Below are 226141 nucleotides of genomic sequence, written 5' to 3'. Positions count from 1 at the left end.
TGGTACTGGATGAAGCAGATGAAATGCTGCGTATGGGCTTCATCGAAGACGTTGAAACCATCATGGCGCAGATCCCGGAGGGTCATCAGACCGCTCTGTTCTCTGCAACCATGCCAGAAGCGATCCGTCGCATTACCCGCCGCTTCATGAAAGAGCCGCAGGAAGTGCGTATTCAGTCCAGCGTGACCACTCGCCCGGACATCAGCCAGAGCTACTGGTCTGTATACGGCATGCGTAAAAACGAAGCGCTGGTGCGTTTCCTGGAAGCGGAAGATTTTGATGCGGCGATTATCTTCGTACGTACCAAAAACGCGACCCTGGAAGTGGCTGAAGCGCTGGAGCGTAGCGGCTACAACAGCGCAGCGCTGAACGGCGACATGAACCAGGCGCTGCGCGAGCAGACTCTGGAGCGTCTGAAAGACGGTCGTCTGGATATCCTGATTGCAACCGACGTGGCAGCACGTGGTCTGGACGTTGAGCGTATCAGCCTGGTGGTAAACTACGACATCCCGATGGACTCCGAGTCTTACGTTCACCGTATCGGCCGTACCGGTCGTGCAGGTCGTGCGGGCCGCGCGCTGCTGTTCGTTGAGAACCGCGAGCGTCGTCTGCTGCGTAACATCGAACGCACCATGAAGCTGACTATTCCAGAAGCTGAGCTGCCAAATGCAGAACTGCTGGGCAAACGCCGTCTGGAAAAATTCGCCGCGAAAGTACAGCAGCAGCTGGAAAGCAGCGATCTGGATCAGTACCGTGCGCTGCTGTCGCAAATTCAGCCAACCGCTGAAGGCGAAGAGCTGGATATGGAAACCCTGGCCGCAGCACTGCTGAAAATGGCGCAGGGCGAACGTAGCCTGATCGTGCCACCAGATGCACCGATGCGTCCTAAGCGTGAGTTCCGTGACCGTGACGATCGTTTCGAACGTCGTGGCGACCGTAACGATCGTGGTCCACGCGGTGACCGTCCAGAGCGTGGTGGTGAAGACCGTCCACGTCGCGAGCGTCGTGACGCTGGCGAAATGGAGCTGTATCGCATTGAAGTGGGCCGTGATGATGGTGTTGAAGTTCGTCACATCGTTGGCGCGATCGCTAACGAAGGCGACATCAGCAGCCGTTACATCGGTAACATCAAGCTGTTTGGCTCACACTCTACCATCGAGCTGCCGAAAGGTATGCCGGGCGAAGTACTGCAACACTTTACCCGCACCCGCATCCTGAACAAGCCGATGAACATGCAGCTGCTGGGCGATGCACAGCCACGTCCTGACCGCGGCGGCGAACGTCGTGGCGGCGGTCGCGGTTTCGGTGGCGAACGTCGTGAAGGCGGTCGCAGCGAAGGTCGCACTGGCGAACCTCGTCGTTTCTCCGGCGAGCGTCGTGAAAACCGCGGCCCACGCCGTGAAGAAGGCACCAGCCGTCGTCGTTTCGGTGACGCATAAGCCTTTCGCTTCTGACGTAAAGTAAAATATACAGCCCCGATAGTCGCTATCGGGGCTTTTTTTATTCCTTTTGTACTCTTGTACTGGTACAGTGCATCGCATTAAAATGCAAACCACATTTTTGACTGGAGATAAGGCTGTATGGCGACACTAACCACCACCCAAACGTCACCTTCGCTGCTTGGCGGCGTGGTGATCATCGGCGGAACCATTATTGGTGCCGGGATGTTCTCCCTGCCAGTGGTTATGTCCGGTGCGTGGTTCTTCTGGTCGCTGGCGGCGCTGGTCTTCACCTGGTTCTGTATGCTGCATTCCGGGCTGATGATCCTTGAAGCCAACCTCAACTACCGCATTGGCTCCAGCTTCGACACCATCACCAGGGATCTGCTGGGCAAAGGCTGGAACCTGGTCAACGGTCTCTCCATTGCGTTTGTGCTGTACATCCTGACCTACGCGTACATTTCGGCGAGCGGCTCGATTCTGCATCATACCTTCGCGGAGATGTCGCTGAACGTGCCCGCGCGTCTGGCTGGATTGTGCTTTGCGCTGGGCGTGGCGTTTATCGTCTGGATGAGTACCAAAGCGGTGAGCCGCATGACGGCAATCGTGCTGGGCGCAAAGGTCATTACCTTCTTCCTGACCTTCGGCAGCCTGCTCGGGCACGTCACGCCCGCCACCCTGTTTAACGTCGCGGAAGTGAACACCTCCTACACGCCGTACCTGCTGATGACCCTGCCGTTCTGCCTGGCGTCGTTCGGCTACCACGGTAACGTGCCGAGCCTGATGAAGTACTACGGCAAAGATCCGCGCACCATTGTGAAATGCCTGGTTTACGGCACGCTGCTGGCGCTGGGGCTGTACGTGATTTGGCTGCTCGGGACGATGGGCAATATCCCGCGTCCGGAATTTATCGGCATTGCGCAGAAGGGTGGTAATATCGACGTGCTGGTTCAGGCGCTGAGCGGCGTGCTGAACAGCCGCAGCCTGGATCTGCTGCTGGTCATCTTCTCCAACTTTGCCGTGGCGAGCTCTTTCCTCGGCGTGACGCTGGGCCTGTTTGACTATCTGGCGGACCTGTTTGGCTTCGATGACTCGGCGGCGGGCCGCTTCAAAACCGCGCTACTGACCTTCCTGCCGCCGGTTGTGGGCGGCCTGCTGTGGCCGAACGGCTTCCTGTATGCCATCGGTTATGCGGGACTGGCGGCAACCATCTGGGCGGCGATTGTGCCGGCGCTGCTGGCACGTAAATCACGTAAACGCTTCGGCAGCCCGACGTTCCGCGTCTGGGGCGGCAAGCCGATGATTGCGCTGATCCTGGTGTTTGGTGTGGGAAACGCGCTGGTCCACGTGCTGTCGAGCTTTAATCTACTGCCGGTGTATCAGTAACCGCCTCTTTTCGCCCTCTCCCGGTGGGCTGAGGGTTCCCCACAAAACAATGCCTGCACGGAGGACCCCCTCTCCCTTGAGGGAGAGGGCTGGGGTGAGGGGGAACATATGGTTGTAGAGGTAATTCCGTTCACTTTAAATTCCTTGCTACTCTGTAACGGCATGACTTGTGAACGTGCCATGGCGGCTCAGTCGCCGCCGCCCTGGCAACCCGGGCTCCCGGCGGTAAATCGCCGCTTCGCGGTGCCTTCGGCTTATTCCTTCCGGCTTATCGGGGACGGGCGGATGTAACGTCCCTGTAAAGCCGCCCTCTCGGCGCATCCCTGCGCCTCGCCCCGGCCTGCAGGAAACGCCTCAGCGATTTACAGCCGGACCAGGGCGTCGCTGTAATTCATTTATTTTCCTGAAACAACATTCGTCGCTTTCGGTAAAAAAATTACTGGGGATCCCTCAGCCCGAAGGGAGAGGGAGAAAACCGTAGGCCGGATAAGGTGAAGCCGCCATCCGGCAAAAAAACTATCCCACCAACTCTTCTTTCACCTGCATCGCCAGATCAAAGGAATGCAAACGCGCCTGGTGATCGAAAATCTGGCCGTTAACCATAATCTCATCCGCCTGCGTTTCGCGCAGTACCGCTTCCAGCCCGTGACGAATTTTCGTCTTATCGCCTACCAGCGACATGCTCAGCGCCTGCTGCACGCCATACTGCTCGGAGGCGGACCACAGCTGATGCATATTCTCCACCGGTGGCGGCAGCTGGCCCGTCTCGCCACGACGCAGCTTCACGAACGCCTGCTGCATGGAGGTAAACAGGAATTCCGCATCGCGATTGCTGTCGGCTGCAATGATGTTGATGCACACCATCGCATACGGTTTCTCCAGACGTGCAGACGGTTTAAAGTTCGTGCGGTAGAGATGCAGCGCCTGGTGCAGCATATCCGGTGCGAAGTGGGAGGCAAACGCAAACGGCAGGCCCAGCTGAGCGGCGAGCTGCGCGCTGTAGAGGCTTGAGCCTAACAGCCACACGGGGATTTGCTCGCCGTAACCCGGAACCGGGCGCACGTGCGGGTTTGGATCCCGCGCGTCGAACCAGTCCACTAGCTCCGCCACGTCGCGCGGGAAGTTATCGATATCGCCGTTCATATGGCGGCGCAGGGCGCGCATGGTCGGCTGGTCGCTGCCCGGCGCACGGCCAAGCCCCAGATCGATTCGGCCTGGATAAAGGGTATTCAGGGTCCCAAACTGCTCGGCAATCACCAGCGGGGCGTGGTTCGGCAGCATGACGCCGCCAGAGCCGAGGTGCAGGGTGGTGGTATTCGCCGCCAGATAGCCAATCAGCACCGAGGTGGCGGCGCTGGCGATGCCGACCATGTTGTGGTGCTCCGCCAGCCAGTAGCGGTGATAGCCACGCTTTTCGGCAAGCTGAGCGAGGTCGAGAGAGTGCGTGAAGGCTTCTCTTGCCGAGGAGCCTTGTGGGATCGGCGCCAGATCCAGCACCGAAAACGGAATGGTTTTATCAGTCATAACAGCTCACTTTGTCGACGGTGAATCTTTAATACTGCATTAAAGTTTACTAACCGTTGTTAACAAAGTGAGCCTTTTTTAGGCCTGAAGTTCTAGCCCGGCCAGACGTTTCCAGTAACCGTTACAGTCGCTGTTTGCCGTCAGCGGCAGCGGCGACGCGCCGTTTTCATTGGCGCGGAAGGCGTCCAGCATCGCGAACACGCTGGTATCCAGCGGCGAAAGACGCACTATATCCACCAGCCCGTCCATCGACGCCAGCTCGTTACCGAGGTTGTAGACGTAGCCGCTCATGGTCTGAATGCCGTTGAGGACAAACACCTGCTGGTTCTCCTGCGACAGCATGCTGCGCCCGTTAGGGTACTTAATGCAGCAGGTTTCACACTCGTCTTTCGGGCGGTCTTCGGAGCGCGCGGTGAAGCAGCGGGCAGAATAGGCCAGCGGGAGATGGCCATAGCTCAGCACTTCCACTTCAAACTGATTGCGAATGCCAAGCTCTTCACACTGAGCGAGCAGGTTTGCCAGCCAGTCGCGGGAGAGTTCCACCGGCATGCACCAGCGCGTCATCCCCTGTTTGAGCAGCAGGCGCAGGGTCACCGCGTTATAGCAGTTCAGCGCATGTCCGGCGACAAACGGTAGCTTACGCTCGGCACACATGTTCACCACGCCGAGATCGCTCGCCTCCAGCAGAAACTCGCCGTTTTCCACGTAGCGCTTCAGCTCGCCCAGTTCCGATGACGCCTGCACCAGCGCCAGCGTGGAGAGCACCACCTGCTTGCCGCTGCCTGCCAGGCTTTTTGCCATCTCCAGCCAGTCGCCTACTTTGGTGGCGCGGCGCTTGCTGCACACCGCTTCGCCGAGGTAAATCACGTCGGCGCTGCTGGTCGCCGCCTGTTGATAAAAATCTTCCAGCGTCTCTTTTGGCCAGTAGTAGAGCACCGGCCCTAATGAATATTTCATGGTTATCTCACTGCCATTTACGGTGATACGCGCCGAGCGTGGTTTGCGTGCCTTCGGACATTGCGCCGAGGGTTTCCATCCACGCCGGCTGCGCGGCGTAATTCTGCGGGTCCGCCATGCAGCGGTCGATGGCCTGACGCCACACCTTCGCGACCTGGCTCACGTAGGCCGGGCTGCGCTGGCGGCCTTCGATTTTCACCGAGGCAATATTGGCGGCCAGCAGTTCCGGCAGCAGCTCCAGCGTGTTGAGGCTGGTGGGCTCCTCCAGCGCGTGATAGCGCTCGCCGTCCACCAGATAGCGGCCTTTGCACAGCGTCGGGTAGCCCGCATTTTCCCCGTCCTGATAGCGGTCAATTAACACTTCGTTCAGGCGCGACTCCAGCCCCTGCGGCGTTTGCTGCCAGCGAACGAAGCGGGCAGGCGAGCAGGCGCCCACGGTATTTGGCGATTCCCCGGTTAAATAGGAGGAGAGATAGCACCGGCCTTCGGCCATGATGCACAGGCTACCGAAGGCAAAAACTTCCAGCGGTACTGGCGTGACGCGCGCCAGTTGCTTAACCTGATGAATAGAGAGCACGCGCGGCAGCACCACGCGAGCCACGTCAAAATGTCGATGGTAAAAACGCACCGCCTCTTCGTTCGTCGCGGATGCCTGAACCGAGACGTGGCGCTCAATGTGCGGGTAGCGTTCTGCCGCATACTCAAGCATGGCAAGGTCGGCCAGGATCAGCGCATCGGCACCCAGCTGGGCGGCCATATCCACGGCGCGCTGCCAGCGGGCATAGCCATCAGGATGGGCGAAGGTGTTGATGGCGATATGCAGCTTGCGGCGGTGCTGGTGAACGAAGTTAACGGCCTCCTGGAGCTTCTTCTCCGTAAAGTTAAGGCCAGCAAAATGGCGGGCGTTGGTATCATCTTTCAGCCCGATATAGACCGCGTCGGCCCCATTTTCGATGGCCGCCTTAAGCGCCGGAAGGTTTCCGGCAGGGCAGAGCAGCTCCATAATTTATCCCGATGTTGTCGATCGCAGGGATCGTAAAAAATGTTAACGAGCTGGGATTTTAATTAACCCATACGCGACAATTTTTGATTTAAGGCAGCTAATGGCGTATTGATGGCACCAATAATGAGGAGCACCGGACTACGGTTTGTTGATTTACGCCGCTATCTTCTTGTCGGGATATGGCAAAATAGCAGGATTATAGCTATCAGGGAGTAAAGCTCGTGCTGGATAAACTGCGTTCACGTCTCGTACAATTTGGTCCATCAATGCTGAGCGTGCCGGTAAAGCTGGCGCCGTTCGCGCTTAAGCGCCAGGTGCTGGAACAGGTATTGACCTGGCAGTTCCGTCAGGCGCTGCAGGACGGTGATCTGGAGTTTCTGGAAGGCCGCTGGTTAAGCATCGAAGTGCGCGATATCGGGCTGCGCTGGTTTACTTCCGTTGAGAACGATCGGCTGATCGTTCGTGAGTCCGCCGAGGCGGATGTAAGCTTTAGCGCCGACGCCAGCGATCTGCTGATGATTGCCGCGCGCAAGCAGGATCCCGATACGCTGTTCTTCCAGCGTCGTCTGGTGATTGAGGGCGATACGGAGCTTGGCCTGTACGTCAAAAATTTAATGGATGCCATTGAGCTTGAGCAGATGCCGAAGGCGCTGCGCGTGATGCTAATGCAAATGGCAGATTTCGTTGAGGCCGGGCTGAAAACCCCGCCGGACAGTAAACACACTTCAGTAGGTGAGCCATGCTGATTCGAGTCGAAATTGGGATTGATGCGCCGGGCATCGACGCGTTGTTACGCCGCTCTTTTGCGGGGGACGGCGAAGCGCAGCTGGTTCACGATCTTCGCGAAGATGGCCTGATTACCCTGGGCCTGGTTGCCACCGATGATGAAGGGCAGGTGGTCGGCTACGTGGCGTTCAGTCCGGTAATTGTTCAGGGCGAAGAGTTACAGTGGGTTGGCATGGCGCCGCTGGCGGTGGATGAAAACTACCGCGGCCAGGGCCTGGCACGTCAGCTGGTTTATGAAGGGCTGGATTCACTGAATGAATTTGGCTATGCCGCCGTCGTGGTGCTGGGCGAACCGGCATTCTACGAACGTCTGGGGTTTGAGCCGGCAGCCAAACACGATCTGCACTGCCGCTGGCCGGATACGGAAGCGTCCTTCCTGGTCCATCCTCTGGCGGACGACGCGCTCGATGGCGTTAACGGCCTGGTTGAGTATCACGATCGTTTCAATCGCTTTTAAGCAGGCTGTCGCGTAGCGCCTCAAAAGAGCCATCCCCGTTGACGAGACGCTCTTTCTGGCGCTTCGTCAGCTGTTTGATGCGGTACTCCAGCCTGAGCGCCAGCGATCTGTCGCCCACGGCGGCTGAAAAAGCCAGCTTAAGCTCACCTTTCCCCCGCAGCGCTTTTGCCCCTTTTCCCGTTTGATGTTGTAAAAAACGCCGTTCCACATCGGTGGTGATCCCGGTGTAGAGCGCGTTATCGGCGGTTCGGACAAGATAGAGAAACCAGCACACGGTAAGCAGATTCAGTATGTTAAGGTGAACGCACCATAGCATGAGAGAGAGCGAAAATGGAAACACTGGCCGCCATTAGCCGCTGGCTGGCAAAGCAGCACGTCGTCACCTGGTGCGTCTGTAAAGACGGGGAGATGTGGTGCGCGAACGCGTTTTATTACTACGACCCCGAGCGCGTCGCCTTTTACGTGATGAGTGAAGATAAAACGCGGCATGCGCAGATGTCGGGCCCGCAGGCAAGCGTGGCGGGCACGGTAAACGGTCAGCCTAAAACCGTTGCGCTGATCCGCGGGGTTCAGTTCACGGGCGAAATCCGTCGTCTGGAAGGGGAGGAGAGCGACGCGCAGCGTAAACGCTACACGCGCCGCTTCCCGGTTGCCGCTGCGCTAAAAGCCCCGGTGTGGGAAATCCGCCTCGATGAGCTGAAATTTACCGACAACACGCTGGGCTTTGGCAAGAAGCTGCACTGGTTACGCGCCGAGCAGGCGTAACGCTTCGCGGTTAAACGCCGGGAGATCGTCCGGCGTACGGCTGGTGATCAGCTGGTCGTTGTCGTTAACCACTTCCTGGTCGTAAAACTCGGCGCCGGCGTTTTTCAGGTCAATGACGATCGGTTTCACCGCGGTCAGCTTGCGCCCGCGCACCACCTCCGCGCTGATCAGCAGCTGCGGGCCGTGACAGATGGCAAAGACCGGCTTACCGGTGCCGACGAAGTCGCGGGTGAAGGTGACGAAACGCTCGTCTCCGCGCAGGGAATCCGGTGAATGGCCGCCCGGTAGCAGCAGGGCGTCGAAATCAGACGGGCTGACGTTATCAATGGATTCGTCAATGGTCACGCTGGCTTCGCCCTTGTGGCCCTTCACGGTTTTACCCGCTTCTTTCTCGATGGTGACCACCTCGTGGCCCGCCTTGCGGAATGCCTCTGCTGGCGACGTAAACTCTGAATCTTCAAACTCGTCGGTAATCAAGACTGCGATTTTTTTACCCATGCTTCCTCCGTTGTTTTCGCTTCAGACTGTTTTTTTCCCGTTTGTGGTAAATACTTACCGGTAACAGACTTTTAAGTGTGGTAGAGCAGGCCCAGATCGCAAACGGACAATTCTGTAAAGGGGAAAAGATGAGTCAGGTACTGATTACCGGTGCTACCGGGCTGGTGGGTGGACACCTGCTGCGGCTGCTGATCCAGGATCGTCATATCAACTACATCGCCGCGCCGACGCGTCGGCCGCTGCTGGACGTCACCGGCGTCTTTAACCCGCACGATCCACAGCTCACCGACGCGCTGGCGCAGGTGCAGGATCCTGTCGATATCGCCTTTTGCTGCCTGGGCACCACCCGACGGGAAGCGGGCAGTAAAGAGGCGTTTATCCATGCGGATTACACGCTGGTGGTGGATACCGCCCTGACGGCGAAAAAGCTGGGGGCAAAGCATTTTCTGGTGGTCAGTTCCCACGGCGCCAGCGCCGGCTCGCCGTTTTTTTACAACAAGGTGAAGGGCAAAATGGAAGAGGCGCTGATTGCGCAGAAGTGGGAGCGCCTGACCATCGTTCGGCCTTCCATGCTGATGGGCTACCGTGACGAGCGGCGTTTTAACGAGTCATTTTTCGCTCCGCTGTTCCGCATCCTGCCGGGTAACTGGAAGTCCATCGAGGCGCGGGACGTCGCGCAGGCCATGCTGAAAGAGGCGCTGGCTCCGTCGCAGGAGGGCGTAAATATTATCCCGTCGGCAAAACTGCGTGAAATCGCGCAGGGCGAGGCGTAAACTTCCCCGGCTTATTAAATAACACCTTCCGGGGAATGGTATGACTGGTCAGTCTTCATCTCAGGCGGCAACACCCGTTCAGTGGTGGAAGCCCGCACTTTTCTTTCTCGTGGTCATCATTGGCCTCTGGTATGTGAAATGGCAGCCGTACTACGGTAAAGCCTTCACCGCCGCCGACACCCACAGCATTGGCAACTCTATTCTCGCTCAGCCAGATTCCAGCCCGCTAAAGGCGGCATGGGATTACGCTATGGTCTATTTTCTCGCGGTGTGGAAAGCCGCGGTGTTGGGCGTGCTGCTGGGGTCGTTGATTCAGGTACTTATCCCGCGTAACTGGCTGGTGAAAACCTTAGGACAGCCGCGCTTGCAGGGGACGCTGCTGGGGACGATTTTCTCCCTGCCGGGCATGATGTGCTCCTGCTGCGCCGCACCGGTGGCGGCGGGCATGCGCCGTCAGCGCGTGTCGATGGGCGGCGCGCTCGCCTTCTGGATGGGTAACCCCCTGCTGAACCCGGCGACGCTGGTATTTATGGGCTTCGTGCTCGGCTGGCACTTCGCGTTTATCCGGCTGGCGGCTGGCCTGCTGACGGTGGTGCTTGTCGCTACGCTGGTACAGCACCTGGTGAAAGACAACGAGGCCGGGCCTGCCTCCGTTGAGCTGGACGTCAGCGAGCCGCAGGGCAGTTTCTTTGCTCGCTGGGGCAAAGCGCTGTGGCAGCTGTTCTGGAGCACCATTCCGGTTTATATCCTGGCCGTACTGGTGTTAGGGGCAGCGCGCGTCTGGCTGTTCCCGCATGCGGATGGCGCTATCGACAACACGCTGATGTGGGTGATTGCGATGGCGGTGGCCGGGTGCCTGTTCGTGATCCCAACGGCGGCGGAAATCCCGATTATTCAGACCATGATGATGGCCGGGATGGGTACCGCACCGGCGCTGGCATTGCTCATCACGCTGCCGGCGGTGAGCCTGCCGTCGCTTATCATGCTGCGTAAGTCATTCCCGGCGAAAGCGCTGTGGCTGACGGCGGGGCTGGTGGCGTTGAGCGGGGGAATTGTGGGGAGCATGGCGCTGGTATAAAAAAAGCCCGGTGGCGCTACGCTACCGGGCTTACCGTCAGGTTCAGCTTACTTGATGTAGGTAAAGGCGGTGGTGACGTGCTTCACGCCGCTCACCCGGCTGGCGATATCCGCTGCCGCTTTCCCTTCACGCTCGGTCACCAGGCCCAGCAGGAACACTTCGCCGTTCTCCGTGGTCACCTTCACGTTTGAGGATTTCACCTGGTCAGTACCCAGCAGCTGGGAACGCACCTTGGTGGTTATCCAGGTATCAGATGACGCGGTGCCGAGGCCAATCGGCTTGCCCTGGCGGATCTCGTTAAACACTTCCGCCGTGCCTTCTACGCCCATCGCGATCTGCTTGGCGCGTGACGCCAGTTCAGGATTTGGCGCCTGGCCTGCCAGCAGCACTTTGCCCTGATAGGCCGTCACGTTGATGCGTGCTTCCTTCTTGATCTGTTCGTCTTTCGACAGCGCACTGTTCACGCGCAGCTCAAGCGTACCGTCATCCACCTGCGTCCCAACGGTACGCGGATCGGTCGCTGCTTTGGTGCCGACCGCTGCGGTACCGACTACAGCGGCGGCGATGCATCCCTGAAGCAGTAATGCAGACATCACGACTGCAAGGGCCGATAAAACCTTCATGAGAACTCCTTAGTCATCCTGGTGAGGGAAAAGCGTGTTATCGATCAGATCGCATAAGCAGTTCACCGTGAGCATATGCATCTCCTGGATGCGGGCGCTACGGTGCGAAGGAATGCGGATCTCCACATCCTGCGGCCCCAGCAGGCCAGCCAGCTCACCGCCGTCGTAACCGGTCAGGGCGACAATCGTCATGTCCCGGGTCACTGCCGCTTCAACCGCCTTAACGATATCCCGGCTGTTGCCGCGCGTGGAGATCGCCAGCAGCACGTCTCCGGCATGGCCTAAGGCGCGCACCTGCTTGGCGTAAATTTCGTCATGCAGACGATCGTTGGCAATCGCAGTTAAGACCACGTTATCGGTGTTAAGTGCGATGGCCGGTAAACTCGGGCGCTCGGTTTCGAAGCGGTTGATCATGCTGGCAGCAAAATGCTGTGCGTTGGCGGCGGACGTGCCGTTGCCACAACAGAGGATTTTGTTGCCGTTGAGCAGCGACTGAACCAGCGTCATCGCCGCGCGGGAGATCGCGTCCGGAAGGGCTTCCGCCGCGGCGATCTGCGTTTGAATGCTTTCTGTGAAGCACACTTTAATTCTTTCGAGCACGGTATCCCTTTAAAATCTTATTTAAGCGTCTTCGCCAAACGCGTTTTTAAGCCATTCGATCGCATTTCCGGTGAAGGCTACCACATCGAAACGGCAATCCACAGTATCAAAACTCCCATTATGGCGAGCAAGCCACAAGTGGGCAGTCTGTAATAATTTATGTTGTTTGGCGAGCGTCACGCTGGCGGCAGCACCGCCAAAACGGGACGACTGTCGGTAGCGTACTTCAACAAACACGGTGGTCTGACCGTCTTTCATGATCAGATCAATCTCGCCGCCGCGCCCGCGAACGTTGGCGGCGACAAAGCGCAGTCCTTTGCCTTCAAGCCAGCGGCGCGCCTTTAACTCCCACGCGTCGCCGGTCTGTTTGCGGCTTAACTGGCCGGGACAATCTGCCCCTGCTGGTATTTGAGCCATGATAACTTCCTGTTAATCACACAATCCTGGTTGGCGGTCAGATCGCCGGTATTACCGTTAAGCTCAAAGCCCGGTACCTGACGCATCTGGGTGAAGTGGTTCGCCAGCGCCCAGGCATCGACGCCCATCGCGTACAGGCGCGCCAGGGAGTAATCATTGCGCACCGCGCCCAGCGCCTGCTGCATCAACTGCGGGTTGCTGCCTGCCAGCATGGGGATCTCGCTGTATTGCAGTCCTTCCATCTCCAGACGGAAGTCCGGGCCAGCGGTGCCCTGCGCGCTGCGCGAGCTGGCGTAAAGGGTTGCGCCGCTCTGGCTACCGTTACGCATGGCGATCATGGGTTTGATAAAGGCGATCTCTTCAGGCGTGGCCACGATGTAGGCCGAATCCACTTTACCGACGCCGCTGATTTGCGCGTCGGTTGGCGGTGCCGGGATCGTCAGGCCGCCGATGGTAACGCTCTGCTGCTGCGGCAGGCTGGCGGACACCGGGCTACCGTTGAGGGCAATACCGGCACCGCCGTTTACGCCCGCTCTCAGTTCGGAAGCGGATCCAAATTTTTGCTGCAATACCACGCCGCCGCCGAGGGACTGCCACTCTTCAGCAAACGCGTTGGCTACGCGGTCTCCCAGCGTGCTGCGCGGGATCAGCAGCAGCGGCGCCTGCTTGCCCTGCTCGTGAATATGACGCGCCGCATCGCGGGCTTCATCCTCCGGTGAAAGGGCGAAGTAACAGATATTGGCGCGGTTCTGAACCTGCTCAGGCTGGTTAAGCGCCAGCACGTTCAGCGTGGTATTGCTCTTCATCAGCGTTTCCACGTTGTTTTTCAACAGCGGGCCGACAACGATGCTGGCGCCGTCCTGCTGAACCTGCGCCAGCACCTGGTCGAGCGGCTGAGCGCTGGTGTCGTAGATTTTCAGCTCTGCGCCCGGGTTGGCGCTGGTGGTTGCCACCGCCTGCTGCTGCGCTGCGGGCTGCTGTTCCGGCTGCACTGTTTGCGGCTGAGGCTGTTCGGCCGTGACGGGGGCCGGGGTTTCAGCCGGTGCCTGCGTCGCTACGGGCGCTGGCGTGGCGGCTGGCTGCGTGGTTGGCGCAGTGACCGGATTCTGCATCGTACCCTGCGCAGGGGTTTGCGCGGTGGTCAGGTCGTCGGTTTCAGCAGCCGACGGGCTGACGACGTCGTTCACGTTTGCCGCCTGCGCCGCTTGCGCAGGCACCGCGCTGCCGGTAACGGCGGTGGTGCCGTTTTTCGCCGCTTCAAAACCCTGCTGAATGGCGCGGCCAAATACCGCCGCCTGGCCGTTTAACGGCAGCAGCAGGGCGATTTTGCTGGTGGAGGCGGGCTTAAAGTTTTGCACGTTCACCAGCTGCGTTGGCAGCATTTTTGCTCCCGGGTTTTGCGGGTAGCGCTTTTGCCAGTCGGTAATGCCGGCTTTCAGCATGTTTGGATCGCTGCGGTTGTTGAACCACATCTGCTGAAGATCAAGCCAGCCCTGCAGGACGTTTTCATCGGCGTTAATGACCAGCGCCCGTGCCTGCTCCTGGCTCATGGAGGCGAGCGCCTGCCAGGTCGCATCAATATTTTTCTGCTTGTCCGCACCCGCGAGCAGAGGCTCCTGAGCAATGAGCGCCCGGAGCAGCGTCAGGGAAGGGCGGCCCTGTTCAGCGGTGATGCCGGCCTGCCAGAAACGGGCCTGCTGGTTTTTATCCAGCGCGCTCAGATCGATATTGCCGAGGATCTTCTTCGCCCCGTCGTAATCTTTCTGCGCCACTTTCAGCTCTGCCGACAGCAGCGTCTGCTCACGACGCTGCTCGTCGTTGAGCGACTGCGGCAGCTGGCTGAACAGTTCGGCGGCCTGCTGGGTTTTCCCTTCTTTCAGCAGTGCACGAATGGCGAGTAATTGCCAGTTGGTCTTGGTATCATTTGAGCTCTGCGACATTTGTTGCAGATAAAAGCCAGAATCAGCCTGAGCGGATCCCTGCATATGAGCAGTGCTCTGGTCGGGTGCCTGGGTGCCACAGCCTGAGAAGATCAGGGCTGCGAGCAGAAGCGGCACGCCGCGCGTGGCTTTTTTTCGAAGAAACGTTAACGGTACCATACTGTATCCAGTGATTTTTTTTACGCAATGCTCAATATTAAATCGGCAATACGGACGAAACAATGAAACAACACGAAACGGCAGATAATTCTCAAGGCCAGCTTTATATTGTACCTACTCCTATCGGGAATTTGTCTGATATTACCCAACGTGCACTCACTGTATTGCAAGCTGTTGATTTAATTGCTGCTGAAGACACGCGCCATACCGGTTTACTGCTGCAACATTTCGCGATTAACGCCCGTTTGTTTGCCCTGCACGATCACAATGAGCAACAAAAGGCCGAAACGCTGGTGGCGAAGCTTAAAGAGGGGCAGAACATCGCGCTGGTCTCCGATGCGGGCACGCCGCTGATTAACGACCCCGGCTACCATCTGGTGCGCACCTGCCGTGAAGCCGGGATCCGCGTTGTGCCGCTGCCGGGGCCGTGCGCCGCGATTGCTGCGCTGAGCGCAGCGGGCCTGCCGTCCGACCGTTTCTGCTATGAAGGTTTCCTGCCCGCCAAATCCAAAGGCCGCCGTGACGTGTTAAAGGATCTTGAAGCTGAGCCGCGTACCCTGATTTTCTACGAATCCACTCACCGCCTGCTGGAAAGCCTGGAAGATATGGTCACCGTCTGGGGCGAAGGCCGCTACGTGGTGCTGGCGCGTGAACTGACCAAAACCTGGGAAACCATCCACGGCGCGCCTGTCGGCGAACTGCTGGCGTGGGTGAAGGAAGATGAAAACCGCCGCAAGGGTGAAATGGTGCTGATTGTCGAAGGCCATAAGGCACAGGAAGACGCGCTCCCTGCCGACGCGCTGCGCACCCTGGCCCTGCTACAGGCCGAACTGCCGCTTAAGAAAGCGGCGGCACTGGCGGCGGAAATCCACGGCGTGAAGAAAAATGCGCTGTATAAGTATGCGCTGGAGCAGCAGGGGGAGTAAGCCATACTCCGCCTGTTCTTGCCGGGCGGCGCTGCGCTTGCCCGGCCTACAAAATTTAGAGTGTCGGAATAAATGTCGTAATAAATGTCGGAAAAGAAAATTGCGCAGGTTATCCGCCGCTCTGCGTCTTTCGCTAAACCGTAATGATCTCGGTACCTGTTTTAACCAACAGTTCTTTTTCGTGCTTTCCGATCCCATCATCCGTAATAACACAGTCTATTTTTTCCATCGGCAGCACCTGGTTGAATCCGCGGCGATTGAATTTGCTGGCGTCCAGAACGGCAATCACCTTATGTGCGGCTGCCGCCATCACGCTGCTAATCGAGTACCCTTCATTGAAGGTGGTGATGCCATTCGTCGCATCAATGCCGTCAGCCCCGACAAACATCAAATCAGCGCTAATGCCCGTTAGCGAACGCTCGGCGATGGTGCCGTGCATAGAGTGCGTTTTATGGCGCACGGTACCGCCGCAGACCACGAGCGTTATATCTTTGTTTTCCGAGAGGGCAAACGCGGCCGGCAGGCTATTGGTGATCACGGTGATATTGGCGCGTTTGGTCAGCGCTTCGGCAATGAGCATAGTGGTGCTTCCGCTGTCCAGAATGATGGTCATTCCCTCTTCAATCATGGCCGCGGCAGCCTGTGCGATGCGCTTTTTCGGATCGCTTGCCAGTTGATAACGATCTTCCAGCACCACTTCCTGATTTTCGCTTTCTGCCAGGTTGCTGCCGGGTCTTGCTGCTCCACCGTGAAAGCGGGTGACCAGTCCCCTTTCTTCCAGCAGGCGCAGATCCGTTCGGATGGTGACTTCCGAAATGCCAAACCTGTTTGAAAGATCCAGCACCATGACGCTGCCCTGAGCGTTGACGAGGTCAACGATTTTGTTGCGACGCTCAAATGAGTTCATATTGAATTGCCTGATAATTAACTGCCTCTATTCTAATCGAAGGTATGCGAAAGGTGTACGGTAATATTCGAAAGTAAATGTGAGCCAGCTCAGGTTGCTGGCTCCCGGGGTCAGTCGACGTGAAGCATAATTTTGCCTTGCATAGGCGAACCGTTTAGCTCCTGCACGGCCTGAGCAAAGCTCTCGTAGTCACCGATATGCGCAATTAACGGGGCCAGCTGCAGCTTTTTTTCCGTGAGCAGGCGGGTTGCCGTTTCCCACTCTTCACCCGGCCACGGGGCCGAATAGTTCATCCAGCTTCCCAGAAGCGTCAGCTCCTTGCGCAGGATTTTGCCAAAGGTCGTAGCGGATAAATGGAGGTCGTGATGCAAGGTGCCGACCAGGGCAACCTGAGCACGTGGCCCGGCAATATCGATGGCGAGCGAGACGGTTTGCGGCGTACCGGCTGTCTCCAGTACAAACTGATCGAACCGATGGTCGCTCAAGGCATTGAGGATATCGTCCGCGCTATGTGAGCGGCTATTGAACACCTGCGTTGCCCCCAGCGCTGCAGCCAGAGCGAGCTTATCTTCATTAATGTCAATCGCGGTCACGCTGCGGGCACCTAACGCCAGCGCACACTGCATCGCGAGCAGGCCGATCGTTCCTGCGCCGATAATGGTGACATTTTTACCCTCGCAGCCAGCGGCGAGATGAAACGCGTGTAGCCCCACGGTTATTGGCTCAATAAATGCGCCGTCTTCAATTGTCATGTCTGCAGGGAGGCGGAATAAATTTGCTCGCTTAACCACGATATATTCCGCGTTGCCGCCTTCACTACGAGATCCGACAAACTGATACTGCTTACAGAGCGAGAAGAAGCCTTTTTCACACTCCGGGCAGGCGAAACAGGGCTGGAGCGGGACGCAGGCAACCGCATCGCCAGCCTTAAGATCGTGCACGTCGGCACCACAGGCGTCGACGCGACCGCTAAACTCGTGGCCCAACGTTATAGGATAGTAATGTGCGCCTTGGTCAAAAATTCGCGGGATATCGGAGCCACATAGTCCTGAGCAGGCAATGCGCACCCGAACATCATCTGCCGCCTGAATGTGAGGGATTGGACGTTCTTCAACGCGCACGTTGCCCTCAGCGTGAATTACCACTGATTTCATATTCACTCCAGAAAAAAGAAGGGGAGCAGGGCTCCCCGGATATCACGAAACGGTCTGACGTTGCGGATTAGCAGCGTGCTTCTCCGCTTCTGTAAACACGCGGGCACGTCGCCAGGTGAGCAGGATGCCGGTGACGTAAATCGCGCCAATCACGATGAACCCTACTACGTTTTGCCACGTAAAGAGTTGGATGAGCAGCCAGGTCACGGGTGAGCCGCCCTGGTCCATAGAGGCCACCAGCCCACCTGCTTTCAGGGTGCCAGCGTTCTGCGCGAGCTGGGCGTGAAGGCCAATGGTCTGGGTCGCAATCCACAGCGTGATGCCCATGATGATGACGCCAGAGATAAGCGTGCGGAACAGGTTACCCTGGTGCACCGCGACCGCCATCGCCACAAAGAAGCCGATGGTGGCAAGGTCACCGAACGGCAGCACCTGATTTCCCGGCACCACAACAGCAATCAGAATGGTCAGCGGGATGAAAATCAGGCTGGCGGAGACGACGGACGTATGGCCCAGCAGCAGGGCCGGATCGAGACCGATTAAGAACTCCTGTCCACCAAACTTCGCCTGCAGACGTTTACGGGCATGTTTAGCAATCGGCGTAAGACCGTCCATGATCGGTTTGATGACGCGCGGCATCAGCAGCATCACGGCTGCGGTTTTCACGGCCAGCTGCAGAACAGATTTGGCGTCGTATCCTGCCAGCATGCCAATGGCCAGCCCCATAACAAACCCAACCGTAACCGGTTCGCCAAACGGACCGAAACGTTTTTGCACATCGTCAGCACTAAAATGAATACGCTTCAGGCCTGGGATTTTGTCGATAATGGCATCGACCAGCACGGCAATCGGACCAAGGTAAGCTGACGAGCCGTGAGGGATGGCGATCCCTTCCAGACCGAAAAAGTCCCGCGTATCTTTGGCAAACCAGTCTCCCAGCTTGTAAACAAACGCGGCGTGCGCCACAACGCCCAGGATCCCCAGCCAGTAAGAGCCGGTTGCCAGGTGCAGCATCGCACCGGTAAAGGTCATGTGCCAGATGTTCCAGATATCAACGTTAACTACGCGGGTCATGCGCGTCACCAGCATGACAACGTTGACCCCAATGGCAACAGGGATAGCGATAAGTGCTATTTGCGACGCCCAGGTCATCGGAGATGAACCCGGCCAGCCGATGTCTACCACGTGCAGGTTAATCTGGAACTGCTCAGCCATCGCTTTGGCCGCCGGACCGATGGAGTCAAGCATCAGGCCAATAACCAGCCCAATCCCGACGAAGCCGATGCCGATATGCAGGCCGGATTTAAAGCAATCGCCAGGCTTCATCCCCAGGAGTTTTGAAAAAATGATGATGACGATGGGCAGCATGACGGTTGGCCCCAGATCGAGGATGTACCGCATAATTTCGGTAAACATGATCTTACCTCTCGAGGATGGTCAGGATTTTTTGCTGCAGGGCTTCGATGCCGACACCCGAGACAAAAGGCATGCCGTGCACCACCGGAATGTCACCAAAAGATCTGTCGACTTTTGCCGTGGTGCAGATCAGGTCCGCGCCGTCCATATAGGTTTCAATTTCGGTCACCCGACACTGAACCAGATCCAGTTCAATGTGGTGTGCGTCGCACAGCTCTTTAATCTCTTCTGCTGCCATCGTTGAGGTTGCCACGGCACCGCCGCAGGCAACGATAACTTTACGTTTCATAGGGCACTCCTTTTTTATTATCAGACTGTTATGAAGCCTGGGCACAGGCGACAGGCTCCAGGATCGTCTTTTGGAAACGGTCGGCCAGATGTTCTGCAGGCGTCGCCAGCAGCATGTCCAGCACGTCCGGGTTTTGCAGCTCACTAAAAAGTCGGCGCAGCAACGTCATCTGCGCCGCAGGGTTTTCAACGATCAACGCGATGATGAGTGAAACCGCGACCTCGCCATCGCCGTCAGCCTGAAGAAAGCTCACCGGCTTATCCGGGCGAATCAGGTAAATCGCGGGGCGTTTAGCATGTACGGCTTCACAGTGCGGAATAGCAACGGCATGCCGTTCAAGGGCGATGCCGGTGGGATAATTTCTCTCTCTTTCCACAAGTGCGGCAGGGTAGGTGGCATGCACGACACCCTCTGCCAGCATCTCCTCGCCAATATGCGCCAGCGCCTGCTGGCAGTTTTCAAACTCAATTCCTGTACGGACAAAAACGTGACTCATACACTCTCCGGCGTCAGACGTGTTCAGGGGTACAGCCAAACTGATAGGCGCGTAATACATCCTGTATTTTGTCGATGATGAGATTTTGCGGCGTTGCCGCGATCGCATTCATCGACACTCTTTCGAACTGGACCGGCATAAATTGACTAATCAGGCCCAGAGGCAGAGAGATGGCGCTCAGGTTTGCGATTAACTTCTCTACGCTCTGGCGAATACGAGGGTGTGGCCAGTAGTAGCGAATGCGATCGGACAGGCTGAAATGAATATCAACCATTGCCTGGCTCCAGGTCGGGCGATAGTACTTCTTCCAGTAATCCGGCTCGTTCAGCATCACTTCGTCGATCACGTCCACAACATGGCTGCGTTGTTCCGGGGCGATGAGGGCGGTCTCCATTTGAGCGAGAGCAAAAAGGGCTTCGCGCAGAGCAAAGGTGAGCGCCGGGCCGACTTTCAGAATCGCAAAATGATCGCGAACCAGGGCGCGATAGGCCTGACGGGTCTGGTAGTCCGTTGAGTGTGCCTCATAGACCATCGGGGTCTTACGGATCCAGCCTGAAAGCGCCTCTGCTGCGTGCGGCTGGTAGTGAATAATTTGCGTATGGTCGAATTCCACCCCAGGCTGCACCACCATCGCAATGACGCGTGACAGGGCGTCGTCCAGACCGAGCGCGGCAAAGGCCACGCGGTGTGTTTCCAGGGTTTTTGCGGCATCTTCCACGCGGGTGACGTGAACGCTGTTGATGCTGCTGGCTTCGCCTCCCGGTACGGGGACTTCAGTACCAATGACGTAGGTCAATACGGCTTTTTGCGCGTCGCTTGCCGTCTCTTCTGCCGCCTGGCACAGACGCGCCGCGCGCTGTGCAACCACGTCAGGCGAGAGCGGGACAGGGTCGTCGGCACAGGACATTGAGGCATCCAGGTGGATCTTGCTGAATCCCGCCGCGACATAGGCTTTAATCAGTTCAACGGATTTCTCCATCGCCGCCTCTGCAGGTTCATTCTGCCAACAGTTTGGCCCCAGATGATCGCCGCCCAGAATCAGGCGCGCTTCAGGAAAACCGACTTCATTTGCAATATTTAAAACAAAATCTCGAAAGTCAGCCGGCTTCATGCCGGTGTAACCCCCAAACTGGTTAACCTGATTCGAGGTGGCCTCAATCAGCACCTTGTTGTTTGTCTGCAAATCAAAGCGCAGAGCTGCCTCGATCACCAGCGGATGGGCTGAGCAAACCGAGCAAATGCCGAGGTGTTCTCCCGCCTTGTGGCGAGCAATAATATCTTTCACGTTTCCTCCGGTGTGGGACGACAGGCTTTCGTATTTAGAGTTTTCCTTCACAGCCACAATCAGCAATGACCTTGCGCACCACCTCTTTCATGGCGAGCTTGGCGGGCACCATGTAGTGACGCGGGTCGCTGGCATCCGGATGTGAAGCGAGATAGGTTTTCAGTGCGTTTGAGAAGGCTATTTTGAGCTCTGTGGCGACGTTCACCTTGCAAATGCCCAGGCGAATCGCGGTACGGATATCGGCTGTTGATAAGCCGGAGGCGCCGTGCAGCACCAGCGGGATATCGACCTGATTGCGGATCGCCGCCAGACGTTCAAAGTCGAGTTTGGGTTCGGCAGCGTAGAGGCCGTGAGCAGTACCGATCGCGACGGCGAGAGAGTCGACGCCCGTTAATGTCACAAACTCGTATGCCTGTTGCGGATTGGTGTAGAGCGCATCTTTACTGTCGACGACCAGGTCATCCTCCTGACCGCCCAGGCGTCCAAGTTCGGCCTCGACGCTCACATCATAGCGGTGGCAGTAGTCCGTCACGCTTTTTACCAGCGCGACGTTTTCAGTGAACGGATGATGAGATCCGTCGATCATCGCTGAGCGGATCCCGCTCCGTACCTTCTGCGCGATATCGTCGATATCTTCATGATGATCGAGGTGGATCGCCAGCGGCTGGTTGTACGTTTTGGCCAGATCGCTGGCGATGGCGACCACGTTCCCGGTTCCGGCATAGCTAAACGTACCGGGCGTACCCGCGACGATCAGGGGCGATCGCATCTCAGAAGCCGTTTCGACGACCACCTGCAGCGTTTCAAGATTATGAATGTTGAATGCCGGAACCGCGTAACCTTCACGCTGGGCCTTTATCAGCATCGCTTTCGACGAGATGATATACATCTTTCCTCCGAAACCTTTCGTTTTGTTTATGCGAAAGACAATATAGGGTTTCGGAACGTTTTTTTGTGATTGATCTCTTAAAATGAAAGAATCGAAATAAAAGATAAGCATTCGAAAGTGCGGGGCAAAAAAAAGCATGGCCGAAGCCATGCTAAGGGAGGTTTACGGTAAACTCACGTCACCGGCGCCGGGTTAAACACCGCCAGCTGATTATGCAGCCCCCACTGGTCCGAGAAGGTTTTCTTCCGGCCACTGGCCACATCCAGAATGAAGTGGAACAGCTTCCAGCCCACGTCCTCAATGCTCTCTTCCCCGGTGGCGATAGTGCCCGCGTTGATATCCATTAAGTCATACCAGCGGTTTGCCAGCTCGGTGCGGGTTGCCATTTTGATCACCGGTATCGCCATCAGGCCGTACGGCGTGCCGCGCCCGGTGGTAAAGACCTGTACCGTAATGCCGGATGCCACCTGCTGGGTGCCGCAAACGAAATCGCTGGCGGGCGTTGCCGCGTAGATCAGGCCGCGCCTGGTTGGCCGCTGGCCCGGAGAGAGCACTTCTACAATCGCGCTCTGGCCGGATTTGGCGATTGAACCGAGGGCTTTTTCCACCACGTTGGCCAGGCCGCCCTTCTTGTTGCCCGGTGACGGGTTGGCGCTGCGGTCGGTTTTGCCCATATCGAGATAGTTATCGTACCAGGCCATCTCCTCCAGCAGGCGTTTGCCCACCTCCTCGTTGACCGCGCGCGGCGTGAGCAGGTGGATAGCATCGCGCACTTCGGTCACCTCGGAGAACATCACCGTGGCGCCGCAGCGCACGAACAAATCCGACGCGTAACCTACCGCCGGGTTGGCGGTGACCCCGGAAAACGCATCGCTGCCGCCGCACTGTGTTCCCACTACCAGCTCAGAGGCCGGGCAGGTTTCACGCTGGCGTCTGTTCAGCTTGTCGAGATGGCGCTCTGCCACCTGAAGAATATCGTCGACCATTGAACGAAAACCAACGTGATGCTCGTCCTGCAGACGAACGATGCTGGCATCGTCAACCGGAATGGCTTTCACATCCTCAGTACCCTGCAGCAGGCGTTCTGGCTGTAATTTTTCACAACCGAGGCCAATCACCATTACCTCGCCGCCAAAGTTCGGGTTGAGGGCGATATTGTGGATGGTTCTGATCGGTACGACCGCCGCCGGCGCGTTGATCGCCACGCCGCAGCCGTACAGGTGGTTCAGGCCCACCACGCCGTCCACGTTGGGGTATTTCGGCAGCAGATCGCGCTCGATGATTTTCACCACGTAGTCCACTACGCCCGCCACGCAGTGCACGCTGGTGGTGATGCCGAGCAGGTTTTTGGTCCCCACGCTCCCGTCCGCGTTGCGGTAGCCTTCGAAGGTATATCCCTCCAGCGGAGGCAGCGGCTCGGGCACCCGGGTCGCCAGCGGCAGCGTCTCCAGCGGCGGGGCCGTGGGCAGCTCAACCAGCGACTCATCAATCCAGCTGCCCTGCGGGATAGGGCGCACCGCATAGCCGATGACTTCGCCGTAACGCACGATTTCGCCGTGCGCCGGGATATCGACCAGTGCCACCTTATGCCCTTGCGGAATGTGCTCAATCAGCTCCAGCCCGTCCGGGAACCGGGTTCCTGCTGTTAAGCCATTGTCGTTGACGATAATCGCCACGTTATCGGTGTCGTGCACTTTAATATAGAACGCCGTCGGCGATGCCTGTCGAATTTCAATATCGGCCATTGTTCACGGTTCTCCAGCAAAATATCTGATTCTAAATATAGCCAGATGGTTAATAGTTTCTTATCTGAGAAATAAAGCATGTCAGGAGAGGAAAAGTGAGAATGTGATCGCGATCGCTCCCGAATCACTAATCCTTGATTCTGTGCATCAGCGCGCACTGCATTGTGCAAATGCTCAAAATAGTGTTCATGCAATGCCTGATAATTGAGCAATAAAACAATGTGCTGGCGTGAGGTGACGATTATACTGAATGACGATTTTATAACGCCGGAATTCAGTCAGAAAAATAAATATAACGCTGACGCTGCGTCGGAATAAATAAAAAGATACTGGCTAAAGCTGCGGAATTAAAAAGGTATAAGAAATGAATAACGATATCTTCCCGAATAAGTTTAAAGCGGCCCTCGCGGCGCACCAGATTCAGATTGGCTGCTGGTCCGCGCTGGCAAACCCCATCAGCACCGAAGTGCTGGGCCTGGCCGGGTTCGACTGGCTGGTGCTGGACGGCGAACATGCGCCTAACGATATCAGCACGTTTATTCCACAGCTGATGGCGCTGAAAGGCAGCCACAGCGCGCCGGTAGTGCGCGTGCCGACTAACGATCCGGTGATCCTCAAGCGTCTGCTGGATATCGGTTTCTACAACTTCCTGATCCCGTTTGTTGAAACGCAAGAAGAAGCGGCGCTGGCCGTGGCTGCTACCCGCTATCCGCCGGAAGGGATCCGCGGCGTCTCCGTCTCGCACCGCGCCAACATGTTTGGCACCGTGCCGGACTATTTCGCCCGGTCCAACAAGAACATCACCATTCTGGTTCAGATTGAGAGCCAGCAGGGAGTCGATAACGTCGACGCCATTGCCGCAACCGAAGGCGTGGACGGTATTTTCGTCGGCCCGAGCGATCTGGCTGCCGCCTTTGGCCACCTGGGCAATGCCGGCCACCCGGACGTGCAGCGCGCAATCCAGCATATCTTTGCCCGCGCGAAAGCGCACGGTAAACCGTGCGGCATTCTGGCGCCGGTCGAAGCCGATGCCCGCCGCTACCTGGAGTGGGGCGCAACGTTCGTTGCCGTGGGCAGTGACCTTGGCGTATTCCGCGCGGCGACGCAGAGATTAGCGGACGCTTTTAAAAAATAACCATCATTGAGGAAACAGATTATGACGCTGAAAGTAGGTTTTATTGGCCTGGGTATCATGGGCAAACCAATGAGCAAAAACCTTATTAAAGCAGGTTACTCGCTGGTGGTTTTAGATCGTAATTCAGACGCGGTGGCAGAGGTAATTGCGGCTGGCGCGGAAGCGGCGTCAACGGCAAAAGCGATTGCCGAACAGTGTGATGTCATCATCACCATGCTGCCTAACTCCCCGCACGTAAAAGAGGTCGCGCTGGGCGAGAACGGCATCATCGACGGCGCGAAGCCGGGCCTGGTGGTGATCGACATGAGCTCTATTGCACCGCTGGCGAGCCGTGAAATCAGCGAGGCGCTGAAGGCGAAGGGCGTGGACATGCTGGATGCGCCGGTCAGCGGCGGCGAGCCAAAAGCCATCGACGGCACGCTGTCGGTGATGGTGGGCGGCGATAAGGCCGTGTTCGACAAATACTACGACCTGATGAAGGCGATGGCCGGCTCCGTGGTGCATACCGGCGAAATTGGCGCGGGTAACGTCACCAAGCTGGCAAACCAGGTGATTGTGGCGCTGAACATTGCGGCCATGTCGGAGGCGCTGACGCTGGCCACCAAAGCGGGCGTTAACCCGGACCTGGTCTATCAGGCTATTCGCGGCGGTCTGGCGGGCAGCACCGTGCTGGATGCCAAGGCACCGATGGTGATGGATCGTAACTTTAAGCCAGGTTTTCGTATCGACCTCCACATTAAAGATCTGGCGAATGCGCTGGATACGTCACACGGCGTGGGGGCGCAGCTGCCGCTGACTGCCGCCGTCATGGAGATGATGCAGGCGCTGCGTACGGACGGTCTTGGTACCGCCGATCACAGCGCGTTAGCGTGCTATTACGAAAAACTGGCGAAGGTTGAAATTGCTCGCTAATGACGTCCTGCCCGGTGGCGCTGCGCTTACCGGGCCTACGGTCCAGGCATACCACTATGAAAATCGTAATCGCGCCAGACTCATATAAAGAAAGCCTGTCTGCTACCGAGGTTGCGCAGGCGATAGAAAAAGGATTTCGGGAAATCTTCCCCGATGCCCACTACGTTTCTGTCCCTGTTGCCGATGGCGGGGAGGGGACGGTTGAAGCGATGATCGCCGCCACGCAGGGTACCCGGCAGCAGGCAGTCGTCACCGGCCCGTTGGGTGAAAAGGTTAACGCCTGCTGGGGGATCTCCGGGGATGGCACAACCGCCTTTATCGAGATGGCCGCCGCCAGCGGTCTGGTGCTCGTTCCTCCCGCGCAGCGTAATCCCCTTGTTACCACAACGCGGGGCACGGGGGAGCTGATCCTCCGTGCGCTGGATAAAGGCGCGCGCAATATCATTATCGGTATCGGCGGGAGCGCAACCAACGACGGGGGCGCTGGCATGATGCAGGCGCTGGGCGCGCGGTTTTCGGATGCCAATGGAACGGAGATCGGCTACGGCGGCGGTAGCCTGATGGCGCTTAATAGCATTGATATTTCGGGGCTCGATCCGCGGCTACAGGGATGCGCGATCCGCGTTGCCTGTGACGTGACAAACCCGCTGGTGGGCGAAAGCGGCGCGTCGCGTATCTTTGGCCCGCAAAAAGGGGCCACGGAGGCGATGATCCTCGAACTCGACGCCAGCCTTAGCCACTATGCCGACGTTATCGGGAAATCGCTGCGCATCGACGTCAACCAGGTGCCGGGCGCGGGGGCGGCAGGCGGGATGGGCGCGGCGCTGATGGCCTTTCTGGGGGCCGAACTGAAAAGCGGCATTGAGATCGTCACCCAGGCGCTCAACCTCGAGGAACATATTCACGACTGCACCTGGGTGTTGACGGGCGAAGGGCGTATCGACAGCCAGAGCGTTAACGGCAAAGTGCCCGTTGGCGTGGCGAGCGTTGCCAAAAAATACCACAAGCCGGTGATTGGCATCGCCGGAAGCCTGACGCAGGACGTGGGCGTGGTACACCAGCACGGCATTGACGCAGTGTTCAGCGTGCTGACCAGCATCGGCTCACTGGATGAGGCGTTTCGCGGTGCGTATGACAATATTTATCGCGCCTCGCGCAATATCGCCGCGACATTGCAGGTGGGCATGCGCAGCCAGGGGTGACAGCGGGGCGCAAACCCTCTATACTGCGCGCCGAAGCTGACCAGACAGTCGCCGCTTCGTCGTCGTCCCTTTCGGGGGAGACGGGCGGAGGGGAGGAAAGTCCGGGCTCCACAGGGCAGGGTGCCAGGTAACGCCTGGGGGGGAAACCCACGACCAGTGCAACAGAGAGCAAACCGCCGATGGCCCGCGCAAGCGGGATCAGGTAAGGGTGAAAGGGTGCGGTAAGAGCGCACCGCGCGGCTGGTAACAGTCCGTGGCACGGTAAACTCCACCCGGAGCAAGGCCAAATAGGGGTTCACATGGTACGGCCCGTACTGAACCCGGGTAGGCTGCTTGAGCCAGTGAGCGATTGCTGGCCTAGATGAATGACTGTCCACGACAGAACCCGGCTTATCGGTCAGCTTCAACTTCTTAAGAAACCCCGCTTCGGCGGGGTTTGTGCTTTCCGCCACCTGCTGGCCTGGCAGGCGCCGCGCCGGGCGACATCAATTCCCGTTTTTGCGACGCTAAGCACATTTCACTATTAATCAGGCATCTTCTTTTATTCATCTTCCGCAGACGATCTCAATCACAAAATTTAACGCTATAAAATTCGAAAATTTCAGTGTTGATGGTATGTTGCGGTTGTTGTCGGTGTGATAAATAGTCTTTTCTCATTTGATAATCAGATATTGAATTCAAAAACATTTTCCTAGTGAATGTGTGACATGCCCCCTCTCTTTCATCCTGGACACACTAAATATTCCTGCCGAAGTTGATAAACCACAAAAATCTTTTAAAGAAATAATGCTGCTTTATTAACCTTTAATTGTCTGAAAGATAGTCTTTATTAATATTTATAATGCGAAAAACGTCTTCAAGGTTATTGCCATAAAATAAATTTATCCGGCCTGTTTTTGTTGATCGATATCAGCGGAATAGCGTATTTTCATAAAGATAAACTATTGATTTATATTGTTATAAATGCGTTCTCAGGAGTCGAAAAGAAAGGCGTTCTGGCAAATTGTGAGTAACAGCACATACCCCCTGAAACGATATTGGGTAGAATTCGCAGCGTCACAGGGAAATAAGCGCAGAATATTATGAATACTATTATTCTACCGAAAACTCAGCACCTCGTAGTATTTCAGGAAGTCATTAAAAGTGGCTCGATAGGTTCTGCTGCAAGACAACTGGGCCTGACGCAACCCGCGGTCAGCAAAATCATCAGCGATATCGAATCCTACTTCGGGGTGGAAGTGATGGTGCGCAAAAATACTGGCGTAAAGCTCACTGCCGCAGGCCAGGTGCTGCTGTCCTACGCTGAGTCAATCACCCGCGAAATGAAAAACATGGTGAGCGAAATCAACAGCCTCAGCTTCAGCACCGTCATGGACGTCTCCTTTGGCTATCCGTCGCTGATTGGCTTCACCTTCCTGTCTGAGATGATCAAGAAATTCAGGGAAGTGTTCCCGAAAGCGCGCGTCTCGATGTATGAAGCGCAGCTCTCGTCGTTCCTGCCCGCCATTCGCGACGGCCGCCTGGATTTCGCCATTGGGACGCTGAGCGACGGCATGCTGCTTCAGGATCTTCACGTCGAGCCGCTGTTTGAATCCGAGTTTGTGCTGGTGGCGAGTAAATCACGAACGTGCACCGGCCCGACAAGGCTGGCATCGCTCACGCATGAGCAGTGGGTGATGCCGCAAACCGATATGGGCTACTACAAAGAACTCCTGAATACCCTGCAAGACAACCACATCAGCATCGAAAACATCGTCCAGACCGATTCCGTCGTCACCATCTATAACCTTGTCCTTAACGCCGATTATCTGACGGTGATCCCCCGTGACATGATTGCACCATTCGGTTCGGATCAGTTTATCGTTCTGCCGGTTGAGGATGAATTACCCGTGGCGCGTTATGCCGCCGTGTGGTCGAAAAATTACAGTATTAAAAAATCGGCGTCGGTTCTGGTTGAACTGGCCAAACAATATTCGTCGATGAATATCGAAAGACGACGATAAAAATAATGACGTTTTAAAACACCCGGAGCGACGCTTTTTAACGCTCTGATACCCTGACTTTGCCTGAAAACAATGAATTATTATAAAGAGGATATTATGCACATTACCTACGATCTCCCGGTGACGATTGACGATATTCAGGATGCCAGAAAACGACTGGCGGGAAAAATATATAAAACCGGTATGCCGCGCTCAAATTACCTGAGCGAACGCTGTAAGGGCGAGATATTCCTGAAATTTGAAAATATGCAGCGTACCGGTTCGTTTAAAATACGCGGGGCGTTTAATAAGTTAAGCTCGTTAACGGACGCTGAAAAACGTAAAGGCGTGGTAGCCTGCTCCGCAGGAAACCATGCGCAGGGCGTGTCGCTCTCCTGCGCCATGCTCGGTATCGACGGCAAGGTGGTGATGCCGATGGGGGCACCGAAATCCAAAGTCGCCGCCACGCGCGACTACTCGGCGGAAGTGGTGCTGCACGGTGAGAACTTCAACGACACCATCGCCAAAGTGAGCGAAATCGTCGAGATGGAAGGCCGTATTTTTATCCCGCCTTACGACGATCCGAAAGTCATTGCCGGCCAGGGCACCATCGGCCTCGAAATACTCGAAGATTTATACGACGTGGATAACGTCATTGTCCCCATCGGCGGCGGCGGATTAATTGCCGGTATTGCAACGGCCATTAAGTCTATTAACCCGACCATTAATATTATCGGCGTGCAGTCTGAAAACGTTCACGGAATGGCGGCATCGTATCAGGCCGGTGAAATTATAAACCATCGCGTCACCGGCACGTTAGCCGACGGCTGCGACGTTTCTCGCCCGGGTAAATTAACCTTCGAAATCGTTCGTGAGCTGGTCGACGACATTGTGCTGGTCAGCGAAGACGATATTCGCAACAGCATGATTGCCCTTATTCAGCGAAATAAAGTGGTGACGGAAGGCGCAGGCGCGCTGGCCTGCGCGGCGTTATTAAGCGGCAAGCTTGACCACTATATTCAGGGCCGAAAAACCGTCTGCATTATCTCCGGCGGCAATATCGATCTCTCCCGTGTTTCCCAAATTACCGGCTTCGTTGACGCATAAAGGATGACTTATGAGCAACACAGAAAGCATTATTGTTGGCCAGTCAAAAACCTCCACCTGGCGTAAATCGGACACCACCTGGACGCTGGGCCTGTTTGGTACCGCCATTGGCGCAGGCGTGCTGTTCTTCCCAATCCGTGCGGGGTTTGGTGGCCTGATCCCTATCCTGCTGATGCTGGTTCTTGCGTTCCCGATTGCCTTTTACTGCCACCGGGCGCTGGCGCGCCTGTGCCTGTCCGGCAGTAACGTCTCCGGCAACATCACCGAAACGGTGGAAGAGCACTTCGGTAAAACCGGCGGGGTGGTGATCACCTTCCTCTACTTCTTTGCCATTTGCCCGCTGCTGTGGATTTACGGCGTCACCATTACCAACACCTTCATGACCTTCTGGGAAAACCAGCTCCAGATGCCCGCGCTCAACCGCGGCGTGGTGGCGCTGTTCCTGCTGCTGCTGATGGCCTTTGTGATTTGGTTCGGTAAAGACCTGATGGTGAAGGTGATGAGCTACCTGGTGTTCCCGTTCATCGCCAGCCTGGTCCTGATTTCCCTGTCGCTGATCCCGTACTGGAACTCGGAGGTGATCGACCAGGTTAACCTGAGCGAAATCGCCTTTACCGGACATGACGGCATTCTGGTCACGGTGTGGCTGGGGATCTCCATCATGGTCTTTTCCTTTAACTTCTCGCCTATCGTCTCTTCATTCGTGGTCTCCAAGCGCGAAGAGTACGAGCCGGAGTTCGGTAAAGATTTCACCGAGCAGAAATGTTCCAAAATCATCGGCCGCGCCAGCATGCTGATGGTCGCCGTGGTGATGTTCTTCGCCTTTAGCTGCCTGTTTACGCTCTCTCCGCAGAACATGGCGGACGCCAAAGCGCAGAACATACCGGTGCTCTCGTACCTGGCGAACCACTTCGCGTCGATGTCAGGCAGTAAATCCACGTTTGCCACGGTGCTGGAGTATGGCGCGTCGATCATCGCGCTGGTCGCTATCTTCAAATCCTTCTTCGGCCACTACCTGGGCACGCTGGAGGGGCTGAACGGCCTGATCGTCAAGTTTGGCTACAAGGGCGACAAGAAGAAAGTCTCCGTGGGCAAGCTGAACACCATCAGCATGGTCTTCATCATGGGCTCCACCTGGGTGGTGGCCTACGCGAACCCGAACATTCTTGATCTTATTGAAGCCATGGGGGCGCCAATCATCGCCTCTCTGCTCTGCCTGCTGCCGATGTACGCCATCCGCAAGGCACCGGCGCTGGCGAAGTACAAAGGCCGCACCGAGAACATCTTCGTTACCGTGGTCGGTCTGCTGACCATTCTGAACATCGTCTACAAACTGTTTTAAACCACAGCTCAGGAAGAGCGGAGCCATAGCATGATTGAGTTTCCGGTAGTACTGGTTATTAACTGCGGATCGTCCTCCGTTAAGTTTTCAGTGCTGGACGCGGCAGGCTGCGATGCCCTGATGACGGGCATTGCAGACGGCATCAACACTGAAAAAGCCTTTATTTCCGTGAACGGGGGTGAGCCGGTCAGGCTGGCTCACCAGGACTATGAAGGGGCGCTGGCCGCCATCGCCCTGGAGCTGGAGAAGCGCGACCTGATGAGCAGCGTGGCCTTCATTGGCCACCGCATTGCTCACGGTGGCGATCTCTTCAGCGAGTCGATCCCGATCACGGAACAGGTGATTGAGCAGATCCGCCAGGTGTCGCCGCTGGCGCCGCTGCACAACTACGCCAACCTGAGCGGCGTGGAAGCGGCGGAGCGCCTGTTCCCTGGCGTGCAGCAGGTGGCGGTATTTGATACCAGCTTCCACCAGACGCTGCCCCCGCAGGCCTATCTGTACGGTCTGCCGTACCGCTATTTCGAAACGCTGGGCGTGCGGCGTTACGGTTTCCACGGCACCTCTCACCGCTACGTCGCCGGGCAGGCGCACGCGCTTCTCGGGCTGTCCCCCGATGACAGCGGTCTGGTGATTGCCCATCTCGGCAACGGGGCGTCCATCTGCGCGGTGCGTAACGGCGAAAGCGTTGATACGTCCATGGGCATGACGCCGCTGGAAGGGCTGATGATGGGCACGCGCTGCGGCGACGTGGATTTTGGCGCGATGGCGTGGATCGCCCGGCAGACCGGCCAGTCTTTTGACGATCTGGAGCGGGTGGTCAACAAAGAGTCAGGACTGCTGGGGATCTCCGGTATCTCCTCAGATCTGCGTGTGCTGGAGAAAGCCTGGCACGAGGGCAACGAGCGGGCGCAGCTGGCGATACACACCTTTGTTCACCGCATTGCGCGGCATATCGCCGGTCACGCCGCATCCCTGCACCGTCTGGATGGGGTGATCTTTACCGGCGGCATTGGCGAAAACTCAACGCTTATCCGCGCGCTGGTAGCGGAACGCCTGTGCGTCTTTGGCATCGCGCTCGACGAGGCAAAAAATGCCCTGCCGGGCAGCGCGGGTGAGCGCGTGATATCCATCGTATCGTCCCGCGTGGCCTGCGCGGTGATCCCTACCAACGAAGAAAAAATGATCGCGCTGGACGCCCTCCGTCTTGGAAAGGTTACCCCGGCAGCGGCTTACGCCTGATAAAGCGAGAAACTGATGAAAGTAACAATCGATACGAGCGTCGCGCCTTACAGCGACGCATGGGCCGGGTTTCGCGGTGAAGAGTGGAAACACGCCGTTAACGTGCGCGATTTTATTCAGCATAACTACACCCCTTATGAAGGCGATGAAGCCTTCCTCGCACAGGCGACGCCAGCAACGACGGCGCTGTGGCAGAAGGTGATGGTCGGCATCCGCCAGGAGAACGCCACTCACGCCCCGGTGGATTTTGACACCAATATTGCTACTACCATTACCGCGCACGGACCGGGCTATATCGACCGGGAGCTTGAGACGATCGTCGGCCTGCAAACCGACAAGCCGCTCAAGCGCGCGCTGCATCCGTATGGCGGGATCAACATGATCCGCAGCTCCTTTGAAGCCTACGGTCGCGAGATGGATCCGCAGTTTGAATATCTCTTCACAGACCTGCGCAAAACCCACAACCAGGGCGTATTTGACGTCTACTCCCCGGAGATGATGCGCTGCCGCAAATCCGGCGTGCTCACCGGCCTGCCGGACGGCTACGGGCGCGGGCGCATCATCGGCGACTATCGCCGCGTGGCGCTCTACGGCATCAGCTATCTGGTGCGCGAGCGTGAACTGCAGTTTGCCGATCTGCAGGGCAGGCTGGAGCGTGGAGAAGATCTCGAGGCGACGATCCGCCTGCGCGAGGAGCTGGCGGAACACCGGCGCGCGCTGCTCCAGATCCAGCAGATGGCGGCGAACTACGGCTTTGATATTTCACGCCCGGCGATCGACGCGCGGGAAGCGGTGCAGTGGGTCTACTTCGCCTATCTTGCCGCTGTAAAATCCCAGAACGGCGGGGCGATGTCGCTGGGGCGCACGGCGTCGTTCCTGGATATCTACATTGAGCGCGACATGCAGGCCGGGCGGCTGAATGAAGTTCAGGCGCAGGAGCTGATCGACCACTTCATCATGAAGATCCGCATGGTGCGCTTCCTGCGCACGCCGGAGTTCGACACCCTCTTCTCCGGCGATCCGATCTGGGCGACGGAGGTGATCGGCGGCATGGGGCTGGACGGGCGTACGCTGGTAACCAAAAACAGCTTCCGCTATCTGCATACCCTGCACACCATGGGGCCCGCACCGGAGCCTAACCTGACGATCCTCTGGTCAGAACGGTTGCCGATCGCGTTCAAAAAATACGCCGCGCAGGTGTCCATCGTCACCTCGTCGCTGCAGTATGAGAACGACGATCTGATGCGCGCCGACTTCAACAGCGACGACTATGCCATTGCCTGCTGCGTCAGCCCGATGGTGATCGGCAAGCAGATGCAGTTCTTTGGCGCCCGCGCCAACCTCGCCAAAACGCTGCTCTACGCGATCAACGGCGGGGTGGACGAGAAGCTGAAGATCCAGGTCGGCCCGAAAACCGAGCCGCTGCTGGATGAGGTGCTGGATTACGATACCGTGATGGCGAGCCTCGATCACTTTATGGACTGGCTGGCGGTGCAGTACATCAGCGCGCTGAACCTCATTCACTACATGCACGATAAGTACAGCTACGAAGCTTCGCTGATGGCGCTCCATGACCGGGACGTTTATCGCACCATGGCCTGCGGCATTGCCGGGCTGTCGGTGGCAGCGGATTCTCTCTCCGCTATTAAATACGCCACGGTGAAACCGGTGCGCGACCACACCGGCCTGGCGGTCGATTTTGTGATTGAAGGCGACTACCCGCAGTACGGCAACAACGACGACCGCGTGGACAGCATCGCCTGCGATCTGGTGGAGCGCTTCATGAAGAAGATTCAGGCGCTGCCAACCTACCGCAACGCGGTGCCGACCCAGTCGATCCTGACCATCACCTCCAACGTGGTGTACGGCCAGAAGACCGGTAACACGCCGGACGGACGCCGCGGCGGCACGCCGTTTGCGCCGGGCGCCAACCCGATGCACGGACGCGACAGGAAAGGAGCGGTGGCGTCGTTAACCTCGGTCGCTAAGCTGCCGTTCACTTACGCCAAAGATGGGATCTCCTATACCTTCTCCATCGTGCCGCAGGCGCTGGGCAAGGACGAGCTGGTGCGCAAAACCAACCTTGTGGGGCTGCTGGACGGGTACTTCCACCATGAAACGGCAATTGAGGGCGGGCAGCACCTGAACGTTAACGTCATGAACCGGGAGATGCTGCTGGATGCCATTGAGCACCCGGAAAATTACCCGAACCTGACGATCCGCGTTTCAGGCTACGCCGTGCGCTTTAATGCCCTGACGCGCGAGCAGCAGCAGGACGTGATTTCAAGGACGTTTACGCAGGCGATGTAATTCAGGCTAAGGCTGAGCCTCCCCCTTTTGGGGAGGCTTTTAATTTCGTGAATAGCATCACGTTTAGAAAATATCCTCCTTATTGAGTACTTCAAAAGCAAATCTTCCTCCAGCATAAGAAAAGCCCTATTTATTTTGTGACTTTTTTCTCCCTCTCTCCGGCTATGATTTTCTCACGCTAACAACACGCACCTGCACCCTCTGACTCGCCATCGCTGGCGAACAGAAACCAATAAAAAATAAACACTTACCCTACAAATTAAGCGAGTGCCCAATGGATACGGCAACAAAAAGCAGTGTGATTGTGAGTGATTCCCCTGCGGCAAGGCGGGCGGGAATGAGCGAAAGCGAATGGCGAGAGGCGATTAAATTCGACAGCAGCGACACGGGCTGGGTCATCATGAGTATTGGAATGGCCATCGGCGCGGGAATTGTTTTTCTCCCGGTGCAGGTGGGATTAATGGGGCTGTGGGTCTTTCTGCTCTCGTCGATAATTGGTTATCCGGCAATGTATATGTTCCAGCGCCTGTTTATTAATACGCTGGCGGAATCCCCGGAATGCAAAGACTACCCGAGCGTGATTAGCGGTTATCTGGGTAAAAACTGGGGCATCTTATTAGGCGCGCTTTATTTCGTGATGCTGGTGATCTGGATGTTTGTTTATTCCACGGCTATCACCAACGACAGCGCATCCTATTTACACACCTTTGGCGTAACGGACGGTTTGCTGTCGGAAAACCCGTTCTACGGTTTATTCCTGATCTGCATTCTGGTCGCCATTTCTTCACGCGGCGAAAAGCTGCTGTTTAAAGTCTCCAGCCTGATGGTGCTCACAAAACTGTTTGTCGTGGCCGCGCTGGGGCTGTCGATGATTGGCCTCTGGCATTTAGCAAACGTGGGTATGCTTCCGCCGATGGGGCTGCTGATTAAAAATGCCATCATCACGCTACCCTTTACCTTAACCTCTATTCTGTTTATTCAGACATTAAGCCCGATGGTGATCTCTTATCGCTCGCGGGAAAAATCCGTTGAGGTCGCGCGACACAAGGCGCTGCGGGCGATGAACATTGCCTTTGGCGTGCTGTTTGTAACGGTCTTCTTCTATGCCGTCTCCTTTACCCTCGCGATGGGCCACGACGAGGCGGTAAAAGCCTATGAGCAGAATATTTCCGCCCTGGCGATTGCCGCACAGTTTATCAGCGGCGAGGGGGCGGGCTGGGTCAAAATCGTCAGCGTTATCCTGAATATTTTTGCGGTGATGACCGCTTTCTTCGGCGTTTATCTGGGCTTTCGCGAGGCGACGCAGGGGATTGTCATGAATATCCTGCGCCGCAAAATGCCGGCTGAAAGCATCAATGAACGTACCGTCCAGCGCGGCATTATGCTTTTCGCCATTCTGCTCGCCTGGAGCGCCATTGTCTTAAACGCGCCGGTGCTGAGCTTCACCTCCATCTGTAGCCCTATTTTCGGGATGGTGGGCTGCTTAATTCCGGCGTGGCTGGTCTACAAAGTGCCCGCACTTCACAAATATAAAGGCGTTTCGCTGGTCATTATTGTGATTACCGGGCTGCTGCTTTGTGTTTCTCCTTTCCTCGCCTTCTCATGAGGTTAAATAAGGTCGTAACGATGTCTGAGCAAATTAATCCTTTATGGAACCATTTTATTCGCGCCGTGCAGGAAGAGGTAAAGCCCGCGCTGGGATGTACGGAACCCGTCTCGCTGGCGCTGGCCTGCGCGATGGCTGCCGGGCAGCTGTCCGGTGAGGTGACGCGAATTGAGGCGTGGGTATCGCCAAACCTGATGAAAAACGGGCTTGGCGTAACGGTGCCCGGCACCGGCATGGTCGGGTTGCCCATCGCGGCGGCGCTTGGCGCGCTCGGCGGAAATGCACAGGCCGGGCTGGAGGTGCTGAAAGACGTATCGGCCGATGCGCTGGCGCGCGCCAAAGCGATGCTGAAAGCGGGCCTGGTGCAGATTAAATTGCAGGAACCCTGCGATGAGATCCTCTATTCACGCGCCTGCGTTTATGCCGGAGAGTCCTCGGCCATGGTAACCATCGCGGGCGGGCATACCCGGGTGGTAGAGGTGGTTTGCCAGGGGGAAACCCGCTTCACGCTTGACGATCGTCAGAGCCAGGCTAAGGACGACCCGCTGGCGGTGCTCGCGAACACCACGCTGTCGCAAATCCTGGAGTTTGTGGAGCAGGTGCCGTACAGCGCGATCCGCTTCATCCTTGATGCAGGGCGCCTGAACGATGCGCTCTCCCGGGAAGGTTTACGTGGCCGTTGGGGGCTGCGCGTTGGCGCGACCCTCAACAGGCAGCGCACGCGCGGATGGGTGGCGCAGGATCTGGGCTCAGACATTGTTATCCGCACCAGCGCGGCCTCGGATGCCCGTATGGGCGGCGCGACGCTGCCGGCCATGAGCAACTCGGGCTCCGGGAACCAGGGCATCACCGCCACCATGCCGGTGGTGGTGGTGGCTGAGCACGTTCAGGCTGATGACGAACGGCTGGCGAGGGCGCTGATGCTCTCGCATCTGTCGGCAATTTATATCCATTATCAGCTTCCGCGCCTGTCCGCACTGTGCGCGGCGACGACGGCGGCAATGGGTGCAGCCGCAGGGATGGCATGGCTGATGGGCGGAAACTACCGAACGATAGCAATGGCGATCGGCAGTATGATCGGCGACGTCAGCGGGATGATCTGCGATGGGGCGTCCAACAGCTGCGCGATGAAAGTGTCGACCAGCGTGGGGAGCGCCTGGAAGGCCGTGATGATGGCGCTGGACGATACTGCCGTGACGGGCAATGAGGGCATTGTGGCGCACGACGTGGAGCAGTCGATCTCGAACCTGTGTGCGTTAGCCTGCCGATCAATGCAGGCAACGGATCGGCAGATTATTGAGATTATGGCGAGTAAGGTGTAAAAATTTCCCCTCACCCCAACCCCTCTCCCCATAGGGGCGAGGGGCTCGATCGTTCCCTCTCCCCTATGGGGAGAGGGCTAGGGTGAGGGGCGAGTCTGTTCTTTAAACCGGCAAATCAATCAGCAGCGCGCGCAGCGGCGTATCCGCCTCCAGGGTGATATTCGCCTCATCGCGAATAAACGCCCCGTCGCCGCAGGTGAGCGCTTCTTTCTCTTCCGCGTGCGTTACCGCATGCACCGTACCGTGAATGGACTGTAAGTAGGCGCGCGGGCCGTGCAGCTGGAAGCTCGCCTGTTCGCCTTTTTTCAGCTCAATATGGTGCAGCCACACCTGCTGACGCAGCTGCAGGCTGCCTTTGCTGCCGTCAGGCGACGCAATCAGCTGCTGTTTATCGCCCTTCAGATCGATCTTTTGCACCAGCGGGTTTTCCCGCTCGGGGCAGGCGTCCAGCCACAGCTGCATGCGGGTCAGCGTTTTGTCTTTGCTGAGGTTATGCTCGCTGTAGCTAATGCCCGGCTGCGTGGAAATTAACAGCGCCTCGCCAGCCTTTGCCTGGACATGATTGCCCTCGCTATCGCGGTATTCTGCCTCGCCTTCCAGGATCAGGTTCAGGATATCGACTTTCGGGTACGTGCGCGGCTGGAAGGACGCGCCCGGGGCGAGCACTTCCTGGTTCAATACGCGCAGTGAAGCGTAACCGAGGAGTTTAGGGTCAAAGTAGTGTCCAAAGGAAAAGGTGTAGCGGGCCTGCAGCCAACCGAAATCGGCTTGTCCGCACTGTTTAGCTGTTCTTGTCGTAATCATAAACTTGACCTCTCTTTACACTAAATCAATGGTAAAGGTATGGACGCTGCATTGTTAGCCAGATATTCTGCCCGGTATGTTCAAATTTCCTGAATGAGAACGAGATGGCTAAAGAGAGAGCATTGACGCTTGAGGCGCTCCGCGTCATGGACGCAATTGACAGGCGTGGCAGCTTTGCCGCGGCGGCAGATGAACTGGGGCGCGTTCCGTCTGCGCTGAGCTACACCATGCAGAAGCTGGAGGAAGAGCTGGACGTGGTGCTCTTCGATCGCTCCGGTCATCGAACTAAATTCACCAACGTTGGCCGGATGCTGCTGGAGCGCGGGCGCGTGCTGCTGGAAGCGGCGGACAAGCTGACGACGGATGCTGAAGCGCTGGCCCGCGGCTGGGAAACCCATCTGACGTTAGTTACCGAAGCGCTGGTGCCCACCGAGGCGCTGTTCCCGCTGGTGGACAGACTGGCCGCAAAAGCCAATACCCAACTGTCGATCATTACCGAGGTGCTGGCAGGGGCGTGGGAGCGTCTGGAGACGGGCAGGGCGGATATCGTCATTGCGCCGGACATGCACTTCCGCTCCTCGTCGGAAATCAACTCCCGCAAGCTCTACAGCGTCATGAACGTCTACGTTGCCTCCCCGGATCATCCTATCCATCAGGAGCCGGAGCCGCTCTCCGAGGTCACGCGCGTGAAGTACCGCGGCGTGGCGGTCGCGGACACCGCCCGTGAGCGTCCGGTACTGACGGTTCAGCTGCTCGATAAACAGCCTCGTCTGACGGTGACCTCGCTGGAGGACAAACGGCAGGCGCTGCTGGCGGGGCTGGGCGTGGCAACCATGCCGTACCCGTTTGTGGAAAACGATATTGCGGAGGGGCGGCTGCGGGTCGTCAGCCCGGAGTACACCAGCGAAGTGGATATCATAATGGCGTGGCGTCGCGACAGCATGGGCGAAGCCAAATCGTGGTGTTTGCGTGAAATTCCAAAGCTCTTTGCGCATCACAACAAATAAGCGGGCAGGCCCGGTAAGCGTAAGCGCTACCGGGCAGTAATTTACGCGCCGACCTTAGGATCCGGACCAAAGCGGTTTTCGCCCGGCGTCCCGCTCTGACAGTGGAAAACCAAAATCACGAGCCAGCCGATAATCGGAATCAGCAGCAGCAGCAGCCACCAGGCTGAACGATCCGTGTCGTGCAGGCGTCGGAACATCACGGCCCATGACGGTATCAAAACCAGCACGCTATAAATTGCAGTAAGGATCCCTTTTCCGTCAGAATCATCCCAGCCGAGAATCTTATCCATAATGCCCAGCACCATCATAAGTACAGCGTTCACCAGAATGAACATCCAGTACTCTTTGCGGCGGGCGCGGCCACCAAAACCAAAATAATTGCGCAGTACTTTTAAATACCAGTCCATTTTCCTTGCCTCTTTAATCAGTCAATCACTTGTTTTCTAAGCGATCGAGGTAAGGATAGATGCACGGCGTGAATTAAAAAAGGGAATCTATTGATTCCCTAAATAATTATCCAAAACGAACGTCGCGCCCGTGCGGTTCAACCAGATCCTGCCAGGGGCCAACAGAGATAATGCCCGTTGGGTTGATGGTCTTATGGCTGCGGAAATAGTGGGTGCGAATATGATCGAAATCGACCGTTTCCGCGATCCCCGGCGTCTGGTAGATATCGCGCAGGAAACCGTGCAGGTTCAGGTAGTCGCTGATGCGGTGTTTATCGCACTTGAAGTGTGTAACGTAAACCGGATCGAAGCGGATCAGCGTAGTCCACAGGCGGATGTCCGCTTCCGTCAGGCGATCGCCCGTTAAATAGCGGTGCTGGCCGAGGATCTGCTCCAGGCGCTCCAGAGAGGCAAAGACGCTGCCGACCGCTTCGTCGTACGCTTCCTGGCTGGTGGCGAAGCCGGCTTTATAGACGCCGTTGTTCACGCTGTCGTAGATCCAGCCGTTCAGCTCGTCAATTTTTTCGCGCAGCTCAACCGGATAATAATCCCCGGCGCGGGCACCGTGCGCGTCAAACGCGGTATTGAACATGCGGATGATTTCCGCAGACTCATTGCTGACGATCGTCTGGTTTTTCTTGTCCCACAGCACCGGCACGGTCACGCGCCCGGTGTAGTGCGGATCGGCGCGCAGGTAGAGCTGGTAAAGGAAATCGTGGTGGTAAAGATCGTCGCCGGTCGCGGCAGGGAAATCACTGTCAAAAGTCCAGCCGTTCTCCAGCATCAGCGGGTTCACCACCGAAACCGGAATTAACGATTCGAGACCCTTGAGTTTGCGCACAATCAGCGTGCGGTGCGCCCACGGACAGGCGAGAGAAACGTACAGATGATAACGGTCTTTCTCCGCCGCAAAACCGCCTTCGCCACTCGGGCCGGGGGCACCGTCGGCGGTCAGCCAGTTACGGAAGGCCGAAACAGAGCGCTTAAAGCGTCCGCCGGTGGATTTGGTGTCATACCAGACATCCTGCCAGACGCCGTCTACGAGTTGTCCCATTCTTTTCTCCTCCGTCAGATAGCAAAAGCGAGGAGAGATCTCCTCGCTTTCAGTTCAGTCAGTATAGCGTGCTTACCACTTCTTATTCAGAAGGCGTGATGTTTTCAGAGCCTTGAAAATATTCAATTTTTTCTCTTCTCCAAAATCTCTCCAAAACTTTTCACCAAAACCAATGACCGATGTAGAACAGAGCGACCATCACTAAGGCCGCGCATTTTACAATAATTTTTCTTGTGATCGGGAAAAAACGGCCATTCAAATGACCAGCTTGACCCATTCCTGCCCGCGAGTGTCATTATATTTATCGGTAGTTGCCTGCACTTTATGACCCAGCAGAGTTTTCGTGTCGATCCCCTGTGCGCGATATAAACGTTCTGACAGAGAGCGCTGCTCGTGAAATGTTGTAGGTGTTTTTCCCTCCGGTGGTTTTATACCTGCCAGATCCCTTGCGTCAGCAAAATAATCAGTCAGATTGTCTTTGCTCATCGGCTGACCTTTCTTCTGTAATTGGCTATGCACCAGATAAGGACTAACAATCCGGTCACGACAGCCAGCAATAACCTCCCTAAGAGTCATCCCTACCGCTTCGCAATAAAGCGAGAGAGGTAAGGCCAACCTCATCCCGGTTTTCCCCTGAACCACGTGTAAGTGATCATCCCACACATCAGAGAATCTCATTTTGACAATGTCCTCTCTTCGCTGCCCAGTCACTAAAGCCAGGAGCATTGCGTTTCTGTTGTAATGCCCCTCGGGAGTAACGTTAAAGATTGCCCGCCAGTCCTCGATGCTCAACCGCGCCCGCTTGACTTTCGGTACCGGTTTGCGCGTCGCCTCCGGAGGGTTCCAGCCTGGCGGAACTTCACCGGCATGTTGTGCCTCGCGATAAATGTCTATCCACACCACGCGGTTGTTTAGGGCTGTGCTTGTCTGACCTTTATCAAGCCATTCTTCCAACAGGAGGGAGAAGTCACGAACTTCCAGGCTGCGCAGAGGATGATTTCCCAGGCGTTCTGCCAGTAGGTTCGCCATCCTCATTTTTTCTTTTAATCGGGTTTCTGAAAGTTCGCCATTATCCAGCCGGCCACGCTGCACTTTCTCATAACGAACGATCCACGCCTTTAAACTGATCCCGCGGGCTTTATTCGCTGATGGTTTTTCGTCGATCTGCTTCAGAAAAAATTCAGCTTCAGCAGCTGCCAGGCGCTGATTTGCGGTTATAGCAATTTTTTCTGCTTTGGCTTTGTCGGTACCGAGCCCGTGAAATTTTCCCGTTACAGGGTTTTTATACTGGTAATAGGTTTTATCAGTGCGGCGATCAAACCGGGCGTAAAGCCCGGGAATGGATATGCTATTTTTTCGTGGCCTTGGTGACATGGTTCAGGATCTCCTTCAATGCCTCATCGTCATCTTCGTGGATTTCGGGAGCCACCCCGACGGCACTTGGCCCGACGTAGATTGCGCTGCGGTCAACGCACCATCGGCCACGTACTTTTTCAGGTTTTGGATTGATATAGCCAAGCTTCCCATACTTAACCAGCGTAGTGTTTGTGATCTCAAACCCGAATCTGCCGGACTTCCATTCCGCTAGTGGTATCAGAAATTGTTCTCTCATAGCTATCACTCTCGATAGCCAGCTGCGATCATACGTGCTGCAGCTGGCAGATATTGAATCTCACGAATCAGTTAACCTTGGCTGGCATCGCCCTGATCAATCGGGCGTGTTGATAAATTTCCTCACCAGCGCAGTTTCCATTCTCCTGATACAGTCGCGTATCCTGGTCATTTGCACTTCGGGAAACTGACTCCGCCCCATCTCTTCCAGCACGCTGACGAGATGGTGATCCTGGACTTTGGTCGCCAGTACGCGAGCGCATGCACGCAATGATTCTCCGATACGCCGCTTTTCTATGGCTGCAAACGCTCGGCACAGCTCCAGAGTTACCAGCGTGTCGGGAAATTCTGCAAATCGGGTATTGGCGATGACTTCCTTTGCTTTGCTCACTCTGCAATCTCCTGCTGACTGATAACGCTGCTGGCAAGCCACACGGCCATACCCGGTAGATCATCGTACTGATTGCAGTATGCCGGGTTAGCACATAACCCCTGCAGCGCGGCGGCCGTCAGCTGCTGATGATAGGTAAGGGCGAATGTTGATGGCTCAGGTACGGAAGTAGGCCGCTGTTCTACTGGTTTGGCCTTGATCTCAGGGGGAGGCAGAACCACCGCTGCTGGCTCTTCCTCTCTTGCTGCCGGCACAGGTTGATCAGCATCCTGGGCTGAGGTTAACGACTCAACAGAGAATACTCCACCGCCCAGGTTCTCCACCCGCGGTTGATCACCTGCTTGCTGTTCAGATGCTGTGCTCTGAGCGAATGCCTCGTTGAGTTCTTTGTCGAGTTGCGCAGCTTTGCCAGGGCAGACTGCTGGTGGCAGAGTTTCGCCCGGTACAGTCGATTCGGTTTCATCATTTTCAGTCTCCTGCTTGATGTTGCCACATGCGATATCAATTGTTTTCTGATCAGGTTTAGCGTGGTTAAATTCAACGAGATTGCGGTTAATGTAAGCACGCAGATCAACCGGTTTGAGGTAAAGGTCTTCAGGTGCGGTTTTAATCAGCGCGATAATGGCTGCGCGGGAGAAGTCCAGAATACCCGGCGTGCCGCGTAATTTATTCCACCAGGCAGAAAAGCGGGGATCAGTTCCTGCGCTTTCAATTTCTTTGGCCCGGCGCATAATCTCGGATGGGATAGCATAGATATCGAAATCCATAGCAACCGCGAGAATGCCCAGCGCGGTTTCCAGGCGGAGAGTTGCCAGGTTATGCACCAGGTCAGGGCTGCGATCGGTAGGGTTATTTCCGCCCAGGCTGGCTTCTGTGTCAGGTTTGATGTCGGTAGATACCGGTTCCCGCTTGACTGCCGGAGTGTCGATCCACTTACTGATCCCTTTTTTGATGTCAGGCCACTGTGTTGAAACCTTCATGGTTTTGCGGACCCACGCCAGTAGTTCCTCCTGCCGTTCGCCACTAAGAGCAAATACGCGGGGCTCTTTCACGAAGGCCTGGGCCAGTTCATGCTGGAAGCAACCATCGTCATCGTTTTTTAAATCCACAACCTGGCCGTATTGCGCATCGGTGATCTCCTCCACTGCGCCGAACAGAGCGAGGCATGCCGCGCGGGAATCCCGATCAAGGTTGCGTACAATCATCACGCCAGAAGTGTGTCCTGTTTCGTTGTTATCGGTTGCTGGTTGCTGTGAAGCAGCTGGTTCACCGCGGTTGGTATTCCAGACAACGTGCTCACCAAAGAAATCAGAGCTAAACACATCAAGCTCAGGGCAGGGGAGATCATCATGGTGTTCCCAGATTTTCACCTTAAAATAATCATCAATATGTTCAGGATGTTCAGCCGCAAGCTTACCGAAAATGACGGCCTCAGCGATGGCTTTTGTGGCCGCATTAACTGCGGTGGCAAGTGGTTTTAAATCGGGATGTTTTTTTAATGCTTTATCTTTTGGGAAGTAAGCACCACCAAATACTTTTAACTCAACAGACATAATAACCTCATTTAATATTTGAAAAATGATGTTGAATGAAATGGTTTGCGGATGCCGCGTTTTACTTTTCTTAAAGCTTCACGCTTTTCTCTTTTTTCATTGCATTGCTCACATAAATAAATCGTGCGTTTAAAGGGATATATGGGTGTTTTCCTTTCGCGCATTTCAGATTTTTTATATTCGTGGCAGCAAACAGCGCAATGACAAATGATGTCATCCATATCAATTAAGTTGTTGGCGTTTATGGTCGTAATAGGACATGCCACAGGAGTTCTGGGCTTCTGCGAACTTCACAGAAAGCAAACTAATATGTTTAACAGCGCAGGCTGGGCAATCGAACTCCCCGAGTACGTAGCCACCATCAATCACAACGGTAACAGGGCCAGAGGATGGCAAATGAACCACGCCTGAGATAGCACCGTTAACATTAAAGGTTGCAAGGTCTTTATTTACGATTGCCAGGCTCAATTCTACGGTAGTAATAGTTGCTTTCATTTTATGATCCTTGATTTAAGGTGTGAAAATTCCTGCCGTTTAAGGCATCGATTTTTAACTGTTTATGATTAAATACCTGTCGGATTACTGCGTCAGTTTTGACGCGTAGAAATTCAAAGTTCAGGGTTGCCTTTTTGAGCCAGCAAATAACAAAGTTGTCGAAGTTTTATTTCAAACCAGTTAAGGCGGACTGCCTGTTGCCGTGATGGTTGACGATTAAAGTCTGTCATATTGAATCCCCTCTGAAGGTTACTAACAGCCATCTACAATTTTCGATTGCCCACAACTGGAAGCACACTCCGCCAGCTAACAAACCAATCCCCATTAGTGAAAGGGTGGAATGTGCTTCCATGTTATGGACGATTCATATGCCTATATCCGAACTTCAGCTGACAAGCCGGAAACCGCGTTTAATCAAATTCTTAGCTTCCACTGCAGTAATTACCTTTATCGTTTCTGCATCATCATTGATCAGAGCTTTGGCAACGAACTGATTTCGAGCATGGATAATCACCACCTCCGAACCTTCGTTTATTGTTGCTAAGTAATATTTCATCGACTGTCTCCTGAACTCTACTAACCCTCTTCTACGAATCATCCGGTCATTCATACGCCACCGGCGGCTACTTCGTGGGCATCCTGCCTGTTCGCTTTGTTCACCCTTATCGCCGGGTAGGCGGAACGTTTACCTGTCGCACCTGTTGTGCTTCGATGAGTAGAGAATACAACATAAAGTAGATGTGTCAACACTAAAAGTAGAAATTGAGAAGGGTTGTGCTACTTGTGGTAGTGGTGAAAGGCGTAAAAAAACCCGGCATGTGCCGGGTTATTTGGGATTTTTTTTACTTCTGCGGGGTGTTGGCGTACTTCAGAAAGAAATCATAAAGCTGCTTATACCGCATTTCGAACGCCAGTAGCATGTTCTTGGCTTCGACGCTTGGGAACTGCCTATACACTCGAAGCAGCCGCTTTTCGTCTTCGCTTAAATCTCTGAATTCCGCATCGCTGTCAATGTCAGGATCTGTCGCCGGGAAGCCCGAAAACTCAGTTTCCGGAAGCTTGATGGGTACACTCTCGCCTTCGCCATAATCAAGCCATGCCGCTTGGACATTTAGCCAGTCAGCTATCTTTTGCAGTTTCTCATCGCGTGGCTTAGCCGTGCCCAGCGTATAACGACGAGCCATTTCGTATGTGACATCGCAAGCCTGGCTTAAATCCTTTACGGAACGGCGCTGTCTGCGCATTTCTTCGGTAAGCCGGTGAGCGAAATCCTGATGTTTATTCGCTTTTTCTACCATAGGTAGAAGAGTAAGGCACGGCGCGTTCATAGTCATTTCTATTTTTCGTAGTTGTATTTTCTACTTTATGTAGTATATTGCAGTCATCGACTCATTCAGGAGAACACGATGACTACTTCATACAAGAACATAACGGAAAAGGCGGTAAGGTCGATTGGTTCGGTATCGGCCGTCGCCCGCAAATTCAACTTTAAGTCCTCACAGTCAGTAGCAAACTGGATTATCCGAAACCGAGTTCCAAGTGAGCGAGTTATTAAGCTCTGTGAATTTGGCGGCTGGACAGTTACCCCGCATGAGTTACGTCCGGATTTGCATCCAACCCCTACCAGCGGAATTCCTGTTCAGGATATCCCACGCGCGCAGAAGGAGTCTGACTGATGGAAATCAAAAAACTGGCATGTGAGCTGGAGTCCTGGGCGCAGGAAAAGGGCTGGAAGACAGTGACGCAGCTGATAACCCCTCATCACTTTGGCGATCTGCTTCAGTCACTGGATGACGTAATGGATCCGGACGAGTACGCGCGGCGGCTGCACAACAACAAGCAGATTATTCAGCGTGCGTTCCGCAACGATACGCCGAACTACCTGAAACAGGCGGAAGCGCTGAGCTATGCCATTCGTACCGCCATTGATAACGAACTGGCGCAGAAGGACTGCATGCATTACCGGGCGGCTAGGGTCAACAAAGAGTGCATTGAAGCCACCAATGCTGTCTTCACAGGCAAGCCGCAACCGGTAATCCGACGCGAGACTCTGGAAGCGATCGATGCGCTGGCGCAGATGGCTGGCGTGAAAGTCCAAATTATGCACTGCCACCGTGCGGCGTAAGGGTCAGTAAAACCATGAATCCATCTGACATCATTCGCGGGTTCGGTCGTCCGGTTGCTTATTACCCGGCACTGGCCGAACACCTCGGCGGCGTTAGCGCCACAGTTCTTTTTTGCCAGATGACCTACTGGATGGACAAGCTCACCTCTGATCTGGGTGTGCATAAAACCTCAGAGGAAATTCAGGATGAAACCGGGCTGAGTTACGAAGAGCAGCTGACGGCCCGGAAAAAGCTTAAGCGTCTGGGGGTTTTGGTAGAAACACATAAGCGACTGGAGCACCGGATTTACTTCAAAGTTAACTTTGAGCGAGTGGATCAAGTACTAACGCAAGCCATTGATAAATCACCAAATGGGCAAAACCCATTTCGGGAAATGGGCAAAGCCCAGGTCGGTAACGAGGGAATCCCTTGTTCGGGAACTGGGGAAAGCCCAGCCCGCGGGGACGGCAAAACCCATTTCGATCCTACAGAGATTACTACAGAGACTACTACAGAGAATAAAAACACTTCTTGTCCGGACGCTTCGCTGTCGGACGAACAGCTGACCAAAGAGGCTTTTTTAAATCGTCATCCAGAGGCCGTGGTTGCACATGCAGGGAAACGGCAGTGGGGAAGCAAGGAAGATCTGACCTGCGCCCAGTGGATGTGGAACCGCATCGTCAAACTGTATGAGAAAGCCGCTGAGACAGACGGGGAACTGGTGCGCCCTAAAGAGCCTAACTGGACTGCATGGTCCAATGAAATCCGGCTGATGTGTGCCGTTGACGGCAGAACACATAAGCAAATTTGCGAAATGTTTTCGCGTGTACAGCGAGATCCGTTCTGGTGCCGGAACGTGATGTCACCGTCAAAACTGCGCGAAAAATGGGATGACTTAATTCTACGACTGCCATCACCAGGGGCGGCTCAGAATCAGGCTGGTGGCCGGGATATCAATCAGATCTCCCGTCCTGACAGCTCCGTTCCGCCAGGATTCAGGGGGTAAGCATGCAAAACGCAGGTTCCATTCTCGATCGCCTTCGCCGCGTAATTCCGCAGGGCGTAGAACCCAAATTCAAGAGCGCCGCAGAGCTGATGGCCTGGCAGCGAGAGGAAGGGCTAAAACGTGCCGCTGAGGTGGACAAACTCAACCAGCAGGCACGTGCAGAGAAAATTTTCGGGCGATCCGGGATCCAGAACCTGCACCGCAGCTGCAGCTTCGCGAATTACACGGTGAACGGCGATGGCCAGCGCCACGCCCTGAGTATGGCAAAGAGCTATGCGCAAAATTTTGGAACCGGCTTTGCGAGTTTCGTTTTCACCGGAAAGCCGGGCACTGGCAAAAACCATCTGTCAGCAGCCATTGGAAATTATCTGCTGAAACAGGGGCGAACGGTCCTGATTGTGACGGTTCCGGATCTGACCCTTCGCGCCAGGGCCTGTTATGACGAAGGGCGTTCTGAAGCCGCGCTGCTGGACGACCTCTGCAAAGTTGATCTGCTGGTGCTCGACGAAGTCGGTATTCAGCGCGACAGCCGCGGCGAGAAAGTTTTGTTGAACCAGATTATCGATCGCCGCCTGGCCGCCATGCGCCCGGTTGGTGTTCTGACCAACCTGAATTACGACGCGCTGGTAGAAACCCTGGGTGAAAGGGTTGTTGACCGCCTGCGCATGGATAACGGCATTTGGGTGAACTTTGACTGGGAGAGCTATCGCGGAAACGTTAGCCACCTGAGACCTGTTAAGTAAATTTTGAGGAGAAAATTATGGAATCTGTAATCGACGCACTTAAAGCCATGAAAAAAGCGACATATCGCGAGGTTGCCGCCCGTCTTGATATTGAGCCCGTAGAAGCGCTGAACATGCTGCGCGAGCACAAACAGCAGGGTTTGTGTGATTTCTTCGATGGGTCATGGTCAGTCGGTACCGCGAAAGAGCAGGCCAGGGAGCTGGCAAAAGCACCAGCTGTAACGCCAGCGCATCAGGCACCGCGTCTGAAAGGTGAGGAACCAGCACCGGTTGATGCTGAGGCCGTCCGCCAGCTGCTCGGCAAGAACGGAGCTATGACCACCGCGGCACTGGCCGCAGTTGTTAACCGTAATGCCCGCGGCATGGTCTCAGTGATGCTGGCGTTTGAGCGCCAGGGTGTGGTTATCAAAAACGGCAAGGGGAAGGGCGTTACATGGTCTCTCCCTGTCACCGGCCAGACTGAAACAGACAGCACCGAAGCGGTACAACCTGAGGCAGGCACGGTGAATATCAAGTTTGAATCAGCGCCAGACAGTAAATCCCTGAATGAAATTATTGGAGATATTCCTGCATTCACCGCCCGCCCGGATGACCTGATTATTCCGTCATCGCGCTTTATTTCGAACGAAATCCGCCGCACAAAAGCGAAGCTGTCAAACCTGCAGCGTCTTCAGGGTGCCGTTCGGGAGCTGCGCCGCCATAAGCATCTGCTGGAGGGGCTGGGGAATGACTGATTTACCGAAATGCCCAGAATGCGGGATGGCTCCTTCTCTCAAAGTTCGCAGCCGGGGAATGAACTGGGGGTCGGCAGAGGTTCGCTGTTCAAACGGTTGCCCAGGCGTCCGCGCGGGATTTTCGTTCCCGCCTGATGGTGAGGCTGCGGCCCGGCAAGTGCTTCAGGAAAAATGGAAAGAGCTAGTGGGAGGGCTTAACGATGCCAAGACCAAAAACGCATGAAGAGCGCACCAGGATTATCAACCGGATTATCGAACTGGTGAAAGAGCATGGGCGCATCACTACGAAAGATGTCGTTGCGATGTTCGACCTGCATCGCACAACCGCTGAGAAATATCTCCGCACCGCGGTAGAGCAGGGCGGCCTTGTTCGCCACGGTCGCTGCGGTATTTTCCGTGACCAGCGCGCAACCATTGATTTTGACCTGAAACGTTTTTCGAATAGTAAGGCGGCAGCATGAGCAAATCACTGAATTCCCGTTGCATCCGTCGCTGGGAAGTTGAGTTTAAGGGCGTTTGCGATTCGAAGGTAAACCCATGGTGGCGTAAGCGTGACCTGCGCGGTTATATCCGTGAAGCGGCACTGACAACAGCTGATTGCATGGTGCAGAGCATGGCAGAGCGGAACGCCCGGGTCGATTTTTGTGGTACCGACAATGGTTGGACACCGGAATTCTCCGCCTGGTACAACGAACGTCGTGAGCAGTACCTCAAGGAGGCGCGCGACTACCTGAACGAAGACGCCACCAACGACGAGATTGACGAAGAAATTCGGAACGAGCTGGAGGCCTGGTATGACTGAGCATGTTGTTTTGGACATGTGCTGCGGTTCCCGCATGTTTTGGTTTAACAAGCGCGATACACGCGCGCTTTTCACTGATATCCGTAGCGAAGAGCATGAGCTGTGCGATGGCCGCCGCCTGATTATTAGACCTGATCTCATTGCTGATTTCCGCGACCTGCCATTTGCTGATGCCTCGTTCCCGGTGGTGGTATTCGATCCGCCGCACCTTGAGCGTGTCGGTCAAACGGCGTGGATGGGTAAAAAATACGGGCGATTGAACAAAAAAACTTGGCGTTCTGACCTGCGCGCCGGTTTCAAAGAGGCGTTCCGTGTATTGCGACCACACGGTGTACTCATTTTCAAATGGAACGAAACACAGATACCAGTTAGCCAGATTCTGGCGCTGACAGACGAGAAGCCAGCTATTGGTCAGCGTACCGGAAAGAACGATAAAACCCACTGGATCATCTTTGTGAAGAATTCAATTGCACCGCTGCAGGAGGTAAAAACGTGTACCTGATGGAGCTGTTATCAGGCGCAGTCTGGCTGGTGGTTTTAATCGTGCTGGTGCTGCTGGCTCTGAGAAGAATTGATTACTGATTAAGCACTTACCCGCTTTGGCGGGTTTTTGTCCTACTCCAAAGCCCTTTAACATTTCGTGCTGTTAAACCGTTGATCAATTCCATGTGTGAGTGTACTGTATAAATATACAGTAACATTGTGGAGGCGATCACCATGGGTTTTCCATCACCAGCAGCAGACTACGCAGAGCAAACCCTCTCAATTACCAGTATCTGCGGTTATGACGGCAACTGCCGCACAATCGAAACCTCTTCCGGTTACGCAATCATCAACATTGCCAGAAAGGCGAAGATTGGCGACACGGTGCTCATTTCCTTCTGTGGAAAGCTGGACTTCGCCTCCGTTCAGGGGAAAGCACTCATCACGCCTGACGGAGAGGCGATTGAGGGGGATGCGCTCGACGATGTGACCGTCCTTGGGGTTGTTACTTATCTTCTGAACAGCGTTACTGACACAGACGACAGGCCAGTTATATAGCAGAGCGTGCATGATTCCTGTGCTTAAATAGCCGATCGGTTACACAGATCAATTACGGTTAATTGATCTATCTAACCTATTAGACGTTCATGACGATGGCTGCTTTAGTTACGTTCAGCGCGCAGGGAGAAAAGGGCCGACCCCCGATTAGTCGGGGATGACTGAATTGAATAGGATTTTTCGTTATGAATGAGCAAGAATTAATCGCTGCCGTTCGCCCTGCTGGACGTTATGAGGTAGTGAGCCGGGAGGATGGCTCCTTTGTTGTAATCCCTGTACCTGCCGAAGCAATACTCATCACCAGGGAAGCACTCAGACAATGTCTTGAGCGCTTCCGCAACCCTGACAACTGATTTATAATAATCAAGCTGGCCTGAACAACCAGCGCCTGTCGCACCATCACCGGAGAAAAGTGATGGCGCAAAGAACTACCCAGAATTACCCACACCGCCCGTTTACGCGCGGTGTTTCTGCTTATGCTGGTGGTCCAGCATGAAGAAAGCAGACAGCATCCATCTTTCACGTGTGGCCGCACTGGGTTGTATTGTGTGCCGCAATCAGAACCTGGGCGAGACGCCTGCTGAAATTCACCACATCCGGACCGGTCAGGGCACAAGCCAGCGCGCTGACCATCGGAAATCAATCCCCCTGTGCCATATGCACCATCGCAACGGCGGTTACGGTGTGGCGATTCATGCTGGCCGCCGCGCCTGGGAAATGAAGCACGGCACCGAAGCAGAGCTGCTGGTGCAGGTTCTCTATTTGCTGGGAGAGCCTGCGGATGAATAAGCCAGTCAGTTATGGCTCAGTGTGCAGCGGCATCGAGGCCGCCAGCGTGGCATGGCATTGCCTGGGCTGGCAGCCAGCATGGTTCGCTGAGATAGAAAAATTTCCCTCCGCTGTTCTGGCGTACCGCTGGCCGGACGTCAGCAACCTGGGCGACATGACGCAAATCGCCGCGGCAATCCGTGCCGGAAAAATCGACGCGCCCGATGTGCTGGTGGGGGGAACCCCTTGCCAGGCGTTCAGCGTAGCGGGTTTACGTAATGGGCTGGCTGACGAACGCGGCCAGTTAACTTTGGCTTTTGTGGAGCTGGTTAATGCTATCGATGAAAAACGCAGAGAACAGGGAAAACCTCCCGTCATCGTCGTCTGGGAAAACGTCCCCGGCGTATTCAGCAGCAAAGATAACGCTTTCGGATGTTTTCTTGCAGGGCTTGCCGGCGAAAGCTGCGCGCTGGAATCACCAGGGAAGCGATGGTCAAACGCTGGTTATGTGCTGGGACCAGAAAGAGCTATTGCCTGGCGAGTGCTCGACGCTCAATTTTTCGGAGTGGCCCAACGACGCAGACGTGTGTTTGTTGTCGCAACAGCTAGAGGGGATATCGATCCCGCAAAAATTCTTTTTGAGTCCGAAGGCCTGCGCCGGAATTCTCCGCCGAGCAGAAAAGCGAGGCAAGTCATTACCTCAGATGCTGGCTATCGCGTTGCTAACGGTAGTCACTGGGATGGGGAGCATAATCCACATCCAACGCTGAATCAGTCATTCAATACTGGCGGGATAGGTGCGAGTAATCAGGAGGTTTTTTCACAGCGAGGATCTGGATTAGTTTGTGAAACTCAAAATTTTCGCGAGTTAGCCGGAACATTAACTGCACGACATGATTCATCGCCATGTGTTGATCGGGGGATGAATGTTGTTGGAACTTACCGCATGGTTGCCTTCGGTGAGTATTCTAGTGATGAAACGGCTTCAACACTAAAAGCCCGTGATCACAAAGATGCGACCGATTTAGCTGTGACTTATTCCGACATCAGCAGGACGTTGCTGGCAAAATCTAATGACAGCATGGATGATACCCTTCAAACCTACGCCATTCACGGCACACAGGATCCTTGCACGCTGAGCAATATGGCGCATACCCTGGGCCGTAACCATGGCCAGGAAAATGCGGTTATCGCGTTCAGCTCTAAGGATAGTGGACACGATGCCTCCAGCGAAATTTCACCAACACTCCGTGCAGGCAACAGCGCACATGGAAACCAAAATGCCGGATCACCTCCCGCTGTCGCTTACGCATTCAAGGGAGGCCAGGGAGCAAAAGCCCATGGAATAGGTTATGCCTGCGAGCAGGCACCTACGCTTACCAGCGCCAATAGCGGGAGCAATCAGGCCCCTGCAATCATGCAAAATATGGCAGTTCGCCGCCTGACTCCTGTCGAGTGCGAACGCCTGCAGGGCTTCCCCGATAACCACACCCTGATCCCCACACAAAAACGTAAGCAGCTCACCGCTGAAGAATACGCCTACCTGCGCCACCACCGGCCAGAACTGACTGCAGAGCAGGCTTATCGCCTGGCCGCTGATGGACCGCGCTATAAAGCGATCGGCAATTCAATGGCGGTGCCGGTTATGCGCTGGATTGGCTCCCGAATCCAGGAGGCGCTGCGTGCCTAAATACATCATCACCCCAGTGGGAAAACCCCGCATGACCCGCGCTGATAAGTGGAAGCAGCGCCCGCCGGTGATGCGTTATCGCATGTTTTGCGATGAAGCCCGCCTGCATGGAATCCGGGTGCCGGAGAACGGCGCCCATATCACCTTCGTTTTGCCGATGCCGCAGAGCTGGAGCAAGAAAAAACGCGCGTCTATGGACGGCCAGCCACACCAGCAAAAGCCAGATCTGGACAACTTAACAAAATCTCTGTTGGACGCCTTGTTTGAGGATGATTCCCACATTTGGGACGCCCGGACATCAAAAGTATGGGGCGAAACCGGAATGATAATTATCGAGAACATTGGAGAGAAAAATGCGTGACATGTACGAGGTAATGGACCTCTGGGGAGCGTGGGCGGCAGCTGATAGTAGTGGTGTTGACTGGCAACCTATTGCAGCCGGGTTTAAAGGTCTGTTGCCACACGGGAAAAAGTCGCGTCTGCAATGTGACGATGATGAGGGAATCTTAATAGATGGCTGTGTATCACGTCTAAAAAAGTACAGGCCAGAAGAATATGAGCTGATCATTGCTCATTTTGTAATTGGTATCTCACTGCGTTCTATAGCGAAGAAGCGGAAATGTTCAGATGGGACAATAAGAAAAGACTTACAGACAGCTCTTGGGTTTATTGATGGATGTATGTGTTTGATTTTATCTTAAGTTAGACGGTTGCTACTCTTTTGCCTGGGCTTTAGATTCGAACTCGGTTAAGGCATCAATGCGGATGTTGATGTTTTTCAAAAGTTTATTGTCTAAATCGACAAGGCATTGGTTATAGTGCGCAATTTGTTCAGTAGTTAGGTTAGGGTTGGCCAGACAGTTCGTAATGAATTTTCTGGCCGTTTTTATTTCTCTTTTCATTCTTACGTCATTGAGCGTAGGCAAACCTACGTAAGCGATGAGAAGAATTACCACGTGAGATAAGCCAACGGCGGCTCCAGGCGCTAACGATTTGAAGAAGGCCAGTTGAGGGAGCCAGTCAAAAAGGAAATTCAGCCCCGCAGTGATAAGGGTGGTAAACCACGCCTGCATTGCCAGGTAGGATTTAGCGTTCGCCATTCACCTTCCTGCACTCGCTTCGTTACGTGTTTTGAGTTCGCGTAGCAGCAACGCCAACTGTTCAGCGTCATTTTCGTTTCTAACGCTAACTTTCCGTTTGGAGGTTTTACCTTCAGGATCAGTATAAGTTAGTTCAATGTACGCATTCGGCTTTACCCAAACCAAAAACCTAAGCACAGCATATCTGACCGTCATTGCGACGGCCATGAATACAGTGATGTAAAGCATAATGCTTAGGATGGACATGATTTAAAGTAGTTTCCTGTCTGCTGCTGCTCTGTGGCGTATAACTTTAGTGATACTATAACGTGGTTTAGATAGTTCGCCATTCGTTTCTTTTGTTGTTTCCGTTAGTTCTACAACAAAAAGATCGTCTTTACAGAACGCTGCCTGGTTGTGTTCAATCCGTTCGAGAAAAGCCTCATCTTTCATAGAGGCGCTGACCTCTTCACCACCTGGTAGGATGATGTCCCAGCTTTTGCCTTGCTTGAAGCGAACATTAGCAAAATGTACGTTAGCTTCGCGTGTCGTTACGTGCGTTTTCTCAACAAAAGTAGATTTTGCAACTTTAAAGCTAGCTGCTTCAACTTGTGTCACCCTGACTACTTTATGGTCATGTTGTGAAACCGAGAACGTAGATGGTTTGTCAGTCTGCAGGGGTTTATAGATTAACTTATCCAGTTCCTTTCGAATGATTGGACTTGTGATTAATTTCTGAATGTCGTTACTGCATTCAACCTTTTCACCATCCACTTCGATTTCTGCAGTGTCTTTTTGTTCATCGACAACAATGGAGCTAATTTTGCGCCCCTTTAGCCATTCGATTATACCGAGCACACCGCCTGCGGCAGCTCCGGCACCAGCAACGAGACCAAGCGCATTAATGGTTTTAATGCTCCCCATCACCGCTACCAGCAAAGTAAATGAACCTTCTTTTGTCGCTTTAATGTTGACTTTCGGCTCAGCAGTTTCGCCGTTAATTATTTTTTCGGCATGTTCAATAAGGGTGCTAAGCGAAGTCAATGCTTCGCCTAATGTTTTCGCATCGATCTGATTATCTGCGTAAGCCTCGCCACCATAGGCAATTTCGATTTCGGTTACTGGCAAGTTTTCGAGTTGCTGTGTCATCAAAAAGCATCCTTTGCGAAAGAGAAATAGCCACAGGATACAGATAATCTTGGGAAAATCACTAACGCGTACGCAAAAACTATCGTAACCTGTTAAGAGTGGTTACTTGGTCACACCGCTTAATTCTCTAAACCCGTCATCAGTGCGGTTTTTTTTACTTTTAAGGGCTGCCTTTGGGCGGCCTTTTTTATTTCCTTCACACAGCACCCGCCCACAGCGAGGTGAGAGACGATGAAAATGCCACACAATCCAAACAACTGGCCTGACTGGCTCGAACTCTTTCAGAGCTGGTGGCGTGGAGAAACGCCGCTGGGTGCCGTACTGATGGCATTCATCATGGCCGCGCTTCGCATCGCATACACGGGCGGAGGCTGGAAAAAGATTTTGCTCGAAGGGCTCCTGTGCGGTGCGCTGACCCTGACGGTCGCCTCCGGGCTGGAATATATGGAATGGCCTAAATCGCTGTCGATTGCCATTGGCGGTGGCATTGGCTTTATCGGTGTTGAGCAGTTCCGCCGTTTGCTGCTTGGCATATTAAACACCCGCCTGGGAGGTGGTAATGCAGCAAAATGATTTACGCTGGCTGGCTGAAGGCCGCAAATATATCGGGCAGATGGAAATCAAAGGCCCGCGCCATAACCCGTTAATTCTCCAGTTCTGGAAGGACATCAAACGAGGCGGTATCAAAGATGACGAAACTCCCTGGTGTGCTGCTTACGTCGGGTCAATGCTCGAACGCGTCGGCATCCGGTCAACCCGGTTCGAATCAGCAAAATCATACCTCAGCTGGGGAGTACAGCTTCGCGAACCAGCTTACGGATGCGTTGTTGTATTCAGTCGCGACGGCGGCGGGCATGTGGGGTTTGTCGTTGGACAGGCAGATAACGGCGATTTGATGGTGCTGGGCGGTAATCAGTCAGATGCCATCAACATTCGCGCTTTTTCCCGTTCCCGCGTCACCGGCTATCGCTGGCCTGTTAACGAACCGCTGGACAGCAGGCCATTGCCGGTGATGAGTGCCGCCAGTTCGGTAAAAGAATCATGATCCCGTTGCTCCCGGCAGCGCTGAAACCCTCATGGCGGGTGTTGGCGCTGCTGCTCATCATTGTTGTCGCGGCGGGAACCATTGCGATCCTCACCATCCGGCTGGCACACAGCCAGGCAGATAATCGCGTTCTGGCGTCGGATAACCAGCTGCAGGGGCAGGTTATCGCGACGCAGGCGTTCAACTTCAACCGGTTCAATCAAATCTCTGAGCATGCCAACAGGCTGAATTCACTGATTGACACCGGCACAGAAGAAACTGTCATCAAATACCGGGAGATTCTCCGCCGTGAAAAAACCTGTGATCTGCCTGTTCCTGCTGACATTGCTGGTGGGCTGCTCGAATACGCGCACCGTTTACGTGCCAGCGCCATGCACACCGATACCAACAGACCTGACGCAGCCGATGATCGTTCCGCTTCCGCCAGCTCAATGACGTACTGCCAGGCTGTGTTGTGGATTAAGCCGCTGCTGGCCGTCATTGAGAAGGGCAACAATAACTTCGCAGGTATTAGAGAAATTGAAAAAGACAGGCAAGGATGAAAGGGCTCCTTGAAGGAAGCCCTCACTTTAAGTTTATAAGGATTTTGAAAGGAGAGCAGTAACCCTTTCATGAAGCTGTTCTGCATATCCTTCATTTACGGGGTTATCAAACTTATACGGCGATGTTGCTTTAACCGCAGTGTCATAACTATCGCCCAGCAACCCCGGCTTATTAGCCAAAGAATTCCATGCAGAAGACATCGTTGTTATAGCAATCCTTGCTGCATGTTGATCTAACAGTAAATCTTCAATGATTGATTCTAATTCGCTAACGCGTTTTTCAAGGTCTTGCATCAAATTACCTCTTTTCAGTTATCGCGAAAATGCAGATGGAATATATCATTTTTCTAACCGTTACGTTCATTCCAGAGTTTTACCATTCGCCCAGAGAGTTACTGACCTGTCCAGTAATGGCGAAGCACCGTTTAATCTTCCCCGCGCTGCAATGTAACGGGTTGGAAGTGCAATCACTGTCCATTTTCCAACCAGCGATCTGCTAAAAGGGATTGGCATTACAGCAGGCATTCACTGAGTGCCTGTGATAATGTTGATTTTGTGGTGAATGCGCAGGCTGATGCGCAGCCAGAGAAGCCGTTACAGCTTGGGGCGGTGGAGGTGTTATCAAGACGAGGGCGTAGGGGAGAAATCTCGCGAAGCCATACATGCCGGAAAATCAGTGCCGGTCGCCACAATCCTTAATTCTTTCCTCGCCCATCATGCCCAAAACATTCTTCTGCATCGGTAGCGGTCCGTCGTTGACTCCGGATGATTGCTTGCGCGCCAGCGATTCAGGTCTGCCAGTTATCGCCGTTAACAACAGCTGGATGGCAGTTCCTGGATGTGAGCACATTTACGCAGCAGATTGCTGCTGGTGGGAAGAATACGGCGCAGGGATAACATCCGAGGCGGCCCGCTGGTGTGGTGATGAATTCACGGCCAGGCGTTTCGGTATTAACTGGCTACCGTCTGCAATCCCCGGTTCGTTTAATTCTGGTCAGCGAGCGATTGAGCTGGCGATCCACCTTGGCGCCAGCCGCGTTTTGTTACTGGGCTATGACTGCTCAATACGCAACGGTACCCACTGGCACGGCAACCATGCTCTGTTGTCCAACCCGGACAAATTCAGCGTAGCACGCTGGCAGGATGAATTTTCCCGCCTCCGTGCTGTTGCTGGTGGTGTCGAGATTATTAACTGTTCCCGCTTTACGCGGCTTACCTGCTTCCCCCAGCAGTCCCTCGAGACTGCACTTTCTCTGTAGGAAATTTATGAAAAGACGAAAGGTCTGCATCCGCGGGATGTACGGGCTTGGTGACTCTATTTACCAGCGGGCGTTTGTGCGCCAGTTCCCCGGCGCGTATCTGCGAACACCCTGGCCGGAGCTTTATTGCGATCTCGATGTGAATTTTGTTCGGTCAAATACTTCACTCAGGACGCAGCGGAAAAACGAAGAGCAAACGGGTGTGGAGTTTGTGCAGGAGCCGTCGCGGCCGTCAGAGATTCTGACAATTTTTTATGGCCCCGAAGAGCTGAGTAAAGGATCCATCATTGACGCCATGACCTGGCAGTTTGGCAAGATGGCCAGCGTCTTTGATCTGCCGTCATTCGGTGAATCGCCGGTACAGGTTGATAAGCCGGTTGCAGTAATCCGTCCGGCCACCGTTCGCAAAGAGTGGGCGAACCCCGCGCGAAATCCTGACCCCAAATACCTCGCGGAAGCCGCACGCGAGCTGCGTAAACATTTTTACGTTGTGAGCCTGGCTGATCTTGAAGAGGGTGAAGAGTGGCTGGTGGGTGAACTTCCGGAGGCCGATCTCTATCTGCACAAAGGCGAGCTGTCCCTAACGGAAATGCTGGCGCTGGTGGAACATGCCGCCGTCGTGGTTTCCGGGGTTGGCTGGGCGCTGCCAGCGGCTGTCTGCTACAAAACGCCTGTTTACATCATTCAGGGCGGATGCGGTGCGCACAATGCCCCGCACATCGTTACCGATCCAGATATGGATCTTTCCCGCGTCGGCTGGGCGCAACCGGATGATTACTGCATGTGTGCGAGCATGGATCACGACTGCAACAAGCACATCACCGGATTCCTTGATAAATTCAAAGGCTGGTTACATGACATTGTTCTCACATGAAATGCAAAACGGCCTTGTCTGGTTGCCCGAGCTGGGCATTGGCCGTTTTCCGGTACCACCAGAGCGGCCATACGACGCCAGTTATTTTGCAAAGTATCGGCAGATGGCGCAAACCAACATGGGTATTCAGCTGAACGCGGCACGTATTCAGCTGGTGGCCCGCCATCATCAGGGCAAAGTGCTCGACGTGGGGATCGGGTCCGGTCAGTTCGTGGAGACACGGCCTGATACATGGGGCTATGACGTGAACCCTGAAGGGATCGCCTGGCTTAAAGCTGGTGGCCGCTGGGCTAACCTTTACGACCCTTATTTCCCTGACGGTGATTTTCCTGCGCTGACGTTCTGGGATTCGCTGGAGCACATCGACGATCCAGAAGCAGCTGTGGCGCGTGCCGGTCAGTGGGTTTTTGTGTCTCTGCCTGTCTTCAAAAGTGCAGAACATATCCTGACGTCCCGGCATTACCGCAAGGACGAGCACATCTGGTATTTCACCGACGGCGGCATCCGGCGCTGGTTTGACGCGCAGGGTTTCGTTTGTGCTGAACACAACACCATGGAGAGCATGTTGGGGCGCGACGGCATCAGCAGCTATGCGTTTAAGCGAAACGAGGTCTGAAATGAAAGTGAGGTCTGTAGTGAACGAACCAAATTATGAATACATCGGACGTTGCACGGTACTAAAGCGTCGTATTGAGAAGAAAGTCGATGATCTCTGGCACGTCAAAGCGGCCATCATTCAATCCGAATACTCACATTTCGTGAATGGTCTTCTTGAACTGAATTATTCAGCTGCAGACCGGATTGAAGAAGCGGCAGAAAAATACAGAGCCCTGCTGCATGAGATCGAAACGCTGGCGCTTGAGCATAATGAATATGCGGCAAAAGCTCATGTGGAGTTGATCGCACTGCAAGCGAATGCATCTGACCTGGCGCACCCCGAAACTGTCCTGGCCGATACCCATGCCACCGAGAACGCCTAAGGCGTGTCGTAAGCGAGGTTGCAGGCAGACCACAACAGACCGCAGCGGATACTGCGATGACCACCGTGGCGAGGGCTGGCGACAGTACAAACCCGGCGTGTCACGTCATCAGCGCGGCTATGGTGCGTCATGGGATAAGACCCGCCTCCGCATACTCAAAAGAGACCGGGGATTATGTCAGGAGTGTTTGCGACGTGGCGCAATAACCGAGGCGACCAGCGTTGACCACAGGCTGCCGCTGGCGCACGGAGGCAGCGACAGTGACGACAACCTTGAAAGCCTGTGTGCCCCATGTCATCGGGCGAAGACGGCGCGAGAGCGCCTGTCAGGCAGGCGGGGGGGAGGGTAAATCTCTCCAGCCTTTGCCCCTCCGGACTGCCCGCCTCATCAAATTTTTACGCGCCCAAAATAAGAAACTTTTTTCCTGAAGGTTTCGCCTATTGATTTGGAGGTTTTAATGGGTGGTGTTGTGCGTTCTTCCGGTGCCGGCCGCAAGCGTAATTTACCTTCAAACCTGAAGAGCAAACTGACCAGGATTGCGCCACCGGATGAATTAATGAGCGACACTGCGATCCGCATCTGGAAAACGCAGAGCAAAATATTAATCGAACGTGGCGTCTTTGATCTGGAGGATGCGCCGCTACTCCTGGCGTACTGCAATGCGTTTCATTTGATGGTTGAGGCCGAAAAAGTCATCGCAAAAGACGGGCTGACAGTATCAAGCGAAATGGGGGGTGAGAAAAAGCACCCAGCAGTTAACGTCCGTAATGACTCCGTTTCTCAGCTCGCCCGTCTGGGGTCACTTCTCGGGTTAGACCCGCTCAGCCGCATAAGAATGACCAGCGGTAAAAATGATCCGGACGATGAAGGGAATGAATTTGATGAGTTTGACTGATGGCTACATATCCGAACGTCAATGCGGCGAACCAGTATGCGCGGGACGTCGTGAACGGGAAGATACTGGCCTGCCGGTTAACCATTCTTGCCTGTCAGCGACATCTGGACGACCTGGAGCGCGCCAAAGATCCACGCTGGCCTTACCGCTTCGATAAAAATAAAGCAGAACGTTTCCTTCGCTTCTCCCAGAAAATGCCGCACACATCCGGTGAGTGGGCTCGCCGGAAGCTGCGAATAGAGTTTGAACCCTGGCAGAAATTTGCGCTTGGCGTGCCGTTTGGCTGGGTGCGGAAGGATAACGGTTTTCGTCGCTTCACTGAGATTTACATCGAGGTACCACGTAAAAACGGCAAATCTGCGATCGCGGCGGCCGTTGGTAACTATATGTTCTGCGCAGATGGCGAGTACGCAGCGGAAGTTTACTGTGGCGCCACGACGGAAAAACAGGCCTGGAAAGTTTTTGCACCTGCTCTGGCAATGGTGAAAAAGCTGCCGGCCCTGCGTCAGAAGTTCAGCATCAAACCCTGGGCGAAGAAAATGACGCGCCCGGATGGCTCCCTGTTCGCGCCTGTTATCGGCGACCCCGGCGACGGTGATTCACCCTCCTGCGCCATTATCGACGAGTACCACGAGCACGATACTGACGCGCTCTATACCACGATGACCACCGGGATGGGGGCAAGGGAACAGCCCATCACGCTGATCATCACCACGGCGGGTTTCGATATCGCCTCACCGTGTTATGAGAAGCGCACCCAGGTGGTCGAGATACTGGAGCGCATCAGAGAAGGTGGTGAAAACGAGGCAATTTTCGGGATCATCTATACCCTCGATGATGACGACGACTGGACACAGCCGGAAGCACTGATAAAAGCCAACCCGAATTACAACATTTCGGTGAAAGAGGGATTTCTCAAGGCCAAGCAGTTGCTGGCGATGTCCACGCCCAGCCAGACCAACAAAATACTCACCAAACATTTCAATAAATGGGTGAGCTCTAAAGCGGCATTCTACAACCTGCAGAAGTGGATGGCTGCGGCAGACAAGACGCTCAAACTGTCCGATTTTGCGGGGGAAGAGTGTTATCTCGGCATAGACCTGGCATCAAAACTCGACCTTAACGCGGTGGTACCCGTTTTCCGCCGCGAAATCGACGGGGTAAGCCATTACTACTGCGTTTCGCCTCTCTTCTGGGTGCCGGAAGATACCGTCTATGCCACGGACCCTGCGCTGAAAACGATCGCCGACCGTTACCAGTCCTTTGTTAATCAGGGCGTGCTGGTTCCGTCGGACGGCGCGGAGGTGGATTACCGCCTTATTTTCGAAGCGATCCTGAAATTACGTGAAACCGTGAAAATAGCGGCGAGCCCGATTGACCCCTATGGTGCCACCGGCCTTTCTCATATGTTGCAGGATGAAGGGCTTGAGCCCGTCACCATTACCCAGAACTACACCAATATGAGCGACCCGATGCGTGAAATTGAAGCTGCGATCGCTGCTGGCCGCTTTCATCATGACGGTAATCCGCTGATGACCTGGTGCATTTCTAACGTTGTCGGTAAGTATTTACCGGGTAGTGATGATGTTGTGCGTCCGGTGAAAGAGGGGGCTGGCAACAAAATTGATGGTGCAGTTGGCCTGATGATGGGTGTTGGGCGCGCGATGCTGAATGAGCCGAAAGACTTCCTTTCTACGCTCGATCCTGATGAGGAACTGTTATTCCTGTGAAATCACTAATTATCGATGTGGCCGGACTGGCTGGCTTCGGCGCGCTGGTGGGAGGTGTATACCTCAAATTTGGCGCTGCGGTCGCCCTTATGGCTGGTGGCTGTGGCCTGCTGTTGTGGGCATTACTGGCGGCCAGGAGAATAAAAAATGCTGATTGACGCCATTTTCAGAAGCAACTCTCTGGAAAACCCTGCTGTACCGATCACTGTCGAAGCCGCCGAAAATGACGGCATTTTTAACGGTGACGTGATCGTAAATCCCAGGACGGCAATGAAACTGGCGGCGGTGTATGCCTGTATCTATGTTATTTCGTCCAACGTTGCGCAGATGCCCCTTCACGTCATGCGGCGCACCGGGAAAAAGGTTGAAACCGCCCGCGATCACCCCGTTTTTTACCTGGTTCATGATGAGCCAAACGCCTGGCAGACCAGCTATAAATGGCGTGAGCTGAAGCAGCGACACATTCTGGGATGGGGTAACGGCTACACACGTGTTAACCGCCACCGGCGAACCGGTGAAGTCACCGGCCTTGAAGCCTGTATGCCCTGGGAAACAACGTTGCTGAACACCGGCGGGCGCTATACCTACGGCGTTTATAACGAAGAGGGGGCTTTCGCCATCAATCCTGACGACATGATCCACGTCAGGGCGCTGGGAAACGATCAGAAAATGGGGCTCAGTCCGGTACTGCAGCACGCTGAAACCATCGGAATGGGCATGAGCGGGCAGAAATACACGGAAAGTTTTTTCAGCGGAAATGCCCGGCCAGCTGGGATTGTCTCGGTTAAGGGGCCACTGAACAAAGACGCCTGGGGATGGCTGAAAGAGCAGTGGCGACAAGCCACAGCGATGCTCCGTAGCAAGGAAAATAAAACCATGCTGCTTCCGGCCGACCTTGACTATAAAGCGCTGACTGTCTCGCCGGTCGATGCCCAGCTCATCGACATGATGAAGCTCAACCGTTCGATGATCGCCGGGATATTTAACGTGCCGGCGCACATGATAAACGACCTCGAAAAAGCCACTTTCTCCAACATCTCCGAACAGGCGATTCAGTTTGTCCGCTACACGATGATGCCGTGGGTGACGAACTGGGAGCAGGAGCTTAATCGTCGGTTATTTACCCGCGCCGAACGGGCTGCAGGGTATTACGTGCGCTTTAACCTGGCAGGTCTGCTGCGCGGTACCGCAAAAGAGCGCGCAGAGTTCTATCACTACGCCATCACAGATGGCTGGATGAGCCGCAACGAGGCGCGCGCCTTTGAGGATATGAACCCGAAAGACGGCCTTGATGAAATGCTTGTCAGCGTCAACGCCTCCCAGCCAGTCAAAACCAAAACCCAGGAGAACACTCCAGATGAGTGAACGAGAAATTCGCTGTTACAGCGGCGAGGTGCGCGCTGAAACGCGCGACAGCGAACCCGGCAGGATCATCGGATACGGTTCGGTTTTTGACAGCCGTTCCGAACTGATTTTCGGTTCGTTTCGCGAAATTATCAGGCCCGGCGCGTTTGATGATGTGCTGAAAGACGATGTCCGGGCGCTGTTTAACCACGATCCCAATTTTATCCTCGGGCGTACCCGCGCGGACACACTGGCACTGACCGTGGACGAGCGCGGCCTGCGTTATGACATCACCGCACCCGAAACCCAGACAATCCGTGATCTGGTGCTGGCACCAATGCAGCGCGGGGATATTAACCAGTCCTCTTTTGCTTTTCGCGTCGCCCGCGACGGGGAGGAATGGTACCAGGACGAGGAAGGTGTGGTAATTCGTGAGATTACCCGTTTTTCCCGTCTGCTGGATGTCAGCCCTGTGACTTATCCGGCATATCAGGAAGCGGACTCTGCAGTCCGTTCCATGAAAGCCTGGCAGGAGGCGCGCGACAGTGGCGCGCTGCAGAAAGCCATTAACCAACGAATGGCGCGTGAGCGCGTCCTGACCCTTCTTAACGCGTAAGGAAAAACCATGAAATTGCATGAACTGAAACAAAAACGTAATACCATCGCGATCGACATGCGTGCGCTGAATGAAAAAATCGGCGATAACACATGGACGGATGAACAGCGCACCGAGTGGAATAAAGCGAAGTCAGAGCTGGAAGCCCTCGATGAGCGCATTGCCCGCGAAGAAGAGCTGCGCCGCCAGGACCAGACCTACGTTGACGAAAACGAGGAAGAGCAGCGCAATAATCTGGATCCGGATAAAGATCCGCAGCAGGACGAAAAACGCGGCCAGATCTTTGATAAATGGATGCGTCACGGCGCCAGCGAACTGAGTTCCGAAGAGCGCAAAGCCTTACGTGAACTGCGTGCGCAGGGTGTGGCACCGGACGAAAAGGGCGGCTATACCGTGCCTGATACCTTCCTGGCAAAAGTAGTCGAGCAGATGAAAGCCTATGGTGGCATTGCCAGCGTGGCGCAGATCATCACCACGTCCGACGGTCGTACCATGGAGTGGGCCACCGCTGACGGTACCGCTGAAGTGGGCGTGCTGCTGGGCGAGAACGAGGAAGCCGGGGAAGAAGACACCGAATTCGGCATGGACAGTCTGGGTGCAGTGAAAATGACTTCCAAGATTATCCGCGTCTCCAACGAGCTGCTGCAGGATAGTGCGATCGACATGGAAGCCTATCTTTCCCGTCGTATCGCGGAGCGTATTGGCCGCGGTGAAGCACGTTATCTCATTCAGGGCACCGGTACCGGCACGCCAAAACAGCCGAAAGGTCTGAAAACATCCGTAACCGGTACCACTCAGACGGCCGCCGCTACCGCCGTGAAATGGCAGGAAATTCTGGCGCTGAAACACAGCATCGATCCGGCATACCGCCGCGGTCCGAAGTTCCGCCTGGCGTTCAATGATAATACGCTGAAACTCATCAGCGAGATGGAAGACGGTCAGGGGCGTCCTCTGTGGCTGCCGGATATTGTCGGCGTGGCGCCAGCGTCAGTGCTCAACGTTCCGTATGTCATCGACCAGGAAATTGATGATATCGGCGCGGGTCAGAAATTTATGTACTGCGGCGACTTCGATCGCTTCATCATCCGTCGTGTGCGGTACATGATCCTGAAGCGTCTGGTCGAGCGTTACGCAGAATTCGACCAGACCGGCTTCCTGGCGTTCCATCGCTTTGACTGTATCCTCGAAGATACCTCTGCAATTAAAGCGCTGGTGGGCAAGGGCTCTGCAAGCAGCTAATAAACCTCATCACTGAACAAACCATGCCGCGTTAAGCGGTTTTTTTGTGCCCGTCATCCGGCGGGCACGGGAGGATTTCTATGTTGCTTTCTCCGGAGGAAATCAAGGCACAGCTCAGGCTGGATGAGGATTACACCGATGAAGACAACTTTCTTGAGCTGCTGGGGCGGGCGGTTCAGGCCAGAACAGAAAACTACCTGAATCGCAGGCTTTACGCTGCGGATGGTGGCGGGGTACCGGAAGAGGATCCGGAAGGTCTGATTCTTTCCGATGATATCCGGATGGGGATGTTGCTGTTGCTGACGCACCTCTACGAAAACCGTTCTACCGTCACCGAAGTGGAAAAAGTCGAACTGCCGATGAGCTTTAACTGGCTTGTCGGTCCTTACAGGCACATCCCGCTATGAAGCTCAGACAGGCGCAGCCCAGCGCAACATACCTTCTGCCCGACCCGGGCGAACTTGACCAGCGCGTCACTATTCGTCGGCGCGTCGATGTCCCGGCCGATGATTTTGGCGTGACGCCGACGTATCCGGAGCAGATCCGGACGTGGGCCAAAAAAACGCAACCCGGTGCGGCAGCGTATCAGGGGTCTGTGCAGGTAGAAAACAGGGTGACGCACTATTTCACCATCCGTTTTCGCCGCGGTATCACCGCCGATCATGAAGTGCTCCACGACGATATTTCGTATCGGGTCAAACGCGTCCGGGACCTGAACAGTAAACGCCGTTTTCTGTTACTCGAGTGCGAAGAACTGGGTACCGATAACGGGAGTGACTATGCCGCAGAAAGCATTTTTACACGTTGATTTCGAACAGCCGGAAGAGCTGGTGTTTAACCGGGCGAGGATGCGACGGGCGTTCGTCAAGCTTGGTCAGGTTCACATGCGCGACGCACGGCGACTGGTCATGAAACGTGGCCGCTCGAAGCCCGGCGAAAACCCTTCGTACCGGACCGGCCAGCTGGCGCGTTCTATCGGCTATTACGTGCCCCGCGCATCCAAAAAACGTCCTGGGCTCATGGTGAAGATCGCGCCAAACCAGAAAAACGGCGAGGGCAACCGGCATATCAACGGCGCTTTTTACCCCGCTTTTCTGTTCTACGGTGTTCGCCGTGGAGCGAAGCGTAAGAAAGGCCATCACCGCGGCGCATCCGGCGGCAGCGGCTGGCGCGTGGCACCGCGTAACAACTACATGACGGAGGTACTGGAAAAACGCCGCAGCTGGACACGTTACGTGCTCTCCCGCGAGCTGCGTAAATCCCTCCGACCTCAACGCAGGAAGAAAAAATGAAACTAACCCCCATTATTGCGGCGCTTCGCGCCCGGTGCCCGCTGTTTGAAAACCGTGTGGGTGGTGCTGCGCAGTTTAAAGCGATACCTGAAGCCGGAAAGCTCAGGTTACCTGCTGCGTATGTTGTGCCAGCCGAAGACGTCACGGGTGAGCAGAAATCGCAGACGGACTACTGGCAGGATTTGACGGAGGGTTTTTCCGTCATCGTGGTACTCAGTAACGAGCGGGATGAAAAAGGGCAGTGGGCATCGTATGACGCCGTCCATGATGTCCGGCAACTTGTCTGGAAAGCGCTGCTGGGCTGGGAACCGGACCCGGAGGCGCATGAAATTCAGTATGCCGGCGGGATGCTTCTCGATCTGAACCGCCACGAACTGTATTACCAGTTCGACTTCACGGTGAAGTATGAAATTACCGAAACAGACACCCGCCAGCAGGATGACCTGGACGGCTTACCCGACCTTGAAACACTCAGTATTGATGTTGATTTTATCGAACCCGGCACCGGGCCAGACGGCAACATCGAGCACCACACCGAAATTACATTTCAGGAATAAATCATGTTTGTGAAACCCGCGAAAGGGCGATCTGTTCCGGATCCGGCCCGGGGCGATGTATTGCCTGTAAAAGGGCGAAACGTCGAAGAGTCCGCTTACTGGTTCCGCCGGAAAGCTGCAGGCGAAATCGAAGTAATTCAACAAAAAGGGGTTAAAGATGACCGTAAGCTTTAATTACATCCCGGCAGATAACCGGGTACCGCTGTTTTATGCCGAGATGGATAACAGTGCCGCAAACACCGCACAGGACAGCGGGCCATCCCTGCTGATTGGTATGGCACTGTCAGATTCTGACATGCCTGTTAATCAGCTGGTCATCATGCCGTCCAAAGACCTGGCAAAAAAAATGGCAGGGCGCGGCAGCCAGCTGGCGCGTATGGTGGAAGCATACCGCCGTGTAGACCCGTTCGGTGAATTGTGGGTTATCGCTGTGCCTGACAACGGGCAGGCGGCAACCGGTACGATCACTTTCTCCGGCACCGCGACAGACGCCGGTTCGGTAAACCTTTATATCGGTACCACCCGCGTACAGGTAACAGCCGCGGCAAACGACACGGGAGCAGATATCGCCCAGGCTTTGCTGGCTGCGATTAACGGCAATCCTGATTTGCCTGTCACGGCGCAATATAAAGTAACGTCCGCCGGGCCTGACCAGGGCACGCTGGAGCTTACAGCCGTGAATGGTGGTGTGAGCGGAAACAGTATCCCGTTATCCCTCAATTATTACGGCACGGCCAGCGGGGAAGAAGTTCCCGCCGGGTTAAGTATTCAGATCGGCAAAATGAGTGGCGGGGCGGGTGACCCGGATTTAACCGGAACGATCGCTGCGATGGGGGATGAACCGTTCGATTATATCGGCCTGCCATTCAGCGACAGCGCATCGCTGCAGTTGATGGCGACGGAGATGAACGACAGTTCCGGTCGCTGGAGCTATATTCGCCAGCTTTACGGTCACGTGTACACGGCCAGAACCGGCACACTGTCTGAGCTGGTAGCATATGGTGATACGTTCAATTATCAGCACATCACCATCGCGGGCTATGAACCAGATGTACAAACCGCAGTTGATGAGCTGGTGGCGTATCGTCTGGCGCGTCAGGCCGTATTCTTACGTAACGACCCGGCACGGCCGACGCAAACCGGCGAACTGACTGGTGCGCTCCCGGCACCCACCGGTAAGCGTTTTACCATCACAGAACAACAGTCATTACTGATGCATGGTATTGCCACGGCGTACACCGAATCCGGTATTTTGCGCATTCAGCGCGACATCACCACCTATAAAACCAACGCCTACGGTGTGGCGGATAACAGCTATCTGGACAGCGAAACGCTACATACCAGCGCTTACGTTCTGCGTCGCCTGAAATCAGTGATCACCAGTAAATACGGCCGTCACAAACTGGCGAACGATGGTACCCGCTTCGGCCCCGGCCAGGCGATTGTTACGCCGTCTGTTATCCGTGGTGAACTGGGGGCGGTGTACCGCCAGCTCGAGCGCGAGGGGATCGTGGAAAACTTCGATCTTTTCCAGCAATACCTGATTGTCGAGCGCAACGCATCAGACCCGAACCGCCTGGATGTCCTGTTCCCGCCTGATTACGTCAACCAGCTGCGTGTGTTTGCTGTGCTTAACCAGTTCCGTCTGCAATACAACGAGGAGGCCGCATAATGGCAAAGATTGCGGGTACCACTTATTTCAAAATCGACGGGCAGCAGCTGTCCATCACCGGCGGCATTGAAGTGCCGATGAACACCCGCGTGCGTGATGACGTGATCGGCCTTGCCGGTGATGTCGATTACAAGGAAACGCACCGGGCAGCCTATACGAAGGTCACAGCAAAGGTGCCCAAAAACTTCCCGGTGAACAAAATCACCACCGCCGACACCATGACCATCACCTCAGAACTGGCGAACGGCATGGTCTATGTCCTGTCGAATGCCTGGCTGCATGGTGAGGCAAACCATAATCCCGAAGAGGGCACGGTGGATCTGGAATTCCACGGTGAAGAAGGATTTTATCAATGACAAAAGAACTGACCCTGAAAAAGCCGATTCTGGCGCATAACGAAAAGCTGCATGTGCTGGAGTTGCGCGAGCCGACTTACGACGAAATTGAGGCGATCGGCTTCCCGTTTACTGTTTCCGGTGACGGTACGATCAAACTGGATAGTGCCGTGGCACTGAAATATATCCCGGTGCTGGCGGGGATCCCTCGTTCATCTGCAGCGCAGATGGCAAAGCTGGATATTTTTAAAACCTGTATGCAAATTCTCAGTTTTTTTACCCAGTCGGAGACGGATCCAGCCTCAGACGACGATTCTACAACGTCGCCTGGTTCTGGAAATTAAACCCCCTTGAGCTACGGCGGGCGGCCATATCTGACTTCCTTGAACTGGAAGCGGAGGCCGTCCGCATCAACGAGGAAGTAAAACATGGCTGACAGTTTCCAGTTAAAGGCAATCATCACCGCCGTTGACCAGCTGACCGGGCCGATGAAGGGAATGCAGCGTGAGCTTAAGGGCTTCCAGAAGGAGATGGGCAGTCTTGCGCTGGGGGCGGCGGCCGCAGGAACTGCCATCCTCGGCGCGCTGGCGCTGCCCATCAATTCCGCGATCGGATTTGAGTCAAAAATGGCCGACATCCGAAAGGTAGTTGACGGCCTCGATGATAAAAAAGCGTTTGCGCAGATGAGTGACGATATCCTGACGCTGTCCACGCAGTTACCAATGGCGGCGGAGGGGATCGCAGAGATTGTGGCGGCAGGCGGTCAGGCGGGGATCGCACGTAGTGATCTGATGCAGTTCGCCAACGACGCCGTAAAAATGGGTGTCGCGTTTGACACCACAGCTGAAGAGTCAGGCCAGATGATGGCGCAGTGGCGGACAGCGTTCAAACTGACGCAGGATGACGTTGTTGTTCTTGCTGACAAAATCAACTATCTGGGGAATACCGGCCCGGCTAACGCGAAGAAAATATCTGAAATCGTCACCCGTATCGGTCCGCTGGGCAGCGTTGCGGGTGTGGCTTCGGGTGAAATTGCCGCCATGGGGGCCACGATCGCCGGGATGGGCGTAGAATCAGAAATAGCCTCAACCGGCATCAAAAACTTCATGCTATCGCTTACCGCTGGAAAATCTGCGACAAAGTCTCAAAAGGAAGCATTAAGAGCCCTTCGGATAAACCCTTCTAAATTAGCTGCTGAAATGCAAAAAGACTCTAAAACCGCGATCCTCAAGGTTTTAGACTCACTTTCAAAATTGTCAGCAACTGACAGACCTCAGATATTGACTCAGCTTTTCGGTAAAGAGTCGATAGGGGCTATCGCACCGTTGCTGACCAACATGGATCTGTTACGCACTAACTTTGACCGTGTGGCTGATGCCCAGGAATACGGCGGCTCGATGCAGAAGGAATACGCATCCCGTGCGGCTACAACCGAAAACCAGCTGGTACTGCTGAAAAACAGCGTCAATGCGATTTCGGTGACGCTGGGAGACACTTTCCTGCCTGCCATTAACGAAGCTGCAGAAGCGGTCATGCCTTACCTGGAGCAGCTCAGAACTTTCGTTCGTGCGAATCCAGAATTGGTACAGACTGCGGCAAAATTTGGTGCGGCGCTGCTGGGCGTTGGCGTTTCTATCGGTGTGTTATCCCGTGCGATAAAAGTTCTGAATACGGTAATCAACCTGTCCCCGGCCAAAGTTGCGATCGCAGCGCTGGCGGCTGGCGCCATGCTGATCATCCAGAACTGGGATGAGGTCGGGCCGGTGATTAAAGAGGTCTGGCACGAGATTGATCGTGTAGTACAGCAGCTCGGTGGCTGGGAAGCGGCTATCAAAGCGGCTGCCGCGATTTCGGCTGTGTATATCGGCATCAAAATGGTAACAAATCTTCAGACGGCCATCGCGACGCAGAAACAATGGACGGCGGCTGCGGGAGCAACGGGGGGCGTTCTTAAAAGCCTCGGAAAAATCAGTCTTATAGGTGGTCTGGTTGAACTCGGCCTGATGGCACAGAAGTTCGAAAAAGAGCACCCCTGGCTGATTAAAAACTTCGCAGCGGATGCACTAAACAGCGGGTTTGGATTGAATGACAAAATGGATGAGTGGGGTAAGGATCTCCACGATTTTGTATTTGAAAAAACCGGCTGGCAGATGCCGCGTGGCGATTCCTATATCTCGGTAGATCCGCTAAAAGCACCCGTAGCGCCTCGGGTCTTCCGGACTGAGCAGGGCAACCCGGCCTTAATGCAACCACAAGGGATTTACCCCCCTGTGTTGCCTCAGCCCGGAAAATATCTTGAGCGTGCTACCTCCCCAGTAACTCAGCGCGGCGAGCTTAAAGTGACGTTCGATAATGCGCCACAAGGAATGCGCGTGCAGGAGATCCCGAAAAGCGGTGATCCACTGATGAACATTACCCATGATGTGGGGTATTCTCCTTTCAGGAATAAATAACAACTGGAGATGGAGTATGAAAAAAACATTGGTTGCTGCTTGTGTGATGGTTTTGTCTTTCCCTGTATTCGCAAAAAAATCACCTACAGCGGATTTCGTCAATGAAATTGAAACAGCAATAAACTCAACAGGAGAAGTCTCTACCTCTCTGGATATTACTTGTCCTGCACAATCTGCGAGCGGGCGGGTTTTGGTCACTCATGCCGATTATACTTATGGATTGAGTAAGGGAGTCTTTGTCTTCAAAAACACAGATGATATTCCTGCAGAAATGAAAAGTATTATTCCCATCCATCCAAACAACGACATTACGTCGGATGTCATAAGCGGGTGGGATTTTGGTTTTATAATTCGCGGTGGTCAATTTTTCGTAACGGTTATGAAAAATGGTGTCGTGAAAGCAGGGATAAATAAAAACGGCACAACCGGTGTTACGGAAGTCAAATGTAAAGTGACAAAACCGCAGTAATCACTCTATCGACTACATAGAAACCCGCTTAATGCGGGTTTTCTTTTGGGGGCAATATGGCTTTTTTTTCTTCAACTGACTGGCGCGACAGGCTGCGCGATGCATCGTTTCGTGGCGTACCTTTTTCGGTGGAGGATGATGAAGGCACCTTTGGCCGCCGTGTCCAGGTGCATGAGTATCCCAACCGCGATAAACCCTTTACGGAGGATTTAGGCCGGGCCACGCGGAGAATGACGATCAACGCCTATTTAATAGGGGATGATTATGCCGATAAGCGCGATCGTCTTATTGGTGCTGTTGAAACAGCCGGTCCGGGTACGCTTGTTCACCCCCAGTACGGGGAAATGCAGGGAAGTATCGACGGGCAGGTGAGAGTCACACACAGCAATGCTGAGGGGCGTATGTGCCGCGTCTCTTTCCAGTTCGTGGAAAGCGGCGAACTGTCATTCCCGGTGGCGGGTATGGCGACGGCGCAGCGGCTGAAACAATCCGGCGGCCTGTTTGATGATGCGATTGAAAGCATGTTCTCTGCGTTTTCGCTCTCCGGCATTGCTGACTTCATCCAGAATGATGTGCTGGCGGACGCAGCCGCGATGCTCGGCGATGTTGCCGATGCATTCCGGATGGTTGATTCCGGCGTCTCAGCGGCGATGCGTTTGCTTCAGGGCGATCTGTCGGTCATCCTTATGCCGCCAAGCGCGGCCAGTGATTTTGTGCGTGAGCTGCAAAAGGCGTGGCGCGCGGGAGATCGGCTGACGGGCGATACGTCAGACCTTGTAACAATGATTAAAACGATGTCCGGCGTGACGCTTGATCCGGGGCTGGCGCCACGGGGAACCTGGCCGACAGATTCCGGCTCTGTTGAGGTGCAAAAGGCCCGGAGTAATATGATTGCCGCGGTCATCAGATCTTCGGCAATCAGTACAGCGGCACAGGCGGTGTCTACGCTGGCGCAGCCGAAAACCATCGCGGCGCCGCAGGGGCAGGCTGGCAAGATTACTGGCGGCGCGGCCAGCAATGACATTATTAATATCTCTCATCCTGCGCTCGACGGCTCTGGTACCACTGTTGCGCCGGAAGACCCGCCAACCTGGGACGAATTAACCGAAATCCGCAGCGCACTGAATGCAGCCATCGACCAGGAGCAGCTGCGAATTACCGATGACGGAATTTTCCAGCAAATAACTGTGCTGAGAACGGACCTCAACCGGGATATTTCCGCCCGACTTGCGCAGGTGGAAATCACTGCAGAGCGAATCCCTCCTGATGTGCTTCCCGCACTGGTGCTGGCGGCTAACTGGTATGACGATGCAGATCGGGAAAAAGATATTCTTTCGCGAAATCTGGTCCGTCATCCCGGGTTCGTTCCGGTTAAACCGTTGAGGGTACCAGTGCGATGAACAATACCGTTTTTTTACGTGTAAACGGCCGCGAGTGGGGTGGCTGGACATCGGCCCGCATCAGCGCCGGCATTGATCGCGTCGCCCGTGATTTTAATGTTTCGATCACCCGGCAATGGCCTGGCAATGATGGCGTGCCTCAGATTAAAAATGGCGATCTCGTTGAGGTGATGATCGGGGATGACCTGGTCATAACCGGCTGGGTTGAGGCATTGCCGCTGCGCTACGATGCCGCGGCCATCACCATGGGGATAGTTGGACGCAGCAAAACGGCAGATCTTATTGATTGCTCAGCTGCGCCAGCACAGCACAACGGGAAAAATCTGTTCCGCATAGCCAGTGCGCTGGCTAAACCGTTCGGTGTTGACGTGGTGGATGCCGGTGCGCCTGCTACCGCCGTCATTGACGCGCAGCCGGAACACGGTGAAACAGTGGTGGACTGCCTGAATCGTCTGCTGGGCCAGGTGCAGGCGCTGGCCTACGATGATGCGCAGGGGAGGCTGGTACTCGGAAAGCCGGGAAATGAGAAAGCGGCCACGGCGCTGGTGCTGGGGGAAAATATCCTTTCATGCGATACAGAACGCAGCGTCCGCGAACGTTTTTCCAGTTATCAGGTTACCGGCCAGCGCCCTGGTACCGATGATGATTTCGGTGAAGCGACGATCGCTGCTATCCGGCAGAGTACGACTGATTCCGGCGTGATGCGCTACCGTCCGCACACCGTGCAGCAATCCGGCACGGCGACGACCGACAGCTGCAAAGCGCGGTGTGAATTTGAGGCCAGACAACGAGCTGCAAAAACCCGCGAAACCACATACACCGTTCAGGGCTGGCGGCAGGGTAACGGCGAACTGTGGCGGCCAAACCTCTCTGTCATTGTTTACGACCCGCTGAACGGGTTCGATAACGAGCTGCTGGTGATCGCCGAGGTGACATACAGCCAGGACAACAACGGCACCACAACGGAAATCCGCGTCGGGCCAGCTGATGCGTATCTGCCCGAACCGGCAACGCCGAAAAAGAAAAAGACATCGGGAGGCACAGAATTCTGATGGCTGGATCTTCTCTTCAGAATATTGTCACGCGCGCTGTTATCACCGCGCTCGATACCGCAAAAAAATGCCAGACCGCAGGGCTTAAGCTAATCGCCGGTGAACAAAAAGAAAACGTGGAGCACCTTGAACCGTATGGTTTTACGTCCGCTGCGCAGAATGGTGCTGAAGCTGTAATGTTGTTCCCTGGTGGTGATCGCTCGCACGGTGTTGCCGTGGTAGTTGCTGACCGCCGGTACCGTCTGAAAGGTCTGGCGCGCGGTGAAGTGGCCGTCTATGACGATCAGGGGCAGTCTGTCACCCTTACGCGCGCCGGGATTGTCGTTAATGGCGGCGGCAAGCCAATTATTTTCACCAATGCCCCAAAAGCCCGTTTCGAAATGGATATCGAGGCCACCGGACAAATTAAAGATCTCTGTGATGGCGCAGGCAAAACGATGTCTGCAATGCGCACGACATACAACGGCCACACCCACAAAGAAAACGGCGACGGCGGCGGCACGACAAACCCTCCAACCCAACCGATGAGTTAAATCATGATCCTCTATGTTAACGGGCTTCTGAAGGAGTCCACGGATCCGCTCGACCTTTTGACGCGTTCTGTCGTGATCTCTCTTTTTTCCTGGCGGCGTGCCGAAAGTGACGACCGGACACCAGAACCTTATGGCTGGTGGGGCGATACCTGGCCAACAGTACAGAACGACCGGATCGGCTCCCGTCTGTATCTGCTGAAACGCCGGAAACTCACCAACAAAACACCACAGGATGCCCGCGAGTACATGCAGCAGGCGCTGGCGTGGATGACCGAGGACGGTGTGGCCGCGCGGGTTGAGGTAACTGCAGAACGAACGGGAATAGACGTGCTGGCGGCCGGGGTAACGATTTACCAGCGCGACGGCACTATTCACAACATTACTTTTGACGACATCTGGAGTGAACTCGATGGCTGACAGTCAATTTTCACGGCCTGAACTCCCGCAACTGATCGCCACCATTCGCAGTGATTTGCTGACGCGCTTCCAGGAGGATGTGTTACTGCGCAGGATGGATGCAGAGGTTTACGCGCGGGCGCAGGCTGCTGCAGTTCATACCCTATATGGCTATATCGATTATCTGGCACGCAACATGCTGCCTGATTTGTGCGATGAGGACTGGTTATACCGGCACGGCAGAATCAAGCGCTGCCCGCGCAAGGATGCTGTGGCCGCGACAGGGTTTGTGCGCTGGGATGGGATAAGCGGTACGCCGACGCTGCCCGCCGGTACACAGGTGCAGCGTGATGACCAGGTGACCTTTACTACCACCCAGACCGTCAAAGCGTCCGGTGGCGTGTTGCGTGTGCCGGTGGTGGCCGATAACGCCGGGGCGGCAGGCAATACCGATGATGGTGTTGCGTTGCGTCTGGGAACGCCAGTCAGCGGCATCCCGTCAACCGGATACGCTGACACCGTGAACGGCGGTGATGATGTGGAGGAGCTGGAGACCTGGCGCGCCCGCGTTATGGAGCGCTACTACTGGATACCGCAGGGTGGTGCTGACTCAGATTATATCATCTGGGCAAAAGAGATCGCCGGTATTACCAGAGCCTGGACGCTGCGCCACTACAGCGGCATTGGTACCGTTGGCGTGATGGTGGCAACCAGTGACCCGACCCATCCCGCCCCGGGTGATGACCTTGTTCAGGCCGTCCGCGATCATATTCTTCCGCTGGCGCCAGTGGCCGGGGCCGGATTGACGGTGTTCGCCGCCAGCGAAAAGGTTATCCCGATGACCATAGCTCTGGCAAAAGATACTCCCGAAATTCGCGCGGCCGTCACGGCGGAACTGAATTCCCTGATGCTGAGGGATGGGGTGCCATCCGGAAAAGTGTACCTGTCCCGCATCAGCGAGGCGATCAGCCTGGCAACGGGTGAAGTCGCGCACCAGCTACGTGCGCCGGTGACAGATGTTGCGCTGGGCGAAACAGAATTACCCGTTGTCGGGACCATTACCTGGGCGACGTATACGGGGGTAAGCAGCTGATGGCACTGAATGATGAATATGAGCAGCTCCTTTATAAGCTGCTGCCATCCGGCCCGGCATGGGAGGGAGAGAACCCGCTGATTGAAGGGCTGGCACCGTCTCTCACACGCGTACATCAGCGTGCTAATGCGCTGATGAAGGAAATCGACCCTGCGCAAACGACAGAGCTGATAGACCGTTATGAAACCGTCTACGGCCTGCCTGATTCCTGTACTCCGGACGGCGTGCAGTCACTACGACAGCGCCAGCAGCGTCTTGACGCGAAAGCCAACGTTGCCGGCGGTATTAACGAACAGTTTTACCGCAACCAGCTGGACGCCCTGGGATACACCACGGCCACTATCGAACAGTTTCAGAACCTCGACAGCTCCCCCGATCCGGAATGGGGCGAATTCTGGCGCTATTACTGGCGCGTAAATATTCCGGCTGATGCCAATGTCAGCTGGCAGACCTGCACCAGTGCGTGCAATTCAGCAATCAGAACATGGGGCGATACGGTAGCTGAGTGCGTCATCGAAAAGCTGGCACCATCACACACCGTCGTTGTTTTCGCTTACCCGGAAGGAACAAACAATGCATAGAATTGATACACCAACGGCACAGGCCGATAAATTTGGTCCCGGAAAAAATGGTTTTACGAATGGTGACCCGGCGACAGGCCGCCGCGCTACGGACCTGAACAGCGATATGTGGGATGCCGTTCAGGAGGAGATCTGCGCTGTTATTGAAAAGTCAGGACTGGTCCTGAACAAAGATCAGCACGATCAGCTTTATCAGGCGATCGTGAAAATTATCACGGGTAAAATTCCTGACGCTCTCCTGAAAAAGAACAACCTATCAGACCTGGCAGATAAGGCGCTGGCACGGGCAAATCTGCAGCTTAAAACTGCGGCGCAGAAAGATATTGTGACATCAACGTCCGATACAACAGCTGATCGTGTTCCGGTAGTGGGATGGCAGGGACTGGGCTTAGCCGCTCAATTCCGCATGGGTCAGGTATCGCAATTCCTTGCATATGCATCCACTGATTTAAAAGAGGTACCAGCTAATGGCGCAGGATGGCAATCAGCATATGGTGCAACACGCCGCGCACAGATTTTCATGACCACCGGCGGGAATGTATATTCAAGATTTTCACTTTCTGATGTCACATATGATGTTGATACACCCTGGGCTATTCATTATACGACATTAAACAAGCCAACTGCCGCGGATGTTGGTGCTGTTGCAAAGACTGGCGACACAATGACGGGCAGACTCATCGTGAACTTTGATGGTGAGGCTATCAGGTTAAAACCAAAAACAGCTGGTTATGCCAGTTACTTAATTTCAGTTGATTCAGCTAATGTAAACCACTGGTATGTAGGAGCAGGTTCAACAGGTAATGCTGATGTCGTTTTCAACAATTACAAGGGCGGAAATAACAGTATTAATCTGAAGAGTGACGGCTCACTAAATATCACCGCCACAAATGGAAAAGACGTCAATATATATGGTCAGGTTGTTCCAAGCAACTATACCAATTTTGACAGTCGATATATTAATGCGGATGGTGCAACATTCGCAGGTTTTGTGAGCGGGGATGCAGCAAGACCTTATATGCGCCACAGGGTCAGTAATGCTGTGGTGCAGCTGGCAAAGGCTGGGGATTCTTATACAAAAGCAGAATCTGATAATGGTTATATGGCAAAAACTGGAGCATATACGAAGGGCGAAAGTGATGCGCGTTACCAGTTAAAAAACACCGCCTCGCGTGCTACAAATGGATGGTTCAAAGATACAACTACCGGAATGATTTTCCAGTGGGGGAGAAACACATCTTCAGTAGTTGGGAATACCACTGTGACTTTTCCTATAGCTTTTCCAAATGCTTGTTTGAATGTACAAAATACATGGGTAAGGGGAGCTAATAACCCAGGGCAAAGCCCTTGGGGGTTTGTTAGTAGCTTTAACAATACATCTGCAAGTTTGTCGAGTGATGCTTCTGGTTCATACTGGTATGCGATAGGATATTAAAATGACTGAGCGAATTTTTTATAGTGCACAAACTAATGGGTTCTATCCTTATTCTTTATTAGCTGATTATGATGAAGCTGGAAACTGGCCTGGCGACGCGGTAGAAATCTCCTTTAACTGGTACTGTTATCTTCTGGATGGACAAAGCGGAGGGAAAATAATATCCCCCAATGAATATGGCTCACCGGTTCTATCTGACCCGCCGGAACCGACAAAGGATGAGCTAATATCAGCAGCTGAAGCACAAAAACAACGTTTATTGGCTGATGCATCAGCAGCAGTTGCACCACTGCAAGATGCTATAGATTTGGGTATGGCTACAGAAACAGAAATTGCAGTACTTCAAGAATGGAAAAAATATAGGGTGCTATTGAACCGAATAGATACCTCAACAGCTCCCGATATTGAATGGCCTGACGCTCCAGAACTATAATTCAGAGAAATTGTTACACTGATTTATAGCTAATTTTCTTAAGCATTAAGTTCAGCATCCGCTTTAGTTGATAGCCCTTCTGCTTCTTTTGCAGTTTATTCATATAGCTTTCGCGGATGTCTTTAAGTTTTTTTCTTCCAGACTCAAGTGAGGAACCAGCTTTGTCTGCATCATTACTATCGACCAAACCTTCATTGAGGCACCATATTTTTATTGAGCAGAAATCTCGGAAAAACATCCATCGGTCAGCTTCAAATTTAATCGGCAAGTTGAAGTTGAGTATTTTATTAGCAGCTTCTTTGTTTATAATGTAGGCGCAGGCCTGGCTGGCTCTTGCCATTTTATAAAATGAAAAGGTGCCAGAAATAGATCTTTTGAACTTAGGGTAATAACTCTCCGGGCTATTCAAAAGAAATATTTCTGGCGATGAACTCTCGATGGACTTAGATATGCTGTCGATTGCGTTAATAACCTTTTCGTTTAAGACTGCATCATCTTCAAGTATCAAAGCAAATGGTGTGTTTTCAGATGCCATCTTAGAATAGATATGGAGATGGCTTAAAGCGCATCCAATTTCGCCTGGAGTTAAATTGCAGGTTGGGTAATCATGAGTAACTGTAGAAAGAACTTCAAAGCTTAATTCATTCCCTGCTACGGCATTTATAACCTCATAACTGATACCGTATTGCTCGCATTGTTCAGTGATACGATGCCTTTTATGTGGCTCAGTTTTCATGTTAATTATGTAACACTTCATTTTAAATCCTTATATTGCCGCGCCCAAAAATAACGCTTTTATCAAGCATTTTGCTGGTTCTTCTTCGCTAAATGCTAACCGAGCAGCCTCACTATATGCAATAGCGGGCTGCCCTGTGTTGTTAATGTTGCAGCCAGCAATCACGCGCTTGCCGTGCTATGGCGATCATTTTCTGTATCTCGCCGAGCGTGAATTTTTCCGCTTCATCGCACGGCATTACCACATAGCCGGAACGGATTACATGTTCCAGGCACGATTCGGGGTTCATAACCACTTCGCCAGGCATAAGAGGGTGACAGGCCACGGGCAGACCGTTCTCAAAGTAGGTGATTACAGCGTAATTTCCCTGAGAAGTGGGGCTGGAAGTTTGCTGTTTTAACTTTCTTTCGCACTCAATGAAGTAGCGGCGAATCAGTCTGCCTTTATCGTTCCGCTCTACCATAGCCAGTTCTTTGGCGGTGTGGATTGTCAGGTGGTAGTCTTTTCGGTTGTGCCCGCCACGCCCTTTTCTTTGCTCACCAAAATGGGTGAGCAATATAAAATCCTCGTTTTCAATAAAGCCGTAATCAGCTATTCGCTCTCGGATCCATGAGGAAAAATCTTTCCGTACACCGAGAAAGAGATGAAGCTCCCGCGCATCGCATAGGAGTGTTTTTTCATTGGAGATAGAACCGTCGAAGACAGGAATTAGTTGGGTGGTCATAGTGACGCCCTCATGTGGTTTCTAAATTAATCACCACTTTCGAGGCTAATCGAGGGGGTGGTGAACTGTGCAGGGTTAGCCTTACCGGGAAACCACCGGCGCGGATTTCTCCGCCCCCACACAGCCCACCATAATGCGAAGATGTGACTATGCAAACGACAATAAAAAACACGCTCGCGGCGTGTTGTAGTCGCGGTTTCTATCCGGGAGGCTAATCCCGGCACCAGATTTTGCTGGTGCAGGGCGAGTATGGAAAAAAATCATTTTTATGTCAACGATGGTTAAAAGATAGTTCTCCAAAACTCAAACATAAGTGCTTGAGTTTGGTAGATTTTAGAGATCGGTTATTAGCAGTGATTTTAAGCCAGAAAATAGGGCTTAACCTTTTGATTTATAAAGGCTAATCATCGATTTCGCTAACCTTCTTATTCAGAAGGCGGTCGATGCTGTATGCGCCCGGACCAGTGATGGCCAGCAGCAGGAAGCCGCCTGCGATGGTCATGTTTTTCATGAACATCAGGGAGTTCACGCCTTCCGCAAAGTTGCTGTGGAACAGGAACGCGGTCAGCAGGGTGAAGCCGGCGGTGAACAGCGCCGTGGTGCGGGTCAGGAAACCGAACAGTACCGCCAGGCCGCCGCCAAACTCAAGCAGGATGGTCAGCGGCAGCAGGAACCCCGGCACGCCCATGGCTTCCATATACTGCTGTGTGCCAGCATAGCCGGTGATTTTGCCCCAGCCTGCCACGATAAACAGAACAGGCATCAGGATACGCGCTACCAGTACACCAACATCTTCTAATTTTTTCATTTTACTCTCCAGGGAACCACATCAGCGGCTTAACTTTATTTATGTGCAAATTCGGGTAGATACCGCGTCTTTGCTGTCGATGGAGAGGAGTGTAAACGGGGCGGGTAGCAATTGTTAGCAAGGAAAACTGTCAATCTTCTTCAAAGATATTGAGTAAGGGAATGCGCGCTGGTGCCCTCACGCCAGCACTGTCCTGAAGAGAGAGGGCGCAAAAACAAAAAACGGTAACCTGAGTTACCGTTTTGCTTTTTACCGCAGCTGCTGCTGACGAATCGTGGCCTTCACCAGACGCCATGCGCTCCAGACGCCGAAGCCGCGGCGCGCCCAGCGAATCAGCATATTTGGATGACGAATCGTCCAGATAGCCATCACGCTGCTGCCAACCAGCGCCCACGAACGCAGGCTCAGGATGGTATTCCAGCCGCGGTCATAACGCTGGGTCAGCTCCAGCCAGTCGCGACGGCTGGCGGACAGGTCCAGCCGCTGCTGTTGGATCTGGCTCAGCAGATACGCTTTTCGCTTCTGACGTTCGGCTTTGTCGCTCACGGCTTGTCATCCTCCAGCAGGGCGCGATCGTTGGCCAGCTCCTGACGCGTATGGCGCAGGAAGGTCGACGTACGCGCTTTACGCAGAGTCCAGATACCGCCTATCAGCGCGGCAACCAGCAGAACCACCGTGGTCGCAATCATCGCGTTCAGACGATACTGCGGGTCAATAGCCCAGATGATTAACACCATCAGGCTCATCAGCCCGAACGCGGCAAAGAGCATCGTAAGTCCAAGCATGAGCAGCATCTGGAAGAGATTGGCTTTCTCCTCTTCCAGCTCCACTACCGCCAGCCGGACGCGCGTTTCGGCAATCCCGACCAGCGTCGTAAGAATACGCTGGCCGATGCCGAGGACGTTTTTAGCAGGCCCTTGTGCGTGACGAGGATCTTCCATAATCAACGACGCGTCAGCAGAACGCCCAGCACCACACCTACTGCGGCACCAATACCTACGCCAGTCCATGGATTATCACGTACATATTCGTCTGCGCGCGCTGCTGCTTCGCGGGTCTGTTTCGCCAGCGCATCACCCGTTTCACCCAGACGATAACGGCTCTCTTTCAGCGCCTGCTCCGCTTTACTGCGCAGCTTGCTCACTTCTTCTTTCGATTTATCGGCAGAGGAGTTCAGCACCTCTTCCAGAGTGTCCGCCAGGGATTTCAGCTCAGCGCGCAGATTTTCTGAAGTTGTATCTTTTGACATGATTCTCTCCTGTTGAGATTTCCGTTAACTCAATAATCGCGAGCTTCCAGCGCTTTCAGTTCGTCCTGCGCCTCTTGTAACTTCCTCTCGCGCTTGGCAATCTTTTCCGCATCCCCTTTCTCTTTCGCTTCCTGCAGGTCTTGACGGCGCTCGGCTATCTCGTCCTTCTGTTCAGCGATTTTTTCCTGATGTTCGGCACGCAGCTTGCTGTCGGAACAGTTGGCTTTCACTTCGCTCAGCGCTTTTTTCAGACCGTCGATCCGGTGCTGGTTGTTATGCTTTTCGGCATAGCTGATTTCGCGCTGGATATCCTGTTCTTTCTCCTGACAAAGAGACATTGCGAAGGAAGTTGTGCTTAACGAAAAAAGGGCCAGAGCCAGGGTGATGCGGTATTTCATTATAGAAACCTTCCATTGTGTTACGGCGTAAGCCGTGTTCCAGAACTATGCGGAGAACATCTGAGGGGTGCTCCGCGTACTTAAGCATAGTAAGTAAACGGGAGTTTCACCAAAGTAGGTGAAAATATTCGGAATAGTAGTCGTTAACCAAATCGATGCGACGTGTCGCGTAACCGTGACATCCAGGAGGCCACGTGGCTGTCATCGTCCTGCTGCGCGATGATATAACCATGAGGCAGCGTTCGGTCCAGCACGGCTTTTGCCGCGGCGCTTTGCGCACTGGAGTCAAATTTTATCAGCAGCACATCGTCTTGCGGCGTAATGCTTTTAAAGCGGATCCCGTTTGCGTCCAGATGATGCCAGATGGAAAAACCATCCGGCACGCTGGCTCCCTGACTCACAGGGCGGATAGCCAGCGTCGACTCCTGATGCTGTAGCGCAGACCACAGCAGGATGAGCGTGCTCAACATCATCAGCGCGACGATGGCATAAGAGAAGCGGCGCAGGGCGAGCGGGGAGATAACCATCCTTAACCCCTGGCTCCATATTTCTTCTTCCACAGCACAACCAGTGAACCTACCAGACCAAACACCAGCAGGACGACCGGCAGCAGCATCAGGCAGGACATGAGCTGATCTTCATACTTCATAAATACCGGCGTTTTGCCGAGCGCGTAGCCGAGCGTGGTCAGGATCAGAACCCACAGCAAGCCGCTCATCCAGTTAAAGAACTGGAAGCGCGCGCTGCTCAGGCCAGACAGGCCCGCAATGGTGGGCAGCAGGGTGCGAACAAACGCGATGAAGCGGCCAATCAGCAGCGCGGAAAGCCCGTGCTTGTGGAAAAGGTGGTGCGCCCGCTGGTGGTAATGTGCCGGAAGATGCGAAAGCCAGTTCTGGACGATACGCGTGTTGCCCAGCCAGCGCCCCTGAATATAGCTCACCCAGCAGCCCAGGCTGGCGGCAATGGTTAACAGCAATACCGTTTGCGGGAAGGCCATCGCCCCTTTTGCACAAAGTACCCCGACCAGCACCAGCAGGCTGTCGCCCGGTAAAAAGGCGGCAGGCAACAAACCGTTCTCAAGGAACAGGATCATAAATAAGACAAAATAGAGCATGCCAATCATGGACGGGTTGGCCAGCGTTTCGAAATCCTGAGCCCAGAGGGCGTTCAGTAGTTGGGTCAAAAGTTCCATTCAGTGTTCCTGGAAATCGGTTAACGTCACGCCTGTCATTCGGGAAAAACAGCACGGCGACATTGTAGTGATTTCATTATGGTCGCTCGCGGACACATTGATGCGTGGCCAACACTGTTCCCTGTTAATTGGCTGGTTAGCAAGCACTAACTTACAAAATAACGAAGTGAATCCAATTGTAACAAAGCCCGACGTTCTGCGTCACAGAATTTGAGGGGAAACGTGATTTTGGCGTAAGCCATGAAGGGGAGCGAGACTTTTTACAAAGGCTGACACTATAGAGGTTTTCTTACCCTGCATCGCCGGAAGGCGCAGCGGTGCGCCTGCCAGCAGCCCAGGGGCTTATTTTGCGAGATTGGCCGCAGTATCGAGATGAACGACCGGATTATCGGCAAAAAGATAGCGGTCTGCGTTAAATTCAAAGTCATCACTGGTTTCATTAAAGAGCATCTGTTTGGTGTTTTCCAGATGCTGCCACATCGCCAGCTTCGCCGCGTGCGGGTCTTTACGAATCAGCGCCTTAAGAATCTGATCGTGGTCGTCGCACCAGTTATCCACCGTGCGGGAATCGATGTGATCGTGCAGTTTCTTCCAGTACGGGTTGTGAACGCGCTGAGTCCACATTTTTTCTACGATTGCCGCCAGCGCAGTGTTCTGGGTTGCAAGGGCGACCTGGACGTGGAACTGCAGGTCCCATTCGGAATCGCGGAAACATTTTTCCTTACGCGCGTGATCCTGAATTTCCATCAGCTTCATGATGTCCTGCTTGGTCACCTGAGTCGCCGCAAATTCCGCGATATTGCTTTCGATCAGCTGGCGAGCCTGGAGAAGCTCGAACGGACCGTAGCTGGCAAACTCCAGGCTTTCGTCCGGGGCCGGAGAGTGCTTTGCCTGGTTGGAAATCACGTGAATGCCGGAACCTTTACGCACCTCAACGTAGCCTTCCACTTCCAGCATGATGATGGCTTCGCGCACCACCGTGCGGCTGACGCTTTTCTCGTCCGCGATAAAACGCTCGGCGGGAAGTTTATCACCGACAAGATAGACACCTTGCTCGATGCGATCTTTCAGCTCGGCAGCAAGTTGTTGATATAAACGACGAGATTCGGTGATTTCCATATACGCTCCAGGCAGGGTACCGCGAATGATTTGTTATACCACTTTTGCGTGCCAGTCTCCAGATTTTGCCATCAAAAAAGCCGCCCGGAGGCGGCTTCTGCGAAGATTTTGCCGGGTGGTGGCGCAGCGCTAACTCTGCGTCGCCGGCCCTCCGAGGGACTCTTTCGCCAGTTCGTCGGCGGATTTACTTTTCAGCACCGTCCAGATCACCACCGCGCCCAGCAGGTCGAAGATTGCCAGTACCGCGAACAGCGGGCTGAAGCCGATGGTGTCTGCCAGCGCGCCGACCACCAGGGCGAACATGGTGCTTGCTGTCCAGGCGGCCATGCCGGTCAGGCCGTTGGCGGTGGCAACTTCGTTACGGCCAAACACGTCGGAGGAGAGCGTAATCAGCGCCCCGGACAGAGACTGGTGAGCAAAACCACCGATACACAGCAGCGCGATAGCAACGTAAGGGCTGGTGAACAGACCGATCATGCCCGGGCCGATCATCAGCAGCGCGCCCAGGGTGACCACCATCTTACGGGAAACAATCAGGTTCACGCCAAACCAGCGCTGGAACAGCGGTGGCAGGTAGCCGCCCACGATACAGCCCAGGTCCGCGAACAGCATTGGCATCCAGGCGAACATCGCGATCTCTTTCAGGTTAAAGCCGTAAACTTTGAACATGAACAGCGGGATCCAGGCATTGAACGTGCCCCAGGCCGGTTCTGCCAGGAAGCGTGGCAGGGCGATACCCCAGAACTGACGGGTGCCGAGGATCTGCCAGACGGACATCTTTTTGCCGTTATCGGTCTGATGCTGCGATTCCTGGCCATTAATAATGTAGTCGCGTTCTTCGGTAGACAGCTTTTTCTGATCGCGCGGGTGTTTATAGAAGATCAGCCACGCCATCGCCCAGGCAAAGCTCAGTACGCCCGAGATGATGAACGCCATCTGCCAGCTGTGCATCACGATGGCCCATACCACCAGCGGCGGCGCAATCATCGCCCCGATGGACGAGCCCACGTTGAAGTAGCCCACCGCAATGGAGCGCTCTTTTGCCGGGAACCACTCGGAGCTGGCCTTCAGCCCCGCCGGGATCATCGCCGCTTCGGCGGCACCAACCGCACCACGCGCCAGCGCCAGCCCGCCACAGCTTCCTGCCAGTGCGGTCGCGCCGCAGAAGACGGCCCAGGCAACGGCGAAGAAGGCGTAACCAATTTTTGTACCCAGAATATCAAGAACATAACCTGCAACAGGCTGCATTACGGTGTAAGCGGCAGAGTACGCCGCGATGATGTAAGAGTATTGCTGCGTGGAGATATGTAACTCTTCCATCAACGTTGGCGCCGCGGCTGCCACGGTGTTACGCGTCAGGTAGCCCAGCACGGTGCCGAGCGTCACCAGTGCAATCATGTACCAACGTAACCCTTTAATTTTACGCATGTAAAACCTCATCGTTATGTTATTTCCGTGTCGGGACACGGCAACAGCTCAACCGTTATCGGGAGCTGTTCTGTAACGGGAGGGGCGTAACCGGGAGCGTGTCCCGGAACGGCCCGAACCTTGCCATAAGTAATCGTGCTTAAGTCGGTTTCCGTACCGTTAAATCCGGTGTGAAGCACCGGTAATGCATTCCGTCGGCATAGTGTTTGCGACGGCGAAACGATAACTTGTCATACAACTTTAAAAGGTGAGTGACATCACAAAAGTGTGAATCTTTGTAGGGATATTCTGCGGCGCGGATAAAGCCAGTGCTGGCGCGGTCTGCGAGAGGGTTTACCCCTTTGAGGGTAATTTATTTGTCGACGTTTATTGATCTAACTCACGAAAAAAACGTCGGCCTCTGGAAATTGGTGTGATAACTTTGCAGCATCTGAACATAAGCTTTCTGCCGCTCCCGTAATGAGGAAGACGATAATGACGCCGTTTATGACCGACGATTTTCTGTTAGATAGCGAATTTGCCCGCCGCCTGTACCACGACTACGCAAAAGACCAGCCGATTTTCGACTACCACTGCCATCTACCGCCGCAGCAGGTTGCCGAAAATTACCGCTTCAAAAACCTGTATGATATCTGGCTGAAGGGTGACCACTATAAATGGCGAGCGATGCGCACCAACGGCGTGGCCGAGCGCCTGTGTACCGGCGACGCCACCGACCGCGAGAAGTTTGACGCCTGGGCCGCTACCGTTCCGCACACCATCGGTAATCCGCTATACCACTGGACGCACCTTGAGCTGCGTCGTCCGTTTGGCATAACCGGCAAGCTGCTTTCTCCAGCCACCGCGGATGAAATCTGGGACCAGTGCAACGACCTGCTCGCGCAGGACAACTTCTCCGCGCGCGGCATCATGAAGCAGATGAACGTGAAGATGGTGGGGACGACCGACGATCCGATCGACTCCCTGGAGCACCACGCGGTGGTCGCCAAAGACGCCGCGTTTGACATCAAGGTGCTGCCAAGCTGGCGCCCGGATAAAGCCTTCAACATCGAGCAGGCAACCTTTAACGACTACATGGCGAAGCTGGCGGAAGTCTCCGATACCGACATCCGTCGTTTCGCCGATCTGCAAACGGCGCTTACCAAACGTCTGGATCACTTCGCCGCGCACGGCTGTAAGGTCTCTGACCACGCGCTGGACGTGGTGCTGTTCGCGGAATCTAACGAAGCCGAGCTGGACGGCATTCTGGCGCGCCGTCTCTCCGGCGAACAGTTAAGCGAGCATGAAGTCGCCCAGTTCAAAACCGCGGTGCTGGTGTTCCTCGGTGCGGAATATGCCCGTCGCGGCTGGGTTCAGCAGTATCACATCGGCGCGCTGCGTAATAACAACCAGCGCCAGTTTATGCTGCTGGGCGCGGACGTAGGCTTTGACTCCATCAACGACCGTCCGCTGGCGGAAGAGCTGTCTAAGCTGCTGAGCAAACAGAACGAGCAAAACCTGCTGCCAAAAACCATCCTCTACTGCCTGAACCCGCGCGATAACGAAGTGCTGGGCACCATGATCGGCAACTTCCAGGGGGAAGGGATGCCGGGCAAGATGCAGTTCGGCTCCGGCTGGTGGTTTAACGACCAGAAAGACGGCATGGAGCGTCAGATGACGCAGCTGGCGCAGCTTGGCCTGTTAAGCCGCTTTGTCGGCATGCTGACCGACAGCCGCAGCTTCCTCTCCTACACTCGCCACGAATATTTCCGCCGCATTCTGTGCCAGATGATTGGCCGTTGGGTGCACGCGGGCGAAGCGCCAGCGGATATCCAGCTGCTGGGCGAAATGGTGAAAAACATCTGCTTTAACAATGCGCGTGACTACTTCGCCATTGAACTGAACTAAGGCCGCTTGAGGTTGATATGCAATACATCAAAATCCATTCGCCGGATAACGTTGCCGTCGCGCTGGCAGATTTAGCCGAAGGGACGGAAGTGGCCTTCGACAGCCAGTCGGTGACGTTACGCCAGGCTATTGGGCGTGGCCATAAGTTTGCCCTGATCCCCATTGCCAAAGGGGAGAACGTGGTGAAGTACGGTTTGCCCATCGGTCACGCGCTGGCGGATATTGCGCCGGGTGAATACATTCATTCCCACAATACCCGCACCAACCTCAGCGATCTGGACGAGTACAGCTATCAACCTGACTTTCAGACGGAAGAAGCCCAGGCGGCCGATCGTGAGGTGCAGATCTACCGCCGCGCCAGCGGCGAGGTGGGGATCCGCAATGAACTGTGGATCCTCCCGACCGTCGGCTGCGTGAACGGGATTGCGCGTCAAATCCAGGCGCGCTTCCTGAAAGAGACCAGCGGTGCCGAAGGCACCGACGGGGTGCATCTGTTCAGCCACACCTACGGCTGCTCCCAGCTGGGTGACGACCACATCAACACCCGCACCATGCTGCAAAACATGGTGCGCCATCCGAATGCGGGCGCGGTGCTGGTGATTGGCCTCGGCTGTGAAAACAACCAGGTGGATGCCTTTCGCGAAACGCTGGGCGACTTCGATCCCGAGCGTGTGCGCTTTATGGTGTGTCAGCATCAGGATGACGAAGTGGAGGCGGGCGTTGAACAGCTGCATCAGCTGTATGAGGTGATGCGTCACGACAGGCGCGAGCCGGGCAAGCTGAGCGAACTGAAGTTTGGCCTGGAGTGCGGCGGATCTGACGGGCTTTCCGGCATTACCGCCAACCCGATGCTGGGCCGCTTCTCGGATTACGTGATTGCCAATGGCGGCACCACGGTGCTGACCGAAGTGCCGGAGATGTTCGGCGCGGAGCGTATTCTGATGAGCCACTGCCGCGACGAAGAGACGTTTGAAAAGACCGTAACCATGGTGAACGACTTCAAACAGTACTTTATAGCCCACAACCAGCCGATTTATGAGAACCCGTCGCCGGGTAACAAAGCGGGGGGGATCACCACGCTGGAAGAGAAATCCCTCGGCTGCACCCAGAAGGCGGGCGCCAGCCAGGTGGTGGACGTTCTGCGCTACGGCGAACGCCTGAAAACCCACGGCCTGAACCTGCTGAGCGCGCCAGGTAACGATGCGGTCGCCACCAGCGCGCTGGCGGGGGCGGGCTGCCACATGGTGTTGTTCAGTACCGGCCGCGGTACGCCGTACGGCGGGTTTGTGCCGACGGTTAAAATTGCCACCAACAGCGAGCTGGCGGCAAAGAAAAAGCACTGGATCGATTTCGACGCAGGGCAGCTGATCCACGGCAAAGCGATGCCGCAGCTGCTGACCGAGTTCGTGGACGCTATCGCAGAGTTCGCCAGCGGCAGGCAGACCTGTAACGAGAAGAACGACTTCCGCGAGCTGGCGATTTTTAAGAGTGGTGTGACGCTCTAAGCTGGGTGCGGGCTGGTGCCCTCACCCCAACCCTCTCCACGGGGAGAGGGGGCAAATACTAAAAACGGCAACCTCAGGGTTGCCGTTTTGCTTTATCCGCGCAGGGCGTTCTTCGCTAAACGCGCGTCTTCCGCCTGGCAGGCCGCCGCGGTGAACAGCACGTCCGTTGAGGAGTTCAGCGCGGTTTCGCAGGAGTCCTGCAGGACGCCGATAATGAAGCCGACCGCAACAACCTGCATTGCAATTTCGTTCGGAATGCCAAACATATTACAGGCCAGCGGGATCAGCAGCAGCGAACCGCCCGCCACGCCGGATGCGCCGCAGGCGCACAGCGACGCCACCACGCTCAGCAGCAGCGCCGTTGGCAGATCGACCGGAATACCCAGCGTATGCACGGCCGCCAGCGTCAGCACGGTGATGGTAATCGCTGCACCCGCCATGTTGACGGTCGCACCCAGCGGAATGGAAACCGAGTAGGTGTCGCGATCCAGGTTCAGCTTCTCCGCCAGCGCCATGTTAACCGGAATGTTCGCCGCCGAGCTGCGGGTAAAGAAGGCATATACGCCGCTTTCGCGCAGGCAGGTCAATACCAGCGGATACGGGTTGCGGCGGATCTGCCAGAACACCAGCAGCGGGTTGATCACCAGCGCCACCAGCAGCATGCAGCCTACCAGCACAAACAGCAGCTGTGCATAGCCCCACAGCGCGTCAAAGCCGGTTGTCGCAAGCGTAGACGACACCAGACCAAAGATACCGACCGGCGCAAAGCGAATGACGACCTTCACGATAAAGGTCACGGCGTTGGACATATCGTTGACCAGGTTTTTCGTCGTTTCGTTGCCGTGACGCAGGGCGAATCCAAGCCCGATTGCCCAGACCAGGATGCCAATGTAGTTTGCATTCAGCAGGGCATCAATCGGGTTTGTCACCATGCTCATCAGCAGGCCACGCAGAACCTCCACGATGCCGGAAGGCGGCGTGATGTCGCCCGCCGCAGAGGTCAGATGCAGCGTGGACGGGAAGAGGAAGCTAAAGACCACCGCGGTCAGCGCAGCAGAAAACGTGCCCAGCAGATATAAAAAGAGAATCGGACGAATGTTGGTTTTTTGTCCGTGCTGGTGATTGGCGATGGAAGCCATGACCAGCATCAGAACCAGCACCGGCGCAACGGCCTTCAGCGCGCCCACGAACAGGGTGCCGAGTAACCCTGTCGCTTCCGCGGCAGGTTTTGACACCAGCGCCAGCAGGATCCCCAGAACCAGCCCTACCAGGATTTGTTTAACCAGGCTGCCCTGCGTGATACGCGCCAGCAGGCCTTTAGATTGTGTGCTCATACTAAATTCCTAAGTGAAATTGCGTTCCATCCTGGATGTGCTCTAAGTCACATTTATTTCAGGATGTAAATATTTGTTTGCCTGGTTGAGTATCACGGAAAGCGGGGAAAGGCGGAAGCGTAAAATGCTGGATTTTACGTGTTGCGTCATATTTTTTAACTATTGCGTTACAAAAGTGTGTTCACCCTCTCCCCTGTGGGGAGAGGGCCGGGGAGAGGGGATTACTCCGCCTGCTGCTTTTTATCGTGCTGGCGGTTAACCCAGGTATTAATTACCAGCGTCACCAGCAGAATGCCAAACACCACGCTGAGCGAAATGGCGATCGGGATATGGTAGAAATCGACGATCAGCATCTTGATACCGATGAAGACCAGAATCACCGACAGGCCGTATTTCAGCATCGAGAAACGCTCCGCCGCGCCCGCCAGCAGGAAGTACATCGCGCGCAGGCCGAGGATCGCGAACAGGTTAGAGGTCAGCACGATGAACGGGTCGGTGGTGACCGCGAAGATAGCCGGGATACTGTCTACCGCGAAAATCACGTCGCTCAGCTCGACCAGAATCAGCACCAGCAGCAGCGGGGTGGCAAACAGCAGGCCGTTCTTGCGCACGAAGAAATGCTCGCTTTCGATCTTGTCCGTCATGCGCAGATGACCGCGGATCCACTTCACCAGCGGCTTATCGCCGATACCGGTATCGTCTTCTTTCGCCAGCGCCATTTTGACGCCGGTGAACAGCAGGAACGCGCCGAACACGTACAGCAACCATTCAAACTGGGTAATCAGCCAGCTGCCGGCGAAGATCATGATGGTACGCAGGATGATGGCACCGAGCACGCCGTACACCAGCACGCGGCGTTGCAGAGCCGCAGGCACGGCAAAATAGCTAAACAGCATCAGCCAGACGAAGACGTTATCTACCGCCAGCGCTTTTTCAATCAGATAACCGGTGAGGAAGGCGAGAGCCTGAGGATCGGCCACCGCGCGGCCTTCGGTCGAGGCCAGATACCACCAGAAGGCGGCGCAGAAAAGGAGTGAGAGGGATACCCACACCAGCGACCAGACGGCGGCTTGCTTAACGCTCATGCCGTGCTCGCCGCGGCGGCCCTGCAAAAAGAGGTCGATCGCCAGCATGATGAGCACGACAACCGCGAATCCGCCCCACAGCATTGGAGTGCCGACAGAATGCATACTATTTTCCTTACACATAAAAAACAAAAACGGCTATGGTCAGAAGACGATAGCCGTTAGCTTTTTATGCATAGACCTCGCCTTCCGGCAAGGTCTCACTTACAACCATAAAGGTTGCCCGGCGACCGGATGCGGTTTTGCACGCATCGTAATGACGATCCACCGGCGAAGAAGTTACTCCCCTTTGCAGGTAACAAAATATGTCAGAACATTGATTTCGTCAATGCTCTGCACGGTTTCATTACACAGCTTTACGCGATAGCTTCCGCATTCACGCCGTCTGCGGGGAAGACCACGCCGGTCTGTCGGCGGATCTCCGTTTGCAGCTTCGCCGTGGTGCGGCTTATCGCAAGCCCCGGGTGGTTCACTTCGTTGTCTTCTACCAGACGGGCGAAGACCTCTGCCTCATAGAGCATAGTGTTAATATGCTGAGGCTGCGTCAGCTCCTGCGCTTTTCCGCCGCGCGGGACGATGCTCAGCTTCTGGCATTCGGAGATTTTTTCGATCACCAGCGAGCCGTCTTCGCCCTGAATTTCGCTTGGCAGCACGGAGTCGCTGACCTTCGAGTGCTGCAACGTCACGCTGAAATCACCGTAGTCGAGCACCACGATACCGTGAGCGTCCACGCCGCTGTCCAGCAGGCTGGCGGTGGCCGTCACGCCGTGTGGTTCCCCCCACAGCGCAACCGCAGAGGCCAGACAGTAAAAACCGATATCCATAATCGAGCCGTTCGAGAAGGCCGGGTTAAAGGTATTCGGGTTCTCGCCGTCCAGATAGCGCTGATAGCGCGACGAATACTGGCAGTAGTTGATAAAGGCTTTACGCACTTTGCCAATTTTCGGCAGGGACTGCTGCAGCAGCAGGAAGTTGGGCAGGCTGGCGGTTTTGAACGCTTCGAACAGTACCACCTGGTTTTCGCGGGCAAGCGCAATGGCGGCTTCCACTTCCTGACTATTCGAGGCCAGCGGCTTCTCGCAGATCACATGCTTTTTGTGGCCGAGGAACAGCGCCGTTTGCGGGAAGTGCAGGGAGTTCGGGCTGGCGATATAAACCGCGTCAATAGCGTCGCTTTGCGCCATCTCGTCGAGCGAGGTGAACAGGTGTTCGACCAGGTAATCGTTCGCGAAGCTCTGCGCCTGCTCAAGGCTGCGGGAATAGACTGCGGTGAGCTTATATTTGCCGGTTTCGTGGGCGGCGTCGACGAACTGGCGCGTGATCCAGTTCGTACCGATGACTGCGAAACGTATCATAAACGTTTACGTACTCCGTAGCAGGGAACCTGTAGCCACTGTAGCACGTCATCATGACATTTCGCGTGCGCTACTGCGCATTACTCTTTAACGATAAATGCGTCAGCCACAAACGGGTATCAAACTCCAGCTGGTGGTACTGCGGCTCCATATGGCAGCAAAGGGCATAAAACGCTTTGTCGTGCTCCTTCTCCTTGAGGTGGGCAAGCTCGTGCACCACAATCATCCGCAGAAACGCTTCGGGCGCGTTACGAAATACGGTCGCCACGCGGATCTCCGCTTTGGCCTTCAGCCTGCCGCCCTGCACGCGAGAGACGGCGGTGTGCAGGCCGAGCGCGTTTTTCAGCACGTGGATCTTGCTGTCGTACATCACCTTGTTGACCGGCGGCGCGCTCTTCAGATACCGGTTTTTCAGATCCTGCGTATACTGCCAGAGCGCCTTATCGGTCGCGAAATCGTGCGTGCCGGGATAGCGTTTTTCCAGCACCGCGCCCAGCTTTTGATCGGCAATTAACGTCCGGACCTGGGAAAGCAGATGCTCCGGGTAGCCCTGGAGATAAGTCAGCTGGTTCATCAAAACCCCAAAATAAGTTGAAAACGGGTATACTCACGCACCCTTTTCAGGGATAACGCCGAAATTTTACCATTCAGGAGGGCCGATGAGCCACTTAGACAACGGTTTCCGTTCACTCAACCTTAAACGTTTCCCGGAAACGGACGACGTTAACCCGCTTCAGGCGTGGGAAGCGGCGGATGAATATCTGCTGCAACAGTTGGATGACGCTGAAATCAGCGGCCCGGTGCTGATCCTGAATGACGCGTTTGGCGCGCTGGCCTGCGCCCTGGCGGCACACACGCCTTACAGCATCGGCGATTCTTACCTGAGCGAGCTGGCGACGCGTGAAAACCTGCGTCACAACGATATCGAAGAGTCCAGCGTGAAGTTCCTCGACAGCACCGCGGACTACCCGCAGGCGCCGGGCGTGGTGCTGATTAAGGTGCCAAAAACCATGGCGCTGCTGGAGCAGCAGCTGCGCGCGCTGCGCAAGGTCGTGACGCCAGAAACCCGCATCATCGCGGGTGCCAAAGCGCGCGACATTCACACCTCGACGCTGGAGCTGTTCGAGAAGGTGCTGGGCCCGACTACCACTACGCTCGCCTGGAAAAAAGCGCGCCTGATCAACTGTACCTTCAGCGCGCCGGAACTGGCCGACGCGCCAGAAACCCTGAGCTGGAAGCTGGAAGGCACAGACTGGACCATCCATAACCACGCGAACGTCTTCTCCCGCACCGGTCTGGACATCGGCGCGCGTTTCTTTATGGAACACCTGCCGGAAAATCTGGAAGGGGAAATTGTCGACCTGGGCTGCGGCAACGGCGTGATTGGCCTGACGCTGCTGGCGAAGAACCCGGACGCCAGCGTGGTGTTCAGCGACGAATCGCCGATGGCGGTGGCGTCGAGCCGTCTGAACGTGGAAACCAACATGCCGGAGGCGCTGGACCGCTGCGAGTTCATGATCAACAACGCGCTGTCCGGCGTGGAGCCTTTCCGCTTCAACGCCGTGTTCTGCAACCCGCCGTTCCACCAGAAGCACGCCCTGACGGATAACGTCGCCTGGGAGATGTTCCACCACGCGCGCCGCTGCCTGAAGATCAACGGCGAGCTGTACATCGTGGCGAACCGCCACCTGGACTACTTCCACAAGCTGAAGAAGATTTTCGGCAACTGCGTCACCATCGCCACCAACAACAAGTTCGTGGTGCTGAAAGCGGTGAAGCTGGGACGTCGTCGCTAAATAATCAGTGCAAGCTGGGTGCCCTGCGCAATGGCCCGCCGCGCATCCAGCTCCATCGCCACGTCGCACCCGCCGATCAAATGCACCGTTTTACCTGCCTCACGCAGCGGATCCGCCAGATCCCGCTTCGGCTCTTGCCCGGCACACAAAATCACATGATCCACGCGCAGCAGCTGCGGTTCGCCGCCGATCGTGACGTGCAGGCCCTCGTCGTCGATCTTCTGATAGCTCACCGCCGGGATCATCTTCACCCCGCGCGACAGCAGGGTGGCGCGGTGGATCCAGCCCGTGGTTTTGCCCAGCCCTTCGCCCGGCTTGCTGGCTTTGCGCTGTAGCATGACGATCTGACGCGGGCTTTTCGGCAGCTGTGGCCCTTCAGGCCGCAGGCCGCCGGGCTGACTCAGGCTGGTATCAATTCCCCATTCCACGCAAAATTCGGCGATATTCTGGCTGGTGGCCTCGCCCGGCTGGCTCAGGTACATGGCGGTATCAAAGCCGATACCGCCGCAGCCGATAATGGCCACCTTCTCCCCCACGGGCGCTTTATCGCGCAGTACGTCCAGATAGCTCAACACCTTCGGATGATCGATGCCCTCGATCGCAGGCGTGCGCGGGGCGATCCCGCTTGCCAGGATCGCCTCGTCGAACGCCAGCAGATCGGCCGCCGTCACCCGCTGGTTAAGCCGCAGATCTACGCCCGTCAACTCGATCATCCGCCGGTAGTAGCGCAGGGTTTCATAGAATTCCTCTTTGCCGGGGATCTGTTTGGCGATATTAAACTGCCCGCCAATCTCACCGGCGGCATCAAACAGCGTCACGCTGTGCCCGCGCGAGGCGGCGTTCACCGCGAACGCCAGGCCCGCTGGTCCAGCGCCCACGACGGCCAGGCGTTTTTTATTGACCGCGGGAACGACAGGCATTGTGGTTTCATGGCAGGCGCGCGGATTCACGAGACAAGAGGTAACCTTGCCGACGAAGATCCGATCCAGGCAGGCCTGATTACAGCCGATGCAGGTGTTGATCTCATCCGCGCGTCCGCTTTGCGCTTTGGACAACAGTTCTGCATCCGCGAGGAACGGGCGCGCCATTGACACCATATCGGCATCGCCGCGTGATATCACGTCGTCCGCCACCTGCGGATCGTTAATACGGTTAGTGGTGACCAGCGGAACAGACACTTTTCCCTTCAGCCTGCGCGTTACCCAGCTGAACGCCGCGCGCGGCACCGGCGTGGCGATAGTTGGAATGCGCGCCTCGTGCCAGCCGATGCCGGTGTTGATGATGGTGGCGCCCGCGGCTTCAACCGCCTTCGCCAGCTGCACGGCTTCATCGAACGTCCCGCCGCCCTCCACCAGGTCGAGCATCGACAGGCGGAAGATGATGATAAAATCCGCCCCCGCGCGCTCACGCACCGCGCGCACCACCTCCACCGCAAAGCGCATGCGGCGGGCATAGTCGCCGCCCCATTCATCCTCGCGCTGGTTGGTGCGCGCGGCGAGAAATTCGTTGATCAGATAGCCCTCGGAGCCCATCACCTCCACGCCGTCATAGCCCGCTTCACGCGCCAGCGCGGCGCAGCGGGCGAAGTCCTCAATCAGCGCCAGGATCTCGTCGTGGCTGAGGGCATGCGGCCTGAAGCGGTTGATGGGGGCCTGGATGGCCGACGGCGCGACCAGATTCGGCTGATAGCTGTAGCGCCCGGTGTGCAGGATTTGCAGGGCGATTTTGCCGCCCTCGCGGTGAACCGCGTCGGTCACAATGCGGTGGTGCGGCAGCTGGCTCGCGTCATTTAGCACCGCGCCGCCCTGCATCGTCACGCCCGTGGGCGCGGGCGATACGCCGCCGGTGACGATCAGCGCCACCCCGTGACGCGCGCGCTCGGCATAGAACGCCGCCAGACGCTCGGCCCCGTCCGGGCGCTCCTCCAGCCCGGTATGCATCGAGCCCATCAGCACGCGGTTTTTGAGGGTGGTGAACCCCAGATCGAGAGGGGCGAATAACGACGGGTAGCGGCTCATAGTCTCTTCCAGTGTAAAATTATTGTTATGTGGTCGGATGAGTTACTAATTTAGCCAGCGGGGAGTAAAAGGGAAAAGGGGAATGCGGTGAATGTGATGGGATTCAAATAATGCCCCTCACCCTAACCCTCTCCCCGAAGGGGAGAGGGGACTAGCCGGTGCGATCTTAAAGAGTTAGCTCGATCTGGTCTTTTCCCTCTCCCCTTTGGGGAGAGGGACAGGGTGAGGGGTGTGGGTTTTAACTAACCCTGGTGCCTCCCACATCGACGTCGTCAGCCCGCTGTCCACCAGCCCGAGCTGGTCCGCATACACCGCCTGCCACTTCTGCATCATGCCGTCGTACAGCTCGCGGTGCTGCGGGTTCGGCGTGAACTCCCGGCTCCACTGCACCAGCCGCTCGCCCGTCGAGGCCATATCCGCGAACAGCCCCGCGCCCGTTCCGGCCGCAATCGCGCAGCCCAGCGCCGTGGCCTCCTTCACTTCCGGCACGCGCACCGGCAGGCCGGTGACGTCGCTTAAAATCTGGCTCCACAGGGCGCCTTTCGAACCGCCGCCCGCAAACACCAGGCTCTCAAACTTAACGCCGGAGAAGCGCGAAATCTGCGCCAGGTTACAGGCAGAGACTATCGCCGCGTTCTCCTCCAGCGCGCGGAACAGCGTCGCTTTGTTGCACTTTTCCGGGTCAATGGAGAGGTTAATAAACGACGGTGCCGCGTGGTACCACTGCTTAAAATGCATCGCGTCGGAGAAGATGGGCATCACGCCGTGGGAGCCAGCGGGCACGCGGCTCGCCATCTCTTCGAGCAGGGAATAGGTGTCCATCCCCATCCGGTCGGCAATCAGCTTCTCTTCGGCGCAGAACGCGTCGCGGAACCAGCGCATGGTCAGCCCGGTAAAGAAGCTGATCGACTCCGCCTGCGCCATGCCGGGGATAACGTGCGGGTTCACGCGGATGTTCATGTCAGGGTCGGTGCGCACCTGCGGCAGGTTTACGACCTGCTGCCAGAAGGTACCGCCCAGCACCGCCGTTTGCCCGGCGCGGACCACGCCCAGCCCCAGACAGCCCAGCTGCACGTCGCCGCCGCCCATCACCACCGGCGTGCCCTCGCGCAGGCCACTCTGCTGTGCGGCCTCCCGGGTGATGGCACCCAGCACCGTCCCTGTCTCCTTCACCGGGGAGAGGATATCGGCGCGCAGCCCGGCCATGTCCAGCAGCGCCGGCCGCCAGTCGCGGGAGAAGAGATCCAGCATGCCGGTCGTGCCCGCGTTGGACGGGTCAACCGCCAGCTCGCCGGAAAGCTTCGCCGCCAGCCAGTCGCTGATCATGGTGATGGTGGCGGCCTTGCGGTAGATATCCGGCCGATGGTGCGCCAGCCACAGCAGGCGCGGCATTGCGCTCAGGGCAAGGGTTTGCCCGGAAACCTCATACACTTCGGATTCAAAGCGGTCGTCGTGGATCTCCTTGAGTTCGGCAACCTCGCGGCTGGCGCGGGCGTCGACGTTGGCGCAGGCCCAGATGGCCTCGCCGTTGCGGTCATACAGCACGATCCCTTCGCGCATCGAGCAGCAGGCGACGGACTGAATATCCGCCGCGCTCAGGCGCGCGCGCTCCAGCGCCTGATGAATGCACCGGCAGGCCAGCCGCCAGTTGGTGTCGAGGTCGAACTCCATCGACCCCGGCACGTTCTCCACGCTCAGGTGCTTCCACTCGGCCTGGCCGACGGCAACCTGGCTGCCCTGTAAATCGAAAATAACGGCGCGAACGCTGCCTGTCCCTGCATCTAACGCTAAAAGGTAACTCATGAGCTTGCCTCGCTGTTAGCGCAGGGCATCCCCCGTTACGTCAGGGCCAGCACCGCGCGGGCTGTCGTCTCTTCCGTCACCAGGCCATTGATACGGCGACCCTTCAGTGCGGCGTAAATCGCATCGGCTTTCTCTTCTCCTCCGGCCACGCCAACGATGGTGGGCAGCTGCGCCAGTTCATCGAGCGTGACGCCGAGTAATTCTTTGTGGATCTCCAGCTCTTCGACGCATTCGCCATCGGCATTGAGGAAATAGCCGAGGATGTCGCCGACCGCGCCCTTGCGGGCGTACATCAGCTGTTCACCTTCGCTGATATAGCCGGAGCGCAGGATGGTGGCGTCACGGCGCTGGTTCACCGAACCAATCCCGACCACCGCCACGTCGGCCGCGGTGGCGGCGAGGATCACGTCCCGCACGCTGGTTTCGCGCTTTAAGATCCCGGCCACTTCTGCGGATGAGACGCGAAGCGGGGCGGGGATCATGCTGACGCTGCAGGCCGCGTCCAGCTGGCCGATACCGGTCATATACGGCCCCACGCCGCCGGAGAGCGTCACCAGGCGGATCTGCTGCGAGCTGATAAAGCCGCTTAAATGTTGCAGGCTGCTCATGGTGGTTTCACCAAACCCCACCGCTAACAGCTGGCCGGGCTCCAGCACGCCCATCAGCGACTGCGCGGCGCCAATGCCGAGCCGCACGTTCATCGGCGGGGTATTAAGGGCGGGCATCACGCGCACCAGCTTCAGGCCAAAGCGCTGCTGGAGCTCGGTTTCCAGCGCCAGGCACCCCTCGTAGCGGGAGTTGATCTGCACGCGGATCACCCCGGACTGACGGCCCTTCTCCAGCAGGCGGGAGATCTTCAGGCGCGGCAGCCCGAGCCGTTCGCCAATATCGTTCTGGGTCAGCCCGTCGTGGTAGTAGCACCAGGCCACGCGCGCCACCAGCTCCTCTTCCGCCAGCGCCAGCCCGGCAAACCGTCCTTCTTCCGCAGTGCGTTTATCGCTCATAGTTGAACTCTTATAAAAATTTAGATCATATGTTCGTGATGGCGCGACGTGAAAATGTGAGCCACGCGACAAAACGGATCTTTAAGATGGTTTCTGTTTTATCTGGATCTTAATCGATAAAACTGTGATCCCTGCACGGTTGTAAATATAGTTCACCGTCTACGCTTTTGAACATTATTAAATCTAAAAATCATTTGTTCAATAGCGGAGCGATGATGACACCACTTCTCGAGGCGCGGAATATCAGCAAGCAGTTCTCAGGCGTGCCGGTTCTGAAAGGCATTGATTTCACGCTGCTTGCGGGGCAGGTGCACGCGCTGATGGGCGGTAACGGCGCGGGAAAATCGACGCTGATGAAGATCGTCGCCGGGGTCGAAACGCCGGATCGGGGTGAACTGTCGGTCGCCGGTGAGTCTTTTGCACGGCTTACGCCCGCGCAGGCGCACGAGCTCGGCATTTACCTAGTGCCGCAGGAGCCGCTCCTGTTCCCCAACCTGACGGTGCGGGAAAACATCCTGTTCCGCCTGCCGCGCGGGCGCGATCGGGATAAACGCCTCGCCGCGAAGCTGGAACAGCTGCGGTGCCAGCTTAACCTCGACGCCGCTGCCAGCACCCTGGAGGTGGCGGATCAGCAGATGGTGGAGATCCTGCGCGGGCTGATGCGCAACGCGACGATCCTGATCCTCGATGAGCCTACGGCCTCCCTCACGCCCGGTGAAACCGAACGGCTCTTCTCCCAGATCCGCGCCCTGCAGGAGCACGGCGTTGGCATTGTCTTCATCTCGCACAAGCTGCCGGAAATCCGCATGCTGTCGAGCCACGTCTCGGTGATGCGCGACGGCGCGGTGGTGCTCAGCGGCGAAACCGCGCAGTTTGACGATAACGCCCTGATCGCCGCCATGACGCCGGTGGGGCGCGATAAATCCCTGAGCGATACGCAAAAGCTGTGGCTGGCGCTGCCGGGCAACCGCCGCACCCAGCCGCAGGATTTTCCGGTGCTGCGGGTTGAGGATCTCACCGGGGAAGGGTTTATCGATCTCAGCCTTGAGATCTACGCCGGGGAGATCGTCGGCCTCGCCGGGCTGGTGGGATCCGGGCGCACCGAGTTTGCGGAAACGCTTTACGGCCTGCGCCCCGCGCGCGGGGGCCGCGTCTGGCTGGAAAATCAGGATATCAGCCATGATGCCGTTTCGGCGCGGCTGGAGAAAGGGCTGGTCTATCTGCCGGAAGACAGGCAGGTGTCCGGCCTGTTCCTCGACGCGCCCGTCCGCTGGAACACCGTGGCGCTGAACGAGCCATCGATCTGGCAGCAGCGCGGGCGGGAGTCTGCGGTGGTGGAGCGCTATCACCGGGCGCTGGGGATCAGGCTCAACCACGCGGATCAGCCCGTGCGCACGCTCTCCGGCGGCAATCAGCAGAAGGTGCTGCTGGCGCGCTGCCTGGAGGCCAATCCTCTGTTGCTGATCGTCGATGAACCCACGCGCGGCGTGGACGTCTCGGCGCGCGCCGATATCTACCAGCTGCTCAAAAGCGTGGCGGCGCAGAACGTGGCGGTATTAATGATCTCAAGCGATCTTGATGAATTCCCCGGCCTCGCGGACCGCGTGCTGGTGATGCATCAGGGCGTACTCAGCGGTGAACTACCGCGCCACGCCGTCAGCCTCGACCGGATGATGGCGCTGGCGTTTGGAGGGCAGTCATGAAGATCTTACTGAAGAACCGCGAGCTGAGCGCCTTTCTCGCCATCCTTGCGCTGTTTGCCGTGCTGGTGGCGCTTAATCCGTCCTACTTCAGCCTGCAAACGCTGGGGATGATCTTCGCCAGCTCGCAAATCCTGATCCTGCTGGCAGCCGGCGCCGCGCTGGTGATGCTGACCCGCAATATTGACGTGTCAGTTGGCTCGATCGTCGGGCTCTCCGCCATCGCCGTTGGCGTGGCGCTGAACAGCGGCTACAGCCTGCCCGTTTCCATTCTCTTCGCGCTGTCGATTGGCGCGCTGGCGGGGGCGTTCAACGGCTTTCTGGTGGTGGGGTTGCGTATTCCGGCCATAGTCGCCACCCTCGGCACGCTGGGGCTGTACCGCGGGGCGATGCTCCTCTGGACCGGCGGAAAGTGGATTGAAGGGCTGCCGCCGGGGCTGAAATCCCTCTCTGAGCCAGCCGTCATCGGCGTTTCACCGCTCGGTATTGCGGTGATGCTTATTGTGGCCACCGGCGCATGGACGCTTTCGCGTACCGCCTTCGGGCGTGATTTCTACGCCGTGGGCGACAATCTCGCCGCCGCGCGGCAGCTGGGCGTGGCGGTCAACCGCACGCGGATGCTCGCCTTTACCCTCAACGGCATGCTGGCGGCCTGCGCCGGGATTGTGTTTGCCGCGCAGATTGGCTTTGTTCCCAACCAGACCGGCAGCGGGCTGGAGATGAAGGCCATCGCCGCCTGCGTGCTCGGGGGCATTTCGCTGCTGGGCGGCACCGGCACGCTGATCGGCGCCTTCCTCGGCGCGTTCTTCCTCACCCAAATCGACACCGTGCTGGTGCTGTTCAGGCTGCCGGCCTGGTGGAATGACTTTATCGCCGGGCTGGTGCTGCTGGGCGTGCTGGTGCTCGACGGGCGGCTGCGCCAGGCGCTCTCAAGACACCAGCGGGGGCTGAAGTACGGCCGCTTCCAGCCGGGTAATAAAGGGGGAAAGCACGTCGCTTCGTTTCCCGAACGCAAAAAAGAGGTGGCATAAATGAAGCTTAGCTGGGAAAGCGCGCTGCTGGTTTTGCTGGTGCTGGAGATCCTGCTTTTTGGGGCCATCAACCCGCGGATGCTCGACGTCAACATGCTGCTGTTCAGCACCAGCGATTTCATCTGCATCGGCATCGTGGCGCTGCCGCTGACGCTGGTGATTATCAGCGGCGGGATCGACATTTCGCTGGGCTCAACCATTGGCCTGTGCGCCATCGCGCTGGGGGTGATGATGCAGGCGGGGTGGCCGATGGCGCTCGCCGTTCCACTGACGCTGCTGCTCGGCCTGCTGTGCGGGCTGGTGAATGCGGCGCTGATCCACTACACCGGCATCAGCCCTCTGGTGATTACCCTCGGCACGCTCTACCTCTACGGCGGCGGGGCGCTGCTGCTCTCCGGCATGGCGGGCGCGACGGGCTACGAGGGCATCGGCGGCTTCCCGGACGGCTTCACCGCCTTCGCTAACCTCACGGTGCTGGGGCTGCCGATCCCGCTGGTGCTGTTCGCGGCGATCGCTCTCTTTTTCTGGCTGATAACCCACCGCGGGCGCTTTGGCCGGCATCTGTTTTTAATGGGCCAGAATCCGCGCGCGGCGCGCTACGCGGGGCTGTCGGTCAACGGCATGCCCTACGCCCTGTACGGCCTGGTGGGCGTGGCCTCTGCCATTGCCGCGCTGGTGATGGTCTCCTATTTCGGCTCCGCGCGCTCGGATCTGGGGCGCGATCTGCTGATGCCCGCGCTTACCGCCGCCGTGCTCGGCGGGGCGAATATCTACGGCGGGTCCGGTTCGGTTATCGGTACGGCGCTGGCGGCGCTGCTTGTGGGGTACCTGCAACAGGGTTTACAGATGGTCGGCATCCCCAACCAGGTGTCGAGCGCGCTGTCAGGGGCGCTGCTGGTTGTGGTGGTGATGGGACGTTCGCTGAGCCTGCACCGCGAATGGGTGCGATCTCTCTTTAGAAAACTATCCGGAGCGTAAGATGAAAACAAAACTGATAGTCCTGGCAATGGCCCTCAGCTTCGCCTCGGCGCAGGCGGCGGACCGCATTGCCTTTATCCCGAAGCTGGTGGGCGTGGGCTTCTTTACCAGCGGCGGCAACGGCGCGAAAGAGGCGGGGAAAGATCTTGGCGTGGACGTGACCTACGACGGCCCGACCGAGCCGAGCGTCTCCGGCCAGGTGCAGCTCATCAATAACTTCGTCAACCAGGGCTATAACGCCATTATCGTCTCCGCCGTATCGCCGGACGGGCTCTGCCCGGCGCTGAAGCGCGCGATGCAGCGCGGCGTCAAGGTCCTGACCTGGGATTCCGACACCAAACCGGAGTGCCGCAGCATTTACATCAACCAGGGCACGCCGGAACAGCTGGGCGGCCTGCTGGTGGAGATGGCGGGCAGGCAGGTCACCAAACCGAATGCCAAAGTGGCCTTTTTCTACTCCAGCCCCACCGTCACCGACCAGAACCAGTGGGTGAAGGAGGCGAAGGCTAAAATCGAAAAAGACCATCCCCAGTGGCAGGTCGTCACCACGCAGTTTGGCTATAACGACGCCACCAAGTCCCTGCAAACCGCCGAGGGGATCTTAAAAGCCTACCCGGATCTGGATGCCATCATCGCGCCGGACGCCAACGCGCTGCCAGCCGCCGCGCAGGCGGCGGAGAACCTGAAGCGGGAAGGGGTAGCGATCGTCGGCTTCAGTACGCCGAACGTGATGCGCCCGTACGTCGAGCGCGGCACGGTGAAAGCCTTCGGCCTGTGGGACGTGGTGCAGCAGGGCAAAATTGCGGTCAACGTCGCCGATCGTCTGCTGAAAAAAGGCGATCTTAACGTTGGCGACAGCGTGGAGGTCAAGGACATAGGCACGCTGAAGGTCGAGCCGAACAGCGTGCAGGGCTATCAGTATGAGGCGAAGGGCAACGGCATCGTGCTGCTGCCGGAGCGGGTGGTGTTCACTAAAGAGAACATCAGCAAATACGATTTCTGACGGGGGAGCACATGGCTGATTTAGACGACATTAAAGACGGCAAGGATTTTGGCATCGGCACGCCGCAGGTGAACGCGCCGTACACCCTGAAGGGCTGCGGCTCGCTGGACTGGGGCATGCAGTCCCGGCTGGCGCGCATCTTTAACCCGCAAAGCAACCGCACGGTAATGCTGGCCTTTGACCACGGCTACTTTCAGGGGCCGACCACCGGGCTTGAGCGTATCGATCTCTCTATCGCCCCGCTGTTTGGCGAAACCGACGTGCTGATGTGTACCCGCGGCATCCTCAGGAGCCAGGTACCCGCCGCCGCCAATAAGCCGGTGGTGCTGCGCGCCTCCGGCGGTAACTCGATTCTGGGCGAGCTGTCGAACGAGTGCGTAGCTGTGGCGATGGAGGACGCGCTGCGCCTGAACGTCTGCGCGGTCGCGGCGCAGGTCTACATCGGAAGCGAGTTTGAGCATCAGTCGATCGGCAACATCATCAAGCTGGTCGATGCGGGCGCGCGCTACGGTATGCCGACGCTGGCGGTGACGGGCGTGGGCAAGGAGATGGCGCGCGACGCGCGCTATTTCTCGCTCGCCAGCCGCATCGCCGCCGAAATGGGGGCGCAGATCGTCAAAACCTACTACGTGGACGAGGGGTTCGAAAAGGTGACCGCCAGCTGTCCGGTGCCGATTGTTATCGCGGGCGGCAAAAAGCTGCCGGAGCACGAGGCGCTGGAGATGTGCTGGCGCGCGATTGACCAGGGGGCATCCGGCGTGGACATGGGGCGCAACATCTTCCAGTCCAGCGCGCCGCTCGCCATGCTGAAGGCGGTGAAGAAAGTGGTTCACGAGAACATGAGCGCCCGGGAGGCGTTCCAGTTCTGGCAGGAAGAGAAACAGGGAGAAGCGAAATGAACGTGACGTTAGTGGAGATCAACATCAAGCCCGAACGGGTGGACGAGTTTCTCGAGGCGTTTCGCGCCAACCACGAGGGGGCGATCCGGGAGCCGGGAAACCTGCGTTTTGACGTATTGCAGGATCCGAGGGTGAAAACCCGTTTTTTTATCTACGAAGCCTATAAGGACGAAGAGGCGGTGCTGGCGCATAAGCAAACCCCGCACTATCTGGCCTGCGTGGATAAGCTTGAAGACCTGATGTCGGAGCCGCGCAAAAAACGCAGCTTTATCGGGCTGTTGCCGGAGTAGCGCTTTGCCCGGTGGCGCTGCGCTCACCGGGCGGTTGTATTGATTTTGTACGCCGGGTAAGCGTTAGCCACCCGGCGTTTTTTTACGCCTCTTCCACGCTCACGCGCAGCGCCGCCAGCGCTTTACGTGCCGCCTTCAGCACCTGCTCGCACTGCTCAACGGTCAGCGTTAGCGGCGGCTCAATGCGGATGGTTTTTGAGTTGTTGAGCGTGCCGGCCACCAGCACGCGCTGGCGGAACATCTCGCTCGCGAAGCTGTAGCCGATTTCGTTATCAACAAACTCAATGGCCATCAGCATTCCCTTACCGCGCGCCTCCTGTACCAGGTCCGGGTACTCCCGGCCCAGCTGGCGGAAGCCGTCCAGCAGCATGTCGCCTTTCTGCTCCGCCTGCGCGGGCAGGTTTTGCTCCAGCAGCACGTTGATGGTCGCCAGTGCGGCCGCACAGGCCAGCGGGTTACCGCCAAAGGTGGTGGTATGCAGGAACGGGTTGTCGAACAGCACCGAGAACACCTCTTCTGTAGCAACCGTCGCGCCAATCGGCATCACGCCGCCGCCCAGCGCTTTCGCCAGGCACAGAATGTCCGGCTGCACGTTCTCGTGCTCGCAGGCGAACATCTTGCCGGTGCGCCCCATGCCGGTCTGCACTTCGTCGAAGATCAGCAGCGCGCCGAACTCGTCGCACAGCTGACGCACGGCGGGCAGATAGCCCTGCGGCGGCAGGATCACGCCGCCTTCACCCTGAATCGGCTCCAGGATCACCGCCGCCACGTCGTCGCCGGTTTTACGGCATTCGCTCAGCACCGTGCGCATGGCGTTTATGTCGCCAAACGGCACATGGCGGAAGCCCGGCAGCAGCGGCATAAACGGTTTGCGGAAGGTGGATTTGGCGGTCGCCGACAGCGCGCCCAGGGATTTCCCGTGGAACGCGCCGCTGGTGGCGATAAAGGTGAATTTCCCGCGCGGCGACTGATACGCTTTGGCGAGCTTGAGCGCGGCCTCAACCGACTCGGTGCCGCTGTTGCAGAAGAAGCTGTATTTCAGCTTGCCGGGCGTGAGCGCCGCCAGCGTTTTCGCGAGCATGGCGCGAAGCGGGTCGAGCAGCTCCTGGCTGTGAAGAGGTTGTTTCGCAAGTTGATTCTGTACGGCGGAAACCACTGCTGGATTACGGTGCCCCACGTTGAAAATACCGAAACCACCCAGGCAATCGATAAATTCCTGTCCCTGGGTGTCGACAAGCGTGTTCAGACTTCCCGCTTGCCACTCTACGGCTCCGTAATCCCCGCCGGCGGTAACAGATTTGCGATACTCAAGAAAACCAGGATTGACGTGCTCCTTAAAGTAATCAATGACCTCTCGGTTAAGTTGTTTCATCTCCTCATGATCGAGCGTTTGCTTCTCAATGAGATTCAGTGCGTGCGCGGTACAGGCAAGAGCCGAGGCGCTGGAAGGTAACCTGTTCAAAATATGCTCCCGGGGATCGCGTATCACATGATACTGAGTTAAGTATTGCAGGGATTACGCCACCTCAGATGCCTTAACAAAAATCGGGATAAACGCCAGGTTAAATTAATGTTGCGCAAAATTTAATCATGCCATTGCGCGCCGGACGGGATAAGGGATAGCGAGCCGGAGACGGGGCAGGGGCTGCGTTTCGTCAACTGCACCGGCGTGGGGCAGAGGATGCGACTTAAGGGTGCGCTACGGGATCATGCTTTAGGAGTAGTTTCTACGCGAAAGTATTTTAAATCAATTAATTAGAAAAGCGTACGAAAAGTGCGGTTTAACCAAGATTTGCGATCTCAATCATATTTAACAACTAAAGATAAATTTTTTATCGCCGAAAAAACATAAGCCACAAAATTAACATTCAAATAACCTGCAAGGGATGCTCACTATGTCCTCTCCTGACTATGTCACCCAGAATGAATACCCGCTGGACGATGACACCACGCTTATGTCGACGACCGACCTCCACAGCTACATGACCCACACCAACGACACCTTTGTGCAGGTAAGCGGCTTTACGCTCCAGGAGCTGCTCGGGCAGCCGCACAACATCGTGCGCCACCCGGATATGCCCAAAGCGGCCTTTGCCGACATGTGGTATACGCTGCAAAAGGGCGAACCCTGGAGCGGGATCGTCAAAAACCGGCGTAAAAATGGCGATCATTACTGGGTCCGCGCGAATGCGGTACCGATGGTGCGTAACGGCCAGATGACGGGCTACATGTCGATTCGTACCCGCGCCACGGAGGACGAGATTGCGTCCGTGGAGCCGCTTTATAAGGCGCTCAACGAAGGGCGCTGTAAAAAACGCATTCATAAAGGGCTGGTGGTGCGCAGGGGCTGGCTCGGCAAGGTGCCGTCAATGCCGCTGCGCTGGCGCGTGCGAAGCGTAATGGCGGCGCTTTTTGCGGTGATGGCCGGGACCCTGGCTGCCAGCGCTGCGGGCTGGGCTTCGCTCGGGGCTGCTGCCGTGGTGATGCTGCTTGGCACCGTGCTGTTTGAGCAACAGATTGTCCGTCCGGTTGAAAACGTGGCGCGACAGGCGCTGAAGGTCGCTACCGGCGAGCAAAACAGCGTTCAGCACCTTAACCGTAGCGACGAGCTGGGCCTGACGCTGCGTGCCGTCGGGCAGCTGGGGCTGATGTGCCGCTGGCTGATCAACGACGTGTCCAGCCAGGTGGTGAGCGTGCGTGACGGCAGCGACAGGCTGGCGCAGGGCAATGAAGATCTCAACGACCGCACGCGTCAGACCGTGGCTAACGTGCAGCAGACCGTGGCAACGATGAACCAGATGGCGGCGTCGGTGCAGAGTAACTCAGAGACCGCGGCCGAAGTCGATAAGCTGTCAGTAGCCGCCAGCAGCGCGGCCACGCAGGGCGGCACCGTGATGCAGACCGTGGTGAAAACCATGGATGACATTGCCGACAGTACCCAGCGCATTGGCTCTATTACCTCCCTTATCAACGACATCGCCTTCCAGACCAATATTCTGGCGCTGAACGCAGCGGTTGAGGCGGCACGCGCGGGCGAGCAGGGCAAAGGCTTTGCGGTGGTTGCCGGGGAGGTGCGTCATCTTGCCAGCCGCAGCGCAAACGCGGCTAACGATATCCGCAAGCTGATCGACGCCAGCGCCAGCAAGGTGCAGTCGGGGGCCGATCAGGTGCACGCCGCGGGGCGCACCATGGACGATATCGTCGAGCAGGTGAAAAACGTCACGCAGCTTATCGCGCAGATCAGCCACTCTACGTCCGAGCAGGCGACGGGGCTGTCAGAGCTGACCCGCGCCGTGGCCGAGCTGGACAGCATTACCCAGAAAAACGCAGACCTGGTCGAAGAGAGCGCCCATATCTCCGCGATGGTGAAACACCGGGCCGGACGCCTGGAAGATGCGGTCACCGTGCTGCATTAAGTCAATTTATCCGTCGATAAAGCCGTTTATTCCACCGGGAATACGCGGCTTTTTTCATTTCTGAAAAGCAGAGTTGTTAAGGAAATATTAAATAACTAAAAAAAGCGCCATTCTTTTTTTATTTCATCATCCAGGTTTTACGGCCTGTAAAAATAAAAAAACGATCAAAGTCATAAAGTTAGGTGGTTCTTTACCGATAACAGCGATCGTCTGAGAAATAATCACATCGATGGAGTAAATATGTTTATACATGACGTAAAGATCGGCACGAAATTATTTCTGGCGTTTGGGTTATTTATTGTCCTGATGGTTGTTAGCGCAAGTTTGTCTCTGCTGAGCCTGAATCGGGCAAACAACGGAATGCAGGCCATCATTTCGAGCGACTATCCCACCACCGTAAAAGCCAACCAGCTAATCGACAATTTCCAGGAATTTATAGGTACACAACAGCTCATGCTGCTGGACGAGCAGGGGACGTATACGGCGCAATCGCAGCAGCGTCTTAAGGCCATCAGCGAGCGCATCACCGCGATCCTGAGCGAACTTGACGGCGCTCTTACGGATAAGCAATCCCGACAGGTGCTGGAGGAAATTCACAACGTACGCCAGCAGTACCTGGACTCGCGCTACCGCATCTTACAGGCCGTGCAGAATAACGATCGCGCGGGCGCAATTCACGAGATGATGTCCAGCACCCTGAGCCTGCAGCAGTCCTACAAAGCGAAAGTGCAGGCGCTGATCGCAATCCAGGACCGTGAAATGCAGGGCGCGGGGGCGCAGGTGGAAGAGGATTTCCACACCAACCGCCTGCTGCTGATCCTGATTACCCTTTTCAGCGTCGCGGCGGCCAGCCTGATTGGCTGGTTCATTGTGCGATCCATTACCCGCCCGCTGAACGATGCGGTGCATTTTGCGGAAGCCATTGCCGATGGCGATCTCACGGGCAGCATTACCTCGCACGGTAAAGACGAAACCGGCCTGCTGCTCGCGGCGCTGATGGAGATGAAAACGCGCCTGCTGGAAATTGTGCAGCAGGTGCAGACCGGCTCGGAAAACATCTCCAGCGCCGCCGCGCAGATTGTCGCCGGCAACCAGGATCTGGCCGCGCGCACGGAGGAGCAGGCCAGTTCCGTTGAACAGACGGCCGCCTCGATGGAGCAAATCACCGCCACGGTGAAGAACACCGCGTCGCACACCGGGGAAGCGACCACGCTTTCGGCAGACGCCGCCGCGGTGGTGAAAAACAACGGCGAGATGATGAAGCAGGTCACCAGCAAAATGCGCCTGATAAACGAAACGTCGAACCGGATGTCCGACATTATCGACCTGATCGACGCCATTGCCTTCCAGACCAATATTCTGGCGCTGAACGCGGCGGTGGAAGCGGCGCGCGCGGGCGAACACGGCCGTGGCTTTGCGGTGGTGGCGGGCGAAGTGCGCCAGCTGGCCCAGAAAAGCGCGACATCCGCGAGCGAAATCCGCCAGCTGATCGAAAGCTCGACAAGCCAGACGCAGGACGGCATGAACCTGGTTGAGAAGGCCAGCGGGCTTATCAACGGGATGGTGGGCAACGTGGAGGAGATGGACGTCATTCTGCGCGAAATTCGCCAGGCCAGCCATGAACAGACGGAAGGCATCTCGCAGATCAACAGCGCGATTGGCCTGATAGACTCCACCACTCAGCAGAACTCGGCGCTGGTGGAGGAGTCCGTTGCGGCGGCGGCATCGCTGAACGAGCAGGCGATGCACCTGAAGGAGCTGGTACGCGTCTTCCGCGTGAGCGAGCACGCGCCGGCTTAATCCAGCTGGGAGATCTCCAGCGCCGCGCGGTCAATCACGCCGATTATCTGCTTAAGCTGCGCGTCGCTGAGCTCTCCCTGGTTTACCTTCAGATCCAGTACCGCTTTGAAGTTATCCAGCGCCCGCTTCATCTGCGGGTTTTTGCGCAGCTGGAAACCCACCGAGCGGGCCTTGATTCGCGCCTGAATCTGCGCCAGCTGTTCCCGGTTTTCATCCAGCCACTGCTGCCCGGCGGCGTTAATCGCAATCCGCTTCCGGCCACCCTCTTCTTCGGTAATGGTGATAAGCGCCTGATCCTGTAAATAGTCCAGCGTCGGGTAGATCACGCCAGGGCTTGGCGTGTAATGGCCCTGCGTCAGGTTCTCAATCGCCTTAATCAGCTCGTAGCCGTGGCTCGCGCCGTGCGTCAGAATATCCAGAATGACCAGCCGCAAATCGCCATGACCAAAAAATCGTGGCCGACGTCCGCCCCCTTCGTGCTCGTGTCGCATGCTTTTTCCTCAATTTGATATATCTAAACTATATCTTAGATATATTCAGATGCAATCTAAAAGATCTTGCTTTCTGGGTGAAAAGCAATCATTATCATTAAAAACTGATTTAGATATATCGTATTCACCTGAGAAGGGCATCAACATGGCATCTACCCGTTACCCTCAGCGCGTCCGCAACGACCTGCGCTTTCGCGAGCTGAACGTGCTCCGCGCTGAACGAATCGGCGCAGGGTTCCAGCGCATTGTTTTAGGCGGCGAGGCGCTGGAGGGCTTTAGCTCTCGCGGCTTCGACGACCATATCAAAGTCTTTTTCCCGGCACCGGGCACGGCCTTCGTGCCGCCTGTCGTTACGGATGAAGGCATCGACTGGGGCGACGGATTGCGCCCGCAGGCCCGCGACTATACGCCGCTGTACGATGCTGAAAATCACGAGCTGGCGCTCGATTACTTCATTCATGATGGCGGCATCGCCAGCAGCTGGGCGCTGGAGGCGAAGCCCGGCGATAAGCTGACCATCGGCGGTCCGCGCGGATCGCTGGTGGTGCCGGAAGATTATGCCTGGCAGCTGTACGTGTGCGACGAGTCCGGCATGCCCGCGCTGCGCCGCCGCCTGGAAGGCATCGCAAAGCTGCCGGTGCGCCCGGAGATCCACGCCGTCGTTACCGTGGGCGATGCGTCATTCAGGGACTATCTGGCACACCTGAGCGGGTTCAACATCACCTGGGCAATCGGCCACGACGAGCAGGCGGTGGCGGAGCATCTGGCCGCGCTGACCGTGCCGGAAGAGGATTACTTTATCTGGCTGACCGGGGAAGGAAAGGTGGTAAAACGCCTGAGCAGCCAGTTTGAAACCAACGCGATTGATCCGCAGCTGGTGCGTGCCAGCGCGTACTGGCACGCCAAATAATCAGGCTGCGGGATCCAGCCGCGCTTCGCTCACCTGAAGTTCGAGCGAGGCGCGGACGTCGTGCAGCGCTTTCTCCTGCTGGGCAAAATAGGCTTCCATATTGCTGAGCGACGAAACCAGCAGCCAGGATTCCTCCTTCTCAAGCTCGGCCAGCTCGTTCACTAAGGTGTCGATTTGCTCACGCACCTGCGTCATCTTTTTGCGGATGCGCTCCAGGTCGTTCAGCCTGTCGCTCGCCATCAGCGGCTCAAAGCCCTGCTGCAGACGGGCGACCAGCGAGCGAATGGCTTTGACGTCGCCGCGCTGTTTGGCCTGGTTGAGCTGGACCATCATCGCGTTGGCTTCCTCTTTTAAATCGTCCGCAACCAGGTCCGGGTGGCAAAGCTTGCTCGCCTGGCGCCACAGGCGCTTAAGCTCGCTCCGATCTTCTTCTGAAAGATTTTTGCCTTTACGCAGCCGCACTTCGGCATCGTGGTGCTGCTCGCGATACTTCTCATACTCGTCGCTGGCCTCGTCGCGCGCCTGACGCGCCGGCTCTTCCTCACGCGTTAAGCCGCTCTCCAGCTCCAGCGCTTCGGCCAGCAGGGTGGCAATCAGATGATTTTGCTGCTGAAGCTGCTTGCGTGCCTCCGCCGCCTGAACGGAATCCGCCGGTAGCTCGCGCCAGCGCTGGGTGAGCGTCGACAGTACCTCCACGGCCTGCGCCATGTAGCGCTGGCAGCGGCGGTAATCTTCTGCCCTGCGGCGCGCCTCCGCCTGCTGGCGCCGCAGGTTCAGCTCCGCGAGCGTTTTGCGCAGGGCGAGGATCTGCTGCATCAGCGGCCCGAGGCGGGAGAAATAGAGGTCGTTAAACTCATCAAGCTGCTGCACCCGGGCGTTACGCCGGTCAATCAGATCGCGCAGACGCTCTTCCAGGGCTTTCAGCTCCAGCTTGCTGGCCGCCAGCTGCGGGTCGCGCCACTGCGTCACGGCGCGCTGGCGTTGCAGCCAGTCGGTGATGGCGCGCAGGGCCGCGGTGTAATTTTTTTGCTCAAGCGCCACGACGATGGCCAGCAGATCTTCGTCAAACGCTTCGTCTTTAAGGCGTTTCAGCTGGCTCAGGATGATGTCGTCATCTTCCAGCTCAATGGCATTTTTAATGATTTCTAGCCGTTTAATCGGTGTGCTCATGATGCCTTTCGCTATGGCGCTTAAGTAGTTGAGATAAGGTTAATTGTTGTAAACGCTACGGGAAATAATACACATGGATGATGATCGGCGCGACGGGGGATTTCTTTAATAGTGCCCCAGATTTAACCCTGCAAAATTCTGAAAATGCGCCAGAAATATCCTTATTCTCTTTATTGATATTTACACTATTTACTTTTTGAAATAAGTTGCTCGTTTTTTAACAGTCAAGTCTGAAACCGGACTTTGAGCGGAGAGTAAATAGTGTTAGGGAAAACATCAGCACGCACCCTGCTGGCTGCCATCCTGCTGCTGGCGCCAGGCATCGCACTCGCCGCCCTGCTGTCACCGGCCGACCGCAATACCATTCAGCAGCAACAGCAGCAGCTGCTGGACGAGAACCAGCGTCAGCGCGAAGCGCTGGAGCGCAGCGTGGTATTACCGCGTCCCGTCAGGCCAGACGATACCTCTGCGTCAAAGGGGCCGTGCTTCTTCATCAGCCGCATCGAGCTGTCTGGCGCAACCCTGCTTTCGCCTTCTGCTAAAAAGCGGCTGGTCGCGCCGTGGCTGAATCAGTGCCTTGATATTGCCCGCCTTAACACCCTGACCAACGCCGTGTCGGACTGGTACATCAGCCGGGGCTATATCACCAGCCGCGCGTTTCTGACCGAGCAGGATCTCTCCGGCGGCGTTCTCCGGCTGGCGGTTCTGGAAGGCAAGCTCCAGCAAATACGCCTTGAAGGCGTTCCGGCGCGCACCCTGACGATGACCTTCCCCGGCCTTGAAGGCAAGATCCTCAACCTGCGCGATATCGAGCAGGGCATGGAGCAGCTCAACCGGGTGCGCCAGAGGCCGGTTGAAATTGAAATTTTGCCCGGCGACAGGCAGGGCTACTCTGTCGTCAATTTGACGGCTTCGCCAGAGTTCCCGCTAAGCGGATCGGCCAGCTTCGATAACAGCGGGCAAAAGAGCACCGGTACCGGTCAGCTCAGCGGCGCGCTGTACGGCAATAACCTGCTGGGTCTGGCGGATAAGTGGTTTGTCAGCGGCGGGCGCAGCAGTGATTTTTCGAACAGCCACGATGCGCAAAATTTTGCAGCCGGTATCAGCGTGCCCTACGGCTACGGGCTGCTGGACTACAGCTACAGCTGGAGCAACTACCTCAGCACAATCGATAATAATGGCTATCTCTGGCGTTCGACGGGGGATACCGAAACCCACCGGCTGAACGGCTCCTGGGTGCTGTTCCGCAATGGCGATATCAAAACCGGCGTGTCGGCGGGCATCACGCACCGCATCAACCATAACTACCTCGACGATGTTCTGCTGGCCACCAGCAGCCGCAAGCTCTCCAGCTTCTCACTGGGTCTTAACCACACGCAAAAAATCGCCTCGGGCGTGGCGACCCTGAACCCGACCTTCACTCAGGGGGTACCGTGGTTTGGCGCAGAAGACGATAACGACAAGCATGGCGATGTCCCGAAAGCCGAATTTCGTAAATGGAGCGTGAACGGCAGCTTCCAGCGCCCCGTGGCGGACAGGCTGTGGTGGCTGACCAGCGTCTACTTCCAGTGGTCGCCGGACCGCCTGTACGGCAGCGAGCGGCTGACGCTGGGCGGCGAAGCCTCCGTGCGCGGCTTTAAGGAGCAGTATATTTCCGGCGATAACGGCGGCTACTGGCGAAACGAGCTTAATTATTCGCTCTTTACGCTGCCGTGGGTGGGCGACGTTGGCGTGCTGGCCGCGCTCGACGGCGGCTGGCTGAAGAAGGACGGTTTTGACCGATATGCCTCCGGCACCCTTTGGGGGACCGCGCTGGGCATCACCACGGCTAACCGATGGTTAACCAGCCAGTTTAGCGTGGGTACCCCCGTGGATTATCCGGACTGGCTGGCGCCGGATCGCCTCACGATCTATTACCGCGTATCAGTGGCTTTCTAAGGGACAGGGATGATGAAACAGGATCAGGTTCGTTTTTCGCAGCGCGCGCTGAGCGCCTTACTGAGCGTGCTGCTGGCAACGCAGCCGCTGCTGCCCGCGATGGCCGCAACCATCACCCCGTCCGGCAACACGCAGATGGACAGGGCGGCCAACGGCGTGCCGGTGGTGAATATTGCCACGCCGAATCAGTCCGGTATTTCCCATAACAAGTACAACGATTACAACGTCGGGAAAGAGGGGCTGATCCTCAATAACGCCACCGGGCAGCTCAACCAGACCCAGCTTGGCGGAATCATTCAGAATAACCCCAACCTGAAAGCCGGGCAGGAAGCCAAAGGCATCATCAACGAAGTCACCGGGACTAACCGCTCGAATTTGCAGGGCTATACCGAAGTGGCGGGCAAGGCGGCCAACGTCATTGTGGCGAACCCCTACGGCATTACCTGTAACGGCTGCGGGTTTATCAACACGCCAAACGCGACGCTCACTACGGGTAAGCCGGTGCTCGATGCCGGCGGTAAGCTGCAATCGCTTGACGTGACCAAAGGCGCCGTCACCATCGAGGGTGCCGGGCTGGACGGCAGCCAGAGCGATGCGGTATCAATCATTTCTCGCGCCACCGAGATTAATGCCCGGCTGCATGCGAAAGCGTTAACGGTTATCGCCGGGGCAAACCGCGTGGCGGCGGATGGCAGCGTGAGCGGGCTGAAAGGTGAAGGTGAAGCGCCAAGGGTCGCCGTAGACACCGGTGCGCTGGGCGGTATGTACGCCAACCGCATTCGTCTTGTCTCAAGCGAAAAGGGGCTGGGCGTTAACCTTGGCAACCTGAACGCGCGCCAGGGCGATATTGCGCTCAACAGCGCCGGAAAAGTGGTGCTTAAAAACACCCTTGCCAGCGGCAGCACCACGGTTACCGCGTCGGAGGTGACGTTAAGCGGCGACCATAAAGCGGGTGGCGACATCAATGTTTCCGGCCAGCAGGCCGTGACGCTCGCTCAGGCCCGTCTTGCCGCCGATAAAAACCTCCAGTTAACCACCAGCGGCACGCTGGCGCAGAACGGCGGGTCGTTCATGGCGGCAGGTGACGCGACGCTTGCGGCAAAAAGCCTTACCCAGAGCGCAGATGCTCAGGCGGGCGCCGGCCGTCACCTTGCCGTGAACAGTGCTGAAAACGCGGTGCTTAACGGCTCTGCCGCCGCAGGCCAGCGGCTGTCGGTTAAGGGCGGCGAGCTGGTGCAGCGCGGAAATCTCAGTGCCTCAGAGATTGCGCTCAGCGGTAAAACGCTGACGCAGGAGATCAGCAGCACAACCAGCGCCAGCGGAAATATCACGCTTACCACGTCCGGCCATAGCCAGCTGAACGGCAGCAATGCCGCCGGACGATCCCTCGCCGTCAGCGCGGGCAGCCTCGCCAACCACGGCACGCTTGCAGCCGTTGCGGATAACCGGATTAACACCGGCACGTTCAGCAATACCGGCACCGTTCAGGGTAACGGCCTGACGGTTGCAGGCACCGATATCGCCAGTACCGGCACGCTGAGCAGCGCCTCCACGCTGGACATTACTGCCCGCAATATCACCCTTTCCGGCGACACCGGCGCGAAGGGCAAAACTACTGTGACCGCGAGCGGTAAGCTGGACAACGGCGGCAACCTTCTCAGCGACGACGCGCTTACGCTGAAGGCGGCGCAGATCGTCAACCGCGGCACGCTCTCCGGCACTCGGGGGCTCAGCGCCTCAGCAGGAACATTTACCGCCAGCGAACGGTCGGTTACCCACAGCGATGGGGATCTGACGCTGAACAATACCGATACCGCGCTTGCCGGTGAAACCAGCGCCGGCGGCACCGTAACCGTGCTGGGTGACAGCCTGAAAACCGCTGCCACCGCGCAGACGCAGGGCAGGAACGTCAGCGTGGACGTACAGCGCGCGCAGCTTGAGGGAACTCAGGCCGCGAAAGACAACCTGATCCTCAGGGCTACTGGCAGCCTCAGCCACGCGGGGAAATCGTCGGCGTCAGGGCTTAAGGCTGACGTCGGACATCTCGACAACAGCGGAACCCTGACGGCCTCCTCCCTTACAATTGACGGCGCTGACGTCATTAACGGTGGCCTGATCCACGCCGAAAAAACGCTTTCACTGGTCACCCGCCTGCTGGATAACCGCAGCAGCGGGGTGCTGTACAGCCCGGCGGCGCTGTCGCTTTCGCTCCCTGAACTGAAAAACGCCGGCATTATCACCAGCGACGCCGCGCTTTCCCTGTCCGGTGCAGCCCTGACCAACAGCGGCGAGCTGAGCGGCGCTTCACTTCTCGTTGACTACGACGCGCTGAATAACGCCGCGGGTGGTCTGCTGCTGGCTCAGGGGACAAACCGCATCACCGCGCGGTCTGTGTCCAGCGCGGGCAGCATCGTGGGCAGCACGCTGGCCCTGAATGCCGGGCGCCTCGAAAGTGCCGGTCTGTTACAGGGCGATACCGGCCTGTCCCTGACTGCCGAAGAGATGGATTTACTGGCAGGCTCCCGCACGCTCGCTGCCGGGGATCTCAGCCTTTCAGGCACCACGCTCACCACCGCAGGCCAGCTGCAGGGAGAGAACGTCAGCCTCCGCGGGCGTGACTGGAATAACAGCGGAAGTACACTCGCCACCGGCTCGCTTGACGTCTCGGCCAGCGGAACGCTCAGCAATACCGGCGATCTGATGAGCCAGGGCGCCACCACGCTGAATGCCGTCAATACCGTGAATAACGGCAGCCTGCTGTCGGCGGGCGATCTCTCGCTCGCGGGAAATACGCTGCGCAACAGCGGTACGGTTCAGGGAAACCGGGTATCCGCTCATCAGGACAGCATCACGAACAGCGGAACGATTACCGGGATTGCCGCCCTGACGCTGGCAGCCCGCCTGGAGATGGCGGCGCCGCTGCTGTCGCTGGTCAATGACGCGTCGGGATCGTTGCTGTCAGCGGGCGACGTGTCCGTGACCGGCGGCGATCTGCGCAACGCGGGGCAATGGCAGGGGAAACGGGTATTTATTGATGCGCAGACGCTTACGAACGGCGGTGCGATCCAGGCGGCAGATTCACTGGATGCGCACATCAGCGGCACCCTTACCGGCACGGCCGGGAGCAAAATTACCTCCAATGGCGAACTGGCGCTCTCAGCGCTGACGCTGGCAAACAGCGGACAGTGGATTGCGAAGCACCTCGCGCTCCAGGCCGGTTCGCTGGCCAACGGCGGCGAAATTACCGGTGTCGATGCGCTGTCTGTCGCCATGAAACAGGATCTGAACAATCTGGCCGGTGGGAAACTGCTGAGCGCAGGCGCGCTGACGCTTGATGCGGGCAGTACGACCAACGCCGGGCAAATCCAGGGGAAAGCGGCCGCCGTTACCGCCGGGCAACTTATCAACAGCGGGCGGCTTCAGGGTGAAGGCCTGACCCTGAACGCCGCCGGGACGCTGAGCAATACCGCCGGCGGCGTGCTGCTGAGTGAGAAGGCGCTGAAGGTGTCGGCTGCCACGCTGAATAATCAGGGGACGATACAGGGCGGTGGTGAGTCCGCGGTGAAAGCCACCACCCGCGTGCAGAACGACGGCAAGGTACTCTCCGGTGGCAGCCTCACGCTGACCGCGCCGGAGCTTACGAACGGCAGCAGCGGGCTGGTACAGGCGGTGAGGCTGCTGCTGGATGTGGTGAATGCGGTGAATGGCGGGAATATCCTTGCAACCGGAAACGCCGAACTGCGCGGCAGCACGCTTGATAACAGCGGCACGCTTCAGGGTGCGGGTTTGCAGGCAAATTACCAAAACGTTACCAACAGCGGAACGGTATTTGGCGCCACTTCGCTTACGGTAAACGGTGACGCCCTTGATAATACCGGGAGCGGTAAGCTCTACAGCGGGGATAATTTGCTGCTGGACGTGCGTAATTACAGCGGCAGTGGTGCTGTGGTTTCCCTGGGCGACGCCACGCTGAAACTGATTAACGCGTTCGCTAACACCGGCACCCTGGCAGCAGGTAAAACGCTGTCTGTCTCATCGCAGAATGCCATGACGAACAGCGGCGTAATGCAGGGCAATGTTATTGCCCTCAGTGCGGGCGGCGCGTTCACGAACAGCGGTACGCTCACCGCCGGAAACGGCAGCAGTACCTTCAGCGCGCAGAGCCTGCTCCTCAACGCGTCCGGCTCGCTTCAGGCGGGCGGAGATGTGCAGCTTACCTCACGTGAAAATATCACCGTTAACGGCTTCACCGGCACGGCGGGCAGTCTGACGATGACGGCCGCCGGTACGCTGCTTAACACAGCGCTGATTTATGCGGGTAGCAACCTGATGTTGTTTGCCGACCGCATCCATAACAGCTGGGGGGATATTCTGGCGGGTGACAGTCTTTGGATGCAGAAAAACACCTCCGGCATAGCGAATACGGAGATTATTAATACCTCCGGGAACATCGAAACCCTTCGGGGCGATATCACCATGAAGACCGGACAGCTGCTGAACGAGCGGGATGGTTTTTTTGCAAACACAACGACCACCAGTAACCCTTCAGCCATTAGCGGAATGGGCGGCGTTACCATTGAGGTACCGCTTTCTCTGATGCCTGACGGTAGTTATGGCTATTTCATCCGTGAAGTTGAAAATCAGCACGGCACGCCCTGCAACGGTCATGGCGCGTGTAACATCACGATCGATAAGCTTTACTACTACGCACCGTTTGCTGAAAACGCGACGCAGCATTTTCTGAACAGCCAGACCGTCACAACGGTGATCGGCGGTGACAATCCCGCCGGGCGTATTGCCGCAGGCAAAAACCTGACGGCTCAGGCCGGAGTGCTGGAAAACAGGGCCAGTTCCATCCTGGCAAATGGGGATATAACCCTCACGGGTAACCATTTGAATAACCAGAGCTGGCAGACGGGCACAGACAATACGTATCTGGTCTACCGCTATGACCCAAAAGGAACGTACTGGAACGGAAATTATGCGACCGGCAAGCTCGAGGAGTTAGGGCCACGACTCCCGGATTTTGAAAATGACACCATAAAATTTACGCTGGATGGACAGGCAAAAGACTTTACGCCTGGCGAAACGTATTATTCGACGATCGTGGCTGGTGGCAACGTGGATCTCAGCTTTGCCAGCACCATTAATAATGGAACCACCACAGCCCATGCCGGAAGTTTTAGCCCTGAAATAGCGCCACCCGAACTGAATACGTTAAGTCAGCAGAATATCAGTGGCGCACTGACGAAGACGGAACTGCTGGACGCGGGATCCGTAGCGATCGATTCCCCTCAGTGGCGTGATGCGGTGAACGACGCCCTGAAAGACATCTCCGGCGGTTCATCACTTTCCGATCAAAACGGCAGCAACGGTAACTACCCGCTACCGTCCGGCAATAGCGGCTATTTCGTGCCGTCCACCGATCCCGACAGCCCGTATCTGATTACGGTAAACCCGAAGCTTGATGACCTCGGCAATATGGACGACAGCCTGTTTGACGGACTGTATGGCCTGCTCGGCATCAAGCCCGGCGATGCACCGCGTGAAACCAACAGCGCGTACACCGATCGGAACCAGTTCCTCGGCTCGGCCTATTTCCTCGACAGGCTCGGCCTGAACCCGGATCGCGACTACCGCTTCCTCGGCGACGCGGTGTTTGATACCCGCTACGTCAGCAACGCGATTCTGAACCAGACCGGCAGCCGCTATATCAACGGCATCGGCTCCGATCTCGATCAGATGCGCTACCTGATGGACAGCGCCGCAGAGCAACAGAAAACGCTGGGGCTGAAATTTGGCGTGGCGCTCACGGCGGATCAGGTTGCCGCGCTTGACCACAGCCTGCTGTGGTGGGAAGCGGCAACCATCAACGGCCAGACGGTGATGATCCCGAAAGTGTACCTGTCGCCGAAGGATGTCACCGTTCACAGCGGCAGCGTCATCAGCGGCAATAACGTCCAGCTGGCGGGCGGCAACGTCATCAACAGCGGCAGTACGATCGTGGCGCAGAATGGCCTGTCCATTGACAGCAGCAACAGCCTGAGCAACCTCAACGCCGGACTGCTGAGCGCAGGCGGCGGGCTGAACCTGAGCGCGCTGGGGGACATCAACAACATCGGCTCCACCATCAGCGGTAAAACGGTAGGGCTGGAGAGCGTCACGGGCAGCATTAACAACGTTACCCGCGCGCAGCAGTGGAACGTCGATGCGGGTAATGTGCATTTCGGTGGCACGGATGTGGGCAGGGCGGCCTCTATCACCGCCACCGACGGGCTGACGATGCGCGCCGGACAGGATATCAAAGTGACCGGCGCAAACGTGTCGGCGGGCGGCAGCCTGGCCATGGCGGCGGGGAATGATATCAACATCACCGCCAACGAGATTGCGACGAGCGAGGGACGTGCCGGGCGCAACCGCGCGACAACGGAGACGGCGTCCGTCACGCATCAGGGCAGCACCCTGAGCGCTGGCGATGACCTCACCCTGCAGGCAGGTAACGATGTGAATGCCCGTGCGGCAGCAATGGCTGCGGAAGGCGATGTGGGGATTCAGGCCGGTCGGGACGTGAACCTGCTGGCGGAAGCCAGCTCGCAGAGCGCGAGCCGCCGTGAGAAGAAAAAAACCGTTATCGACGAATCCGTACGCCAGCAGGGAACGGAGATTGCCAGCGGCGGCAACACCACGATCCTTGCAGGGCGTGACGTGACCGCGCAGGCGGCTGACGTGACGGCGCAGGGCGATATCGGCGTGGCGGCAGGCCGCGACGTGAACCTGACGACGGCAACGGAGAGCGATTACCACTTCCAGGAGCAGACGAAGACCAAAAAAGGGTTCCTCAGCAAAAAGACCACCCACACCATCGAGGAAGACAGCGCGACGCGGGAGAAGGGAGCGCTGCTGAGCGGCGACAACGTGACGGTGTCGGCGGGTAACAACCTGCGGGTGTTAGGTTCGGCGGTCGCCGGAGACGGCGACGTGGCCCTGTCCGCAGGCAACAACGTGGACATCGTGGCGGCCACCAACACCGACACCTCCTGGCGCTTTAAGGAGACCAAAAAGTCCGGCCTGATGGGCACGGGCGGCATCGGCTTTACCATCGGCAGCAGCAAAACCACCCACGATCTTCGCGAGCAGGGCACGACCCAGAGCGAGAGCTTCAGCACCGTCGGCTCGACGGGCGGCAGCGTCAGCATTTCGGCAGGCAAACAGGCGCATATCGGCGGGGCGGATATCATTGCGCAGAAGGATATCAGCCTCACCGGCGACAGCGTGGTGATTGAGCCGGGGCATGATAAACGTACCCTCGATGAAAAATTTGAGCAGAAGAGCAGCGGACTGACGGTGGCGCTGTCGGGGGCGGCGGGGAGCGCGGTGAATAATGCGGTCACCACGGCACGCGACGCGAAAGGCGAGAGCGATGACCGCCTTGCGGCGCTGAAGGCTACCAAAGCGGCACTGTCAGGCGTACAGGCGTCGCAGGGGGCGGAAATGGCGCAGATTAACGGCGATCCCAACAGCGGTATCGGCGTTAGCGTTTCGCTCTCCTCGCAGAAATCGAAATCCGAGCAACACATGCAGAGTGACACGGTTGCGGGCAGTACGCTGAACGCCGGGAATAATCTGTCCATTACCGCGACCGGAAAAGGGAAAGGTGATAACAGCGGCGACATCCTTATCGGCGGCAGCCAGCTGAAGGCGGGCGGCGACACCGCGCTTGCCGCAGCAAACGATATTGTGCTGGGCGGCGCGGCCAGCACGCAGCAGACAACAGGAAAGAACAGCAGCAGCGGTGGCGGTGCAGGCGTCAGCATTGGCGGCGGGAAGAGCGGTTACGGCATCGGCGTGTTTGCGAATGTGAATGCCGCGAAAGGCAGTGAAAAGGGTGACGGTACGGCCTGGACGGAAACGACGCTCGACAGCGGCGGGACGGTCTCCATGTCCAGCGGTCGGGACGCTATTCTGAACGGCGCGCAGGTGAGCGGCGATAAAATCGTTGCCGATATCGGACGCGACCTGTGGATGAGCAGCCAGCAGGACAGCAACGATTATAAATCGACGCAGAACAGCACGGCGGCAGGCGGCAGCTTCTCGTTCGGCAGCATGACGGGGTCCGGCTATATCAGCGCCAGCCAGGACAAAATGAAGAGCACGTATGACTCGGTGCAGGAGCAGACAGGGCTCTTCGCGGGCGATGGCGGCTTTGATGTGACGGTGGGACGCCACACGCAGCTTGACGGTGCGGTGATTGCCTCGACGGCGACGGCTGACAAAAACAGTCTCGATACGGGAACGCTGGGCTTCCGGGATATCCACAACGAGGCGGATTATAAGGTCAGCCACAGCGGTATCAGCCTCAGCGGCGGCGGTGACTTTGGCGGCGACGCATTCAAGGGCAACATGCCGGGCGGTGTGGTATCGGCAGCGGGCAGCAGCGGTCATGCGGAAGGCACGACGCAGGCGGCGGTGGGCGAGGGTAACATCACCATCCGTGATACCGCAAACCAGCAGCAGGATGTGGCTAACCTGAGCCGTGACACAGAACACGCAAACGACAGCATCAGCCCGATATTTGACAAGGAGAAGGAGCAGCAGCGTCTTGCGCAGGTGAGTGCCATCAGTGATATCGGCGGGCAGGTGGCAGACATCGCCAGAACGCAGGGCGAGCTGAATGCGCTGGAGGAAGCGCGTAAGGCGCACCCTGACCTGACGGTTGAGCAGCTGAAGGAGACGCAGACATATCGCGACGAGCAGGCGAAGTTTGGTACGGGCAGTACCATTCAGCGTAGCATTCAGGCGGCAACGGCTGCGCTTCAGGGGCTGGCGGGCGGAGACCTGACTGCTGCACTGGCGGGGGCCTCGGCGCCGGAGCTGGCGCATCTGCTGAAATCGACGGAGGGCAATCCGGCGGTCAACACCATCGCGCACGCGATACTGGGCGGCGCGGTTGCGGCCTTGCAGGGGAACAGTGCAGCGGCGGGTGCGGCCGGTGCGGCTACGGGGGAACTGGCTGCGCGTGCAATCATGGAGGCGATGTATCCGGGCAAAGCGGTGAGTGACCTGAGCGAGGAGCAGAAGCAGACGGTCAGCACACTGGCGACGATATCGGCGGGGATGGCCGGAGGAATAGCAGGAGACAGCACGGCTTCAGCGGCTGCGGGGGCGCAGGGCGGGAAGAATGCGGTTGAGAATAATGCGCTAAGTGCCGATCAGATTGACAGTTTTGCGGCAAGGGCGAGAGGGTGTGAGACTCGTGGCGACTGCAAACAGGTCGTCAAGGAGATGGAAGATCTCAGCCTGAAGCAACAGCAGGAAATGATCGCTGTCTGTGCAACAAACCCGGTGGCCTGTAAAGAGAAATATGGAGATATACCTGCTAACGGAATGCTGGTACGAGAAGCTATAGATCGCGTGTTAGGTGCAGATGTGCCGTCTGCAATGAAGAACGATATGTCCTCGTTGCTAGCGCAACAGATCGAAGCAGAAGGTGTTGTTACCAGTACTGAGTTTGCCAGCCAGTTACAGAGTCGTTATGGTATCGACAAGCAACAGGCTGAAATTCTTGCTGTGGCTGCGCTTGGGGCTGTAACCGGAGGGATGAGTAAAGGCGGGAAACCAGCCGCGGGAACAGAAGGAAAAAACATTGTCATTGTTGACTCCGGTAAGAAAGGGGCTTGGAACAAGACCTTAAATAAACCTGAGCCGAATACGGTTTATAAGGTTGATGGTAACAAGACCTATCATACTGATGAACTTAGCAGACCAAGTGACATTAAAGCCACCCTCGAGTTATCAAAAAATGATCGCAATACATATCAGCAATGTGTTGGTGGGAAATGCGGTAATCCTGGCGATGAGGGCGGTCATTTAGTAGCCAGTATTTTTGGTGGACCTGGAGAAAGATTAAATATAGTTCCTATGGATGGGAATCTAAACAAAGGCGTTTGGAAACAGATGGAAAATAGCTGGGCGAAAGATCTTAAAGCGGGTAAAAAGGTTGATGTGCAAATACAACCCATCTATGCTGACAACAGCAAGCGGCCCAGCAGTTTTAATGTGACTTATTCTGTTGATAATGGAAGGCCAACTCGTGTAAACATTGACAACGCTCCAGGAGGCAAAAAATGAGTCTAGATGATGAAATATACAAAGAAATCGGACAGTTGCTTTATAACTCGGCTCCTGGTGATGCAAAGTTAGTCATAATGGAAGCAGAGCTATCTCCGGAAGGCGATAGCTGCCATTTTAATTATGATTATATTAACGAGAAAAACGAAAAAAATTGGTTTTTACCTGAGGATGGGGTAACGGATCAAAGATTAAGGGAGTTATTGGTTTTACTTAGAAGGTTTTTTATAGAGAATTTTAAATCAAAAGAAAAACCGTTTTGGCATGGTTGTATAGCTAAGCTTGATATACCGAAATCAGAGATAACTATCGATTTTAAATACAACTGATGAAAGGATTCCGGAGAGTTGCTTGTACACTGCACATCACTGGTGTACAAGCTCTTTCCGGCAGCCTACGTCACATCGGAAAAAGTTATTGTTGAGAATAACTCGCTGAGCCAGGATAAGATCTTTGGCATAACCCGATGCTGAAGATAGGTATTGAAGGGGCTGATGGCGATCCGCCGAAAGGCTGTGGTGGGATAGCTAAAGGTGAAAAACGTTCAGTTAGTTCCCTGCAAGGGACGAAACTAAAAGAATGCTCCGACAGATTGAGAAATATGGGAAGGCTGGAGTTAAGGAGTTGCATAATGGAAATTATCGCTTTTATGGTGAAATGACCCCTTCCAGAACAACTGGGGAAATGGCTGGGGCCAGATTGATAAGATAGTGGGATCCAAAAAAACAGGCCAAATCAGATCCTGGTATGAAACACTCGACCATTCTGGAAATATTCATAATGTGGCTACGAAAATCGTTACCAATAATAAGATCCACCATATTTTTGATGCTGATGGTAATTATCGAGAAAGGAGATAAGTATGAACATATTTCCATCGCGTTATGAAATTGCTAGCGTAATTAATAAGTTAAAATCGGGTGCGCTAGATAGAACCAATATTGCGCAATGGGCTTTTTCAATTATTGATGCAGATGATATTAGAATCACAGATCAAGTTGCCTGGAAAGTGATTCAAAGCTTAGGTGCTGTAGATCTTCCTTCCTCAGATCGAGATTATTTGTATGGTATTGATGATTTTGATGATTGGTTGCGATTATTGGAATCATGATAATAGAGATTTCGCCTCTTGCGCCGGGATCTTTCCCTCGACGCTTACTAAAGCGGTCGGGACGCCAGCCTGAACAGTGCGCAGGTGAGTGGCGATAAAATCGTTGCGGATATCGGACGCGACCTGTGGATGAGTAGCCAGCCAGGACAAAACTGCCGGGCGGCGTGGTTTTGGGAGCGGGCAGCGGCAGCAAAAGATTCACCAAACTGAAGACTAAGGGGTAATACAAAGGGATTATCAGTATTACTGAAAAAAGTAGTAATAGCGGTTCTGAGCACCTGCTCGGAATCCTTGTGGGATGAGGGCATTATGGTGCCTTCTAAATTAGGATGAAATTTATTAAGGATATTTAAATATGTCAAAAAAATTACTATTATGTGTTGCTGTAGCATCAATGTTACTGACTGCTTGCTCTGCATTTAACGGCGGTAGTGAATTATTGTCTGATAAGAATAACAGTGATGCTTTAATTAATTCAAAAATAATAGATGGAGAAACAAATGTCTCTTCTTTGTCCAGTGTTATTGGAAAAAAAGATGAATCCCGCTCTGCTTTAAAGAAAACATTCCCTGATGGTAAGCTTTCGGTTGCTTCATATACAGGATTTTTGAACGGCATGACCGGCACTTATGCACATAGAGTTCTTTCAGTAGTCTATGGGCCTGATAATATTGTCATAAATCACGGTATCTTTGTAAAAGACTTACATAATCCTAATAAATATAATCTTGATTATGTAAGTGCCCGTAATTTGGCATTTACAGAATTAGAAAAAGGTAGTGATAAAACGAAAGTAATAAATTTATTAGGTAATCCTGATGGTATGACGTTCACGGATGAGGGTAACCTTCTGCTTATCTATTCTAAAACGGATGTTTCCAGAGATGCCTCTTCTTATATCCCAGTGGTTAACATGATAAGTGGGACAGAGTCTGGTGTATCAGAAAGACTCTATATTGAGATGAGTAAGGATGAAAAAGTAAAAAATGTTATTTCAGCTACTGTGAAAATTATTCAGGGAAGAGGTATTGGCAATGCGGATAGTTATAATGAAAAATACGAAAATATTAAAAGTAAGTTCTAGATGGCGTATCAATGTCAAATCATAATCGTAAACGCTAATAGCATTTTGCGATTTAATATTTCTTCATAAATTGACATTCCTGTTAGCCCAGTAATTATTTACTGGGCTGCTCAGTAGCAGAGCATTCATATCGGCGAGCAGAGGGCAGGCATAGCCAGAACGCAGGCAATAAAAATCCTAAAATGTGTAATTTGCCAGCGACATCACTTTATCCTGCTCTGGATTGTTCATCTTCCATGTTAAAATACGTAGCAAACAACATTGTTAAAGGACAAACGATGAATATGAAGCTTTCCCTTTTTTGCGAAGATACGGGTTATAGTAAAAAGGATTCTCCTTTATGGACAGATGTCTGCGATGCGCTTCACCAGCTCAGGACAAATACTGGAAGCATCAATATTGAAGACGTTGATAATGAAAAAACGCTCAGCATACATTCTGATGGTAAGCATTTTCTGCTCTCCTTAATTGATGGTAAGGACGATAAAACAAAAATTAAAAGCATTCAAAGTGCCTGTTTTGAAAGGGAAATGAGCTTTGCTTTGCCTGTCCCCTGGAACCGTCCTCGTGACCTGACGGGGGATTTCGATTTTGTGGCTGATGTGTCCAGAACCTTTTTTACTACGGGGCAGGTTTAGTGATCATCTGCATTAAAAACAGCCCGTTTATATCAGGTTTTTTTATTTTTAGCGCATTGCTAAGATTATTATGAATAATGCACAATTGATAACGATTTTGTATTAGTTGAGACTGCAATACTGCATCATCCCACCATTCGCCGTATCGGTAGCTTACCTCTTCCTCGGATTTTCTGAATTATTCTCAAACCAGACAAACCTTCTCCGGATTCATCACATGATAGGCTATGGTATACACCGCGTTATGGAGCCGTTAATGCCTAAGGAAAGAATAAACAATAATGACAAAAATACTGCTCGTGGATGACCATCCGGCAATCTGCTTTGCCCTCAGGGTGCTGCTGGAAAAAAATCCGGATTTTACCGTGACGACATCCTCCGGCGAGAACCTGCTGGCGCTGCTGCACCGGGAGCAGCCGTCGCTGTTGATCCTCGACCTGGAGCTCAAAAATGCCGACGGGCTGGATCTTCTTCCGCGCATCAAGCACCACTTTCCTGCGCTCAGGGTGCTGGTTTACACCAACCAGCCAGCGGGGGTCTACGCGCTGCGTACGCTGAGGGCCGGGGCGAGCGGGTTTATCAATAAAAGCCTGGCGCTGGAGCGCGTCGAGCCTGCCTGTCAGCTGCTGCTGGACGGCTATCACTGTTTCCCGGAAGAGACGTTCGCGAAAGCCGCAGAGGCTACTGAGGTTAAACCTGACGCCCGGGCGCTGCTGTCGCGTTTCTCCGATCGTGAAATTGCGGTGCTGAACTATCTGAAGCAGGGGAGTAGCAACAAGGAGATTGCCGACCGGCTGGCGCTCAGCAATAAAACCATCAGCACCTATAAGGCGCGAATGATGAAAAAAAGCGGCGTTGCCCATTTTGAACAACTTTTCGATCTTCTTGATACCCCAGGGTCAGAGTCGTGAGAGCCGTTACCTTTATCCTGCTTTTTTGCCTTGCATTCACCGCCTGCGCCGCGCAGCAGGAAGCAACTCTTCGCCTGCTGGCGCGTAGCCATGAAAAGGTGATCGAGCCGGGACTCAGCGGCAGCGAATGGCGCTGGGTGCGCGAGCATCGCAAAATCCGTATGGCGGTCTGGGAGCCGATGATGCCCCCTTACGACATCACCACCGGGCTGAACGATTACGGCGGTATCAATGCGGATTTCACCGGGCTGGTGGCGGAAAACCTCGGTATCGAGATTGACGTTGTGCGCTATCCGACCTATGACGATGCCCTGGCCGCGCTGCGGGCAGGCAAGGCCGATTTTATGCCCCAGGCCGGGAGGCAACAGCAGAAACAGGGGATGATGCTGAGCGTGCCCTACAGCGACAACATTGCGGTTGAAGTGATTAACACCGATGCCTCGCCCGATGAGCCGGTGAAAAGGATCGCCGTTTCCCCTGTCTACAGCAGCAGCGAGGTGCTGGCCCGCTATCCGGGCGCCAGCATCGTTAAATTCTCCTCCACCCGGCATGCGCTGGAGGCGCTGGCCTTTCGCAAAATCGATCTGTTCTTCAGCGATGCCATCACCGCGCGCTACCTGGCGAGCCAGTCTGCTTTAAGCAATCTCAGCATTCGCCCGGTGGCGGACACGTTCGATGCCTCGGGTTTCTCTTTCGCCGCGATGCCGAAGATGGCGGTCTGGATCGCGATTCTCGACAAGATGCTGATGGCGCTGCCGGAGAACGCGGGCGTGGAGATCCACCGTCGCTGGAGCGGAGGGATCCCGCTCTCACTCAGCGAGGAGCCACCGCCCTATACCTCGCTCGAACATAAATGGATCAAAGAACATTCCCGGATCCGCGTCGCGGTGGCGCAGGATAATGCCCCGATAGCCTTTTTCAACGAGCGCGGGCAGCTGCGCGGCATCCTGGCGGATCTTCTGACCGCGCTGCGCCTGCGCACCGGGTTTACTTTTGAAATCCGCCGTTATCCCAGCCAGGAAGCCGCCTTCAGGGCGGTTAACCGGGGTGAGGCCGAGCTGATTGCCGGCGTGACTCAGGAGGGGATCTGGCAGGCGGATCTCCTGACTACCCGAACCTGGCTGTATAACTCCTGGGTTATGGTTGGGCGCGCGCTTCCCGGAAAGGAGGTGCTTCAGCCACGCGTGGTAAGCCTGCGCGGTGAGGCGCCGGACGGCTGGCTTGGCAGGCAAAACAGCGGGCAGACGGCGAAGGTCGATACCTGGTGGCAGGGGTTTAACAGCGTGCTGAATGATAAAAACGACATGATGGTTGTGCCGCTTATCATTGCAAATGCCCAGCTCAGCCGTAAAGAATTTGCCTCACTGAAAATATTAGCCAGCATTGATGCCGAGCCGCTGCGCTTTGCGTTTGGCGCGTCGCGGGAGGCCTGGCCGCTGATCGGCATTCTGAATAAAGCGCTGATCAACATCCCGCCCGAGGATCTCCATGCCCTGACGCGTGGCGGCAGTACGGGCAATGTATTTGCCTCTGTGTCGGCGTCCGCGCTGTCGAAGGCGTGGGCGGTGACGTTCATCCTCGCAGGCACGGCGCTGCTGGCGCTGGCGGCATGGTGGATTTATCGTCGGCGGCGAATCCGGCAGGCGCGCATCCGGAAGCTTATTCAGACGCTGCGCGCGGCGAAGCATCGCGCAGAGCGAGCCCGTCGCGGAAAAAGCGCCTTTCTGGCCACCATGAGCCATGAAATCCGCACGCCCGTCAGCGCCATCATCGGCATGCTGGAGCTGGTGATGAAGCGCCCCGACAATGCCCCGCAAAACCCGCAGTCAATACGGGTTGCCTGGGACGCGGCGCAGTCGCTGTTGCTGCTTATCGGGAATATCCTTGATGTGGAGCGGATTGCGTCCGGCCGTCTGGTGCTCCGCCCGGAGCGCGCCTCGCTTCGAAACCTGATAGAAGGCACCGTGTCGCAGTTTGAGGGGCTGGCCGCCCGGAAATCATTGAAGCTGCTGCTGGAAATAGATGCGGCCCTGAAAGGGGACGTATTGACAGACGTGATGCGTTTTCGCCAGATCGTCACCAACCTGCTGGGTAATGCCATAAAATTCACCGACCGCGGTCAGGTGATGCTGCGCGCGCAGCCGCAATGGCAGAACGGCGAGTTTATGCTGCTGGAGCTGACGATAGCAGACACCGGCGAGGGCATGGACGACGAGACGCAACGGCGCCTGTTCCGGCCTTTTAGCCAGGGAGAGAGCCGCAACAGGGCTCAGGGCAGCGGGCTGGGGCTCTATATTTGCCGCCAGCTCGCGGACATGATGGAAGGGGATCTCACGCTGAACAGCGTGCCGGGCGAGGGGACTACGGTCACGGTAACGCTCAGGCTGCCCGTCATGGACGCACTGCCAGAGAAAGAGGCTAAGGCTTCTGTCCCGCCCGGCAAACGCGCTGCGTTGACCGTTATGGTGGTAGACGATAATCCGGCTGGGCGGATGCTGCTTGCCCAGCAGCTTGAGTGGCTGGGGCATGGCGTCATCCAGTTCGACAGCCCGAAAATGCTGATCGAGAGCCTGGCAACCCGACGGCCGGACGCGGCGATCGTGGACTGCAATATGCCCGAAATGAGCGGCTTTACCCTGTCGCGCATCATCAGTGAACGTTCCCCGGACGTCGCGGTGTTTGGCATGACGGCGGACGCGCGCGAGTCCGTCCGGGATGAGGCCCGGGAAGCAGGGATGCGCGACTGTATCTTCAAACCGGTCACGCTCGCGGCGCTGGAAAACCTGCTCGCCTCCCTGAACCCGTCCGGGAATTCCCCTGCGGTTGTTCATCCCTCCCTGACGCTGCCCGCGGCGCTGCTGGACGGCAAGCATCTGGCGACGTTTCTGGATCTTCAGATAACCGTGCTGGAGGAGACGCTGCGCGATATCGCGCTGTGGCGAGACGATCCCGGCACGCCATTGTCCGAAACGCTGCACCGGCTGCGGGGCGGTATTCAACTGCTCGGAATGCCGGCGCTGGAAGCTCGCTGCCTTGAGCAGGAGCAGGCCGTTAGCCGTGAAGGTATCCGTCAGCTTGAGGAGGATATTCAGGCCCTGAAGGGCGCATTACAGCACTGGCGCGAGACGGGACTACAGCCGGGCAAGACCGTCCTACAGCAGAATGAGGACGGGCGTACAGCGTAAGCGTCCTGCCCGCCGGGGTACGCTTTGATTCGAGGACATTCACGCATAAAGGAGATATCCCAATGAAAAAACTCGTATCCGCGCTGGCCGTTATTGCCGCTGTTGGCATGTTCACCTCCGCACAGGCGGCAGAAAGCTGCTCCGCGAAAGCCGCCGCGCTGGAAAAAGAGATCCGTATTGCCCAGCAGTACGGTAATACCTACAAGGTTAACGGCCTGAAAAAGGCGCTGGCTGAAGTTAAAGCGCACTGTACCCCGGCAAGCGTGCTGGCTGACGCGCAGAAGGACGTGAAGAAGCTGGAGAAAAAGCTGGCCGAGAAGCGTGAAGATATTGCCGAGGTTCAGGCTGACCTGCGTGAGGCGAAAGCCAAAGGTGACAGCAAGAAAGTGGCGAAATATCAGCGCAAGCTGGCAGAAAAACAGAGCGATCTGAGCACCATTCAGCAGGAACTGAACCGCGCACGCGCCGCGCTTGCATCCCTTCAGAAATAACGTTTTTATCTGAAAAAGGTGAGGAGGCTTCTGCCTCTTCACCTTTTTGCGCTGCCTGCCACCATGACGTTACTCCGTCTTTTCTGCTTTATGCTGCTGTTCGCGATGGCAGAAAGTCGCGCGGGCAGCCAAAAGACGTGGGTGATCCTCAATAACCTCTATAAGGGCGCGATTTCGCTTGATGTTGCAGCCTCCGGCCCTTGCCTCAGCCAGCCGCTGCTGGAGGAGTGGGGCGTGCGTAACGCGGTGCTTGCGCGTCTGGACTGGGATGCCAGAGGTTGCCTGACGCCTCAGTCTGCGGAGCAGTTTAACCTCAAATACTGGTACCGCCCGCAGGCGCAGCTCCTGACGCTCCTGTTCCCGGACGAGGCCATCAGCCCTCAGCAGAATGGCGTCAGCACCAGCCGCTGGGATGACGGCATCAACGCGCTGTTTATCAACTATCGTCTGGATGCGGACAATAGCCTGGCGCAGTACGACTGGGAGCGTTCCGGCACTGACGCCACGCTGAGCCTGGACAACGGCCTTAACGTGGGGCCCTGGCGGCTGCGTTATCAAAACACCTTCTGGCGTGAAAAAGGGGGCCACCACGGCTCGTACAGCAACGCGATGTCGCTCTGGCGCAGCATTACGCCGCTGCGTTCGCGGTTGACCTTTGGCGACGGCAATACCTCTTCAACCCTCTTCGACAGCCTGGCCTTTCGCGGTGCGTCACTCGCCAGCGACGAGGCGATGTACCCCGACAGCTGGCGACCCTATTCCCCCTGGATCAACGGCTATGCCCGCACGGAGGCTGAAGTGACCATCCATCAGAACGGCGTACGCGTTTACCGTATTCACGTTCCGCCCGGGCCGTTTACCATTCGTGATTTTTATCCACCGGACCCGGACGGCAACCTGGAAATGACGATTCAGGAGAGCGACGGCACCGAGCGTACCCGCCTGCTGCCCTATTCGAGCATGCCCAATCTGGTGCATCACGGGCTCTTTAGCTACGAGCTGGCCGCCGGCCGCTACAGGCCTTTTCACGGTATCGACAGGGATAAGGACTGCTTCTGGCAGAGCACACTCTCGTGGGGGATTGCCCCGCATGTCACCGCGTTTGCCGGGCTACAGCAGGGAGAGCACTACTTCAGCCATGTCGCAGGCTTTGGCGGAAACTTAGGGCTGTGGGGCGCGTTTTCCGGCGATGTCACCGCGGCTCGCTATACGCAAAATGAATCTACCCTGCGCGGCAGGGTCTGGCGCCTGCGCTATGCCAAAGCCTTTTTCACGACCGAAACCAGCCTCACCGCTCAGCTCCAGTGGTATCCGCGCGGCGGGCAGTACCGTTCGCTGGAAGAAAAAATCGCGCGGGCTGAACTGCTCCGGTACGGCTGGGACGATGACCTCACCCGGCGGGCGCTTCGCGGGCAGCTGGAGCTTAATCAAAATTTTGGCGAGGACGCGAGCCTGAGCCTGTCGTGGCACTGGCTAAAGTCACGCGAGCCTGACGCGGGCAGCGCGGGAGTGACGCTGAGCCTGGACGCAACCTTGCGCAACGTGGATTTCAGCGTATACGGCGGCTATGAGCGCTACGGCAAAAACCCGGATGAAGCCACGGTGGGGATCAACATCAGCGTGCCTTTATCCCTGTGGGGCGCGACGAGCAATGTCGGCTATATCACCGAGCTCGCCAGCCGTGGGGAAGATAGCCATGGGGTGAACGTATACGGGTCGGCGCTGAGTGATTACAGCCTGCGTTACGATCTCCAGGCGACGCATACCGTACACCGCAATGACGAACTCTCTGCGAGCCTGGGCTATCAGTACAACGCGGGCGAGCTGAATCTCAGCATGGTGCGCGGGGGAACGCGCCGTGATTATCATGCCGACGCCAGCGGCAGCATTCTGGTACACGCTGACGGCGTAACGCTTGGGCAGCAGCTCGGCAGCACCGCAGCGCTGGTGGACGTGCCGGACACGCCGGGAATTGGCTTCTATAACCAGTTTGGCTCAACAACCAATGCCAGCGGCGAACTTCTGGTGAGCTACCTGACGCCATGGCGGGTAAACCGGATTACGGTCGATAGCCTGAGCCTGCCGGAAAATACCGCGCCGGATGTGACGGAGCTGGAATCAGTCCCGACCGATGGCGCGATCGTTCTGCTGCGTTTCCCTCAGCCTGTTACGCATTCAAATAAATCTGAATGACATCAGGAACGGGTCAAATCTCTACGTAAAACTACCAGGACATGCACGTATTCATCCCAATAGTTTGCCCTTTCGGGACTGCTTATGATTCGTCTCACTGACTGTTTTTCCTCGCATCGGCGAACGAGGGTTCGACGAGCGGAATATTTTTCAACGGAGCGTAGATGAATATGAAAGCTATCCTGGTCGCCCTGCCGGTTGCGATGCTCCCGGCTACCGTTCTGGCGGCAAACGCTGAGGAAGGGTATTACGGTTCGGCAAAATACCTGCAAACTGAACAGCATGCCAAGGAGATGGATACCAGCGCGCGTCCGGGCGTCGGCCAGTTTGTGGGCGGTAAGGAGAAAGAGCACCTTGATGGCGCGGCGATTGCCGCAGGCTATCAGTTCGGTAACGGCTGGCGTGCAGAAGGTGAATACACCTTTAAGCAAAAGACGGAGTACACCAGCGGCTCCAGCACGTTCGCGAACAGCTACAACCATCTGCAAACGGAAGCCGAGCGTCTGATGCTCAACGTTTATCGCGATTATGAACTGGGCTACGGCGTCTCTGTTTACGGTACCGCAGGGCTTGGCGTGAGCAAGATTAAAGCGGGCGGCTGGCAGGGCAACCCTGGCCGTGAATACGGCTCAACCACCCAAAGCAATCTGACCTACGCGTTAGGAGCGGGGATAAGCTACACGCCGGTTGAGCGTCTGTATGTCGATCTGGGCTATCGCTATATCGATATGGGGAAAATCGAAAGCGGATATAACAATTTTACAAACGTGCGAGGCTTAAAAGATGAGCAGATGAAAGCGCATATTGTCTCTGACGAATTTACGCTGGGTATGCGTTACGTGTTTTAACCGGGTGCGGTAAAACAGGGCCAACGCCGTAGAAATGCGGGGTTGGCTTTTTTATGGCGAGCAGGTACCTGCTCGCCATCAGTTAACCTCGCTGTAAACACCCACCACGCGACCTACCGTTGTGATCTCGCCAATCATGCATTCAAATGGAATCTTTCCACCCGCAACGTGGAGTTTTTTCCCCGGCAGCAGCGTCAAATCGCGGATGCTGGTGGTGCCTTCAATCTCGACCAGCCACAGCCCGTCGGTTAACGACGCGTCTTTTTCAACGAAGTGAAGTTTTCCCTCCGCCCGGACGGCGACGCCCCGAGTGAGCGGCTTGCTGAAGAAATGGGAGTCGATACTCAAAGTAGTATTTCCCTCCAGCCTTCCGTCACTGAGAGTGAATAGCGCAACCGATAAGGGATCCCCCTCGGTTGGCTGACCTTCAAACTGTGCGCCTTGCCCGGTCATCAGCCAGCGAAGGCTGGCGCCGGTATCCAGCGCGCACTGAACCGCAAAATCGTAAGAGACTGTGCCGCGCGCGTAGCGGTTCTGAAGCGAGCTGGCAGCGATATTAAAGTGCCGGGCAAGCTGGATTTTCTGCGTGAAACCATATACCTGACAGATTCTATCGAGTAACTCTTCATTATTCACTTGAGAATCCAAGATCAAAATATATTCCTTTGGGTGTTTACTAATACTCATTTGGGTATTAGTATCATTACAAATTCGGGCAATCAGCGGCAGGCGTTGGCAAACAGAGGCTAATGATTGCAGACAGTATCAAAATGGGAATCATGCAGCATGGCTTCTGAAATCGCAATCATCAAACGGCTGAAAAAGCCGTGCTCTGCCCGTTTTCAGCGCAAAATTATGGGTGAATTTACGCGAGGGGAGATATGGCGATAGAAGCTGCCCGTGCAAGGGTTCCACTTAGCGTGGGAGCGCGTCTTCGCGGGCTTAACCACGTTGCTGAACTGCGCGCCCGATACGGGAGCGATAGCGGAAAAGAGCTGGCGCAGTTTATGGCCGAACTGCGCGATAAGCGCGATCCCTGTTTTGAGGAGAACAGCAGGGCGCTGGCCGCCATCTTTTTCCTGGCGAGGTTGCCCGTCGCCCGCCATGAGTGCGATATCAGCGAGCTGACGACTGAAGAGAAAAGGGCGTTGATTACCGCCATGAACCATTTTCGTGCTGTTGTGAGTTTATTTCCTGAAAGGCTGACCATGCCGGTGTAACCCAACCAAAAACCAAATGGCGTAAACCCGCCGGGCATTCTATTGCCTGAAATCAAGGAGACGCGTGATGCGAAACAGTGAAAACCGCTTTTATTCAACCGGAAGTGAAGAACTGAAACGCCTGCTGATGGAGGCAAAAACTGAGGAACGATGCGCGCGAGCCCGCGCGGTCTCCCTGCGCCTGGAGGCGCTGGCGAGCCATATTTTTAAAACCGGTATGAGCGGAGAAGACGTTGCCGAACTTCTGTGCCACGAGGCGGCCCGCTACGAGCGCGAAGCCCAGGAGATGCACTGATGGCCGATTATATCGATCTTGCGCAGGCGCGCGAGCAGGAAGACAGAGAGCGGCACATACATCACGCCCGCAGACGGCCCGCATCGCCTTCGCGTTTCCTCTGCGAGGACTGCGAGGCCCCGATACCGGAGGCGCGTCGTATGGCGGTGCCCGGCGTGGCCCTGTGCGTCACCTGCCAGGAGATCGCGGAGATGAAAAATAAACACGTCCGGGGAGGATGAGTTGGCTACGTCATTTGCGTATCCGTGGAACGCTCCGCGGTCAGCCATTGCTAGCCCTTACCTTACCCATGCCCAGCTGCAGCGTCGCGATCGCCTTTTCGCGGCGCTACAGCAGGCAAGAAATGCCCTCTCCCGACAGCCTGACTGCGTGCGTGTCGACGTCTGGCGCACGGTTGACGCCCTCGAACAGCGTCACGGCAGCCCGCAGGCCAATGCTTTTTTGATCCGCTTCTGCGACAGGATGTTACCCCGCCTGCAGCGCGTCTCTGAACGCTATGCCTGCCCGGGCCTGCACGACGCGGTCTCCAGAGCCGTGTTTGACGGCCATTTCGACACCCGGCTTCTGCAGTACCTTGCCTCGCGCATGGTGGAACTGGTTGCCCGCTATAACCGTCTTCCCGATATGTCCCGCGCCGATGTCGACCTGCTGGCCGCCGATATCGCCAGCTTTATTCGCGGCGAGCTGGCGAATATTAACGATGCTGACATGGGCGAATACCAGACGCTGTACGTCTGGTATCAGCGAGCCGGACTGATCGCCCGGCAGTTCAACGTGTCGCCTCCGCACTGGGAGCGGGTGTCGAAGACGTTTTTCAACAAAGATGATGTTGCCGCGGCGGTGATCCGCCTGTTTTCCGAGGCGTGGTGGCGCGGACGATTGCGTCGGATCGCGGCCGCCTGGCGCGAGCATGTGCAGATTGCCCTCGGCAACGTCAGCAAAAAGAGAACGGCGTATGCGAGCAAGCGCTGCGTCACGGAATGGCGCGAGCAGAAGCGCCGCACCCGTGAATTTCTCAAGGGCATGGAGCTGGAAGATGAAGAGGGCAACCGCATCAGCCTGATTGATAAATACGACAGCTCGGTGGCCAATCCGGCGATACGTCGCTGTGAACTGATGACCCGCATTCGCGGGTTTGAAAATATCTGCCAGGCGCTGGGCTACGTGGGCGAGTTCTATACCTTAACCGCCCCCGCGCGGTATCACGCGACCGTGAAATCGGGCTACCCCAACGCGAAGTGGAACGGGGCCAGCCCGGCGGATACGCAACGCTACTTCACCCGCCTGTGGGCGCGCATTCGCGCAAAGCTGCACCGGGAGGGGCGGCGCATTTTTGGTATCCGCGTTGCGGAACCCCATCACGACGGTACGCCCCACTGGCACATGCTGATGTTTATGCTGCCGGAAGACGTCGAATGCGTACGCCAGATTATAGGGGACTACGCGCGGGAGGAGGATGCCGCTGAGCTGCAGAACGAAAGTGCCAGACAGGCGCGCTTTCACGCGGACGCGATCGATCCGCAAAAAGGCAGCGCTACCGGCTATATCGCCAAATACATCTCAAAGAATATCGACGGCTATGCGCTTGATGGCGAGACCGATAATGAAGGCGGCGGGCTGCTGAAGGAGACGGCGTGCGCCGTGTCGGCCTGGGCAGGGCGCTGGCACATTCGCCAGTTTCAGTTTATCGGCGGCGCGCCGGTAACGGTCTACCGCGAGCTGCGCCGACTGGCGGACACCGAGGCCGCGCGCGGGTTGAGCGTCGAATTTGCCGCCGTCCATGACGCTGCGGACGCCGGTGACTGGGCGGGCTACGTCACCGCGCAGGGCGGGCCTTTTGTGCGTCGCGATGATTTACAGGTGCGCACGCTGTATGCGCCGCGCGCCGGATTCAACCAGTACGGCGAGGAGACCGTTTGCATCCGCGGCGTGTACGATTCCGCCGTCGGTGCGGGCAGCCCGGTATTAACCCGGCTTACGCAGTGGAAAATTGTGCCGAAGCGGGCCGTTGAGCTGAAGGATGCACCTGTGCCTCCTCGGAGTTCTGTCATTAACTGTACGGTGAGCGATCTCTCTCAACCTCTTAACCGGCGTGCGCGACGGGCATTAACCGAGCGCATCAAACGCATCCGGCCCGGCGCATCGGCACCCTTTGTCTATGAGGGGGATCCGCAGAACGGGGTCCCGGAGAGGGTGATTGACGAAATACGGCTCGTTACGGGCATTGCGATCGGCCGTGGGGAGGCCCTGCATCTGATGGCGGGCGGCGTGAGCCGTTTTAACGACAAATGGTGCCGGGGCGCAGCTGACGGATCGCTCTTTCCGGCGGCGCGTTCTTATCAGGAAAAGGCGCGGAAAATCCTTGAACGTATTGGGCATTTAACGGACCTGCTCACCCAGCGTGCACGCTAATCTCCATCGATATCATGCACATACCGCACGCGGTTCTGATTTTTTGCTTCACTCTTTTTATGATTACGTGCTACTGTATGTTTATACAGTATCTCGTGGTGGAGGTTGTGTGGACAGAGAGTTGAATGAGCAGGTCATGATTGAACGAGTCGAAATGATCGCGCGGCTGACGACGGAAGGAACGTGTCAGGAGAGAGATCGTGAAATTGCCCTGAATTTGATTGCTGAGATTGCGAGAGGGAACTTAATCAAAAACAGCGCGTTTACCGTTGTTTTTTCCGCATCGCCCGTTCCAGAACGAATCAAAAAAGAAGGCACCGTGCGGGTCAACATTACGCTGGACAAGGATCAGCACATTGGTCCGTCCGTCGTGGAAGCATTTCAGTGCGAGCTTACTCGCAGGATCAGGCCCCTGTTTCCCTCTACGCGGGTGACGGTGAAGGAGGGATCCATGACGGGCGTCGAGCTGCTTGGCGTTAACGGCGAGGCCGAACGCGAGGCGTTAGATAATATTCTTCGGGAAGTCTGGGAAGACGAGAGCTGGCGCTAGCCCTGCATCGTTTTCCGGCATTACGCGCTTTATTCTGATTATTGCTCCAGCCAGTCCGCGCCTCGTTGCTCGCGGTCAGCCTGTTGTGTCCGCGATCGTCCATCCGCCAGCGGTAGCGGAAAGGGCGCCGGCTCTGGAAACTCTACAGTACCTGGAAATCCGGATGTTGGAGCGTCTGATGAAGATCTATGCAATGCAGGGGGATACGCTTGATGCCATCTGTGCCCGTTATTACGGGCGCACGGCAGGCGTAGTCGAACCCGTTCTGAAAGCCAATCCTGGCCTTGCTGAGTATGGCGTTGTTTTACCCCATGGTACGGCAGTAGACATGCCCGAGGTGGATAGCGCGCCCGGAAAAGAATCCGTGAACCTATGGGACTGAGTCTGGAGAAGGTCACCACGTTTATTGCCTACTGGCTGGCCGTGGCGCTGGCCTGGTTCGGGGCGATGTCTCCTGAAAAAGTGGCGCTGTACGTGGGAAGCCTCTGCGCCATCTTTACCGCGCTGACGAATTACTGGTTTAAGCGAAAAACCTGGCGCTATCTCAAATCGTTGGGCCTCGATAAGAAGAGTATTCGTGAACTCAATCATTAAGCGTTGCAGCATCGCCAGCGTGCTCGCTCTGGCGGTGCTCTTGCCTGACTTTCGATTACTGCAAACCTCGCCCGAGGGGCTGGCGTTAATCGCCGATCTGGAAGGCTGCCGTCTGTCGCCCTACCGGTGCAGCGCGGGCGTATGGACGTCAGGCATTGGCCACACGGCAGGCGTCGTGCCGACGAAGGAGATCACCGAGCGCGACGCGGCGGCGAACCTGATTGCCGACGTCCTGAAGGTTGAAAAACGGCTTGCCGCATGCGCGCCGGTGGAGATGCCGCCCCGCGTCTATGACGCGCTGGTCAGTTTTGCCTTTAACGTGGGAACCGGTGCCGCCTGCCGTTCGACGCTGGTGTCGCTTATCAATCACAAGCAGTGGCCGCAGGCCTGCGATCAGCTGACCCGCTGGGTGTACGTCAACGGGAAGAAGAATGCCGGGCTTGAAAACCGTCGGGCCCGCGAAAAGGCCTGGTGCATGAAGGGGGCAGAATGAGAGCTCTCCTGCTGATGCTGGCCGCGCTGGCGGCCATTACCCTGTGGTTTCGTCATGAGAATCTCAACCTGTCCCGCTCCTTTGCTAAAGCCCGCCAGATCGCCGGTGAACAAAAAAACACCATTAACGCGCTGAACCATCAGCTCACCGTAATGCAGCGGATGGCCAGAGAAAATGAAAATGCGCAGGTCAGGCTCCGCGATGCGCTTGCCGCTGCCGGTGAGGAGATGGCAAGGCGCGAAGCGGCTATCGGGAAACTGGTAAATGAAAATGAAGAGTTACGCCGCTGGTATCACGCTCAGCTGCCTGATGCTGTCCGCAGGCTGCACGTCCGCGCCGCCTGTGCCTCCGCCGCACGCTGTTTACCACGCTTGCCCGAAGGTGAGCCTCTGCCCGATGCCGGCAAGTAAGCCTGTTACCAACGGCGATCTGAGCGCCGATATTCGCAGGCTTGAGCATGCCCTTATCGCCTGCGCGTTGCAGGTTGAAACCATTAAAGACTGTCAGGATAAACTCGATGCACAAACTCAAGAGCCTGCGTCAGGCATTAATTGACGCTGTTCCACAGCTGCGCGCAAACCCGGAGCGCTTACAGATGTCCGTCGGGAGCGGTAATATCGACGCGCGCCTCGCGTCGTCGCTCTCGTTCGAAAAACAATATGAGCTGAAGGCAAAGGTCAGCGGTTTTTCCGGGTACAGCGAGGGGATTTTCGTCCCGGTGCTGGCCTGGCTTCGGGAAAACCAGCCGGATATTTTTACCCTCGATGAGGGGCGAAAAAATGGGTATCTCTTTCAGATTGTCTTAAATGACGATGAAACGGCGGATATCAGCTTTAGCCTGCGATTGACCGAGCGGATCCTGGTTTCCCAGAATGAGGGTACCCTGCTCGCCACCTATTCCCCGGAGCCGCCGCTGCCGGAACCCGTCACGCGTCCGATGGAGCTATACGTCAACGGTGAGCTGGTAAGCCGCTGGGAGGCGTAACCTTACCGCGCTGACGGCCAGCCCGCAGCCCCGTCGGCTGTCCATTCAGCGATGCTGCTTGTTGTTTCATCCCGCATAAAACCCCGCCTCGTTGCTGCCGCTCGCCCCGAGCGGCATTCTCTTCTTATGAATACGCTAACTTCCATGCACGGCATCGCTCGCGCGATCCGCAACCTTATCCGTATCGGCGTTGTGACCGATGTCGACCTCAAACGAGGGCTCTGCCGCGTCCAATCCGGAGGGATGAAAACCACCTGGCTGAACTGGCTGACCTGCCGCGCTGGCCGCTCGCGCGTCTGGTGGGCACCGTCCGAGGGTGAACAGGTCCTGCTGCTGGCTATCGGCGGTGAACTGGATACCGCCTTCGTGTTGCCAGGCATTTTCTCTGACGACCATCCGGCACCGTCTGAGTCGCCTGACGCCCTCCACGTTTCGTTTCCTGATGGGGCGGTTATCGAATACGAGCCCGGCAGCGGTGCGCTGACGGCAACCGGCATCAAAACGGCAGCCATCACCGCGACTGATTCACTGACCGCGACCGTTCCGGTGGTACTGGTCAAATCAAAAACCCGCATCACCCTTGATGCACCTGAAGTGGTGTGTACCAACAGGTTGATTACCGCCTCTCTGGAGGTGCAGAAGGGCGGGGTGATGGCCGGGAATATCGAACACGCCGGCGGTAAGTTCACCTCCAATGGGGTACAGGTGGATAACCATGCCCACGGCAGTGTGCAAAGCGGCGGAAGCTGGACTAAGGGGACGCAATGACGGTGCGCTACACGGGAATGAACAGACAGACCGGGCTCAGCATTACAGAGGCTGAACACATCAGGCAAAGCGTGCGCGACATTCTGGTTACGCCAGTTGGCACGCGGGTTATGCGCCGGGAGTATGGCTCCCTGCTGGCGGCGATGATCGACAGGCCCCAGAGCCCGGCGCTGCGCCTGCAAATTATGGCCGCATGCTACTCCGCGATCCAGAAATGGGAACCGCGGATTAGCCTGACGGCGATCGCTTTCGAACGGTCGGAGAATGACGGGACGTTGTATGTCGATATCACCGGCACGCGATCGGCTTCCGACAGCTCCTTTTCTATCACCATTTCACTGAGTTAAACGCTATGGCTATTGTTGATCTGAGCCAGCTCGCCGCGCCTGATGTCGTGGAAGAGGTGGACTATGAGACGCTGCTGGCAGAACGAAAGGCCACCTTTGTCTCGCTGTATCCTGAGGCGGAGCAAGAGGCGATCGCGCGCACGCTGACCTTAGAGTCAGAGCCGATTGTGAAGCTGCTTCAGGAAAACGCGTATCGGGAAGTTATCTGGCGCCAGCGCGTTAACGAGGCCGCACGAGCGGTCATGCTGGCCTATGCCGCAGGCAGCGATCTCGACCAGATTGGGGCAAACGCTAATCTTGAGCGTCTGGTGATTACCCCTGCCGACGACACTACGTTCCCGCCCACGCCGGCTGTGATGGAGTCCGATACCGATTTTCGTCTGCGCATCCAGCAGGCACCGGAAGGGCTGAGCGTGGCCGGTTCGACAGGGGCCTATCAGTTCCATGGCCGCAGCGCGGACGGGCGGGTGGCGGACATTTCCGTTATTAGCCCCCAACCCGCGAACGTCACGGTTTCCGTACTCTCCCGGGAGAATAACGGCGTGGCGTCTGAAGAGTTGCTCACCATTGTGCGTAACGCGCTGAACGATGAGGACGTCAGGCCCGTCGCCGACCGGGTGACCGTGCAGTCAGCCAGGATTGTCGACTACACCATTGTGGCCTCGCTGTACTTGTTCCCGGGGCCTGAAAGTGAACCGGTGCTCAACGCGGCCAGAGCCCGGCTGCAGGCCTATATCACGGCGCAGCACCGGCTGGGGCGCGATATCCGCAAGTCTGCCATTTACGCGGCACTTCACGTTGAAGGGGTGCAGCGCGTGGAGCTGACCGCACCCGCAGCCGATATCGTGCTCGATGCAACTCAGGCCTCATGGTGCAGCCAGTACAGCGTAACCGTGGGAGGGAGCGATGAGTGACGCCCGTCTTTTGCCGGTTGGCTCGTCGCCTCTTGAGGTGGCGGCCGCCCGTGCCTGTGCGGAGATAGAAAAAACGCCGGTACCGCTGCGCCATCTCTGGAGTGCGGATACCTGCCCGGCAAATCTGCTGCCGTGGCTGGCGTGGGCGTTGTCGGTCGATCGCTGGGATGAGAGCTGGCCGGAAGCCACCAAGCGGGACGTGATCCGCGCGGCGTGGTTTATCCATGCCCACAAGGGAACGATTGGCGCCGTTCGCCGCGTGGTGGAGCCGCTCGGCTATCTCATTAACGTCACCGAGTGGTGGCAAACCAACGATCCGCCCGGCACCTTCCGCCTTGATATCGGGGTATTAGATACCGGTATCACCGAAGAAATGTATTACGAGATGGAGAGGCTTATCGCTGACGCAAAGCCTGCCAGCCGCCACCTTATCGGCCTGAATATTATCCAGGACATTCCGGGTTACCTCTATACCGGAGCCCTGAGCTATGACGGCGACATCATCACGGTTTACCCCGGATAAGCGAGAGCACAATGACAGTGAAATATAAAACGGTTATCACCAAAGCCGGTGCAGAAAAACTGGCGGCAGCAACCGTCCCGAACGCGAAGAAAGTTAACTTTACCGCAATGGCGGTCGGCGACGGCGGCGGTGCGCTGCCCGTTCCTGATGCCAGCAAGACAAAGCTGGTGAACGAAGTCTGGCGCCACGCGCTGAACAAAATCAGCCAGGACAAGAAGAACAAAAACTACGTTGTGGCGGAGCTGCTGATCCCGCCCGAGGTCGGCGGTTTCTGGATGCGCGAGATGGGGCTTTATGACGATACCGGAACGCTAATCGCGATCGGGAATATGGCTGAAAGCTATAAGCCCGCCCTGGCGGAGGGGTCAGGTCGCGCGCAGACCGTGCGAATGGTTATCATGGTGAGCGACATCGCCTCCGTTGAGCTCACAATTGACACCTCAACGGTGATGGCCACACAGGACTACGTCGACGGGAAGCTAACGGAGCATGAGCAGTCTCGCCGTCATCCGGACGCCACGCTTACGGCAAAGGGCTTTACGCAGCTCAGCAGTGCAGTCGACAGCACCTCGGAGGTGCTTGCTGCAACGCCGAAGGCGGTTAAGGCGGCGTATGACCTGGCGAACGGGAAGTATACCGCAGGGGACGCCACTACGGCGCGCAAGGGAATTGTTCAGCTCAGCAGCGCGACCGACAGCACGTCTGAGAGCGTCGCAGCGACGCCGAAATCGGTAAAGGCGGCGTATGACCTTGCGAAAGGGAAATACACGGCTCAGGACGCCACCACGGCGCAAAAGGGTATCGTCCAGCTCAGCAGCGCAACCGACAGCGTGTCTGAGGCACTGGCGGCGACACCGAAAGCCGTTAAGGCTGCAAATGACAATGCCAACGGGCGAGTTCCGTCAGGGCGCAAGGTCAATGGCCGGGCGCTGAGTGCCGATATCAGTATTACGGCGCAGGATATTTTTAATGGTCAGACTGTTAGCATTGGCAATGCCGCCGACCTGAACGCATACACCACGCCGGGTCTGTATTACCAGCCAGCAAACGCGCAGGCGCAAACCGGCAAGAATTATCCGGAGGCTAACGCCGGGTCACTGGAAGTCTATAAACATGCGGGTGTTACGCAGATTTACCGCATTTATAACAGCTCCCGCTCGTATATTCGTTCGCTTTACAGCGGGACGTGGTCTGGATGGGTTAAACAGTATGACGCGGCCAATAAACCATCCCCGGCTGATATTGGTGCGGTGAACAAAAGCAGCGACACTATGACGGGTAGGCTCATCATGAATGTTGATGGTGAGGCTATCAGGTTGCAGCCGAAAACGGCAGGTTATGCCAGTTATATCGTTTCTTATGACTCTGCTAATAAAAATCACTGGTACGTGGGCGCAGGCTCAACCACGAATGCTAACATTACGCTCCTTAATTACAAAGGGGCAAACAACAGCATAAGTTTAAACTCGGACGGTACCGTTAACCTGAATCCTACACAGGGGAAATCCATAATATCAAACGGACCCGTTCAGATTGGTGGCGTTGGTACGGCGATTCTGAATATCGGTGATAATGATTCCGGGCTGCGTAGCTCTAAGGATGGTCAGGTAGACCTGTGGGCTAATTCAAAAGTTATGGGGTACTGGAATACCACAACCTTTTCATTTACTGGGCAAATAATACCAACCAATTATTCCAATTTTGATGGGCGCTATTACACCAAAACGGAAAGTGATTCGAGATTCCAGCCTAAAGGTAATTACACCCCTGCTGGCCAGGCTTATACTAAAGCGGAGAGTGACGGACGATATCAGCCTAAAGGAAACTATACTCCCGCAGGACAGGCCTATACCAAAGCTGAATCTAATGCTCGCTTTTTGCAAGGATGGCGGCTTGGTGCTAATGCTAACGCAACAAATAACAATGGAGGGGCGGCATATGCATCTGCCCCGAACGGTGCTGTTGTTACAGGAGTTGCACAAAAAACTGACTGGACAGCAGTTAACTATAGATATGCGCAATATAATCTTAATGGGACTTGGTATAATGCAGGGGTGCTTTGATGAAAATAAAAGATATTTACTTTCCTTATGAGCCAGTGGAAAAGAAACTGATTGAGGATGCTAAATTCATAAAAGAAAATACTGGCATGGATGTTATTTTCTTACGCACGGAGGAAGGGGTGTTATGGCATGAGATGCAATTTAATTATTCCGCTGATAGGCTAAAATTAGTCTGCGATGCTGATGGTGTTATTATTATGTTTTCTACTGATGCCACCTTGTTGAATCCTGTAAACTGTGCAGTTGTTGAAATCGATGTTGCTGACGTTCCCAAAGGGTTGGATATTTCTCAAGAATGGGTCTATCGAGAGGGTGTCATAGAGCGAAGAAAATATACAAAAGAAGAATATATTCAAAAAGCAAGAGATGAACTAATATATAAGTTGTCAGAAATTGCAGCCATAATTACTCCTTTACAGGATGCCGTTGATTTAGGGATCAGTACTGAAGATGAGGAAAACAAGCTAAATGAACTTAAAAGATACCGTGTGACGCTTAATCGTGTCGAAATCAGTGAAGCTCCTATAATTGACTGGCCTGAGTCACCTCTATAAATGCAGCCCTCCTCACGGAGGGCTTTTCGTTTGTTGTGTAATCCTTTCCCCAACCCCAATAAGTCGCATCCATCGTGCGCTCCAGAGAAAATAGCCTCACCACTAAACCACGGAGTTAAACGGATGGGCGACTATCACCACGGCGTGGAAGTCATCGAAATCAACGATGGCACGCGCACCATTTCTACCGTCTCGACGGCAATCATCGGTATGGTCTGTACGGCCAGCGATGCTGACGAACAGACATTTCCTCTTAACGAGCCAGTGCTCATTACCAATGTACAATCCGCCATTGCGAAAGCCGGCAAACAGGGGACGCTCTCTGCCTCCCTGCAGGCTATCGCTGACCAGTGCAAGCCGGTCGTTGTGGTTGTGCGCGTTGCCGAAGGTATCGACAACCCGGAAGATCCTGATGCAGCACAGAAGCAGACTATCTCTAACATCATCGGTACCACCGACGAAAACGGCAAATATACCGGCCTGAAGGCGCTTCTCACCGCCAAAACGGTGACCGGCGTTAAGCCACGCATTCTCGGCGTACCGGGGCTGGATTCGCAGGAAGTGGCGACCGCGCTGGCAGCGACGTGCCAGAGCCTGCGCGCGTTTGGCTATGTCAGCGCATGGGGCTGTAAAACCATTCCTGAGGCTATCAACTATCGCAAAAACTTCAGCCAGCGCGAGCTGATGGTGATTCACCCGGATTTTCTGGCGTGGGATACCGCAACGAACGTCACCAAAACGGCCTGGGCGACCGCTCGCGCGCTTGGCCTGCGCGCTAAAATCGACCAGACCACCGGCTGGCATAAAACCCTGTCCAACGTGGGCGTCAACGGCGTTACCGGCGTGAGCGCCTCTGTCTCCTGGGATCTGCAGGAACAGGCTACCGATGCAAACCTGCTGAACCAGGCTGGCGTGACCACGCTGATTCGCAATGACGGTTTCAAATTCTGGGGCAACCGTACCTGCTCTGACGATCCGTTATTCCTGTTTGAAAACTACACCCGTACCGCACAGGTACTGGCCGACACCATGGCGGAAGCGCACGCATGGGCGATGGATAAACCCATTACCCCAACGCTTATCCGCGACATCATTTCCGGTATCAACGCCAAATTCCGTGAGCTGAAAACCAATGGCTACATCGTTGATGGCTCCTGCTGGTATGACCCGGAATCGAATGACGTGTCGACCCTCAAAGCGGGGAAACTGTATATCGACTACGACTACACCCCTGTACCGCCGCTGGAGAATCTGACCCTGCGCCAGCGCATCACCGATACCTATCTGGCAGACCTGTCAGATTCGGTTAACAGCTAAGGAGCTGAAGCATGGCGTTACCACGCAAACTTAAATATCTGAATATGTTCAACGATGGCCTGAGCTATATAGGCGTTGTTGAGTCTGTCACCTTACCGAAGCTCACCCGCAAGCTGGAGAAATATCGCGGCGGCGGTATGCCGGGCTCGGTCTCCGTCGACCTCGGCCTGGACGATGACGCCCTGGCGCTGGAGTGGACTATTGGTGGTCTGCCGGACGTCGCGCTGTGGGCACAGTATGCCTCTCCGGGCGCGGACAGCGTGCCGCTGCGTTTTACCGGATCCTTCCAGCGTGACGATACCGGCGAAATCTCTGCGGTGGAGATCGTGATGCGCGGCCGTCATAAAGAGTTCGATGGCGGCGAGAACAAGCAGGGCGAAAGCGGCACCACCAAGATGTCCACCGAGTGTGCCTACTACCAGCTTACTATCGATGGCAAAGAGGTCATCGAGATTGACATCATCAACATGGTGCTGAAGGTCGACGGCGTCGATCGTCTGGCGGAACACCGTAAGGCCATCGGCCTGTAACCCTTAACCGGCCGCAGCTGCTGGCCGGTTACTTCCCCTTTTTGAGAGTAACGAAATGGAAAATATCAACGAGACCGTTATCAACGAAAGCGAAAATCCAAACACCGTCACGCTTGATAGCCCCGTTCTGCGCGGCGAGCAAAAAATCGAAAAAGTGACCGTCGCAAAACCGAATGCGGGCACCCTGCGTGGCGTATCGCTGGCGTCGCTGGCGCAATCCGACGTGGATGCCCTGATTAAGGTGCTGCCGCGAATGACCTCTCCGGCGCTGACCGAACATGAGATTGCGCGTCTGGATGCCTCCGACCTGCTCTCGTTTGCCGGTAAGGTGGTCGGTTTTTTGTCACCGACTTCGGCTCGCTGAGATTTCCCGAAAACCTGTCGGTCGACGATCTGATGGCGGATATCGCGGTGATTTTTCACTGGCCGCCGTCAGAGCTGTACTCCCTGAGCGTGACCGAGCTCCTCATATGGCGCGAAAAGGCGCTACAGCGAAGCGGAAACCACCATGAGTAATAATGTCAGACTTCAGGAGCTGCTGAATGCAGTCGACCGGGCAAGCCGACCGCTTAAGGCTATCCAGAATGCCAGCCTCTCTCTCGAGGGAGCGATCCGTGATTCGCAGGCGGCTCTGCGCGCGCTCGACGAGCAGGCGGCCCGCGTTGATGGGTTCAGAAAAACAGGCAGCCAGCTTGCCGTCACGGGGCAGGCGCTTGCCCAGGCGAAACAACAGACGGCGGCGCTGGCGCTCGAACTACGAAACACGCAAAACCCGACCCGCGAGCAGAGCGAGGCGCTGGCGGCAGCACGACAATCCGTAGCCGCCCTGAAGCTTGAGTACAACACGTTGCGCCAGTCCATGCAGCGTCAGCGAGGCGAACTTGCACAGGCGGGGATTAACACGCGCACCCTGGCATCAGATGAACGTCGTTTAAGAAAGAGCATCAGCGAAAAAACGCTGCACCTCAACGAGCAGAGAGAGGCGCTTGCCCGGGTCAGTCAGCAGCAGGCGCGGCTCAATGCCGTTCAGAGCCGCTACGAGTCCGGCAAACGTGTTGTCTCGCGCGTGCATCAGCTTGCCGGCGCGGGCGTGGGTATGGCAAAAGCGGGGTTCGACCAGACGTCCCGTTTTATGGCGCCGGGTATCAGCCTTGAAAAGCAGATGTCTGCCATTCAGGCAAATCTGGGGCTGGAGAAGGGCGACGCCAGGCTTGAGGCCATTCGCCAGCAGGCGAAGGACGTCAGCGTCAGTACGGGAACCTCAACGGATACTATCGTTCTGGCGCAGCGCGAGCTGGTGCGCTCAGGATATGACGCCGATGGGGTGCTTGCGGCTACGGCTCCCGCGGTCAACCTCAGCCTTGCGGGAGATGTTGATGCGGCAAAAGCGGCCGACATCATCAGCGATGCACAGACCGCGTTTAATCTGGCGAGCACCGATGCCGGGCGTATCGCAGACGTCCTCACCCGCGGATTTACCACGTCTGGTACCAGCCTCACCGAGCTGGGGGCCGCCGTTGCCACTGTCGCACCAGCCGCCAGCGGCGCAGGCGTCAGCCTTGAAGAGACCACGGCCCTGCTGGGCATTCTGATGGAAAAGGGGGTGAAAGGGACCGCTGCCGGCGCCGGGGTCAGCGCTGTGCTGAGCCAGCTTCAGCTGCCGAATAGCCAGAGCTCTGCGGCGCTTGGTGAACTCAGTGTGCAGACCCATGACGGGCAAGGCAATCCGCTACCGGCGGAAAATATCCTTAAGGCTATCGCCGACTCTTTCGAAAAGAGCAAGCTCGGCACGGCGCAGCAGACGGCGTACCTGAAGGCCATCTTCGGTCAGGCTAACGCGCGGGAAGCAGGAATACTGGTTTCGGCTGCGGGCAACGGAACGCTTGCTGAGAAAAGCCAGCAGCTTCAGGGGGCTAATGGCAGTTCTGCGCGGCTGGCGTCCATTCGGACTGATAACCTCGACGGCGATGTTAGCAAGCTCCAGGCGGCGTGGAGCGGCCTGAAGATTGACGTCTTTGATAAGGCAGATGGCGCGTTGCGCACCCTGACCACCACCGCGACCGGATGGCTCAGTACGCTCTCGCTTTGGGTGAACGCTAACCCTGAGCTGACGCAAGGCCTGGTTGGCGTTGTTGTCGGCGCGCAGGCGTTTGCCGGCATAGTGAGCGGGTTAGGTATGGTCGTCGCACCGATTCTGACGGGCCTGAACCTGGTCATAACCGCCGCGGGAATGTTAGGCACCACCTTTAGCGTGGTCGGCGGCAGCATTATGACGATCCTCGGTGCCCTCAGCTGGCCCATCATTGCCATTGGTGCGGCGATTGCTGCGGGTGCATTACTGATTTTTAAATACTGGGAACCCGTCAGCGCCTTCTTTGCCGGAGTGGTCGAAGGCCTTTCCGTGGTCTTCGCGCCACTGGGCGAACTGTTTTCTCCGCTTCTGAAGGCGTTTGATTACATCTCGGAAAAACTGAGCGGGATCTGGCAGTGGTTCACCGACCTGATTACGCCTGTCAAAGCAGCCCAGCAAACCCTCGACAGCTGTAAAAACGCGGGTGTGGCGTTCGGCCAGGCGCTGGGAGATGCGTTGATGGCGCCGCTTAATCTGTTTAACAGCCTGAGCGGCAAGGCGACCTGGCTGCTGGATAAACTCGGTCTTATTAAAAAAGAGTCGGACAATATTGAGCCCGCTGCGGCGAAGGCAGAGTCAGCGTCCTCTGCGTCGGGGAGTTCTTATATTCCGCCGACATCGATCTATGGTGGCTACCAGAAATATCAGCCAGCCATCGCCACGGGCGGTCGCTCTTATGTCGATCAGAGCAAGAACGAATATCACTTCACGCTGCAGGGTGACATGGCATCCGGCGCGAGTCTCAGCCGGCAAATTCAGGATGCCCTGGATAGCAGAGAAAATCAGAGAGCGGCGGATCGGCGATCCAGCTTTATGTATGGTTAGGGAGAGAGAAAATGTTAATGGTGCTGGGGCTGTTTGTCTTTGAACGACGAACCTTACCGTATCAGTCAATGCAGTTTTCAAAGGATTACCGCTGGGCCTCTAACGATCGCATCGGAAAGCCGAAAGCCTGGCAGTATCTGGGAGAGGGTGACACATCCCATACGCTCTCCGGAACGCTTTATCCTGAAATCACCGGAGGGCGATTGTCCCTGAAAGCTATCGAGCTGATGGCGAATGAGGGTCGAGCCTGGCCGCTGATCGACGGGACGGGCATTATCCATGGCATGTTTGTTATCGAAAAGGTGACTCATGTCCATACGGATTTTTACAGCGATGGTACGGCGCGGAAAATCGATTTTACGCTTTCTCTGAAGCGGGTGGACGAATCGCTGATGGCGATGTTTGGCGACCTGAGAACGCAGGCTGAAGAGCTGGTGACAAGCGCGCGTAACGAAATCGGAGGGCTGCTGGGATGATCGCGGAAATGAATATCCAGGCAGGAGGGAAAATAGCCCCCGATTTTATGCTCAAGCTTGATGGCCGTGATATTACGCAAAATTTTAGCAACCGCCTTATCCGCCTGACCATGACCGACAACCGCGGACTGGAAGCCGATCGGGTGGACATCGAGCTGGATGATTCCGACGGTCTGTTAGACCTGCCGGCTCGCGGCGCGTTTATTACGCTATGGCTGGGCTGGCAGGGTATCCCTCTGGAGCCGAAAGGGAGTTTTACGGTCGATGATATTGAATTTCGGGGGGCGCCGGACCGGTTAACCATTCGGGGGCGCAGCGCCGATTTTCGTGGCAAGCTCAACGTACGTCGCGAGCAGTCATGGCATGACACCACCATCGGCGCGATAGTTGATGCCGTCGCACAGCGCAACCAGCTTAGCGCCAGCGTGGCGGCGGAGTTTTCGTCCGTAACCATTGCCCATATCGACCAGTCTCAGGAGACCGATGCCGCGTTCCTCTCCCGCCTGGCTGAACGTAATGGCGCGTTTGTAGCCGTTAAGGAAGGGAAGGTGCTTTTCATGAAGGCGGGCAGTGCCGTGACGGCCAGCGGCAGGCCTGTATCGTTAAAGGTGATTGAACGCGCCGATGGAGACAGGCACAGTTTTTCCATCGCCGATCGCGAAGCGTATTCCGGCGTGACGGCCAAATGGCTGCAAACGAGCGACCCCAAAAAGCAACACCCCACAGTCAGTATTAATCGCCTGCCGCCGGCAGCAGCGTCAGGCGCGTTACCTCATCCCGACGCCGCCGTGACGCCCGACAGCACTGCGCAGGCGCCGCAGGAGAAGCTGGTTGGTGCCGCAGATAACGTCTTTGAGCTGACCACGATTTTTGCCTCAGAAGAGCAGGCGCTCAGGGCGGCTGAGGCGAAGTGGCGCGCGCTCCAGCGCGGGGTCGTGAAATTTTCAATCCAGCTGGCGCTGGGGAAAGCCGATCTCTTTCCCGAAACCCCTGTCCTGGTGAAGGGCTTCAAGCGTGCCATTGACGAGCAGGCATGGATCGTCAGCCGGGTTATACATAACCTTAACGAGAGAGGCTTTACGACCGAGCTGCAGCTTGAACCTGACATCTCTGACGAAAAATTTTCTATCGATGGTGAGTAATAAGCTTCCAATTAATTCCTTTTGGGGTATTATAAATTCACATTATGTGAATTTTACGGAGGCGTTATGTTTCATTGTCCTAAATGCAAACACTCGGCACATGCTCGCACCAGCCGCTATTTAAGTGAAAATACCAAAGAGCGTTATCATCAGTGCACCAATGTCGATTGCAGCTGTACCTTTGTCACTATGGAGTCCGTTGAACGCCTGATTGCTGCCCCTGGAATGCCAGAACGCGCCCGGGGGCCATCGGCGAACGGCAGGTAGCGCTAGCCGCTTCACTAAAAAACCGCCTTGTGCGGTTTTTTTATTGCTATGAGAAGCTATCAGTACCGCCAATCCATCGCCACGGTAAATTCAGGCAACAAAAAAGCCACTCGCGAGAGTGGCTTAAATGGCTGATTCTAAAGCTAAAATTTGGTGGCCCCTGCTGGACTTGAACCAGCGACCAAGCGATTATGAGTCGCCTGCTCTAACCACTGAGCTAAGGGGCCGTGGCGGTGAATTATAAAGTAACTCCCCTCAGCAATCCAGCCATTCACACCTGCCTGCTGTTTTTATAAACAATGCATAATCAATCCTTTATACTTCTCTTATGATGCATAGACAGGAGTAGAGATGATCAACGATATTCTGGCCCCTGGGCTGCGGGTGGTGTTCTGCGGTATTAATCCGGGCAAGTCTTCGGCACACACCGGTTTTCACTTTGCCCATCCGGGGAATCGCTTCTGGAAGGTTATCTATCAGGCCGGGTTTACCGACAAGTTACTTAAGCCTGAAGAGGAGCAGCATCTGCTGGATACGCGCTGCGGGATCACCATGCTGGTGGAGCGGCCCACCGTGCAGGCGAGCGAGGTTAACCTGCATGAGTTGCGCAGCGGGGGGCGCGAGCTGGTCAAGAAAATAGAGGATTATCAGCCGGCCGCGCTGGCGATCCTCGGCAAGCAGGCCTACGAGCAGGCGTTCAGCCAGCGCGGCGCAAAGTGGGGTAAGCAGAATATCACCATTGGTGTGACGCAGGTCTGGGTATTGCCGAATCCGAGCGGGCTGAACAGGGCAACGCTGGATAAGCTGGTTGAGGCGTATCGGGAGCTGGACGAGGCGCTGGTGGTGCGGGGGCTTTAGGATCCTCTGCGGTATGATGCCCTCACCCACAGGGAGAGGGAATAAGCAAAAAAAAAGCTCCCGATTGGGAGCTTTTTGCTGTTTATCTGGATTAGTCGTCCAGGAAGCTACGCAGCACTTCAGAGCGGCTCGGGTGGCGCAGCTTACGCAGCGCCTTCGCTTCGATCTGACGGATACGTTCGCGGGTCACGTCGAACTGTTTACCCACTTCTTCCAGCGTGTGGTCGGTATTCATATCGATACCGAAACGCATACGCAGCACTTTTGCTTCACGCGCGGTCAGGCCAGCCAGAACGTCGTGCGTGGCGGCACGCAGGCTCTCGGTGGTGGCAGAGTCCAGCGGCAGCTCGAGGGTGGTATCCTCGATGAAATCCCCCAGATGCGAATCTTCATCATCACCGATTGGTGTTTCCATGGAGATAGGCTCTTTGGCGATCTTCAGCACTTTACGGATCTTGTCTTCCGGCATCAGCATGCGCTCGGCCAGCTCTTCCGGCGTCGGCTCGCGGCCCATCTCCTGCAGCATCTGGCGGGAAATACGGTTGAGCTTGTTGATCGTCTCAATCATATGCACCGGAATACGGATGGTGCGCGCCTGGTCTGCGATAGAGCGGGTGATCGCCTGACGGATCCACCAGGTAGCATAGGTGGAGAACTTGTAACCACGACGGTATTCAAACTTATCTACCGCTTTCATCAGACCGATGTTGCCTTCCTGAATCAGATCCAGGAACTGCAGGCCACGGTTGGTGTATTTCTTGGCGATAGAGATAACCAGACGTAAGTTCGCTTCAACCATCTCTTTCTTCGCACGGCGGGCCTTCGCTTCACCGATGGACATACGACGGTTGATGTCTTTCACCTGCTCGATGGTCAGGCCGGTCTCTTCTTCAATCTGGTGCAGTTTCTGCAGGCCGCGCTGCACGTCTTCTTTCACGTCGTGCAGTTTTTCAGACCACGGCTTGTTCATCGCGATAGCGGCGTTGAACCAGGTTTCGCTGGTTTCGTTGCCGGTGAAGAGGGTGATGAAGTTCTTCTTCGGCATTTTGCACTGCTCAACGCACAGCTTCATGATGATGCGTTCCTGGGTACGTACGCGATCCATCATCACGCGCATGCTGTTTACCAGGTAGTCGAACTGTTTTGGCACCAGGCGGAACTGTTTGAACACTTCAGACAGCTTCAGGATCTCTTCCTGAGCGGCGGCATGGCTGCGGCCTTTCGCTTTGATGGTGTCACGCGTCACTTCGTACTGGGTACGCAGCTCGGCAAATTTCTCACGCGCCAGCTCGGGATCGATGCTGTTGTCGTCATCGCTGCTGTCGTCGTCTTCTTCTTCATCTTCGTCTTCGTCGTCATCCATCTCTTCCTGAGACAGCTCAGAACCGACGTGAGTGGCGGTAGGCGCCATATCTTCTTCAGCGTTCGGGTCGACAAAGCCGGTGATCAGATCGGACAGACGCGCTTCTTCCGCTTCAACGCGATCGTACTGCTCCAGCAGATAGGTAATCGCTTCCGGGTATTCGGCAACAGAGCACTGAACCTGGTTGATCCCGTCTTCGATGCGTTTTGCGATGTCAATTTCGCCTTCGCGGGTCAACAGTTCAACGGTACCCATTTCGCGCATGTACATGCGGACCGGGTCAGTGGTACGCCCGATTTCAGATTCCACGCTGGACAGTACCTGTGCAGCAGCTTCTTCCGCATCTTCGTCAGTGTTGTTGGAGGTTTCAGCCAGCAACAGATCATCGGCATCCGGTGCTTCTTCCATCACCTGAATGCCCATGTCATTGATCATTTGGATGATATCTTCGATCTGATCTGAATCGACGATATCTTCCGGCAGATGGTCATTGACCTCGGCATAGGTCAGATAGCCTTGCTCCTTACCGCGTTGGACAAGAAGTTTCAGCTGTGACTGCGGGTTTTGCTCCATAAGACGGTATCCACACTTAATTCGTTTGATTGGTGTCGGCGATAGGGCTGCCAACCTTTAAAGCGAGGGCGTACTTATATTTTTGCCGCTGCCTCTCAGTGCGGCTGCCGGGGGCTTCCCGATCGATATTCGGCACTTAAGCCGTTAAATACGTCATCCTTCACGTTGTCTGACAACGTAAAGGATTTATTTCTTCGCCAGTTCCTGGTTAATCATCCAGAGTTCCCGGCGCTCTTCGCTGCTTAAGCCATGGGTGCGCTCGCGAGCAATCAACTCTTCCTGGCGCAACTCAAGCATCGAATCAAACATATGGTTGAGTGAGTCGGTGAACGTTTTTTCTGCGATATCCTTATCTGCTATATCGTCCCACATCGACAGTTTTTCAAGGGTAGCGGCCTCTTTTGTGCCGCGATAGTGTTCTAAAAGTTGTCCGGTGGTCAGACCTGGCTGAGACAAACAAGTGTTGACCAATTCTGAAAATAAGCCAAGTCCCGGCAATTTTTCGTGGTTCAAACCCGCCAGTGACGGCACTTGCGGAGCAAGTTCGGGGTTCTGCACCAGTAACCCTATCAGTATACGCATGGTTGTGCGTTTTAGCTGAGGCGCGGGGCGAACCGTACCGTTTTCAGCCTGTTTCGGCATTAACCGCTCAAGCTGGCTGTCGTCCAGAATACCGAGCTTATTGCCCAACTCCTGACGCAGATAGATGCGCAGCGTTTCGCCGGGCACCTGGCTGATTAACGGCAGCGCCAGCGTACTGAGCTGCGCGCGCCCGTCAGGGGTACTTAGGTCGACCTGCGGCATCAGGCTGTTAAACAGAAACGTGGAGAGCGGCTGAGCCTGCTCCATCCGCGCTTCAAATGCCGCTTTGCCCTCTTTACGCACCAGCGTATCCGGGTCTTCACCGTCGGGCAGAAACATAAAGCGCAGCTGACGTCCGTCGGTCATGTACGGCAGCGCGGTTTCCAGCGCGCGCCACGCGGCGTCGCGTCCGGCGCGGTCGCCGTCGTAACAGCAAATCACGTTGTTAGTGACGCGAAACAGCAGCTGGATATGGTCCGCCGTGGTGGACGTACCCAGTGACGCAACGGCGTAGTTAATGTCGTATTGCGCCAGCGCAACGACGTCCATATAACCTTCGACGACCAGAAGCCGCGGAGGTTCCGCATTATCCTGCTGCGCCTCATAAAGACCGTAGAGCTGGCGGCCCTTATGGAAAATATCGGTTTCCGGGGAGTTGAGATATTTCGGCAGGGCATCACCCAGCACGCGACCACCAAAACCAATTACCCGGCCACGCTTGTCGCGGATCGGGAACATCACCCGTTCACGGAAGCGGTCGTAGCTTCGTCCCTGGTCGTTAGTGACCAGCATGCCTGCGTCGATGAGGGATTTACGATCTTCGCTATTGCCGCCAAAACGCTTTAACACGTTGTCCCAGCCGGGCGGGGCGTAACCAATAGCGAAACGCGCAATCACATCGTCGCTCAGTCCGCGCTTGTTCAGATACTGACGCGCAGGCTCAGCCGCAGAGTGCTTTAGAGACTGTTGGTAAAACGAATTCAGGCCATCCATCAGTTGATACAGCGTTTGCCGCTGATGGCGCTCGATCTGACTTGGCCCACTGCCCGCTTCATACGGCACTTCAAGGTTATGCATCGCCGCCAGCTCTTCGACGGTTTCAACGAACTCGAGTTTGTCGTAGTTCATCAAAAAATCGACGGCATTACCGTGTGCGCCACAGCCGAAGCAATGGTAGAACTGCTTTTCACCGTTTACGGTGAAAGAGGGGGTTTTTTCGTTATGGAACGGACAGCACGCATGGTAGTTCTTGCCCTGCTTTTTTAGCTTTACCCGCGCGTCGATGAGATCGACGATGTCGGTTCTGGCAAGCAGGTCATTGATGAAAACGCGTGGGATTCTTCCGGCCATATGCCCCAAAAATTTAAGCGACTTATAAACGAAAACAAGCCGCGCATTCCTTCCGGAAGCACGGCCTTACGACTACAACTCTGTCTGTCAATTGAGGGCTTTAGCCCTCAACAGATTAGTACAGACGAGTACGGCGTGCGTTTTCGCGAGCCAGTTTCTTCGCGTGACGTTTCACAGCGGAAGCTTTAGCGCGCTTACGTTCGGTCGTTGGTTTTTCATAAAACTCACGACGACGAACTTCAGCCAGAACACCTGCTTTCTCGCATGAACGTTTGAAGCGACGCAGTGCTACGTCGAACGGCTCGTTTTCACGTACTTTAATTACCGGCATGTAACTCTCACCTTTAATAAATTCGGTTTGCCGCTGGCATCAACGCCAGCTTATTTCAAAATGGTGCGGAATTTTACTGCAAATGCTGCTGCTTTGTAAAGCACCGATGCGATTTTGAAAGGGACTTTTATAAGGGGGAAGAGTATACACGAGCGTATGTCCCGGGGCGAACAAAGTTTTACATCAACCCGCCCAGGCTCTACACTGCGCGGTACTGAAACGAGGTAAAACAAGTCATGCGTGTACTGGGTATTGAAACATCCTGCGATGAAACCGGCATCGCCATTTACGACGACGAAAAAGGCCTTCTGGCCAACCAACTGTATAGTCAGGTGAAATTGCACGCTGACTACGGCGGCGTCGTGCCTGAACTGGCCTCTCGTGACCACGTGCGTAAAACGGTTCCCCTGATTCAGGCGGCGCTGAAAGAGGCCGGACTGAACTCAAAAGATATTGATGCCGTAGCCTACACGGCAGGCCCGGGCCTGGTCGGCGCGCTGCTGGTCGGTGCCACGGTGGGGCGTTCGCTGGCCTTCGCGTGGGATGTCCCGGCCATTCCGGTTCACCATATGGAGGGGCATCTGCTGGCGCCGATGCTGGAAGATAATCCGCCTGAGTTTCCGTTTGTGGCGCTGCTGGTCTCTGGCGGCCATACCCAGCTGATTAGCGTGACGGGCATCGGCAAGTACGAGCTGCTGGGCGAGTCGATTGACGACGCGGCCGGAGAAGCCTTCGACAAAACCGCCAAGCTGCTGGGTCTGGATTACCCTGGCGGCCCGATGCTGTCCAAAATGGCCTCGCAGGGCACGGAAGGACGCTTTGTCTTCCCGCGTCCGATGACCGATCGCCCGGGGCTGGATTTTAGCTTCTCTGGCCTGAAGACCTTCGCGGCCAATACGATCCGCAACAATGACGACAGCGAGCAAACCCGTGCGGATATCGCCCGTGCGTTTGAAGATGCGGTGGTTGAAACGCTGATGATCAAGTGCAAACGCGCGCTGGATCAGACCGGCTTTAAGCGTCTGGTGATGGCAGGCGGCGTCAGCGCTAACCGTACGCTGCGCGCGAAGCTCGCCGGGATGATGCAAAAGCGTCATGGGGAAGTGTTCTATGCGCGTCCGGAATTCTGTACCGATAACGGGGCGATGATCGCCTATGCCGGTATGGTACGCCTGAACGCCGGCGCAACGTCCGATTTGAGCGTGTCCGTCCGTCCACGCTGGCCGCTGGCGGAACTGCCGGAGGCGTGATTGTCTCTCCCGCCGTAGCGGCGGCGGGGGAGTGCTACATCCTGATGTCAAACATCTGGTTCTTGATGATGAGAGAGTAGAGCTGGCAGTCATTTTTCACATCCAGCTTTTCCATCGCCCGCACCTTATGCGCGCTGACCGTTTTAATGCTCAAGTGCATATGGTGTGCAATTTCCTTCAAATTTAAACCGTTGCAAATCAGGCGCAGCACGTCAATTTCCCGCGGCGAGAGTTTCTCCACGTCCGTCTTTTCATGACGAAAAAGCATATTAACCAGCTGGCTTTCGATATAGATCTCGCCTTTCAGGACGGTTGCAATCGCCTGGCTTAAGGTTTTCTCGTTGATATCGCGCGACAGATACGATCGGGCTCCTTCCTTTAGCGCCTGACGAATAAGCGTGGCGTTTGCATAGGGCGAGAGCAGGATAACGTTGAGCGCAGGATAGGTCTGATTAAGCCATCTCAACAGCTTCAGACCATCCATGCCCGCAAGCGGAGCACGGCTAAGGCTGGTTGTCAGCGAATAGCCCAGAATAGCGATATCCGGGTGATGCTGGCCAAGAAGCGACTGAAGCTCAGCGGAAGAGGCCGCCTCGCCGGCCAGAACGCACTGCTGGTTCATGCCGAAGGCGGGTAACGACAGCGCTTGCATCATTGAGGATAGGCCGCGACGAATCAATGAAGATTCTTCAGCGATAACAATTTTAATGTCCATAATGATGCGTCGTATTACCCCTTTCATGATAGCGGCGGGGCCAACGGCGGTTGGAACACCTCGCAAGATATAACGTTATTAAAATCCAGTTTTCGGTAAAGTAGCAGCAGCGATGAGAATATTTTTAGCGTAGGCGGATCTTGATTATTTCATTATGCGTAATCTTTACGGTTTTTGTATCCAGGTGTATCCTTTGCTTGCTAAATATAAATTAACAGGATGTGGACTTTTCTTATCTAATAAAAGAAATGTCTTTCACTCAGATTAGGCTGCTCTTATTCTTCGCGGTTCGTTCGCCTGTGATACTGAAAAAGGAGAAATTTCAATTCACACAGGAACCGTGATCGTCATGAAAAAAAGCGTCTTATCCCTTTTTATTTGCGCAGCAATTTCATTTTCTGCTGCGGCTGAAAATCTGGTGCAAAATGAATTTGCACAGGATAGTGCCACCTACACAGCTATAGTTCTGAAGCTAAAGCCCGCTACAGGTTTGTTGAAGGCGACAAACAATAAAATTACCCTGAGCGACGCTTCCCTGACGGCAACAAATATGTTCCGTCCGACTAATTTGCGGAGCTCAGCCCAATCGTCCGAGTTGACGGAACTCAATAAACGCTATGGCTTTGACCGTTATCTGCGCATCGAGTTACCGAAAGATAAAAGTCAGGATAAAGCGTATATTAACCATATTATTACCGAACTTGAGCAGAATCAGAACGTAGAGTTTGTTTATCCGGAGGCCGAACCGGTATCGCTGGATGAGATTGCCCTTAAGCCACAGTTAAGGTCATCATTAAATGATAATTTAACCTCTGCCGCCGTTCCGGATTTCCGTAATAAGCAGGATTATCTCAAAGCGCCGGACGTTAAGCGCGCCGGTTATTATATGGGCGGCGTAAACCGCGATAGCGTAGATAGCTATGCTGGCAGCGCGGGTGAAGGGGTGACGCTTATTTCGGCGGAGATTGATGCCTGGAATACCAGCCATATGAACTTACCGCCGATGAGCCTCAGCTCTGGCAAGACAACGTATGTTGCAAACCACGATCACGACACGGCTTCAGTGGGGATTATGGCGGCGAAAGATATGGGCACCGGTATTCGCGGATTAGCCTGGAAAAGCCGGATGGGGTATGCGGCCTCTGCGAGTAATAACCTCTATAATTTGCTCCCCCAGCTAAAAGCGGGCGACGTGGTGCAGATTGGGATACAGGTTGCGGGCGGTTATCCAGCGGGTTGTCAGAAGGATTGCTGGGTCGCAATGGAATCCCAGACCGCCTACTACGATATTATTAAGGCGCTGACGGATAAAGGTGTTCACGTTATTGAGGCTGCAGGTAACGGAAATATCAACATGGACAGTCCAGGCTTCCAGGGGCGGTTTGACGTGCATGTTCAGGACTCCGGGGCTATTTTAGCGGGTGCGTTTTGCGCGAAAGACGGTAAAAAAGCGTCGTTCAGCTCCTATGGCTCGCGTATCACTAGCTCCGCATGGGGCTGCTGGGACGTGGTGACCACAGGCTATGGCGATCTGTATAAAAATGCCGGCGTTAACGATTCGTATACCGCGACTTTTGCCGGAACCTCTTCCGCTAACCCGATTATTGCGGGCGTGGTAGCAAGCCTGTCCGGCATCGCCAAAGCCAACGGTATTACCGTGACACCGCGTCAGATGCGTCAGATTCTGGCGGAGACCGGTACGCCGCTGGCGAACGGGGATTCGGCAAAGGTGGGGACTCAGCCTGACATGGCGCGTGCGGTAGCCCGTATTATGGCGCTGAAGGACGGCAGCACGCCTGCCGCTCCGGCCCCAACGGCTGCGGCAGGTGCGGATTACACCATGGTTTCCCCGACCTCTGGCGTCAGTACCTATCCGCTGGACGGCAGCAAGAGCCTGAATGCCAAATCCTATAACTGGAGCGTGACGAAAGGGGCGGAAACCTTCTCCCTGGAGGCAAAACTGAACGGCACGCTGGTGAAGAGCGTGGACAGCGCGCATGCCTATGCCGTTATTCCAGCCAACAGCGAGGGGGAAGCGGTCTTCACGCTGACCACGACCGGCGCAGATGGCCGGACCGCGACGGACAGCATGACCATTAAAGTCACTAAGCCTGCGGTACCCGCGAAAGATGACACCCCGGCTACGGACGATACGCCAGCGAAGGATGACACTCCGGCTAAGGACGATACGCCAGCAAATGACGATACGCCGGTTAAACCTGCGGCACCGGCCTATAACGCCAAAATTGCTTACCCGACCAAATGCACCAAAGTGTCTTACAACGGTAAGGTTTGGTTCAACCAGTGGTACGTCAACCCGGGTCAGGAAACCCCGGGAACCGGCGGCCAGTGGGGGGCTTGGCGCGAACAAGGCTCTTCCAGTAACAGCTGTAAATAACCCTCGCGGCCTGGCGTTAAGCCAGGCCGTTTTTCAGATCCGCAGCATCCCTTTCTCTTCCAGAAACGCAATAATCGTTCCCAGACCGTCGCCCGCCTTCAGGTTGGTAAACGTCCACGGACGCTCGCCGCGCATGCGGTTGGTGTCGCGCTCCATCACCTCCAGCGATGCTCCCACGTACGGCGCGAGATCGGTTTTATTGATCACCAGAAAATCGGATTTGGTGATCCCCGGCCCGCCCTTGCGGGGGATCTTTTCCCCTTCGGCGACGTCAATCACGTAGATGGTCAGATCCGCCAGCTCCGGGCTGAAGGTCGCGCTCAGGTTGTCGCCGCCGCTTTCGACGAAGATAAGATCCAGGTTGCCGAACTTCTCGCTGAGCGCTTCCACGGCCGCCAGGTTCATCGAGGCATCTTCGCGAATGGCCGTGTGCGGGCAGCCGCCCGTCTCCACGCCCACAATGCGCTCCGGCTCCAGGGCACCCGCCTCGGTGAGGATGCGCTGATCCTCTTTGGTGTAAATATCGTTCGTCACCACCGCCAGATGGTACGTGTCGCGCATCGCCTTGCAGAGCGCTTCCAGGAGGGCGGTTTTGCCCGACCCCACCGGGCCACCTACGCCAACGCGCAGGGGATGTTTGTAATCAGCCATGTTGACTCCTCAGGAACGGAATAACCGTGAGTATTGTGTTTCGTGGCGTGCAGAGGCGATGGCGGAGAGCGGCGTGGCAGCCCCCAGCGCGTCGTCGTCACGTAAAAAGGCCTGTTCAAACCCGGCGGCAAAATGGTTGCTGAGTTCGATAATCAGCTGCTGCGCCGCCTGCTGCCCGAAGGGAACCAGCTTGACGCCCGCCATCACCGCGCTCTCAATCCAGCTATAGCCGAGGCTCAGCGCCAGCTCGCGCGCGTCAATGCGCCAGCGCACGCCAAGCCACGCCATGCCGCAGAGCTGGCTCTGCATAAACAGCGGGAGCCACTCTGCCGGGCAGTCTGGCTCCCAGCTTTTAATGAGCCGCGTAAACGCCGCGCCACGGTTGCGTTCTTCATCGCGCAGCTCGCGCGTTTCCCGACAGGCGAGCAGGTACGCCGTCCAGCGTTTTGCTGCCAGCCGATCCTGCTGCTCGCAGGCACGGTACAGGCGAATAAAGAGCGGCAGATCGACGCAGAAAAAGCCCTGCTCCATCTGCTGGATTTGCCAGCGCCTGAAGGCCTCGACGTCGGTGACCCAGCCTGCCTCCACGGCCCACTCCAGCCCCTGCGACCAGGTAAACGACCCGACCGGCAGGCTGCTGCTGGAGAGCTGCATCAGGCGCAGCCGCTGGCGGGCGTATTCCATCAGCTCATCAGCGCCAGCAGGGCAGAGACGATCAGCCCGCCGCCGAAGGTTTTACGCAGGCCGTCGTGGCGGCGCAGCAGCAGTCCCGCCGCGAAGCTGGCGCACAGCACCGTAGCGCTGGCCATCATAAAGCCACCGGTAAACAGCCAGAAGCTGTGTCCGGACATCTCCACGCCGTGCGCCCAGCCGTGGAACATTGCCAGGGCCGGCACCGCCAGCAGCAGGCGATTTTCGGTTTTAAACATCATCACGCCGCTGAACGCCAGCGAGGCGATAATCAGCATCTCCATGCCGCTAAAGCCGCCGAGCAGGCTGCCCGCAATGGCGCCGACGAGCATCATCCCAAGGGTAGCCAGCGGCAGCAGGAGCTTGCGGCCGCTCAGCGCCGAGAGCACGCCCGCTCCGGTGAGCATCAGCAGGTGATCGAGCCCGGTCAGCGGGTGAAGAAAGCCGGCCTGGAAGCTGTCGGTACCGTGTCCGGGATGGGCGAGCGCCGGAACGGAAAAGGCCAGCAGTAACAGGGGAAGAAACGTGCGCATGATGAGTCCTTAATGTGAGTGGGCGTGAGCGTGGCTATGGCCGTGGGCATCGCTGGCGTAAGCGCCCGCTTCCGGTTCAAACGGCAGGCTGGCGTAGGTCACCTCCAGCCCGAACTGGCGCAGCATGTCGTCGAGCACGTGGTCGTGGTGGTAGCGCAATTCGCCGGGCATAACCTGCAGCGGCACGTGGCGGTTGCCCAGGTGATAGCAGGCGCGGGCGAGGAGGAACGGATCGGCGCAGCGCACCACGGAGACGGACTCCGGGGCGGCGACCACTTCAACCACGTGGCTGCCGTCGTCGGTGGTCAGCAGATCCCCGCCGCGCAGCAGCAGGCCGCGCGGCAGCATCAGCCCGGCTTCGCGGCCGTCGTTCAGCGCCACGCGGGCGCGGCTTTTTACCCGCACGTCAATCGGCAGCGTGACGCTGGCGGTGACGGGGCGGGCACGATCGAGGCGTTGGGTTAAATAGATCATCATCACTCCTCAAAACAGGAAATAGCGTTGCGCCATCGGCAGAACCTCTGCCGGTTCGCTGGTCATCAGTTCGCCGTCGACGCGTACCTCGTAGGTTTGCGAATCGACGGTAATGTTCGGCTGTAAATCGTTGTGGATCATGTCGGCCTTTTTCACCGTCCGGCAGCCTTTCACCACCGCCGTGGCGCTTTGCAGGTTGAGCTGCTGCGCAATGCCGCTGGCCTGGGCCGCCTGTGAGATAAACGTCAGGCGCGTGGCGTGGCGTGCGGCGCCCAGCGAGCCAAACATCGGGCGGTAATGCACCGGCTGCGGCGTCGGGATAGAGGCGTTGATATCGCCCATCGGCGCGCAGGCGATCATCCCGCCCTTGACGATAGTGGCGGGTTTTACGCCGAAGAATGCCGGGGACCAGACCACCAGACCCGCCAGCTTGCCCGCCTCAACCGAACCCACCTCATGGGCAATGCCGTGGGTCAGCGCCGGGTTGATGGTGTATTTGGCGACATAGCGCTTCACGCGAAAGTTGTCGTTATCGCCGGTCTCTTCCGCCAGCGCGCCGCGCTGGATCTTCATGCGGTGCGCCACCTGCCAGGTGCGGATAATCACTTCCCCCACGCGGCCCATGGCCTGTGAATCTGACGAGGTGAGCGAGAACGCGCCGATATCGTGCAGCACATCTTCGGCTGCAATGGTTTCCCGCCGAATACGCGACTCGGCAAACGCCACGTCCTCGGCGATATCCGGGTCGAGGTGGTGGCAAACCATCAGCATATCGAGGTGCTCGTCGATGGTGTTCACCGTGTAGGGCAGCGTCGGGTTAGTGGAGGAGGGCAGAATATTGGGATGCGCGCAGGCGGTGATGATATCCGGCGCGTGGCCGCCGCCCGCGCCTTCGGTGTGGAAGGTGTGGATGGTGCGCCCGCCAATGGCCGCCAGCGTATCTTCCACAAACCCGGATTCGTTCAGGGTGTCGCTGTGCAGCGCCACCTGTATATCCATCTCTTCAGCCACCTCCAGCGAGCAGTTGATGGCCGCAGGCGTGGCGCCCCAGTCTTCGTGGATTTTAAGCCCGATGGCACCCGCCGCGATCTGCTCTCGCAAGGCATCCGGGCTGGAGCCGTTACCCTTGCCCAGCAGGCCGATATTCACCGGCAGGGCATCGGCAGCCTGTAGCATTCGGGAGATATACCACGGACCCGGCGTGCAGGTGGTGGCGTTGGTGCCCGCCGCCGGGCCGGTGCCGCCACCGATCATGGTGGTAACGCCGGAGACCAGCGCCTCTTCCGCCTGCTGCGGGCAGATCCAGTGGATGTGGGTGTCGATCCCGCCTGCGGTAACGATCTTCCCTTCGGCGGCAATCACTTCCGTTGCGGCACCGATCGGGATCGTTACGCCGGGCTGAATATCCGGGTTCCCGGCTTTACCGACGGCAAAGATCCGCCCGTTCTTCACGCCGATATCCGCCTTCACGATCCCCCAGTGATCGACGATCAGCGCGTTGGTCAGCACCAGATCCACGCAGTCTTGCGCGGTCATCTGCCCCTGGCCCATGCCGTCGCGGATCACCTTCCCGCCGCCGAATTTGACCTCTTCGCCGTAGACCGTCAGGTCGTCTTCCACTTCGATCCACAGCTCGCTGTCCGCCAGCCGGACCTTATCGCCGACGGTGGGGCCGAACATATCGGCGTAAGCCCGGCGTGAAATCTCAGCCATGCTTCACCTCGCCCATCACCTCGCCGCGAAAGCCGAAAATGCGCTGCGCCCCGGCAATCTGTACCAGCGTTACCTCCCGCTTCTGGCCGGGCTCGAAGCGCACGGCGGTGCCTGCCGGAATGTTCAGCCGGTAGCCCCGGGTGGCTTCGCGTTCGAACTTCAGCGCCGGGTTGACCTCGTAAAAGTGGTAGTGCGATCCGACCTGAATCGGCCTGTCGCCGTGGTTTCCGACAATCACGCTTTGGGTGTCTCGCCCAACGTTGATCGCAATAGTGCCGGGCTGGATCTGGTATTCGCCTGGGATCATCACATGCTCCTTACACGATCGGGTTGTGGACGGTGACGAGCTTGGATCCGTCCGGGAAGGTCGCTTCCACCTGAATATCCGGGATCATCTCCGGCACGCCCTCCATCACCTGATCGCGCGTCAGGACGTGGCGGCCCGCCTCCATCAGCGAGGCGACGGTTTCGCCATCGCGCGCGCCTTCCATGATAAAGGCGCTGATCAGCGCGACCGATTCCGGATAGTTGAGCTTTACCCCGCGCGCAAGGCGGCGTTCGGCAACCAGTGCGGCGGTAAACAGCAACAGCTTGTCTTTTTCTCTGGGGGTCAGTTCCATAACGTTTCTCTTATGTCTGCCAGATGCGCGGTGAACAGGCGGTTCTGGCGGTGAGAAGCGGGCGAAGCGACTGCCAGATGTCGCGCATCACCCGCTGGCAAATCAGGTTATCGTGGGAGAGAAAACGCACCGACAGCAGATCGTCGGTGAGCGTTGCGCCCGCAAAATGTTCCAGAGGCGTAAGCCGGTCGCGCACCGCGTCGAGATGGTCTTCCCTGGCCGGATAGCACAGCAGCGTGCCGACCCACGGATGACCGGCGACGGGGGAGAGATCGCCGCCGCTGAGATGCTGGCGCTCAATCAGCCGCGGCTCGTCATCAATCCACACCTCAAGACAGCTCTCCAGCGTGCCGTGGCTAAAGGTTTCGTTAATCACCGGGCGGCCCAGGCAGTACAGCTCCCAGGCCAGCAGCGTGCTGGTAGCGCGCAGGTGAAAGACGGAACGCAGCGCGGCATGTGCGCCGGGAAAGATAATGGTATCCTGCGGCAGCCACTCCAGCGTGGCGTCTTTGTCCAGGTAAAAATGCTGGTTCAGGCGAGCCTGCGGGCCGCTGCTGCGATAGAACTTGCTGGCGCCGGGCATGGTGATAAGCGCGTGGCTTTTGGCGTCCAGGCGCGCGGTGATATCCAGCCTGTCACCGCCCACCACGCCGCCCGGCGGGTGCAGCAGATAGAGATGGCAGGTTTCCCCTTCGGGGTAGAACGGACGCTGAACCGTGAGCGGCCCGACGTGGTGCGCGGCATGGAGGAGGGTTTTCTCAGGCGTGTGGCAAAACCGCAGGTCAAGCGAGGCCTGCCAGCCTTTGTACGAATTATCAGTTACCTGAGTTGCTAACATGGTGCTTCCATTCGCGCGCGCCCGGGAGATACGTTTCAGTATGCCCTGGCGGAAATGAAGGCTGTCATATGAGTCGCTTATGGATGGGGCCTGTATTTTGGGGCTGCGGTGGAAGGGTTCCGTTCACTATGGCTTTTCTGCTTTATGGGTATCCCGCTGCGGTGAACGTGTTAAGGGGGCCACCGCGGCCCCCTTAACAATCCCGGCTCCCGGCAAAGAAAATCGCCGCTGCGCGGTCCCTTCGGCTTATTCCCTCCGGCTATCGGGTCGGGCGCGATCCTACATCCATGTAGGTCACGCCCTCTTGGCGCATCCATGCGCCTCGCCCCGGCCTGCGGTCAACGCCTCAGCGATTTTCAGCCGGATCAGGCGTTTACTCAACCTTCTCAGCAGCGTGAATGTGGCACGGGTGTTGAGTCCCCGCTGAAATCGGCGAACCGGAGACCGGATGACAAGGGCTGGACGCCAGGGATGGCGGCCAGAGGCGAATCGAGACAGGATGTCGAGTTGAGCCGACCGCAGGCAGCGGGTCGTGAGGTGAGCGCAGTGCGAAGCACCGATTTCGTCGCGGGGCCGCGGGGATTGATAAGGGGGCCGCGGTGGCCCCCTTATCACGTTCACGGGTTCCGGAACGTCATATTCTGTTGGTCATAAAGTGAACGGAACAATTCCACTAAAAGTAAATAAAACCCTACCGCGTCTCTCTCTTCTTCCGCTTTAACCGCGCCCAGATTTTCGTCTCCTGACGTCGCCACAGGCGCTGAATATTGTCGTGATGGCGCAGCAGGATAAGACACGAGAGCATCGACACCGGGAAGGTAAACTGCGGCTTGAACCACCAGACGTAGAACGGGGCAATCAGCGCGCTGACGATGGCGCCCAGCGACGAATAGCCGCTCAGAAGGATGGTCAGCAGCCAGGTGCCCGCCATCACGCCGGTGAGGTCCCAGCCGATAGGCGCAATCGCACCAAACGCGGTGGCCACGCCTTTCCCGCCCTTAAAACCAAAGAAAACAGGCCAGATATGGCCAACGCAGGCGGCGATGGCAATCAGCCCCAGCCAGAACGGCGTGACGCCCAGCGCATATGCGCCCCAGACGGGAAGCATCCCTTTCAGAACATCAAAAATCAAAACCGCTACGGCTGCTCCCTTGCCGCCAATTCGTAGTACATTGGTCGCCCCCGGATTCCCGGAACCACTTTCACGCGGGTCAGGTAACCCGGCGATGCGGCAGACCAGAATGGCGCTGGAGATTGAGCCGCAAAGGTAGGCGAGGAGAATCATTCCAGGCGCGATTGCACTCATAACGCTGTTCCGTTTTGAAAATGTATCTGTATTCTCAGCATCTGTGGATAATACGCATAATTCGCCGGAAGTGGTATCCGGTTTAGCCAAAAAGCAGGCAGGTCGTGATGGATATTGTATTTATAGAGCAACTTTCGGTAATCACCACAATTGGTGTTTACGACTGGGAACAGACCATCGAGCAGAAGCTGGTGTTCGATATCGAAATGGGCTGGGATAACCGCAGGTCAGCAAAAAGCGATGATGTGAACGACTGTCTGAGCTACGCCGACATCAGTGAAGCGGTTATCGCGCACGTTGAAGGGCAACGTTTTGCGCTGGTGGAGCGCGTAGCGGAAGAGGTGGCGGAGCTGCTGTTGAGCAAGTTTAATTCTCCATGGGTGCGCATCAGGCTGAGCAAGCCGGGCGCGGTGGCGCGCGCGGCCAACGTGGGCGTCATCATCGAGCGTGGCACAAATCTGAAAGGGAAGATTTAACGTCATAATAGCTAAACCATTTTAGATTATACCGGTCTTAAAACCGTGTCTTTCACGTTAGCCGCTGTGGCGAGCGTTTTTTAATATCTTTTTAGGGGTTTATAGATGAGCGATATGCACTCGCTGCTGGTGGCGGCAATACTGGGTGTGGTCGAAGGATTGACGGAATTTTTGCCGGTTTCCAGTACGGGCCATATGATTATCGTTGGCCATCTGCTGGGCTTTGAGGGTGAAACCGCAAAGACGTTTGAGGTGGTGATTCAGCTGGGCTCTATCCTGGCGGTGGTCGTAATGTTCTGGCGTCGTCTGTTTGGCCTGATCGGCATCCACTTCGGGCGTCTGCCGCAGCGTGAAGGAGAGAGCAAAGGCCGCCTGACGCTGATTCATATTCTGCTTGGGATGATCCCGGCGGTGGTGCTGGGGCTGGTGTTCCACGATACCATTAAATCGCTGTTTAACCCGATTAACGTCATGTACGCGCTGGTGGTCGGCGGCTTCCTGCTGATTGCTGCAGAAATGCTGAAGCCAAAAATCCCGCGTGCGGAAGGTCTGGACGATATGACCTATCGCCAGGCCTTTATCATTGGCTGCTTCCAGTGTCTGGCGCTGTGGCCGGGCTTCTCCCGTTCAGGCGCAACGATTTCCGGCGGGATGCTGATGGGCGTAAGCCGTTACGCGGCATCTGAGTTCTCGTTCCTGCTGGCGGTGCCGATGATGATGGGCGCCACCGCGCTGGACCTCTATAAAAGCATTGGCTTCCTGACCGTGGGCGACATTCCGATGTTCGCCGTGGGCTTTATCACCGCCTTTATCGTGGCGCTGATTGCCATCAAAACCTTCCTGCAGCTGATTAAGCGTATCTCGTTCATTCCGTTCGCGATCTACCGCTTTATCGTCGCGGCTGCCGTGTACGTTGTCTTCTTCTGATGACCAACCGCCCTCAGTCTTTCGGCTGAGGGCAACGTTTTTCCTTCCACGCCGCAACCGCGTCAATCCGCCGCTTCGTCAGCTCTTCGCGAATTTCCGGGCCCTTAAACCCTGCTTCTACCACCGCTTTCGTTGGTACCGCCTTAGCCACTTCCCACGCTTCGCGCAGCAAACGCCCCTGCGGATAATCGGACGCTTCAAATCCGGTACGGCCGCGCACGTCCGCTTCGCTGGTAAGCGCAATCTGCTCCACGCGCTGCGGCTTGCGCCAGGCGTCGATGTTATCGAACAGCTTCACAATGGTGGCAGGCTTCAGGATCGGGAAGGTGTGGATCAGGTCGTGGAACTCGGCAACCAGCTTCGCCAGGTCGCGGATGTCATTCGGCACGCGCAGGCGCTGGCATAGCCCTTCGACCAGCTTCACCCCTGCCGGGCCATGCCCGTGGTGGCGCGGCCAGAGCGTTTTTGGCGTTAACCCTTTGCCGAGATCGTGACAGAGGGTGGAGAAGCGTACGTCCACCTCAGGACTGAGCATGGCGGCCATGCTGAGCGTCATCAGGGTATGAATACCGGTATCAATTTCCGGGTGCCATTTCGCCGGCGCCGGAACGCCAAACAGCGCGTCTATTTCCGGGAACAGCACCTTCAGCGCCCCGCAGTCGCGCAGCACCTGGAAAAAGACCTGTGGATTGCGGGTGGTCAGGGCATTTTCCGTCTCTTTCCAGACGCGCTCCGGCGTCAGGTGTGCCAGCTCGCCGGCTTCGGTCATGGCCGTCATCAGCGCCATCGTCTCGTCGGCGATGCGGAAGCTGAGATGGGCATAACGGGCGGCGAAACGCGCGACGCGCAGCACGCGAAGCGGATCTTCCGAAAAGGCAGGGGAAATATGGCGTAAAAGACGGTCGCGCAGATCGTTCTGGCCGCCGTAGGCGTCGATGATATGGCCGTTTTCGTCCTGAGCCAGCGCGTTGATGGTGAGATCGCGGCGCAGTAAATCCTGCTCCAGCGTCACGTCCGGGGCGGCGTAACAGGTGAAGCCGGTATAGCCGGAACCCGATTTTCGTTCAGTACGCGCCAGGGCGTACTCTTCCCGGCTTTTCGGATGCAGAAACACGGGAAAATCGCGGCCTACCTGCTGGTAGCCCGCGTCAATCATCGCTTCGGGCGTGGCACCGACCACCACCCAGTCTTTATCTTTGACCGGCAGACCTAACAACGCATCACGTACCGCACCACCGACCAGATAACTCTTCACGCCCCACTCTCCCGTTTTTTCTTGTCGCAAGATAATACGTAAGTGTGGCAGAGAAGACGAGTTAGTTCATCCAGCGGTCTTTACGCTTGCGGCTTGGGATGAGGTGAGGAAGCACCAGACCCAGCACCAGGCCTACGCCCAGCACGCCGCCGCCATACATGAACCACTGCATGATGATGGTACGCTGTTTGTCATCAAGCTGAAGATTGGCGGCGTTGACTTTCTTCTGCGCGACAATCAGTTCGTTTTTCAGCTTCTGGTTTTCGTCCTTCAGACCGGCGATCACGCTGTCGCTTTGCGCCACCTTCTGCTGCATCTCCGCGGTGCGCTGGTTCCAGGTGCCGTCAATGTTGTTCAGCTTATCGGTCAGGGTTTTCACCTGATTTTCCAGATCCGGCACGCGGGTGCGCAGGCTTGGTACCGTGCTCAGCTCCTTCAGCGGGATCCAGGAGGTGCGGCCAGAGCTGTCACGAACCTGACCGTAATTGGTGTCTGCATTCGTTTGCAGCAGAGTCACTTCCTCGCCGGCATTTACCGTACCCACGAGGCGATAATTGTCTCCGGGGCCGCTGCGTACCCAGGTGTTCAGTTCATCAGAAACGTAACGTTTCTCTTCAGCGTGGACCGCGGTTGCGGCGCTAAAAGCGAGTAAAGTAAGTCCAATCAGGCGTAATTTAAGCATATCAGTCGTTATTTTCATAAAAAGTGGAACGATAGTAGTGGTATCAGTGTCGCTACGCAAAGGATTCATCATCAATCGGAATCATCTGTGTCATGATTTCCACCGCTTTTAACTTTTACGCCCGTCAAATTGCTCATTGCGTGGCAATTTGGCGCAAAATACTATGTACTGACAAACAAATGGCGAGGAAGTTCGCCCTCATCGACGCGTCTGTGACGCACGCAAAAGTACAAGGCTATGGCACAAGAGATCGAATTAAAGTTTATCGTCGAAAAAGAGAGCGCTGACGCGCTTCGCCAGCATCTGAATACGCTGTCCGGCGAGCACCATGAACCCGTACAGCTGCTCAACATCTATTACGAAACGCCGGACAGCTGGCTGCGTAACCACGATATGGGCCTGCGCATCCGCGGCGCGAACGGGCGCTACGAGATGACGATGAAAATTGCCGGTCGCGTGGTGGGCGGTTTGCACCAGCGCCCGGAATACAATATCGACATCAGTAAGCCAGAACTTGAGCTGGAACGTTTTCCGGCGGAAGTCTGGCCGGAAGGCACGCTGCCCGCAACGCTGTCGGCAGAGGTAAAACCGCTGTTCAGCACCGATTTCTGGCGCGAGAAGTGGCTGGTGACGGAAGGCAAAAGCCGCATTGAAATCGCGTTTGACCGGGGTGAGGTTAAGGCTGGCGAAGAGCAGGAGCCCATCTGCGAGCTGGAGCTTGAACTGCTGGAGGGTGAGGCGAGCGACGTGCTGAAGCTGGCGCGTAAGCTGGTGAACCAGCCGGGCTTACGCCAGGGCAGCCTGAGCAAAGCGGCGCGCGGCTATCATCTCGCTGCCGGGAATCCACCCCGCGTGCTGCGAGAAACGCCCATTCTGCGCGTTGTGCCGAAAGCCTCCGTTGAGCAGGGCATGGAAGCGGCGCTGGAGCTGGCGCTCTCCCAGTGGCAGTACCACGAGGAGCTGTGGGCGCGTAACGTGAAAAATGCCAAAAAACAGGTGCTGGCCGCCATCGGCCTGGTGCGTCATACCCTGACGCTGTTCGGCGGTATCGTGCCGCGTAAAGCCAGCACTCACTTACGTGATTTGCTGACCCAGACCGAAACGCTGATGCTTTCCGACGTATCGGCACAAACGGCGATCTACAGCCCGCAAAACGCCAGCGCAAAACTGGCGCTGACCGAGTTTCTGGTGACCCGCGGCTGGCGCACTTTCCTTGATGCGAAAGGGCAGACCAAAATCGCGGAAAACTTCAAACGCTTTGCGGATATCCATCTTTCCCGCCACGCCGCCGAGCTGAGAACGACCTTCGCGCATCCGCTGGGCGACCAGTATGGCGACCAGCTTCCCCGCCTTGCGCGCAACATCGACAGCATGCTGCTGTTGTCCGGCGCGTATGAGAGCGTAAAAGCGCAGGCCTGGCTGGAGAACTGGCAGGGGCTGAAGCATGCCATCGAGACCCGTCAGCAGATTGAGATCGAGCATTTCCGCAACGAGGCCATTTCGCAGGATCCGTACTGGCTGCACAGCGGAAAACGTTAATTCTGGCAAGGAACCCCTGATATGCCGCTTTCTTCGCAGTTACAGCAGCACTGGCAGACCGTTTGCGAACGCCTGCCCGAGTCGTTACCCGCGTCATCGTTAAGCGAGCAGGCGAAAAGCGTGCTCACGTTCAGTGATTTTGTGCAGGAGAGCGTCAGCGCCAACCCGGACTGGCTGGCAGAGCTGGAAAGCGCGCCGCCGCAGGCTGACGAGTGGCGGCATTATGCTGGCTGGCTGCAGGCCGCGCTGGCAGAGGTGGCGGATGAAGCCACGCTGATGCGCGTTCTGCGTCAGTTCCGCCGCCGGGTGATGGTGCGCATTGCCTGGGCGCAGGCGCTGGAGCTGGTGAGCGAAGAGAGCACCTTGCTGCAGTTGAGCGAGCTGGCGCAGACGCTGATTATCGCCGCGCGGGACTGGCTCTACGCCGCCTGCTGTAAAGAGTGGGGCACGCCGTGCAGCGAAGAAGGGGTTCCGCAGCCGCTGTTGATTCTGGGGATGGGGAAGCTGGGCGGCTGCGAGCTGAACTTCTCTTCGGATATCGACCTGATTTTTGCCTGGCCGGAGAACGGCTCCACGCGCGGCGGTCGCCGCGAGCTGGACAACGCCCAGTTCTTTACACGGCTGGGGCAACGGCTGATAAAGGCGCTGGATCAGCCCACGCAGGACGGCTTTGTCTACCGCGTGGACATGCGCCTGCGCCCGTTTGGCGACAGCGGTCCGCTGGTGCTGAGCTTTGCCGCGCTGGAGGATTATTACCAGGAGCAGGGCCGCGACTGGGAGCGCTACGCGATGGTGAAAGCGCGGATCATGGGCGACAGCGATGACGCTTACGCCAACGAGCTGCGCGCCATGCTTCGCCCGTTCGTGTTCCGCCGCTACATCGACTTCAGCGTGATCCAGTCCCTGCGAAACATGAAAGGAATGATTGCCCGCGAGGTGCGCCGACGTGGCCTGAAGGACAACATCAAGCTTGGCGCAGGCGGTATTCGTGAAATTGAATTTATCGTGCAGGTCTTCCAGCTGATACGCGGCGGGCGTGAGCCCTCTTTGCAGTCCCGCTCGCTGCTGCCGACGCTGAGCGCTATCGACCGGCTGCATCTGCTGCCGGAAGGCGACGCGCAAACGCTTCGTGAGTCTTATCTGTTCCTGCGTCGTCTGGAAAATCTGCTGCAAAGCATCAACGACGAACAGACCCAGACGTTACCGGGCGATGAGCTGAACCGGGCGCGTCTGGCCTGGGGCATGCGCGTGGAGGACTGGGCAACGCTGATCGAAAAGCTGGACGCTCACATGGCGGGCGTGCGCCGTATCTTTAACGATCTGATCGGCGATGACGAAAGCGAATCGCAGGACGACGCGCTCTCCGAACACTGGCGCGAGCTGTGGCAGGACGCGCTCCAGGAAGATGACACCACGCCGGTGCTGGCGCACCTAAGCGACGATGCCCGCCATCGCGTGGTGGCGTTAATCGCCGACTTCCGCCTCGAACTGAACAAGCGCGCCATTGGCCCGCGCGGTCGTCAGGTGCTGGATCACCTGATGCCGCATCTGCTGAGCGACGTCTGCTCCCGCGAGGATGCGCCGGTGCCGCTGTCGCGCATGATGCCGCTCCTGAGCGGGATCGTCACGCGTACCACCTACCTTGAGCTGCTGAGCGAGTTTCCCGCCGCGCTCAAGCACCTGATTTCCCTCTGCGCCGCCTCGCCGATGGTGGCCAACAAGCTGGCGCGATATCCGCTGCTGCTGGACGAGCTGCTCGATCCAAATACGCTGTATCAGCCGACGGCGACGGACGCCTACCGCGACGAGCTGCGCCAGTATCTGCTGCGCGTGCCGGAGGAGGACGAAGAGCAGCAGCTTGAGGCGCTGCGTCAGTTCAAGCAGGCGCAGATGCTGCGCGTGGCGGCGGCAGATATTGCCGGTACGCTGCCGGTGATGAAAGTGAGCGATCACTTAACCTGGCTGGCGGAGGCGATCATAGACGCGGTGGTTCACCAGGCGTGGGTGCAGATGGTGGCCCGCTACGGCCAGCCGAAGCACCTTGCTGACCGCGAGGGGCGCGGTTTTGCGGTGGTGGGTTACGGAAAGCTGGGCGGATGGGAGCTGGGCTACAGCTCCGATCTGGATTTGATTTTCCTGCACGACTGTCCGGCAGACGTGATGACCGACGGCGAGCGCGAAATCGACGGGCGGCAGTTCTACCTGCGCCTGGCCCAGCGCATTATGCACCTGTTCAGCACCCGCACCTCGTCCGGCATTCTGTATGAAGTGGATGCGCGCCTGCGCCCGTCCGGCGCGGCAGGCATGCTGGTCACCTCGACGGACGCTTTTGCCGACTATCAGAAGAACGAAGCCTGGACGTGGGAGCATCAGGCGCTGGTGCGCGCCCGCGTGGTGTACGGCGATCCGCAGCTCAAAACGCAGTTTGATGCAATTCGCAAGACGGTCATGACGACCCCGCGCGAGGGCAGCACGCTGCAAACCGAGGTGCGGGAGATGCGTGAGAAGATGCGCGCGCACCTTGGCAACAAACATCGCGATCGCTTTGATATCAAGGCCGATGAAGGCGGCATTACCGATATTGAATTTATCACGCAGTACCTGGTGCTGCTGCACGCGCACGATAAGCCGAAGCTGACCCGCTGGTCGGATAACGTGCGCATTCTGGAACTGCTGGCGCAAAACGACATCATGGACGAGCAGGAGGCGCAGGCCTTAACCCGTGCCTATACCACGCTGCGCGACGAGCTGCACCACCTGGCGCTGCAGGAGCAGCCGGGCCATGTGGCGCTGGACTGTTTCGCCGAAGAACGCGCGCAGGTGACCGCCAGCTGGCAGAAGTGGCTGGTGGAACCGTGCGTAACAAAACAAGTGTGATATTATCGCGCGCAAATTGTGAATCTTTCTGGAGTCAGGAATGAAAGTAACACTGCCAGAGTTTGAACGTGCTGGGGTTATGGTTGTCGGTGATGTGATGCTGGATCGCTACTGGTATGGGCCGACCAGCCGTATCTCACCGGAAGCGCCGGTGCCGGTGGTTAAGGTCGATACCATTGAGGAGCGTCCGGGCGGCGCGGCAAACGTGGCGATGAACATTGCCTCTCTGGGCGCGCAGTCGCGTCTGGTGGGCCTGACCGGCATCGACGATGCGGCGCGCGCGCTGAGCCAGTCGCTGGCGGACGTGAACGTGAAGTGCGACTTCGTTTCGGTTCCGACGCACCCGACCATCACCAAGCTGCGCGTGCTGTCGCGTAACCAGCAGCTGATCCGCCTCGACTTCGAAGAAGGTTTCGAGGGCGTGGATCCTGAGCCGCTGCACGAGCGCATCAGCCAGGCGCTGGGCCATATCGGCGCGCTGGTGCTGTCGGACTACGCCAAAGGCGCGCTGGCCAGCGTGCAGACGATGATCCAGCTGGCGCGTAAAGCCGGCGTACCCGTACTGATCGACCCTAAAGGCACCGACTTTGAGCGCTATCGCGGCGCAACGCTGCTGACGCCAAACCTCTCCGAGTTTGAAGCGGTGGCGGGCAAGTGCAAAACCGAGGAAGAGCTGGTTGAGCGCGGGATGAAGATTATCGCTGACTTTGAGCTGTCCGCGCTGCTGGTGACCCGCTCCGAGCAGGGCATGACGCTGCTCCAGCCGGGCAAAGCGCCGCTGCATATGCCAACCCAGGCGCAGGAAGTGTACGACGTGACCGGTGCCGGTGATACGGTGATCGGCGTGCTGGCGGCGACGCTGGCTGCGGGTAACTCTCTGGAAGAAGCGTGCTACTTCGCGAACGCCGCGGCGGGCGTGGTGGTTGGCAAGCTCGGGACCTCTACCGTTTCGCCAATCGAGCTGGAAAACGCGGTGCGCGGCCGTGCCGATACCGGCTTTGGCGTCATGACCGAAGAAGAGCTGAAGGTGGCCGTTGCCGCCGCGCGTAAACGCGGTGAAAAAGTGGTGATGACCAACGGCGTATTCGACATTCTGCACGCGGGCCACGTCTCTTATCTGGCGAACGCGCGCAAGCTGGGCGACCGCCTGATCGTGGCGGTTAACAGCGATGCCTCAACCAAACGTCTGAAAGGCGAAACGCGTCCGGTGAACCCGCTGGAGCAGCGCATGGTTGTGCTTGGCGCGCTGGAAGCGGTGGACTGGGTTGTGCCGTTTGAAGAAGACACGCCGCAGCGCCTGATTGCCGGGATCCTGCCAGACCTGCTGGTAAAAGGTGGGGATTACAAACCAGAGCAAATCGCGGGGAGCGAAGAGGTCTGGGCAAACGGCGGTGAGGTGATGGTGCTCAACTTTGAGGACGGGTGTTCAACCACCAACATCATCAAAAAGATCCAGAAAGACAGTCATTAAAAAACGGGCCGGTTGGCCCGTTTTTTTCACCCTCTCCCCGTGGGAGAGGGCTGGGGTGAGGGCATCAGGCCGCACTTACTCCTGGTCATCCACCGGTGGAATGGCCGGTGCCGGCTTCACTTCTTCCGGCGAATTACGGTTTTCCAGCTCGCTCAGACGCTGTTCCAGCAGCGCCAGCTTCTCACGGGTGCGCAGCAGAACCTGGGTCTGCACGTCAAACTCTTCACGGCTAACTAAATCAAGGCGAACCAGCTGCGCCTGCAGCGTCTGGCGGATTTTCTTCTCAACGTCATCACCAAATTCACGAATGCCCTTCGGCATGGACTCATGAACCTGACGCGCGATCTGCTCAATTTTCTTTGGGTCAATCATAATGGCTTCCCTTGATAAGTCGGTGTTGATGAACATTGTAGCGCGTCCTGCCCGGGGTAAACAAAATTGTTTGAAGCTTATGCATTGCCCAGGTTAATCAATAGCGTTATAGTTATCTCGCTTATTCTCAGGGCGGGGCGAAATTCCCCACCGGCGGTAAATCAGCGTGACGCTGAAAGCCCGCGAGCGCTTTGGGTGAACACTCAAAGGTCAGCAGATCCGGTGTAATTCCGGGGCCGACGGTTAAAGTCCGGATGGGAGAGAGTAACGATCCAGTCGGGCATGGCCCGCTCACGTTATTTTTTTGCCGCTTGTCCGGCGCTCCTAAGACTGCCCTGATTCTGGTAACCATATTGTTAATGAGGTTTTTTTACCATGAATCAGACGCTACTTTCCTCTTTTGGCACTTCAACTGAACGTGTTGAACACGCACTGGATGCACTGCGCGAAGGCCGCGGTGTGATGGTGCTTGACGATGAACACCGTGAAAACGAAGGCGACATGATTTTTGCCGCCGAAAACATGACCGTTGAGCAGATGGCGCTGACCATCCGTCACGGTAGCGGCATCGTATGCCTGTGTATTACCGAAGACCGTCGCCAGCAGCTCGATCTGCCGATGATGGTTGAAAACAACACCAGCGCCTTTGGTACCGGCTTTACCGTGACCATTGAAGCCGCGCACGGCGTGACCACCGGCGTGTCGGCGGCTGACCGTCTGACTACCGTACGTGCAGCGATCGCCGATGGGGCGAAACCCTCCGACCTGCACCGCCCGGGCCACGTCTTCCCGCTGCGCGCGCAGCCGGGCGGCGTGCTTACCCGTGGTGGTCATACTGAAGCGACCATCGATCTGGTGACGCTGGCTGGCTTCAAGCCGGCGGGCGTGCTGTGCGAGCTGACCAACGATGATGGCACCATGGCGCGCGCGCCGGAGTGCATCACCTTTGCGCGTCTGCACAATATGCCGGTGGTGACGATTGAAGATCTGGTGGAGTATCGCCAGGCGCACGAGCGCAAAGCCAGCTGAAATTGCTGATGTAAGAAAGCCGGGGAAACCCGGCTTTTTTGTTTTTAGTGGTAGTTAATTTTGAACAGCACGACGGTTTCAAACGGGCCTGATTCAATGCGCGAGCCTTCGGCATGAGAAAGCTCAGCGGTGTAGTGCGTCTCAAAATGCAGCACTGAGCCGGTGAAATCGGCATATTCGTCATACTGGTTAAAGGCGTAGGGCTGCGTGCCGTTGAGAATACGCAGCTTTAAGCCGTTGCCGATCAGCAGCGCGGTATCGTTGGCCGTGAGTTCGTTATCGGTATAGAACGACGAGTCGATCTTAAAGCCGTCTGAACACTGCGCGTCCTGCATTTTGCTGGTTTTAACCGTGAACATTCGCGTACGCGTTCCCTTGTTCACAATGTCGCGCGCGCTGAAGGTGCCAAAATCAATCTCCTGATTTTCAGGGTAAATGCTGAACGTTGCCCCGCAGTCCAGAACCTTGATATTTTCCAGCCCGTTGATGTGGTATTTGAGGTTTTTCGCATCCCAAAGGGCATTTACGCCGCCTTTGCCGTCAAACTGCACGACGATATAATCCCCGAGCGTGCTGACGTAACCCTGAGGCGGTATCGCTTTGAGCTTAACGTAGAGCCTGAAGCGCGCTGCAAAGGTGCGTGAGGTATGGACGTCCGACGCGTTTCCTGAACAGATGTTCTTCTCCCAGCCCATCGCCTTAAGCTGTTCAGCTGAGTATTTGCTCAGGCTATTGTTATCCAGACACTGGCCGGTATCCACGCCGAAGGTGTGTCCGGTCGCATCGTAATCTGCCCCCTCGTAGGTGACGCCCAGCTCATAGTAAGGATCTGATACCGACGGGTAAGGGTTCACCCAGGCGAACACGTTTTCGTTCTCATGATTTGAGGCGGTATTCCTGTCGCAGTAAACCGGGATCTTTATGTCGCTGGATTCCCAGATTTTTTGCCCGACCTTTGCGTTGCTGGGTATCGAAAATTCCGACACCGTTTTGGTTTGCTCGACCGGACCGTTTTGCGTGCCCAGGTAACAGTTCAGGGCGAGGGCATGCTTAAGCGGCAACATCACCAGCAGCAGAAAGAAAAGCTTAACGGGATGTCGCATGTTGCCCTGCCTTGCGCGGCGTCAGCGCGCACCGGGTTGACCGTGAACAGGTCAGATTGACCTTGCGTAGCGCACCGTAATCATCAATGTAACCGATGCTGTAGCCGCTTCCTTCCGGTTCACTTAGCGTGAGGGTGCGGGTGTCGTATGGGCTAATCATCAGGCTATCGAATCCCGGGAGCATGGTTTTTCCGTTGTTGCTCAGCCAGGCCAGGGTGATGAAATAGGGCGTGGGGTTTTTCAGCGTCATGGTTTTGCCCGCCACAGTCACCGCCAGCCGCATTTCCGCATCGTCTCCCGCCTTCTTGCGGATGGCTTCCGGTCGCCAGAACAGCTTGATGCGGCTCTGCATGGCCACCTGCATGACGCTGCGCGCTTCTTTCGGGCTTGCGCTTTTTGGCGGAACCTCACGCAGGTTGAAAAAGAACAGCGTCTCGCGATCGCCGGGAAGCTGCTGCGTCGCGGGCTGCCTGACGATCCGCACCTGTGACGACGTACCGGGCTCAAGGCGCTGAATGGGCGGCAGGGCCATAAAATGGCTGTCTTCTTTGCGTCCGTCCGCATCCTCCACCCAGGCGAGGGCAAGGTAGGGGAGCGATTTGCTCTGGTTCTCGATGGTCACACTGCTGGCCTTATCGCTTTCAGGGAAAACAATGCGCGTCCGATCGAGGTTAACGGCGGCGTGCGAGAAGCCGAGGCTGCAAATACAAAGTGCTGCAAATAACGTTTTTGATTTCATAGTGATAACTTACTGGCAGGGCAGGATGAGCTGCGTAACGTTTTCCAGGGTGGCCGGCAGGGAGAAATGGCACCGCTGGCTATCTCCCCACGTGACCGTAAAGTGTTGTCCGGCTTTTACCGCGCCCAGCCAGATATGTCCGTCCTGCGCGACAATCCCCATCTCCTGCCCGGAATCACGCTGACGAACCAGCGCACCAAGCGGCGGCGCGCCGGTAGCGGTATGCAATACCCCAACCACGTCCTGCCCCTGGCGGGTGGCAATCATTCGATAGCCTATTGCACCCTCGGTCCAGGCAGAGCGGATCACGCGGTTATCAACGTCTACGCCCTCCGGCAGGCTGTTCAGATTGACCTGCACGCTGGCGGGTATATAGCTGGAAAAGGCGGGCAGCACGCCGACGCCAAGCGCATTTGTGGTATCGCGTGACTGGTTTAGCGGGATGTTGCCGATACCTTCCGTACTGACCATCACGCGCGGCTCGTTGCCATAGCTTCGTCGGTGAAAGGCCGCTCCCTGAGCGGTTGCGGTGAACGAACCGTTCCAGCTCGCACTGACCGAACGGTATTCACTGGCCTTATAGCTGCCTGAAAGGTTCAGGTCACCCGTTCCGGCATAATGCTGGTAGTTAGCGCTAACTTGCGCACCGGCATCGGGTGCTTCACTCTCTGTTCCTGCGGAGATTCCCCAGGTGTTGTTCCTGTCAGAGGAGTCATACCAGGAGAGCGTCTGGCGCATGCTGTCGCTGTGCCGCACGTCGTAATTAAGACGATGATCCGAATCGAGAGGAACGCTGAGCGAAACGTAGATCTGCGTATCATCGCTTTGATCCGGGTAGTGCGTTTTACTCCACGAGGCCGTTACGCCAAGGTTTTTCCAGCGGCCAAGATCGAAGTTATAGCCTGCCGTCAGGGTGCCCGTCGTGGACGCTTCTCTGTCCCACCAGGTCTGGCGCAGCATGCCGAGGTAGAGGTTAAGCGACAGGGCAGGAATATACTGGCTGGCGGTGATGCTGAAGGTCTGTTTCTCCGTTTCTGCGTCGTCCTGGTCTTGTTCAAGATAGCGGGCGTAGCTGAGATAGCGGCTGTCGGAATAGCGGTAGCTGGCAAGCGTAAGCTGGCTGCCGGTGGTATCGAAGCGTTTGCTGTAGTTGATTCGGTAACTGTATCCGGTCCGCTTATCCTCCCCGAGCCGCCGGCTGGTGGCCTGGGTGACATCTATCGACAGCGCTCCAAGCCAGTCCATGTTTTGCCCTATACCCGCCGCCAGCGCGCGATAGTCACTGCCGCTGTTGAGTAAGCCGCCGTAAAGAGACGTCCGGGAAAGCAAACCCCAGGAGAATTCGCTGCTTAAAAAAGCCTCGCTTTCTACGCTGTGCGAGCTGTCCTGACGGGCTTTTCCGCCCGCCACCTTATAGCGAACCTGGCCTTTCCGCGTCAGGAAAGGGACCGAAGCGGCTGAAACCTGAAAGGTGCTAGAGCGGCCGTCTTCTTCAGTGACGTTGACGTCGAGGGTGCCCTGCACCGATTGGTTAATATCCTGGATAACGAACGGGCCGGGTGGGACCCTGGTCTGGTAGATGATCCTGCCAGCCTGGCTGACCGTCACGGTCGCGTTGGTTTGCGCGATACCGGATACCTGCGGCGCATAGCCGCGCAGTGACCAGGGCAGCATACGTTCGTCGCTGATAAGCGAGGCGCCCGTATAGGAAAAACTGTCGAAAATATCGGACTGGAAATCAGATTCCCCCAGCGTCAGCTTTGACCCGAGCGTGGGTAGCGGACGAAAAAGGTAAGCGCGGGATAAGCGCCCCTCGCTCTGCGAGCCATCATCCGTTCTATTGAACGCGTACTGGTAATCCCCGCGCAGGCGCCAGGCGCCCAGGTTAGCCCCGGCAGTACCGTAGGTGTTGAGGCTATCGCTGGCCGTGCCCTCGTCAGGCTGGTAGCGGCTGGCAAAAAGGTTGTAATCCAGCAGCACGCCGGAGACGCCGTTGTCCCAGGTGGCTGGCGGCATCCAGTTGGTGGCGCGATACTGTAGCCAGGCCTGAGGCAGGGTTATCTCCAGCGTTTGGGTTGCCTGGATAAACGCGAAGTGAACCTGTGATAAGCCGCTAAAATCGACGCAGCCTGCTTTATCAGGTAGCGTACTGCGGATCTTGTCGTCCAGGCCGAAGGTATCTGCCAGCGCTGCCGGAATACACGCTTCCGTGGTTTCGCCTTTACGCCTCCAGGCTAATTGCCAGCCGTTCGCAAGGGGCGTGTTATTTACCGAAACAGTAACAAAATAGTTTCCCGGTGCGACGTGGTTCTTATCTTTAAACTGTGAAATATCAATATTACCGCGCTGGTCTTTATCGATTGCGTTAATGTTAAACTCAACGGCGAGCAGAGGGGAGGAGATAAGAAAGCCTGCGATGATCATTCCGGGTGAACTGTATTTCATCATTCAGCTCTCAAATAAAATAACGTCAATGGCTGGCAAATATATTGCCAGCCGAAATAGAACTAACGATATTTGCTTATTTGTACAGCAATACATAATTCGCGGTTGATTCAACCTGACCGGCCGTTGCCGTTTTACCGCTGACCGTTTCCATCTGTGCTTTAAAGTGCAGCGTCTGAGTCGAGGAACCTGCCGAGAGGTCGACGCTGTTTGCGGAGCCCAGAGTGATTGGTGACTCCGCGTTATCCAGCAAACGAACGCCGACGTTCTGCGCGCCCCCCGCATAGGTGTTGCTCATCAGGCTGGTATCGGTGCCGTCGGTTGCGGTGCTGCTGAAGGTTACTTCCACTTTGGAGACGGGTGTTGCCGTTTCGTCTCCAGCGTCAAGCTGGCAGTTTTCCAGATTGATATCAACCGGTACCGCCGAAGATTTTTTATTCGCATTCATCATCGCCGTTGTGACCTGGCCGAGCTCGATCTCTTTATCAATACTGTCTGGTGCAATATTGCATGGTGCGTCAATAATAACGCCCTTAAAGGTGATTTTACCGGAGCCCTGATCGCTTGCCAGCGCGGTGGCGGCGATAAAAGAGGTTAACGCAACCGCCAGGAGTGCTTTTGAAATATTTGGCATGAAATATCCTTTTTCTGAATAAGGTTGGTGAAGTATTTAAGGTCGAGGCGGGCGCATTCTAAGACTAATTGTAACAATCCGTGATTAATAAAAATTTAAAGTCTAATTAAGTTTTTATTTATTAATTATTGATGTGAATAACTTATGAATAACAAGAGAAAGGCGAGGGGATAAGTAACCGAAGCATCAGACGCGGTTGGTCTGCTTTTTGATCGTTTATATATGGTTAACGTCGCTAATAATATCTTTTCTGAATAACCCGACAGTAACGCCATTGCCAGTTTTGCGCGTTAGCTCACTCTTATAATAGTGGGTCCGCGTCGTGCTTTATATTATTAATAATGATAGCTGGAGAGCACCATACGCTATAAAAATGGCGCTCCCTTAAAAAGGGAGCGCCATTGTTCAGCCAAGACCTGCCGTTTGCAGCAACACCAGGCTTAAACCCATCACCGACATGCCGCACAGCACCCCGTAGCTCGGGTTGTTGTTGGGGTCGATCTCTTTTGCCAGCGGCATCAGTTCATCTACCGACAGGGCGACCATGATCCCCGCCACGGCCGCCATAATCGCCGCCATCACGACCGGGGATACGAGGCTACCGAGGATCAGCCACGCCAGCACGCCGCCGAGTATTTCCGCCATCCCGGAGATACCCGCCCAGAAGACGGCCGTACGCTTTGAGCCGGTCGCGGCATAAACCGGCCCGGCTACGGCAAGTCCTTCAGGAATATTGTGCAAGGCAACGGCCAGCGCGACGCCAAAACCCATCTCCAGATTGCTGCTGGCCGTAACATACGTGGCGACGCCTTCCGGGAAGTTATGCAGGCTGATGCCCAGCGTCAGCAGAATAGCGGTGCGTTTGATATTGCCGGGTATTGGGGCAACGCTTTTCTGCATCAAATCCTGAGGGTGCGCGTGCGGCAGCATGCGGTCGAGCGCAAAATAGCCCAGCAGCCCGGCAATGAACATGCCGTAGCCCAGCACCGGGGACATTCCCTCGGTGTGAAGTGCGGCGGGCAGCATCTCCATCAGCGAAATAAGCAGCATGATCCCGGCGGCGAAGCCCAGCGAGAAGGCCAGCACGCGATTAGACGGTTTTTGCCCGAGCACGCCGAGGAACGCCCCGATAAAGGTCGCGGCGCCCGCGAGTATGGTCAAAATCAAGGGTACTGACATGCACTCTCCTTAAGCTGTTTCTGACATTCAAATTTCCTGATGATGATCTTCACGGTTATCTGCGTTCATCTTCACCTGAATGCGCGTAATGTAGAACCATCAAACTGACACCTCCTCTAAGGATATCACCATGTCTTCTTTTCGTATGCCAGCACTGTTTTTAGGCCACGGCAGCCCAATGAACGTTCTGGAAGATAACGTCTATACCCGCGCCTGGCGTCATCTGGGTGAGACGTTGCCGCGTCCGAAGGCGATTGTGGTGGTGTCCGCGCACTGGTTTACCCGCGGCACCGGCGTGACGGCCATGGAAACGCCGAAAACTATCCATGATTTTGGCGGCTTCCCGCAGGCGCTGTATGACATGCATTACCCGGCTCCCGGCTCTCCTGAGCTGGCGCAGCAGCTGGTCGATCTGCTGGCGCCTGTTCCGGTAGCGCTGGTTAAGGAAGCCTGGGGCTTTGACCACGGCTCGTGGGGCGTGCTGATAAAAATGTATCCGGATGCCGATATCCCGATGGTGCAGCTGAGTCTCGACAGCACCAGGCCGGCTGCCTGGCACATGGAGATGGGCCGTAAGCTGGCTTCGCTTCGTGATGAGGGCATCATGCTGGTTGCCAGCGGTAACGTGGTACACAACCTGCGCACGGTACGCTGGCACGGTGAAAATACCCCGTATCCGTGGGCGACATCGTTTAATAACTACGTGAAAGACAACCTGACCTGGCAGGGGCCGGACGAGCGGCACCCGCTGGTGAACTATCTGGATCACGAAGGCGGTTCGCTCTCTAACCCAACGCCGGAACACTTCCTGCCGCTGCTGTACGTGCTGGGCGCGTGGGATGGTCAGGAGCCGGTTACGATCCCGATCGACGGAATAGAGATGGGAAGTTTGAGCATGCTGTCGGTGCAGGTGGGGTAATAAAAGTAAAACGGCAACCTGAGGTTGCCGTTTCTAGCGCTTGCTCCCTCTTCCGTGGGAGAGGGCAATAGGCTGCACGCTACTCCACAAAAATATGCGGATAGAACCGTGACAGGTCCTGCGTAATCAAGGCGCGATCTTCGCGAATGCCGATCCCGGCAGGCTTATCGTTAATCAGCCAGCTGCCGATCAGCGTATAGCTGTCGCCAAACTTCGGTAGCTGATAAAACGCCTGGACGATCATCCCCTCTTCACCGTACGGCCCTTCAACCGCTTCCAGCGTTTTACCGTTTTCGATAATCGATACGTTCGCCCCTTCACGGGAGAAGATCGGCTTAACGACGTATTTCTCCATCGGCGGGAAATCATCTTCGGCAAAGTACGCAGGCAGCAGGTTCGGGTGGTTCGGGAACATCTCCCACAGCATCGGCAGCAGGGCCTTGTTGGAGATAATGCTCTTCCATGCCGGCTCAAGCCAGCGGACGCCAGCGTCTTCCAGCTTGGTGGAGAACATCTCGCGCAGCATATATTCCCACGGATACAGCTTGAACAGGTTGCTGATCACCTGATCCTGCATGTCCGTAAACTGGCCTTTTTCACCCAAGCCGATATCTTCGATATAGAGGAATTCCGTCGCCACTTCCGCTTCGGCCGCGCAGTCCTGCAAATACTGAACCGTACCGCGATCTTCTTCGGTATCGCGGCAGCAGGCGAGGTGCAGCAGGTTAAAACCGTGCTGTTCGCGCAGTTCGGCGAAACGCTCAATCAGCTTTTCCTGCAGGCTGTTGAACTGGTCGCTGCCTTCCGGCAGGTTTCCGGCGTTCGCCTGATCTTCCAGCCAGATCCACTGGAAAAACGCGGCTTCGTACAGTGAGGTTGGCGTATCCGCGTTGTTCTCGAGAAGCTTCGGTTCACCCACGCCATCCCAGGCCAGATCGAGGCGAGAGTAGAGCGAAGGCTGATTCGTTTTCCACGACTGACGGACAAAGCTCCAGGTGTGCTTCGGAATGCGGAATTTGGTCATCAGCGCATCGCTGTCGATGACTTTCTCAACCACCTTCAGGCACATCTGGTGCAGCTCAGCGGTCACGTCTTCAAGCTTTTCAACCTGAGCAAGCGTGAGCCTGTAGTAAGCATCTTCACACCAGTACGGCTCGCCGTACATGGTGTGGAAGTTAAAGCCGTATTCGGTAGCCTTTTCGCGCCAGTCCGGGCGCTCGACAATACTGACTCGTTCCATGATCAGCCGCCCATTGAGCGAGTCGAAGAGCCGGTCGCGCTACGTTGCATGGTGGTTTGTTTGGCAACAGACTCGCCGAAGCCGCCGCGGGTAATGGTGCTGGTGGTTGCAGGCTTCGGCGCCATGGCGGTTTTCGGTACGGTCATGGTACGGCCAGGCGTTGCGGCACCGTAACCCTTGCCGGTGGCATCGGTATATTTACCGTACGCCGGGCTGTTCGGGTTTTTGGAGCTGAACAGCGGCTGCTGCTGGTAGCCCGCGCCGCCGCTCATCAGGCGGCCCATCATATAGCCCGCCATCAGCGGCATCCAGAAGCTGCCGCTGGACTGCGCCTGGTTTTCCGGTGCCATACCCGCCTGAGCCGGTGCCTGCTGGCACTGGCCTTCACCGAATTCAGCTACACAGTCTTCGCGTGAGGCGTATTTTGGCGCGGTGCGTTCCGCTTCTTTCAGGGCGTTGTTGTAGGCCGTTGTACATTCGGCGGCTTTACCGGTTGCGCTCGCGCAGTCGTCGGCGTTTTGATACAGCGAAACCGTTTCGTCGCTTTGCTCACAGCCTGCCAGCATAAAGACGGCGGTGACCGCCAGCGCGACAGGCGTCAGGTGGCGTGCGTTCCAGCTTTTGCGGAACGACGCATGATTCATCGTTTTTGTCCGTTTCATAATTGTCTTCCAGGACCCAGTGGTAATAACGCTCAGGATAGAGGATGACTGGTTGAAAATGAAGCGAGGAGGGGCGGAAACAGGGAGATCTTTACGTTGGCTTACGTTCGGAGGGGATTTATGTGCTCCCTCTCCCACAGGGAGAGGGCAGGGGTGAGGGCATCAGGCCGCAGCGGGCCTGATGACACTCTTAGTTTCGGAACGGATTGCTACCGCTGCTGGCAGGTGCGGTGCTGCGCGCTGCCGCTGGCTGCGCAACTGGCGCGCTGCTGTTAGCGGTGAAATTATCAACGGCGGCATCCTGCTGCGGATTTTCCGGCGCGACGCTTTCAGGCGACGTGGAAACCGGTTTGCCCAGCGTGCTGTTCAGCATTTGCAGATCCTGCTCGTTCAGCGTACCCAGAGCCTGCTTGATGTTCAGCTGGTTAATCAGGTACTGGTAACGCGCGCTGGAGAGCTGCTGTTTCGCGTTGTACAGCGTGGTCGTTGCGTCTAACACATCAACGATAGTACGCGTACCGACGGAGTAACCCGCTTCCATCGCGTCCAGAGAGCTTTGCGCAGAGACAACGGCCTGTTTGTAGGCGTTGATGCTGCTGATGGACGCGTTCACGTTGTTGAAGGAAGAACGTACGGTCTGGACCACGTTGCGGTGCGCGCTTTCAAGCTGCTCGCTCGCGCCTACGAAGTTGTACTGTGCCTGCTTAACCTGAGAGTTAACCATCCCGCCCTGGTACAGCGGTAGAGAGAAGCTCAGGCCAACTTTGTTCTGGCCCATGTTGTTGTCGTCATACTGGGCAGTGTTGGTTTTAGAACCGCTGTAGCTGGTATCCGATACGCCGGTAGAGGCGCTCAGGCTCAGGGTTGGCAGGTGACCGTCCTGTGCAAGACGGATCTGCTCGCGCGCCAGGTCCTGGCTCAGGCGTGCCTGCAGCAAGGTCAGGTTGCGGTTTTCCGCCTCTTTCAGCAGGGCGTTAACCCCCTGTGGCTTGTCCGTTTTGAAGCTGTCCACGTTCAGAGAGGCCAGCTCAGGATAGTAGTTACCGGTGACCTGACGCAGTGATTCCAGCGCGTTGTCGAGGTTGTTACGTGCGGTCACTTCGTTTGCCAGTACGGTGTCGTACTGTGAACGGGCGTTCTGTACGTCAGTGATGGCGACCAGGCCCACGTTGAAGCGCTGGGTGGTTTGATCTAACTGACGATAAATCGCCTGTTTCTGCGCTTCGGTGTAGGAGAGGGCGTCAATCGCGCTCAGTACGTTGAAGTAGGCGGTCGCGGTATTCAGGATCAGCGTCTGCTGATCGGTCTGATAGGTCACATCCTGGATGCCCGCGCTCTTTTCCTGCAAGCTCAGCTCACGCCATTTGGACATGTCGAACAGGGTTTGCGTTAACTGTAAAGAGGCGCTGGTGGCGTTCGAGTTGATGCCGTTATTATCGCGAAAACCGTTAGTGTAGGTATAATCTGCACCTAAGCCCAACTGCGGCAGCAGTGGACTACGTGCTTCGTTAATTTTTTCAAACGCAGCATCACGATCGGCCGCTGATTTACGTAAATCAGGGTTGCCCAGACGTGCCTGCTGGTAGACCTGTAACAGGTTCTCTGCCTGGCTCATTGCACTGAAGCCCGTCAGGCTCAGGCCGATAAGGATGGGGAGCAATTTCTTCATTTGCATTCCTTGTTGTGAAGCAGTATTAGCGCTGATCTAATTAAAAATAATTGCCGATTCTAACAGAATCATCCACACCAAAAGGTTGGCGTAACGTGCCATCTGGCGGTAATTGGCTCCAATCTACCATATAGCCATACAAACGGCAGCCAAACAGCCTTGAAATTCACAATTTCATCACCATTGCTACCAGGACTCGACCGATGCAAAAACCAGAAAACGTGCCTGTCACCTTTGCCAAAAACGATGTAGAAATTATTGCACGAGAAACGCTTTATAGCGGTTTTTTTTCAATGGAACTTTACCGTTTCAGGCATCGCCTGTTTAACGGTGAAATGAGCGGTGAAATCAAACGCGAAATATTTGAGCGCGGGCATGCGGCAGTCTTGCTACCCTTTGACCCAGTGCGTGATGAAGTCGTGCTGGTCGAGCAGGTCCGTATTGCGGCGTATGATACCAGCGAAACCCCGTGGCTGCTGGAGATGGTGGCCGGCATGATCGAGGAAGGCGAGTCGGTCGAAGACGTCGCCCGCCGCGAGGCGCTGGAAGAGGCGGGCCTGGTGGTGGGCCGCACGAAACCGGTGCTGAGCTATCTGGCAAGCCCGGGTGGGACAACGGAACGCACATCTATTATGGTGGGCGAAGTGGACGCCACGACAGCGGAAGGGATCCACGGTCTGGCAGATGAAAACGAAGATATTCGGGTTCATGTGGTAAGTCGGGAGCAGGCTTACCGGTGGGTAGAAGAGGGGAAAATCGACAACGCAGCGTCTGTCATCGCCCTGCAATGGCTACAGCTGCACTATCAGACTTTACGACACGAGTGGAAAAAATGAAGCGTTATACACCTGACTTCCCAGAAATGATGCGCCTGTGCGAAACCAATTTCGCACAATTGCGCCGCCTGCTGCCGCGAAACGACGCACCCGGCGAAACGGTGAGCTATCAGGTGAGCAACGCCCGGTATCGGTTAACGATAACAGAATCAACGCGCTACACTACGCTGGTAGAGATTGAGCAAACGGCGCCGAGCATTAGCTACTGGAGCCTGCCGTCCATGACGGTGCGTCTTTATCACGATGCGATGGTCGCTGAAGTGTGTTCAAGTCAGCAGATCTTTCGCTTTAAAGCGCGGTATGATTATCCGAATAAAAAGTTGCATCAACGCGACGAAAAGCATCAAATTAACCAGTTTTTAGCCGACTGGCTAAGGTATTGTTTAGCACATGGAGCAATGGCGATTCCGGTTTGTTAGCATCATAAACCTACCTAAGGACACCATTTGGAAAGCCTGTTGAACCTGACTGTTGCTGGTGGGGCGCCAGTCAGGATATTACAAATCACCGACACCCACCTTTTTGCCGAAAAGCATGAGACGCTTCTGGGCGTGAACACCTGGGAGAGTTATCAGGCGGTTCTGGACGCGATCCATGCTGAAAATCGGCCATGCGATTTGATCGTCGCAACGGGCGATCTGGCGCAGGATCAATCCTCCGCAGCCTATCAGCATTTCGCTGAGGGGATTGCGAGCTTTAGCGTGCCTTGCGTCTGGCTACCGGGCAATCACGATTTTCAACCTGCGATGTACAGCTCGCTTCAGGACGCGGGGATTTCACCGGCTAAATGTGTCTTTGTAGGTGAGCAGTGGCAAATCCTGCTCCTCGACAGTCAGGTGTTTGGCGTTCCGCACGGTGAGTTGAGCGACTATCAGCTCGACTGGCTGGAGACAAAACTGGCCGCCGAACCGGATCGCAATACGCTGCTGTTACTGCACCATCATCCGCTCCCGGCGGGCTGTAGCTGGCTCGATCAGCACAGCTTGCGCAATTCTGCGGCGCTGGACAGCGTACTGGTAAAATTTCCGCGCGTGAAAAATCTGCTGTGTGGGCACATTCATCAGGAACAGGATCTCGACTGGAACGGTCGCCGCCTGCTCGCGACGCCGTCCACCTGCGTGCAGTTTAAGCCCCACTGCGCTAACTTCACGCTGGACACCATCGCACCGGGCTGGCGCTGGCTGGAGCTGCATGCCGACGGCACGCTGACCACCGAAGTGTGTCGTCTGACCGGCGCGCAGTTCCGCCCGGATACCGCTTCAGAAGGCTATTGATGTCAACGCTTCTCTATCTGCACGGGTTCAACAGCTCTCCGCGCTCGGCGAAAGCGACGCAGCTTCGCGAGTGGCTGCATGCGCATCATCCCGACGTGGAGATGATTATTCCGCAGCTGCCTCCTTATCCGGCGGACGCGGCAGAAATGCTGGAATCGATTGTGCTTGAACACGGCGGCGAATCGTTTGGCGTTGTCGGGTCGTCCCTCGGCGGCTACTACGCCACCTGGCTGTCGCAATGCTTTATGTTGCCTGCTGTCGTCGTCAACCCGGCGGTCCGGCCATTTGAGCTGTTAAGGGACTTTCTTGGCGAAAACGAGAACCCCTACACCGGCCAACAATATGTGCTAGAGTCACGCCATATTTACGATCTCAAAGTTATGCAGGTCGACCCGCTTGAAGCGCCCGATCTTATCTGGCTGCTGCAACAGACGGGAGATGAAGTGCTGGATTACCGCCAGGCAGTGGCGTATTACGCATCCTGCCGCCAGACTGTAGAAGAGGGCGGAAACCATGCTTTCACGGGCTTTGAAGATCATTTCACCCAGATTGTCGATTTTCTTGGACTGCACAGCCACTGACAATCAATGCGAATTGCTAGCTTAAATCATGACGCAAACCTATAACGCTGATGCCATTGAGGTACTCACCGGGCTTGAGCCGGTTCGCCGCCGCCCGGGGATGTACACCGATACGACGCGCCCAAACCACCTGGGCCAGGAAGTAATTGATAACAGCGTGGACGAAGCGCTGGCAGGCCATGCCAAACGCGTCGACGTTATCCTGCACGCCGATCAGTCGCTGGAGGTCATCGACGACGGCCGCGGCATGCCCGTGGATATCCACCCGGAAGAGGGTGTACCCGCCGTTGAGCTGATCCTCTGCCGTCTGCACGCGGGCGGTAAGTTCTCCAACAAAAACTACCAGTTCTCCGGTGGTTTGCACGGCGTGGGGATCTCCGTGGTTAACGCCCTGTCGAAACGCGTGGAAGTCAACGTCCGCCGCGACGGCCAGGTGTATAACATCGCGTTCGAAAACGGCGAAAAGGTGCAGGAGTTGCAGGTTGTCGGGACGTGCGGCAAACGCAACACCGGCACCAGCGTCCACTTCTGGCCTGACGAAAGCTTCTTCGACAGCCCGCGCTTTTCCGTTTCTCGCCTGACGCACCTGCTGAAAGCCAAAGCGGTGCTGTGCCCGGGCGTGGAAATCACCTTTAAAGATCACGTTAACAACACCGAGCAGAGCTGGCGCTACGAGAAGGGTCTGAACGACTATCTGTGTGAAGCGGTAAACGGCCTGCCGACCCTGCCGGAAAAACCGTTCGTCGGGAATTTCGAAGGCGACACCGAAGCGGTGGACTGGGCGCTGCTGTGGCTGCCTGAAGGCGGCGAGCTGCTGACGGAAAGCTACGTCAACCTGATCCCGACCATGCTCGGCGGTACGCACGTGAACGGCCTGCGTCAGGGGCTGCTGGATGCCATGCGCGAGTTTTGCGAATACCGCAACATTCTGCCGCGCGGCGTGAAGCTGTCTGCAGAAGATATCTGGGACCGCTGCGCCTACGTGCTTTCCGTGAAGATGCAGGATCCGCAGTTTGCCGGTCAGACCAAAGAGCGCCTCTCGTCGCGCCAGTGCGCGGCGTTCGTCTCCGGCGTGGTGAAAGATGCGTTTACCCTGTGGCTGAACCAGAACGTTCAGGCGGCAGAAATGCTGGCTGAAATGGCCATCTCCAGCGCCCAGCGCCGTCTGCGTGCCGCGAAGAAAGTGGTGCGTAAAAAGCTGACCAGCGGCCCCGCGCTGCCGGGCAAGCTGGCGGACTGTACCGCGCAGGATCTCAACCGCACCGAGCTGTTCCTGGTGGAAGGGGACTCGGCGGGCGGATCGGCCAAGCAGGCGCGGGATCGTGAATATCAGGCGATCATGCCGCTCAAGGGTAAGATCCTTAACACCTGGGAAGTCTCGTCTGATGAAGTGCTGGCCTCGCAGGAGGTACACGATATCTCCGTTGCGATCGGCATCGATCCGGACAGCGAGGATCTGAGCCAGCTGCGCTACGGCAAGATCTGTATCCTCGCGGATGCGGACTCCGATGGTCTGCACATCGCCACGCTGCTCTGCGCGCTGTTCGTGAAGCACTTCCGCACCCTGGTGAAAAACGGTCACGTCCACGTGGCGCTTCCGCCGCTGTACCGTATCGACCTCGGCAAAGAGGTTTACTACGCGCTGACGGAAGAAGAGAAAGCGGGCGTGCTGGAGCAGCTTAAGCGCAAAAAGGGCAAACCGAACGTTCAGCGCTTTAAAGGGCTGGGTGAGATGAACCCGATGCAGCTGCGCGAAACGACGCTGGATCCGAATACCCGCCGCCTGGTACAGCTGACCATCAGCGATGAAGATGAACAGCAGACCAACGCCGTAATGGATATGCTGCTGGCCAAGAAACGTTCGGAAGACCGACGTAACTGGCTTCAGGAGAAAGGCGACATGGCGGATATTGAAGCCTGATAAATCGTTTTGCGGATCTGTTTTTGTGCCCGGCGGCGCGACGCCTGCCGGGCCAAAAAAGCAGCTCAGCAAGATGAACGCTTTTTCCGGTACTGCAACGGCGTCTCGCCAATCCCCTTCTTAAACGCGCTGATAAACCACGTCACGTCAGAAAACCCCGTCCGGGATGCAATCTCGCGCACGCTCGCCTCGCTGTGCAGCAGCCACTCGCACGCCTTACGCAGCCGCAGCGTATTCAGGTAGTCGTGGATCTTTTCGCCCGTTTCCGCATGGAACTTTCGCGACACGTAGCTGCGTGATTTTCCCAGCTCCCCGGCCAGCGCATCCAGACGAAATTTCTCCTGATAATGCTCGTCGAGCCAGAACATAACCCGGCTGGCGATCCCCTGGCCGTTGCCCGGCTCGCCCTCGCTATCGTCAGGAAGCATCGCAAACAGGCTGATCAGCAGGCTGGCAATACTCTCGCTGTTCATCGGTGGCCTGTAGCAGCCAAACAGATGATCGATATGGTGATGGCTGTGGGCTAAATCGGCGACCCACGCCTCGCCGCCGCGGCGTGAAAGCCGCTCCAGCCGCTGCCGGGTCTGGGGAAAATCCCGCAGCACTTTCAGCACCGCGTGCCGATCGAGATGCACGATCGTGCGTCGGTAAATCGCCTCCGCCCGTTCGTCCACCATCACCTTATGCAGCGTAAACGGCGGGAAGAAAAACAGCCGTCCGGGGCGCATGGTGTAATGGCGATTATCAACTATCGCCACGCCAAAGCCCTCCTCCACGTAGAGGATCTCCAGACACTGATGCCAGTGGTGGTAGCGCACGGTATTGGCAAACAGGCGGCTGAACGAGGCCACGGTATCGTTCAGGGTGATCGGTTCCAGAAGATCGGATGTCGGCGTGTCGCGCATAGTGCAATAAAACTCAACTTTTTCCCGTCTGACCGTCTTTATAAACCACCTTTTTAAATTTTCTCAACTGGAGGTTTATTCATCGTTCCTGCCTGTGACATGGCTAACATTTCTGCCCCGTACGGATTCACTATGCTTGGCCGCAGTTGATTACGAGGGCATGGCTATGTGCGCGGCAAACAAAGAAAAATCAAATTCGTTGTCTTCCCGCCGGGATGTGGTGGCGTCGTTGAATGCGCTTCTGGAAGCGCTGGATAAACAATTTCCGGCAAACCGTTCACGATTCTCGCTGGGCGATACCTGTGCCCACTACGCAACGGACGTTGCGCAGATGGAGGGGCTCTCCCGTGCCCTGTGGGGGCTGTTTCCGCTGATGGCGTCCGGGGAAAGCACGCCGTTCTGCGAAAAGTACCTAACCGCCATTAAGCTCGGCACCGACCCGCAGAGCGCGGACTACTGGGGGGAAACCGGCCCGTACGACCAGCGCCTGGTCGAGATGGCGGCCTACGGTCTGGGGCTTGCTCTGCTGGGGGATAAGCTCACCGCCCGCTTTACCGGGCGCGAAGTCATGAACCTGCACGCGTGGCTTAACCAAATCACCGACGCGCAGATGCCGGACAGCAACTGGAACTATTTTGCCATTATGGTCCAGCTCGGCTTCCGGCGCGCCGGGCTGCCGTATGACCAGGCCGCCATCGATCGCCGCTTTGCGCTGATGGACGCCTACTACCTCGGCGACGGCTGGTATTCCGACGGCCCGGGCCGCCCGAAAGACTATTACATCTCCATGGCCTTCCACTTCTACGGCCTGATCTACGCCACCCTGAGCGACGACGAGGCGAGGGCCGAGGTGCTGCGCGAGCGCTCGCGTCTGTTCGCGGCAGACTTTATCTACTGGTCCGCCGCCGATGGGGCCTCGGTGCCGTTTGGCCGCAGCCTGACCTACCGCTTCGCGATGGTCGCCTTCTGGAGCGCGGTCGCCTTTTCTCAGCTGGACGTCTTCACGCCGGGTATCGTGAAGGGCATTGTGCTGCGCCATCTGCGCTGGTGGCAGCAGCAGCCGATTACCGATCGTGACGGCATTCTGACCCTGGGATTTGCCTGTCCGAACCTGGCGATGTGCGAGGACTATAACTCCCCCGGCTCGCCGTACTGGGCGCTGAAAACGTACCTGATCCTGGCGCTGCCGGAGACGCATCCGTTCTGGCAGGCCGACGAGCAGCCGCTGCCCGCGCTGGCCGAGAAGCGCGCGATCCCGCACGCGCAGCAGATAATGATGCACTCGAAGGGCTCCCGGCACGTCACCATGCTCACCGCCGGCCAGCTGGAGCTGAACAACTACGTTAATACCGAAGCGAAATACACCAAGTTTGCCTACTCCAGCCGCTTTGGATTCACCATCGAGCGCGGGCGTTTTGGCCTGAAGCATGCCGCCTGCGATTCCATGCTGCTGCTGTCAGAGGGAGATAACTATTTCCGCGGCCGTCGCGAGTGCGAGGCGGTCCGGGTGGATGAAAATTACATTTTCTCGCGCTGGTCGCCGTGGCGCGACGTGCAGATTGCCACCTGGCAAATTCCGTTCGGAGAGTGGCACCTGCGTCTGCACCGTATCAGCAGCGCCCGCACGCTGCAAACCGTGGAGGGCGGCTTTGCGGTGATGAAAACGGACCACCAGCTGCGCGAGCGGGGATGTTATCTGAGTGCAGAAAACGGCAGCAGCGTGATTGTCGATCTCTCTCCCGCCATATCGCGCCAGCCGGACAGCATCGTCACGCCGCCGAACAGCAGCGTGATGTTCCCGGCATGCGCCTCCATTCCGCTCTTAAAAACCGAAATTCCACCAGGCGAGAGCTGGCTCTGTTGCGCCGTCCTGGCCTGCGAAAAACCGTCATCTGCGGCCGCGCCGCAGCTGGACATAGCCCATAACCAGGTCGTCATTTGCGAGCCCGGAAGCGAACGTAAGCTGTCGTTCACATTATAAAAATCTGACCCCTACACGTCGGCGAGGATGTTATGAAAAGTACATCGACAACAAGCAGAACTGAATATTACAAAATAAGCAGCTTTATCTTTCTCTATTTCTTTACCTGGTCCGCCAGTATTGGCCTGCTGGCGATCTGGCTCGGCCAAAAAGCCAATCTTAGCGGGTCGGTGATTGGAACCGTCTTTGCGGTGAACGGGATATTCTCCGTTATTCTCAAACCGATCTACGGCTATATTCTCGATAAAATCGGCATGAGCAAATACCTGCTCTATTTTGTGGTTATCATGTCGGCCCTGATGGCGCCGTTCTTTATTTACGTATACCAGCCGCTGTTAATGTCTAACACCATGCTGGGGATTATTATCGGCGCGCTCTATTTAAGCTTTGCCTGGTATGCGGGCGTGGCGGCGTGTGAATCCTATTCCGACCGCTTCAGCCGCCTGAACGGCATGGAGTTCGGGCAAATTCGCATGTGGGGATCGCTCGGCTGGGCGGTAGCTTCGTCCTTCTCCGGCCTGCTGTTTAACCTCTCACCGGCGTATAACTTTATTCTGGGCAGCGTGGCGTCGGTAGTAATGCTGATTGTCCTGCTGAGCCTGAAAGTGAACACTAACTCCGCTCACGCAGGCGACGTGCTGACGAAAGAGAAAATCGCACCGGCGGACGTGTATGCCCTGCTGCGTAACCGTAAATTCTGGGCCTTCTGCCTGTACGTGGCGGGCGTGGCGTGGATGATGTTTATCGCCGAGCAGCAGTTCTCGCGCTATTTCGTCACCTTCTTCGACGATATTCATGAGGGCAACGCGGTATTTGGCTATCTCGGTACCGTTCAGTCTGGCATGGAATTTGTCATGTATATGGTGGTCCCGCTGTTTGTGAACTTTATTGGCGCCAAGCGCGGGCTGTTAATTGTCGGGCTGGTCGTCGGAGCGCGCCTGATTATTTCCGGCATGTGTGATTCGCACCTGCTGATTTCAGTACTCAAGCCGCTGTACGGCCTGGAAATATGCCTGCTGCTGGTGTCGGTATTTAAATATATCGCCGAGCATTTCGACAAGCGCGTAAATGCGACCATGTATTTACTCGGCTATCAGGCGATGCTGTACGTCGGTAACGTGGTGGTCTCTTCCCCGGCCGGCTATATGTACGACCGCATTGGCTTTGAGCACACCTATATCATCATGGGCGCTACGGCGCTGACCTTTACCCTTATTTCTGCCTTTACGCTATCCGCCTGCCAGAGCAAGTGGCGCGGAGCCCGTGCGCTGAACGTAGCAGAAACGTCAACCCGATAATTACGCCGTCAAAGAAGGAACCGAAATATGTTAAGTCGTATCAAAGAGGAACGTCTGTCCGTTATCGCCGCGCCCGTTGACGCCCGCGCATTCCGCGATGAACTGCATTCGGTGCGCGGCCATGTCCTCGAACTGATTAGCCGTCATTTAACGGCGTTCGGTGAGCGGTTTCCGGCAGAAACCTGCCAGCAAGGCTTTTATCCGCTGACGGACAACGTGGAGTGGACCACCAGCTTCTGGACCGGCCAGCTGTGGCTGGCGTGGGAGATGAGCGGCGATACAAGATTCCGCGAGATGGCGGAAAAACACGTCCGCTCGTTTGGTCTGCGCATCGCCGGGCGCAACGACACTAACACCCACGATTTAGGCTTCCTGTATACGCTCTCCTGCGTGGCAGCCTGGCGGCTGACCGGTAGCCGCGAGGCGCGCGGCTTCTCGCTGCTGGCGGCCGAAGCGCTGCTGGAGCGCTTCCATGAGAAGGCGAAGATCATCCAGGCGTGGGGCGATCTCTCGGATCCGGAACAGGCCGGGAGGATGATCATCGACTGCAACATGAACCTGCCGCTGCTCTACTGGGCGACGGAGCAGACGGGCGATCCGCGGTTCGCTGCAGCGGCAAAAGCGCACGTGATGCAGGCGGCGAAGTACCTCATTCGTGACGATGCGTCCACGTTCCACACGTACTATATGGACGTATCGACCGGCGCGCCGCGCTACGGCAACACCCAGCAGGGATATGCGGATGATTCCTGCTGGTCGCGCGGGCAGGCGTGGGGAATTTACGGCTTCCTGCTGAGCTATATCTATACCGGCGACGAGACGATGATTGCCCTGTCCAAACGGCTGGCGAACTACTTCCTTAACCGCCTGCCGGAAGATTACGTCTGCCACTGGGATCTGGCGCTGGTGGGCACTGATGCGCTGCGCGGTTCCTCCTCGGCGGCAATTGCGGTGTGCGGACTGCTGGAGCTGGTGAAGCACCTGCCGGTTACGGATCCGGACCGGGAGCATTATCTGGAGTGGGCCAAAGGCATTATGTCATCGCTGACGAAGCACTACCTGATGGGCAAAGAGGAGAAGGGCAACGGGCTGTTGAAGCACTCGGTCTATCATCTGGCGAGCAACAAAGGCGTGGATGAGTGCGCAAGCTGGGGAGATTACTTCTACGTTGAGGCGCTGGTGCGTTTTACCCAGAGCTGGAAGCTGTACTGGTAACAGGCCGGGGCGTCACCATCCCATGACCTCTTTAATGACGCGCCGGTAGGGGGTGTCGAGCTGTGCCGGTACGCGGCGCATGTAGTCCTTCGCATGGCTGCGCGCCTGTCCGCTGAGGCTGTCGAGATAAGCGATAGCCTCTTCCACGGCAGGAATGCGGCCTTCCTGTGCGGCGCTTCTCGGCGGCAGGCCGGTCCAGATGAGCGCCTCGATTCCTCGCTCCCTCGCCCATGACGACAGCACACCCGCGCTGCGTTCGGTTATCAGCAGCGAGCCGATACCATCGCAGCGATCGTCAGGAATGCCCTCCCGCTCGCGCAGGGCCTCAGAGGCCACGCTCAGCGTTGTGGCGTCCAGCCATACCCAAAGCACCGGTACGGCGGGAGCATTCATGCAGATGGCGGTCGCCAGTTCGCCGCCATCGCTTACGCGGCAAAACTCGACGGGCAGCAACGGCCCGTCGGTGTGCCACTCACCGGCAATCGGTAACGCGCCGCTTTTCCAGATTAACGAACCCCAGCCTAGACAGGCTATTTTCATTCTGTTCCCCTGCGCGACGTGAACCAGTAGCCTCAGACGTTACGCCTTAGGAATACGCAGCGTCTGGCCGGGATAGATTTTATCCGGGCTGGAGAGCATCGGGCGGTTAGCCTCGAAAATCTTGTTGTACTGGTTGGCATCGCCGTACACGGTTTTGGAGATGGCGCTCAGGGTATCGCCGGATTTCACCGTGTAGTAGGTAGCTTCATCTTTGGCATCCGTGGCGGTGATGTTGTTCTCCACCTCGCTGACGCCTGCGATGTTGCCGACGGCAACCTGGATTTTTTCTTTCTGCTCCTGGGTCAGCCCGTCGCCCGTCACGCTGGCTTTGCCGTCGGTGACGTTTACCTGAACCTTGTCTGAACCGGGAATGTTGAGTTTCTTGAGGTGCTCGGTGATTTTATCGCTCTGGCCTTTATGATCGGTCAGGTTATCCCACAGCTTTTCGCCTGCTTCTTTTACGAAGTTAAAAAGTCCCATTCCATCCTCCTGTTAATCATGAAGTCAGAATAAGCATAGCAGGTCAGAGAGATTTCCCTCTCCGAAAGGAGAGGGAAGGCAGGTTTTACACCCCTTGCTCCAGAATACGGATGTGGGTGTCCAGCACGTCACCCTTCACCGCGTCGCTCCACGCTTTCATGTGCGCGGTCTGCAAATGGGCTTCAAGGTGGGCGACGGTTTCCCACTGCTCAACCATGATGATTGAGTCTGGCGCGGTCGCCTGGAAGCTTGCGTCAGTCGCGGCATCCACCATCGGCGCGTAGCCGTGGCAGCCTTCTTCCTTCAGAACGGTCGGGATAATCTTCGCGAATTGATCCAGCACCGCCTGGCGGTGATGTTGGCCAGGACGCGTACGGATTTCAGCAATAACGGTAAGCATAATTAACTCCTTCTAATTCCAGGCTACCAGTTAAGCAAAAATTTCCGCGAGATGCTTGCGATATTCTGCGATATAGCGCGGGACGTCCGGCATTTTAATCACGTCGTTGACGATGAAGGTCGGCAGCGGGTCCATGCCCAGGAACTGGTTAGCCTTGTGGAACGGCAGATACGCGCCGTCTACGCCCACGCCTTCGAAGAACTGATCGTTCTCGGTGAACGCTTCCAGAGGGGCGTTCCAGGTGAGGGAGAGCATATATTTTTTGCCCTGAATCAGGCCGCCCGAGCCGTATTTTTTAGACGCGTCGGAGCGGGTGCGGCCATCGCTGGCATACAGCGAACCGTGACCTTCGGTAAACACATCGTCCATGTATTTTTTCACGGTCCACGGTGCGCCCATCCACCAGCCCGGCATCTGCCAGATCACCACGTCGGCCCACAGGAAGTTCTGCACTTCGGCCTTCACGTCGTAGTCGCTGTCCGCGCGCACGACCTTAACATCATGCCCGGCGTCGCGCAGGAAACCGTCCGCGACCTCGGTCAGGGTGTCATTCAGCTGGCCTTTAGAGTGCGCAAATTCTTTTGCGCCGTTGATAATCAGAATGTTGCTCATTATTTGTCCTCGATGCTGAGAGTATGCCGGGTATTCTACGCGCGAGGACGGAGCGGAAAAATGAGCAAAATGTGCAAAGTCTTTTGCGTTAAGCGCAATAATCCCTACCAGCTAACGGCCACCTCAAAGCCGCCTTCCGGGGCGTTGCCAAGCGAAACGCGCATCCCGTGTAACGCCGCGATGCGCTTAACGATGGATAACCCCAGCCCGCTACCGGTGGCGTCCTGACCCGGCGGGCGATAAAAACGCTCGCCGATGCGCGCCAGCGCATCAGGAGAAATTCCCGCCCCGTTGTCGCGTACGGTAAAGCCCTGGGTATTCAGCGTTACGTCCACCACGCTGCCGCGCGGGCTGTAACGCACGGCGTTGTCCAGCAGGTTGCGCACCAGCAGGCTAAGCAGCAGCGGCTGCCCGTGGCGCATAACGTCCGGCGCGTTGACGTTAAGCCGAATATCAATGCCCGCCTGCTGCGCCGGATGCCAGATATCGAGCACCGCGGATTGCAGTAAATCAGCCATCACAACGGGCTCTGCGTCATCCAGGTTATCCAGCGAATCCAGGCGCGACAGGGTGAGAAGCTGATCCACCAGCCGGGAGGCGCGGTCGATGCCCGCATGCAGCTGCCCCAGCGCTTTCGACTGCGCCTCGGGATCGTCGAGAGAAAGCTGCGCCACGTCGGTTTGCACCTTCAGTGCGGCCAGCGGGCTGCGCAGTTCGTGGGCGGCATCCGAGGTGAAGCGGCGCTCGCGGGCCATCATCTCCTGCGTACGGGCAAACAGATGGTTAAGCGCATCGAGCAGCGGGCGAACCTCCGTCGGCACGCCGCGCGTGGGCAGCGTATCGGTAGCATCCGGCGAACGCGAGCGCAGGGTTTGCGCCAGGTTTTTCAGCGGCTTCAGCTCCCGGCTCAGCAGGACAATCAGCAACAGCAGCATGACGGGCAGCGCCACCAGCCATGGCGTCAGCTGCGAGCTGACCACGTCCAGCGCCATATCCTGCCGGTACTCCCACTCCTGGCCGACCACCACGCGGTATTTTCCGTCCGGTGAGGTGAGCCACAGAAAACGCCACGTGTCGTTATCATCCTGCAGCCGGCCGTCATCAAATCCATCGCGGCGGTAGTGATAAGGAATGTCGCGCCCGTTCTCACCGTCGTTAAGCACCATGTGGCCGTCGGCGGTGAAGATCGCAAAGGCCAGCGCATCGTCGTCGAGATGACCGTGTCGGGCTTTTTTCGGCACCTCGCGCATGCGTTCCGGCGCGCGGAGCTCGTCCACGTCCATCGTCAGCAGCCGTTTGGCAAACAGCATCTGCTGGGTATCAAACAGCTTATCCAGCTTTTCAGCGGTTTGATGCCAGGCCACCACGCTTGCAGCAAACCAGGCCGCCAGGGAAAGCAGCAAAAAGAGGAGCGTCAGGCGCAGCTTCAGGCTCAGGCGTTCGGTCAGTTTCATGCGTCACCCAGGGTATAACCGATGCCGTGCACGGTGCGGATAAACTCGCTGCCGAGCTTGCGGCGTAAATGATGTACGTGGACTTCGACGGCGTTGCTGGAGACCTCATCGTCCCAGCTGTAGAGCTTCTCTTCGATGGCCCTGCGCGGCAGCACGCGGCCCGCGTTGCGCATCAGCAGCTCCAGCAGGGCGAACTCTTTCGGCTTAAGCACCAGCGTTTCGCCATCCAGCCTGGCGACGAGGCTTGTCGGATCGAGCGTAACCCTGCCGTGACGCAGCTCGCTGCGCGTCTGGCCGTGGCTGCGGCGAACCAGCGCCTCGAGCCGGGCCGCCACCTCAATCAGCGCGAACGGCTTACACAGGTAATCGTCCGCCCCCAGGCGTAAACCTTCGACCCGCTGGTTCAGCGCGTCCCGCGCCGTCAGGATCAGGACCGGTTCGCTGCGCCCGCTTTCGCGCCAGGCGCGCAGGACGGCAAGCCCGTCGATTTCCGGCAGCGTCAGATCCAGCACCACCGCATCATACGGTGCGCTATACAGGGCTGCCTGTCCGGTTTTACCGTCGCTGAACCAGTCCACGCTAAAGCCCATTTTGCTTAAGCCTGCTTTAATGCCGTCGCCAATTAGCCTGTCGTCTTCTACCAGTAAAATGCGCATATTCCCTCCCTGATGCCGTCAGTAAACCCTCCGCAGGCGCGCGCTGTACAGTAAAAATAAATAAATTTTTCCCTTAAGAAGTTGTTAAGGTTTACCCTGTTTAATGGATTGTGAAACGACATTAAAGGGAGATATTAATATGAAAAAATACGCTGCACTTGCCGCTATCATGATGATGACCACTGCCCCTGTATTTGCTGCACAGGGTGGCTTTAGTGGCCCATCTGCGACACAGAACCAGACGCAAACCCAGCAGGGTGGCTTTGTCGATAACAACGCCAACCTTACCACCGCGGCTAAAGTTAAGGATATGAAGGACGACAGCTGGGTGAAGCTGCGCGGTAACATTACCGAGCGCCTGTCCGATGACCGTTACACCTTCCGCGATGAAAGCGGTACGGTGGTGGTTGAGATTGACCACAAGAACTGGAACGGCGTGACCGTAACGCCTCAGGATAAGGTTGAACTCCAGGGTAAAATCGACAAAGACTGGAACGAGTTTGAAATCGACGTGAAGCAGGTTATCAAGCTGAACAAATAACCCATAAAGGGCCGCCGATGCGGCCCTTTTTCTTTGTGACTCAACTCGCCAGATGAGGTAGTATCTGCGGCAATATTGCCTGAAACCCATCGGTTTCTGAGTTGAGGAATCACACGTAATGAGCGATATGGCAGAGCGCCTCGCGCTACATGAATTCACGGAAAACGCTTACCTGAACTACTCCATGTACGTCATCATGGACAGGGCGTTGCCGTTTATCGGGGATGGCCTGAAGCCCGTTCAGCGCCGCATCGTCTATGCGATGTCCGAGCTGGGGCTGAACGCCACCGCCAAGTTTAAGAAGTCCGCCCGTACCGTCGGTGACGTGCTGGGTAAATACCATCCGCACGGCGACAGCGCCTGCTATGAAGCGATGGTGCTGATGGCGCAGCCGTTCTCTTACCGTTATCCGCTGGTGGACGGTCAGGGGAACTGGGGGGCACCGGACGATCCGAAATCCTTCGCGGCGATGCGTTATACCGAATCCCGTCTGTCTAAATATGCCGAAGTGCTGCTGGGCGAGCTGGGGCAGGGCACGGTCGACTGGGTACCTAACTTTGACGGCACCCTGCAGGAGCCGAAAATGCTGCCTGCGCGTCTGCCGAACATCCTGCTGAACGGGACGACCGGTATTGCCGTCGGCATGGCGACGGACATCCCGCCGCACAACCTGCGTGAAGTGGCGAAAGCCGCCATCACCCTGATTGAACAGCCGAAAACCTCGCTGGACGAGCTGCTGGATATCGTGCAGGGGCCGGACTACCCGACCGAAGCCGAGATCATCACCTCGCGCGCTGAAATCCGCAAAATCTACCAGAACGGTCGCGGCTCCGTGCGCATGCGCGCGGTGTGGACCAAAGAGGACGGCGCCGTAGTGATCACCGCGCTGCCGCACCAGGTCTCCGGCGCGAAGGTGCTGGAGCAGATCGCCTCCCAGATGCGCAATAAAAAGCTGCCGATGGTGGACGACCTGCGCGACGAATCGGACCACGAGAACCCGACCCGTCTGGTGATTGTGCCGCGCTCCAACCGCGTGGACATGGAGCAGGTGATGAACCACCTGTTCGCCACCACCGATCTGGAAAAAAGCTACCGCATCAACCTGAACATGATTGGTCTGGACGGTCGTCCGGCGGTGAAAAACCTGCTGGAGATCCTCACCGAATGGCTGGCCTTCCGCCGCGATACGGTGCGCCGTCGTCTGAACCATCGTCTGGAGAAGGTGCTGAAGCGCCTGCATATCCTCGAAGGTTTGCTGGTGGCGTTCCTCAATATCGATGAAGTGATCGAAATCATCCGTACCGAGGACGAGCCGAAGCCCGCGCTGATGTCGCGCTTTGGTATCAGTGAAACCCAGGCCGAAGCGATCCTCGAACTGAAGCTGCGCCATCTCGCTAAGCTGGAAGAGATGAAGATCCGCGGCGAGCAGAACGAGCTTGAAAAAGAGCGCGATCAGCTGCAGGCGATCCTCGCGTCCGAGCGCAAGATGAACACCCTGCTGAAGAAAGAGCTGCAGGCCGATGCCGACGCCTTTGGCGACGACCGTCGCTCTCCGCTGCACGAGCGCGAAGAGGCGAAGGCGATGAACGAGCACGACATGCTGCCGTCCGAGCCGGTGACCATTGTTCTTTCCCAGAGCGGCTGGGTGCGTAGCGCCAAGGGCCACGATATCGACGCGCCGGGCCTGAGCTATAAATCCGGCGACAGCTTCAAGGCGGCGGTGAAGGGCAAGAGCAACCAGCCGGTGGCGTTTATCGACTCCACGGGCCGCAGCTACGCCATCGATCCGATCACGCTGCCGTCCGCGCGCGGCCAGGGCGAACCGCTGACCGGCAAGCTGACGCTGCCGCCGGGCGCCACGGTTGACCATATGCTGATGGAGGCCGACGAACAAAAACTGCTGATGGCTTCTGACGCGGGCTATGGCTTTATCTGTACCTTTAACGATCTGGTGTCGCGCAACCGGGCCGGTAAAGCGCTGATCAGCCTGCCTGATAACGCGCACGTTATGCCGCCGCTGATCATTGAGGACGAAAGCGACATGCTGCTGGCGATCACCGCAGCCGGACGTATGCTGATGTTCCCGGTCAGCGATCTGCCGGAGCTGTCGAAAGGGAAGGGCAACAAGATAATCAGCATCCCGTCAGCGGAAGCGGCAAAAGGCGAAGATGGCCTGGCGCATCTCTTCCTGCTGCCGCCGCAGAGCACGCTGACCATTCATGTCGGCAAGCGTAAGATCAAACTGCGTCCGGAAGAGCTGCAGAAGGTGGTTGGCGAGCGCGGACGACGCGGCTCGCTGATGCGCGGCCTGCAGCGAATCGACCGCGTGGAGATCGACTCACCGGCGCGCAGCGCGGCGGGTGACAGCGAAGAGTAACCTGTTTTCTCCCCCTCTGTTCCGGAGGGGGCATTTCCATAAAATTTCCCGTAAAAACGTTGTTAATTCGTGCGTTGCGATTAACAATACGCGCTCGTAATAAAGTCCTTACCTGGCCACAGGTGAAGTATAATTGTCAGCTGTCAGGGCTTCAGAGGTCGCTATGCTATACATTGTTCGTCTCATTCTTACCGTTATCTACTGCATTCTGGTCTGCATTTTCGGATCTATTTACTGCCTGTTCAGCCCGCGTAATCCAAAGCATGTCGCGACGTTTGGCCACATGTTTGGTCGCCTGGCCCCGCTGTTTGGCCTGAAGGTTGAAAAGCGTCTGCCTGAAGGGGCGGAAAATTTCGGTAACGCCATCTATATCGCTAACCATCAGAACAACTACGATATGGTGACGGCCTCAAATATTGTTCTCCCGCCGACCGTGACCGTCGGGAAAAAGAGCCTGCTGTGGATCCCGTTTTTTGGCCAGCTGTACTGGTTAACCGGTAACCTGCTGATCGACCGTAATAACCGCGCAAAAGCGCATGGCACTATTGCGGAAGTCGTGGATCAGTTTAAAAAGCGTCGGATCTCAATCTGGATGTTCCCGGAAGGGACGCGCAGCCGCGGGCGCGGCCTGCTGCCGTTTAAGACCGGTGCGTTTCATGCGGCAATTGCGGCGGGTGTTCCAATTATTCCCGTGTGCGTTTCCAATACATCGAATAAGATTAATCTTAACCGCCTGAAGAACGGACTGGTGATTGTCGAAATGCTGCCGCCGGTGGATACCACCAAATACGGTAAAGACCAGGTGCGCGAGCTGGCCACGCACTGCCGCGAGCTGATGGCTCAGCATATTGCGCAGCTCGACAAAGAAGTTGCAGAGCGAGAAGCCGCCGGTAAGATTTAACCCGGCGTTGTAGAAGGGAAAACGAATTCCCGCGTTGTTAGTCGTTTCAGATGGAGCTTATATGTCACTCAGTCGGCGTCAGTTTATTCAGGCTTCGGGTATCGCCCTTTGTGCGGGTGCGATGCCGCGGACAGCCAGCGCCGCCGGGCAGCAGCAGCCGCTGCCCATTCCGCCGTTGATTGAATCCCGTCGCGGACAGCCGCTGTTCCTCACGCTTCAGCGTAGCCACTGGTCCTTTACCCAGGGAACGCGCGCGCCGGTATGGGGCATTAACGGGCGCTACCTTGGACCGACCATTCGCGTGTGGACTGGCGATGACGTTAAGCTGATTTACAGCAACCGTACGACTGAAAATGTTGCTATGACCGTCAGCGGGCTTCAGGTGCCGGGGCCGCTGATTGGCGGCGCGGCGCGCATGATGTCGCCGAATGCTGACTGGGCGCCTGTTCTGCCTATCCGTCAGAGCGCCGCGACCCTGTGGTATCACGCCAATACGCCGAACCGTACCGCCCAGCAGGTGTATAACGGCCTGGCCGGGATGTGGCTGATTGAAGATGAGGTCAGCAAAACGCTGCCGATCCCGAACCACTACGGTGTCGATGATTTCCCGGTGATTATTCAGGACAAGCGCCTGGATAACTTTGGTACCCCGGAGTACAGCGAGCCGGGCAGCGGCGGCTTTGTGGGCGATACGCTGCTGGTTAACGGCGCGCAAAGCCCGTATGTCGAAGTGTCGCGTGGCTGGGTGCGTCTGCGTCTGCTGAATGCCTCCAACTCTCGCCGCTATCAGCTCCAGATGAGCGACGGCCGTGCGCTGCACGTTATTTCGGGCGATCAGGGGCTGCTGCCTGCGCCGGTGTCGGTTAAACAGCTGTCGCTGGCCCCGGGCGAGCGTCGCGAAATCCTGGTGGATATGACCAACGGGGATGAAGTCTCCGTGACCTGCGGTGAAGCGGCAAGCATTGTCGACCGTATTCGCGGCTTCTTTGAGCCGTCGAGCATTCTGGTCTCGACGCTGGTGCTGACGCTGCGGCCAACCGGCCTGTTGCCGCTGGTCACCGACAGCCTGCCGATGCGCCTGCTGCCGCAGGAGATCGTAACCGGACCGGCGGTGCGCAGCCGCGATATCAGCCTGGGCGACGATCCGGGCATCAACGGCGCGCTGTGGGACGTTAACCGCATTGATATTACCGCTCAGCAGGGAACCTGGGAGCGCTGGACCGTCCGCTCGGACATGCCCCAGTCGTTCCATATTGAAGGTGTGGCATTCCTGATCCGCAACGTGAACGGCGCCATGCCGTTCCCGGAAGACAGGGGCTGGAAAGACACCGTCTGGGTGGATGGGCAGGTTGAGCTGCTTGTTTACTACGGTCAGCCGTCATGGCCGCACTTCCCGTTCCTGTTCCACAGCCAGACGCTGGAGATGATGGACAGGGGATCGGTAGGGCAGATGCTGGTCAATCCGGCGCCGTAAATTTTACCCCTCACCCCGGCCCTCTCCCCATAGGGGCGAGGGTGAAAGACCGCTCTGAGCATCCCCTCTCCCCTTTGGGGAGAGGGTTAGGGTGAGGGGGCAACAGCCCGCACAATACCCCTTCAATTCCCCCAACGATCCAGCGTATAATCCCGCTCCTTTTGTCTATTTTTTCTTCGGAAGCATTATGAGCTCAATTTCCCTGATCCAGCCGGATCGCGACCTCTTCTCCTGGCCCCAGTACTGGGCAGCCTGCTTTGGACCGGCGCCTTTCCTGCCGATGTCCCGTGAAGAGATGGACCAGCTGGGCTGGGACAGCTGCGATATTATTCTGGTGACGGGCGATGCGTACGTCGATCACCCGAGCTTTGGCATGGCGATCTGCGGCCGTATGCTTGAGGCCCAGGGCTTCCGCGTGGGGATCATCTCCCAGCCTGACTGGAACAGCAAAGACGACTTTATGCGTCTGGGCAAGCCGAACCTGTTCTTCGGCGTGACCGCAGGCAACATGGACTCCATGATCAACCGCTACACCGCCGACCGTAAGCTGCGCCATGACGATGCCTATACCGCAGATAACGTGGCCGGTAAACGTCCCGATCGCGCGACCCTCGTCTACACCCAGCGATGCAAAGAAGCATGGAAAGACGTGCCGGTGATCCTGGGCGGCATTGAGGCGAGCCTGCGCCGTACCGCGCACTACGACTACTGGTCCGATACCGTGCGTCGTTCGGTGCTGGTGGATTCGAAAGCCGACATGCTGATCTTCGGCAACGGCGAGCGTCCGCTGGTGGAGGTGGCGCACCGTCTGGCCCAGGGCGAGCCCGTCAGCGAGATCCGCGACGTGCGTAACACCGCGATCATGGTGAAAGAGGCCCTGCCGGGCTGGAGCGGAGTGGACTCCCGCATCATCGATATGCCGGGCAAAATTGACCCGATCCCGCATCCGTACGGTGACGATCTGCCGTGTGCGGATAACAAACCGGTTGAGCCGAAGAAAGCCGAAGCGAAGGCCGTGGTGGTGCAGCCGCCGCGTCCGAAGCCGTGGGAAAAAACCTACGTACTGCTGCCGTCCTACGAGAAAGTGAAAAGCGATAAGGTGCTCTACGCCCACGCGTCGCGCATTTTGCATCACGAAACCAACCCGGGCTGCGCGCGCGCGCTGATGCAAAAGCACGGCGAGCGCTATATCTGGGTTAACCCGCCGGCGATCCCGCTCTCTACCGAAGAGATGGACAGCGTCTTTGCCCTGCCGTACAAGCGCGTTCCGCATCCATCCTACGGCAACAGCCGCATTCCGGCGTACGAGATGATCCGCTTCTCGGTTAACATCATGCGCGGCTGCTTCGGCGGATGCTCCTTCTGCTCGATCACCGAACACGAAGGCCGCATTATCCAGAGCCGCTCCGAAGAGTCGATCGTCAACGAGATCGAAGCGATTCGCGACACGGTGCCCGGTTTTACCGGTGTGATCTCGGACCTGGGCGGTCCAACCGCGAACATGTATATGCTGCGCTGCAAGTCGCCGCGCGCGGAGCAGACCTGCCGTCGTCTCTCCTGCGTCTATCCGAGCATTTGCGAGCATATGGACACCAACCACGAGCCGACGATCAGCCTCTACCGTCGCGCGCGCGATCTCAAAGGTATCAAGAAGATCCTGATCGCGTCGGGCGTGCGTTACGACATCGCCGTGGAAGATCCGCGCTACATCAAAGAGCTGGCCACGCACCACGTTGGCGGCTATCTGAAGATCGCCCCGGAGCACACCGAGGAAGGCCCGCTGTCCAAAATGATGAAGCCGGGCATGGGCAGCTACGATCGCTTTAAGCAGCTGTTCGACACCTACTCAAAACAGGCGGGCAAAGAGCAGTATCTGATCCCCTACTTCATCTCCGCGCACCCCGGCACGCGTGATGAGGACATGGTAAACCTGGCGCTGTGGCTGAAGCAGCGTCGATTCCGTCTGGACCAGGTGCAGAACTTCTATCCGTCACCGCTCGCCAACTCGACGACCATGTATTACACCGGCAAGAACCCGCTGAGTAAGATTGGCTACAAGAGCGAAGACGTGGTGGTGCCGAAAGGGGATAAGCAGCGCCGTCTGCATAAAGCGCTGCTGCGTTATCACGACCCGAAAAACTGGCCGCTGATCCGCCAGGCGCTGGAAGAGATGGGCAAAAAGCACCTGATTGGCTCACGCCGCGACTGCCTGGTGCCGGCGCCTACGCTTGAAGAGATGCGCGAAGCGCGCCGCCAGAACCGCAATACGCGCCCGGCGCTGACCAAGCACACGCCGATTGTGCATCAGCGTTCGAACGGTGGGGCGGGGACGAAAAAAGCGGGAAAACGTAAGATCGGATAACGATGACCCCCTCACCCTAACCCTCGAGAGGGAACTTGAACACCCTCTCCCCGTGGGGGAGGGCAGGGTGAGGGGAAAAACCTACCCGCCAAACTGATCCGGATCCGGCCCTAAACGCTTACCCTGATCCAGCTTCGCAATTTCTCCCAGCTCGTCTTTATCCAGGCGGAAATCCCAGACGTCGAAGTTCTCGGCGATGCGCGACGGCGTTACTGATTTCGGGATCACCACCAGGCCGCTGTCCAGGTGCCAGCGAATAACAATCTGTGCCGGGGTTTTGCCATACTTATCGGCCAGTTCGCGGATGATTTTCTGGTCGAATACCCCTTCGCCGCCCTGCGCCAGCGGGCTCCAGGATTCGGTCTGGATCTTGTGCGTGGCGTTCCAGGAGTGAAGCTGGCGGTGCTGCATCAGCGGGTGCAGCTCAATCTGGTTAATCACCGGTGCGACGCCCGTTTCATCTATCAGGCGCTGGAGGTGATGAACCTGGAAGTTACAGACGCCGATGCTTTTTACCAGCCCCTCTTTTTGCAGCTCAATCATCCCTTTCCAGGCGTCAACGTAATGGTCGATAGCCGGAACCGGCCAGTGCATCAGATAAAGATCGACGAAATCGAGCTGGAGCTTCTCCAGGCTTTCGTGCAGGGCTTCGCGGGGGCGCTTTTGATCGTCGTTCCACAGTTTGGTGGTAATGAATAACTCTTCGCGGGGAACGCCGGCGCTGGCGAGTGCCGCACCTACGCCGTCCTCGTTTTTGTAGGCGGCAGCGGTATCAATGGACCGATAGCCGACTTCCAGGGCTTTATGAATGGCGGAGACGACCTCGTCGTTACCGGCTTTCCATACACCTAGCCCCAACTGGGGCATCACGTTGCCATCCTGCAGCTTGATTACGGTTTGGTTTGCCATTTTTCCTCCTTCAGGTGCTCATCGCCGGAGGGAACCTCCGACGATGTGGTGTGCATTAAGTCTGGACGAAATGTCAAAAAACGAAAGTCAGGATCCTAAAAACGCCTAGCGTGCCGCTTCGTAAATGCGACGGCTAACGTCAAGGGTGATGTCGCCGTGCTCGCCGATCTGAGTCATGCCGTGGGCTTCCAGCTTCGCCAGCAGGGCAGGGATGGAGCTACCGTCCAGGCCGTAGTCCGAGAGACGGGTTGGCACGCCCAGGCTTTCAAAGAAGTGGCGGGTTGCTTCAATTGCGGCATCGATGCGTGCATCGTCATCACCTTCAGTAATGTTCCATACGCGCTCGGCGTATTGCAGCAGCTTGGCGCGTTTGGCGTCACGTTTTTCGTTCCACAGCGCAGGCAGAACTACCGCCAGCGTCTGGGCGTGATCCAGACCGTGCATCGCCGTCAGCTCGTGGCCGAGCATGTGGGTTGCCCAGTCCTGCGGCACGCCGGCACCGATCAGGCCGTTCAGCGCCTGCGTGGCAGCCCACATCACGTTGGCGCGCACGTCGTAGTTTTCAGGCTCTTTGAGCGCTTTCGGACCTTCTTCAATCAGGGTCAGCAAAATGCCTTCCGCGAAACGATCCTGAATTTTGGCATTGACCGGGTACGTGACGTATTGCTCAACGGTATGCACAAAAGCGTCCACCACGCCGTTCGCCACCTGGCGCGCGGGCAGGGTGTAGGTGTAAACCGGATCCAGGATGGCGAACACGGGCTGAACGTGTTCGTTCATAAATGCCTGCTTGTCGCCGGTGGTTTTACGGGAGATCACCGCGCCTTTGTTGGACTCTGAACCGGTGGCCGGCAGGGTCAGCACTGAACCCATCGGGATTGCGCGGGTAATGTCGCTGCCGCCCGTTTCCAGAATGTGCCACGGATCGACGCCGTCAGCGTAATGCGCCGCCGCCGCGATAAATTTGGTGCCGTCCAGGACGGAGCCGCCGCCCACCGCCAGCAGGAAGGTGATCTGCTCGTCGCGGGCGATTTTCACCGCGTTCATCAGCGTTTCGTAAGACGGGTTTGGCTCGATACCGCCGAACTCGCGCACGTCCAGACCCTCCAGGGCGCTGTAAACCTGATCCAGCACGCCGGTTTTTTTCACGCTGCCGCCGCCGTAGGTAATCAGCACGCGGGCATCCGTCGGGATCTGCGCGCGCAGCTCAGCGATAGCGTTTTTACCAAACAGAATGCGGGTTGGGGTGTGAAGGTTAAAGTTGTTCATTGCTCGTTCCCTTTAGTGGGTGAAAAATCGTGGTGGCGCAGAAGGCAACCTGATGCTGCACATTGTGGCGGGCAGGCGCTATCCTCTCAATGCACATTCCTGCCGATGTCTTGCCCATTTCTACAGCGCGCTGGAGAAACGGAACGAAAATGCGCACACTGATAGCGTCGGAAACCGTACCCGGAGTAATTAAAAATGAACCGTGATGCCATCTGCCGTCAGCTAACGTCGCAGATTAAGAGACTGATAGATAATGGAAATAATGCGTCCGAACTGCTGCCGGATATCCGGCTGCTCTACGGCACTCAGCCCGGGACGCGCACCCCGGTGATGTATCAGCCAGGCATCGTTTTTCTCTTTTCAGGCCATAAGATTGGCTATATCAACGAGCGCGTGTTCCGTTACGACACCAATGAATATCTGCTTCTTACGGTACCTTTACCCTTCGAATGTGAAACTTTCGCGACGGAGGAGGTGCCCCTGGCAGGCATCCGCGTCAACGTCGACATTCTCCAGCTGCAGGAGCTGCTGATGGATATCGGGGAAGATGAGCTTTTCCGGCCGTCGATGGCGGCAAGCGGCATCAACTCGGCAACGCTGTCGGATGAGATCCTCTGTGCCATCGAGCGTCTGCTGGACGTAATGGACAGGCCGCTGGATGCGCGTATTCTCGGGAAGCAGATTATCCGCGAAATTCTTTATCACGTGCTGCTCGGGCCGGGCGGCGGGGCGCTGCTGGCGCTGGTAAGCCGCCAGACGCACTTTAGCCTGATTAGCCGCGTGCTGAAGCGCATCGAGAGCCAGTACACGGAAAACCTCAGCGTTGACCAGCTGGCGGCGGAAGCCAACATGAGCGTCTCGGCGTTTCACCACAACTTTAAATCCGTTACCAGCACGTCGCCGTTGCAGTATCTCAAAACCTACCGTCTGCATAAGGCGCGCATGCTGATGATCCACGACGGCATGAAGGCCAGCGCGGCGGCGATGCGGGTTGGGTATGAAAGCGCCTCGCAGTTCAGTCGGGAATTTAAGCGCTACTTCGGCGTTACGCCGGGGGAGGATGCGTCGCGCATCAGAACGATGCAGGGCGCTTAGGCTTTTGATTCTCTCCCCACGGGGAGAGAATCAGGATGGGGTATCAGGCGCTGCAATACTTCTTCTTAATCACCACCGCGATTGTGCCGACCAGGCCCGCAACCAGCAGGAAGATCGGCAGCACCATCAGGAACGTCATCACCTGGTCTTCATGGCGCTTAACAAAAGGGATCATGTTCAGCGCGTAGCCGAGCGTGGTTACCACGCCCACCCAGAGCAGGGCGCTCAGCCAGTTGAAGAACTGGAAGCGGCGGTTGGACAGGCCCGATATGCCCGCCATCGTAGGCAACAGGGTGCGAACAAACGCCAGAAAACGCCCGGCGAGCAGCGCCAGCAGGCCGTGGCGGTCAAACATGCAGGTGGCGCGCTGGTGATATTTATGCGGCAGCTGTGCCAGCCAGCCTTTCACCACGCGGGTGTTTCCAAGCCAGCGCCCCTGAAGGTAGCTCAGCCAGCAGCCGAGGCTGGCCGCCGAGGTGAGGATCACCATTGTCGGGGCGAAGTCCATCACCCCCTTGCCGATCAACGCCCCTGCGAGCAGAAGCAGGCTGTCGCCGGGTAAAAATGAGGCTGGCAGTAGTCCATTCTCCAGAAACAGCGTCGCGAACATCACGAAATAGACAATCCCGACGACGTGCGGGTCCGCCAGCGCGGCAAAATCGTGTTGCCAGAGCGCCGTGATGATATTTTGAATAACAGCCATGGACTTTCCTGTGGAACAGCAGATATAACGCTATTGTACTCCCAAATTGGCCTGTCGGGGTTGATCGCAGGCGCATCTCATACAGACTTTTCCGCTTGCGGTGTTCAGAATGGCGTCCGGGGCGTACATTTCAGCCAGCACTTTACACGATGCGCTCAAATCCTGCCGATAAATCCGCAATTAAATCGTCCACATTTTCCAGCCCGATATGCAGGCGGATCAGGGTTCCTTCGAAGTCCACTTCGCCACCCGGGCGCAGTGCCGCAATCTGTTCCGGCTGGTTAGGCAGGATCAGGGATTCGAATCCACCCCATGAATAGGCCATGCTGAAGAGGGTAAAGTTATCCAGATAGCGTGCCAGCTCGGCGTCATTGAGCCGCTTTTTAAGAACGAAAGAGAACAGCCCGCTGCTGCCCGTAAAGTCACGTTGCCAGTATTCGTGTCCTTTGCTGCCCGCCAGCGCCGGATGGTTAACGCGCTCCACCTGCGGGTGCAGCGCCAGCCACTGCGCGATTTGCAGGCTGCTCTCATGATGCTGGCGCAGGCGTACGCCGAGCGTGCGGATGCCGCGGCTGGTCATGTAGGCGGTATCGGCGTCCACCATTTGCCCCATCAGGTAGGCATTTTCACGCAGCTGGTCCCAGCAGCGGGCGTTGGAAACCGCCGTGCCAATCATGGCGTCGGAGTGACCAATCAGGTATTTGGTGGCCGCCTGAATGGAGATATCAACGTCAAACTCCAGCGCTTTAAACAGCACGCCCGCCGCCCAGGTGTTGTCGATCATCACGATCGCTTCCGGTGCTTTACCGCGCACCGCCTTCACGATGGCCGGCACGTCATGGACTTCCATGGTGATGGAGCCGGGAGATTCCAGAAACACCACGCGCGTGTTGGGCTGAATATGGTCGGCGATGCCGGCCCCAATCAGCGGATCGAACCAGCTGGTAGTGACGCCAAGCTTGCTGAGGATTTTGGTGCAGAAGTCCTGGCTTGGCTCGTAGGCGGTATTGGTCATCAGGACATGGTCGCCCTGTTCCACAAACGCCAGGATGGTATTGGCGACCGCCGCCGCGCCGCACGGGAACAGCGCGCAGCCCGCGCCGCCCTCCAGTTCGCACATGGCTTCCTGCAGCGAGAAGTGGGTTAGCGTGCCGCGACGACCGTAAAACAGCCCGCCCTTCGCGCGATTGCGCGTGGCGATTTTTTTATCCTCAACGGTATCAAACACCAGCGACGAGGCGCGCTGTATCACGCTGTTGACCGAGCCCTGGGTGTATTTTTTGCTGCGTCCTGCCTGCACCAGCGTGGTTTCAAGCTGCTTCTTAGTCATGTTCGCTAACCCTATTTTTGTACGTCTGGACGTCCAGACTACCACGATTGCAAAAATGTGCATCCGCATGCTTATCGAATAAGCAGAAAATATTATTAAAAATACGCATAAAAAATTTTTACTGCGTAAGCGCAAGGAAAGTGAGCGAAAATTACGGCACTATGTAAATACTAATGAGAACTACTATCAATTCGACGACGTTTTGATATTATTACGTTCAGATTTTGTGATTTGCGTCCTGGAGATACAGAGTGGGTAATAATTTGATGCAGACGGATCTCTCCGTTTGGGGCATGTATCAACATGCTGACATCGTAGTTAAGATTGTGATGATCGGCCTGATTCTGGCGTCCGTGATCACCTGGGCTATCTTCTTCAGCAAGAGCGCCGAACTTCTTTCACAAAAGCGCCGCCTCAAGCGTGAGCAGAAGCAGCTGGCAGAAGCCCGCTCTCTGGATCAGGCTTCTGATATAACCTCGTCCTTCCATGCGAAAAGCCTGACCACCCTGTTAGTGAACGAAGCTCAGAACGAGCTGGAACTCTCCGCAGGCAGTGAAGATAAAGAAGGCATTAAAGAGCGTACCGGCTTCCGTCTGGAACGTCGCGTTGCTGCCGTTGGCCGTCATATGGGCCGCGGTAACGGCTATCTGGCGACTATCGGCGCTATCTCCCCGTTCGTCGGCCTGTTCGGTACCGTCTGGGGCATCATGAACAGCTTTATCGGCATCGCCCAGACGCAGACCACTAACCTGGCGGTGGTTGCGCCGGGTATCGCAGAAGCGTTGCTGGCAACGGCTATCGGCCTGGTCGCCGCTATCCCGGCGGTCGTTATCTATAACATTTTTGCCCGCATGATTGGCAGTTACAAAGCCACCCTGGGCGACGTTGCCGCGCAGGTTCTGCTGCTGCAAAGCCGCGATCTGGACCTGAACGCCAGCGCCGTTAAGCCGGTGCATGCGGCGTCCAAACTGCGCGTAGGTTGATTGTATGGCAATGCGTCTTAATGAAAATCTGGACGATAACGGCGAAATGCATGAAATCAACGTGACGCCGTTTATCGACGTTATGCTGGTTCTGCTGATTATCTTTATGGTTGCCGCGCCGCTGGCGACGGTGGACGTGAAGGTGAATCTGCCCGCGTCCTCCAGCCAGCCGCAGCCGCGTCCGGAAAAGCCTATCTACCTGTCGGTGAAGGCGGATAAATCCATGTTCCTCGGCAACGATCCGGTGACGGATGCCTCCGTTATTCCGGCGCTGGACCAGCTGACCGGCGGCAAGAAAGACACCACCGTCTTCTTCCGCGCGGATAAAACCGTCGACTATGAAACCATGATGAAGGTTATGGACACGCTGCATCAGGCGGGGTACCTGAAGATTGGCCTGGTCGGCGAAGAGAAAGCGGCCGCGAAATAAAACGAAGAGCTGGCGAAAGCCAGCTTTTTTTTTGCGGTTAAGCGTGAGCGTCCGGGGATACCGCCGGTGCCTCTTCATTGAGCGCCACGCAGGTGACGTTTGATGTGCGGTAACGGCCTTCTGAAAGCCTGCGGGTCAGGCGCAGGGTAGCGGTCTCGCGGGCCAGCAGGTATTGATAGTTCGCCTCCAGCCGGCCGAGGAGCTTCTCTTTAAGCTCAGGACGCTGGTCGATAAGGGCGTTCATCACCGCGCCATAAATCTCCTCTTTGACCTGCAAGGGATAGATTTCCCGACGATTGTGCCATTTCAGGCGCACCAGCGCGGCCGGGATCGAAATCAAATCCTGAGTGATTCGCGTCATCTCGTCATTTTTTATCTTTTTTAGCGAGTCGAGATTCTGCTTTAAGATAAATTCATCGCTTTTTTTATCATCTAAAGTCAAATAAACGTTATTGCCGCTCTCATTATTCACGCTATTCTTCCCCCAGGTTATAAAAAATGGGACCGTTTTTTTCGCGGGTGATTAAATTAAGCCAAATTTCATTTCCGGCTTCATTTATTTGCTGGGTTTTTTCGGCCATTATTTGACTTAGAGCCTGGGCATCTATTTCCCCTTCGGCCTGCAAATCATTTAGCAGATGAACAAACGCTTCGATCTTGATGGCCCGAAATAAGCGGTCTTTTAAATGGCGGTCGTGCTCTTCCAGCACCATATTACGGGATTTTCCGGTACGCGAAACGCCAATTAATATGTCGGCTTCATAGTCGGAGAGTTTTCTTTTTCCTAGAGTGAAATTCGCCTCTTTATCTGCTTCCGTCGTAGGCTGTTCCACAGGCGTAATGTGGTACTTTGCCGGGACAAGATTGTCGGGCAGCATTTTAATTTCCTTTAATTTCAAAAAGGTGGGAATGGAAAAAGGGTGAGATTCGTTGACAATAACATGAGGCAATTTTAAAATCAAAAAAAATGGAGCCTACCCATGAACAGCATTTTCTTTACGGTTATAACGTTACTGTTACTGACCGCTGGCGTGCTTTTATTGATGCGAGAGTTTAATAAGCCGAAAGTGTCGAAAGATGCCGGTGAAGCACCGCAGCCAGAATTGATGTCCAAAGAAGAGGGCGAAGATCATTTCTCCCTGTTGATGAACGCCGTGACGCCGGTCTGGTACTGGCGGGTCAATCACGAATATATCGATTTTCTTCATGCGACAATAAAGCGCATGAAAATGTCCGACATTAATGATACGCCGGGGCTGTTCGACGCGCAGCGCCGGTGTAGCGACCTTAATTCGGCCGTTTATAAATATTATGACAATATCAAAAAGCGCTGTCTGAATGGCGAGAAGGTCTCATATTCCGATTTAGACGTATTAAACCTGCGCCAGTGTTTTCGCGAGTTTAGCCTGGAGGCCTACCCGGAGCTGGTGGGGCTGGTCTGGCCGGAGTACGCGCGCCCGCAAGTGGATCCTGATGAGGTGTAAGCGACCTCCTGGTTAGTTGTTGCAAACAGCCAGCGACGTTGAGATATACTGGACGCTGGTTTCGTTTGCAGACAGGATTTTATGGAACGCTTCTTTGAAAACGCAATGTATGCCTCTCGCTGGCTGCTCGCACCCGTCTATTTTGGTCTCTCCCTGGCGCTGGTCGCCCTGACGATCAAGTTCTTCCAGGAAATTTTCCACGTCCTGCCAAACATTTTCTCGGTGGCGGAAGCAGACTTAATTCTGGTGCTGCTGTCGCTGGTGGATATGACGCTGGTGGGCGGATTACTGGTGATGGTGATGTTCTCCGGCTATGAGAATTTTGTCTCTCAGCTGGATATCGCCGAGCACAAGGAAAAGCTCAGCTGGCTCGGTAAGATGGACGCGTCATCGCTGAAGAATAAGGTTGCGGCGTCGATTGTGGCGATTTCGTCTATCCACCTGTTACGCGTATTCATGGACGCCAAGAACGTCCCGGATAACAAGCTGATGTGGTATGTGATTATCCACCTGACGTTCGTGCTGTCGGCGTTTGTGATGGGGTATCTGGATAAGATCAGCAAGAAGTGATTTTACCGCGGCCCTCACCCTAACCCTCTCCCCGGAGGGGAGAGGGGACTGTCCGGTGCTGCCTTTTACCCTCTCCCCTTTGGGGAGAGGGACAGGGTGAGGGGTCAGGGCAACAGGCCGCACTATTTATCCGACGACGCCTGCCACAGGTTCAGCTCACCATCCGCAACGTGCTGGTCAATCCGCTTCAGTTCATCTTCGGTAAAGCGCAGGTTAGACAGCGCCTGAACGTTCTCCTCCAGCTGTTCCGGGCGACTCGCGCCAATCAGCACTGACGTTACTCGCTCATCCTTCAGCAGCCAGCTCAGCGCCATCTGCGCCATCGTCTGCCCGCGCGCGTGCGCCATCTCATTCAGCAGACGAAGGCTGCTCAGGTTGGCTTCTGTCAGCATGTTCTCCGTCAGGCCGCGCACTTTCTTGCCTTCGCGCTGCATGCGTGAACCGTCAGGAATACCGTTCAGGTATTTTCCGGTCAGCAGGCCCTGGGCCAGCGGGGTGAAGGCGATACAGCCCGTCCCGTTTTCCTCCAGCGCATCCAGCAGGCCGGTCTTGTCGACCCAGCGGTTCAGCAGGTTGTAAGACGGCTGGTGGATCAGAAGCGGGATTTTCCACTCGCGCAGCAATTCTGCCATCACCTTCGTGCGTTCCGTGGAGTAGGACGAAATACCCACATACAGCGCTTTTCCGCTCTGCACCGCGTGTGCCAGCGCGGAGGCGGTCTCCTCCATCGGCGTGTTTTCGTCCACGCGGTGAGAATAGAAAATATCCACATAGTCCAGGCCCATGCGTTTCAGGCTCTGGTCGAGGCTGGCGAGCAGGTATTTACGAGAGCCGCCTGAACCATACGGGCCTGGCCACATGTCATAACCCGCTTTGGTGGAGACGATCAGCTCGTCGCGATAGCCGGCAAAATCTTCCCGCAGCAGCCGACCAAAGTTCTCCTCAGCGCTGCCCGCAGGGGGGCCGTAGTTATTGGCAAGGTCAAAATGGGTAATGCCAAGATCGAAGGCTTTACGCAGCAGCGCGCGCTGGGAATCGAGCGCCTGTACGTGGCCAAAGCTGTGCCACAGGCCCAGCGACAGCGCCGGCAGGCGCAGGCCACTTTTACCGCAGTAACGGTACTGAATATTCTCGTATCGGCCGGTGTAAGGGTGCCAGGACATGATGTCTCCTTTCGTGTCGATGAATTTTCGAAACAGCGTTTTCATTCTATGCTTATCAAACCATAAATCGTGGAGATAAGCGATGACGCGCCTGACTGCCAAAGATTTTCCACAAGAGCTGCTCGATTACTACGACTACTACGCCCACGGTAAAATCAGCAAACGAGAATTCCTTAACCTCGCGGCACGCTATGCCGCTGGCGGCGTGACGGCGCTGGCGCTGTTCAATATGCTTAAACCCAATTACGCCCTCGCAGAGCAGGTCAAATTTACCGACCCGGATATTCTCCCGGAATATATCTCCTATCCCTCACCTGAGGGGCATGGCGAGGTACGCGGTTACCTGGTGAAACCCGCTAAGGCCCGCGGAAAAATACCTGCCGTGGTGGTGGTGCATGAGAACCGCGGCCTGAACCCGTATATCGAAGATGTGGCACGCCGCGTGGCAAAAGCCGGTTATCTGGCCCTGGCGCCGGATGGCCTCAGTTCAGTGGGCGGTT

Annotated in this window: 230 protein-coding genes, 1 tRNA gene, 1 other RNA gene, 2 pseudogenes and 1 riboswitch (2 of these 235 only partly in view); of the genes and pseudogenes, 143 read left to right on the top strand and 91 right to left on the bottom strand. The window is 56.5% G+C overall.

Translation table 11 applies throughout. From position 1 onward, the window contains the following. Positions 1 to 1439, top strand: the 3' portion of a protein-coding gene (locus OWK27_RS08320; RefSeq protein WP_242170195.1) for a DEAD/DEAH family ATP-dependent RNA helicase. Its footprint begins 457 nt before the window's first position; the window shows 1439 of its 1896 coding nt (coding positions 458-1896); its start codon lies beyond the left edge, outside the window; its stop codon occupies positions 1437 to 1439. Positions 1440 to 1580: 141 nt separating this feature from the next. After that, positions 1581 to 2825, top strand: a complete 1245-nt coding sequence (mtr, locus tag OWK27_RS08315; protein WP_242170197.1) for a tryptophan permease — start codon at positions 1581 to 1583, stop codon at positions 2823 to 2825. A 516-nt stretch (positions 2826 to 3341) separates the two neighbouring features. Here the strand turns inward: mtr and OWK27_RS08310 are convergent. The 3 genes from OWK27_RS08310 to ubiU all read right to left on the bottom strand — a co-directional run bounded on the left by OWK27_RS08310 (position 3342) and on the right by ubiU (position 6309). Further along, positions 3342 to 4349, bottom strand: coding sequence for a luciferase-like monooxygenase (locus OWK27_RS08310; protein ID WP_148418333.1), 1008 nt, complete (start codon positions 4347 to 4349; stop codon positions 3342 to 3344). Positions 4350 to 4427: 78 nt separating this feature from the next. Continuing rightward, positions 4428 to 5306 (bottom strand): U32 family peptidase, encoded by an 879-nt coding sequence (locus tag OWK27_RS08305; RefSeq protein WP_148418334.1) that lies wholly within the window; start codon positions 5304 to 5306, stop codon positions 4428 to 4430. 7 nt (positions 5307 to 5313) lie between these two features. Then, positions 5314 to 6309, bottom strand: coding sequence for a ubiquinone anaerobic biosynthesis protein UbiU (ubiU, locus tag OWK27_RS08300; RefSeq protein WP_148418335.1), 996 nt, complete (start codon positions 6307 to 6309; stop codon positions 5314 to 5316). 221 nt (positions 6310 to 6530) lie between these two features. Between ubiU and ubiT the strand changes: the two genes are divergently transcribed. Continuing rightward, positions 6531 to 7055, top strand: a complete 525-nt coding sequence (gene ubiT / locus OWK27_RS08295; protein ID WP_267590220.1) for a ubiquinone anaerobic biosynthesis accessory factor UbiT — start codon at positions 6531 to 6533, stop codon at positions 7053 to 7055. After that, complete coding sequence (locus OWK27_RS08290) at positions 7049 to 7552, top strand: GNAT family N-acetyltransferase (RefSeq protein ID WP_176609394.1); 504 nt, start codon at positions 7049 to 7051, stop codon at positions 7550 to 7552. The genes ubiT and OWK27_RS08290 overlap by 7 nt, the downstream gene beginning before the upstream one ends. Here the strand turns inward: OWK27_RS08290 and OWK27_RS08285 are convergent. Then, positions 7539 to 7868 (bottom strand): GIY-YIG nuclease family protein, encoded by a 330-nt coding sequence (locus OWK27_RS08285; protein WP_148418632.1) that lies wholly within the window; start codon positions 7866 to 7868, stop codon positions 7539 to 7541. The two genes, OWK27_RS08290 and OWK27_RS08285, sit on opposite strands and share 14 nt — an antisense overlap. Before the next feature lie 14 nt (positions 7869 to 7882). Here OWK27_RS08285 and OWK27_RS08280 point away from each other — a divergent pair, with 14 nt between their 5' ends. Beyond that, the gene (locus tag OWK27_RS08280; protein WP_267590219.1) at positions 7883 to 8317 is read left to right on the top strand and encodes a YhbP family protein; all 435 of its coding nucleotides are present in this window, start codon (positions 7883 to 7885) and stop codon (positions 8315 to 8317) included. Here the strand turns inward: OWK27_RS08280 and OWK27_RS08275 are convergent. Next, the gene (locus OWK27_RS08275; protein ID WP_015571965.1) at positions 8297 to 8815 is read right to left on the bottom strand and encodes a type 1 glutamine amidotransferase domain-containing protein; all 519 of its coding nucleotides are present in this window, start codon (positions 8813 to 8815) and stop codon (positions 8297 to 8299) included. The genes OWK27_RS08280 and OWK27_RS08275 overlap by 21 nt on opposite strands. 128 nt (positions 8816 to 8943) lie before the next feature. Here OWK27_RS08275 and OWK27_RS08270 point away from each other — a divergent pair, with 128 nt between their 5' ends. Further along, the gene (locus tag OWK27_RS08270; RefSeq protein ID WP_267590218.1) at positions 8944 to 9588 is read left to right on the top strand and encodes an NAD(P)H-binding protein; all 645 of its coding nucleotides are present in this window, start codon (positions 8944 to 8946) and stop codon (positions 9586 to 9588) included. 40 nt (positions 9589 to 9628) lie between these two features. Further along, entirely contained in the window at positions 9629 to 10666 is a 1038-nt protein-coding gene (locus tag OWK27_RS08265) for a permease (RefSeq protein WP_267590217.1), read from the top strand. 47 nt (positions 10667 to 10713) lie between these two features. Here OWK27_RS08265 and dolP read toward each other — a convergent pair whose 3' ends face one another. Genes dolP through OWK27_RS08245 form a run of 4 tightly spaced genes read right to left on the bottom strand, consistent with a single transcriptional unit; the run spans position 10714 to position 14405 of the window. Then, positions 10714 to 11289, bottom strand: a complete 576-nt coding sequence (gene dolP, locus OWK27_RS08260; RefSeq protein ID WP_267590216.1) for a division/outer membrane stress-associated lipid-binding lipoprotein — start codon at positions 11287 to 11289, stop codon at positions 10714 to 10716. A gap of 9 nt (positions 11290 to 11298) precedes the next feature. After that, a complete protein-coding gene (diaA, locus tag OWK27_RS08255; protein WP_003861754.1) occupies positions 11299 to 11889 on the bottom strand; it encodes a DnaA initiator-associating protein DiaA in 591 nt (196 codons plus the stop codon). A 21-nt stretch (positions 11890 to 11910) separates the two neighbouring features. Continuing rightward, complete coding sequence (locus tag OWK27_RS08250; protein ID WP_148418341.1) at positions 11911 to 12306, bottom strand: YraN family protein; 396 nt, start codon at positions 12304 to 12306, stop codon at positions 11911 to 11913. Then, positions 12264 to 14405 (bottom strand): penicillin-binding protein activator, encoded by a 2142-nt coding sequence (locus OWK27_RS08245; protein ID WP_267590215.1) that lies wholly within the window; start codon positions 14403 to 14405, stop codon positions 12264 to 12266. Before OWK27_RS08245 ends, OWK27_RS08250 begins: the two co-directional genes overlap by 43 nt. Before the next feature lie 62 nt (positions 14406 to 14467). Between OWK27_RS08245 and rsmI the strand changes: the two genes are divergently transcribed. Then, positions 14468 to 15331, top strand: coding sequence for a 16S rRNA (cytidine(1402)-2'-O)-methyltransferase (gene rsmI, locus OWK27_RS08240; protein ID WP_000809144.1), 864 nt, complete (start codon positions 14468 to 14470; stop codon positions 15329 to 15331). A 133-nt stretch (positions 15332 to 15464) separates the two neighbouring features. Here the strand turns inward: rsmI and OWK27_RS08235 are convergent, their stop codons facing one another. The 8 genes from OWK27_RS08235 to garD form a co-directional block, all read right to left on the bottom strand. After that, positions 15465 to 16238, bottom strand: a complete 774-nt coding sequence (locus OWK27_RS08235) for a DeoR/GlpR family DNA-binding transcription regulator (RefSeq protein WP_267590214.1) — start codon at positions 16236 to 16238, stop codon at positions 15465 to 15467. 110 nt (positions 16239 to 16348) lie between these two features. After that, positions 16349 to 17392, bottom strand: a complete 1044-nt coding sequence (gene gatD / locus OWK27_RS08230; protein ID WP_267590213.1) for a galactitol-1-phosphate 5-dehydrogenase — start codon at positions 17390 to 17392, stop codon at positions 16349 to 16351. 42 nt (positions 17393 to 17434) lie between these two features. Then, a complete protein-coding gene (locus OWK27_RS08225) occupies positions 17435 to 18808 on the bottom strand; it encodes a PTS galactitol transporter subunit IIC (RefSeq protein ID WP_267590212.1) in 1374 nt (457 codons plus the stop codon). 4 nt (positions 18809 to 18812) lie between these two features. Further along, complete coding sequence (gene gatB / locus OWK27_RS08220; RefSeq protein ID WP_267590211.1) at positions 18813 to 19097, bottom strand: PTS galactitol transporter subunit IIB; 285 nt, start codon at positions 19095 to 19097, stop codon at positions 18813 to 18815. 28 nt (positions 19098 to 19125) lie between these two features. After that, positions 19126 to 19593: a PTS galactitol transporter subunit IIA gene (gene gatA, locus OWK27_RS08215; RefSeq protein WP_267590210.1), complete on the bottom strand. Its 468-nt coding sequence runs from the start codon at positions 19591 to 19593 to the stop codon at positions 19126 to 19128. 13 nt (positions 19594 to 19606) lie between these two features. Then, on the bottom strand, positions 19607 to 20878 hold the full coding sequence (gene gatZ / locus OWK27_RS08210) for a tagatose-bisphosphate aldolase subunit GatZ (protein WP_267590209.1): 1272 nt from the start codon (positions 20876 to 20878) through the stop codon (positions 19607 to 19609). 34 nt (positions 20879 to 20912) lie between these two features. Then, positions 20913 to 21767: a tagatose bisphosphate family class II aldolase gene (locus OWK27_RS08205; RefSeq protein ID WP_267590208.1), complete on the bottom strand. Its 855-nt coding sequence runs from the start codon at positions 21765 to 21767 to the stop codon at positions 20913 to 20915. 173 nt (positions 21768 to 21940) lie between these two features. After that, positions 21941 to 23512: a galactarate dehydratase gene (gene garD, locus OWK27_RS08200; protein ID WP_267590207.1), complete on the bottom strand. Its 1572-nt coding sequence runs from the start codon at positions 23510 to 23512 to the stop codon at positions 21941 to 21943. 364 nt (positions 23513 to 23876) lie between these two features. On the opposite strand from garD, the gene garL reads away from it, so the two are divergent. The 11 genes from garL (at position 23877) to OWK27_RS08145 (ending at position 37669) form a co-directional block, all read left to right on the top strand. Continuing rightward, positions 23877 to 24647 carry a 2-dehydro-3-deoxyglucarate aldolase gene (gene garL / locus OWK27_RS08195; protein WP_148418355.1) on the top strand — a complete coding sequence of 257 codons (771 nt, stop codon included), beginning with the start codon at positions 23877 to 23879 and terminating at the stop codon, positions 24645 to 24647. 21 nt (positions 24648 to 24668) lie between these two features. Continuing rightward, on the top strand, positions 24669 to 25559 hold the full coding sequence (gene garR, locus OWK27_RS08190) for a 2-hydroxy-3-oxopropionate reductase (protein WP_267590206.1): 891 nt from the start codon (positions 24669 to 24671) through the stop codon (positions 25557 to 25559). Between the two features lie 56 nt (positions 25560 to 25615). After that, the gene (gene garK, locus OWK27_RS08185; RefSeq protein ID WP_252004110.1) at positions 25616 to 26761 is read left to right on the top strand and encodes a glycerate 2-kinase; all 1146 of its coding nucleotides are present in this window, start codon (positions 25616 to 25618) and stop codon (positions 26759 to 26761) included. Between the two features lie 32 nt (positions 26762 to 26793). Then, positions 26794 to 27170: RNase P RNA component class A (rnpB, locus tag OWK27_RS08180), an RNA gene on the top strand. 673 nt (positions 27171 to 27843) lie between these two features. Then, positions 27844 to 28764 carry a transcriptional regulator TdcA gene (tdcA, locus tag OWK27_RS08175; RefSeq protein ID WP_148418358.1) on the top strand — a complete coding sequence of 307 codons (921 nt, stop codon included), beginning with the start codon at positions 27844 to 27846 and terminating at the stop codon, positions 28762 to 28764. Between the two features lie 96 nt (positions 28765 to 28860). Continuing rightward, positions 28861 to 29850 (top strand): bifunctional threonine ammonia-lyase/L-serine ammonia-lyase TdcB, encoded by a 990-nt coding sequence (gene tdcB / locus OWK27_RS08170; RefSeq protein WP_148418359.1) that lies wholly within the window; start codon positions 28861 to 28863, stop codon positions 29848 to 29850. Between the two features lie 10 nt (positions 29851 to 29860). Then, on the top strand, positions 29861 to 31192 hold the full coding sequence (gene tdcC, locus OWK27_RS08165) for a threonine/serine transporter TdcC (RefSeq protein ID WP_267590205.1): 1332 nt from the start codon (positions 29861 to 29863) through the stop codon (positions 31190 to 31192). Between the two features lie 30 nt (positions 31193 to 31222). Next, on the top strand, positions 31223 to 32431 hold the full coding sequence (gene tdcD / locus OWK27_RS08160) for a propionate kinase (RefSeq protein ID WP_267590204.1): 1209 nt from the start codon (positions 31223 to 31225) through the stop codon (positions 32429 to 32431). A 15-nt stretch (positions 32432 to 32446) separates the two neighbouring features. Further along, positions 32447 to 34741: a formate C-acetyltransferase gene (gene pflB / locus OWK27_RS08155; RefSeq protein WP_267590203.1), complete on the top strand. Its 2295-nt coding sequence runs from the start codon at positions 32447 to 32449 to the stop codon at positions 34739 to 34741. 274 nt (positions 34742 to 35015) lie between these two features. After that, positions 35016 to 36347, top strand: a complete 1332-nt coding sequence (locus OWK27_RS08150) for an amino acid permease (protein ID WP_176609411.1) — start codon at positions 35016 to 35018, stop codon at positions 36345 to 36347. Positions 36348 to 36367: 20 nt separating this feature from the next. Next, positions 36368 to 37669 (top strand): serine dehydratase subunit alpha family protein, encoded by a 1302-nt coding sequence (locus tag OWK27_RS08145; RefSeq protein ID WP_267590202.1) that lies wholly within the window; start codon positions 36368 to 36370, stop codon positions 37667 to 37669. Between the two features lie 102 nt (positions 37670 to 37771). On the opposite strand, the gene OWK27_RS08140 is transcribed toward OWK27_RS08145, so the two are convergent. Continuing rightward, positions 37772 to 38473, bottom strand: coding sequence for a pirin family protein (locus OWK27_RS08140; RefSeq protein WP_242170357.1), 702 nt, complete (start codon positions 38471 to 38473; stop codon positions 37772 to 37774). Between the two features lie 104 nt (positions 38474 to 38577). On the opposite strand from OWK27_RS08140, the gene OWK27_RS08135 reads away from it, so the two are divergent. After that, the gene (locus OWK27_RS08135) at positions 38578 to 39480 is read left to right on the top strand and encodes a LysR family transcriptional regulator (protein WP_267590201.1); all 903 of its coding nucleotides are present in this window, start codon (positions 38578 to 38580) and stop codon (positions 39478 to 39480) included. Positions 39481 to 39521: 41 nt separating this feature from the next. On the opposite strand, the gene OWK27_RS08130 is transcribed toward OWK27_RS08135, so the two are convergent. From OWK27_RS08130 to OWK27_RS08090, 9 genes are all read right to left on the bottom strand, one after another. Next, on the bottom strand, positions 39522 to 39887 hold the full coding sequence (locus tag OWK27_RS08130; RefSeq protein WP_148418369.1) for a DUF805 domain-containing protein: 366 nt from the start codon (positions 39885 to 39887) through the stop codon (positions 39522 to 39524). Between the two features lie 106 nt (positions 39888 to 39993). After that, positions 39994 to 40980 carry a glutathione S-transferase family protein gene (locus OWK27_RS08125; protein WP_267590200.1) on the bottom strand — a complete coding sequence of 329 codons (987 nt, stop codon included), beginning with the start codon at positions 40978 to 40980 and terminating at the stop codon, positions 39994 to 39996. A 255-nt stretch (positions 40981 to 41235) separates the two neighbouring features. Then, on the bottom strand, positions 41236 to 42354 hold the full coding sequence (locus OWK27_RS08120) for a phage integrase Arm DNA-binding domain-containing protein (protein ID WP_267590199.1): 1119 nt from the start codon (positions 42352 to 42354) through the stop codon (positions 41236 to 41238). Beyond that, complete coding sequence (locus OWK27_RS08115; RefSeq protein WP_259387644.1) at positions 42329 to 42592, bottom strand: excisionase; 264 nt, start codon at positions 42590 to 42592, stop codon at positions 42329 to 42331. The genes OWK27_RS08120 and OWK27_RS08115 overlap by 26 nt, the downstream gene beginning before the upstream one ends. A 96-nt stretch (positions 42593 to 42688) precedes the next feature. Next, a complete protein-coding gene (locus tag OWK27_RS08110; protein WP_038419767.1) occupies positions 42689 to 42982 on the bottom strand; it encodes a hypothetical protein in 294 nt (97 codons plus the stop codon). Continuing rightward, entirely contained in the window at positions 42979 to 44535 is a 1557-nt protein-coding gene (locus OWK27_RS08105) for an exodeoxyribonuclease VIII (RefSeq protein ID WP_267590198.1), read from the bottom strand. The genes OWK27_RS08110 and OWK27_RS08105 overlap by 4 nt, the downstream gene beginning before the upstream one ends. Positions 44536 to 44757: 222 nt before the next feature. Continuing rightward, a complete protein-coding gene (locus OWK27_RS08100; protein WP_114518985.1) occupies positions 44758 to 45030 on the bottom strand; it encodes a hypothetical protein in 273 nt (90 codons plus the stop codon). A gap of 385 nt (positions 45031 to 45415) precedes the next feature. After that, a complete protein-coding gene (locus tag OWK27_RS08095; protein WP_248065217.1) occupies positions 45416 to 45586 on the bottom strand; it encodes a hypothetical protein in 171 nt (56 codons plus the stop codon). Positions 45587 to 45872: 286 nt separating this feature from the next. Then, on the bottom strand, positions 45873 to 46364 hold the full coding sequence (locus OWK27_RS08090) for a helix-turn-helix domain-containing protein (RefSeq protein ID WP_214602825.1): 492 nt from the start codon (positions 46362 to 46364) through the stop codon (positions 45873 to 45875). Between the two features lie 72 nt (positions 46365 to 46436). On the opposite strand from OWK27_RS08090, the gene OWK27_RS08085 reads away from it, so the two are divergent. From OWK27_RS08085 to OWK27_RS08025, 13 genes and pseudogenes are all read left to right on the top strand, one after another. Further along, positions 46437 to 46706 carry a transcriptional regulator gene (locus tag OWK27_RS08085; protein ID WP_032663354.1) on the top strand — a complete coding sequence of 90 codons (270 nt, stop codon included), beginning with the start codon at positions 46437 to 46439 and terminating at the stop codon, positions 46704 to 46706. After that, positions 46706 to 47155 carry a toxin YdaT family protein gene (locus OWK27_RS08080; protein WP_267590197.1) on the top strand — a complete coding sequence of 150 codons (450 nt, stop codon included), beginning with the start codon at positions 46706 to 46708 and terminating at the stop codon, positions 47153 to 47155. Before OWK27_RS08085 ends, OWK27_RS08080 begins: the two co-directional genes overlap by 1 nt. Before the next feature lie 14 nt (positions 47156 to 47169). Beyond that, entirely contained in the window at positions 47170 to 48141 is a 972-nt protein-coding gene (locus OWK27_RS08075) for a hypothetical protein (RefSeq protein WP_267590196.1), read from the top strand. 2 nt (positions 48142 to 48143) lie between these two features. After that, positions 48144 to 48884, top strand: a complete 741-nt coding sequence (locus OWK27_RS08070) for an ATP-binding protein (RefSeq protein WP_102752837.1) — start codon at positions 48144 to 48146, stop codon at positions 48882 to 48884. A gap of 17 nt (positions 48885 to 48901) precedes the next feature. Then, the gene (locus tag OWK27_RS08065) at positions 48902 to 49618 is read left to right on the top strand and encodes a DUF1627 domain-containing protein (RefSeq protein ID WP_267590195.1); all 717 of its coding nucleotides are present in this window, start codon (positions 48902 to 48904) and stop codon (positions 49616 to 49618) included. A gap of 200 nt (positions 49619 to 49818) precedes the next feature. Beyond that, positions 49819 to 50079, top strand: a complete 261-nt coding sequence (locus tag OWK27_RS08060; protein ID WP_267590194.1) for a DUF977 family protein — start codon at positions 49819 to 49821, stop codon at positions 50077 to 50079. Continuing rightward, positions 50076 to 50420 (top strand): hypothetical protein, encoded by a 345-nt coding sequence (locus OWK27_RS08055; protein WP_267590193.1) that lies wholly within the window; start codon positions 50076 to 50078, stop codon positions 50418 to 50420. The genes OWK27_RS08060 and OWK27_RS08055 overlap by 4 nt, the downstream gene beginning before the upstream one ends. Further along, positions 50413 to 50922 (top strand): class I SAM-dependent methyltransferase, encoded by a 510-nt coding sequence (locus OWK27_RS08050; RefSeq protein WP_267590192.1) that lies wholly within the window; start codon positions 50413 to 50415, stop codon positions 50920 to 50922. The genes OWK27_RS08055 and OWK27_RS08050 overlap by 8 nt, the downstream gene beginning before the upstream one ends. 215 nt (positions 50923 to 51137) lie before the next feature. Further along, positions 51138 to 51461: a hypothetical protein gene (locus OWK27_RS08045; protein WP_267590191.1), complete on the top strand. Its 324-nt coding sequence runs from the start codon at positions 51138 to 51140 to the stop codon at positions 51459 to 51461. 492 nt (positions 51462 to 51953) lie between these two features. Then, positions 51954 to 52250, top strand: coding sequence for a Ref family recombination enhancement nuclease (locus OWK27_RS08040; RefSeq protein WP_267590190.1), 297 nt, complete (start codon positions 51954 to 51956; stop codon positions 52248 to 52250). Beyond that, positions 52243 to 53910: pseudogene (locus OWK27_RS08035) on the top strand (DNA cytosine methyltransferase); the annotation flags it as partial. The gene OWK27_RS08040 and the pseudogene OWK27_RS08035, both read left to right, overlap by 8 nt. Position 53911: 1 nt before the next feature. Continuing rightward, a complete protein-coding gene (locus OWK27_RS08030; RefSeq protein WP_267590189.1) occupies positions 53912 to 54280 on the top strand; it encodes a RusA family crossover junction endodeoxyribonuclease in 369 nt (122 codons plus the stop codon). Next, a complete protein-coding gene (locus OWK27_RS08025) occupies positions 54273 to 54620 on the top strand; it encodes an antiterminator Q family protein (RefSeq protein ID WP_267590188.1) in 348 nt (115 codons plus the stop codon). Before OWK27_RS08030 ends, OWK27_RS08025 begins: the two co-directional genes overlap by 8 nt. 12 nt (positions 54621 to 54632) lie before the next feature. Here OWK27_RS08025 and OWK27_RS08020 read toward each other — a convergent pair whose 3' ends face one another. Beyond that, complete coding sequence (locus OWK27_RS08020; RefSeq protein ID WP_267590187.1) at positions 54633 to 55019, bottom strand: hypothetical protein; 387 nt, start codon at positions 55017 to 55019, stop codon at positions 54633 to 54635. A gap of 249 nt (positions 55020 to 55268) precedes the next feature. After that, positions 55269 to 56147 (bottom strand): hypothetical protein, encoded by an 879-nt coding sequence (locus tag OWK27_RS08015; RefSeq protein WP_267590186.1) that lies wholly within the window; start codon positions 56145 to 56147, stop codon positions 55269 to 55271. 231 nt (positions 56148 to 56378) lie between these two features. On the opposite strand from OWK27_RS08015, the gene OWK27_RS08010 reads away from it, so the two are divergent. From OWK27_RS08010 to OWK27_RS08000, 3 genes are read left to right on the top strand one after another with little or no spacing between them, the layout of a single operon-like run. Beyond that, positions 56379 to 56720 carry a phage holin, lambda family gene (locus OWK27_RS08010; protein WP_105572770.1) on the top strand — a complete coding sequence of 114 codons (342 nt, stop codon included), beginning with the start codon at positions 56379 to 56381 and terminating at the stop codon, positions 56718 to 56720. Continuing rightward, positions 56707 to 57192 (top strand): TIGR02594 family protein, encoded by a 486-nt coding sequence (locus OWK27_RS08005; RefSeq protein ID WP_267590185.1) that lies wholly within the window; start codon positions 56707 to 56709, stop codon positions 57190 to 57192. The genes OWK27_RS08010 and OWK27_RS08005 overlap by 14 nt, the downstream gene beginning before the upstream one ends. Further along, a complete protein-coding gene (locus tag OWK27_RS08000; RefSeq protein ID WP_267590184.1) occupies positions 57189 to 57734 on the top strand; it encodes a hypothetical protein in 546 nt (181 codons plus the stop codon). Before OWK27_RS08005 ends, OWK27_RS08000 begins: the two co-directional genes overlap by 4 nt. Positions 57735 to 57767: 33 nt before the next feature. On the opposite strand, the gene OWK27_RS07995 is transcribed toward OWK27_RS08000, so the two are convergent. After that, complete coding sequence (locus OWK27_RS07995) at positions 57768 to 58028, bottom strand: hypothetical protein (protein ID WP_267590183.1); 261 nt, start codon at positions 58026 to 58028, stop codon at positions 57768 to 57770. 479 nt (positions 58029 to 58507) lie between these two features. Here OWK27_RS07995 and OWK27_RS07990 point away from each other — a divergent pair, with 479 nt between their 5' ends. The 29 genes from OWK27_RS07990 to OWK27_RS07850 all read left to right on the top strand — a co-directional run bounded on the left by OWK27_RS07990 (position 58508) and on the right by OWK27_RS07850 (position 80372). Further along, on the top strand, positions 58508 to 58993 hold the full coding sequence (locus tag OWK27_RS07990) for a hypothetical protein (RefSeq protein WP_267590182.1): 486 nt from the start codon (positions 58508 to 58510) through the stop codon (positions 58991 to 58993). 7 nt (positions 58994 to 59000) lie between these two features. Further along, a complete protein-coding gene (locus tag OWK27_RS07985; protein WP_267590181.1) occupies positions 59001 to 59867 on the top strand; it encodes a hypothetical protein in 867 nt (288 codons plus the stop codon). Beyond that, positions 59848 to 60483 (top strand): methyltransferase domain-containing protein, encoded by a 636-nt coding sequence (locus tag OWK27_RS07980; RefSeq protein ID WP_267590180.1) that lies wholly within the window; start codon positions 59848 to 59850, stop codon positions 60481 to 60483. The genes OWK27_RS07985 and OWK27_RS07980 overlap by 20 nt, the downstream gene beginning before the upstream one ends. A 19-nt stretch (positions 60484 to 60502) precedes the next feature. Beyond that, the gene (locus tag OWK27_RS07975; protein WP_267590179.1) at positions 60503 to 60847 is read left to right on the top strand and encodes a hypothetical protein; all 345 of its coding nucleotides are present in this window, start codon (positions 60503 to 60505) and stop codon (positions 60845 to 60847) included. Beyond that, entirely contained in the window at positions 60828 to 61196 is a 369-nt protein-coding gene (locus OWK27_RS07970; RefSeq protein ID WP_267590178.1) for an HNH endonuclease, read from the top strand. The genes OWK27_RS07975 and OWK27_RS07970 overlap by 20 nt, the downstream gene beginning before the upstream one ends. A gap of 108 nt (positions 61197 to 61304) precedes the next feature. Beyond that, positions 61305 to 61742 carry a phage terminase small subunit P27 family gene (locus OWK27_RS07965; RefSeq protein WP_139936474.1) on the top strand — a complete coding sequence of 146 codons (438 nt, stop codon included), beginning with the start codon at positions 61305 to 61307 and terminating at the stop codon, positions 61740 to 61742. After that, positions 61742 to 63472 (top strand): terminase large subunit, encoded by a 1731-nt coding sequence (locus tag OWK27_RS07960; RefSeq protein WP_267590177.1) that lies wholly within the window; start codon positions 61742 to 61744, stop codon positions 63470 to 63472. The genes OWK27_RS07965 and OWK27_RS07960 overlap by 1 nt, the downstream gene beginning before the upstream one ends. Further along, positions 63469 to 63630, top strand: coding sequence for a hypothetical protein (locus OWK27_RS07955; protein ID WP_267590176.1), 162 nt, complete (start codon positions 63469 to 63471; stop codon positions 63628 to 63630). Before OWK27_RS07960 ends, OWK27_RS07955 begins: the two co-directional genes overlap by 4 nt. Continuing rightward, positions 63620 to 64837 (top strand): phage portal protein, encoded by a 1218-nt coding sequence (locus OWK27_RS07950; protein WP_267590175.1) that lies wholly within the window; start codon positions 63620 to 63622, stop codon positions 64835 to 64837. Before OWK27_RS07955 ends, OWK27_RS07950 begins: the two co-directional genes overlap by 11 nt. Then, on the top strand, positions 64830 to 65432 hold the full coding sequence (locus OWK27_RS07945) for an HK97 family phage prohead protease (protein ID WP_267590174.1): 603 nt from the start codon (positions 64830 to 64832) through the stop codon (positions 65430 to 65432). Before OWK27_RS07950 ends, OWK27_RS07945 begins: the two co-directional genes overlap by 8 nt. Positions 65433 to 65441: 9 nt before the next feature. After that, entirely contained in the window at positions 65442 to 66671 is a 1230-nt protein-coding gene (locus tag OWK27_RS07940) for a phage major capsid protein (RefSeq protein ID WP_256027324.1), read from the top strand. A gap of 80 nt (positions 66672 to 66751) precedes the next feature. After that, entirely contained in the window at positions 66752 to 67078 is a 327-nt protein-coding gene (locus OWK27_RS07935) for a head-tail connector protein (protein ID WP_105572756.1), read from the top strand. After that, the gene (locus OWK27_RS07930; protein WP_267590173.1) at positions 67075 to 67479 is read left to right on the top strand and encodes a phage head closure protein; all 405 of its coding nucleotides are present in this window, start codon (positions 67075 to 67077) and stop codon (positions 67477 to 67479) included. The genes OWK27_RS07935 and OWK27_RS07930 overlap by 4 nt, the downstream gene beginning before the upstream one ends. After that, a complete protein-coding gene (locus tag OWK27_RS07925; protein WP_267590172.1) occupies positions 67451 to 67963 on the top strand; it encodes a hypothetical protein in 513 nt (170 codons plus the stop codon). Before OWK27_RS07930 ends, OWK27_RS07925 begins: the two co-directional genes overlap by 29 nt. After that, the gene (locus tag OWK27_RS07920) at positions 67960 to 68520 is read left to right on the top strand and encodes a phage tail terminator protein (RefSeq protein WP_252008873.1); all 561 of its coding nucleotides are present in this window, start codon (positions 67960 to 67962) and stop codon (positions 68518 to 68520) included. The genes OWK27_RS07925 and OWK27_RS07920 overlap by 4 nt, the downstream gene beginning before the upstream one ends. A 3-nt stretch (positions 68521 to 68523) precedes the next feature. Further along, complete coding sequence (locus OWK27_RS07915; protein WP_267590171.1) at positions 68524 to 68694, top strand: DUF2635 domain-containing protein; 171 nt, start codon at positions 68524 to 68526, stop codon at positions 68692 to 68694. After that, on the top strand, positions 68678 to 70192 hold the full coding sequence (locus tag OWK27_RS07910) for a phage tail sheath subtilisin-like domain-containing protein (RefSeq protein ID WP_267590170.1): 1515 nt from the start codon (positions 68678 to 68680) through the stop codon (positions 70190 to 70192). Before OWK27_RS07915 ends, OWK27_RS07910 begins: the two co-directional genes overlap by 17 nt. After that, on the top strand, positions 70192 to 70548 hold the full coding sequence (locus OWK27_RS07905; RefSeq protein ID WP_230793937.1) for a phage tail tube protein: 357 nt from the start codon (positions 70192 to 70194) through the stop codon (positions 70546 to 70548). Before OWK27_RS07910 ends, OWK27_RS07905 begins: the two co-directional genes overlap by 1 nt. Beyond that, positions 70545 to 70871 carry a phage tail assembly protein gene (locus OWK27_RS07900; RefSeq protein ID WP_267590169.1) on the top strand — a complete coding sequence of 109 codons (327 nt, stop codon included), beginning with the start codon at positions 70545 to 70547 and terminating at the stop codon, positions 70869 to 70871. Before OWK27_RS07905 ends, OWK27_RS07900 begins: the two co-directional genes overlap by 4 nt. A gap of 84 nt (positions 70872 to 70955) precedes the next feature. Beyond that, positions 70956 to 72980, top strand: a complete 2025-nt coding sequence (locus OWK27_RS07895) for a phage tail tape measure protein (protein ID WP_267590168.1) — start codon at positions 70956 to 70958, stop codon at positions 72978 to 72980. 16 nt (positions 72981 to 72996) lie between these two features. Beyond that, positions 72997 to 73449, top strand: a complete 453-nt coding sequence (locus tag OWK27_RS07890; RefSeq protein WP_267590167.1) for a hypothetical protein — start codon at positions 72997 to 72999, stop codon at positions 73447 to 73449. Positions 73450 to 73505: 56 nt separating this feature from the next. Beyond that, positions 73506 to 74849 carry a DNA circularization protein gene (locus OWK27_RS07885; protein ID WP_267590166.1) on the top strand — a complete coding sequence of 448 codons (1344 nt, stop codon included), beginning with the start codon at positions 73506 to 73508 and terminating at the stop codon, positions 74847 to 74849. Then, complete coding sequence (locus tag OWK27_RS07880) at positions 74846 to 75901, top strand: phage baseplate assembly protein (RefSeq protein ID WP_267590165.1); 1056 nt, start codon at positions 74846 to 74848, stop codon at positions 75899 to 75901. Before OWK27_RS07885 ends, OWK27_RS07880 begins: the two co-directional genes overlap by 4 nt. After that, the gene (locus OWK27_RS07875; RefSeq protein WP_267590164.1) at positions 75901 to 76434 is read left to right on the top strand and encodes a phage baseplate assembly protein V; all 534 of its coding nucleotides are present in this window, start codon (positions 75901 to 75903) and stop codon (positions 76432 to 76434) included. The genes OWK27_RS07880 and OWK27_RS07875 overlap by 1 nt, the downstream gene beginning before the upstream one ends. 3 nt (positions 76435 to 76437) lie before the next feature. Continuing rightward, positions 76438 to 76851: a phage GP46 family protein gene (locus OWK27_RS07870; RefSeq protein ID WP_110812082.1), complete on the top strand. Its 414-nt coding sequence runs from the start codon at positions 76438 to 76440 to the stop codon at positions 76849 to 76851. After that, positions 76844 to 77923 carry a baseplate J/gp47 family protein gene (locus OWK27_RS07865; protein ID WP_267590163.1) on the top strand — a complete coding sequence of 360 codons (1080 nt, stop codon included), beginning with the start codon at positions 76844 to 76846 and terminating at the stop codon, positions 77921 to 77923. The genes OWK27_RS07870 and OWK27_RS07865 overlap by 8 nt, the downstream gene beginning before the upstream one ends. Beyond that, on the top strand, positions 77923 to 78504 hold the full coding sequence (locus tag OWK27_RS07860; RefSeq protein WP_267590162.1) for a YmfQ family protein: 582 nt from the start codon (positions 77923 to 77925) through the stop codon (positions 78502 to 78504). The genes OWK27_RS07865 and OWK27_RS07860 overlap by 1 nt, the downstream gene beginning before the upstream one ends. Then, positions 78497 to 79939, top strand: coding sequence for a gp53-like domain-containing protein (locus tag OWK27_RS07855; RefSeq protein WP_267590161.1), 1443 nt, complete (start codon positions 78497 to 78499; stop codon positions 79937 to 79939). The genes OWK27_RS07860 and OWK27_RS07855 overlap by 8 nt, the downstream gene beginning before the upstream one ends. Before the next feature lies 1 nt (position 79940). Next, positions 79941 to 80372, top strand: coding sequence for a tail fiber assembly protein (locus OWK27_RS07850; protein WP_267590160.1), 432 nt, complete (start codon positions 79941 to 79943; stop codon positions 80370 to 80372). A gap of 13 nt (positions 80373 to 80385) precedes the next feature. Here the strand turns inward: OWK27_RS07850 and OWK27_RS07845 are convergent, their stop codons facing one another. From OWK27_RS07845 to OWK27_RS07795, 11 genes are all read right to left on the bottom strand, one after another. Further along, the gene (locus OWK27_RS07845) at positions 80386 to 81129 is read right to left on the bottom strand and encodes a glycosyltransferase family 25 protein (protein WP_267590159.1); all 744 of its coding nucleotides are present in this window, start codon (positions 81127 to 81129) and stop codon (positions 80386 to 80388) included. Between the two features lie 121 nt (positions 81130 to 81250). Then, entirely contained in the window at positions 81251 to 81832 is a 582-nt protein-coding gene (locus OWK27_RS07840) for an antA/AntB antirepressor family protein (protein WP_267590158.1), read from the bottom strand. A gap of 400 nt (positions 81833 to 82232) precedes the next feature. Then, positions 82233 to 82640, bottom strand: a complete 408-nt coding sequence (locus OWK27_RS07835) for a DoxX family protein (protein WP_267590157.1) — start codon at positions 82638 to 82640, stop codon at positions 82233 to 82235. 249 nt (positions 82641 to 82889) lie between these two features. Next, on the bottom strand, positions 82890 to 83186 hold the full coding sequence (locus tag OWK27_RS07830) for a YqjK-like family protein (protein WP_148418372.1): 297 nt from the start codon (positions 83184 to 83186) through the stop codon (positions 82890 to 82892). Then, positions 83183 to 83581 carry a phage holin family protein gene (locus tag OWK27_RS07825; RefSeq protein ID WP_148418373.1) on the bottom strand — a complete coding sequence of 133 codons (399 nt, stop codon included), beginning with the start codon at positions 83579 to 83581 and terminating at the stop codon, positions 83183 to 83185. Before OWK27_RS07825 ends, OWK27_RS07830 begins: the two co-directional genes overlap by 4 nt. A gap of 2 nt (positions 83582 to 83583) precedes the next feature. Then, positions 83584 to 83889 (bottom strand): DUF883 family protein, encoded by a 306-nt coding sequence (locus OWK27_RS07820; protein WP_003862645.1) that lies wholly within the window; start codon positions 83887 to 83889, stop codon positions 83584 to 83586. A gap of 29 nt (positions 83890 to 83918) precedes the next feature. After that, positions 83919 to 84287 carry a DUF1090 domain-containing protein gene (locus tag OWK27_RS07815; RefSeq protein WP_148418374.1) on the bottom strand — a complete coding sequence of 123 codons (369 nt, stop codon included), beginning with the start codon at positions 84285 to 84287 and terminating at the stop codon, positions 83919 to 83921. Between the two features lie 143 nt (positions 84288 to 84430). After that, entirely contained in the window at positions 84431 to 84814 is a 384-nt protein-coding gene (mzrA, locus tag OWK27_RS07810) for an EnvZ/OmpR regulon moderator MzrA (RefSeq protein WP_148418375.1), read from the bottom strand. A 2-nt stretch (positions 84815 to 84816) separates the two neighbouring features. After that, positions 84817 to 85479 (bottom strand): DedA family general envelope maintenance protein YqjA, encoded by a 663-nt coding sequence (gene yqjA, locus OWK27_RS07805; protein WP_022649475.1) that lies wholly within the window; start codon positions 85477 to 85479, stop codon positions 84817 to 84819. 342 nt (positions 85480 to 85821) lie between these two features. Beyond that, entirely contained in the window at positions 85822 to 86598 is a 777-nt protein-coding gene (gene exuR / locus OWK27_RS07800) for a transcriptional regulator ExuR (protein ID WP_242170363.1), read from the bottom strand. A gap of 129 nt (positions 86599 to 86727) precedes the next feature. Next, on the bottom strand, positions 86728 to 88026 hold the full coding sequence (locus OWK27_RS07795; RefSeq protein ID WP_267590156.1) for an MFS transporter: 1299 nt from the start codon (positions 88024 to 88026) through the stop codon (positions 86728 to 86730). Between the two features lie 474 nt (positions 88027 to 88500). Here OWK27_RS07795 and uxaC point away from each other — a divergent pair, with 474 nt between their 5' ends. Together uxaC and OWK27_RS07785 are read left to right on the top strand one after the other, a co-directional pair. Continuing rightward, positions 88501 to 89913, top strand: a complete 1413-nt coding sequence (uxaC, locus tag OWK27_RS07790; RefSeq protein ID WP_267590155.1) for a glucuronate isomerase — start codon at positions 88501 to 88503, stop codon at positions 89911 to 89913. A 17-nt stretch (positions 89914 to 89930) separates the two neighbouring features. Continuing rightward, positions 89931 to 91418: a UxaA family hydrolase gene (locus tag OWK27_RS07785; protein ID WP_267590154.1), complete on the top strand. Its 1488-nt coding sequence runs from the start codon at positions 89931 to 89933 to the stop codon at positions 91416 to 91418. A gap of 92 nt (positions 91419 to 91510) precedes the next feature. Here OWK27_RS07785 and sstT read toward each other — a convergent pair whose 3' ends face one another. From sstT to OWK27_RS07765, 4 genes are all read right to left on the bottom strand, one after another. Then, a complete protein-coding gene (gene sstT, locus OWK27_RS07780; RefSeq protein WP_148418380.1) occupies positions 91511 to 92752 on the bottom strand; it encodes a serine/threonine transporter SstT in 1242 nt (413 codons plus the stop codon). A 221-nt stretch (positions 92753 to 92973) separates the two neighbouring features. After that, the gene (locus OWK27_RS07775) at positions 92974 to 93942 is read right to left on the bottom strand and encodes a TerC family protein (RefSeq protein WP_176609419.1); all 969 of its coding nucleotides are present in this window, start codon (positions 93940 to 93942) and stop codon (positions 92974 to 92976) included. Between the two features lie 251 nt (positions 93943 to 94193). Further along, entirely contained in the window at positions 94194 to 95192 is a 999-nt protein-coding gene (locus OWK27_RS07770) for a Gfo/Idh/MocA family protein (RefSeq protein ID WP_176609420.1), read from the bottom strand. Between the two features lie 70 nt (positions 95193 to 95262). Beyond that, positions 95263 to 95766 (bottom strand): M48 family metallopeptidase, encoded by a 504-nt coding sequence (locus tag OWK27_RS07765; RefSeq protein ID WP_176609421.1) that lies wholly within the window; start codon positions 95764 to 95766, stop codon positions 95263 to 95265. A gap of 85 nt (positions 95767 to 95851) precedes the next feature. On the opposite strand from OWK27_RS07765, the gene rlmG reads away from it, so the two are divergent. Then, positions 95852 to 96988 (top strand): 23S rRNA (guanine(1835)-N(2))-methyltransferase RlmG, encoded by a 1137-nt coding sequence (rlmG, locus tag OWK27_RS07760; RefSeq protein WP_176609422.1) that lies wholly within the window; start codon positions 95852 to 95854, stop codon positions 96986 to 96988. Here the strand turns inward: rlmG and OWK27_RS07755 are convergent. The 3 genes from OWK27_RS07755 to lsrR all read right to left on the bottom strand — a co-directional run bounded on the left by OWK27_RS07755 (position 96985) and on the right by lsrR (position 101813). After that, a complete protein-coding gene (locus tag OWK27_RS07755) occupies positions 96985 to 99006 on the bottom strand; it encodes an NADPH-dependent 2,4-dienoyl-CoA reductase (RefSeq protein ID WP_267590153.1) in 2022 nt (673 codons plus the stop codon). The two genes, rlmG and OWK27_RS07755, sit on opposite strands and share 4 nt — an antisense overlap. Positions 99007 to 99180: 174 nt before the next feature. Then, positions 99181 to 100809, bottom strand: coding sequence for an autoinducer-2 kinase (gene lsrK, locus OWK27_RS07750; protein WP_267590152.1), 1629 nt, complete (start codon positions 100807 to 100809; stop codon positions 99181 to 99183). A 35-nt stretch (positions 100810 to 100844) separates the two neighbouring features. Then, a complete protein-coding gene (gene lsrR / locus OWK27_RS07745) occupies positions 100845 to 101813 on the bottom strand; it encodes a transcriptional regulator LsrR (RefSeq protein WP_047652762.1) in 969 nt (322 codons plus the stop codon). A gap of 215 nt (positions 101814 to 102028) precedes the next feature. Between lsrR and lsrA the strand changes: the two genes are divergently transcribed. The 6 genes from lsrA to lsrG are packed head-to-tail and all read left to right on the top strand — an operon-like array spanning position 102029 to position 107714. Continuing rightward, the gene (gene lsrA, locus OWK27_RS07740; RefSeq protein WP_267590248.1) at positions 102029 to 103516 is read left to right on the top strand and encodes an autoinducer 2 ABC transporter ATP-binding protein LsrA; all 1488 of its coding nucleotides are present in this window, start codon (positions 102029 to 102031) and stop codon (positions 103514 to 103516) included. After that, positions 103513 to 104544, top strand: a complete 1032-nt coding sequence (gene lsrC, locus OWK27_RS07735) for an autoinducer 2 ABC transporter permease LsrC (protein WP_267590151.1) — start codon at positions 103513 to 103515, stop codon at positions 104542 to 104544. The genes lsrA and lsrC overlap by 4 nt, the downstream gene beginning before the upstream one ends. Further along, positions 104545 to 105522 carry an autoinducer 2 ABC transporter permease LsrD gene (gene lsrD, locus OWK27_RS07730; RefSeq protein ID WP_193355039.1) on the top strand — a complete coding sequence of 326 codons (978 nt, stop codon included), beginning with the start codon at positions 104545 to 104547 and terminating at the stop codon, positions 105520 to 105522. A gap of 1 nt (position 105523) precedes the next feature. Beyond that, a complete protein-coding gene (lsrB, locus tag OWK27_RS07725) occupies positions 105524 to 106525 on the top strand; it encodes an autoinducer 2 ABC transporter substrate-binding protein LsrB (RefSeq protein ID WP_176609426.1) in 1002 nt (333 codons plus the stop codon). Between the two features lie 11 nt (positions 106526 to 106536). Continuing rightward, positions 106537 to 107424 carry a 3-hydroxy-5-phosphonooxypentane-2,4-dione thiolase gene (gene lsrF / locus OWK27_RS07720; protein ID WP_193355037.1) on the top strand — a complete coding sequence of 296 codons (888 nt, stop codon included), beginning with the start codon at positions 106537 to 106539 and terminating at the stop codon, positions 107422 to 107424. Then, positions 107421 to 107714, top strand: a complete 294-nt coding sequence (gene lsrG, locus OWK27_RS07715) for a (4S)-4-hydroxy-5-phosphonooxypentane-2,3-dione isomerase (RefSeq protein WP_148418392.1) — start codon at positions 107421 to 107423, stop codon at positions 107712 to 107714. Before lsrF ends, lsrG begins: the two co-directional genes overlap by 4 nt. A gap of 82 nt (positions 107715 to 107796) precedes the next feature. Here the strand turns inward: lsrG and ygjG are convergent, their stop codons facing one another. Continuing rightward, on the bottom strand, positions 107797 to 109176 hold the full coding sequence (ygjG, locus tag OWK27_RS07710) for a putrescine aminotransferase (protein ID WP_176678680.1): 1380 nt from the start codon (positions 109174 to 109176) through the stop codon (positions 107797 to 107799). 433 nt (positions 109177 to 109609) lie between these two features. Between ygjG and OWK27_RS07705 the strand changes: the two genes are divergently transcribed. Together OWK27_RS07705 and OWK27_RS07700 are read left to right on the top strand one after the other, a co-directional pair. Then, positions 109610 to 111130: a PAS domain-containing methyl-accepting chemotaxis protein gene (locus OWK27_RS07705; protein ID WP_176609429.1), complete on the top strand. Its 1521-nt coding sequence runs from the start codon at positions 109610 to 109612 to the stop codon at positions 111128 to 111130. Positions 111131 to 111370: 240 nt separating this feature from the next. Continuing rightward, on the top strand, positions 111371 to 112930 hold the full coding sequence (locus tag OWK27_RS07700) for a methyl-accepting chemotaxis protein (RefSeq protein ID WP_267590150.1): 1560 nt from the start codon (positions 111371 to 111373) through the stop codon (positions 112928 to 112930). On the opposite strand, the gene OWK27_RS07695 is transcribed toward OWK27_RS07700, so the two are convergent. Then, the gene (locus OWK27_RS07695) at positions 112927 to 113421 is read right to left on the bottom strand and encodes a PadR family transcriptional regulator (protein ID WP_148418396.1); all 495 of its coding nucleotides are present in this window, start codon (positions 113419 to 113421) and stop codon (positions 112927 to 112929) included. The genes OWK27_RS07700 and OWK27_RS07695 overlap by 4 nt on opposite strands. 145 nt (positions 113422 to 113566) lie before the next feature. On the opposite strand from OWK27_RS07695, the gene OWK27_RS07690 reads away from it, so the two are divergent. Beyond that, the gene (locus OWK27_RS07690; RefSeq protein ID WP_267590149.1) at positions 113567 to 114331 is read left to right on the top strand and encodes a siderophore-interacting protein; all 765 of its coding nucleotides are present in this window, start codon (positions 113567 to 113569) and stop codon (positions 114329 to 114331) included. Here the strand turns inward: OWK27_RS07690 and OWK27_RS07685 are convergent, their stop codons facing one another. After that, positions 114332 to 115501 (bottom strand): DNA repair protein, encoded by a 1170-nt coding sequence (locus OWK27_RS07685; protein ID WP_176609433.1) that lies wholly within the window; start codon positions 115499 to 115501, stop codon positions 114332 to 114334. It abuts the gene before it with no gap. A 261-nt stretch (positions 115502 to 115762) separates the two neighbouring features. Here OWK27_RS07685 and OWK27_RS07680 point away from each other — a divergent pair, with 261 nt between their 5' ends. The 12 genes and pseudogenes from OWK27_RS07680 to OWK27_RS07630 all read left to right on the top strand — a co-directional run bounded on the left by OWK27_RS07680 (position 115763) and on the right by OWK27_RS07630 (position 138028). Continuing rightward, a complete protein-coding gene (locus tag OWK27_RS07680; RefSeq protein ID WP_148418399.1) occupies positions 115763 to 117439 on the top strand; it encodes a ShlB/FhaC/HecB family hemolysin secretion/activation protein in 1677 nt (558 codons plus the stop codon). 12 nt (positions 117440 to 117451) lie between these two features. Next, positions 117452 to 127567 carry a hemagglutinin repeat-containing protein gene (locus tag OWK27_RS07675; protein ID WP_324291167.1) on the top strand — a complete coding sequence of 3372 codons (10116 nt, stop codon included), beginning with the start codon at positions 117452 to 117454 and terminating at the stop codon, positions 127565 to 127567. Then, a complete protein-coding gene (locus OWK27_RS07670; protein ID WP_047361260.1) occupies positions 127564 to 127896 on the top strand; it encodes a hypothetical protein in 333 nt (110 codons plus the stop codon). The genes OWK27_RS07675 and OWK27_RS07670 overlap by 4 nt, the downstream gene beginning before the upstream one ends. A gap of 533 nt (positions 127897 to 128429) precedes the next feature. After that, on the top strand, positions 128430 to 128678 hold the full coding sequence (locus OWK27_RS07665) for a hypothetical protein (protein WP_047023558.1): 249 nt from the start codon (positions 128430 to 128432) through the stop codon (positions 128676 to 128678). Between the two features lie 63 nt (positions 128679 to 128741). Then, a pseudogene (locus OWK27_RS24360) lies at positions 128742 to 128888 on the top strand (hemagglutinin repeat-containing protein); the annotation flags it as partial. 145 nt (positions 128889 to 129033) lie between these two features. Then, the gene (locus tag OWK27_RS07660; RefSeq protein ID WP_267590147.1) at positions 129034 to 129762 is read left to right on the top strand and encodes a hypothetical protein; all 729 of its coding nucleotides are present in this window, start codon (positions 129034 to 129036) and stop codon (positions 129760 to 129762) included. A gap of 278 nt (positions 129763 to 130040) precedes the next feature. Then, a complete protein-coding gene (locus OWK27_RS07655; protein WP_267590146.1) occupies positions 130041 to 130400 on the top strand; it encodes a DUF6911 family protein in 360 nt (119 codons plus the stop codon). A gap of 281 nt (positions 130401 to 130681) precedes the next feature. Beyond that, on the top strand, positions 130682 to 131311 hold the full coding sequence (locus OWK27_RS07650; protein ID WP_267590145.1) for a response regulator transcription factor: 630 nt from the start codon (positions 130682 to 130684) through the stop codon (positions 131309 to 131311). Beyond that, positions 131308 to 134496 carry an ATP-binding protein gene (locus OWK27_RS07645; protein ID WP_267590144.1) on the top strand — a complete coding sequence of 1063 codons (3189 nt, stop codon included), beginning with the start codon at positions 131308 to 131310 and terminating at the stop codon, positions 134494 to 134496. Before OWK27_RS07650 ends, OWK27_RS07645 begins: the two co-directional genes overlap by 4 nt. A gap of 62 nt (positions 134497 to 134558) precedes the next feature. After that, positions 134559 to 134987: a DUF1090 domain-containing protein gene (locus OWK27_RS07640; protein WP_267590143.1), complete on the top strand. Its 429-nt coding sequence runs from the start codon at positions 134559 to 134561 to the stop codon at positions 134985 to 134987. Between the two features lie 63 nt (positions 134988 to 135050). Next, positions 135051 to 137180 (top strand): fimbria/pilus outer membrane usher protein, encoded by a 2130-nt coding sequence (locus OWK27_RS07635; protein ID WP_267590142.1) that lies wholly within the window; start codon positions 135051 to 135053, stop codon positions 137178 to 137180. 164 nt (positions 137181 to 137344) lie between these two features. After that, entirely contained in the window at positions 137345 to 138028 is a 684-nt protein-coding gene (locus OWK27_RS07630) for an outer membrane protein (protein WP_267590141.1), read from the top strand. 78 nt (positions 138029 to 138106) lie between these two features. Here OWK27_RS07630 and OWK27_RS07625 read toward each other — a convergent pair whose 3' ends face one another. Continuing rightward, positions 138107 to 138682, bottom strand: a complete 576-nt coding sequence (locus OWK27_RS07625) for a phage repressor protein CI (RefSeq protein WP_267590140.1) — start codon at positions 138680 to 138682, stop codon at positions 138107 to 138109. Positions 138683 to 138909: 227 nt separating this feature from the next. Between OWK27_RS07625 and OWK27_RS07620 the strand changes: the two genes are divergently transcribed. The 25 genes from OWK27_RS07620 (at position 138910) to OWK27_RS07500 (ending at position 156434) form a co-directional block, all read left to right on the top strand. Next, on the top strand, positions 138910 to 139248 hold the full coding sequence (locus OWK27_RS07620; RefSeq protein ID WP_267590139.1) for a DUF5347 domain-containing protein: 339 nt from the start codon (positions 138910 to 138912) through the stop codon (positions 139246 to 139248). 67 nt (positions 139249 to 139315) lie between these two features. Further along, positions 139316 to 139543 (top strand): DUF2732 family protein, encoded by a 228-nt coding sequence (locus tag OWK27_RS07615; RefSeq protein WP_148418410.1) that lies wholly within the window; start codon positions 139316 to 139318, stop codon positions 139541 to 139543. After that, a complete protein-coding gene (locus OWK27_RS07610) occupies positions 139543 to 139764 on the top strand; it encodes a TraR/DksA family transcriptional regulator (RefSeq protein ID WP_148418411.1) in 222 nt (73 codons plus the stop codon). Before OWK27_RS07615 ends, OWK27_RS07610 begins: the two co-directional genes overlap by 1 nt. Position 139765: 1 nt before the next feature. Continuing rightward, entirely contained in the window at positions 139766 to 141955 is a 2190-nt protein-coding gene (locus tag OWK27_RS07605; protein WP_267590138.1) for a replication endonuclease, read from the top strand. A 109-nt stretch (positions 141956 to 142064) separates the two neighbouring features. Then, positions 142065 to 142505 (top strand): DinI-like family protein, encoded by a 441-nt coding sequence (locus OWK27_RS07600; protein WP_148418413.1) that lies wholly within the window; start codon positions 142065 to 142067, stop codon positions 142503 to 142505. A 178-nt stretch (positions 142506 to 142683) separates the two neighbouring features. Then, complete coding sequence (locus OWK27_RS07595; protein WP_267590247.1) at positions 142684 to 142887, top strand: tail protein X; 204 nt, start codon at positions 142684 to 142686, stop codon at positions 142885 to 142887. Beyond that, the gene (locus OWK27_RS07590) at positions 142878 to 143099 is read left to right on the top strand and encodes an HP1 family phage holin (RefSeq protein WP_020689436.1); all 222 of its coding nucleotides are present in this window, start codon (positions 142878 to 142880) and stop codon (positions 143097 to 143099) included. The genes OWK27_RS07595 and OWK27_RS07590 overlap by 10 nt, the downstream gene beginning before the upstream one ends. Further along, the gene (locus OWK27_RS07585; RefSeq protein WP_176609445.1) at positions 143083 to 143592 is read left to right on the top strand and encodes a lysozyme; all 510 of its coding nucleotides are present in this window, start codon (positions 143083 to 143085) and stop codon (positions 143590 to 143592) included. The genes OWK27_RS07590 and OWK27_RS07585 overlap by 17 nt, the downstream gene beginning before the upstream one ends. After that, the gene (gene lysB / locus OWK27_RS07580; protein WP_267590137.1) at positions 143589 to 144002 is read left to right on the top strand and encodes an Rz-like lysis system protein LysB; all 414 of its coding nucleotides are present in this window, start codon (positions 143589 to 143591) and stop codon (positions 144000 to 144002) included. The genes OWK27_RS07585 and lysB overlap by 4 nt, the downstream gene beginning before the upstream one ends. Further along, entirely contained in the window at positions 143902 to 144147 is a 246-nt protein-coding gene (gene lysC, locus OWK27_RS07575; RefSeq protein ID WP_148418417.1) for an Rz1-like lysis system protein LysC, read from the top strand. The genes lysB and lysC overlap by 101 nt, the downstream gene beginning before the upstream one ends. Further along, positions 144110 to 144577, top strand: coding sequence for a phage tail protein (locus OWK27_RS07570; RefSeq protein ID WP_267590136.1), 468 nt, complete (start codon positions 144110 to 144112; stop codon positions 144575 to 144577). The genes lysC and OWK27_RS07570 overlap by 38 nt, the downstream gene beginning before the upstream one ends. Positions 144578 to 144703: 126 nt before the next feature. Next, a complete protein-coding gene (locus OWK27_RS07565; RefSeq protein WP_267590135.1) occupies positions 144704 to 145345 on the top strand; it encodes a phage baseplate assembly protein V in 642 nt (213 codons plus the stop codon). After that, a complete protein-coding gene (locus tag OWK27_RS07560) occupies positions 145342 to 145692 on the top strand; it encodes a GPW/gp25 family protein (RefSeq protein WP_193355017.1) in 351 nt (116 codons plus the stop codon). Before OWK27_RS07565 ends, OWK27_RS07560 begins: the two co-directional genes overlap by 4 nt. 5 nt (positions 145693 to 145697) lie before the next feature. Continuing rightward, on the top strand, positions 145698 to 146606 hold the full coding sequence (locus OWK27_RS07555; RefSeq protein ID WP_176609450.1) for a baseplate assembly protein: 909 nt from the start codon (positions 145698 to 145700) through the stop codon (positions 146604 to 146606). Beyond that, positions 146599 to 147129, top strand: coding sequence for a phage tail protein I (locus OWK27_RS07550; RefSeq protein WP_176609451.1), 531 nt, complete (start codon positions 146599 to 146601; stop codon positions 147127 to 147129). The genes OWK27_RS07555 and OWK27_RS07550 overlap by 8 nt, the downstream gene beginning before the upstream one ends. An 11-nt stretch (positions 147130 to 147140) precedes the next feature. Then, a complete protein-coding gene (locus tag OWK27_RS07545) occupies positions 147141 to 149192 on the top strand; it encodes a phage tail protein (RefSeq protein WP_267590134.1) in 2052 nt (683 codons plus the stop codon). Continuing rightward, the gene (locus OWK27_RS07540; protein ID WP_324291166.1) at positions 149192 to 149746 is read left to right on the top strand and encodes a tail fiber assembly protein; all 555 of its coding nucleotides are present in this window, start codon (positions 149192 to 149194) and stop codon (positions 149744 to 149746) included. The genes OWK27_RS07545 and OWK27_RS07540 overlap by 1 nt, the downstream gene beginning before the upstream one ends. Before the next feature lie 123 nt (positions 149747 to 149869). Then, positions 149870 to 151063 (top strand): phage tail sheath protein, encoded by a 1194-nt coding sequence (locus OWK27_RS07535; RefSeq protein WP_148418425.1) that lies wholly within the window; start codon positions 149870 to 149872, stop codon positions 151061 to 151063. An 11-nt stretch (positions 151064 to 151074) separates the two neighbouring features. Further along, positions 151075 to 151593, top strand: a complete 519-nt coding sequence (locus OWK27_RS07530) for a phage major tail tube protein (protein ID WP_267590133.1) — start codon at positions 151075 to 151077, stop codon at positions 151591 to 151593. Between the two features lie 55 nt (positions 151594 to 151648). After that, entirely contained in the window at positions 151649 to 151957 is a 309-nt protein-coding gene (locus OWK27_RS07525) for a phage tail assembly protein (RefSeq protein ID WP_038420626.1), read from the top strand. Further along, entirely contained in the window at positions 151954 to 152109 is a 156-nt protein-coding gene (locus OWK27_RS07520) for a GpE family phage tail protein (RefSeq protein WP_322091054.1), read from the top strand. The genes OWK27_RS07525 and OWK27_RS07520 overlap by 4 nt, the downstream gene beginning before the upstream one ends. Continuing rightward, entirely contained in the window at positions 152102 to 154549 is a 2448-nt protein-coding gene (locus OWK27_RS07515) for a phage tail tape measure protein (protein WP_267590132.1), read from the top strand. Before OWK27_RS07520 ends, OWK27_RS07515 begins: the two co-directional genes overlap by 8 nt. 11 nt (positions 154550 to 154560) lie before the next feature. Continuing rightward, entirely contained in the window at positions 154561 to 155025 is a 465-nt protein-coding gene (locus OWK27_RS07510; protein ID WP_148418428.1) for a phage tail protein, read from the top strand. Further along, entirely contained in the window at positions 155022 to 156167 is a 1146-nt protein-coding gene (locus OWK27_RS07505) for a phage late control D family protein (RefSeq protein ID WP_267590131.1), read from the top strand. Before OWK27_RS07510 ends, OWK27_RS07505 begins: the two co-directional genes overlap by 4 nt. Positions 156168 to 156233: 66 nt before the next feature. Beyond that, positions 156234 to 156434: an ogr/Delta-like zinc finger family protein gene (locus OWK27_RS07500; protein WP_148418430.1), complete on the top strand. Its 201-nt coding sequence runs from the start codon at positions 156234 to 156236 to the stop codon at positions 156432 to 156434. Between the two features lie 151 nt (positions 156435 to 156585). On the opposite strand, the gene OWK27_RS07495 is transcribed toward OWK27_RS07500, so the two are convergent. Further along, a tRNA-Ile gene (locus tag OWK27_RS07495) sits at positions 156586 to 156661 on the bottom strand. 124 nt (positions 156662 to 156785) lie between these two features. Here OWK27_RS07495 and mug point away from each other — a divergent pair. Then, complete coding sequence (mug, locus tag OWK27_RS07490; protein WP_267590130.1) at positions 156786 to 157292, top strand: G/U mismatch-specific DNA glycosylase; 507 nt, start codon at positions 156786 to 156788, stop codon at positions 157290 to 157292. Between the two features lie 91 nt (positions 157293 to 157383). Here the strand turns inward: mug and rpoD are convergent, their stop codons facing one another. The 3 genes from rpoD to rpsU all read right to left on the bottom strand — a co-directional run bounded on the left by rpoD (position 157384) and on the right by rpsU (position 161491). Beyond that, a complete protein-coding gene (gene rpoD / locus OWK27_RS07485; RefSeq protein WP_006812010.1) occupies positions 157384 to 159228 on the bottom strand; it encodes an RNA polymerase sigma factor RpoD in 1845 nt (614 codons plus the stop codon). A gap of 186 nt (positions 159229 to 159414) precedes the next feature. Next, positions 159415 to 161160 carry a DNA primase gene (gene dnaG / locus OWK27_RS07480; RefSeq protein ID WP_003862574.1) on the bottom strand — a complete coding sequence of 582 codons (1746 nt, stop codon included), beginning with the start codon at positions 161158 to 161160 and terminating at the stop codon, positions 159415 to 159417. Between the two features lie 115 nt (positions 161161 to 161275). Continuing rightward, complete coding sequence (rpsU, locus tag OWK27_RS07475; protein WP_001144069.1) at positions 161276 to 161491, bottom strand: 30S ribosomal protein S21; 216 nt, start codon at positions 161489 to 161491, stop codon at positions 161276 to 161278. Positions 161492 to 161727: 236 nt separating this feature from the next. Here rpsU and tsaD point away from each other — a divergent pair, with 236 nt between their 5' ends. After that, the gene (gene tsaD, locus OWK27_RS07470; protein WP_267590129.1) at positions 161728 to 162741 is read left to right on the top strand and encodes a tRNA (adenosine(37)-N6)-threonylcarbamoyltransferase complex transferase subunit TsaD; all 1014 of its coding nucleotides are present in this window, start codon (positions 161728 to 161730) and stop codon (positions 162739 to 162741) included. Positions 162742 to 162775: 34 nt separating this feature from the next. On the opposite strand, the gene OWK27_RS07465 is transcribed toward tsaD, so the two are convergent. After that, positions 162776 to 163456, bottom strand: coding sequence for a LuxR C-terminal-related transcriptional regulator (locus OWK27_RS07465; protein WP_148418433.1), 681 nt, complete (start codon positions 163454 to 163456; stop codon positions 162776 to 162778). Between the two features lie 595 nt (positions 163457 to 164051). Here OWK27_RS07465 and OWK27_RS07460 point away from each other — a divergent pair. Beyond that, entirely contained in the window at positions 164052 to 165854 is a 1803-nt protein-coding gene (locus OWK27_RS07460; protein ID WP_267590128.1) for a S8 family peptidase, read from the top strand. Positions 165855 to 165887: 33 nt separating this feature from the next. Here the strand turns inward: OWK27_RS07460 and ureG are convergent, their stop codons facing one another. The 9 genes from ureG to plsY form a co-directional block, all read right to left on the bottom strand. Further along, a complete protein-coding gene (gene ureG / locus OWK27_RS07455; RefSeq protein WP_242170467.1) occupies positions 165888 to 166505 on the bottom strand; it encodes an urease accessory protein UreG in 618 nt (205 codons plus the stop codon). A 9-nt stretch (positions 166506 to 166514) separates the two neighbouring features. Further along, a complete protein-coding gene (locus OWK27_RS07450) occupies positions 166515 to 167189 on the bottom strand; it encodes an urease accessory protein UreF (RefSeq protein WP_252004153.1) in 675 nt (224 codons plus the stop codon). After that, positions 167189 to 167728, bottom strand: a complete 540-nt coding sequence (locus tag OWK27_RS07445; RefSeq protein ID WP_267590127.1) for a HupE/UreJ family protein — start codon at positions 167726 to 167728, stop codon at positions 167189 to 167191. The genes OWK27_RS07450 and OWK27_RS07445 overlap by 1 nt, the downstream gene beginning before the upstream one ends. A 9-nt stretch (positions 167729 to 167737) precedes the next feature. After that, positions 167738 to 168202: an urease accessory protein UreE gene (gene ureE, locus OWK27_RS07440; protein WP_267590245.1), complete on the bottom strand. Its 465-nt coding sequence runs from the start codon at positions 168200 to 168202 to the stop codon at positions 167738 to 167740. A 9-nt stretch (positions 168203 to 168211) separates the two neighbouring features. Then, the gene (gene ureC, locus OWK27_RS07435) at positions 168212 to 169915 is read right to left on the bottom strand and encodes an urease subunit alpha (protein WP_267590126.1); all 1704 of its coding nucleotides are present in this window, start codon (positions 169913 to 169915) and stop codon (positions 168212 to 168214) included. Further along, on the bottom strand, positions 169908 to 170222 hold the full coding sequence (locus OWK27_RS07430) for an urease subunit beta (protein ID WP_267590125.1): 315 nt from the start codon (positions 170220 to 170222) through the stop codon (positions 169908 to 169910). The genes ureC and OWK27_RS07430 overlap by 8 nt, the downstream gene beginning before the upstream one ends. Positions 170223 to 170232: 10 nt before the next feature. Next, complete coding sequence (locus tag OWK27_RS07425; RefSeq protein ID WP_003862556.1) at positions 170233 to 170535, bottom strand: urease subunit gamma; 303 nt, start codon at positions 170533 to 170535, stop codon at positions 170233 to 170235. Between the two features lie 10 nt (positions 170536 to 170545). Then, entirely contained in the window at positions 170546 to 171373 is an 828-nt protein-coding gene (locus tag OWK27_RS07420; RefSeq protein WP_267590124.1) for an urease accessory protein UreD, read from the bottom strand. A 691-nt stretch (positions 171374 to 172064) separates the two neighbouring features. Next, positions 172065 to 172679 (bottom strand): glycerol-3-phosphate 1-O-acyltransferase PlsY, encoded by a 615-nt coding sequence (plsY, locus tag OWK27_RS07415; RefSeq protein WP_013098765.1) that lies wholly within the window; start codon positions 172677 to 172679, stop codon positions 172065 to 172067. 107 nt (positions 172680 to 172786) lie between these two features. Between plsY and folB the strand changes: the two genes are divergently transcribed. Beyond that, a complete protein-coding gene (folB, locus tag OWK27_RS07410) occupies positions 172787 to 173155 on the top strand; it encodes a bifunctional dihydroneopterin aldolase/7,8-dihydroneopterin epimerase (protein ID WP_267590123.1) in 369 nt (122 codons plus the stop codon). 105 nt (positions 173156 to 173260) lie between these two features. Then, positions 173261 to 174082, top strand: a complete 822-nt coding sequence (bacA, locus tag OWK27_RS07405) for an undecaprenyl-diphosphate phosphatase (protein ID WP_148418440.1) — start codon at positions 173261 to 173263, stop codon at positions 174080 to 174082. Between the two features lie 13 nt (positions 174083 to 174095). Here bacA and OWK27_RS07400 read toward each other — a convergent pair whose 3' ends face one another. Then, positions 174096 to 175337: a multifunctional CCA addition/repair protein gene (locus tag OWK27_RS07400; RefSeq protein ID WP_267590122.1), complete on the bottom strand. Its 1242-nt coding sequence runs from the start codon at positions 175335 to 175337 to the stop codon at positions 174096 to 174098. Between the two features lie 61 nt (positions 175338 to 175398). Further along, positions 175399 to 176019 (bottom strand): TIGR04211 family SH3 domain-containing protein, encoded by a 621-nt coding sequence (locus OWK27_RS07395; protein ID WP_001303390.1) that lies wholly within the window; start codon positions 176017 to 176019, stop codon positions 175399 to 175401. Positions 176020 to 176256: 237 nt separating this feature from the next. Between OWK27_RS07395 and OWK27_RS07390 the strand changes: the two genes are divergently transcribed. The 3 genes from OWK27_RS07390 to hldE are packed head-to-tail and all read left to right on the top strand — an operon-like array spanning position 176257 to position 181906. Next, positions 176257 to 177558: an inorganic triphosphatase gene (locus OWK27_RS07390; protein WP_267590121.1), complete on the top strand. Its 1302-nt coding sequence runs from the start codon at positions 176257 to 176259 to the stop codon at positions 177556 to 177558. Between the two features lie 21 nt (positions 177559 to 177579). Then, positions 177580 to 180435: a bifunctional [glutamate--ammonia ligase]-adenylyl-L-tyrosine phosphorylase/[glutamate--ammonia-ligase] adenylyltransferase gene (glnE, locus tag OWK27_RS07385; RefSeq protein WP_252004158.1), complete on the top strand. Its 2856-nt coding sequence runs from the start codon at positions 177580 to 177582 to the stop codon at positions 180433 to 180435. 40 nt (positions 180436 to 180475) lie between these two features. Further along, the gene (hldE, locus tag OWK27_RS07380; RefSeq protein WP_267590120.1) at positions 180476 to 181906 is read left to right on the top strand and encodes a bifunctional D-glycero-beta-D-manno-heptose-7-phosphate kinase/D-glycero-beta-D-manno-heptose 1-phosphate adenylyltransferase HldE; all 1431 of its coding nucleotides are present in this window, start codon (positions 180476 to 180478) and stop codon (positions 181904 to 181906) included. A gap of 75 nt (positions 181907 to 181981) precedes the next feature. Here hldE and ubiK read toward each other — a convergent pair whose 3' ends face one another. Beyond that, positions 181982 to 182278: a ubiquinone biosynthesis accessory factor UbiK gene (gene ubiK, locus OWK27_RS07375; RefSeq protein ID WP_148418445.1), complete on the bottom strand. Its 297-nt coding sequence runs from the start codon at positions 182276 to 182278 to the stop codon at positions 181982 to 181984. 119 nt (positions 182279 to 182397) lie between these two features. Continuing rightward, positions 182398 to 182548: riboswitch (FMN riboswitch) on the top strand. 105 nt (positions 182549 to 182653) lie between these two features. On the opposite strand from ubiK, the gene ribB reads away from it, so the two are divergent. After that, a complete protein-coding gene (gene ribB, locus OWK27_RS07370; protein WP_148418446.1) occupies positions 182654 to 183307 on the top strand; it encodes a 3,4-dihydroxy-2-butanone-4-phosphate synthase in 654 nt (217 codons plus the stop codon). A 44-nt stretch (positions 183308 to 183351) separates the two neighbouring features. On the opposite strand, the gene OWK27_RS07365 is transcribed toward ribB, so the two are convergent. The 5 genes from OWK27_RS07365 to zupT all read right to left on the bottom strand — a co-directional run bounded on the left by OWK27_RS07365 (position 183352) and on the right by zupT (position 189407). Beyond that, positions 183352 to 184410 (bottom strand): type 1 fimbrial protein, encoded by a 1059-nt coding sequence (locus tag OWK27_RS07365; protein WP_252004160.1) that lies wholly within the window; start codon positions 184408 to 184410, stop codon positions 183352 to 183354. Continuing rightward, positions 184394 to 185149, bottom strand: a complete 756-nt coding sequence (locus OWK27_RS07360) for a molecular chaperone (protein WP_267590119.1) — start codon at positions 185147 to 185149, stop codon at positions 184394 to 184396. Before OWK27_RS07360 ends, OWK27_RS07365 begins: the two co-directional genes overlap by 17 nt. 9 nt (positions 185150 to 185158) lie before the next feature. Continuing rightward, positions 185159 to 187597 carry a fimbria/pilus outer membrane usher protein gene (locus tag OWK27_RS07355; RefSeq protein ID WP_267590118.1) on the bottom strand — a complete coding sequence of 813 codons (2439 nt, stop codon included), beginning with the start codon at positions 187595 to 187597 and terminating at the stop codon, positions 185159 to 185161. Positions 187598 to 187670: 73 nt separating this feature from the next. Then, on the bottom strand, positions 187671 to 188228 hold the full coding sequence (locus tag OWK27_RS07350) for a fimbrial protein (protein ID WP_267590117.1): 558 nt from the start codon (positions 188226 to 188228) through the stop codon (positions 187671 to 187673). A gap of 405 nt (positions 188229 to 188633) precedes the next feature. Beyond that, positions 188634 to 189407: a zinc transporter ZupT gene (gene zupT, locus OWK27_RS07345; protein WP_148418451.1), complete on the bottom strand. Its 774-nt coding sequence runs from the start codon at positions 189405 to 189407 to the stop codon at positions 188634 to 188636. Positions 189408 to 189537: 130 nt separating this feature from the next. Here zupT and ygiD point away from each other — a divergent pair, with 130 nt between their 5' ends. Further along, positions 189538 to 190326, top strand: a complete 789-nt coding sequence (ygiD, locus tag OWK27_RS07340; RefSeq protein ID WP_267590116.1) for a 4,5-DOPA dioxygenase extradiol — start codon at positions 189538 to 189540, stop codon at positions 190324 to 190326. 79 nt (positions 190327 to 190405) lie between these two features. Here ygiD and OWK27_RS07335 read toward each other — a convergent pair whose 3' ends face one another. From OWK27_RS07335 to tolC, 3 genes are all read right to left on the bottom strand, one after another. Beyond that, the gene (locus OWK27_RS07335) at positions 190406 to 191566 is read right to left on the bottom strand and encodes a glutathionylspermidine synthase family protein (RefSeq protein ID WP_148418453.1); all 1161 of its coding nucleotides are present in this window, start codon (positions 191564 to 191566) and stop codon (positions 190406 to 190408) included. Positions 191567 to 191568: 2 nt separating this feature from the next. Next, on the bottom strand, positions 191569 to 192228 hold the full coding sequence (locus OWK27_RS07330; RefSeq protein WP_267590115.1) for a DUF1190 family protein: 660 nt from the start codon (positions 192226 to 192228) through the stop codon (positions 191569 to 191571). Positions 192229 to 192418: 190 nt separating this feature from the next. Continuing rightward, positions 192419 to 193897: an outer membrane channel protein TolC gene (gene tolC / locus OWK27_RS07325; RefSeq protein WP_267590114.1), complete on the bottom strand. Its 1479-nt coding sequence runs from the start codon at positions 193895 to 193897 to the stop codon at positions 192419 to 192421. Between the two features lie 203 nt (positions 193898 to 194100). On the opposite strand from tolC, the gene nudF reads away from it, so the two are divergent. From nudF to parE, 5 genes are read left to right on the top strand one after another with little or no spacing between them, the layout of a single operon-like run. Further along, positions 194101 to 194733 (top strand): ADP-ribose diphosphatase, encoded by a 633-nt coding sequence (gene nudF / locus OWK27_RS07320; RefSeq protein WP_176609472.1) that lies wholly within the window; start codon positions 194101 to 194103, stop codon positions 194731 to 194733. Beyond that, positions 194730 to 195152, top strand: a complete 423-nt coding sequence (locus OWK27_RS07315) for a DUF1249 family protein (RefSeq protein WP_148418456.1) — start codon at positions 194730 to 194732, stop codon at positions 195150 to 195152. The genes nudF and OWK27_RS07315 overlap by 4 nt, the downstream gene beginning before the upstream one ends. 27 nt (positions 195153 to 195179) lie before the next feature. After that, complete coding sequence (cpdA, locus tag OWK27_RS07310; RefSeq protein WP_148418457.1) at positions 195180 to 196007, top strand: 3',5'-cyclic-AMP phosphodiesterase; 828 nt, start codon at positions 195180 to 195182, stop codon at positions 196005 to 196007. Continuing rightward, the gene (gene yqiA / locus OWK27_RS07305) at positions 196007 to 196588 is read left to right on the top strand and encodes an esterase YqiA (protein WP_148418458.1); all 582 of its coding nucleotides are present in this window, start codon (positions 196007 to 196009) and stop codon (positions 196586 to 196588) included. Before cpdA ends, yqiA begins: the two co-directional genes overlap by 1 nt. 28 nt (positions 196589 to 196616) lie before the next feature. Continuing rightward, positions 196617 to 198509 (top strand): DNA topoisomerase IV subunit B, encoded by a 1893-nt coding sequence (parE, locus tag OWK27_RS07300; protein ID WP_148418459.1) that lies wholly within the window; start codon positions 196617 to 196619, stop codon positions 198507 to 198509. Positions 198510 to 198574: 65 nt separating this feature from the next. On the opposite strand, the gene OWK27_RS07295 is transcribed toward parE, so the two are convergent. After that, positions 198575 to 199414: an AraC family transcriptional regulator gene (locus OWK27_RS07295; RefSeq protein WP_267590113.1), complete on the bottom strand. Its 840-nt coding sequence runs from the start codon at positions 199412 to 199414 to the stop codon at positions 198575 to 198577. Positions 199415 to 199580: 166 nt separating this feature from the next. Here OWK27_RS07295 and OWK27_RS07290 point away from each other — a divergent pair, with 166 nt between their 5' ends. The 3 genes from OWK27_RS07290 to OWK27_RS07280 are packed head-to-tail and all read left to right on the top strand — an operon-like array spanning position 199581 to position 203908. Next, positions 199581 to 201395: a DUF2264 domain-containing protein gene (locus OWK27_RS07290; RefSeq protein WP_267590244.1), complete on the top strand. Its 1815-nt coding sequence runs from the start codon at positions 199581 to 199583 to the stop codon at positions 201393 to 201395. Between the two features lie 32 nt (positions 201396 to 201427). Continuing rightward, on the top strand, positions 201428 to 202693 hold the full coding sequence (locus tag OWK27_RS07285; RefSeq protein ID WP_148418461.1) for an oligosaccharide MFS transporter: 1266 nt from the start codon (positions 201428 to 201430) through the stop codon (positions 202691 to 202693). A gap of 27 nt (positions 202694 to 202720) precedes the next feature. Beyond that, positions 202721 to 203908 (top strand): glycoside hydrolase family 88 protein, encoded by a 1188-nt coding sequence (locus OWK27_RS07280; protein ID WP_267590112.1) that lies wholly within the window; start codon positions 202721 to 202723, stop codon positions 203906 to 203908. A gap of 12 nt (positions 203909 to 203920) precedes the next feature. On the opposite strand, the gene OWK27_RS07275 is transcribed toward OWK27_RS07280, so the two are convergent. The 6 genes from OWK27_RS07275 to qseB all read right to left on the bottom strand — a co-directional run bounded on the left by OWK27_RS07275 (position 203921) and on the right by qseB (position 208050). Further along, positions 203921 to 204448 (bottom strand): hypothetical protein, encoded by a 528-nt coding sequence (locus OWK27_RS07275; protein WP_267590111.1) that lies wholly within the window; start codon positions 204446 to 204448, stop codon positions 203921 to 203923. Positions 204449 to 204487: 39 nt separating this feature from the next. Next, positions 204488 to 204928: a peptidoglycan-binding protein LysM gene (gene lysM / locus OWK27_RS07270; protein WP_003862507.1), complete on the bottom strand. Its 441-nt coding sequence runs from the start codon at positions 204926 to 204928 to the stop codon at positions 204488 to 204490. An 85-nt stretch (positions 204929 to 205013) separates the two neighbouring features. After that, the gene (locus tag OWK27_RS07265) at positions 205014 to 205328 is read right to left on the bottom strand and encodes a putative quinol monooxygenase (RefSeq protein ID WP_014885248.1); all 315 of its coding nucleotides are present in this window, start codon (positions 205326 to 205328) and stop codon (positions 205014 to 205016) included. A gap of 30 nt (positions 205329 to 205358) precedes the next feature. Next, complete coding sequence (locus tag OWK27_RS07260; protein WP_176609479.1) at positions 205359 to 205940, bottom strand: NAD(P)H-dependent oxidoreductase; 582 nt, start codon at positions 205938 to 205940, stop codon at positions 205359 to 205361. Positions 205941 to 206044: 104 nt separating this feature from the next. After that, positions 206045 to 207394: a quorum sensing histidine kinase QseC gene (gene qseC, locus OWK27_RS07255; protein ID WP_193354984.1), complete on the bottom strand. Its 1350-nt coding sequence runs from the start codon at positions 207392 to 207394 to the stop codon at positions 206045 to 206047. Next, entirely contained in the window at positions 207391 to 208050 is a 660-nt protein-coding gene (gene qseB, locus OWK27_RS07250) for a quorum sensing response regulator transcription factor QseB (protein WP_148418466.1), read from the bottom strand. The genes qseC and qseB overlap by 4 nt, the downstream gene beginning before the upstream one ends. Before the next feature lie 139 nt (positions 208051 to 208189). On the opposite strand from qseB, the gene OWK27_RS07245 reads away from it, so the two are divergent. The 5 genes from OWK27_RS07245 (at position 208190) to OWK27_RS07225 (ending at position 215705) form a co-directional block, all read left to right on the top strand. Then, the gene (locus OWK27_RS07245) at positions 208190 to 208591 is read left to right on the top strand and encodes a YgiW/YdeI family stress tolerance OB fold protein (protein ID WP_148418467.1); all 402 of its coding nucleotides are present in this window, start codon (positions 208190 to 208192) and stop codon (positions 208589 to 208591) included. Positions 208592 to 208709: 118 nt separating this feature from the next. After that, complete coding sequence (gene parC, locus OWK27_RS07240) at positions 208710 to 210968, top strand: DNA topoisomerase IV subunit A (protein ID WP_148418468.1); 2259 nt, start codon at positions 208710 to 208712, stop codon at positions 210966 to 210968. A 163-nt stretch (positions 210969 to 211131) separates the two neighbouring features. After that, positions 211132 to 211869, top strand: coding sequence for a 1-acylglycerol-3-phosphate O-acyltransferase (gene plsC / locus OWK27_RS07235; RefSeq protein WP_148418469.1), 738 nt, complete (start codon positions 211132 to 211134; stop codon positions 211867 to 211869). 61 nt (positions 211870 to 211930) lie between these two features. Then, complete coding sequence (ftsP, locus tag OWK27_RS07230) at positions 211931 to 213343, top strand: cell division protein FtsP (RefSeq protein WP_148418470.1); 1413 nt, start codon at positions 211931 to 211933, stop codon at positions 213341 to 213343. Positions 213344 to 213530: 187 nt separating this feature from the next. Next, a complete protein-coding gene (locus tag OWK27_RS07225; protein WP_267590110.1) occupies positions 213531 to 215705 on the top strand; it encodes a YgiQ family radical SAM protein in 2175 nt (724 codons plus the stop codon). Between the two features lie 81 nt (positions 215706 to 215786). Here the strand turns inward: OWK27_RS07225 and dkgA are convergent, their stop codons facing one another. Together dkgA and yqhD are read right to left on the bottom strand one after the other, a co-directional pair. After that, a complete protein-coding gene (dkgA, locus tag OWK27_RS07220) occupies positions 215787 to 216614 on the bottom strand; it encodes a 2,5-didehydrogluconate reductase DkgA (RefSeq protein WP_267590109.1) in 828 nt (275 codons plus the stop codon). Between the two features lie 105 nt (positions 216615 to 216719). Beyond that, positions 216720 to 217883: an alcohol dehydrogenase gene (yqhD, locus tag OWK27_RS07215; RefSeq protein ID WP_148418473.1), complete on the bottom strand. Its 1164-nt coding sequence runs from the start codon at positions 217881 to 217883 to the stop codon at positions 216720 to 216722. A 195-nt stretch (positions 217884 to 218078) separates the two neighbouring features. Between yqhD and OWK27_RS07210 the strand changes: the two genes are divergently transcribed. Further along, the gene (locus OWK27_RS07210) at positions 218079 to 218978 is read left to right on the top strand and encodes an AraC family transcriptional regulator (RefSeq protein ID WP_267590108.1); all 900 of its coding nucleotides are present in this window, start codon (positions 218079 to 218081) and stop codon (positions 218976 to 218978) included. A gap of 43 nt (positions 218979 to 219021) precedes the next feature. Here OWK27_RS07210 and yghB read toward each other — a convergent pair whose 3' ends face one another. Together yghB and metC are read right to left on the bottom strand one after the other, a co-directional pair. Further along, positions 219022 to 219681, bottom strand: a complete 660-nt coding sequence (gene yghB / locus OWK27_RS07205; protein ID WP_023323743.1) for a DedA family general envelope maintenance protein YghB — start codon at positions 219679 to 219681, stop codon at positions 219022 to 219024. Between the two features lie 142 nt (positions 219682 to 219823). Further along, positions 219824 to 221011, bottom strand: coding sequence for a cystathionine beta-lyase (metC, locus tag OWK27_RS07200; RefSeq protein WP_148418476.1), 1188 nt, complete (start codon positions 221009 to 221011; stop codon positions 219824 to 219826). 251 nt (positions 221012 to 221262) lie between these two features. Here metC and exbB point away from each other — a divergent pair, with 251 nt between their 5' ends. Both exbB and exbD read left to right on the top strand, forming a co-directional pair. Then, a complete protein-coding gene (gene exbB, locus OWK27_RS07195; RefSeq protein WP_267590107.1) occupies positions 221263 to 221994 on the top strand; it encodes a tol-pal system-associated acyl-CoA thioesterase in 732 nt (243 codons plus the stop codon). A gap of 4 nt (positions 221995 to 221998) precedes the next feature. Then, a complete protein-coding gene (gene exbD, locus OWK27_RS07190) occupies positions 221999 to 222424 on the top strand; it encodes a TonB system transport protein ExbD (RefSeq protein ID WP_001251472.1) in 426 nt (141 codons plus the stop codon). A 37-nt stretch (positions 222425 to 222461) separates the two neighbouring features. Here the strand turns inward: exbD and OWK27_RS07185 are convergent, their stop codons facing one another. Next, complete coding sequence (locus OWK27_RS07185) at positions 222462 to 222896, bottom strand: cytoplasmic protein (RefSeq protein WP_267590106.1); 435 nt, start codon at positions 222894 to 222896, stop codon at positions 222462 to 222464. A 1-nt stretch (position 222897) separates the two neighbouring features. Next, on the bottom strand, positions 222898 to 223302 hold the full coding sequence (locus tag OWK27_RS07180; protein ID WP_267590105.1) for a hypothetical protein: 405 nt from the start codon (positions 223300 to 223302) through the stop codon (positions 222898 to 222900). A 102-nt stretch (positions 223303 to 223404) separates the two neighbouring features. On the opposite strand from OWK27_RS07180, the gene OWK27_RS07175 reads away from it, so the two are divergent. After that, positions 223405 to 223908 (top strand): ESA_00282 family adhesion-associated protein, encoded by a 504-nt coding sequence (locus tag OWK27_RS07175; protein ID WP_148418479.1) that lies wholly within the window; start codon positions 223405 to 223407, stop codon positions 223906 to 223908. Positions 223909 to 223989: 81 nt separating this feature from the next. Then, complete coding sequence (locus OWK27_RS07170) at positions 223990 to 224478, top strand: TIGR00645 family protein (RefSeq protein WP_003862473.1); 489 nt, start codon at positions 223990 to 223992, stop codon at positions 224476 to 224478. Between the two features lie 122 nt (positions 224479 to 224600). Here the strand turns inward: OWK27_RS07170 and OWK27_RS07165 are convergent, their stop codons facing one another. Beyond that, positions 224601 to 225641 (bottom strand): aldo/keto reductase, encoded by a 1041-nt coding sequence (locus tag OWK27_RS07165; protein WP_267590104.1) that lies wholly within the window; start codon positions 225639 to 225641, stop codon positions 224601 to 224603. 82 nt (positions 225642 to 225723) lie between these two features. Here OWK27_RS07165 and yghX point away from each other — a divergent pair, with 82 nt between their 5' ends. Beyond that, positions 225724 to 226141: the beginning of a YghX family hydrolase gene (gene yghX / locus OWK27_RS07160; RefSeq protein ID WP_252004174.1), read on the top strand. Its footprint extends 470 nt past the window's final position; the window shows 418 of its 888 coding nt (coding positions 1-418); the start codon lies at positions 225724 to 225726; the stop codon falls past the right edge of the window.

Source organism: Enterobacter cloacae complex sp. 2022EL-00788, from assembly GCF_026627565.1.
GTDB lineage: Bacteria > Pseudomonadota > Gammaproteobacteria > Enterobacterales > Enterobacteriaceae > Enterobacter > Enterobacter pasteurii.
Note: the sequence above shows the minus strand (reverse complement) of the source record. Positions and strands in the feature narration are given on the sequence as shown.

What these genes read in the sequence shown, in the direction of transcription:
- ygiD (WP_267590116.1), top strand. Translation starts at nt 189,538, where the DNA reads ATGTCTTCTTTTCGTATGCCAGCACTGTTTTTAGGCCACGGCAGCCCA.
- dnaG (WP_003862574.1), bottom strand. Translation starts at nt 161,160, where the DNA reads ATGGCCGGAAGAATCCCACGCGTTTTCATCAATGACCTGCTTGCCAGA.
- OWK27_RS07630 (WP_267590141.1), top strand. Translation starts at nt 137,345, where the DNA reads ATGAATATGAAAGCTATCCTGGTCGCCCTGCCGGTTGCGATGCTCCCG.
- OWK27_RS07285 (WP_148418461.1), top strand. Translation starts at nt 201,428, where the DNA reads ATGAAAAGTACATCGACAACAAGCAGAACTGAATATTACAAAATAAGC.
- OWK27_RS08010 (WP_105572770.1), top strand. Translation starts at nt 56,379, where the DNA reads ATGAAAATGCCACACAATCCAAACAACTGGCCTGACTGGCTCGAACTC.
- OWK27_RS07965 (WP_139936474.1), top strand. Translation starts at nt 61,305, where the DNA reads ATGGGTGGTGTTGTGCGTTCTTCCGGTGCCGGCCGCAAGCGTAATTTA.
- OWK27_RS07650 (WP_267590145.1), top strand. Translation starts at nt 130,682, where the DNA reads ATGACAAAAATACTGCTCGTGGATGACCATCCGGCAATCTGCTTTGCC.
- rsmI (WP_000809144.1), top strand. Translation starts at nt 14,468, where the DNA reads ATGAAACAACACGAAACGGCAGATAATTCTCAAGGCCAGCTTTATATT.
- OWK27_RS07295 (WP_267590113.1), bottom strand. Translation starts at nt 199,414, where the DNA reads ATGCGCGACACGCCGACATCCGATCTTCTGGAACCGATCACCCTGAAC.
- pflB (WP_267590203.1), top strand. Translation starts at nt 32,447, where the DNA reads ATGAAAGTAACAATCGATACGAGCGTCGCGCCTTACAGCGACGCATGG.
- OWK27_RS07890 (WP_267590167.1), top strand. Translation starts at nt 72,997, where the DNA reads ATGAAAAAAACATTGGTTGCTGCTTGTGTGATGGTTTTGTCTTTCCCT.
- OWK27_RS07985 (WP_267590181.1), top strand. Translation starts at nt 59,001, where the DNA reads ATGAAAAGACGAAAGGTCTGCATCCGCGGGATGTACGGGCTTGGTGAC.
- parE (WP_148418459.1), top strand. Translation starts at nt 196,617, where the DNA reads ATGACGCAAACCTATAACGCTGATGCCATTGAGGTACTCACCGGGCTT.
- OWK27_RS07980 (WP_267590180.1), top strand. Translation starts at nt 59,848, where the DNA reads ATGACATTGTTCTCACATGAAATGCAAAACGGCCTTGTCTGGTTGCCC.
- OWK27_RS07660 (WP_267590147.1), top strand. Translation starts at nt 129,034, where the DNA reads ATGTCAAAAAAATTACTATTATGTGTTGCTGTAGCATCAATGTTACTG.
- OWK27_RS07505 (WP_267590131.1), top strand. Translation starts at nt 155,022, where the DNA reads ATGATCGCGGAAATGAATATCCAGGCAGGAGGGAAAATAGCCCCCGAT.
- OWK27_RS07365 (WP_252004160.1), bottom strand. Translation starts at nt 184,410, where the DNA reads ATGCGACATCCCGTTAAGCTTTTCTTTCTGCTGCTGGTGATGTTGCCG.
- lsrC (WP_267590151.1), top strand. Translation starts at nt 103,513, where the DNA reads ATGAAGATCTTACTGAAGAACCGCGAGCTGAGCGCCTTTCTCGCCATC.
- tdcD (WP_267590204.1), top strand. Translation starts at nt 31,223, where the DNA reads ATGATTGAGTTTCCGGTAGTACTGGTTATTAACTGCGGATCGTCCTCC.
- OWK27_RS07875 (WP_267590164.1), top strand. Translation starts at nt 75,901, where the DNA reads ATGGCTGGATCTTCTCTTCAGAATATTGTCACGCGCGCTGTTATCACC.
- OWK27_RS07945 (WP_267590174.1), top strand. Translation starts at nt 64,830, where the DNA reads ATGAGTGAACGAGAAATTCGCTGTTACAGCGGCGAGGTGCGCGCTGAA.
- OWK27_RS07165 (WP_267590104.1), bottom strand. Translation starts at nt 225,641, where the DNA reads ATGTCCTGGCACCCTTACACCGGCCGATACGAGAATATTCAGTACCGT.
- OWK27_RS07665 (WP_047023558.1), top strand. Translation starts at nt 128,430, where the DNA reads ATGAACATATTTCCATCGCGTTATGAAATTGCTAGCGTAATTAATAAG.
- lsrG (WP_148418392.1), top strand. Translation starts at nt 107,421, where the DNA reads ATGAACGTGACGTTAGTGGAGATCAACATCAAGCCCGAACGGGTGGAC.
- gatD (WP_267590213.1), bottom strand. Translation starts at nt 17,392, where the DNA reads ATGAAATCAGTGGTAATTCACGCTGAGGGCAACGTGCGCGTTGAAGAA.
- OWK27_RS07545 (WP_267590134.1), top strand. Translation starts at nt 147,141, where the DNA reads ATGACAGTGAAATATAAAACGGTTATCACCAAAGCCGGTGCAGAAAAA.
- exbD (WP_001251472.1), top strand. Translation starts at nt 221,999, where the DNA reads ATGGCAATGCGTCTTAATGAAAATCTGGACGATAACGGCGAAATGCAT.
- OWK27_RS08285 (WP_148418632.1), bottom strand. Translation starts at nt 7,868, where the DNA reads ATGCTATGGTGCGTTCACCTTAACATACTGAATCTGCTTACCGTGTGC.
- OWK27_RS07785 (WP_267590154.1), top strand. Translation starts at nt 89,931, where the DNA reads ATGCAATACATCAAAATCCATTCGCCGGATAACGTTGCCGTCGCGCTG.
- OWK27_RS08040 (WP_267590190.1), top strand. Translation starts at nt 51,954, where the DNA reads ATGAAGAAAGCAGACAGCATCCATCTTTCACGTGTGGCCGCACTGGGT.
- OWK27_RS08265 (WP_267590217.1), top strand. Translation starts at nt 9,629, where the DNA reads ATGACTGGTCAGTCTTCATCTCAGGCGGCAACACCCGTTCAGTGGTGG.
- OWK27_RS07825 (WP_148418373.1), bottom strand. Translation starts at nt 83,581, where the DNA reads ATGGAAGATCCTCGTCACGCACAAGGGCCTGCTAAAAACGTCCTCGGC.
- OWK27_RS07560 (WP_193355017.1), top strand. Translation starts at nt 145,342, where the DNA reads ATGACGGTGCGCTACACGGGAATGAACAGACAGACCGGGCTCAGCATT.
- tolC (WP_267590114.1), bottom strand. Translation starts at nt 193,897, where the DNA reads ATGAAGAAATTGCTCCCCATCCTTATCGGCCTGAGCCTGACGGGCTTC.
- OWK27_RS07895 (WP_267590168.1), top strand. Translation starts at nt 70,956, where the DNA reads ATGGCTGACAGTTTCCAGTTAAAGGCAATCATCACCGCCGTTGACCAG.
- OWK27_RS07655 (WP_267590146.1), top strand. Translation starts at nt 130,041, where the DNA reads ATGAATATGAAGCTTTCCCTTTTTTGCGAAGATACGGGTTATAGTAAA.
- OWK27_RS07555 (WP_176609450.1), top strand. Translation starts at nt 145,698, where the DNA reads ATGGCTATTGTTGATCTGAGCCAGCTCGCCGCGCCTGATGTCGTGGAA.
- lsrK (WP_267590152.1), bottom strand. Translation starts at nt 100,809, where the DNA reads ATGAGTTACCTTTTAGCGTTAGATGCAGGGACAGGCAGCGTTCGCGCC.
- OWK27_RS07935 (WP_105572756.1), top strand. Translation starts at nt 66,752, where the DNA reads ATGTTGCTTTCTCCGGAGGAAATCAAGGCACAGCTCAGGCTGGATGAG.
- lsrB (WP_176609426.1), top strand. Translation starts at nt 105,524, where the DNA reads ATGAAAACAAAACTGATAGTCCTGGCAATGGCCCTCAGCTTCGCCTCG.
- OWK27_RS08140 (WP_242170357.1), bottom strand. Translation starts at nt 38,473, where the DNA reads ATGATTACGACAAGAACAGCTAAACAGTGCGGACAAGCCGATTTCGGT.
- OWK27_RS08065 (WP_267590195.1), top strand. Translation starts at nt 48,902, where the DNA reads ATGGAATCTGTAATCGACGCACTTAAAGCCATGAAAAAAGCGACATAT.
- glnE (WP_252004158.1), top strand. Translation starts at nt 177,580, where the DNA reads ATGCCGCTTTCTTCGCAGTTACAGCAGCACTGGCAGACCGTTTGCGAA.
- OWK27_RS07430 (WP_267590125.1), bottom strand. Translation starts at nt 170,222, where the DNA reads ATGATCCCAGGCGAATACCAGATCCAGCCCGGCACTATTGCGATCAAC.
- OWK27_RS07920 (WP_252008873.1), top strand. Translation starts at nt 67,960, where the DNA reads ATGAAACTAACCCCCATTATTGCGGCGCTTCGCGCCCGGTGCCCGCTG.
- OWK27_RS07940 (WP_256027324.1), top strand. Translation starts at nt 65,442, where the DNA reads ATGAAATTGCATGAACTGAAACAAAAACGTAATACCATCGCGATCGAC.
- OWK27_RS07755 (WP_267590153.1), bottom strand. Translation starts at nt 99,006, where the DNA reads ATGAGCCGCTACCCGTCGTTATTCGCCCCTCTCGATCTGGGGTTCACC.
- ftsP (WP_148418470.1), top strand. Translation starts at nt 211,931, where the DNA reads ATGTCACTCAGTCGGCGTCAGTTTATTCAGGCTTCGGGTATCGCCCTT.
- lysM (WP_003862507.1), bottom strand. Translation starts at nt 204,928, where the DNA reads ATGGGACTTTTTAACTTCGTAAAAGAAGCAGGCGAAAAGCTGTGGGAT.
- OWK27_RS07870 (WP_110812082.1), top strand. Translation starts at nt 76,438, where the DNA reads ATGATCCTCTATGTTAACGGGCTTCTGAAGGAGTCCACGGATCCGCTC.
- OWK27_RS07685 (WP_176609433.1), bottom strand. Translation starts at nt 115,501, where the DNA reads ATGAGCACACCGATTAAACGGCTAGAAATCATTAAAAATGCCATTGAG.
- garK (WP_252004110.1), top strand. Translation starts at nt 25,616, where the DNA reads ATGAAAATCGTAATCGCGCCAGACTCATATAAAGAAAGCCTGTCTGCT.
- OWK27_RS07815 (WP_148418374.1), bottom strand. Translation starts at nt 84,287, where the DNA reads ATGAAATACCGCATCACCCTGGCTCTGGCCCTTTTTTCGTTAAGCACA.
- OWK27_RS07245 (WP_148418467.1), top strand. Translation starts at nt 208,190, where the DNA reads ATGAAAAAATACGCTGCACTTGCCGCTATCATGATGATGACCACTGCC.
- OWK27_RS08125 (WP_267590200.1), bottom strand. Translation starts at nt 40,980, where the DNA reads ATGGGACAACTCGTAGACGGCGTCTGGCAGGATGTCTGGTATGACACC.
- OWK27_RS07910 (WP_267590170.1), top strand. Translation starts at nt 68,678, where the DNA reads ATGACCGTAAGCTTTAATTACATCCCGGCAGATAACCGGGTACCGCTG.
- yqiA (WP_148418458.1), top strand. Translation starts at nt 196,007, where the DNA reads ATGTCAACGCTTCTCTATCTGCACGGGTTCAACAGCTCTCCGCGCTCG.
- OWK27_RS08090 (WP_214602825.1), bottom strand. Translation starts at nt 46,364, where the DNA reads ATGACTATGAACGCGCCGTGCCTTACTCTTCTACCTATGGTAGAAAAA.
- OWK27_RS08080 (WP_267590197.1), top strand. Translation starts at nt 46,706, where the DNA reads ATGGAAATCAAAAAACTGGCATGTGAGCTGGAGTCCTGGGCGCAGGAA.
- lsrD (WP_193355039.1), top strand. Translation starts at nt 104,545, where the DNA reads ATGAAGCTTAGCTGGGAAAGCGCGCTGCTGGTTTTGCTGGTGCTGGAG.
- OWK27_RS08150 (WP_176609411.1), top strand. Translation starts at nt 35,016, where the DNA reads ATGGATACGGCAACAAAAAGCAGTGTGATTGTGAGTGATTCCCCTGCG.
- OWK27_RS07835 (WP_267590157.1), bottom strand. Translation starts at nt 82,640, where the DNA reads ATGAAAAAATTAGAAGATGTTGGTGTACTGGTAGCGCGTATCCTGATG.
- OWK27_RS07950 (WP_267590175.1), top strand. Translation starts at nt 63,620, where the DNA reads ATGCTGATTGACGCCATTTTCAGAAGCAACTCTCTGGAAAACCCTGCT.
- rpoD (WP_006812010.1), bottom strand. Translation starts at nt 159,228, where the DNA reads ATGGAGCAAAACCCGCAGTCACAGCTGAAACTTCTTGTCCAACGCGGT.
- OWK27_RS07900 (WP_267590169.1), top strand. Translation starts at nt 70,545, where the DNA reads ATGACAAAAGAACTGACCCTGAAAAAGCCGATTCTGGCGCATAACGAA.
- tdcB (WP_148418359.1), top strand. Translation starts at nt 28,861, where the DNA reads ATGCACATTACCTACGATCTCCCGGTGACGATTGACGATATTCAGGAT.
- ureC (WP_267590126.1), bottom strand. Translation starts at nt 169,915, where the DNA reads ATGGCTGAGATTTCACGCCGGGCTTACGCCGATATGTTCGGCCCCACC.
- yghB (WP_023323743.1), bottom strand. Translation starts at nt 219,681, where the DNA reads ATGGCTGTTATTCAAAATATCATCACGGCGCTCTGGCAACACGATTTT.
- OWK27_RS07885 (WP_267590166.1), top strand. Translation starts at nt 73,506, where the DNA reads ATGGCTTTTTTTTCTTCAACTGACTGGCGCGACAGGCTGCGCGATGCA.
- gatA (WP_267590210.1), bottom strand. Translation starts at nt 19,593, where the DNA reads ATGAGTCACGTTTTTGTCCGTACAGGAATTGAGTTTGAAAACTGCCAG.
- OWK27_RS07775 (WP_176609419.1), bottom strand. Translation starts at nt 93,942, where the DNA reads ATGCATTCTGTCGGCACTCCAATGCTGTGGGGCGGATTCGCGGTTGTC.
- OWK27_RS07880 (WP_267590165.1), top strand. Translation starts at nt 74,846, where the DNA reads ATGAACAATACCGTTTTTTTACGTGTAAACGGCCGCGAGTGGGGTGGC.
- OWK27_RS07925 (WP_267590172.1), top strand. Translation starts at nt 67,451, where the DNA reads ATGCCGCAGAAAGCATTTTTACACGTTGATTTCGAACAGCCGGAAGAG.
- OWK27_RS07175 (WP_148418479.1), top strand. Translation starts at nt 223,405, where the DNA reads ATGAACAGCATTTTCTTTACGGTTATAACGTTACTGTTACTGACCGCT.
- OWK27_RS08025 (WP_267590188.1), top strand. Translation starts at nt 54,273, where the DNA reads ATGCGTGACATGTACGAGGTAATGGACCTCTGGGGAGCGTGGGCGGCA.
- OWK27_RS07525 (WP_038420626.1), top strand. Translation starts at nt 151,649, where the DNA reads ATGGAAAATATCAACGAGACCGTTATCAACGAAAGCGAAAATCCAAAC.
- zupT (WP_148418451.1), bottom strand. Translation starts at nt 189,407, where the DNA reads ATGTCAGTACCCTTGATTTTGACCATACTCGCGGGCGCCGCGACCTTT.
- OWK27_RS08045 (WP_267590191.1), top strand. Translation starts at nt 51,138, where the DNA reads ATGGGTTTTCCATCACCAGCAGCAGACTACGCAGAGCAAACCCTCTCA.
- OWK27_RS07705 (WP_176609429.1), top strand. Translation starts at nt 109,610, where the DNA reads ATGTCCTCTCCTGACTATGTCACCCAGAATGAATACCCGCTGGACGAT.
- OWK27_RS08235 (WP_267590214.1), bottom strand. Translation starts at nt 16,238, where the DNA reads ATGAACTCATTTGAGCGTCGCAACAAAATCGTTGACCTCGTCAACGCT.
- OWK27_RS07960 (WP_267590177.1), top strand. Translation starts at nt 61,742, where the DNA reads ATGGCTACATATCCGAACGTCAATGCGGCGAACCAGTATGCGCGGGAC.
- OWK27_RS07690 (WP_267590149.1), top strand. Translation starts at nt 113,567, where the DNA reads ATGGCATCTACCCGTTACCCTCAGCGCGTCCGCAACGACCTGCGCTTT.
- bacA (WP_148418440.1), top strand. Translation starts at nt 173,261, where the DNA reads ATGAGCGATATGCACTCGCTGCTGGTGGCGGCAATACTGGGTGTGGTC.
- dolP (WP_267590216.1), bottom strand. Translation starts at nt 11,289, where the DNA reads ATGAAGGTTTTATCGGCCCTTGCAGTCGTGATGTCTGCATTACTGCTT.
- yqhD (WP_148418473.1), bottom strand. Translation starts at nt 217,883, where the DNA reads ATGAACAACTTTAACCTTCACACCCCAACCCGCATTCTGTTTGGTAAA.
- OWK27_RS08105 (WP_267590198.1), bottom strand. Translation starts at nt 44,535, where the DNA reads ATGTCTGTTGAGTTAAAAGTATTTGGTGGTGCTTACTTCCCAAAAGAT.
- metC (WP_148418476.1), bottom strand. Translation starts at nt 221,011, where the DNA reads ATGACTAAGAAGCAGCTTGAAACCACGCTGGTGCAGGCAGGACGCAGC.
- OWK27_RS07675 (WP_324291167.1), top strand. Translation starts at nt 117,452, where the DNA reads ATGAAACAGGATCAGGTTCGTTTTTCGCAGCGCGCGCTGAGCGCCTTA.
- OWK27_RS08020 (WP_267590187.1), bottom strand. Translation starts at nt 55,019, where the DNA reads ATGGCGAACGCTAAATCCTACCTGGCAATGCAGGCGTGGTTTACCACC.
- OWK27_RS07530 (WP_267590133.1), top strand. Translation starts at nt 151,075, where the DNA reads ATGGCGTTACCACGCAAACTTAAATATCTGAATATGTTCAACGATGGC.
- OWK27_RS08095 (WP_248065217.1), bottom strand. Translation starts at nt 45,586, where the DNA reads ATGAAATATTACTTAGCAACAATAAACGAAGGTTCGGAGGTGGTGATT.
- OWK27_RS08100 (WP_114518985.1), bottom strand. Translation starts at nt 45,030, where the DNA reads ATGAAAGCAACTATTACTACCGTAGAATTGAGCCTGGCAATCGTAAAT.
- OWK27_RS08275 (WP_015571965.1), bottom strand. Translation starts at nt 8,815, where the DNA reads ATGGGTAAAAAAATCGCAGTCTTGATTACCGACGAGTTTGAAGATTCA.
- OWK27_RS07180 (WP_267590105.1), bottom strand. Translation starts at nt 223,302, where the DNA reads ATGCTGCCCGACAATCTTGTCCCGGCAAAGTACCACATTACGCCTGTG.
- OWK27_RS08310 (WP_148418333.1), bottom strand. Translation starts at nt 4,349, where the DNA reads ATGACTGATAAAACCATTCCGTTTTCGGTGCTGGATCTGGCGCCGATC.
- OWK27_RS07330 (WP_267590115.1), bottom strand. Translation starts at nt 192,228, where the DNA reads ATGAAACGGACAAAAACGATGAATCATGCGTCGTTCCGCAAAAGCTGG.
- OWK27_RS08270 (WP_267590218.1), top strand. Translation starts at nt 8,944, where the DNA reads ATGAGTCAGGTACTGATTACCGGTGCTACCGGGCTGGTGGGTGGACAC.
- lysC (WP_148418417.1), top strand. Translation starts at nt 143,902, where the DNA reads ATGCTGTCCGCAGGCTGCACGTCCGCGCCGCCTGTGCCTCCGCCGCAC.
- OWK27_RS07510 (WP_148418428.1), top strand. Translation starts at nt 154,561, where the DNA reads ATGTTAATGGTGCTGGGGCTGTTTGTCTTTGAACGACGAACCTTACCG.
- OWK27_RS07850 (WP_267590160.1), top strand. Translation starts at nt 79,941, where the DNA reads ATGACTGAGCGAATTTTTTATAGTGCACAAACTAATGGGTTCTATCCT.
- plsY (WP_013098765.1), bottom strand. Translation starts at nt 172,679, where the DNA reads ATGAGTGCAATCGCGCCTGGAATGATTCTCCTCGCCTACCTTTGCGGC.
- OWK27_RS08135 (WP_267590201.1), top strand. Translation starts at nt 38,578, where the DNA reads ATGGCTAAAGAGAGAGCATTGACGCTTGAGGCGCTCCGCGTCATGGAC.
- OWK27_RS07290 (WP_267590244.1), top strand. Translation starts at nt 199,581, where the DNA reads ATGTGCGCGGCAAACAAAGAAAAATCAAATTCGTTGTCTTCCCGCCGG.
- OWK27_RS08290 (WP_176609394.1), top strand. Translation starts at nt 7,049, where the DNA reads ATGCTGATTCGAGTCGAAATTGGGATTGATGCGCCGGGCATCGACGCG.
- OWK27_RS07640 (WP_267590143.1), top strand. Translation starts at nt 134,559, where the DNA reads ATGAAAAAACTCGTATCCGCGCTGGCCGTTATTGCCGCTGTTGGCATG.
- OWK27_RS07595 (WP_267590247.1), top strand. Translation starts at nt 142,684, where the DNA reads ATGAAGATCTATGCAATGCAGGGGGATACGCTTGATGCCATCTGTGCC.
- qseC (WP_193354984.1), bottom strand. Translation starts at nt 207,394, where the DNA reads ATGAAACTGACCGAACGCCTGAGCCTGAAGCTGCGCCTGACGCTCCTC.
- ubiK (WP_148418445.1), bottom strand. Translation starts at nt 182,278, where the DNA reads ATGATTGACCCAAAGAAAATTGAGCAGATCGCGCGTCAGGTTCATGAG.
- OWK27_RS07450 (WP_252004153.1), bottom strand. Translation starts at nt 167,189, where the DNA reads ATGGAATACGCCCGCCAGCGGCTGCGCCTGATGCAGCTCTCCAGCAGC.
- OWK27_RS07795 (WP_267590156.1), bottom strand. Translation starts at nt 88,026, where the DNA reads ATGCGTAAAATTAAAGGGTTACGTTGGTACATGATTGCACTGGTGACG.
- tdcC (WP_267590205.1), top strand. Translation starts at nt 29,861, where the DNA reads ATGAGCAACACAGAAAGCATTATTGTTGGCCAGTCAAAAACCTCCACC.
- OWK27_RS08280 (WP_267590219.1), top strand. Translation starts at nt 7,883, where the DNA reads ATGGAAACACTGGCCGCCATTAGCCGCTGGCTGGCAAAGCAGCACGTC.
- sstT (WP_148418380.1), bottom strand. Translation starts at nt 92,752, where the DNA reads ATGAGCACACAATCTAAAGGCCTGCTGGCGCGTATCACGCAGGGCAGC.
- OWK27_RS08145 (WP_267590202.1), top strand. Translation starts at nt 36,368, where the DNA reads ATGTCTGAGCAAATTAATCCTTTATGGAACCATTTTATTCGCGCCGTG.
- OWK27_RS07465 (WP_148418433.1), bottom strand. Translation starts at nt 163,456, where the DNA reads ATGGACATTAAAATTGTTATCGCTGAAGAATCTTCATTGATTCGTCGC.
- OWK27_RS07445 (WP_267590127.1), bottom strand. Translation starts at nt 167,728, where the DNA reads ATGCGCACGTTTCTTCCCCTGTTACTGCTGGCCTTTTCCGTTCCGGCG.
- OWK27_RS07820 (WP_003862645.1), bottom strand. Translation starts at nt 83,889, where the DNA reads ATGTCAAAAGATACAACTTCAGAAAATCTGCGCGCTGAGCTGAAATCC.
- mzrA (WP_148418375.1), bottom strand. Translation starts at nt 84,814, where the DNA reads ATGGTTATCTCCCCGCTCGCCCTGCGCCGCTTCTCTTATGCCATCGTC.
- ubiU (WP_148418335.1), bottom strand. Translation starts at nt 6,309, where the DNA reads ATGGAGCTGCTCTGCCCTGCCGGAAACCTTCCGGCGCTTAAGGCGGCC.
- parC (WP_148418468.1), top strand. Translation starts at nt 208,710, where the DNA reads ATGAGCGATATGGCAGAGCGCCTCGCGCTACATGAATTCACGGAAAAC.
- OWK27_RS07275 (WP_267590111.1), bottom strand. Translation starts at nt 204,448, where the DNA reads ATGAAAATAGCCTGTCTAGGCTGGGGTTCGTTAATCTGGAAAAGCGGC.
- OWK27_RS07670 (WP_047361260.1), top strand. Translation starts at nt 127,564, where the DNA reads ATGAGTCTAGATGATGAAATATACAAAGAAATCGGACAGTTGCTTTAT.
- qseB (WP_148418466.1), bottom strand. Translation starts at nt 208,050, where the DNA reads ATGCGCATTTTACTGGTAGAAGACGACAGGCTAATTGGCGACGGCATT.
- OWK27_RS07540 (WP_324291166.1), top strand. Translation starts at nt 149,192, where the DNA reads ATGAAAATAAAAGATATTTACTTTCCTTATGAGCCAGTGGAAAAGAAA.
- OWK27_RS07610 (WP_148418411.1), top strand. Translation starts at nt 139,543, where the DNA reads ATGGCCGATTATATCGATCTTGCGCAGGCGCGCGAGCAGGAAGACAGA.
- OWK27_RS07615 (WP_148418410.1), top strand. Translation starts at nt 139,316, where the DNA reads ATGCGAAACAGTGAAAACCGCTTTTATTCAACCGGAAGTGAAGAACTG.
- exuR (WP_242170363.1), bottom strand. Translation starts at nt 86,598, where the DNA reads ATGGAAATCACCGAATCTCGTCGTTTATATCAACAACTTGCTGCCGAG.
- garR (WP_267590206.1), top strand. Translation starts at nt 24,669, where the DNA reads ATGACGCTGAAAGTAGGTTTTATTGGCCTGGGTATCATGGGCAAACCA.
- OWK27_RS08250 (WP_148418341.1), bottom strand. Translation starts at nt 12,306, where the DNA reads ATGGCTCAAATACCAGCAGGGGCAGATTGTCCCGGCCAGTTAAGCCGC.
- OWK27_RS07360 (WP_267590119.1), bottom strand. Translation starts at nt 185,149, where the DNA reads ATGAAATCAAAAACGTTATTTGCAGCACTTTGTATTTGCAGCCTCGGC.
- OWK27_RS07860 (WP_267590162.1), top strand. Translation starts at nt 77,923, where the DNA reads ATGGCACTGAATGATGAATATGAGCAGCTCCTTTATAAGCTGCTGCCA.
- OWK27_RS07535 (WP_148418425.1), top strand. Translation starts at nt 149,870, where the DNA reads ATGGGCGACTATCACCACGGCGTGGAAGTCATCGAAATCAACGATGGC.
- OWK27_RS08050 (WP_267590192.1), top strand. Translation starts at nt 50,413, where the DNA reads ATGACTGAGCATGTTGTTTTGGACATGTGCTGCGGTTCCCGCATGTTT.
- OWK27_RS07915 (WP_267590171.1), top strand. Translation starts at nt 68,524, where the DNA reads ATGTTTGTGAAACCCGCGAAAGGGCGATCTGTTCCGGATCCGGCCCGG.
- OWK27_RS07695 (WP_148418396.1), bottom strand. Translation starts at nt 113,421, where the DNA reads ATGCGACACGAGCACGAAGGGGGCGGACGTCGGCCACGATTTTTTGGT.
- OWK27_RS08005 (WP_267590185.1), top strand. Translation starts at nt 56,707, where the DNA reads ATGCAGCAAAATGATTTACGCTGGCTGGCTGAAGGCCGCAAATATATC.
- garD (WP_267590207.1), bottom strand. Translation starts at nt 23,512, where the DNA reads ATGGCCGATATTGAAATTCGACAGGCATCGCCGACGGCGTTCTATATT.
- OWK27_RS07635 (WP_267590142.1), top strand. Translation starts at nt 135,051, where the DNA reads ATGACGTTACTCCGTCTTTTCTGCTTTATGCTGCTGTTCGCGATGGCA.
- OWK27_RS08015 (WP_267590186.1), bottom strand. Translation starts at nt 56,147, where the DNA reads ATGACACAGCAACTCGAAAACTTGCCAGTAACCGAAATCGAAATTGCC.
- OWK27_RS08305 (WP_148418334.1), bottom strand. Translation starts at nt 5,306, where the DNA reads ATGAAATATTCATTAGGGCCGGTGCTCTACTACTGGCCAAAAGAGACG.
- OWK27_RS07225 (WP_267590110.1), top strand. Translation starts at nt 213,531, where the DNA reads ATGAGCTCAATTTCCCTGATCCAGCCGGATCGCGACCTCTTCTCCTGG.
- OWK27_RS07570 (WP_267590136.1), top strand. Translation starts at nt 144,110, where the DNA reads ATGCACAAACTCAAGAGCCTGCGTCAGGCATTAATTGACGCTGTTCCA.
- lsrA (WP_267590248.1), top strand. Translation starts at nt 102,029, where the DNA reads ATGACACCACTTCTCGAGGCGCGGAATATCAGCAAGCAGTTCTCAGGC.
- garL (WP_148418355.1), top strand. Translation starts at nt 23,877, where the DNA reads ATGAATAACGATATCTTCCCGAATAAGTTTAAAGCGGCCCTCGCGGCG.
- lysB (WP_267590137.1), top strand. Translation starts at nt 143,589, where the DNA reads ATGAGAGCTCTCCTGCTGATGCTGGCCGCGCTGGCGGCCATTACCCTG.
- OWK27_RS07855 (WP_267590161.1), top strand. Translation starts at nt 78,497, where the DNA reads ATGCATAGAATTGATACACCAACGGCACAGGCCGATAAATTTGGTCCC.
- OWK27_RS07865 (WP_267590163.1), top strand. Translation starts at nt 76,844, where the DNA reads ATGGCTGACAGTCAATTTTCACGGCCTGAACTCCCGCAACTGATCGCC.
- ribB (WP_148418446.1), top strand. Translation starts at nt 182,654, where the DNA reads ATGAATCAGACGCTACTTTCCTCTTTTGGCACTTCAACTGAACGTGTT.
- OWK27_RS08120 (WP_267590199.1), bottom strand. Translation starts at nt 42,354, where the DNA reads ATGTCACCAAGGCCACGAAAAAATAGCATATCCATTCCCGGGCTTTAC.
- OWK27_RS07390 (WP_267590121.1), top strand. Translation starts at nt 176,257, where the DNA reads ATGGCACAAGAGATCGAATTAAAGTTTATCGTCGAAAAAGAGAGCGCT.
- rlmG (WP_176609422.1), top strand. Translation starts at nt 95,852, where the DNA reads ATGAGCCACTTAGACAACGGTTTCCGTTCACTCAACCTTAAACGTTTC.
- dkgA (WP_267590109.1), bottom strand. Translation starts at nt 216,614, where the DNA reads ATGGCAAACCAAACCGTAATCAAGCTGCAGGATGGCAACGTGATGCCC.
- OWK27_RS07995 (WP_267590183.1), bottom strand. Translation starts at nt 58,028, where the DNA reads ATGCAAGACCTTGAAAAACGCGTTAGCGAATTAGAATCAATCATTGAA.
- folB (WP_267590123.1), top strand. Translation starts at nt 172,787, where the DNA reads ATGGATATTGTATTTATAGAGCAACTTTCGGTAATCACCACAATTGGT.
- OWK27_RS08055 (WP_267590193.1), top strand. Translation starts at nt 50,076, where the DNA reads ATGAGCAAATCACTGAATTCCCGTTGCATCCGTCGCTGGGAAGTTGAG.
- OWK27_RS07265 (WP_014885248.1), bottom strand. Translation starts at nt 205,328, where the DNA reads ATGCTTACCGTTATTGCTGAAATCCGTACGCGTCCTGGCCAACATCAC.
- lsrR (WP_047652762.1), bottom strand. Translation starts at nt 101,813, where the DNA reads ATGAGCGATAAACGCACTGCGGAAGAAGGACGGTTTGCCGGGCTGGCG.
- plsC (WP_148418469.1), top strand. Translation starts at nt 211,132, where the DNA reads ATGCTATACATTGTTCGTCTCATTCTTACCGTTATCTACTGCATTCTG.
- OWK27_RS08115 (WP_259387644.1), bottom strand. Translation starts at nt 42,592, where the DNA reads ATGAGAGAACAATTTCTGATACCACTAGCGGAATGGAAGTCCGGCAGA.
- OWK27_RS08075 (WP_267590196.1), top strand. Translation starts at nt 47,170, where the DNA reads ATGAATCCATCTGACATCATTCGCGGGTTCGGTCGTCCGGTTGCTTAT.
- OWK27_RS08085 (WP_032663354.1), top strand. Translation starts at nt 46,437, where the DNA reads ATGACTACTTCATACAAGAACATAACGGAAAAGGCGGTAAGGTCGATT.
- mug (WP_267590130.1), top strand. Translation starts at nt 156,786, where the DNA reads ATGATCAACGATATTCTGGCCCCTGGGCTGCGGGTGGTGTTCTGCGGT.
- OWK27_RS07620 (WP_267590139.1), top strand. Translation starts at nt 138,910, where the DNA reads ATGGCGATAGAAGCTGCCCGTGCAAGGGTTCCACTTAGCGTGGGAGCG.
- OWK27_RS07500 (WP_148418430.1), top strand. Translation starts at nt 156,234, where the DNA reads ATGTTTCATTGTCCTAAATGCAAACACTCGGCACATGCTCGCACCAGC.
- OWK27_RS07420 (WP_267590124.1), bottom strand. Translation starts at nt 171,373, where the DNA reads ATGTTAGCAACTCAGGTAACTGATAATTCGTACAAAGGCTGGCAGGCC.
- hldE (WP_267590120.1), top strand. Translation starts at nt 180,476, where the DNA reads ATGAAAGTAACACTGCCAGAGTTTGAACGTGCTGGGGTTATGGTTGTC.
- OWK27_RS07840 (WP_267590158.1), bottom strand. Translation starts at nt 81,832, where the DNA reads ATGACCACCCAACTAATTCCTGTCTTCGACGGTTCTATCTCCAATGAA.
- rpsU (WP_001144069.1), bottom strand. Translation starts at nt 161,491, where the DNA reads ATGCCGGTAATTAAAGTACGTGAAAACGAGCCGTTCGACGTAGCACTG.
- OWK27_RS07770 (WP_176609420.1), bottom strand. Translation starts at nt 95,192, where the DNA reads ATGATACGTTTCGCAGTCATCGGTACGAACTGGATCACGCGCCAGTTC.
- OWK27_RS07350 (WP_267590117.1), bottom strand. Translation starts at nt 188,228, where the DNA reads ATGCCAAATATTTCAAAAGCACTCCTGGCGGTTGCGTTAACCTCTTTT.
- OWK27_RS07210 (WP_267590108.1), top strand. Translation starts at nt 218,079, where the DNA reads ATGAACCGTGATGCCATCTGCCGTCAGCTAACGTCGCAGATTAAGAGA.
- OWK27_RS07565 (WP_267590135.1), top strand. Translation starts at nt 144,704, where the DNA reads ATGAATACGCTAACTTCCATGCACGGCATCGCTCGCGCGATCCGCAAC.
- OWK27_RS07335 (WP_148418453.1), bottom strand. Translation starts at nt 191,566, where the DNA reads ATGGAACGAGTCAGTATTGTCGAGCGCCCGGACTGGCGCGAAAAGGCT.
- OWK27_RS07905 (WP_230793937.1), top strand. Translation starts at nt 70,192, where the DNA reads ATGGCAAAGATTGCGGGTACCACTTATTTCAAAATCGACGGGCAGCAG.
- OWK27_RS07260 (WP_176609479.1), bottom strand. Translation starts at nt 205,940, where the DNA reads ATGAGCAACATTCTGATTATCAACGGCGCAAAAGAATTTGCGCACTCT.
- nudF (WP_176609472.1), top strand. Translation starts at nt 194,101, where the DNA reads ATGCAAAAACCAGAAAACGTGCCTGTCACCTTTGCCAAAAACGATGTA.
- OWK27_RS08205 (WP_267590208.1), bottom strand. Translation starts at nt 21,767, where the DNA reads ATGTATATCATCTCGTCGAAAGCGATGCTGATAAAGGCCCAGCGTGAA.
- OWK27_RS07515 (WP_267590132.1), top strand. Translation starts at nt 152,102, where the DNA reads ATGAGTAATAATGTCAGACTTCAGGAGCTGCTGAATGCAGTCGACCGG.
- OWK27_RS07550 (WP_176609451.1), top strand. Translation starts at nt 146,599, where the DNA reads ATGAGTGACGCCCGTCTTTTGCCGGTTGGCTCGTCGCCTCTTGAGGTG.
- ureE (WP_267590245.1), bottom strand. Translation starts at nt 168,202, where the DNA reads ATGATCTATTTAACCCAACGCCTCGATCGTGCCCGCCCCGTCACCGCC.
- OWK27_RS08000 (WP_267590184.1), top strand. Translation starts at nt 57,189, where the DNA reads ATGATCCCGTTGCTCCCGGCAGCGCTGAAACCCTCATGGCGGGTGTTG.
- yqjA (WP_022649475.1), bottom strand. Translation starts at nt 85,479, where the DNA reads ATGGAACTTTTGACCCAACTACTGAACGCCCTCTGGGCTCAGGATTTC.
- OWK27_RS08245 (WP_267590215.1), bottom strand. Translation starts at nt 14,405, where the DNA reads ATGGTACCGTTAACGTTTCTTCGAAAAAAAGCCACGCGCGGCGTGCCG.
- OWK27_RS08225 (WP_267590212.1), bottom strand. Translation starts at nt 18,808, where the DNA reads ATGTTTACCGAAATTATGCGGTACATCCTCGATCTGGGGCCAACCGTC.
- OWK27_RS07280 (WP_267590112.1), top strand. Translation starts at nt 202,721, where the DNA reads ATGTTAAGTCGTATCAAAGAGGAACGTCTGTCCGTTATCGCCGCGCCC.
- OWK27_RS08070 (WP_102752837.1), top strand. Translation starts at nt 48,144, where the DNA reads ATGCAAAACGCAGGTTCCATTCTCGATCGCCTTCGCCGCGTAATTCCG.
- OWK27_RS07930 (WP_267590173.1), top strand. Translation starts at nt 67,075, where the DNA reads ATGAAGCTCAGACAGGCGCAGCCCAGCGCAACATACCTTCTGCCCGAC.
- tdcA (WP_148418358.1), top strand. Translation starts at nt 27,844, where the DNA reads ATGAATACTATTATTCTACCGAAAACTCAGCACCTCGTAGTATTTCAG.
- mtr (WP_242170197.1), top strand. Translation starts at nt 1,581, where the DNA reads ATGGCGACACTAACCACCACCCAAACGTCACCTTCGCTGCTTGGCGGC.
- OWK27_RS07170 (WP_003862473.1), top strand. Translation starts at nt 223,990, where the DNA reads ATGGAACGCTTCTTTGAAAACGCAATGTATGCCTCTCGCTGGCTGCTC.
- OWK27_RS07395 (WP_001303390.1), bottom strand. Translation starts at nt 176,019, where the DNA reads ATGCTTAAATTACGCCTGATTGGACTTACTTTACTCGCTTTTAGCGCC.
- lsrF (WP_193355037.1), top strand. Translation starts at nt 106,537, where the DNA reads ATGGCTGATTTAGACGACATTAAAGACGGCAAGGATTTTGGCATCGGC.
- ureG (WP_242170467.1), bottom strand. Translation starts at nt 166,505, where the DNA reads ATGGCTGATTACAAACATCCCCTGCGCGTTGGCGTAGGTGGCCCGGTG.
- OWK27_RS07970 (WP_267590178.1), top strand. Translation starts at nt 60,828, where the DNA reads ATGCCACCGAGAACGCCTAAGGCGTGTCGTAAGCGAGGTTGCAGGCAG.
- OWK27_RS08130 (WP_148418369.1), bottom strand. Translation starts at nt 39,887, where the DNA reads ATGGACTGGTATTTAAAAGTACTGCGCAATTATTTTGGTTTTGGTGGC.
- OWK27_RS07590 (WP_020689436.1), top strand. Translation starts at nt 142,878, where the DNA reads ATGGGACTGAGTCTGGAGAAGGTCACCACGTTTATTGCCTACTGGCTG.
- uxaC (WP_267590155.1), top strand. Translation starts at nt 88,501, where the DNA reads ATGACGCCGTTTATGACCGACGATTTTCTGTTAGATAGCGAATTTGCC.
- OWK27_RS07315 (WP_148418456.1), top strand. Translation starts at nt 194,730, where the DNA reads ATGAAGCGTTATACACCTGACTTCCCAGAAATGATGCGCCTGTGCGAA.
- OWK27_RS07765 (WP_176609421.1), bottom strand. Translation starts at nt 95,766, where the DNA reads ATGAACCAGCTGACTTATCTCCAGGGCTACCCGGAGCATCTGCTTTCC.
- gatB (WP_267590211.1), bottom strand. Translation starts at nt 19,097, where the DNA reads ATGAAACGTAAAGTTATCGTTGCCTGCGGCGGTGCCGTGGCAACCTCA.
- OWK27_RS07845 (WP_267590159.1), bottom strand. Translation starts at nt 81,129, where the DNA reads ATGAAGTGTTACATAATTAACATGAAAACTGAGCCACATAAAAGGCAT.
- OWK27_RS07355 (WP_267590118.1), bottom strand. Translation starts at nt 187,597, where the DNA reads ATGATGAAATACAGTTCACCCGGAATGATCATCGCAGGCTTTCTTATC.
- OWK27_RS08060 (WP_267590194.1), top strand. Translation starts at nt 49,819, where the DNA reads ATGCCAAGACCAAAAACGCATGAAGAGCGCACCAGGATTATCAACCGG.
- OWK27_RS07700 (WP_267590150.1), top strand. Translation starts at nt 111,371, where the DNA reads ATGTTTATACATGACGTAAAGATCGGCACGAAATTATTTCTGGCGTTT.
- OWK27_RS07425 (WP_003862556.1), bottom strand. Translation starts at nt 170,535, where the DNA reads ATGGAACTGACCCCCAGAGAAAAAGACAAGCTGTTGCTGTTTACCGCC.
- tsaD (WP_267590129.1), top strand. Translation starts at nt 161,728, where the DNA reads ATGCGTGTACTGGGTATTGAAACATCCTGCGATGAAACCGGCATCGCC.